Origin of the sequence: Pseudomonas sp. 7-41 (assembly GCF_021233075.1) — a bacterium.
GTDB classification, from domain to species: Bacteria; Pseudomonadota; Gammaproteobacteria; order Pseudomonadales; family Pseudomonadaceae; genus Aquipseudomonas; species Aquipseudomonas veronii.
The window spans coordinates 56274-286959 of record NZ_CP089551.1 but is presented as its reverse complement, the minus strand read 5'-3'; the positions used below and the strand labels follow the sequence as shown (position 1 = coordinate 286959).

Sequence of the window (230686 nt, the reverse complement as noted above, 5' to 3'; positions counted from 1 at the left end):
GTACATCGTGCCGATGTCTTTGTGGTTGGTGGTCAGCACCCAGCGCATCAAACCCTTGGCGGGGCCGTGGGCATGGTCACTGGCGTGGCCATGGTCATCGATCACAGCGCTCATGGCCGTTCTCCTGCAAACGAGTGGGCGGGGCGGTTCAGCGCATTCGCAATGAAGTGAGTCATTTGCTTTCCGCCTGTTTCAGAGCCAGCACGTCTTTGGGCGTGACCATGTCGCCTTTGTTGTTGCCCCAGGCGTTGCGCTCGTAGGTCACCACCGCGGCGATATCCACTTCCGAGAGTTGCTTGCCGAAGGCGGCCATGGCGGTGCCGGGCTTGCCGAAGTAGACGCGGTGCAGGTGGTCTTCCTTGCTTCCGGTGGCGATCGGCGAGCCTTTGAGTGCCGGGAACATCGGCGGCAGGCCCTGGCCTTCGGCCTGGTGACAGGCCACACAGGTGGTGTGGTAGACCTTGTCGCCACGGGCGACCAGTTCGTCCAGCGTCCACTCCTTGGAGGTCAGCTCCTTGAGCTGAGCGGCCTCGGCCTTGCGCTCGCCGAGCCAGGTGTCGTAGTCGGCCTTGGACTTGACCTCGACCACGATGGGCATGAAGCCGTGGTCCTTGCCGCACAGTTCGGCGCACTGGCCCCGGTAGATGCCGGGCTTCTCGATACGGGTCCAGGCCTCGTTGATGAAACCGGGGATGGCATCGCGCTTGACCGCAAAGGCCGGCACCCACCAGGAGTGGATCACGTCCGCGGCGGTCACCAGAAAACGCACCTTGGCGCCCACCGGCAGCACCAGCGGCTGGTCGACTTCCAGCAGGTAATGTTCGCCTTTGGTGGCCTTGTTGTGGATCTGCTCGGCGGGAGTAGCCAGGTTGCTGAAGAACTCCACATCCTGGCCGAGGTATTTGTAATGCCACTTCCACTGATAGCCGGTGATCTGGATATCGATGTCCGATTCCGTGCTGTCGTAGATGTTGATCAGAGTCTTGGTCGCCGGAATGGCCATCGCCACCAGGATCAGCAAGGGCACTACGGTCCAGAGGATTTCCACGGTGGTGCTTTCGTGGAACTTGGCGGCCACCTGGCCCGTAGACCGGCGGTGAAGGATCATCGACCAGAACATCGCGCCAAATACGACAATGCCGATCACTACACAGATCCAGAAAATGGTCATGTGCAGGTCGAACACGGCGTGACTGACTTCTGTCGCCCCTGGCGCCATATTCGTTGTCCAGGCGGCATGCGCCTGACCGAATACTGACCACAACAGGAGGCCCATCCAAACATGTGGATGTCGCGTCATTGCGGGTTCCCCTTATCGTTCTTGTTATCCCGCCGGTGTGCACCTGCGTCGAAGGGAGCGGCTTCCATACTGCTTACAACCGCTTAGCCTCACCTGCTTATGCAGTCTGGCGTCATCAGCTAATCGCGTACAAAACCGAGTATAGACAGCACCTGCCACCCCGCAATGTGCAGGGGCAAATGAGCTGAAACAGACGGACGGGGCCCATAAGACCGGGGGGCGGAATCGTTTATCCGACGAACGATGGCAATTCGATATAACAGCGGCGCATAACCATGAAATAATTATGACAAATGCGTCTTAGACGCTTGTATAAACGAACTACCTTGTCCTTTCCCTTTTCCTACGCCTGCTTCACTGGAGCTTTCATGAACACCGCCGCATTGCGCGAGCAGATTTCCCTTGCCCATCAACACGAAGCCAGCACCGGCCAACTGGCCCAGCAACTCGAGAAACAATTACCGCACCTGCATTCGGCCATTACCCTGGCGGAGGGTGATCGTAACCTCGTCATGACACGCTTTGTCACTGCCTACGTCGACCTCGTCCCAGACCTGCTGGACGCCGCCAACGACGTAGCCCGCGAGGCCGGTATCGAAAGCCAGGTCAAGCCGGTGCTGAAGATTGCCGAGCAGTTTTTTCTGCAACCGCCCGCGATTCTGGCGGGCCATATCGGTCTCGACGGCCTGCTGGACGAGGCCTATCTGGCCCATCGCCTGGTCGAAGAGGTCAATGACCTGTACATCACGCATTTCGGCCAACCGTTGATTCCAGCGGACACCACCGTGGCCAATCTGATTGCCCATCAACTGATCGGTGAAACCTTTGCCAACCAGTTGGACGAAGCCGTACACCATGCGGTAGATAAAATGCTCAGCGAAGACAGCTTTGCGCTGGAATCGGTCGAGGCCTACCGCGAGCAGCTCAAAAGCCTGGCAACGGAAGCAGCGTGGAAGCGCTGGCCGTGCCTGTCGCGCAAGTTGGGCATTGAGTTGGAACTGGATCAGCAGGCCTGAATCTTCGACCTGACGCTAAACACATGCGGGAGAGGGCAAGCCCCCTCCCGCATTTTTGATCCGGTTCCGTCAGTTGGTAAACGGCGCCGAACCGATCCTCGTCGTGGTCCGCACCCGACCTTCCAAGCGACGCTTCAACCCCCGCGCCTCGATCACCAGCTTTGCGCCCTTGGCCGCATTGGCCCGACCCCACTCCTCCAGCAACTCCAGGCAAGAATGGTCGATGTAACTGAGGTTGTTCAGCGGTACATGCAGGGTGTTTCCCGCCGGCACCGTCGACAGCACCCGGGTTAATGCCGGCACTTTCAGAAAAGTCGCCGCGCCGCTCAAACGCAATTCCATTTCACCGTGGCCGGGCAAATCGATCAGGCTGATTTTCAGGCGCGAAGCCTTGAACGCCAGTTTCAGCAACGTCAGCCCGAAACCCACCAGCACGCCGGTCAGCAGGTCGGTAAAGACGATCGCCAGCGCCGTGGCCGCGTAGGTAAACATCGGCATCCGCCCGTAGCGGCCCAACGCGCGGAACGCCTTGACGTCCACCAGCTTGATCCCGGTGTACACCAGCACACCCGCCAGGCTCGCCACCGGAATGCTTTGCAGCACGCTCGACAGCAACAGCACGAACCCCAGCAGCCACACGCCATGGAACATCGCCGACAAGCGCGTGGTGGCGCCGGCCTGCACGTTGGCCGAGCTGCGCACGATCACACCCGTCATCGGCAAGGCGCCGACCAGGCCGCAGAGCATGTTGCCCACGCCTTGCGCGGACAATTCCTTATCGAAGTCAGAACGCTGGCCACTGTGCATGCGGTCGACTGCGGCGGCCGAAAGCAGGGTTTCGGCACTGGCGATAAACGCCACGGCGAACGCGGCGATCAACAATTGGGGATCGGCCAGGTTCAGCAAGTCGCTGGGACGCAGCCAATCGATGGCGTCGGCGAGGTTTTCCGGCACCTCCACGCGCTTGACCTGCAACGCCAGTACCAAGCTGGCCAGCGTTGCCAGGCCCACACCCAACAAGGCGCCCGGCACAAACCGCAGCGGTTGCGGGCGGAACTTATCCCACAGGTACATCACCAACATGGTCGACAGCCCCAGCAAACCGGCCTGCCAGCCAAGGCCGCCGCCCAGGGTAGGCACCGCCGCTGCCAACGCGGCCGGGAAGCCCGCCAGGTTGTCCAGCCCTGATGGCTGGGGCGCACCGTCGAGCATCACATGGACCTGCGACAGCACAATCAGCACGCCGATCCCCGCCAACATGCCGTAGACCACCGCCGGCGCCGTGACACGAAACCAGCAGCCCAGGCGCAAACGCCCGGCCAGCAGTTGCAGCAAGCCGGCCAGCAGCAGGATCGGCCCGAGCATCGGCATGCCGTGCTGGCGCACCAGTTCGAACACCAACACCGCCAACCCCGCCGCCGGCCCGCTGACTTGCAACGGCGACCCCGCCATCCAGCCCACCACCAGGCCCCCGATGATCCCGGTGATCAGGCCCTTGGCCGGCGGCATGCCGGAAGCGATCGCGATCCCCATGCACAAGGGCAGGGCGACCAGAAACACTACCACGGAGGCCAGCAGCTCCCGAGGCAACACAGCTTTTAATTGAGCAGCACGCATGATGACTCTCCCGAGGCATTCGCCGGGCGCGGCAAAGCCTGGCTGCATCCATGGCAGCCACCGCTTTACCCGGCAGGGAAGTGTGTTAGAAGCGCGCTTTAGGCGTCGCGGAGGGGATTGGCTCGGTGCCGTTCAGCGGTCGAAACGCCGCCTTTTCCGCATCGTAGGCGCGGATTTCACTGGTCTCGATGTTGTAGATCCAGCCATGGATAAACAAATGACCATTGGCCATGCGCGAGGCCACGGACGGGTGGGTGCGCAAATGCTGCAACTGGGCGATGACGTTTTCTTCGGTCAGCATCTTCATGCTCTCGCCTTCATTGGCGCAGTCGCAGTTGTCGTGAACCATGGTCTTGGCGACTTCGGCGTGCCGCAGCCAGGCCTTGACCGTCGGCATCTTCTCCAGGCTCGCGGGGTTGAGCACCGCGCGCATCGCGCCGCAGTCGGAGTGCCCGCACACGATGATGTGCTGCACGCCCAGGGCAAGGACCGCGTATTCGATGGCCGTGGAAACGCCGCCGTTCATCTGCCCGTAAGGTGGCACCACGTTGCCGACGTTACGGGTCACGAACAGGTCGCCGGGCGAGCTCTGGGTAATCAGCTCGGGCACGATGCGCGAGTCGGCGCAGGTGATGAACATCGCCCGAGGGTTCTGGGCCGTGGCGAGTTTCTTGAAGAGTTCTTCTTGCTGAGGGAAGACGTCGTGATGGAAATGCAAAAAGCCGTCAACGATGTGCTTTAGCGCTGCATCGGCGGACTCCGCCACTTGAGCGGCTGAAGCCGACGCAGCCAACGGCTGTTTATCCTTGTCACTCATGATTCATCCTCTTGATTAATGCAGGGGAGGGTTCAGGTCAATTCGACGCCGGGCCGATGGAATAGTTTTAGAACGCCGCAAAGCCGGGTGCCAACTCGTCAGTCACTCGCTGAACAAAGTAGCCGTCGAAACTTAACTCAAACTGAATCAACCGCTCTAGATCGCGGGTTTCAGTGATGTCAAAACGCGACCACCTCTACGATCACGGTGCGTGTTTGCCCAATAGTCTACAACAACGCCATCTGCCTGCCCGGTGGGCAGAACGCCGTGCAATCCAGATTGAAGCCTTCCCGACGGTCGAGCCCAAGGCGCTTGATTGCCTTGCTGAAGCGCTGCGCCAGCAGGTCGGCAAACGGCCCCTCTCCGCGCATACGCACGCCGAAGCGACTGTCATACACGCCCCCGCCCCGCACCTGGCGTACCAGGCTCATCACATGGGCCGCGCGCTGCGGGTAATGCGCCGCCAGCCACTCCTCGAACAGCGGCGCCACCTCCAGCGGCAGGCGCAGCATCATATACGCGGCACTTTGTGCACCGGCTGCATGGGCTTCGGTGAGCAGGCTCTCCAGCTCGCTGTCGTTGATCATCGGGATCATCGGCGAACACAGCACCCCCACCGGGATACCGGCCTCGCGCATCACCCGGATCGCCCGCAACCGGGCCTTGGGCGCCGCCGTGCGCGGTTCCAGGATGCGCTTGAGTTCGTCGTCGAGGCTGGTGAGGCTGATCATCACCGCCACCAGCCGCTGGCGCGCCAGTTCGGTGAGCAGGTCGAGATCGCGCAGGATCAGCGAGCCCTTGGTGATGATGGTCACCGGGTGCCGATAGCGCAGCAGCACTTCGAGGGTTTGCCGGGTGATCTTGTACTCGCGCTCGATCGGCTGGTACGGATCGGTGTTGGAACCCAGGTTGATCGGCGCACACACGTAGCCGGGCTTGGACAGCTGCTGTTCGAGCACGTCGGCGGCGTTGGTCTTGGCGATCAGCTTGGTTTCGAAATCCAGCCCCGGCGACAGGTCCCAATAGGCATGGCTGGGCCGCGCATAGCAGTAGATGCAGCCATGCTCACACCCGCGATAGGGATTGATCGAGCGATCGAACGGCAAGTCCGGCGAGTTGTTGCGCGTGATGATGGTCTTGGCCGTTTCGATACGCACTTCGGTGCCCTGGGTCGGCGGCACCTCCTGGTACCAGCCGTCGTCCTCGACCACGCTGACGGTGGGCGCGAAACGATTGTGCAGGTTGGTCGCCGTGCCCCGGCCACGGGGCGGCAGAGGTGCAGACATGAAAACGCCCCTATACTGTTTTTATATACAGTATATGGGCGCAAGCTGGATGACCAGTGCCGTTTGGCGGTCAGTGCGGTTGCGTGACTTGCCCCAGGTCGTCGCCTGACGTCGTGTGCATGTCGTTCTTGCGCAGGTCGGCCACGTCACTGGCCTTCACCGCAGCACCTTTATTACCCCAACTACCGCGCACGAAGCTGACGACATCCGCCACTTCCTGGTCCGACAGACGCCAGGCAAACGCCGGCATGGTGAAGGTGGACGGCGCAGTGTGGGTGGCCGGCAAAGTGCCGCCGTTCAACACGATGTTGATCAGCGACGTGGCATCCGCCGTCTGCACCACCGGGTTGCCCGCCAGCGCCGGGAACACCCGCGTGTAGCCATGACCGTCGGTGCGATGGCAGGCGGCGCAGTTGTCGATATACACCGACGCGCCCGGCCGGCTGTCATCGCCTTTCCACAGCGCTTCGGCCACCTGCTTGTCGTACTGGTGCGGCGGGTTTTGAGGGTCCACCGCCGGCAGGCTCTTGAGGTAGCGGGCGATCGCGGTCAGGTCGTCCTGGGACATGTACTGCATGCTGTGGACGACCACATCGCTCATGCCGCCGAACACCGCGCTGCGATCACTGCGGCCGGTCTTGAGGAATTGCACCAGTTGCTCTTCGCTCCAACTGCCGAGGCCGTCTTTGTGGTCGCCACGCAGGCTTTTCGCGATCCAACCTTCCAGCGGCGCACTGCCGGACAAAAAAGCGCTGCCGTCGGCCGCACTCAAGGCTTTTTCCTGCATGGTCAGCGCCCGCGGCGTATGGCACGCGCCACAGTGGCCGAGGCCCTCGACCAAGTAAGCGCCACGGCTGATCACCGGATCGGCGCCCGCCACTTCCGGGGTATCCGCCACGGGCGGGGCAAACATCCAGCGCCACGCCGCCAACGGCCAACGCATGCTCAAAGGCCAGGGAATGTCACTGGCCCGGTTTTCCTGGGCGACCGGTTCCACGCCCTTCATGAAGTACGCATACAGCGCCTGCATGTCGCTTTCACTGACGCGAGCGTAAGACGGATAGGGCATCGCTGGGTAAAGCGTACTGCCGCTCTTGGCAACGCCATGGCGCACGGCCTTGTCGAAGTCCGCGAAGCTGTAGGCGCCCAGGCCGGTCTTGTCCGGGGTGATGTTGGTGGAATAGATCACGCCGATGGGGGTCTCCATCGGCAGGCCGCCGGCGAACGGCTTGCCGCCCTTGGCAGTGTGGCAGGCGACGCAGTCGCCGGCGCGGGCCAGGTATTCGCCTTGCTTGATCAGGTCGGCGTCGGCGGCGCTCACCGAGCAGTTGCCGAGCAACGCCAGGGACGCCGCGAAGGAGGCGATAACACGTGCTTTCATGGTCATCGTTCCTTATGCCTGAACCAGTGGGCCGGGATTTTTCAGGTACTGCTCACGAATCGCTCGCGCCGACCAGTAGGTCAACGCCGCCACCAGGCCGGTAGGGTTGTAACCTAGACCTTGTGGGAAAGCGGACGCACCGGGGACAAACACGTTGTGTACATCCCAGCACTGCAGGTAGCGGTTCAACGCACTGGTTTTCGGGTCGGTACCCATGATCGCACCGCCGTTGAGGTGGGTGGTCTGATAGGACGCGGTATTGAAATGCTCACCGACCTTCTTGCCCAGCACGGCAATGGCCTTGGGGTTCATCGCTTCGGCAATCTTGCCCATTTTCTCGACCATGAAGCGGTTCATCTTGATGTCGTTTTCCTGCCAGTCGAAGGTCATGCGCAGCAGCGGCAGGCCGTAGGCATCGTGGTACACCGGGTCCAGATCGAGGTAGTTGCCGCGGTAGGATTGATGCGCGCCGTGGGCATCCATCGACACCTGATGGGTGTAGTAATCAGCGGTGGCACGCTTCCAGGCGCTGCCCCACGCCGGAGTACCGGGTGGGTTGGAGGTGCCGGCGATCGGCCGACTGCCGGCCTGGTTGACCCACATCGGCGAGCCCCCGACGAAGCCATGGGGCCCGTGGTCGAAGTTGTCGGCGTTGAAGTCATCGATGGCCACGCCATTGCCGCCAGCACCGATAAAGTTATTGGTGTGGGTGTCCTTGTCGAAGAAGGCCTTGATGGTCGCCATGTTCTGGTAGGCGAAGTTCTTGCCTACCACGCCTTCGCCGCTGATCGGGTCGTAGGGCTTGCCGATCCCCGACAGCAGCATCAAGCGCACGTTATGGAACTGGAACGCGCCGAGAATCACCAAATCGGCCGGCTGCTCGCATTCCCGCCCCTGGGCGTCGATATAGGTCACGCCGGTCGCCTTGCTCTTGGTGCTGTCGAGGTTGACCTTGAGTACGTGGGAATTCGGCCGCAGCTCGAAGTTCGGCACCTGGCGCAACGCTGGCAGGATGTTCACGTTCGGCGACGCCTTGGAGTACATGTAGCACACGTAGCCACTGCAAAAACCGCAGAAGTTGCACGGGCCCATCTGCGCGCCGTAGGGGTTGGTGTATGGCCCCGAGGTATTGGCTGATGGCAGGTTGTAGGGTTTGTAACCGACTGCCGTGGCTGCTTTCTGAAACAGCTGCGCCGACACCGTGTTCTTCTGCGCCTCCAACGGGAACGGGTTGGAACGATCCGGCGCATACGGGTTGCCGCCACGGCCTTCGCCGACCAACTGACCGTTGACGGTCCAGGCCTGGCCGGAGGTGCCGAAGACTTTTTCGGCGTAGTCGAAAAACGGCTCCAGCTCTTCATAGCTGACGCCGAAGTCCTGGATAGTCATGTCCTTGGGAATGAAATGTTTGCCGTAGCGCTCTTCGTAGTGGCTGCGCATGCGCAACTCGATAGGGTCGACGCGAAAATGCACACCCGACCAGTGCAGCCCCGCACCGCCGACGCCGTTGCCCGGCAAAAAGGCGCCGAGCTGACGGTTGGGCAGGGCGACGTCATTCACGCTATGGCGAATTGTCACCGTCTCCTTGGAGATGTCCTGGAAGAGTTTTTTACGCACGCTGTAGGTCAATTCGTCGATGACCTGGGGATAGTTGCCGTCCGGGTAAGTGTCCTGCATCGGGCCGCGCTCTAGCGCTACCACGTTGAGGCCCGCTTCCGTCAGTTCCTTGGCCATGATCGCGCCAGTCCAGCCGAAGCCGACGATCACCGCATCCACTTTTTTCATGATGGTCGCCACGTTTATGCCCTCTCGCCGCGAATGGAAACCGCCGGGAAGGGGTATTGCTCGTTGCGCTCCACCCAATCCATGAAGTCGGCGCGGGCGCCGGGGAAGCCGATCATGGTCCAGCCGACCAGGCCTTTATTGCCGCCGTGGATCGGATCGCAGAAGAAGCCTTCCTTGGTGTTTTGCAGCAGCAAATTGAAGAACATCTTCGGCGGCACCGCGTCGAAATGGGCACTCACCTCACTACCGCCAGCCTCCAGGCGGCGCAGCATGTCATCCTGGGTAGCGCTGTCTTGCGCAGCAAAAGCCTTGCCGTTGAACGCTTTCGACCAGGCATCCGTCGCGGCAATGCCCAGGCGATAGATGACCTTGGGTACCAACTTGCTCTGCCAGCCCATTTCCGGCGCGGCGTCGGCGTTGAACGGACCTTGCATGAACCACAGCGCGCCACTGGCGTAGGGCGTGTTCATCTGGCGGTCGATGTATTCCGCCGCACCGGCTTCCAGGGCGCCAGGGCCTTGGGCATCGGCCGGGATCAGGCGCGCCACGGCGGCGTTGATGAATGCCCATTCTTCGGCGCTGAAATAGCTCGGCTCATACGCCTTGTCGCTGACCGGCGGCGGAGCGGGGCTGGCTTGGGCCGGTGCGGGCGCGGCCATCAGCATCGAACCGCCAAGGCCGGTGCTGGCAACCGTGACCACCGGGATCAAGGTCAAGGATTTGCGCAAAAAGTCACGCCGGGGGTTGTCTTGATCTTGATCAGACATGGGTGTACCTCATCATGTGGTCACGGGTTTATCAGCCGCTTCTAGGAGCAGCTTGTGGTTTGGCAGCAGCAAGGTGGACCCCACCGATCCAAGCAGATAGAACGTAGCGGCAATCAATAGTTACAAATGATAGCAGGCTAAGTATAAAGAGAATCGATTCAGCGTCAAAACTGCACCATCGACGGTGATTCACAATTCTTTGACGCGCCCCTCACACCCCATTGACCGCGCCTGGCCGACTCTTGGCATCACCCGCCAACCCCCTATCGGTTACGTCGCCCATGTTCAATCATCAATGGCTACCGGCCCTCGGCCTTGCGTTCCTGGCACTGTTCACCAGCGCTCACACCTGGGCGGACGACAGCACATCCCTGCGTTCCCCCGAATGGGCGCAGCCGGTCGGCAATCAATACAACCTGCACCAGATGACGCCCACCCTCTACCGCAGCGCGCTGCCGGACAGCAATGCCGTGCCTCTGCTGGAAAAACTCAAGGTCGGCACGGTGATCAACTTTCTGCCGGAGTCCGACGACAGCTGGCTAAAAAATTCTGATATCCGACAGATTCAGCTGATTTATCGCACAAATCATGTCGATGACGCTGACGTGCTGGCCGCACTGAGGGCGATCCGCGACTCCGAAGCCAACGGTGCAGTGCTGATGCACTGCAAGCATGGCTCAGACCGCACCGGCCTGATGGCGGCGATGTATCGCGTGGTGGTTCAGGGCTGGAGCAAGGAAGAGGCGTTGAACGAAATGACCTTGGGCGGCTTCGGCAGCAGCAAGGGCTTCAAGGACGGCGTTCGCTACATGATGAAGGCCGATATCGACAAGTTGCGCACAGCCTTGGCCAATGGCGATTGCAGCACCAGCGCGTTTGCCCTGTGCTCGGTGAAAAGCTGGTTCAACACAGCCGGCAACAGCCATGTCGAACCTCAGAAAAGCACGCTGACGCTGACAACCCCCTGACAGGGTCTCAGTCTTTCTTCAGCTTGGGATTAGGAAAAAACTGCACCGACTGCACCGTCGGGTCCGGCGCTTTGAGCGCCGAGGTGTTGACCCGCGTGCCCAATTCCTTGGGCACTGACAAACCTTGATCATTCAAGGTGTCGGTATAGCCGCAGGCCACGCATTCGCGATGCGGCACGCTGTCCTCGGTCCACATCTTCAACTTGTCCGGCTCGCTGCACGCCGGGCAGACAGCCCCGGCGATGAATTGCTTTTTGGTAATCACTGGTACGTCACTCATGCTGCTGCGTCCTCACTCAGGCCGCTGTGGCGCAAGAGTGCGTCAATCGACGGCGCACGCCCGCGGAAATCGACAAACAACACCATCGGCGCCTGGGAACCGCCACGGGCCAGGATCGCCTCGCGGAAAGCACGTCCGGTTTCGGCATTGAGCACGCCGTCTTCTTCGAACTTGGAGAACGCATCGGCCGACAGCACTTCAGCCCACTTGTAGCTGTAGTAACCCGCGGCGTAACCACCGGCGAAGATATGCGCGAAGCTGTTGGGGAAGCGGTTATAGGCCGGCGGACGCATCACCGACACCTCGTCGCGCACGCTTTCGAGTACCTGCGCCACACTGCGGCCATCGCCATGGGTGGCATGCAATTCAAAGTCGAACAGCGAGAACTCCAACTGGCGCACCATCATCAGGCCGGACTGGAAGTTCTTCGCCGCGAGCATTTTTTCCAGCAGGTCCTGGGGCAGCGGCTCGCCGGTTTCATAATGGCCGGAGATCAGCGCCAGGCCTTCCGGCTCCCAGCACCAGTTCTCCATGAACTGGCTCGGCAATTCCACCGCATCCCAGGCCACGCCGTTGATGCCGGACACGCCGGCATGCTCGACACGGGTCAGCAGGTGATGCAGGCCGTGGCCGAATTCGTGGAACAGCGTCGTCACTTCGTCGTGGGTCAGCAGGGCAGGCTTGCCGCTGTCGGCCGGGGTGAAGTTGCACACCAGGTTGGCCACCGGGCTTTGCAGCACGCCGTCGATGGTGCGGCGACGGTCGCGGGCGCCGTCCATCCAGGCGCCGCCACGCTTGTTGGCGCGGGCGTACAGGTCGAAGAAGAAGCGGCCGACGTGCTGGCCGTTTTCCTTGATTTCGAACAGCCGCACGTCTGGGTGCCAGGTGTCGAAGCCCTTCTGCTCGGCGATCTCGATGCCATACAGACGCTGCACGATGGCGAACAGGCCGCCAAGCACCTTGTCGATCGGAAAGTAGGCGCGCAGGGCTTCCTGGGACACGCTGTAGCGCTGCTCACGCAGTTTTTCACCGTAGAAACCGCTGTCCCAGCTTTGCAGGTCGGCGCAGCCTTGTTCGGCGGCGTAGGCTTTGAGCTGCTGCAGGTCCTGGGCGGCAAACGGCTTGCTGCGCTTGGCCAGGTCGCGCAGGAAGCTCAGCACCTGGTCGCTGGAGTCGGCCATTTTCGTGGCCAGGCTCAATTCCGAGAAGGACGCGTAGCCCAGCAGTTGGGCGAGTTCCTGACGCAGGTCGAGGATCTGTTCCATGACCGGGCCGTTATCGTTCTGACCGGCATTCGGGCCTTGGTCCGACGCTCGGGTGCAATAGGCTGCGTAGATTTCTTCGCGCAGGGCGCGGTCCTGGGCGTAGGTCATCACCGCGTAGTAGCTGGGGAATTCCAGGGTGATCAGCCAACCGTCGAGGCCTTTGGCCTGGGCCGCGGCGGCCATTTGCGCCTTGGCCGAGTCGGTCAGGCCGGCGAGGGTGGCTTCATCGGTGACGTGTTTGGTCCAGGCCTGGGTCGCGTCCAGCAACTGGTTGGAGAACTTGCTGCCCAGTTCGGAAAGCTTGCTTTGCACTTCGGCGTAGCGTTTTTGCTGTTCGGGCGGCAGGTCGATACCCGACAGGCGGAAATCGCGCAGCGAGTGTTCCAGGATGGTTTTTTGCGCCACATCGAAACCGCCGGCTTCCGGGCTGCTGGCCAGGGCTTCGAAGGCCTGGAACAGTTCGCGGTTCTGGCCCATCTCGGTGGAATAGGCGCTCAACGCCGGCAGACATGCCTCGTAGGCTTCGCGCAGTTCGGCACTGTTGCACACGGCATTGAGGTGGCTGACCGGGCTCCAGGCGGCACCCAGGCGATCATTCAGCTCATCCATGGCGAGCACCAGGCCGGCCCACGTCGGATTTTTCCCCTGGCTTTGCAGGATGCCTTCGATGGCAAGCCGGTTGTCGGCGAGGATCTGTTCGATGGCCGGCTGAACGTGCTCGGCACGGATCGCCGAGAACGGCGGCAGGTCGTAGGGCTGCAGAAGAGGGTTGTTCGCGCTCACGGTTGGCACCTTGGCTGAAGAAACATGTAAGAACAAAGATGGGGCCATCTTAATTACAATCAACGTCCACCGCAGCTATCAGCAGAAGAGAGAGAGGCTATCGTGACCCTTCGCACCTATCAGAACCACACGCCAACCCTGGGCGCCGGGGCTTTTGTCGATATTTCGGCGGTGGTGATCGGCGATGTCGAAATCGGCGACGACAGCTCGGTTTGGCCGCTGACGGTGATCCGCGGCGACATGCACCGCATCCGCATCGGCGCGCGCACCAGCGTGCAGGACGGCTGCGTGCTGCACATTACCCACGCCGGGCCGTTCAATCCCGATGGTTTTGCGCTGCTGATCGGCGACGACGTGACCATCGCCCACAAAGTCATGCTGCACGGCTGCACCGTCGGTAATCGCATCCTGATCGGCATGGGCAGCATCGTGATGGACGGCGCCGTGGTCGAAGACGACGTGATCATTGGTGCCGGCAGCCTGGTGCCGCCGGGCAAGAGACTTGAAAGCGGCTTCTTGTACGTCGGCAGCCCGGTTAAACAGATCCGCGAACTGACTGACAAGGAACGCGCGTTTTTCACCTACAGCGCCGCGAACTACGTGAAGCTCAAAGACCTGCACCTGGCCGAGGGATTCGATCAATGACTCTGCACCATCAAACCGTACTGTTCGACCTGGACGGCACCCTGACCGACCCGCGCGAGGGCATTACCCGTTCGATCCAGTACGCGCTGGGCAAACTCGGTATCGACGAGCCGGACATCACCCAACTGGAACATTTCATCGGCCCCCCGTTGCTGCAAGCCTTCATGCAGTTCTACGACTTCGACGAAGCCAAGGCCTGGGAAGCGGTGAATTTCTACCGTGAACGCTTCAAAGTCACCGGTTTGTATGAAAACCGCGTGTTCGACGGGGTGATGCCGCTGCTCGAAGCCCTCAACAGCCAGGGGCGTCAGCTGTACGTGGCCACCTCCAAGCCGTGGGAATTTGCCCGCGAGATCGCCCGTCATTTCGATTTTGCCAAGCACTTCAAGGTGATCTACGGCAGCGAACTGGACGGCACGCGCACCAACAAGGTCGAGCTGATCGCCCACTTGATGCGCGAAGAACGCCTGGACCCGGCCACCACCTTGATGATCGGCGACCGCAAGCATGACTTGATCGGGGCGCGCAGCAATGGGCTGGATTCGGCGGCGGTCGGGTATGGGTTCGGCAGTTTCGAAGAGCTGAGTGCCGAAGCGCCGACCTGGCATTTCGAGACGCTGGCGCAGATGCATCAGGCGTTTTTGCAGCGGCCTTGAGGGCGCTATCGGGAGCAAGCTCCCTCCCACATTTTGATCCGTGTACGCAGGCCAAATGTGGGAGGGGGCTTGCTCCCGATGAGGCCCTACCGGCCAACACCTTCCAACTGCCTCAACGCCGCCTTACGCTGCGCCACCGGCAGTTGGCCCATCCGCTCCACTGCCGCATAGAACTTCAGCCAATCCCCGCCTTCCTGCCGGAACAACGCCGCAAACGCCGGCACCCACTGGTCATACAGCCCGAACGGTAAAAGCCGCGCATTGTTCATCGGCAGGTTCATCCAGGCGTCATAACGCTTGTCGCCGCCCCACTGACTGTCCCGCACCCGCCGGTAGTCGCTGCGCAAACGCTCGAATTCAGCCGCCTTGGCCCGCCGCATCGCATCGGCCGCCAAGGGCTGGGCGTAGAGTGTTTCCAGACGTTTGCGAGTATCGAGGACCAACTGGGTAAATTGGTCACGCTGCTGCAGCGCCGCGCTGCCGATCGGCGCCAGGCCCCGGGCGGCGCGCCATTGGCGCGTGCCTTCCTGCTCGACGAACGTGGCAAAGGACTCGTTGAACTCGGTGTCGTCCTTCACGTAAAAGCGCTGGTGCGCCAGTTCGTGAAAGATCAACGTGGCCAGGCGCTCATCGCCCCAGCCCAGCATCGAACTCATGATCGGGTCATTGAACCAACCCAAGGTGGAATAGGCCTCGACGCCGCCAATCGACACGTCCATGCCTTGTTGCTTGAGCAACGCCGCCTCACCCCGCGCCGCGCCCTGGCTGTAATAACCGCGATAGGCGACACAGCCAGCGATGGGAAAGCAGTGATTTTGCGCCGACAAGGAAAATTCCTGCGTGGCAAAAACATTCCAGACCACATAAGGCCGGCCAATATCGGCGTACAACCGGTAACTCTGATTGTCAGGCAGGTGCAACTGCTCGCTGGCGAACGTGCGCGCCTTTTGCGATTGCACCAAGTGCTCACGTAACTGTTGCGGCCGCGCCGGGTCGGCAATCACCTTGGCCACCGGCTCCCGAGCCTGCAGCAACTGCCACTGGCCGCTGGCCAATTGGCCGTAGTAATCGACGCTGGAACAACCGCTGAGCAGCACCCACCACAACCCTGGAAGAAAACGCCTGATCATGCCGCGACTGCTCCTGGGTAATTGGCTCGCCAGCCTATCGTGACTGCCCGGCGTTTTTCCATGGCGTAGCGCGTTTATACTCAAGGCTCTCCTTGTGTTGAGTGCCCGCCATGCGCCAGCTAGTGCTTCCCATCGCCGCCCTGTTGCTCAGCGCCTGTGCTTTACCACCCATCCCGCCGATGGACGCGCAACAGGCCTGGGTCGATTTCGCCACCCCGACACCGGGGGCCAAGCTGGTGATGGCCCAACGTCTGGATGGGAAAAACCTCAACGACGGGCGCTTCTTCCAGGTCCCGCCGGGCAGTCACGAGTTGATGGTGCGGTTTGATTTCGAAGTGCCGACCGGCGGCAGCTTTGGCGGGTTGTCGCAGACCCAGGACCGGACCTGTTTCATGACCTTGCAGTACGACCACTTCGAGGCAGGCCAGCGTTATCGCCTGGAGGGGCGCTCGTTGTCCTACACACCGAATATCCGGCTGTACAACGCCGCGCGTCAGTTATTGGCGCAGGAGCGCAGCGTGAACTGCATCTGATCAGTCATTGTTCTTCTGGTAGATGATTGCCTTGGTACCGTTCTCACACGTGCCTACGACCATGGCGACATCGTGCTTGTCGGCTTCTTCCTTGCTGACGATTTCCAGGGTGTAGGACGGAATCGCCTTGGCCTGGATCTTCACTTCGATCTCTTTCCTGAGTTCTTCGCAGTCTTTGGGCGCGGCCACAGCCGATGTGGCCAATACACCGCAGATGATCGCCAAGACAAAACGTTTCATGTGTGAAGCTCCCTGAATGCACGCGCACGAATGTGCGCCTATGGCTGCATAGGCTATAGGACCACATCGGGGAAACACGAGTTCTGATTTAACGCACAACTGAATGTGGGAGGGAGCAAGCCCCCTCTCACCTAAGGCTGTGTCAGTCGACGAGGGTGGCGTCCAGGCTGATTTTCGCGTTCAGCACCTTGGACACCGGGCACCCTTCCTTGGCCTTTTTGCTCAGCTCATCGAACTGCGCCTGGCTCGCGCCGGGAATCTTGGCGTTGAGGATCAGGTGTACAGCGGTGATCGCAAAACCACCGTCGACCTGGTCCAGGGTCACTTCGGCCTGGGTGTCGATGCTGTCAGCCTTGAGCCCGGCGTCGCCGAGAATCATGGAAAACGCCATGGAGAAACAGCCAGCGTGGGCCGCACCGATCAACTCTTCAGGGTTGGTGCCCTTGCCGCCCTCGAAACGGGCCTTGAAGCCGTAGGGCGCTTCGCGCAGCACGCCGGTTTCCGTGGAGATGGAACCCAGGCCTGTCTTCAGATCACCTTCCCAATGCGCGGATGCTTTTTTAACGATACTCATAGCAGTCTCCTCAAACGATGGTTTTGCGTCAGTAAGGGTTCTGAGGATAGATGCTTTGGCAAAGTTCACTTGTAAGAGAAACCTAGCAACAAAGTAGGAAATTTCGCACGACCTATTGAATCTCGGGTATATGCCCTCATTGCATAGAACATGCACATGAAGCGGCAGGTTTTGGTTCGTCTAAGAAACCTGCGCCCTTATTGGAGAAGCAGGCTTATGAAATCGCTGTCCGACGTGAAGTTCTCGACCCTCGACCTGGTGCCCGTGCGGGCCAACGGCAGCGCCGCGCAGTCGTTGCGCAATTCCCTGGACCTGGCCCAGCATGTGGAAAAGTTTGGCTACAACCGCTTCTGGGTGGCGGAACACCACAACATGGACGGCATCGCCAGCTCGGCCACCTCGGTATTGCTCGGTTACCTGGCCGGCGGCACTTCGACCATCCGCGTCGGCTCCGGCGGCGTGATGCTGCCCAACCATGCACCGCTGGTGATCGCCGAACAATTCGGCACCCTGGAAAGCCTGTACCCCGGCCGGATCGACCTGGGCCTGGGCCGTGCGCCCGGTTCCGACCAGATGACCGCCCGCGCCCTGCGCCGTGAGCGCTCCGGCAGCGCCGACGACTTCCCCGAAGACGTGGCCGAATTGATGGCCTACCTCGGCCCGCGCACGCCCGACCAGCGGGTGATCGCGGTTCCCGGCACCGGCACCAACGTCCCGGTGTGGCTGCTCGGGTCCAGCCTGTTCAGCGCACAGTTGGCGGGGGAGCGCGGCTTGCCCTACGCCTTTGCCTCGCATTTCGCACCGCGCTTGATGCATGAGGCGATTCGTGTGTACCGCAATCACTTCAAGCCTTCGGCCGTTCTGGACAAGCCTTACGTAATGCTCGGCCTTCCGTTGGTCGCGGCGGATACCGACGAACAGGCCGATTACCTGGCCACTTCCGTCTACCAACGCATCCTGGCGCTGATGCGCGGGCAGAGCCTGGTGCAGCGTCCGCCGGTGGAAAGCATGGACGGCCTGTGGCTGCCCCATGAAAAAGACGCGGTGGGCAGCTTCCTCGGCCTGGCGATGGTCGGCAGCCCGGCGAAGATCCGCGCCAAACTGGAAGTACTGGTCGAACAGACCGGCGCCGACGAGCTGATCTTTACCTGCGACCTGTACGAACACGCCGACCGGATTCATTCCTACGAACTGCTCGCGCAGTTGATGAAGGGCTAAATCTGGCAGGCGAAAAAAAACCGACGCGCGCGCGTCGGTTTTTTATGTCTGCAACGCGCGATTAACCGCGCTTGTAGACGATTTCCTTGGTGCCGCCTTCACAGGTGCCAACCACCTTGCCGTCAGCCGCAGCGCCTTTAGCCACCACGTCCAGCGAATAACCCGAAGCACCCTTGGCGTCGATTTTCGCGGCAATTTCGCTTTTCAGCTCTTCACACGGCTTGCCCGCCGCCAGCACGGTGCCCGCCATGCTCAACAAACCTACTGCTAACAAGAACTTCTTCATCCGTCACTTCCCTTGCGCTGATCGAAACGAGCGTGCCGACGCTGGTCGCATCGGCCCCCATTGGTTGTAGCGCAGGTTATGGCAATCGGCCAGCCGGCAAGTTCAACGGTTTCGATCAACTACTGGCAATTCGGAACCCCACCTTCAACGTAACCTGGAAGTGCGCAGCCTTGCCGTCCTTGATATGGCCACGGGTTTCGGTCACCTCGAACCACTCCAAATGCTTGATGCTCTTGCTGGCTTCAGCCAGGGCGTTGTTGATCGCCTCTTCGATGCTGGTGGTGGACGAACCCACCAATTCGACTTTCTTGTAAGTGTGATGATCAGACATGGCGTTTCTCCTGAGGGTCGTCAATAAAGCCTAGCAGTCAAAGCTCATACTGCTTCTGGCGACCGTTCCTACTCGAAAGTTCAGATTTACTGCACTTTCTGAAATGGCCGTAGTCGGTATCTACACACGCCACCTAATCACTTCAGGAGAGTCCACATGGCCAACACCTCTTTACGCAAAGCGTCGCTGGAAAGCATGGAAGCCGAGATTTCGAGCCTGCTCAAGTCCCTAGAGAGCCTCAAGGACGACGCATCCGATGAGTCGCTCAAGACTCTGAAGGCCCTGAAAAGCAATGCCGAGAACGCGCTCAAGCATTCTCGTCACCTGATCAGCGACGCCTACGAAGAAAGCAAAGTCAAAATCCGCGAAACCGGCGTGGCGACCCGGGACTACGCACAAGAACACCCATGGACTACCGCCGGCGTTGCCGTTGGCGCGCTGGGCCTGCTGGCGGCTTACCTTTTGTGCAAACGCGGTAACTGATCTGCCGGCTATACCGGCTGGCGCGACAGCTCAGCCTTGAGCCATTGCGCCAATTGCCGAGCGCGCCCGTCCGCGGCGCGCTTGGGTAGCCACAACGCCAGGTGCGCCGGGGTTTGCGTGAAACCCCACGGCGCCACCAGGCGACCGGCGCGCACGTCCTCCGCCACCAGCGGCTCCGGCGCGATCGCCACACCCAGCCCCGCAACCGCCGCTTCCAGCAAGTAATACAAATGCTCAAACCCCTGGCCGAGTTTTAACGCACCGGGTTCGATCCCGTGTTGCTGCGCCCAGCTGGGCCAGGCCTGCGGGCGAGACGTGGTGTGCAACAGCGCTTCGCCGCACAGCGCCGTGGCCGGGGCGTCGCGCAGGCGTTCGTAACCGGCGAAACGCGGGCTCATGACCGGGCCGATGCGTTCGCTGGCCAGCTCGTACACCTGCATATCCGCCGGCCACGGCGGTTCGGCGAACAACAGCAGGGCATCCAGGCCGGGACGGCGCGGGTCCAGATCACCTTCACCCGCCGACAGGTGCAAGCGCAGATCGGGCAGGTCGGCATTCAAGCGGCCCAGGCGCGGAATGAACCAGCGCGCCAGCAAACTGCCCGAACAGCCGAGGACGAACGGTGCATCGGCGCTGCTTTGGGTAATTTGCGCGCACACCTCCCTTAACCGCTCGAACGCCTCGGCACTCGCATCGCGCAGACGCACGCCGGCATCTGTGAGTTTGAGGCCGCGCCCTTCCTTGACGAACAGGCTGACCCCCAAATGTTCTTCCAGCACTTTAAGTTGGCGGCTCACGGCGCCATGGGTGACGTGCAACTGCTCAGCCGCCTGGCTCACGCTGTTGAGGCGGGCCGTAGCTTCGAAGGCGCGCAGGGCGTTAAGGGGCGGGAGGTCTCGGCTCATCTGTGAGTTTTCCTGACAGGTTGCAGCGATCTTATCGGTTTTCAGCCCTGAGCGTCAGGGGTAGAGTGAGCGTCATTGCTTCCCACCCGAATTCTTTTCCTGGAGCGTCCCATGACTCAGTCCCAGACCGATCTACGCAACGGCCCTGACGCCAACGGCCTGTTCGGCGCATTCGGCGGCCGCTACGTCGCCGAAACCCTGATGCCGTTGATCCTCGACCTGGCCCGCGAGTACGAAGCGGCCAAGATTGATCCTGCGTTCAACGAGGAATTAGCCTACTTCCAGCGCGACTACGTCGGTCGACCAAGCCCGCTGTATTTCGCTGAACGCCTGACGGAGTTCTGCGGCGGCGCCAAGATTTACCTCAAGCGCGAAGAGCTGAACCACACCGGCGCGCACAAGATCAACAACTGCATCGGCCAGATCCTGCTGGCGCGGCGCATGGGCAAGAAACGCATCATCGCCGAGACCGGCGCCGGCATGCACGGTGTGGCCACCGCCACCGTGGCCGCGCGTTTCGGCCTGCAATGCGTGATCTACATGGGCACCACTGACATCGAGCGCCAACAGGCCAACGTATTTCGCATGAAGCTGCTGGGCGCTGAAGTGATCCCGGTGGTCGCCGGCACCGGCACCCTCAAAGACGCGATGAACGAAGCTCTGCGCGACTGGGTGACCAACGTCGACGACACGTTCTACCTGATCGGCACCGTTGCCGGCCCGCACCCTTATCCTGCGATGGTGCGCGACTTCCAGTCCGTGATCGGCAAGGAAACCCGCACCCAGCTGCAAGCCCAGGAAGGCCGTCTGCCGGACAGCCTGGTGGCGTGCATCGGCGGAGGGTCCAACGCCATGGGCCTGTTCCACCCGTTCCTGGATGACAGCAGCGTCGAGATCATCGGCGTCGAAGCCGCAGGCTTTGGCATCGAAACCGGCAAGCACGCCGCCAGCCTCAACGGCGGCGTACCGGGCGTACTGCACGGCAACCGCACCTTCCTGCTGCAGGACGACGATGGCCAGATCATCGACGCCCACTCGATTTCCGCCGGCCTCGACTACCCCGGCATCGGCCCTGAGCACGCCTGGTTGCACGATATCGGCCGCGTCCAGTACACCTCGGTGACCGACCACGAAGCGCTCGACGCCTTTCACAAATGCTGCCGCCTGGAAGGGATTATTCCTGCACTGGAAAGCGCCCACGCCCTGGCCGAAGTGTTCAAACGCGCGCCGACCCTGCCGAAGGAACACCTGATGGTGGTCAACCTGTCCGGCCGTGGCGACAAAGACATGCAGACCGTGATGCACCACATGGAACAGTCCCAGCAGGAGAAACACTAAATGAGCCGCCTGCAAACCCGCTTTGCGCAACTCAAGCAACAAAACCGCGCCGCCCTGGTGACCTTCGTCACCGCCGGCGACCCCGGTTACGACACCTCGCTGGCGATCCTCAAGGGCTTGCCCGCTGCCGGTGCCGACGTGATCGAGCTGGGCATGCCCTTCACCGACCCGATGGCCGACGGCCCGGCCATTCAACTGGCCAACATCCGCGCGCTGAGCGCCAAGCAAAACCTGGCGAAAACCCTGCAGATGGTGCGCGAGTTCCGCAAGGACAACAGCGACACCCCGCTGGTGCTGATGGGTTACTTCAACCCGATCCACAAATACGGCGTGCCGGCCTTTATTGCCGACGCCAAGCAAGCCGGGGTCGACGGCCTGATCGTGGTCGACCTGCCGCCCGAACATAACGGCGAGCTGTGCGACCCGGCCCAGGCGGCAGGCATCGACTTTATCCGCCTGACCACGCCGACCACCGACGACGTGCGCCTGCCGACCGTGCTCAACGGCAGCTCGGGCTTTGTGTACTACGTGTCGGTGGCCGGTGTGACCGGTGCCGGTGCCGCCACCCTGGAACATGTCGAAGAAGCCGTGGCCCGCCTGCGTCGCCATACCGACCTGCCGATCAGCATCGGTTTCGGTATCCGCACGCCGGAACAAGCGGCCGCCATCGCGCGCTTGGCAGATGGTGTGGTGGTGGGTTCGGCGCTGATCGATCACATCGCCAACGCCAGCAACGACCAGCAAGCCATCGACGGCGTGCTGAGCCTGTGCGCGGCGCTGTCGGAAGGTGTCCGTAACGCACGTAAGTAAGCGCCTCGTATGCGGTAGGTAAAGTTCCTGATACACAGGAATCAACTGGCAACACCGTGGCCTAAACAACAAGACCAAGGGATTTCGAACCGTGTTCGCAATCCCTTTTTTTGTATGTGTGCCCCGAGGAATTCCCGATGAAAATGCGCAAATCCGTGATTGCTGGTTGTGGCGTCCTGGTGCTTGCCGCCAGCGCCCTGGTGCAAGCCGCGCCGCCTGACCAGCGCGGTGACGACCGTGGCGGCCCACAAGACCAGCACGAGCAACGTGGCGACGACCATCGCGGCCCGCAGGACAACCATCGCGGCGGCCCGCCCCAGGACTTCGGCCCGGTGCGCCAGATCATCCACGACAACCACGGCCAATTCGGCCGTGGCGCGCCACCGCCGCCGAATGTGCGCCTGGTCCGTGGCCGGCCGCTGCCCCACGGCTACTATGGCGAACGCCTCGACAACCGCGCCCTGGCGCGCCTGCCGTACTACGAGGGTTACGAATGGCGCCGTTCGGGCCCGGACGTGGTGCTGATCGCAGTGGGCACCGGCATCGTCTATGAGATTCTGGAAGGCGTGTTGAACTGACGCCACGGTTCCGCGATTTCTTCCGCTAGGCTTAAGGGGCGAACCGTTCGTTCCCCCTTAACGCACTTCATGCCTATTGCCGTCTAACCACCTCAGCAAGCCCCGGTATTTCTTGCGCTCCCGGTCGTTAAGTTAGCCGCATCAGAAGTCATTCTTGGCTCTATGGAGTACATCATGGCATTTGATCTCATCACCGAATCGGACCGCCGTCACGCCACCTTGCAAAAAGGCTTCAACCTGCGCTGGCCGTTGGGCAACGTGCAGGGCCAATCCTCGCCCAACGGCGCCAACCTGATTTACCTCTGTTACAGCCCCCAGGACATCATCGACGCCGCGGCGCAGGCCCTGGCCGTTGCCAATGGCCGGATTACCGTGCGCAGCGGCGGCCACTGTTACGAAGGTTTCGTCGCCAACAAGATGCCCGACAACCCCAATGAGGTATTGGCGATTCTGGATATCGGGCAAATGAAGCAACTGGACTACGATGCCGACGGCCAACTGCACTCCCAGTTGATACCGACCTTGCCCTATCGCTACCGCTTTCGCCTGGAGGCCGGCGGGCAGAACTGGGACGCCTACGTCGCACTGTACACGTTGGCCAACAAGACCCTGCCCGGGGGTTCGTGTTATTCGGTGGGCCTGGGCGGGCACATCTGCGGTGGCGGCTACGGCTTGCTCTCGCGCAAACACGGCCTGGTGTGCGACTGGCTGTCCGGTGTCGATATTCTGGTGCCCAACGCCCAGGGCAACGGCCTGACAGCGCTGCATGTCTGCCGGGAGAGCACCGACCCGGACGAACTGGACCTGTTTGCCGCGTGCTGCGGTGCCGGCGGCGGGCAGTTCGGGATCATCACCAGTTATTACTTCAAGGACCTGCCGGACGCCCCCAAGGAGGTGCTTTGGCTGGTACTGGAATGGGACTGGGCGATGCTGACCAAACCGGCGCTCGAGCGATTGCTGGTGGCCTATCAAGCCTGGTTCGCCCAACATCAGGCCAACCCGGACACCTGGGGCCTGGCGACCAAGCTGGAAATGCGCCACCAGCACACCGGCAACGTCACGCTGGGCATTCACTACGTGGACAAAGACGGCGAGTTGAACGATCAGGCGCCCTTCAACGATTTTGTCACGACGATGCTGGACGCCATCGGCATTGCCGCCAGCGAATCGGTGACACCGTTTCACGTGATCCACCTGCCGCGAAGCAACCCCACCGGGCGTGTCATCAACTCCTTGAGCACGGCGCAGGCCGTCGTGCGCCGTCTCGACTGGCTGCCGTGCCAGCAAACCCTCAACGGCTCCGGCGACAACCAGCGCGGGCGCTATAAGTCGGCCTATCAGAAAGGCATTTTCACGCCGCAGGTGTTATCCGCGATCTGGACCACACTGACCTGGCCCGACCCGGCGAACGTGTTGACCCAAAGCCTCATACAGATCCAGTCGTTCGGCGGGCGCATCAACCAGCCAGATCCGGCGGTGCGGCGCGAATCATCCGCGGCCCAGCGCGGCTCTTTCCTCAAGTGGCAACCGCAGTGTTATTGGCGCGATGCCAGTGCCACCACCGACCAGGCACATGCCGATTGGATTCAGGGGCTGTTTTTCAACGCCTTCGCCAACGATCAAGGCGTGCCGCTCAACGCAGAGTTCGAGGGCTGCTACATCAATTACCCCGACCTCGACATGACGCACCTCGGCGGCAACCCGGCGAACGCCAAGAACCCCCAGTGGTACACGGTTTTCTTCCCCGACCTGATCATCGAAAGCCGGCTGCGGCTTACCAAGCAGCGCTGGGACCCGCTGAATATATTCCGCAACGAAATGTCGGTGCCGTAAGCCGCAAAAAAAACGGGCGACCCCAAGGTCGCCCGTTTTTTTTTACAACTCGATCCGTTCGACCTTGCCCACCAACAAGATGTAGGAAAGCGCCCCGAGCAACGCCAGCACTGCGATATAGGTGATTGCCGGTGCGAACGAATCGCCGCTGGCCAGGAAGCCAATCACGATCGGCGTGGCAATCGCCGCCAGGTTGCCGATGAAGTTGAACACGCCACCGGTCAAGCCGAGCAAGCGAGCGGGTGCCAAGGTCGACACCAGCGACCAGGTGATCGACGCCAGGCCATTGCCGAAGAACGCCACTGCCAGGAACGCAATCACCCAGGCCGTCGAATCCACGTAGTTGGCGCCAATGATCGCGGTGGAAATCAACAGCCCGCCGATGATCGGCAACTTGCGCGCAAAGCCCACTGATGCGCCGCGGCGAATCAACCAGTCGGAAAAAATCCCGGAGCACAGCACGCCGACAAACGCCGCGAGGAAGGGCAGGGAAGCGAGCAGGCCGGATTTGATGAAGTCCATCCCGCGATATTTCACCAGATAGGTCGGGAACCATGTCAGGAAGAACCACAGCGTGGAGTTCAGGCAGAACTGCCCCAGGTAGATGCCCCAGAGTTTGCGCTTGCTCAGCACGATGCCCAGGTCGACCCAACTGAACGGTGCCTTGGTGGTTTGCGCCTGCATGTCCACCAGCCCGCCGCCGGCACGGATCAGTTCGATTTCAGCGGCGTTGGCGCCTTTGAAGTCCTTCGGCTCGCGGTACACCGCGTACCAGATCAGCGCCCAGAGGATGCCGACGCCGCCGGTGGTGACAAACACCATGTGCCAGCCGTAGTGGTGCTGTAACCAGGCCAGCACCGGGGTGAGAAACGCCAGCCCGACGAACTGGCCGGAGGTGTAGAAGCCAATCGCCGTGGCGCGCTCACGCTCGGGGAACCACGTGGTGACCACGCGGCTGTTGATCGGATAGGCCGGCGCTTCCAGGGCGCCCACCGCCATGCGCAGGACAAACAGCGCGATGAAGCTGGCCGCAAAACCGAGCATCACAGTGGCGATGGACCACAGCAGCAGGGCCACGGTGTAGAGGATGCGCGGCGGCACCCGGTCGACCAGCCAGCCGCCGGGGATTTGCATGGCGGCGTAGGTCCAGCCGAACGCCGAGAAAATCAGCCCGACATGCACCGGGTCGATGCCCAGGTCACTGGTCAGGGCCGGGGCCGCGATCGACAGGTTGCTGCGGTCGAGGTAGTTGATCACCACGGTGATAAACAGCAGCACCATGATGAAGTAGCGCTTTCTGCTAGGCGTGACTAAAGAAGCCTGCCCGGTGAGGGATTCAGGGTGCATGGGGTTGTCTCTTCTTATGTTTATTGAGGACGGACTTACTGACCAAACCAGCTCAAATGTGGGAGGGGGCTTGCCCCCGATAGCGGTGAACCAGCCGCCGAAGATGTCGACTGACACTCAGCTATCGGGGGCAAACCCCCTCCCACATTTTTTGCCACATTTTTTCAGGCAGACATCACCACTCGGCAAAACTGCCGTCGGCATGGCGCCAGATCGGGTTGCGCCAGCGATGGCCGATGGCCGCGCGTTCGATCACGTATTCCTCGTTGATCTCGATGCCCAGGCCCGGCCCGTTGGGGATCTTCACGAAGCCCTGGTCATAGTCGAACACGCCCGGGTCGCGCACGTAGTCGAGCAGGTCGTTGCTCTCGTTGTAGTGAATGCCCAGGCTTTGCTCCTGGATAAACGCGTTGTAGCAGACCGCGTCCAGCTGCAGGCAGGCGGCCAGCGCGATCGGGCCCAGCGGGCAGTGCAGCGCCAGGGCCACGTCGTAGGCTTCGGCCATGTTGGCGATCTTGCGGGTTTCGGTGATACCGCCAGCGTGGGAAGCGTCCGGCTGGATGATGTCGACGTAGCCTTCGCTGAGCACGCGTTTGAAGTCCCAGCGCGAGAACAGGCGCTCGCCCAGGGCAATCGGGGTGCTGGTCAGCGGTGCGAGTTCTTTCAGCGCTTCGTAGTTTTCGCTGAGTACCGGCTCTTCGATGAACATCAGTTTGTACGGGTCCAGCTCTTTCATCAGCACCTTGGCCATGGGCTTGTGTACGCGGCCATGGAAGTCGACGCCGATGCCCACGTTGGGGCCGACGGCATCGCGCACGGCGGCGACGTTGGCCAGCGCCAGGTCGACTTTTTCGAAGCTGTCGACGAACTGCAATTCTTCCGTGCCGTTCATTTTTACCGCAGTGAAGCCACGGGCCACGGCCTCTTTGGCGGCGCGGGCGGTGTCGGCGGGGCGATCGCCGCCGATCCACGAATACACGCGAATCTTGTCACGTACCTGGCCGCCCAGCAGGTCGCTGACCGACACGCCCAGGGCCTTGCCCTTGATGTCCCACAGCGCCTGGTCGATGCCGGCCAGCGCGCTCATATGCACGGCGCCGCCGCGATAGAAACCGCCGCGATAGAGCACGGTCCAGATGTCTTCGATATTGCGTGGGTCTTTGCCGATCAGGTAGTCGGACAGTTCCTCGACCGCAGCCGCCACCGTGTGGGCGCGGCCTTCGACCACGGGTTCGCCCCAGCCGGTGACGCCCTGGTCGGTCTCCACTTTGAGGAAGCACCAGCGCGGTGGGACGATGAAGGTAGTCAGTTTGGTGATTTTCATCTTCTTATCTCTCTTGTCGATGCAGCGCCCAAGGCGCCAAGCTTGCGATCAGTTCAAGGCGTTCCAGGCCGCGACATACGCCTGGGCACTGCTCGCCACCTCGGCCACGGACATGCCCGGCTTGAACAATCCGGACCCCAGGCCGAAGCCTCTGGCGCCGGCGTCGAAATACACCTGCATGTTGGCCGGGCTCACGCCGCCGACCGGCAGCAACAGCGTGCCCGCCGGCAACACCGCCAGCCACGCCTTGATCACCGCCGGGCCCATTTGCTCGGCGGGGAACAGTTTCAATACGTCGGCGCCTTCGGCCAGCGCGGCGAACGCCTCGGTCGGGGTGGCCACACCTGGCGACAGGTACAGGCCGGCGGCTTTCGCGGCACGCAAGACCTTGGCATCGCTGTGGGGCATCACGATCACCTGGCCACCGGCGGCCTTGACCTGCTCGACCTGCGCCGGCGTCAACACCGTGCCGGCGCCGATCAGGCAATCGGCGGGCAGGCTGTCACGCAGGGTGCGGATGCTGGTGTAAGGGTCCGGCGAATTGAGCGGGACTTCGATCACGCGAAAACCGGCGCGGTACAGCACCTGGCCAATTGCCTCGGCTTCGTCCGGGCGCACGCCGCGCAGGATCGCGATCAAACCGTTTTGCGTGAGTGCTTGCTTGAGCATGTCAGGCCTCCATTGCTGGTTGAATGAGCCCGGCGGCCTGGGCCAACTGCCAGAGGCCGCGTTCGCTGGCCTCTTGCGCCAGGCTGACGTGGGCGAAGCCGCAGAGGCCGAGGGCACGCTGGTAACGTGTACAGAGCGGTGCGGCGCCGACCAGGATGATCGGCTTATGTTTGGCGGCACCGGGCAAGCCGGCGAGTTCATGGCCGATCAACAGGCCGGAGAGGTAGTCGGGCTGCTGGTCCGGGGCAAGTTCGCCGGTCAAGCCCAGGGTGCGTGCGCTGAACAGCGTCGACAGCACGCCGCGCTGGCCGTCTGCCGACAGCGCCACGCGCACGCCGCGGTCGAAAGCCGCCGCCTGGAAGCGTTCGGCGGGTTGTTGGGTGCGCCCGAGCAGGCTGTGCTTGCTCAGCACCGCGAACAGCTCGCCGGTCATGAAGGTGTCGAAATGGGTGATACAGCCATCGACCACCTCGACCCATTTGGAATGGCTGCCGGGCAGGCCGATCAAGACCTCGGCGCCAAGGCCTTGCAGCACGCCGAGTACCTGGGTTTCTTCGCCGCGCATCACGTTGGGCAAGCCGACCTGCTCGATCACGCCGGGCACGATATGCACATCGACGCCGCGCACACTGCGCACGCGGTGCAACGCTTGGCCGAGGCTGGCGACGTCGACCGGGGTGTTGCGGTAGGCCGCTTCGCTCCAGCCCTGGGCGCTGCCGACCATGCCGCAGGCGATCACCGGCAAGCCCGGTTGCGCGTCGAGCCAATCGCCACAGGCCGCGTCGAACGCCAACTCGAAGCCATCGCTGCAGCAAACGCCGGCAATCTCCCGGGGCTGGCTGGGCAGGTGCATGATCCCCGACGCCAACGCACGTTGTTCCAGCACCACGCCTGCGGGGCCGAGTTTATAAGCACGAAGGGAACTGGTTCCCCAATCGAGCGCGATCAATTGCGCCGGCATCGCTTCACCTGAAATGAGTGGGTGCTGAAAAAAGCAGATGGGCGAATATAAACCTATGCTCGGCGATATCTCAATATATAAATATCAATCCCACATATTGGAATTAATCGAGATAAATCCTACAACCACTCCGCCTTTTACTGCGGGAACGGCCAGGCTTTATCTGATAAGAGAGGTTAAAAAACCGACAGATTCAGTTCGCGTATCGCACCCATCCAGATCGCGTACTCGGTGTGGTCCTTCAGGTCGTCGCCCCCTAGACGGCAATCGACGGCAGGGCCAGCCCGGTCAGCGACTGTGCACTGCGCGCCTGCTCCGCCACCAGCCAGTCGACGAACCGCTCGACCAACTGCCCCCGCCGTTTGCGCTGCGGCTGCACCACGTAGTAGCCGAAGCGTGAGATCACCGTGTCGCTGATCGGCCGGCACAGCCATTTCTGTTCCAGCAGGTTGTCCACCAAGTGGCGCCAGCCGATGGCCACGCCCTGGCCGGCAATCGCCGCCTGGATCAACAGGGTGTAGTTATCGAAGCGCAGTTGGCCGGGGGTCGGCGTGCTGGTAATGCCCAGTTCGCGGAACACGCCGCTCCAGTCGAACCACTGGCTGGTGTGTTCCTGGCGCAGGTGCAGCAAGGGGCAGTCGGGCAAGGTCTGCACGGTCAGCGGCGTGGCCTGGTCCTTGAGCCATTGCGGACTGCACACCGGGAACACTTCCTCATTGAACAGCCACAGGCTGTCGCCCTGCTTGAAACGGCCGTCGCCAAACAGCACCGCCACGTCGATATCGCTGCGCAACGTGGCGTGATTGCGCTCGCTGGTCACCAGGCTGACGTCGACCTGGGGGTTGGCCGCATGGAAGCGATGCAGGCGCGGCATCAGCCAGTAGGCGGCGAAGGCGAAGTCGGTGGCCACTTGCAGCACTTCGTGCTGGTCCTGCTGGGTGATCGCGCTCAGGCCCTGGTTGATGGTCTGCAAACCGCCCTGGACATGTTCGAACAGCAGCGCGCCGGCGTCGGTCAGCTCGATGCCACGGTAGATGCGATCAAACAGGCGGATCGCCAATTGCTCTTCGAGGCGCTTGATCTGCTGGCTGATGGCCGGTTGGGTGGTGCCCAGCTCCATCGCCGCAGCGGTAAAACTGCGGTGGCGCGCCGCCGCTTCGAACGCCCGGAGCAAATCGAGGGATACGTCGCCGAAGGCTTTATACATAAGCTGTACTTATCCTAGACATTGCATTTCATGGGCTTTACCCCATTTTCCATGGGCTGCATGCTCATTCGCATAAACACCGCCTATGGAATGCCGAAGACCCATGAAGCGCAAGAACATTCTTTTCATCATGGCCGATCAAATGGCCGCGCCGATGCTGCCGTTCTACGGACCTTCCCCGATCAAGTTGCCGAACCTCAGTCGCCTCGCCGCACAAGGCGTGGTGTTCGACGCCGCCTACTGCAACAGCCCGCTGTGCGCGCCGTCGCGCTTTACCCTGGTCAGCGGCCAGTTGCCGAGCAAGATCGGCGCTTACGACAACGCGGCAGATTTCCCCGCCGATGTGCCGACGTATGCCCACTACCTGCGTCGTCTTGGCTACCGCACCGCGCTGTCGGGCAAGATGCATTTCTGCGGGCCAGACCAGTTGCACGGTTACGAAGAGCGCCTGACCAGCGACATCTACCCCGCCGACTATGGCTGGGCGGTGAACTGGGATGAGCCGGACGTGCGCCCCACCTGGTACCACAACATGTCCTCGGTGCTGCAAGCCGGGCCGTGCGTGCGGACCAACCAACTGGATTTCGACGAAGAGGTGGTGTTCAAGGCCCAGCAGTACCTGTTCGACCACATTCGCGAGGGCGGCGACCAGCCGTTCTGCCTCACCGTGTCGATGACCCATCCCCACGACCCGTACACCATTCCTAAACCATTCTGGGATCTGTACGACGACAGCGACATCCCGTTGCCCACAACCCCGGCCCAGGGCGATCTCGACCCGCACTCCCAGCGCCTGCTCAAGGTCTACGACCTGTGGGACAAGCCGCTGCCAGTGGACAAGATCCGCGATGCGCGCCGCGCCTACTTCGGTGCCTGCAGTTACATCGACAGCAATGTCGGCAAGCTGCTGCAGACCCTGGAAGACACCGGCCTGGCCGACGACACCCTGATCATTTTCTCCGGCGACCATGGCGACATGCTCGGCGAGCGCGGCCTCTGGTACAAAATGCACTGGTTCGAAATGGCCGCCCGCGTGCCGCTGCTGATCAGCGCGCCGGGGCAGTTCGCGGCGGGCCGTGTGACCCAGGCGGTCTCCACCGCCGACCTGTTGCCGACCTTGGTGGAACTGGCCGGCGGCGAACTCGAACCGTTCTTGCCCATGGACGGCCGCTCGCTGGTCCCGCACCTGCAAGGGCAGGGCGGGCACGACGAAGTATTCGGCGAATACATGGCCGAAGGCACCCTCAGCCCGCTGATGATGATTCGCCGTGGCGCCTACAAATTCATCTACAGCGAAGACGACCCCTGCCTACTGTTCGACATACACAACGACCCGCGCGAGCAGGAAGAACTCAGCCAATCGCCGCAGCATCGGGCGCTGTTTGCCGCCTTTCTGCTTGAGGCGCGGGCCAAATGGGACATCCCGGCGATCCACCAGCAGGTGCTCGCCAGTCAACGCCGTCGCCGCCTGGTCTACCAGGCGCTGACCCAGGGCAAGCTGAAGAGCTGGGATCACCAGCCGCTGGTGGACGCCAGTCAGCAATACATGCGCAACCATATCGACCTCGACGACCTGGAGCGCAAGGCACGTTATCCACAACCCTGCCAAAACTAATAAAACAGAGGGAAGGCCATGCAAAAATTGACTGTGGTGCTGGGCGTAATGGGCATGGCGGCGTTGAGCAGCGCCACCGTGTATGCAGACGCCGGTTGTGAGACGGTGAGGATGGCCGATCCCGGCTGGAGTGATATTGCCGCCACCAATGCCGTCGCCGGTTTTCTGCTGACGGGCATGGGTTACAAGCCCAAGGTCGACACCCTGGCGGTGCCGATCACCTTCGGCGGGCTCAAGGACGGCCAGGTGGATGTGTTCCTGGGTAACTGGATGCCGGCGCAGCAAGGTTTCTACGACAAATTCGTGGCCAACGGCGATGTGGTGCAGTTGGCGAAAAACCTCAACGGCACCGAATTCACCCTGGCTGTGCCGGACTATGTGTGGGACGCCGGGGTGCATGACTTTGCCGACCTCAACTCATTCGCCGACAAGTTCGACAAGAAGATCTACGGCATCGGCTCCGGCGCGCCGGCAAACCTCTCGCTGCAGGAGATCATCAAGAAGAACGACTTCGACCTGGGCCAATGGAAGCTGATCGAGTCCAGCGAACAGGCGATGCTCGCCGAAGTCTCACGGGCGGTGAAGAAACAGCGCTTCATCACCTTCCTCGGCTGGACCCCGCACCCGATGAATGTGCAGTTGAAAATGCATTACCTCAAGGGCGGCGAGAAGTACTTCGGCGACACCGGCAGCGTGTATACCCTGACGCGCAAGGGTTATGCACAAGCCTGCCCGAACGTAGGAAAACTGCTGACCAACCTGAGTTTCACCCAAGCGATGGAGAACAGCATCATGGCCGCGGTGGTCAACAACAAGGTCAGCAACGCGGATGCGGCGAAGGCGTGGATCAAGGCCAACCCGGCGGTACTGGAGCAGTGGCTCGACGGCGTGAAAACCGTGGACGGCCAGGATGCATTGGCGGCCGTAAAAGCCAAGCTCTAAAGCCCACCACTATCCAAATGTGGGAGGGGGCTTGCTCCCGATAGGTGAGTGTCAGTCGACATCTTCGGCGGCTGGTTCGCCGCTATCGGGGGCAAGCCCCCTCCCACAAAAAGCTGGTGTGTACTGATACCCTGAGCCAAACCTTTCAGCCCGAGTTTGCGATGCCCCGGCCCAACCGCCACACACTCTTCCCCTTCCTCAGTTGGCTGCCGCGCCAAACCCGCGCCAGCGTCGGCCGGGACGTGATCGTCGGCCTCAGCGGCGCGGTGCTGGCCTTGCCGCAGTCGATTGCCTACGCGCTCATCGCCGGTCTCCCACCGGAATACGGCCTGTACGCCGCGATCATCCCGGTGCTGATCGCGTGCCTCTGGGGTTCGTCCTGGCACCTGATCTGCGGCCCCACGGCGGCGATTTCCATCGTGCTCTACGCCAGCGTCAGCCCCCTGGCCGTGCCGGGTTCACAGGACTACATCACCTTGATCCTGCTGCTGACCTTCCTCGCCGGGGTGTTCCAGTGGTTGCTCGGCCTGCTGCGCTTCGGCGCGCTGGTGAATTTCATCTCCCATTCGGTGGTGCTGGGGTTCACCCTCGGCGCCGCCGTGGTGATTGCCCTCGGCCAACTGCCCAACCTGTTGGGCCTGGATTTGCCGAGCCAGGCCACGGCGATCAACAGTCTGATGACACTGATCGAGCACGGCGGCGAGTGGGACCGCGCCTCACTCGCCCTGGGGCTCGGCACCTTGCTGGCGGGCGCGCTGCTCAAGTACCTGCTGCCGCGCTGGCCGACGCTGTTGATCACGCTGGCGCTGGGCAGCCTGGCCGCCTGGCTGTGGCCGGCGATATTCGGGCAGGTGGCGCTGGTCAGTGCGTTTATCGGCAAGCTGCCGCCATTCAGCCCGTTGCCGCTGGACCTGGACATGCTCTTGCGCCTGCTGCCCAGCGCCGTGGCGGTGGGTATGCTCGGGCTGGTGACCAGCCTGTCGATCGCGCGCTCGCTGGCGGCGCGCTCACAGCAATTGCTCGACGCCAACCAGGAAGTTCGAGCGCAGGGTTTGTCCAATATCGTCGGCGGATTTTTCTCCGGCTACCTGTCGGCCGGTTCCTTTACGCGCTCCGGCCTCAGCTACGAAGCAGGCGCCTGCTCGCCGCTGGCGGGGGTGTTTTCCGCCCTGTGGGTGGCATTGTTCGCACTGTTTGGTGCAGCGCTGATCGCACATATACCGATCCCGAGCATGGCCGCGAGCATCCTGCTGATCAGTTGGGGCCTGGTGGATCATCGGGGCATTCGCGCGTTGTTCCGGGTCAGTCGCGCCGAGTTTGTGGTGATGAGCCTGACCTGCATCGCCACGTTGCTGCTGGAGCTGCAAACCGCGATTTACGCCGGAGTGCTGGCCTCACTGTTTTTCTACCTCAAGCGCACCTCGCAGCCGCGGGTTCAGCAATGGCGCGACGGCGAGGAAGAGGTGTTGCGGGTCGGTGGCTCGATCTTTTTCGGCGCCAGCCATTACCTGCAGGTTCGCCTGCAAAGCCTGCAGAGTGAGCGGGTGGTAATCGAAGCGCAGCAGATCAACTTTATCGACTATTCCGGGGTGGAGATGCTGCACCAGGAAGCGCGGCGATTAAGGGCGATGGGCCGTAGCCTGACCTTGCGCCGGGCCAGGCCGCAGGTCGTCGAGGAGTTGAAAAAGCTGGAAGGCGCCGACAATTGCCCCATCCATTTCGAAGACTGAATGCGGTCAAACAGGTGGGAGGGGGCTTGCTCCTCCCACCTTTCGAGTTGCCTCAAGCCAATTGGCGGCGCAGTTCGGCCAACACCGGCGCCGAATCCGGACGCACGCCGCGCCACAGGAAGAACGCTTCCGCCGCCTGCTCCACCAGCATGCCCAGGCCATCCATCGCCACCGCCGCGCCGTGTTCCGTGGCCCAGCGGCAGAATGCGGTCGGTTCCTTGGCATACATCATGTCGTAGCAAAACGTTTTGCCCGGCGCGATCAAGCTGCCTGCAATCGGCGGTACATCGCCTGACAGGCTGGCGGAGGTGGCATTGATGATCACGTCCACCGGCTCACACAGCCAGTCGAAACCACTGGCAGACACCGGGCCCAAATCGTCGAACAACTCGGCGAGCATTTCGGCTTTTTCCACGGTGCGGTTGGCGATGATCAGCGACGCCGGCCGCTCGGCCAGCAACGGCTCTAACGCCCCGCGCACTGCGCCGCCAGCGCCGAGCAAGAGGATGCGTTGCCCTTGCAGGTGCAGCCCGGCATTCACCGTCAGGTCGCGCACCAGGCCGGCGCCGTCGGTGTTATCGCCCAGCAGGCTGCCATCGGCCAGCTTGCTCAGGGTGTTCACCGCCCCGGCGCGCTCGGCGCGTGCGGTGAGGGTGTCGGCCAGGCGGTAGGCGTCTTCCTTGAACGGCACCGTGACGTTGGCGCCACGGCCTTGTTGAAAAAACTCACGGGCAAACCCGATGAAATCCTCGAGCGGCGCAAGCAGAGCGCTGTAGTCCAGTTGCTCGCCGGTCTGCTCGGCGAACATGCGGTGGATCAACGGCGACTTGCTGTGGCCGATGGGGTTGCCGAACACCACATAACGGTCCATCAGACCGCCGCCTTGGGCGCAGCCACGCCGAGCCAGTCGCGGTCTTGCAGGAAGTAGTCGGTGAGGCGCGCTTCTTCGCTGCCGGCCTCGGCTTTCCAGTCGTAGCTCCAGCGCACCTGGGGCGGCAGCGACATCAGGATCGACTCGGTACGCCCGCCCGACTGCAGGCCGAACAAGGTGCCACGGTCGTAGACCAGGTTGAATTCAACGTAGCGACCACGGCGGAATTCCTGGAATTCGCGCTGCTGTTCGGTATAGGCCTGGGCCTTGCGGCGCTGCACGATCGGCAGGTAGGCGTCGATGTACGCATCGCCGATGGCACGGATGAAGGCGAAGCAGGTGTCGAAGTCCCACTCGTTCAAGTCATCGAAGAACAGGCCGCCGATGCCGCGCGGTTCGTTGCGATGCTTGATGTAGAAGTAGGTGTCGCACCAGGCCTTGTAGCGCGCATAAACGTCGGCGCCGAACGGCGCACAGGCCTGTTCGGCCACGCGGTGCCAGTGGATGCAGTCTTCTTCGTTGGCGTAATAGGGCGTGAGGTCGAAGCCGCCGCCGAACCACCACACCGGCTCTTCACCTTCTTTTTCAGCGATGAAAAAGCGCACGTTGGCGTGGGAAGTCGGTACATGCGGGTTGTGCGGGTGAATCACCAGCGACACCCCCAGCGCTTCAAACCCACGCCCGGCCAGCTCGGGGCGATGCGCGCTGGCGGACGGCGGCAGGCCGCTGCCAAACACGTGGGAAAAGTTGACGCCGCCTTTTTCGATCACCGTACCGTTTTCAATCACACGGGTGCGACCGCCGCCGCCGGCTGGCCGGGTCCAGGCGTCTTCGATAAAGCGAGTGTCCGTCTCGAAGGTTTCCAGGGCGCTGCAAATACGGTCTTGCAGATCAAGCAGATAGGCTTTAACAGCCTCGGTGCGGGTAGTCATGGCATCACCTTGAATCGGGCAAAGCTACGCGAGGCCATTGGGCGTCGGCGGCAAATGGGCGCACAGGATACCACCGCACTCAACTCCGTCGCAGTTGACGAAGATCAAGCTTAGGAGTCCGATAGGGGGCTACCCGAATTCGAACCCAGGAGAAGTGCAGATGGCCAAACGTATCCAGTTCAGCGCCCATGGCGGCCCCGAGGTGCTTGAGTATGTGGACTACACGCCAGCAGAACCTGGCCCACAGCAGGTTCGGGTGCGCAACGCGGCCATCGGCCTGAACTTCATCGACACCTACTATCGCAGCGGCTTGTACGCGCCGCCGGCCTTGCCGTCGGGCCTGGGCGCCGAAGGTGCCGGTGTGGTCGACGCCGTGGGCAGCGAGGTCAGCCAATTCAAGGTCGGCGACCGCGTGGCCTACGGCAGTGGGCCATTGGGTGCCTACAGCGAACTGCACGTGTTGCCCGCAGCCAACCTGGTTCACCTGCCGGACGACATCAGCTTCGAACAAGCCGCCGGCGCGATGCTCAAGGGCCTGACCGTGCAATACCTGCTGCGCCAGACCTATGAGTTGAAGGGCGGCGAAACCATCCTGTTCCACGCCGCAGCCGGTGGCGTGGGCTCCCTGGCCTGCCAGTGGGCCAAGGCCCTGGGCGTGAAGCTGATCGGCACGGTCAGTTCGCCGGAAAAAGCCGCCGTGGCCAAATCCCACGGCGCCTGGGCAACCATCGACTACAGCAAGGAAAACGTCGCACAGCGCGTGCTGGAATTGACCGACGGCAAGAAATGCCCGGTGGTGTACGACGGCGTCGGCAAGGACACCTGGCTGACCTCGCTGGACTGCGCAGCGCCCCGGGGGTTGGTGGTGAGTTTCGGTAACGCCTCGGGCGCGGTGGACGGGGTGAACCTGGGGATTCTGGCGGCCAAGGGCTCGCTGTACGTCACCCGGCCGACCCTGGCGACCTACGCCAGCAACCCCAAGGACTTGCAGGCCATGGCCGATGATCTGTTCTCGATGATCCAGAGCGGCAAGGTACGCATCGATATCAACCAGCGCTTCTCGCTGGCGGAAGCGGCCAAGGCACAGACCGAGCTGTCGGCGCGGCGCACGACCGGGTCGACCATTCTGTTGCCGTAAGGCTTGGGATTTCGGCGTGGCTAAGGGCGCCATCGCGGGCAAGCCCGGCTCCTACATTTGACCGTGTTGTCATGACGGACAGCGATCGAATGTAGGAGCCGGGCTTGCCCGCGATAGCCACGCCGCGGTCTCAGGACGGCCGCACAACCTCACCCGTCACCAGATCGCGAATCAGGCTCGGGTTCTTGCGCCCACCGAGGGCGCCACCCAACACCAGATCGACCTGGCCACGGAAGTACTGCTCGACGCGAATCCGCGTGCGGGCGGCCGGGCGGCCCTGGGGGTTGGCCGAGGTGGAAATCAATGGCCCGACCAATGAGCACAAGTCGCGCACCAGCGGATGGTCGCTGACCCGCAGCGCCACGGTGTCATGCTCCCCCGTGACCCATTCCGGCAACAGGTCCTGATGAGGCACCAGCCAGGTGTTCGGCCCCGGCCAGGTGCTGGCCATGCGGTCGATCCAATCCTGCGGGAAGTCTTCGAAGAGAAAATCGAACTGGCGGATAGTATCCGCGACCAGGATCAGGCCCTTATCCACCGAGCGGTTCTTGATCGCCAGCAGCCGGTCCACCGCCGCTTCGTTCCACGGGTCACAGCCCAGGCCCCAGACCGCCTCGGTCGGATAGGCAATCACCGCGCCTGCGCGAATTTCTCGTGCGGCTTCCAGCACACGCCACCTGTTGACCATTACTCACTCTCCGGACTAAAGCTCTGCGCAGTTTACCGATCTTCCCTGCAAAACCTAGCAGCGCGCGAGCCAACGCCCGCTTTCGCAGATCACCTGGCCTTCCAGCTCCAATTCAGTGAGGCTCGCCAGCACCTGGGACAACGGCCGCCCGCTGGCAATCGCCAGGGCTTCGCTGGTGTGGGGCGCCGCATGCAGCAGTGCGACCAGTGGATGAGTCGCCGGCAGCGGCACCGGACACGGCAGCGCTTGCCAGCCGCGCAAGCCTTCAAGAATGTGCTCGATGGTTTCCACCAACACCGCGCCGTCGCGGATCAGCTGATGACAACCCTTGGCTGCGGGATGATGGATCGAGCCGGGAATCGCGTATACCTCGCGCCCTTGCTCGGCGGCGAGCCGCGCGGTGATCAGCGAACCGCTGGCGATGCCGGCTTCCACCACCAGCACGCCCAGCGACAGACCACTGATGATGCGGTTGCGCCGGGGGAAATTGCCGGCCTGGGGCGCGGCGTCCAGCGGAAACTCGGAAACCACCGCGCTGCCCTGGGCAATCATCGCGGCCGCGAGGCGTCGGTGGCGCTGTGGATAAAACTTTTCCAGGCCGGTGCCGAGTACGCCGATGGTCTGCCCGCCGACCTCCAGGGCCGCTTGATGCGCCGCGCCGTCAATGCCCAGGGCCAGGCCGCTGGTGATGACAAACCCAGCACTCGCCAGGCTGCGGGAAAAGGCGGCGGCGGTGTCCATGCCGGGGCGCGATGCGCGACGGCTGCCGACCATGGCCAACTGGGGTTTTTCCAGGATCGCAGGGTCGCCGGCAACGAATAACAACGGCGGTGCGTCATCGATCTGGGCCAGCAGTGCGGGGTACTCAGGCTGGTCCCACATCAGCAAATGCTGGGCCGGACGCGCCAGCCAGGCCAATGCGACACTCGCGCCCTCGCGGACTTCATGGCTGCGCCGGGCCTCGGCGCTGACGGCGGGCAAGCCGAGCGAACGCCAAGCGCTGGCCGGCGCGCTGAGCGCTTTCGAGGCGCAGCCGAACGCGTCGATCAACCGGCGAAAACGCTTCGGGCCCAGTTCCGGCAGCCTGTGCAAGCGTAGCCGGGCTTCCAGTTCTGCCGGGGAAATTTCACTGCTGTTTATCGGATACATCTGATCATCCTTGACCGGAACAAGCTGTGGATAACTCTGTTGGTAACTTATTTAGCAGCCTATTTATTGCGTTTGACGGGCCGTCTCGAAACGGTCCATCACCGCCAGTGGCCGCGAGGCATTGAGGACCAGGCCGTAACTGAGTTTTTCGTAGGTGCGAAACACCAGCAGCATGCCGCCGTACTCATCGGCCAGCTTCACCGGAGCGCCGCTGAGAGCGTCGCGTACCGTGGCGCCGTTCTTGATCACATTCAGCCGTTGGCCGTCGACCAGGCCGTCGCGGCGGCCTTTATTCAGGGTCACGGCATCCAGCACGCCGATCTGCGTCACGCCCTTGGGCACGTCGATGATGCGCCCTTCGATAAACGGCGCGGCCTGCGGGCCTTCCAGGCTGGCCAGCGCAACCGGCGGTTCGGCACGCAGCAAGCGGTCGCCGGGGCGCACTTCCTGGGTAACCCGTTGTACGGCAAGGGTGGTCAGGTCGCCGGCCATCACCCAGTGCGCGGTGCCGATGTCGTCGGCGTGGATACCCAGTAACTCCTGGGTTTTGGGGTCGGTGTAGACCTTGCCTCGGCGGAAAATCCCATAGCTTGGCTGGGCCGGGTCCAGGACGCCGCGGGCATGCACGCGCTCGCCATTGGCCCCCAGCACGCGCCCGGCCTCTGCCGCGACAACGTAGGGCGCGTTATCGAGATCGAGGGGCGAATCGAGGATGCGATTGTGTAACAAAAATCGCTGGATGGCCTGTTGCGTCGGTTGATCCAGGCGCGGGCCGGGCGATGGAAGCAGGGCCTGGGCGAACGGCGCCCAGAGCAGCAAGACGAGTAGCGATTTCCTCATGGGGTGAATCTCCTTTATTATGTACGTTCGCGTGAAACGCCATAGCCTTCGCGGCTTCCGAGCGTTCCACACCGGCCGTGCGGGTCCATCCCTACGCCGATTTGCCTTTACCTCACATGTGCAGCAATTACGCTTATGGCTATTTTGAACATCCTCGAATTCCCCGACTCGCGCCTGCGCACGATCGCCAAACCGGTGGCCGTAGTGGACGATAAGGTTCGTCAGTTGGTCGATGACATGTTTGAAACAATGTATGAAGCCCCGGGCATCGGCCTCGCCGCGACCCAGGTCAACGTGCATCAGCGTGTCGTGGTGATGGACCTGTCCGAAGATCGCAGCGAACCACGGGTGTTCATCAACCCCGAGTTCGAAGCGCTGACCGACGAAATGGGCGAATACCAGGAAGGCTGCCTGTCGGTGCCGGAGTTCTACGAGAACGTCGAGCGCCCGGTGCGCGTGAAGATCAGGGCCCTGGACCGCGACGGCAAGCCCTTCGAGCAGGTTGCCGAAGGCCTGCTGGCGGTGTGTATCCAGCACGAATGCGACCACCTCAACGGCAAGCTGTTTGTCGATTACCTGTCCACGCTCAAACGTGACCGGATCAAGAAGAAGCTGGAAAAAAAGCACCGCCAGCAAGCTTGATGCCCTTCTTCCAAAGGCTTGCTGCGGCAAGCCTTTTTCTTTTGTGACTGCTTTTAACCGAGAACGCCCATGACCGAGCCACTGCGCATTGTTTTTGCCGGCACACCCGAATTTGCCGCCGAACACCTCAAGGCCCTGCTCGCCAGCCCTTATGACATCGTCGCGGTGTACACCCAGCCGGATCGCCCGGCCGGTCGCGGGCAAAAACTGATGCCGAGCCCGGTCAAGCAACTGGCGCTGGAGCACCACATTCCCGTGCTGCAACCGCCGACCCTGCGCAACGCCGAGGCCCAGGCCGAGTTGGCCGCGCTGAAACCGGACCTGCTGGTGGTGGTGGCCTACGGCTTGATCCTGCCCCAAGTGGTCCTGGACATCCCGCGCCTGGGTTGCATCAACAGCCATGCCTCGCTGCTGCCACGCTGGCGCGGTGCGGCACCGATCCAACGCGCCGTGGAAGCGGGCGACAGCGAAAGCGGCGTGACCGTGATGCGTATGGAAGCGGGCCTGGATACCGGCCCGATGCTGTTGAAAGTCAGCACCCCGATCACCGCCGAAGACACCGGCGGCAGCCTGCACGATCGCTTGGCCGAGATGGGCCCGCCGGCCGTGATCCAGGCGATTGCCGGGCTCGCTGCCGGCACCCTCGAAGGCGAGGTGCAGGACGACAGCCTGGCGACCTACGCGCACAAACTGAACAAGGACGAAGCGCGCCTCGACTGGAGCCGCCCGGCCGTGGAACTGGAGCGCCTGGTGCGCGCGTTCAACCCGTGGCCGATCTGCCACAGCACCCTCAACGGCGAAGCCTTGAAGGTGTTGGCTGCCACCCTGGCCGACGGCAAGGGTGCCCCCGGTGAAATCATCGGTGCCAGCAAGGACGGCCTGCTGGTCGCCTGCGGTGAACAGGCGCTGTGTCTGACGCGTCTGCAATTGCCCGGTGGCAAGGCGCTGAATTTCAGCGATTTGTTCAACAGCCGTCGTGAGAAATTTGCCGTAGGCACGCTTCTCGGGGTGGCCGCCCAATGAACCCGCGTCTGGCCGCCGCCAAGGCCCTGGCCGCCGTGCTCAACGGCAAGGCTTCGCTGAACAGTTCGCTGCCGACCCAGTTGGATAAGGTCGAAGACCGTGATCGCGGTTTCACCCAGGACCTCGCCTTCGGCACCGCGCGCTGGCAGCCACGGCTGTCGGCGCTGGCAGCCAAGCTGCTGCAAAAGCCGTTCAAGGCGGCCGATGCCGATGTAGAAGCGCTGCTGCTGGTAGGCCTCTATCAATTGCTCTACACCCGCGTGCCGGCCCACGCCGCCATCGGTGAAACCGTCGGCTGCGCCGAAAAGCTGAAAAAACCCTGGGCCAAAGCCCTGCTCAACGCCGTGCTGCGCCGCGCCCAGCGCGAAAGCGAAGCGCTGCTGGCCGAGCTGGAACATGACCCGGTGGTGCGTACCGCTCACCCGCGCTGGCTGCAAAAATCCCTGAAAGCCTTCTGGCCCGAGCAATGGGAAGCCATCTGCGCGGCCAACAATGCACACCCGCCGATGATTCTGCGGGTCAACCGTCGCCATCACCGCCGCGATGCTTATCTGCAATTGCTGACCGATGCGGGCATCGCGGCCGCGCCGTGCGTGTACAGCACCGATGGCATCGTGCTCGAAGCCGCCACCGACGTGCGCAGCCTGCCGGGCTTCGCCGAGGGCTGGATCAGCGTGCAGGACGAAGCCGCGCAACTGGCGGCCGACCTGCTCGACCTGGCCCCAGGCCAGCGGGTGCTGGACGCCTGCTGCGCCCCCGGCGGTAAGACGTGTCACATCCTGGAGGTCGAAAAAGACCTGGCCGGCGTCGTCGCCGTCGACCTGGAAGCCAAGCGCCTGGTGCGCGTGCGGGAAAACCTCGCACGCCTGGGCCTGAGCGCCGAGCTGATCGCCGCCGATGGCCGCGACACCGCCACCTGGTGGGACGGCAAGCCGTTCCAGCGCATCCTGCTCGACGCGCCGTGCTCCGCCACCGGCGTGATCCGTCGCCATCCGGACATCAAGCTGACCCGCCAACCCGACGACATCGCCGCCCTGGCCGTGCTGCAAGGCGAACTGCTCGACGCGTTGTGGCCGACCCTGGAAGTCGGCGGCATCCTGCTCTACGCCACCTGTTCTACCTTGCCCACCGAGAACACCGAGGTCATCGAAGCCTTCCTCGCCCGTACCAGCGGCGCGCGCGAGCTGGACCTCGCCACCGCAGCCGGCATCAAGCAGCCCCACGGGCGCCAATTGCTGGCACAGGAAGGCGGACACGATGGCTTCTACTACGCCAAACTGATCAAGATCGCCGCCGCACGCGGCTGAACGGTTCAAAGGGAGTGACCGGATGAAAATCATCATCCTCGGGGCAGGGCAGGTCGGTGGCACGCTGGCCGAGCATTTGGCCAGCGAAGCCAACGACATCACCGTGGTCGACACCGATGCCGAGCGCCTGCGCAACCTGGGCGACCGCCTGGACATTCGTACCGTGCAGGGCCGTGCGTCGTTTCCTACGGTGCTGCGTCAGGCGGGTGCCGACGATGCCGACATGCTGGTGGCCGTAACCAACAGCGACGAGACCAATATGGTCGCGTGCCAGGTCGCCCACACGCTGTTCCACACCCCGACCAAGATCGCCCGGGTGCGTGAAGCCGCCTACCTGACCCGCGCCGGCCTGTTCGACAACGACGCGATCCCGGTGGACGTGCTGATCAGCCCGGAGCAGGTGGTCACCCACTACATCAAGCGCCTGATCGAGATTCCCGGCGCGTTGCAGGTGATCGACTTCGCCGACGGCAAAGCGCAACTGGTCGCCGTGAAGGCCTATTACGGCGGGCCGTTGGTCGGCCAGCAACTGCGCCAACTGCGCGAACACATGCCGAATGTGGAAACCCGCGTCGCGGCGATTTTCCGGCGTGACCGGCCGATCCTGCCCCAGGGCGACACGGTGATCGAGGCCGACGACGAAGTCTTCTTCATCGCCGCCAAAGCGAATATTCGTGCCGTGATGAGCGAAATGCGCCGTCTCGATGAGACGTATAAACGCATCGTCATCGCCGGTGGCGGGCAGATCGGCGAACGCTTGGCTGAGGCCATCGAAAGCCGCTACCAAGTGAAGATCATCGAGATGAGCCCGGCGCGCTGCCGGCATTTGTCCGACACCCTCGACAGCACTGTAGTCCTGCAAGGCAGCGCCTCGGACCGCGACCTGTTGATGGAAGAAAACATCGCCGACGCCGATATCTTCCTGGCCCTGACCAACGATGACGAAGCCAACATCATGTCATCGCTGCTGGCCAAGCGGCTGGGGGCGAAGAAGGTGATGACCATCATCAATAACCCGGCGTATGTCGACCTGATCCAGGGCGGCGATATCGACATCGCCATCAGCCCGCAGTTGGCGACTATCGGCACCTTGCTCACCCACGTGCGCCGTGGTGATATCGTCAGCGTCCACTCCCTGCGCCGCGGCGCGGCGGAAGCCATCGAGGCGATCGCCCATGGCGACTCGAAGTCGAGCAAGGTGATCGGCAAGGCCATCCGCGACATCGGCTTGCCGCCGGGTACCACCATCGGTGCGATCATTCGCGATGAAGAAGTGATCATTGCCCACGACGACACGGTAATTGCCACCGGTGACCATGTGATCCTGTTCCTGGTGGATAAAAAACATATCCGCGATGTGGAGAAGCTGTTCCACGTGGGGTTGAGCTTTTTCTGATCAAACGGAGTACACCGACATGCTCGAATCCCTGGAGAAAATGCTGGCCAAGGGTGTGGATAACGCCCTGCTGCGCTTTGGGCTGGGCAAGGGTTATCTGGACCTGAAGGACAACGCCAAGGCCGCCGAGCATCTGCACAAGTGTGTCGAGTTTGATCCGAAGTATTCGGCGGCGTGGAAGCTGCTGGGTAAGGCCCACGTCGGGCTGGGCGATCAGGCTGCCGCGCGACTGGCCTGGGGGAAGGGCATTGAAGCGGCCCAGGCCCATGGCGACAAGCAGGCCGAGAAAGAAATGACGGTGTTCCTGAAAAAACTCGACCGCCAGGCCTAAGCGGAACTCAAATGTGGGAGGGGGCTTGCCCCCGATAGCGGTGGTTCAGTCCAATATGCATCGACTGATACACCGCTATCGGGGGCAAGCCCCCTCCCACATTGGTTTGGGTTGCCTTTGAGTCAGTACCACCGCGCCTCACCCGGCGGGCGTTTCTTGAAGCGCTTCATGCTCCACATGTACTGGCTCGGGTAGGCGCCGACATAACGCTCCACCACCTTGCTCATCGCCGCGCAGGAGGTGGCGGTGTCGGTGCTGTACATGTCTTCCGGCGCCGCTTCCAGGATCACTTTGTAGCCTGAACCGTCCGGCAGGCGCAGGGCATGCAGGAATACGCCGACCGCCTTGTGGCCCGCGAGCATGTTCGGCACGAACTTGCTGGTCAGCGCCTGGGTGGCGAAGAACGGCACGAAGATCCCCGCCGATTCAGCCGGCTCCGGGTCGGCCGGAATGCCCACCTGGCCGCCCTTGCGCACTTCCTTGATGACACTGAGGATGCCTTCCTTGGTGGACGCCGCCACGCGGTTACCCAGTTGCACGCGTTGCTTGCGCAGCAGGTCATCCACCGCCTTGAGCTTCGGCGGGCGGTAGAAAATGATCGGTTTGCACTGGCTGCAATAGAAGTGGTTCAACACTTCCCAGTTGCCCAGGTGGCTGGTGATACCGACCACGCCTTTGCCCGAGGCCAGGGCTTCGTGGAGGACTTCCAGGCCTTCGACTTCGCGCACCAGGTCGATGGAGCGCTGGGCCGGCCAGATCCAGGCGCAGGCGCTTTCGGTCAGGGACTTGCCGATGTCCATCAGGCTGCGGCCCACCAGGCGCTCGCGCTCGGCCGGGTCCATGTCAGGGAAGCACTTTGAGAGGTTGATCCGCACCGTGTCGCGGGAGCGGTTGGGGGTTTTCCACATGATCCAGCCAATCGCCGAACCTACGGCTTGCACGGCGCGCCAGGGCAGCAGGGCAAACAACCGGAGAGCGCCTACCAGCAAGGCGCCTTTAAACTTTTCCACAGGTCACTCCTGATCGTGTGTGGTGCGCAAAGCACGCATTCTAACCGGCGTTGGCCAAGTCCGCGTAACGGTCGCAGTCCTGAGTGTGGTCCATGACCATGCCCGAGGCCTGCATGAACGCGTAGCAAATGGTCGGCCCGACGAAGGTGAAACCGGCTTTTTTCAGCGCGCGGCTCATGGCCTCGGCTTCGGCGGTAATCGCCGGGACTTCGCTGCGGTCCTTGAAGTGATTGACCTTGGGCACGCCGCCGACAAACGACCACAGCAGCCCCACCGGGTCCTCCAGCGCCAACCAGGCCGCGGCGTTGCGGCGGGTGGCGTTGAGCTTCAGACGATTGCGCACGATGCCCGGGTCGAGCATCAACGCTTCGATCTCGGCATCGCTCAGCCGCGCCAGGCGCTGTGCATCAAAACCGAACAAGACCTTTCGATAATGCTCGCGTTTGCGTAAAACGGTGATCCAGGACAGGCCCGCCTGGAACCCTTCGAGCAAAAGTAACTCGAACAAACCCTGCGCATCGCGCAGCGGCGTTCCCCACTCCTGATCGTGATAAGCCATGTACAGCGGATCTTCAGAACACCAAAAGCAGCGTGGCATAAGGCTCCAGGGGATGGTGGCGCGGCCGAATCGGGTATACTCCCGCTCTTTAAATCGCAGCCCAAGTAACAGGTGAATTTCGTGAGCCAGCCTACGCCAGCCGTGCGTACCTTCCAAGACTTGATCCTCGCCCTCCAGCAGTACTGGGCCGAGCAAGGTTGTGTGGTACTTCAGCCCTACGATATGGAAGTAGGCGCCGGCACTTTCCACACCGCTACATTCCTGCGGGCCATCGGCCCGGAAACCTGGAACGCCGCTTATGTGCAGCCCAGTCGGCGCCCGACTGACGGCCGCTACGGCGAAAACCCGAACCGTCTGCAGCATTACTACCAGTTCCAGGTGGTATTGAAGCCGAACCCGGACAACTTCCAGGAGCTGTACCTCGGCTCGCTGAAACATGTCGGCCTCGACCCGTTGGTCCACGACATCCGTTTCGTCGAAGACAACTGGGAATCGCCGACCCTGGGCGCCTGGGGCCTGGGCTGGGAAGTCTGGCTGAACGGCATGGAAGTCACGCAGTTCACCTACTTCCAGCAAGCGGGCGGCATCGAGTGCTACCCGGTGACCGGCGAGATCACCTACGGTCTCGAGCGCCTGGCCATGTACCTGCAAGGCGTGGATTCGGTCTACGACCTGGTGTGGGCAGACGGCCCGTTCGGCAAAGTGACCTACGGCGATGTGTTCCACCAGAACGAAGTGGAGCAGTCGACCTATAACTTCGAACACGCCAACGTCGAGAAGCTGTTCGAACTGTTCGACTTCTATGAAAGCGAAGCCAAGCGCCTGATCGAACTGGACCAGCCGCTGCCGTTGCCGAGCTATGAAATGGTGTTGAAGGCGTCCCATACCTTCAACCTGCTGGACGCCCGCCGCGCCATCTCGGTGACTGCGCGCCAGCAATATATTCTGCGTGTTCGCACCCTGGCGCGTTCCGTCGCCCAAGCCTACCTGCTGGCTCGCGCCAAGCTGGGCTTCCCGATGGCAACCCCGGACCTGCGTGATGAAGTGTTGGCTAAGCTGGAGGCTGCACAATGAGTGCTCAAGATTTTCTGGTTGAACTGGGCACCGAAGAGCTGCCACCCAAGGCACTGAACACCCTGGCCGATGCGTTCCTGGCCGGTATCGAAAAAGGCCTGCAAAGCGCCGGCCTGAAGTTCGAGGCGAAAAAAGTCTACGCCGCGCCGCGTCGCCTGGCGGTGTTGCTGACCGCGCTGGAAACCCAGCAGCCGGATCGCAGCATCAACCTCGACGGCCCGCCACGCCAGGCCGCCTTCGACGCCGAAGGCAACCCGACCCAAGCAGCGCTGGGCTTTGCCAAGAAGTGTGGCGTCGAGCTGAGCGAGATCGACCAGAGCGGCCCGAAACTGCGTTTCAGCCAGGTCATCAAAGGCAAGCCGACCGCCAGCCTGTTGCCGACCATCGTCGAAGACTCCCTGAACGACCTGCCGATCCCCAAGCGCATGCGCTGGGGTGCGCGCAAGGAAGAGTTCGTGCGTCCGACCCAGTGGCTGGTGATGCTGCTCGGTGACCAGGTCATCGATTGCACCATCCTTGCCCAGAAAGCCGGCCGCGATTCCCGTGGTCACCGCTTCCACCACCCGCAAAGCGTGCGTATCACCGCGCCGGCCAACTACCTCAACGACCTGCGCGCCGCCTATGTGCTGGCCGACGCCAACGAGCGTCGCGAGCTGATCAGCAAGCGCACCGAAGAGTTGGCCCGCCTGCAGGAAGGCACCGCCATCGTGCCGCCAAGCCTGTTGGACGAAGTGACCGCCCTGGTTGAATGGCCGGTGCCGCTGGTGTGCTCGTTCGAAGAACGCTTCCTCGATGTGCCGCAAGAAGCGCTGATCACCACGATGCAGGACAACCAGAAGTACTTCTGCCTGCTGGACGTGGACGGCAAATTGCTGCCGCGCTTCATCACCGTGGCCAACATCGAAAGCAAGGACCCGCAGCAGATCATCGCCGGTAACGAAAAAGTCGTGCGCCCGCGCCTGACCGACGCCGAGTTCTTCTTCAAGCAAGACAAGAAGCAGAAGCTCGAAGACTTCAACCTGCGCCTGCAAAACGTGGTGTTCCAGGAAAAACTCGGCAGCGTCTACGACAAGGCTGTGCGCGTGTCCAAACTGGCCGCCTACATTGCCCCGCGCATTGGCGGTGACGCTGCCTGGGCTGCGCGCGCAGGCCTGCTGTCCAAGTGCGACCTGGCCACCGAGATGGTCGGCGAGTTCCCGGAAATGCAAGGCGTTGCCGGTTACTACTACGCCCTCAACGACGGCGAGCCGGACGATGTCGCCCTGGCCCTGAACGAGCAGTACATGCCGCGCGGTGCTGGCGCCGAATTGCCGACCACCCTGACCGGTGCGGCCGTGGCCATTGCCGACAAGCTGGATACCCTCGTCGGGATCTTCGGCATCGGCATGCTGCCTACCGGCAGTAAAGACCCGTATGCCCTGCGCCGTGCGGCCCTGGGCGTACTGCGGATCCTGATCGACAAGAAGCTCGACCTCGACCTGACCCAGGCCGTGGTGTTCGCAGTCGGCCAGTTCGGCGGCAAGGTCAAGCAAACCGGCCTGGCCGAGCAAGTGCTGGAGTTCGTGTTCGACCGCCTGCGTGCGCGTTACGAAGACGAAGGCGTGGACGTTTCGGTGTACCTGTCGGTACGTGCCCTGCAACCGGGTTCGGCGCTGGACTTCGACCAACGCGTGCAAGCCGTGCAGGCCTTCCGCAAACTGCCGGAAGCCGACGCCCTGGCCGCCGTGAACAAGCGCGTGTCGAACCTGTTGAGCAAGGCCGACAACCTCGGCAATGCCGATGTCGACCCAGGCCTGTTCGCCGATGCCAAGGAGTTCTCGCTGAACTCGGCCATCGCCAAGGCGGAAAATGCGGTGAAACCGTTGATCGCCGAACGCAACTACGCCGAAGCACTGGCGCGCCTGGCTACCTTGCGCGAGCCGGTGGATGCGTTCTTCGAAGCGGTGATGATCAATGCCGAAGATGCCGGCGTGCGGAAAAACCGCTACGCCATGCTGGCGCGTCTGCGCGGTCTGTTCATCAACATCGCTGACATTTCCGTATTGGGCTGATCATGTTGAAACTGCTGATTCTCGATCGGGACGGGGTGATCAATTACGACTCCGACGCTTACATCAAGTCGGTGGAGGAATGGATCCCACTGCCCGGCGCGATCGAGGCCATCGCGCAGTTGAGCAAGGCCGGCTGGACGGTGGCCGTCGCCACCAACCAGTCCGGCATCGCCCGCGGCTACTACGACATCGCTACCCTGGACGCCATGCACGCGCGCTTGCGCACGTTGGTGGCGGAGCAGGGCGGTGAGGTGGGGCTGGTGGTGTACTGCCCCCACGGGCCGGATGAGGGCTGCGATTGCCGCAAACCCAAGCCTGGCATGTTGAAAACTATTTCAGAACATTACAACGTGCCCCTGGCTGGGCTATGGTTCGTCGGGGACAGCCTCGGTGACCTGGAGGCGGCCAAAGCCGTCGACTCTCAGCCAGTTTTGGTAAAGACCGGGAAAGGCGAAAAGACCCAGGCGAAAAACCTGCCGGTAGGCACCTTGATTTTTGACGATCTGGCGGCGGTTGCCGCAGAACTTATCAACAACTAGCCGCCCTCGACTGCCTGACCAAGGACTGTTCGGGAGTGCGCCTTCAACAGGCGGGCTGTGTCCCGCAACGGTAAATGCCGCCATGTCGATTTTGCAGGCCATCAGAACCTTCTTCTTTTACCTGCTGTTGGGCACCAGTTCGTTTCTCTGGTGCACCCTGAGCTTTTTTATCGCGCCTTTTCTGCCGTTCAAGGCGCGCTATCGCTTCATCAACGTCTATTGGTGCCGCTGCGCGCTGTGGCTGAGCAAGGTGTTCCTGAACATCCGCTTCGAGGTCAAGGGCGCGGAAAACGTCCCGGATCAGCCCTGCGTGATTCTGTCGAACCACCAGAGCACGTGGGAGACGTTCTTCCTCTCGGCGTACTTCTCGCCCCTGAGCCAAGTGCTCAAGCGCGAGCTGCTGTATGTGCCGTTCTTCGGCTGGGCGATGGCGATGCTGCGCCCGATCGCCATCGACCGCGACAACCCCAAGGCGGCGCTCAAGCACGTGGCCAAAAAGGGCGACGAGCTGCTCAAGGACGGCGTCTGGGTGCTGATCTTTCCGGAAGGTACACGTGTGCCCTACGGCACCGTCGGCAAGTTCTCACGTGGCGGCACGGCATTGGCCGTCAACGCCCACCTGCCCGTGTTGCCGATTGCACATAATGCCGGCAAGTACTGGCCAAAAACCGGTTGGGCAAAACGTGCAGGCACCATCACCGTGGTGATCGGGGAACCGATGTACGCCGAAGGTGAAGGACCGCGTGCAATTGCCGCACTGAATGACCGCGCCGCCGCCTGGAATGAAGCCCAGCAACGCGCCATGGGTTCGCTGCCGCCGGAGCCGGTGGCGGTGGACACGCCGGTGGCCTGATCATCTGTGGATAACCTGTGTACGGTTTGTTGGCAAAATGGCATTTTCTCTTCATAACAAGATGATTTTATTAGATATTTCCTGAACTCATAAAAATACTAAAAACGTGCATAAGTTTTTTTTGGATAAAAAAACCGGTCCTTGAGACCGGTTTTTTATACACAGCGCAAAAGCACGTGTTGTCAGTCTTCCAACTGGGGCAGCTGCAGGGTGAATGTGGTGCCCTTGCCCACCACGCTTTCGCAACAGATACGGCCACCGTGCCGCTCCACAACGGCCTTGACCATGGTCAGGCCCAACCCAAGGCCTTCGCTACCCTGGGCAGAATCGAAGCGGCGGTACTGGCTGAACAGTTCCGGCAAGTCCTTTGCCGCAATGCCCGGGCCCTGGTCGCTGATGCGACACTCCAGCCAACCTTGCGCGCTGCCGTGGCTCAACCTCACGGTGGTGCCGGCCGGCGAGTATTTGATCGCGTTCTCCAGCACGTTGAACAACGCGCGGGTGAGCAGGGATTGATCGGCCGACACCATGCCTTCATCCGCTTCATCCAGGTCGTGGATCAACTGGATGCCCTTGAGCTGCGCAATCACCGCCACCTGATCGAACGCATCCATCACCAGCATGGCAAACAGGCTTGGCTGGAAGTGGTAGCCGTCAGCCTCGGCTTTCGCCAGTTGTACGAACGATTCGGTGAGGCTCAAGGCGCGTCGAACCTGCTGCTCGATCTGGGCAAACACCGGCGACTCCGCGTTATGCACATCCAGTAACGCGAGGATCGCCGAGTGCGGCGCGCGCAGGTCGTGGGACAGGAAGCGCAGCATGGTTTCGCGGTGTTGCTGGGCTTCGCGCTCCTTGCTCAAGTCGGTCAGGCTGAGCAGCCAGCCGAGGGCGACATCGCCTTCGGCGGGCAGCAAGGGTGCGATTTCCATGCGCAGGCTGCGTTGGTGGATGTCCCGGAACTCGACGATTTCCAGGGCGGACAGGGCGGGGCGCACGCCGTTATGCAGGGGTGGATAACCCAGGTCGGCGAGCTGCTCGAGCAGGTTTTGGTTGACCAGATCATTGCCGAATACGTCGCGGGCAATGCGGTTGGCCAACAGGATGTTGCCCCGCGGGTCGGTGATCAGGGTCGCCACCGGGAGGCATTCGAGGCCATCGGCCATGAAGCGTCGGGTGTCACGGGTGCGGCTGACGGCCTGCTCCAGGGCAAAGATGCGCCCTTGCAACACATCGCCTTTGTTCGCGGGCGCTCGGCGGCGTTCGGGCAGCACCTTGGGTTCGTTGTCCAGGCGCGCCAGTTCCCAGCCAAAGTAGGCAAGGATCACGCTCAGGCGGCGCCAGTTCCAGATCAGGTAACTGAGCAACATACCGATCAGGCAGGCCGCGGGCGACCACCAATGGCCAAGGCGTAACAGCGCCCACGCGCCGAGCAACGCGCCGGCCATGCAACCCAAGGTCATCCACAGTGCGTAGCGTGGGCGGTACAGCAAAAGGCCGAGCAACAACGCCACCCAGGCCGTGGCGATCAGTGCCGCGAGCCAGCCGGGGAGGTCGACAATGCTGCGCTCCTGCAGCAAGCCGTTGAGCACATTGGCCTGGATTTCCACACCGGCGGTGGTATCCGGAGTGGAGGAGAGCGGCGTCACAAAACGGTCCCCCAGCCCATAGGCGCTGGCGCCCACCAGGATCAGGCGGTCGCGCAGCAATTCGGCCGGCACTTCGCCGTGCAATACGCTGGCGTAGGACACACTGGGAAACCCATGCGGCTCAGACGTGGACGGGACGCGAACTCTATATTCCCGATGCCAGCGCTGACTGTTGGGTTGTTCGCTGCGTCCCGGCATTTGCGCGGTTTGCCCGCTCAACGTATACGCCAGCCATGCCAACTGCGGCAGGGTGTTCCCAGGCGGGCCTTCACGCAGATACAGGCTGCGGACGGCACCGTCGCTGTCTGCTTCGACGTTGATATGGCCCAGCCCCTTGGCGCAATTGAGCAGCGGCAACAGTTGTTCGCCCGGCTGGCTCGCGCCGCCATCGCGTTCCAGGGGAAGCAAAACATTCCCAGCGTTGCACACGGCATTGGCCAGGCGCTGGTCATCGGTGGCGTTGCGCGGCTCACTGAAGATCACATCGAACAAGATACCCGCGGGTTGGGCAGCGCTCAGACGGTTGATGACGTCGGCATGCAGGCTGCGCGGCCATGGCCATTGGCCGAGCTTTTTCAGGCTCTGGTCATCGATGGTCACCAGCAAAATGCGCGGATCGACCGGCAGAGGGGTCAGGCGGCGCAGGCCGTCATACAGCGGGTTATTGAAGGCCAGGCCCGCACTTGAGGACAAATATGCAGTAAAGGGCAGCAACACCAGGCCAATCCACAGCCACTCCCGAAACAGGCCATGGAACAACAACTGCGCCTGGGTGGGCTGGCGTTTTTCGGCCTTGCGCCACAGCATCACAGGGCGACCGCCAGGAACCCGCACCGCTGCTGAAAATGGACAGTTGAAGATGTCATAGACCCGGTTTCTCCCTCCAGGTGGTGCGCGGTGTGGTGCTGAACCCAGTGAAGCTCATTTTGATCGCCCCGGTTTTTTTCCTGAAAGCGTTCGTTGAAACATACCGTACATCGGGGCGTAGTATCAGCTACCCGCACGGCTATGCAATGCCAGCGGCACTGATCCTTTTCCTTACGCACGGGAGTCGGTATCTTTCCCCCTGAGCCGCATGGTTTTTCAAAGCGTTAACGGCCCTTTGATATCAGCGTACCGAGAGATCCAAAGGGTCGTTGAATCTGAGCACAATTCTTCAGATTCAATGACTGGCATCTGCGCAGCAAGGACGCCCGCTCTTCGACCGGCCGACAGCTGAAATATTTCCAAGTAGAAAGGACCCACCCATGCGTGTCGCAATACTGGATGACGAACCCGCTGAATTGCAGCGGGTGGAACAGACACTGCGACAGATCCCCAGCAACCTGGAACAGCCTTGGTCTGTGCATAGCTTCGAACGCGGTGAGGACCTGCTGCGCCAACTGCGCCGGGAAACCTTCGACCTGCTGATCCTCGACTGGCAGCTGCCCGACATCAGCGGCATCGCCTTGCTGCGCTGGACCCGTGAACACATGGAATCGCCCCCGGCCGTGATCATGCTCACCAGCCGCGATGCCGAGAGCGATATCGTCACCGCCCTGAACAGCGGCGCCGACGATTACGTCAGTAAACCCTTTCGCCCGAATGAACTCAAAGCCCGGGTCAACGCCGTCCTGCGCCGCCACGGTCTGCAAAAGTCGGCGACGTCTGAAGTGCAAAGTTTCAACGACCTGACCTTTGACGACGCCGAACTGACCGTCACCCGTGCGGGCAAACCGATCAACCTGACCGAACGCGAATACCGCCTGGCCAGTTGCCTGTTCGCCAACCTGGCGCGGCCGTTGTCTCGCGAGTATCTGTATGAGCGGTTCTGGAGCCATGAAGAAATGGTCTCGTCGCGGCCGCTGGACACACATATCTATCGGCTGCGGAACAAGCTGGGGTTAACCGCGGATCGGGGTTGGCAGTTGTTGACGATCTATGGATACGGCTACCGGTTGGAGAGTGTGGCGGCCGCTTCAGCGGGTTAAAAATGCCGATGTTCCACGTGGAGCATTTGGCTTTATTGATGCAGAGAGACGTGGCGGCTATCCAAATACGGCCGCATCAATGCCTCGAACCACTCGTGGAACACATCCAGTCGCTGCGAACGCTGCCGGCGGTGCGGGTAGAGCAGGGATACCGGCATCGAAGCGGCACAGTAACTCGACATGACCTCCACCAGTTGTCGTGAGTCCAGCAGGTGTTGGACGTCGAAGCGCGGGATCTGGATCAACCCCAACCCTGCAAGGCAGCAAGCGATATAGCTTTCAGCATTGTTCACGATCACCCGGCTCGGCACGTCGAACCGCTGCACGCTGCCGTCGCCGGACAGGTATTCCCAAGGCAGTTCCTTGCCCGACTTCGGCGACGCATAGCCGATGGTCCAATGTCCATCGAGTAGCTGCGCAGGCTGCTGAGGCTCTCCATGCTCAAGCAGATAGGCCGGGCTCGCACAATTGATCAAGGCAATCTGACCCAGCGACCGCACCACAAGACTGCTGTCATGCAGCGCGCCAACGCGCACCGCGCAGTCCACACCTTCCTGCACCAGATCGATGGCCCGGTCGGTAGAACCCAAAATCAATTGAAGCAGGGGATGACAACGCAACAGGCCGGGCAGCGCTGGCGCAATGACGCGGCGGGCAATGCGGCTGGGCACATCGATGATCAGCCGGCCGGAAACTTGCCGCTGGCTGGCCTGGAATAACTGGTCGATGTCTTCGACGTTGCACAACACCGGGCGCACACGGCTGAGCAATTGCTCCCCATCGGGTGTCAGCCGTACCTGCCGCGTCGTGCGATGCAGCAGGCGCACGCCCAGTTGAGCCTCTAACTGCTGGATGGCCGCAGACACCGACGCTCGTGGCATCTCCAGCGCGTTGGCAGCTTTGATGAAGCTGCCCATATCGGCCACTTTGGCGAATACGCGGTACTGGTCGAATCTGTCCATGTATCTGCCCTGCCGATGGTCCCGACGTCAGCCTGCCCAGGGGCGCCTGCTCTGCGTCGATTGTACGGCGCCCCAGCAGCGGATGGCGACGAAGATCACACTGCGGATAATGGATTTACTTGGTGGTGTACCCGCCATTGATGAGAATGGTCTGGCCGGTGATCCACCAGCCGTCACTGACCAGATGGCGAATAAAAGGCACCACATCCTCGATGTCGGTCAGGCCTGTTTTGCTGAACGGCGAGAGCGCGGCGGCGGTCTTGTGATAGGCCACCGCGTCGGCGCCTTCGGCCGGGTAGAAGAACGGCGTATCCATCGGCCCCGGACCGACCGCTGTCACCGAAATACCGCGCGCGCCCAATTCCTTGGAGGCCGCTCGGGTGTAGTGTTCGACCGGCGCCTTGGTGCCGGCATAGGCAGCATAGAACGGCGTGAAGGCGCCCAGCAGCGACGTCACTATCGTGCAGATCTTGCCATGGTCGTTGAGGTGCTTGCCCGCTTCCTTGAGGAAGAAGAAAGCGGTCTTGGAGTTGACCGCGCTCATCTCGTCGTATTCGGCTTCACTCACCTCGGCCATCGGCTTCTTGAGCACCTTGCCAACGGTGTTGATGGCGATGTCGGGTTTGCCGACCGCGGCGATGGTATCGGCGAACAACCTCTCGATGGCGCCGGCCGTCGTCAGATCCCCCTGCAGCGCGACGGCCTGTGCGCCGCTGGCCTGAACGGCGGCAACCGTGGCATCGGCATCAACCTTGGACGCGGCGCTGTTGTAATGGATCGCGACAGCCTTGGCACCCTGTGCGGCCATATCACGGGCGATGAGACCGCCAAGGTTCTTCGCACCGCCAGCGATGAGAACGACTTTGCCTTTAATGGAATGGTCTGCCATGGAGAATCTCCTTCACGAATCGATGGAGAATCGAGATTAGGCCGCTTCAACGCGGCGATAAACCGTGGATGACTGGATGAATAATCCAGAAAAACACCCCAATCAGGCAGATTGGAGTGGGGAAGGTCACGTAATAAAAACCCGGATCGAATGCAAAAAAAGCCCGCGATTTGACGGGCTCTTTTCGTGATGTTCAGCTAATCGGTGAGGATTAGCCGAACCATCTATGTGTGCAACTCCACGGAGGGCCTGGAATGCTTGGGAAGACGCAGACGGGAGCCTCTTACTCCTCAGATGCCACCAGTCGCACACCTTTACGGGTGACCTGTTGCCCGACTTCAAAACGCCCATTGGGTGAGCGCACCGTACTAATCTCGCCTTGCGCGTTTTTCACTTCATAAGCGGTTTCAGACTTGCCAATGCCTCCTTGCACCGCGCTGCCGGCGAAAAATCCGCCAGCTGCGCCGACTAATGCTCCAATCGGGCCACCTACCGCGCCAACCATCATTCCGGTCAAAACGCCGACCCCCTTGCCGGCGGTTGTGTCGGGGACTACACGGATTATCTGGTCTGCCTGGCATAGCGGAGACAGCAGTGTACACAGGGTGAAACTGAGCGCGATGGTACGAGTCATGAGATTGTCCCTTTGGGGTTTGCGTTAAGTTCATTACCTAATACACAAACCGGGCCAACAATTTTATTGTTTAATATCAACTAGTTAAATAACAACACTGTCATTATGACCTAACTCTAAAAAGGTCATAATGACAAAGGAATAGTCAATATGACTTCCTATCGCCAGTTGAGGCAATTTGTTGAAGGGAGGGGTTGAACAGTGCTCAACGCTCTACAGAGCCGCTTTGCGTCATGAGCGAAGATCGAGTTGTTGCACTTGAGATAGCGTTGAAACGGTGATGGCGATCAACAGAAATAATGGAATTGATATTGATCAACTATGCAGACAATCAATTGGCGCGATAATCGCAGCGGCGCAATGACCTGGGCTCTAACGTTCAAACCCCACATTGAGGGCCCAGGTTATCTGGAATCAAAAAGGCAGCGGCAGGGGGAGGGCAACGGCATTCAGATGGCCCAGGAAGAGAAAGCCCGAAACCAATACCGCGTTGATCGACCAGGCCACCGTGAGGAAACGAGCGATCTGACCGTAGAGGGGGTCACTGACATTATCCGCATTGCGCCATACCGCATTGAGCATGCACGCGGTGTAGGCCACAAAACCCAGCAGCATTAGACCAAACAGGGAGGGTGCAACTTTGTTGAAGGCGACCAGAATCAGGCCAAACAGTACATTGCTGAGCACTACCCCGTAGAGCCAGAACACCACCCACAGCGCAGTGCTGCCCTGCGAGTTTACCCACTGCTGAAGCTTACTCATCACAACCCCCTGGCTAGCTAATAGCCGATTTTCCCTATAAGCCCGTACAGACTTCACCCAAGTGATGCCGACGTAGGGACGTCGTGCATGGTTTCAGTCTAGCGGGTATTTCCTACATGTCCCGACCGAGTACAAGTAGGCCGACAAACCTTGCTTCCTTGTTTCCGGGTTCTCAGCGGGACGGGTTTATGGAGTAAACGATGGACAAGAAATCGCTACCGGATTGGGATCCCAGGTCTGAAGCCGTATTAAAGGATCAGACGACAGCCTATGACGACATGCGCCACCGTTGCCCGGTCGCACACAGTCAATATGGCTATACGTCGTTATTCAGGCATGCGGATGTGCTGCGCGTACTTAACGATCATGAAACCTTCAGTAATGCCGTCTCGCGTTTCCCCGCGGTCCCCAACGGAATGGATCCGCCCGAACATACGGCGTACCGGAACCTCATCGAGCGTTATTTCAGCCCGGAGCATATGGATGCCTTTGCGCCGACGTGCCGTGACATAGCGGTTCGTCTGGTGCAGGCATTACCGGATGAAGGCCGTGCAGAACTGATCGGCGAATTTGCCCAGATCTTTGCGTTGCAGATCCAGTGTGCCTGGCTGGGTTGGCCGGCGGATTTTCATGAACCGCTGCGCCTGTGGACGCTGAAGAATCACTCGGCCACGCTGTCCAGAGACGAGGCGGCCCTGAGTGCCGTGGCCCTTGAGTTTGACGGTTACATCAAGGATCTGCTGGACGTGCGCCGTACCGCTGGCGCCGCTGCGTCGCATGACATCACGACCCTCTTGCTACGCGATCAGTCCTTGGGAAGGCCCCTGACGGACGACGAGATCGTCAGCATTCTACGTAACTGGACAGTCGGCGAACTCGGAACCATTTCCGCCTCGGTCGGCATTCTTGCGCACTATCTGGCGACCAACTTCGGGTGGCAGCAGCGATTGCGCGAACAACCCGCGCTGTTACCTGTCGCCATTGATGAAATACTGCGTATTCATGCGCCACTGATCATGAACCGTCGGGTGACTACGAAAGAGGTCACGCTGGGCGGGCGCACGCTGGCGAAGGGTTCGCGTATTGCCCTCAACTGGGCGTCTGCCAATCGGGACGAAGCGGTCTTTGGAGATCCCGATGAATTGCGCCTCGATCGCGATCCCGAGCTGAACCTGCTCTATGGCGCCGGCATTCATGTCTGCCCCGGTGCGCCGCTTGCCAGACTGGAGCTACGGATCGTGATGGAGGAACTGCTTGGACGCACCAGCCGGATTACGCTGGCGCCGGATAAAGAACCAGTGAACGCGTTTTTCCCTGCCGGCGGGTTTTCTTCTCTACACCTGCAGATTCAGAAACCGCCGTCTCAACCGCTGGGCGCCGGCCTTCCCCCCGAGATCCGATAGCGTTTTATGCTGGACAGCTTGGCGGCGAGGGCGACATGTGGGTCAGCATGACTGACCTGCATTGAGCCCTGATCGGCCGCGAGTGTTATTTCAAACCGAGCCGCTTCGCCAGTCGGTGCAGGTTGGCCACATCCATATCGAGCATTCGCGCACAGGCAGACCAGTTATCTGCGCAATTTTTCAGCGTGCTTTCAATCAGCTGACGCTGGAAGCTATCCGTCGCGTCCCGTAGGCATTGGCCAACGCTGCTGGAAGGAACATCCACAGCAACAGGCAGTATCGCCAGCTGTTCGGGTACTTGATTGAAATGCTGTGCTTCCAGCAGCAGCTCTTCACTTTGCTGGGTCGCACGAGCAAGGATTGTCGCTCGATAAACAGCATGCTCCAGTTCGCGAACGTTTCCTGGCCACGAATACTGCTTGAGCAACGACAGGCAACCGGCAGCCAACGCCACCCGTCGCAATCCCATGCGTACCCGGCTCTGTTCGCAGAAAAAACCCGCTAGCAATGTGATGTCCTGCCCACGCTCACGCAGTGGCGGCACATGCACAGGGAACACGCTTAAACGGTGGAACAGGTCGACCCGGAAGCGATTGTTCAGCACCTCCTGCTTCAGGTCACGATTGGTCGCGGCAAGCACCCTTACGTTGACCCGCAAGACGGTATCGTCACCGACCCGTTGCAGGTCGCCGTATTGCAATACCCGCAGCAGTTTTGCTTGCAGGCTCAGCGACAGTTCACCGATTTCGTCGAGGAACAGTGTGCCGTTATCGGCCATTTCGAACTTCCCGGTGCGATGATGGATCGCCCCGGTGAAGGCACCTTTGACATGGCCGAACAACTCACTTTCAGCCACTGACTCCGGCAGCGCAGCGCAGTTTAGATAGACCACAGGGTGACTGGCGCGTGATGAACCTTCATGTATCGCCTTGGCGACCAGTTCCTTGCCGACCCCGGTTTCTCCAGTGATCAAAACGTTCAGGTCGGAACCTGCCACCATTTCGATCTCTCTTTTCAACTGTTGCATGACCTCGCTGAGCCCGACCATTTCGGTGCCGGGTTTGCCCGCCGGGACATGACTGATGGAGAGAGGCGTAATGGTCTGACTCTCGAGTTGCTCGACCAGCAACGCATTGGTCAAGGCAGCAGAAGCGAGGGCGCCCACCAGTCGCAGTTCTTCGTCGCTGAAGTGATCAAACTGTGCCGGGTCCATGCCATCGATCGTCAGCGCGCCAATCAGTGTCTGGTCCGCGAACAACGGTAACCCGATGCAGGCATGTACTTTGAGGTCCTGCCGGCTGGGGATCAGGCCGTCATAGGGATCAGGCAAATGACTCTCTGCCGGAAAGCGCACCACGTCACCGGCGCGGGCGATGGCTTCCAGACGTGGATGTGCATCAAGGCTGAAGCGGCGCCCCAGAACATCCGGTGCCAGGCCATCGATCGCCAGCGGACGGAACAGTCGCTGTTCATAACGTAACAAGGCAGAGGCGTCGCAACCCAGCAATTGGCGCAGGGTATTGATCAGACGTTGAAAACGGTCCTGATGGGAAATGCCGCTTTGCAGCTCAATAGCGATGCGTGCCAGGGATTCAACGGAGAGACTCATGGTTTGTCACTTTGACAATGAATTAGTCATAAAGACAATAGTCGGGCAATGTCATATTGACAATCATTGTTTTATTTTTCCTTTTAAATCAACTAGTTATTATGTGGCACGAAGGTTGCCATCTTTGGTGTAGAACATCATTTCTATACCGAGGTAGGTCATGTCAATTCACGTCAAAAACAACATTCATTGGGTCGGTCAGCGCGATTGGGAAGTGCGGGACTTTCATGGCACAGAATACAAATGCCACAAAGGTAGCAGCTATAACAGCTACCTGATCCGTGAAGAAAAGACCGTACTGATTGATACGGTTGATCACAGGTTCAGTCGGGAGTTCATACAGAACCTGGCGATGGAAATCGACCTGAACACGCTGGACTGTATCGTCATCAACCACGCGGAAGAGGACCATGCAGGGGCGCTGACAGAGTTGATGTCGCTGATCCCGAATACGCCGATCTATTGCACCGCCAATGGCGTGGACTCGATCAACGGTCATCACCATCATCCCGAGTGGAATTTCCACGTCGTCCATACCGGCGACACCCTGGATGTCGGCAATGGCAAACAGCTGGTTTTCGTGGAAACCCCGATGCTGCATTGGCCGGACAGCATGATGACGTACATGACCGGCGATGCCGTTCTGTTCAGTAACGACGCCTTTGGCCAGCATTACTGCGACGAACACCTGTTTAATGATGAAGTGGATCAAAACGAACTGTTCGAACAGTGCCAACGCTACTACGCCAATATCCTCACCCCCTTCAGTCGCCTGGTCATTGCCAAGATTACCGAGATCCTCGGTTTCAACCTGCCGGTCGATATGATTGCCACCGCTCATGGCGTGGTGTGGCGTGATAATCCGACGCAGATCGTGCACCGCTATCTGGAATGGGCAGCGGACTATCAGGAGGATCGCATCACCCTGTTCTACGACACCATGTCGAACAACACCCGCATGATGGCCGATGCCATCGCGCAGGGTATTCACGAAGTCGATCCAGGTGTGGCGGTGAAGATTTTCAACGTCGCACGCCACGACAAGAATGAAATTCTGACCAACGTGTTCCGCTCAAAAGGCGTTTTGGTGGGCTCGTCCACCATGAACAACGTGATGATGCCTAAAGTCGCCGCACTGCTGGAGGAAATAACCGGGCTGCGTTTTCGTGACAAAAAGGCTTCGGCGTTTGGCAGTTACGGCTGGAATGGCGGGGCGGTAGACCGTATCCAGACGCGCTTGATGGACGCTGGTTTTGAAACCACATTGGCGCTCAAAGCCAAGTGGCGGCCGGACGGCGAGGCGCTTGAGGTTTGCCGGGCTCATGGCCGCGAAATCGCTCGGCAATGGGCGCTGCATCCATCGACGGCTGCACATGTCGCACCCGCTGCAGCCACCGCAACTGCCCAGGCAGACCCCATCGCGGACAACGGCCTGCGCATGCGCTGCAGTGTCTGCCAATGGATTTACGACCCCGCGATCGGCGAGCCTATGCAGGATGTGCAGGCCGGTACGGCCTGGTGTGATGTGCCTGATTACTTCCTGTGCCCTGAATGTTCAATGGGTAAATCGGTATTCGATGAGCTGCCTTCGGAGGCGACATGAACCGGGAAATCGTCATTGTGGGCTCCGGCTTCGCGGCTCGTCAGGTGGTCAAGAACTTGCGCCGGCTCGATGCGGCGGTGCCCATTCGATTGATCGCTGCAGACAGTTGCGATGAGTACAACAAGCCCGACCTGAGTCACGTCGTCAGTCTCAATCAGACCGCAGACGACATGACTCGCCAGCCTGCAGCAGAGTTTGCCGAGATGTATCGGTTGACCCTGAACTCGTGCTGCCAGCTCACTGCGATTGATCGCGAAAACCAGCGTGTTAGCACCGGTAATGAGGCATTCAGCTACGACCAACTGATTCTCGCCACGGGGGCGCAAGCCATGGTTCCGCCGATTCCCGGGCGGGAGTGGATGGTGACGCTGAACAGCCAGCAGGAATACCGTCATGCACAACATGCACTGCGGGCTGCACAGCGCGTACTGATCCTCGGGGCCGGCTTGATTGGCAGTGAACTGGCAATGGACATCAATCGTGCTGGAAAGCAGGTGGTGCTGATGGACAAGTCCTGCAGCCTGCTCGCATCGTTGCTTCCTGTTGAGGTGAGCAGCCGCCTGCAGCACCGGTTATGCCAGATGGGTGTGGAAATGCTGTTTAACCAGGCGTTGGTATCCATTGAAAAGAGAAACGATGGCCTGTTGGCGACGTTGTCCAACGGCCGACACATCAGCGCCGATGTGATCGTTGCCTCAATTGGGTTGAAACCCGATACGACGTTAGCCACACAGGCTGGCTTACGAGTGGACCGTGGCATTGAAGTTGATGAACGCATGTGTACCTCTGACCCACGCATATTCGCCGTTGGCGATTGCGCGCAAATCCAGGGCAAGCTACTGCCGTTTCTGCAACCTATCCAGGTAAGCGCCATGACCCTGGCGCGTAATGTGCTGGGTGGGAATGAGGAAGTTAAGTTCCCGGCGATGCTGGTGAAGGTCAAGACTCCGGAAATGCCGCTGCACCTGGCCGGAGAAACCAGCCGCAAGGATTTGCAATGGCAGATCAGCCTTGAGGCACAGGGGCTGATAGCCAGAGGCATGGATATGGCAGGGCAGTTACGTGCGTTCGTCGTCAGTGAAGACCAAATGAAGCAGGCCTTTACGTTACTACGGCAACTCTCGTTGTGAATCCAATTGGCAGAGCTCTCGCGCGTTCCTGGACATACGGGCAAAAAAAGGCCAACCCGCAGGGGTTGGCCTTTTTTGTAGCGCGGCGAAAGCAGCATAGTGTGAACGTCAGCTGCTTTTGTGAGTGCCTACACCCGATCAGAAATCCAGGTTAGACACCGCCAAAGCATTGCTCTCGATGAAGTCACGGCGAGGCTCGACCGCATCACCCATCAGGGTGTTGAAGATCTGGTCTGCGCCAATGGCGTCTTCGATGGTCACGCGCAGCATACGGCGCTGAGCGGGGTCCATGGTGGTTTCCCACAGTTGATCCGGGTTCATCTCGCCCAGACCTTTGTAGCGCTGGATGGTGTGACGCTTGGTGCTTTCGGCCATCAGCCAGTCAAGGGCTTCCTTGAATTCCCTGACCTGCTTCTTGCGTTCGCCACGTTGGATATAAGCGCCGTCGTCCAGCAGGGTGCTCAGTTGTGCGCCCAGGGTGACCACGGTTTTGTAGTCGTTGCTGCCGAAGAAGTCGCGGTTGAAGGTGACGTAGTTGGACAGGCCGTGGGAGATCAATTCGACCTCGGGCAGCCACACGTTACGTTCACGGTCTTCGCGCAGGCTGGCTTTGTACACCAGGCCGGATTTCTCGACGGTGCGCAGACGCACTTCGTACTGGGCCAGCCAATCCTGCATCGCTGCGTGATCGCCCAACTGCTCCAGGCTCACGGCCGGCAGGTAGATGAAGTGCTCGGTCAGTTCCTGAGGGTACAGGCGCGACAGACGCTTGAGCGTCTTCATGACCATGCGGAAGTCGTTGACCAGACGCTCCAGCGCCTCACCGGAAATGCCCGGCGCTTCTTCGTTCAAGTGCAGGCTGGCGTCTTCCAGGGCCGACTGCGTCATGTACTCTTCCATGGCGTCGTCGTCTTTGATGTATTGCTCTTGCTTGCCCTTTTTGACTTTGTACAACGGCGGCTGGGCGATGTAGATGTAGCCGCGCTCGATCAGCTCCGGCAACTGACGGAAGAAGAAGGTCAGCAGCAGGGTACGGATGTGCGAACCGTCGACGTCAGCATCGGTCATGATGATGATGTTGTGATAGCGCAGCTTGTCGATGTTGTATTCGTCGCGGCCGATACCGCAGCCCAACGCCGTGATCAAGGTGCCGACTTCCTGGGAGGAAATCATCTTGTCGAAGCGTGCTTTCTCGACGTTGAGGATCTTACCCTTCAGCGGCAGGATGGCCTGGGTTCGACGGTTACGGCCCTGCTTGGCGGAACCGCCAGCAGAGTCACCTTCCACCAGGTACAGCTCGGAGAGGGCAGGGTCCTTCTCCTGGCAGTCAGCCAGTTTGCCCGGCAGGCCGGCGATGTCCAGCGCGCCTTTGCGGCGGGTCATCTCACGGGCTTTACGCGCGGCTTCACGGGCACGCGCTGCGTCGATCATCTTGCCGACAACCAGCTTGGCTTCGTTCGGGTTTTCCAGCAGGAAGTCGGAGAAGTACTTGCCCATCTCCTGTTCCACGGCGGTCTTCACTTCGGAAGACACCAGCTTGTCTTTGGTCTGGGAGCTGAACTTAGGGTCCGGTACTTTCACCGAAATAATCGCAGTCAGACCTTCACGCGCATCGTCACCGGTGGTGGCAACTTTGTGCTTCTTGGCCAGGCCTTCGGCTTCGATGTAGGTGTTCAGGTTACGCGTCAGCGCGGAACGGAAACCCACCAGGTGAGTACCGCCGTCGCGCTGCGGAATGTTGTTGGTGAAGCACAACAGGTTCTCGTTGAAGCTATCGTTCCACTGCAGGGCGATTTCCACGCCGATGCCGTCTTCACGCTGGACGTTGAAGTGGAACACCTGGTTGACCGGAGTCTTGTTGGTGTTCAGGTATTCAACGAACGCACGCAGGCCGCCTTCGTACTTGAACAGCTCTTCCTTGCCGCTGCGCTCATCCTTGAGGACGATGCCGACACCGGAGTTGAGGAAGGACAGTTCACGAATCCGCTTGGCCAGAATGTCCCAGCTGAAGTGGATGTTCTTGAAGGTTTCGTCAGAAGGACGGAAGTGAATCTGGGTACCGGTAGTTTCGCTTTCGCCAACAACCTTCATCGGTTCCTGCGGAACACCGTGAACGTAGGTCTGCTCCCAAATCTTGCCGCTGCGACGCACGGTCAGCACCAGCAATTCGGAGAGGGCGTTTACTACGGAAACACCTACGCCGTGCAAACCACCGGATACTTTGTACGAGTTGTCGTCGAACTTACCGCCAGCGTGGAGCACGGTCATGATGACCTCTGCCGCCGAAACGCCTTCTTCTTTATGCACGTCTACCGGAATGCCACGACCGTTGTCGCGCACGGTGATGGACTCATCCGGGTGAATGATAATGCTGATGTCGTCGCAGTGACCGGCGAGAGCTTCGTCGATGGAGTTGTCGACCACCTCGAACACCATGTGGTGCAGACCGCTACCATCATCGGTGTCGCCAATGTACATACCGGGACGTTTGCGTACGGCATCCAAACCTTTCAGCACTTTAATGCTGGTCGAGTCGTACGTGTTTTCTTCGCTCATGCCTTCACTCCCGATGGTCGTGGGTCTGGGTGATACGGCCTTGTTCCACGTGGAACAAAGCGACTGGCGTTTCCGTCTGCCAGCCTTCCCTCAATAATTCGTGGTCTACACAGGTGATAAACACCTGGCAGCGTAAGTCTTCCAACAAGCGGCATAACGCTCGGCGGTGTTGCTCGTCGAGTTCTGACGGCAAATCATCCACCAGATAAATACATTGACCGCGCCGGGCCTGGCTAACCAAATGCCCTTGGGCGATACGCAATGCACATACCACCAGCTTCTGCTGGCCGCGGGACAAGATATCCGCGGCATTATGTGCGCCTAACCTAAGACGCAAATCAGCGCGCTGGGGGCCGGCCTGGGTGTGGCCGATTTGCTGATCCCGCTGCAAGGACGTGGCGAGCACTGCACTCAGTTCACGCTCTTTGTCCCAACCGCGGTAGTAGCTCAGCGTCAGCCCTTCGAGGTCCAACAACTCACTCAAGGTCTGCTCAAAGACTGGTTTCAAGGCTTTGATATAGGCGCGGCGGTATTCATCTATTTCGTCGCTGGCCAGGCACAGTTCCCGGTCCCAGGCTGCTTGCGACGCGGCGTCAAGTGTACCATGCCGCAGCCATGAGTTCCGCTGCCGCAAGGCCTTCTGCAGGCGCTGCCAAGTGGCCATGAAGCGCGGTTCCACGTGGAACACTCCCCAATCGAGGAACTGCCGACGGATTTTCGGCGCGCCTTCGAGCAAACGGAAACTGTCGGGGTTGATCAGTTGCAGCGGCAGGATTTCCGCCAACTGCGCCGCGCTGCGAGCATTTTGCCCGTCGATACGGATCTGAAACTCGCCCCCGCGATCACGGGATATCCCCAGGCTGCTATGGCCACCTTCAGCCAACTCGACCTGGCCAAACACCGTACACGCCAGTTGTTCGTACTGAATCACCGGCAACAGGCGGGCACTGCGGAAAGACCGGGCAAGCCCCAACAAATGGATGGCTTCCAGCACGCTGGTTTTGCCACTGCCGTTGGCGCCGTGGAGGATATTGATGCGGGGGGAGGGGGAGAAGGTCACCGGGTGCAGATTGCGCACCGCGGTGACCGAGACGCGACTGAGGGACATCTAGCTTCTGCTGAGCATGATTACAGACGCATCGGCATAACAACGTAAGCCGAGTCATCGTTATCGGATTCTTGCACCAGCGCACTGCTGTTGGAGTCGGACAGAATCAGGCGAACCTGTTCGGTGGTCATCACACCCAGCACGTCGAGCAAGTAGCTCACGTTGAAGCCGATTTCCAGCGAACCGCCGTTGTAGTCGACGCCCACTTCTTCTTCCGCTTCTTCCTGTTCCGGGTTGTTGGCCTGGATCTTCAGTTGGCCGTTGGCCAATTGCAGGCGAATACCCCGGTACTTTTCGTTGGACAGAATCGCAGTACGGCTGAACGCCTCACGCAGGGCCTGACGATCACCGACCACCAGCTTGTCGCCACCCTTGGGCAGTACACGCTCGTAATCCGGGAACTTGCCGTCAACCAGCTTGGAGGTGAAGGTGAACTCGCCAGTGGTGGCGCGGATATGATGCTGGCCCAGGACGATGCTGACAATACCGTCCGGCTCGGTGAGCAGACGCGCCAGTTCAAGGATACCTTTGCGCGGCACGATCACCTGATGACGGTCCGGCTGACCGATATCGGCCTTCATCGAACACATGGCCAGGCGGTGACCGTCGGTGGCCACGGCGCGAATAATGCCTTCCGACACTTCCAGCAACATACCGTTGAGGTAATAGCGCACGTCCTGCTGGGCCATGGCGAAGCTAGTGCGCTCGATCAAACGACGCAGTTTGCTTTGCTCCAGGCTGCAGGTCAGCGAACCCGGGCCTTCTTCCACAGTCGGGAAGTCATTGGCCGGCAAGGTCGACAAGGTGAAGCGGCTGCGGCCGGCCTTGACCACCAGCTTCTGCTCATCGACCTTGATGTCGATCAGTGCGTCGTTGGGCAAGCTTTTGCAGATATCCATCAGCTTGCGCGCGGGCACGGTGATCTCGCCAGGTTCAGCGGGCTCTTCCAGCTGAACGCGACCCACCAGTTCGACTTCCAGGTCGGTGCCGGTCAAGGACAATTGCTGGCCCTCGACAACCAGCAATACGTTGGAAAGCACCGGCAAGGTCTGTCGGCGCTCGACGACGCCTGCGACCAGTTGCAGGGGTTTCAACAGGGCTTCGCGTTGAATGGTGAAGTGCATGGTCTAGTCCCTTGCCTTAATAAGCTGCGCTGGTGTCATCAAGTAGTCAGTGTACGCAGCAGGTTCTTGTAGTCCTCGCGAATATCCGCGTCGGATTCCTTAAGCTCGTTGATCTTGCGGCATGCGTGCAAGACCGTGGTGTGGTCGCGGCCACCGAAGACATCGCCGATTTCCGGCAGGCTGTGGTTGGTCAACTCCTTGGAGAGTGCCATGGCCACCTGACGCGGACGTGCCACCGAGCGCGAACGGCGCTTGGACAGCAGATCGGAAATCTTGATCTTGTAGTACTCGGCCACGGTGCGTTGGATGTTATCCACACTTACCAGTTTGTCCTGCAGAGCCAGCAGGTCTTTCAGGGATTCGCGAATCAGCTCGATGGTGATGTCGCGGCCCATGAAGTGCGAGTGCGCGATGACCCGCTTGAGCGCGCCTTCCAGCTCACGCACGTTGGAGCGAATGCGTTGGGCGATGAAGAACGCGGCATCGTGGGGCAGATCGACTTTGGCCTGATCGGCCTTTTTCATCAGGATCGCCACGCGGGTTTCCAGCTCCGGTGGCTCGACCGCCACGGTCAGGCCCCAGCCGAAGCGCGACTTCAAGCGTTCTTCCAGGCCTTCGATTTCCTTCGGGTAGCGGTCGCTGGTCAAGATGACCTGCTGGCCGCCTTCGAGCAGGGCGTTGAAGGTGTGGAAAAACTCTTCCTGGGAACGTTCCTTGCGCGCGAAGAATTGAATGTCATCGATCAGCAAGGCATCCACGGAACGGTAGAACCGCTTGAACTCGTTGATAGCGTTGAGCTGCAAGGCCTTGACCATGTCAGCCACGAAGCGTTCCGAGTGCAGGTACACGACCTTGGCATTCGGGTTCTTCTTTAATAGATGGTTACCCACCGCGTGCATCAAGTGCGTCTTACCCAGGCCAACGCCACCATAAAGGAACAGCGGGTTGTAACCGTGCTTGGGGTTGTCGGCGACTTGCCAGGCGGCCGCGCGGGCCAGCTGGTTGGATTTACCCTCGACAAAGTTCTCAAAGGTAAAGGTGCGGTTCAGGTAGCTGGTGTGCTTGAGCGCGCCTTCGACCTGCACGGTGCGCTGCTCGGCGCGAACCGGTGCTTGCTGGGAACTGGCACCCGCCATCGGATCGAAGCTGTCGCGGGACGGCTCTTCATTGGCCGGCGCGTTTTTCTGGGCCGACGATTTCGAAGGCGTCGGCGCGGGAGCCGGCGCGTGGTTGACCGGAGCCGTCACCGCCTGGGCTTGCGACGCGGCAGCCGCCAATGGCGCATTCGGCGCAGCGCGAGGCGCGGAGCTACGTTTGCTGCCTATTAATAAGGAGAGCACGGGCGCGAGGCCGTTGCCATGTTCATCGAGCAATTCGAGAACGCGGCTCAGGTACTTCTCGTTGACCCAGTCGAGAACAAAACGGTTGGGTGCGTAGACGCGCAACTCGTCGCCTTCGGCTTCGACCTGTAGCGGACGGATCCAGGTGTTGAATTGCTGGGCAGGCAGCTCATCGCGCAAAAGCTCTACGCACTGCTGCCAAAGTTCCACTGACACGGATATCCCCTAAGTTGAAAGCCGGTGAGGCAAAAACAGCCGCCATTGTAGCGGTCGGCCGCCCACTTATCCACATGTAGGTTGCGCACAGGCCAGCCAAAATCAACGCCTTAACGTGAATAAAGGCGACCAATGGTCTGTGCATAAGCTCTGTGGATAAGCGCCCCTGAGCTCGTTGCACAAGTGGGGTCGAAAGTCTGTGGGTAACTGGCCTGTGGATAACAACCCATTCCACCCACAGCTTATCCGACAGCGCAGCACAGGCAGAGCACCGTTTCTCCCCCGTGTTGTCATTCTCTGTACATCACGTGGAATAAGGCCTAAAGGCAGTTATCCACAGAGGAATGCCTGCCTAGCTTTTATAAGCTTTACAGAAAAGCTTTAAATAACTTCCTTCTTTATTTTTATATCTATGGCATTGCCCTTGGAAGCTCGCTGGACAAAAAAGGGCGGATTGCCTGTAAAGATCTAATTGAAGGAAAAGCTGGTTGGAAATTGACCTAGAGGCTTGCTTTCTCTAGAATCGCCGGTCTCTTAAAACGGGGGCCATTCCGGCCCGTTGTGGACGAACCAGGTAACAACGCCATGAAACGTACTTTCCAACCAAGCACCATCAAACGCGCCCGTACCCACGGCTTCCGTGCTCGCATGGCTACCAAGAACGGCCGTGCTGTCCTGTCGCGTCGCCGCGCCAAAGGTCGTGCGCGTCTGGCAGTTTGATAATCCGGTACTGGTGGTGAGTCAGGACTTCAGTCGGGAAAAGCGTCTGCTTACCCCCCGGCACTTCAAGGCAGTCTTTGACTCCCCCACCGGCAAGGTTCCGGGGAAAAATCTCCTGCTCCTTGCGCGTAACAACGATCTGGATCACCCCCGTCTCGGGTTGGTGATCGGCAAGAAGAGCGTAAAGCTCTCCGTTGAGCGCAATCGCCTCAAGCGTCTGATGCGCGAATCGTTTCGCCTCCACCAGGACACTCTGGTTGGTTGGGATATTGTTATCGTCGCGCGCAAAGGCTTGGGGGACGTAGAAAACCCCGAATTGATTCAGCATTTCGGCAAGCTCTGGAAACGTCTGGCGCGTACCAACAAACCAGCACCAGCAGTCAGCACCGAAACTGTAGGGGTAGACAGCCTTGATGCGTAAACTGGCACTCGTTCCGATCCAGTTTTACCGCTATGCCATTAGTCCTCTGATGGCCAACCACTGTCGTTTCTACCCCAGTTGTTCCTGCTACGCGTTAGAGGCCATAGAAAATCATGGTCTTCTGCGCGGTGGCTGGCTGACCTTTCGTCGTTTAGGTCGCTGTCATCCGTGGAATCCCGGTGGTTATGACCCGGTTCCACCTATCCCTACCTCCCGTTCTTCTTCGATGGCCGAGTAATCATGGATATTAAACGCACGATCCTGATCGTCGCCCTGGCAATCGTGTCCTACGTCATGGTTCTTAAGTGGAACCAGGACTACGGCCAAGCTGCCCTGCCGACTCAGAATGTTGCTGGCAATCAGGCTGCGCCGGCTATTCCGGACACCCCGCTGGGTAACAATGCGTCCGCGAGTGCCGATGTTCCCAGCGCGAATGGCGAGACAAGCGCCCCTGTAGAAACGCCAGTTGTCACCAATAAAGACCTCATCCATGTGAAAACGGATGTGCTCGACCTGGCTATCGATCCACAAGGTGGTGATATCGCGCAGCTGAAACTGCCGCTGTATCCACGTCGCCAAGACCATCCGGATGTTCCGTTCCAGCTGTTCGATAACGGCGGCGAACGCGTTTATCTGGCACAAAGCGGCCTGACCGGCACCAACGGTCCGGATGCGCGTGCTACCGGTCGTCCGGTTTATTCGACCGAACAGAAGACTTATCAACTGGCTGACGGCCAGAACCAGTTGAACGTCGACCTGAAATTCAGCCTCGACGGCGTCAATTACATCAAACGCTTCAGCTTCACCCGCGGTTTGTACGACTTGAAGGTCACTTACCTGATCGACAACGAAAGCGACAAAGCGTGGAGCGGCAACCTGTTTGCCCAGCTCAAGCGTGATGGCAGCGCCGATCCTTCTTCGAGCACCGCCACCGGCACCGCGACTTACCTGGGCGCCGCCCTGTGGACAAGTAACGAGCCGTACAAAAAAGTGTCGATGAAAGATATCGACAAGGGCGCGCTGAAAGAAACCGTCCAAGGTGGTTGGGTTGCCTGGTTGCAACACTACTTCGTGACCGCGTGGATCCCGAACAAGGGTGAAGCCAACCTGGTGCAAACCCGCAAGGACAGCCAGGGCAACTACATCATCGGCTTTACTGGCCCGACGTTGACCGTTGCTCCAGGCGCCAAGGCTGAAACCACCGCGACCCTGTACGCCGGCCCGAAAAGCCAGGCAGTGCTCAAAGAGTTATCCCCAGGTCTGGAACTGACTGTGGATTACGGCATCCTGTGGTTCATTGCCCAGCCGATCTTCTGGCTGCTGCAACATATCCACAGCATCGTCGGCAACTGGGGCTTCTCGATCATCTTCCTGACGATGCTGATCAAGGGGATCTTCTTCCCACTGTCGGCCGCCAGCTACAAGTCGATGGCGCGCATGCGTGCCGTGGCCCCGAAACTGGCCGCGCTGAAAGAACAACATGGCGACGACCGGCAGAAAATGTCGCAGGCCATGATGGAGCTGTACAAGAAAGAGAAGATCAACCCGCTGGGTGGATGCTTGCCGATTCTGGTGCAGATGCCGGTATTCCTGTCGCTGTACTGGGTACTCCTGGAAAGCGTGGAAATGCGCCAGGCACCGTTCATGCTGTGGATAACTGACCTGTCGATCAAAGACCCGTTCTTTATCCTGCCGATCATCATGGGCGCGACCATGTTCATCCAGCAGCGCCTGAACCCGACTCCGCCGGATCCGATGCAGGCCAAGGTAATGAAAATGATGCCAATCATCTTCACCTTCTTCTTCCTGTGGTTCCCGGCTGGTCTGGTGCTGTACTGGGTGGTCAACAACGTGTTGTCGATCTCTCAACAGTGGTACATCACACGTAAGATCGAAGCGGCTACCAAAAAAGCCGCGGCGTAACTTACTCTGTGGATAACCACTCAAGACGCCCCCTAGTGGGGCGTTTTGCTTTCCGTCACTTTTGTTCTGGAACCTGCTGATGAGCGCTCCTCGTGAAACCATCGCTGCTGTCGCTACCGCCCAAGGTCGCGGCGGTGTCGGTATCGTTCGAATTTCCGGGCCGCTCGCCGGCATGGCCGCCAAGGCCATCAGCGGTCGTGAGTTGAAACCGCGCTACGCCCATTACGGCGCATTTCTGGATGCGGATAACCAGGTGCTGGACGAAGGCCTGGCCCTCTATTTCCCGGGGCCGAATTCCTTTACCGGTGAAGACGTCCTTGAATTGCAGGGTCACGGCGGCCCCGTCGTGCTGGATATGCTGCTGCAGCGCTGCCTGCAACTGGGCTGTCGCCTGGCCCGGCCGGGAGAATTCAGCGAGCGTGCATTCCTCAACGACAAACTCGACCTGGCCCAGGCCGAAGCCATTGCCGATTTGATCGAGGCCAGTTCTGCACAGGCGGCGCGCAACGCCTTGCGCTCACTGCAGGGCGCGTTTTCCCTGCGCGTGCATAACTTGACCGAGCAACTGATCAGCCTGCGCATCTATGTGGAGGCGGCGATTGATTTTCCGGAAGAAGAAATCGACTTCCTCGCCGATGGCCATGTGTTGGCGATGCTGGATAAAGTCCGCGACGAGTTATCCACAGTACTGCGCGAAGCCGGGCAGGGCGCGTTGTTGCGCGACGGCATGACCGTGGTGATTGCCGGGCGCCCCAATGCGGGCAAATCCAGCCTGCTCAATGCCCTGGCCGGCCGTGAAGCGGCGATCGTCACCGAGATTGCCGGCACCACCCGGGATATCCTGCGCGAACATATCCACATCGACGGCATGCCGCTGCACGTCGTCGATACGGCCGGGCTGCGTGACACCGACGACCAGGTGGAAAAGATCGGCGTGGAACGCGCCCTCAAGGCCATCGGCGAAGCCGACCGTGTGCTGCTGGTGGTAGACGCCACTGCGCCCGAGGCGGTGGACCCTTTTGCCCTGTGGCCGGAATTCCTCGAGCAACGGCCCGACCCGGCCAAAGTCACCTTGATCCGCAACAAGGCCGACCTGACTGGCGAAGCCATTGCCATGGAAACCAGTGAGGATGGCCACGTCACGATCAGCCTGAGTGCCAAGTCGGCCGGGGATGGCCTGGAGTTGCTGCGCGAACACCTCAAAGCCTGCATGGGCTATGAGCAGACGTCGGAAAGCAGCTTCAGCGCCCGTCGCAGGCACCTGGAGGCGCTGCGCCATGCTAGCGCGGCCCTGGAGCATGGTCGGGCGCAGCTGACCTTGGCTGGCGCCGGTGAGCTGTTGGCTGAGGATTTACGCCAGGCGCAGCAGCTATTGGGCGAGATCACCGGGGCATTCAGCTCGGATGACCTGCTGGGGCGGATCTTTTCCAGCTTCTGTATCGGTAAATAGACCTTCGTTGTCCACAGACAGGCCATTCGTGCCTGTCTGTTTCTCTTGTTTCAGCCGATTTCCTCTCTTTCTGCACTCCTGAGCCAGCCATTGGTGGCCTCACCGTGGGCGCGATTTGCGTTGGCGCAGCAATTTCTGTGGATTAAGCCCTGTGAATAACCGCGCCTGTGCCCGGTTGATAACAGGGCTTGAAACCTGAGCGAAAACCCCTCTGTGGATAACTGCCTGTTTAATCCACAGGCTTAAAGCACTTATCCACGCCGCTCATGGACACATGACCACAGACTTTTGAATCTCTGTACATTACGTAAATAAAGGGCTGTAGCAATCTATCCACAGAAAGTAGGCTCAGTATAAATAAACATAAAAACAAAGATTTAATATCTTTCTCTCTTTTAATTTCTATTGTCTGTGATTCATCCACAGCTGGTTAAATTTTGTGCAAAGGGTTCTTTAGGAAGGGCTAAGTCCCTATACTGGCCGCCAAAGCTCTAAAACCAGCTCAATCAATCAATTCCTAATTACCTACATAAGCAGGCACGAGGTGCGTGGTGGATTTCCCTTCCCGTTTTGAAGTGATCGTCATCGGCGGCGGTCATGCCGGTACCGAGGCAGCACTGGCCTCAGCACGCATGGGTGCAAAAACCCTGTTGCTGACGCACAACGTGGAAACCCTTGGTGCCATGAGTTGCAACCCTGCCATTGGCGGCATCGGCAAAAGCCATCTGGTCAAGGAAATCGACGCCCTTGGCGGCGCGATGGCCATGGCCACCGACAAAGGGGGTATTCAATTTCGTGTGCTGAACAGCCGCAAAGGCCCAGCCGTGCGTGCGACCCGGGCACAAGCTGACCGCATCCTGTACAAGGCGGCGGTACGCGAAACCCTGGAAAACCAGGCGAACCTGTGGATATTTCAACAGGCAGCCGATGACCTGATCGTCGAACAAGACCAGGTCCGCGGTGTTGTCACCCAGATGGGCCTGCGTTTCTTCGCTGAATCCGTGGTGTTGACCACCGGCACGTTCCTCGGTGGACTTATCCACATCGGCATGCAGAACTATTCCGGTGGCCGCGCCGGCGATCCGCCGTCGATTGCCCTGGCACAACGCCTGCGCGAACTGCCGCTGCGGGTCGGTCGCCTGAAAACCGGTACGCCGCCGCGGATCGATGGGCGTTCGGTGGATTTCTCGGTGATGACCGAGCAGGCCGGCGATACGCCGATTCCGGTGATGTCGTTCATGGGTTCGAAAGAGCAGCACCCGAAACAGGTGAGCTGCTGGATTACCCACACCAATGCGCGCACCCACGAAATCATTGCCGCGAACCTCGACCGTTCGCCGATGTATTCCGGGGTGATCGAAGGCATCGGCCCGCGTTACTGCCCGTCGATCGAAGACAAGATCCACCGCTTTGCCGACAAGGAAAGCCACCAGGTCTTCATCGAGCCCGAAGGCTTGACCACTCACGAGCTGTACCCGAACGGGATTTCCACTTCCCTGCCGTTCGACGTGCAAATCCAGATCGTGCAATCGATTCGCGGCATGGAAAACGCGCACATCGTGCGTCCCGGCTACGCCATCGAGTACGACTATTTCGACCCGCGTGACCTGAAATACAGCCTGGAAACCAAAGTGATCGGCGGTCTGTTCTTCGCCGGGCAAATCAATGGCACCACCGGTTACGAAGAAGCCGGCGCCCAAGGTTTGCTGGCCGGGGCCAACGCCGCGTTGCGCGCGCAGGGCAAAGACAGCTGGTGCCCGCGTCGCGATGAAGCGTATATCGGCGTGTTGGTCGACGACCTGATCACCCTGGGTACCCAGGAACCGTACCGGATGTTCACTTCGCGAGCGGAATACCGTCTGATCCTGCGCGAAGACAACGCCGACCTGCGCCTGACCGAAAAAGGCCGCGAGTTGGGCCTGGTGGATGACGCGCGTTGGGCGGCTTTCTGCAAGAAACGCGAAAGTATCGACCTGGAAGAGCAGCGCCTGAAAAGCACCTGGGTTCGCCCGGGTACCGAGCAGGGCGACGCGATCGCCGAAAAATTCGGCACGCCGCTGACCCACGAGTACAACCTGCTGAACCTGCTGTCCCGTCCGGAAATCGACTACGCTGGTCTGATTGAAGTGACCGGCGGCGGCGCAGACGATCCGCAGGTCGCCGAACAGGTCGAGATCAAAACCAAGTACGCCGGTTATATCGATCGCCAGCAGGACGAGATCGCTCGCCTGCGCGCCAGTGAAGACACCAAGCTGCCTGTGGATATCGATTACACCGGGATTTCCGGGCTGTCGAAAGAAATCCAAAGCAAGCTGGGGATAACTCGCCCGGAAACCCTGGGCCAGGCTTCACGGATCCCCGGTGTCACCCCGGCAGCCATTTCGCTATTGATGATTCATTTGAAAAAACGCGGCGCGGGCCGTCAGTTGGAGCAAAGCGCTTGAGTTCGTTGGTCACCTCGCAACACGCCGAAGAGTTATCCACAGGAGCACGCCAGTTGGGTGTCGACCTGAGCCCCGCCCAGCACGAGTTGCTGCTCGGCTACCTGGCCCTGTTGATCAAATGGAACAAGGCTTACAACCTGACGGCGGTGCGCGACCCCGACGAAATGGTCTCGCGCCACTTGCTCGACAGCCTGAGCGTGATGCCGTTCATCGAAAACGGCCGCTGGCTCGACGTCGGCAGCGGCGGCGGGATGCCTGGCATTCCGCTCGCTATCCTGTTTCCCGAGTCGCAAGTGACCTGCCTGGACAGTAACGGCAAGAAGACCCGCTTCCTGACCCAGGTCAAACTCGAATTGAAGCTGGACAACCTGCAAGTTATCCACAGTCGCGTCGAAGCCTTCACGCCGCCGCAGCCTTTCAACGGAATTGTTTCCCGGGCTTTCAGCAGCATGGAGAATTTCAGCAACTGGACCCGCCACTTAGGCGACCGCGACACACGTTGGCTGGCAATGAAGGGCGTTCATCCAAGCGACGAGCTGTTAGCATTGCCGGCAGACTTCCACCTCGATAGCGAACACGCCTTGGCCGTACCCGGTTGCCAAGGCCAACGCCATCTGCTGATACTGCGCCGCACGGCATGATTGGGAACACAAGCAAGAATGGCTAAGGTATTCGCGATAGCGAACCAGAAAGGTGGCGTGGGTAAAACCACCACCTGTATCAACCTCGCAGCATCCCTGGTCGCGACCAAGCGCCGGGTGCTGTTGATCGATCTCGATCCACAGGGCAACGCCACCATGGGTAGCGGTGTGGATAAACACGGCCTGGAAAACTCGGTCTACGACTTGCTGATCGGCGAGTGCGACCTGGCCCAGGCCATGCACTATTCCGAACACGGCGGTTATCAACTGCTGCCGGCCAACCGCGACCTGACGGCGGCGGAAGTGGTGCTGCTGGAAATGCAGATGAAAGAAAGCCGTCTGCGCAGCGCCTTGGCGCCGATCCGCGAGAATTACGATTACATCTTGATCGACTGCCCGCCGTCGCTGTCGATGCTGACGCTCAATGCGCTGGTGGCCGCCGATGGCGTGATTATCCCCATGCAGTGCGAGTACTACGCACTGGAAGGCTTGAGCGACCTTGTGGATAACATCAAGCGCATCGCCGAACTGCTCAACCCGAACCTGCAGATCGAAGGCCTGCTGCGGACCATGTTCGATCCGCGCCTGAGCCTGATGAACGATGTGTCGGCGCAGCTCAAGGAACACTTCGGCGATCAGTTGTACGACACCGTGATCCCACGCAACATCCGCCTGGCCGAAGCGCCAAGCTATGGCATGCCCGCGCTGGCGTATGACAAGTCCTCGCGTGGCGCCATTGCCTACCTGGCATTGGCCGGCGAGATGGTTCGTCGTCAACGCCGCAACTCCCGTACCGCTGCAGCCCAGCCAACTTAAGGAAACCCCATGGCCGTCAAGAAACGAGGTCTCGGACGTGGACTGGATGCACTGCTGAGTGGTCCGACTGTCACGACCCTTGAAGAACAAGCGGTACAGGCCGACGAGCGCGAGCTGCAGCACCTGCCGCTGGACCTGATCCAGCGCGGCAAATACCAGCCGCGCCGGGACATGGACCCGCAGGCGCTGGAAGAACTGGCCAACTCGATCAAGGCCCAGGGCGTGATGCAGCCGATCGTGGTCCGCCCGATTGGCGCCGGCCGCTTTGAAATCATCGCTGGCGAACGCCGCTGGCGCGCGAGCCAACAGGCCGGCAAGGAAACCATCCCGGCGATGGTGCGCGATGTGCCGGATGAAACCGCCATCGCCATGGCGTTGATCGAGAACATCCAGCGCGAAGACCTCAATCCGATCGAAGAAGCGATCGCTTTGCAGCGTTTGCAGCAGGAATTCCAGCTGACCCAGCAACAAGTGGCCGATGCCGTGGGTAAATCCCGCGTGACCGTGTCCAACCTGCTGCGCCTGATCGCACTGCCGGAAGTCATCAAGACGATGCTTTCCCATGGCGACCTCGAAATGGGGCATGCGCGTGCTTTGCTCGGTTTACCGGAAAATCAACAGGTTGAAGGGGCGCGACACGTTGTCGCACGGGGCCTCACCGTTCGTCAGACCGAGGCCCTGGTTCGACAGTGGCTCAGTGGTAAACCTGCACCGGTCGAAGCGGTCAAAACTGATCCGGATATCGCGCGTCTCGAACAGCGCCTGGCCGAGCGCCTGGGCTCTGCGGTGCAAATTCGGCATGGCAAGAAGGGTAAAGGCCAACTGGTCATCGGCTATAACTCTCTAGATGAGCTTCAGGGTGTTCTTGCCCACATCCGCTGAAACAATTGCTTATGTAGCGTGTGATCGGAAATCACTACCTGACAGTTGAATAGGGGCAGAACCGCCCCTATACTCTGCGCGCATTTTGTCGGCACAAATTATGCCAAGTTATTGATTTCCGGCAGCCGACCATTGAGGAGCAAGAGTGGTGGAAACCCGCACGCCAAACACGTCGTCGTTCCATCGCTTGGCCGTTTTCCCGGTTCTATTGGCGCAATTTGTCATTTTGCTGATCGCCGCACTGGCGCTTTGGTACTGGCATGGAGTCGTAGCGGGATACTCGGGACTCTGCGGAGGCCTGATAGCCTTGCTGCCCAATATGTATTTTGCTCACAGGGCCTTTCGGTTTTCCGGCGCCCGAGCAGCCCAGGCCATCGTCCGGTCTTTTTATGCCGGCGAGGCGGGGAAATTGATTTTGACGGCAGTGCTGTTTGCACTGACCTTTGCAGGTGTGAAGCCATTGGCGCCGCTGGCTGTATTCAGCGTCTTCGTGTTGACCCAACTGGTCAGCTGGTTCGCTCCCCTGCTAATGAAAACAAGACTTTCGAAACCTTAGGGCGTTTGAGGCAACCATGGCAGAAACAACCGCTTCGGGCTATATCCAGCACCACTTGCAGAACCTGACCTTCGGTCAGCTTCCCAACGGCGGCTGGGGCTTCGCCCACACCGCAGCAGAAGCCAAAGAAATGGGCTTCTGGGCTTTCCACCTGGATACTCTGGGCTGGTCGGTCGCATTGGGTCTGATTTTCGTCCTGATTTTCCGCATGGCGGCAAAGAAGGCGACTTCCGGTCAACCGGGTGCCCTGCAGAACTTCGTTGAAGTATTGGTCGAATTCGTCGATGGCAGCGTGAAAGACAGCTTCCATGGCCGTAGCCCGGTGATTGCACCGCTGGCACTGACCATCTTCGTCTGGGTGTTCCTGATGAACGCCGTCGACCTGATTCCGGTCGACTGGATTCCTCAGCTGGCCATCCTGATCACTGGCGATCACCACATTCCATTCCGTGCGGTGTCCACCACTGACCCTAACGCCACCCTGGGCATGGCCCTGTCGGTGTTCGCGTTGATCATTTTCTACAGCATCAAGGTCAAGGGCATCGGCGGCTTCATCGGCGAACTGACCCTGCACCCGTTCGGCAGCAAGAACATCTTCGTTCAAGCCCTGCTGATCCCGGTGAACTTCCTGCTGGAATTCGTGACCCTGGTCGCCAAGCCGATCTCCCTGGCCTTGCGACTGTTCGGCAACATGTATGCCGGCGAGCTGGTGTTCATTCTGATCGCTGTGATGTTCGGCAGCGGTCTGCTCTGGCTTAGCGGCCTGGGCGTTGTTCTGCAGTGGGCGTGGGCTGTGTTCCACATCCTGATCATCACCCTGCAGGCGTTTATCTTCATGATGCTGACCATCGTCTACCTGTCGATGGCGCACGAAGAGAACCATTAAGGCCAGTCTCGACTAGTCTGATGTCCTTCCCGGTAAAACGGGAAGGTGGCCTGAAAGGGCTATGAAACGATTTGTTTTACCGCTTTAAAATCTAAAAAACCTAAACCATACGACGTAAAAGTCGGGAGGAAAGATGGAAACTGTAGTTGGTCTAACCGCTATCGCTGTTGCACTGTTGATCGGCCTGGGCGCCCTGGGTACTGCCATTGGTTTCGGCCTGCTTGGCGGCAAATTCCTGGAAGGCGCAGCGCGTCAGCCAGAAATGGTTCCAATGCTGCAAGTTAAAATGTTCATCGTCGCCGGCCTGCTCGACGCCGTGACCATGATCGGCGTTGGTATCGCTCTGTTCTTCACCTTCGCGAACCCCTTCGTTGGTCAACTCGCTGGCTAATCACTCGAATTTTCGAGTTGATTGGGGTGATGGACAACGAATGAGCGAGGTGTTGGCGTGAACATTAATGCAACCCTGATTGGCCAATCCGTTGCGTTCTTCATTTTTGTAGTGTTTTGCATGAAGTTCGTGTGGCCTCCGGTCATCGCGGCTTTGCACGAACGTCAGAAGAAGATCGCGGATGGTTTGGACGCTGCCAGCCGTGCAGCTCGCGACCTGGAGTTGGCCCAAGAGAAAGTGGGTCATCAACTGCGCGATGCTAAAGCACAGGCAGCTGAAATCATTGAGCAAGCCAAGAAGCGCGGCAACCAGATCGTCGAAGAGGCTGTTGAAAAAGCCCGCGTCGAAGCTGATCGTGTGAAGGCTTCGGCTCATGCCGAGATCGAACAGGAACTGAACGGCGTCAAAGACGCGCTGCGTGCCCAACTGGGTGCGCTGGCGGTCGGCGGTGCCGAGAAGATCCTCGGTGCCACAATCGATCAAAACGCGCACGCGGAGCTGGTTAATAAACTGGCTGCTGAAATTTAAGCGAGGGCGATCATGGCAGAACTGACCACGTTGGCCCGACCTTACGCTAAGGCAGCCTTCGAGCACGCCCAGGCCCACCAGCAGCTGGCCTCTTGGTCAGCCATGCTCGGCCTGGCTGCAGCAGTGTCGCAAGACGACACCATGCAGCGCGTGCTCAAGGCCCCGCGCCTGACGAGCGCAGACAAGGCCGCCACGTTTATTGACGTGTGCGGCGACAAGTTCGATGTGAAAGTGCAGAACTTCATTCACGTCGTTGCCGAAAACGACCGTCTCCCGCTTCTGCCGGAGATTGCCGCTCTGTTCGACCTGTTCAAGGCCGAGCAAGAGAAGTCGGTAGACGTTGAAGTGACCAGTGCTTTTGCATTGAACCAAGAACAGCAAGACAAACTCGCCAAGGTTCTCAGTGCACGACTCGACCGGGAAGTGCGCCTGCAAGTTGCGGAAGACAAATCCCTCATTGGGGGTATTGTCATTCGCGCCGGCGACCTGGTTATCGATGGCTCGGTTCGCGGCAAACTCGCGAGCCTTGCCGAAGCATTGAAATCTTGAGTTTGAAGGGGCAGCAGAGCAATGCAGCAACTCAATCCTTCCGAAATAAGTGAAATTATCAAGGGCCGCATCGACAAACTCGATGTGACCTCCCAAGCCCGTAACGAAGGCACTGTCGTCAGCGTATCTGACGGCATCGTGCGGATTCACGGTCTGGCCGACGTCATGTACGGCGAGATGATCGAGTTTCCGGGCGGCGTCTACGGTATGGCCCTCAACCTGGAGCAAGACTCCGTAGGTGCCGTTGTATTGGGCGCGTACACCAGTCTGGCTGAAGGCATGAGCGCCAAGTGCACCGGCCGCATCCTGGAGGTTCCGGTTGGTAAGGAACTGCTGGGTCGCGTAGTCGACGCACTGGGTAACCCAGTTGACGGCAAAGGTCCGCTGAACAACACCGAGACCGATGCGGTCGAGAAAGTTGCTCCAGGCGTGATCTGGCGTAAGTCGGTAGACCAGCCTGTACAGACTGGCTACAAGGCTGTCGATGCCATGATCCCAGTCGGCCGTGGCCAGCGTGAGCTGATCATCGGTGACCGTCAGATCGGTAAAACCGCTCTGGCGATCGACGCGATCATCAACCAGAAGAACAGCGGCATTTTCTGCGTCTACGTAGCCATCGGTCAGAAACAATCGACCATCGCCAACGTGGTTCGCAAGCTGGAAGAAAACGGCGCCCTGGCCAACACGATCATCGTGGCTGCCAGTGCTTCGGAATCTCCTGCGCTGCAATTCCTGGCACCGTACTCCGGTTGCACCATGGGTGAATTCTTCCGCGACCGCGGTGAAGACGCGCTGATCGTTTATGACGATCTGTCCAAGCAAGCAGTGGCTTACCGCCAGATTTCCCTGCTGCTGCGCCGTCCACCAGGCCGTGAAGCCTACCCAGGCGACGTGTTCTATCTCCACTCCCGTCTGCTGGAGCGCGCATCCCGCGTTTCGGAAGAATACGTAGAGAAGTTCACCAACGGCGCAGTGACCGGCAAAACCGGTTCCCTGACCGCACTGCCGATCATCGAAACCCAGGCTGGCGACGTTTCCGCGTTCGTTCCGACCAACGTGATTTCCATCACCGACGGTCAGATCTTCCTGGAATCGGCCATGTTCAACTCGGGCATCCGCCCTGCAGTGAACGCCGGTGTTTCGGTATCCCGTGTGGGTGGTGCCGCTCAGACCAAGATCATCAAGAAGCTCTCCGGTGGTATCCGTACCGCTCTGGCTCAGTACCGTGAACTGGCGGCATTCGCCCAGTTCGCTTCTGACCTGGACGAAGCGACCCGTAAGCAACTTGAGCATGGTCAGCGCGTTACCGAGCTGATGAAGCAGAAGCAATACGCCCCGATGTCGATCGCTGACATGGCGTTGTCGCTGTATGCCGCTGAGCGTGGGTTCCTGACCGACGTTGAAATCGCCAAGGTCGGCAGCTTTGAACAAGCGCTGATTGCTTACTTCAACCGCGATCACGCCGAATTGATGGCGAAGATCAACGTGAAGGGTGACTTCAATGACGATATCGACGCTGGCATGAAAGCCGGTATCGAGAAGTTCAAGGCCACCCAAACCTGGTAAGCCGCAGCGGGAGCCGCAAGGCTCCCGCTTGCTAACCTGATAGGTGTTACATGGCAGGCGCAAAAGAGATTCGCAGTAAGATTGCGAGCATCAAAAGCACGCAAAAAATTACCAGCGCCATGGAAAAAGTGGCGGTCAGCAAAATGCGCAAGGCACAAATGCGTATGTCGGCTAGCCGTCCTTATGCGGAGCGTATCCGCCAGGTAATTGGGCATTTGGCCAACGCCAACCCGGAATACCGCCACCCGTTCATGATCGACCGCGAAGTTAAGCGTGTGGGTTATGTGGTAGTGAGCAGTGACCGTGGTTTGTGCGGTGGTTTGAATACCAACCTGTTCAAGGCCCTGGTCAAGGACATGGCGGTAAACCGCGAAAACGGCGTCGAGATCGATCTGTGTGTAGTTGGTAGCAAGGGTGCGGCCTTTTTCCGCAACTTCGGCGGTAACGTCGTTGCAGCTATCAGCCACCTGGGTGAAGAGCCGTCGATCAATGATTTGATCGGCAGTGTGAAGGTGATGCTGGATGCGTACCTGGAAGGCCGGATTGACCGCCTGTCCGTGGTATCCAACAAGTTCATCAACACCATGACCCAGCAGCCTACCGTGGAGCAATTGATTCCACTGGTGGCGACTCCGGATCAGGAACTCAAGCACCACTGGGACTACCTCTACGAACCAGACGCCAAAGAGCTGCTTGACGGCTTGATGGTGCGCTACGTGGAGTCGCAGGTGTACCAGGCGGTGGTCGAGAACAACGCAGCTGAACAAGCGGCGCGGATGATCGCGATGAAAAACGCTACCGATAACGCCGGTGATCTGATCAGCGATTTGCAGCTGATCTACAACAAGGCGCGTCAGGCTGCGATCACCCAAGAGATCTCGGAAATCGTCGGCGGCGCTGCCGCGGTTTAACGGTTCAAATATTCAGAGGATCCAGCTATGAGTAGCGGACGTATCGTTCAAATCATCGGCGCCGTTATCGACGTGGAATTTCCACGCGACAGCGTACCGAGCATCTACAACGCTTTGAAAGTACAAAGCGATGCAGGCACCACTCTGGAAGTTCAGCAGCAGCTGGGCGACGGCGTGGTTCGTACCATTGCAATGGGTTCCACCGAGGGCTTGAAGCGCGGTCTGGGTGTTCTGGACACTGGCGCTGCCATCTCCGTACCGGTCGGTAAAGCGACCCTGGGCCGGATCATGGACGTTCTGGGTAACCCGATTGACGAAGCTGGCCCGATCGACACCGAAGAGCGCTGGGGCATTCACCGTCCAGCACCTTCGTTCGCGGAACAAGCTGGCGGCAACGACCTGCTGGAAACCGGCATCAAGGTTATCGACCTGGTTTGCCCGTTCGCCAAGGGCGGTAAAGTCGGTCTGTTCGGTGGTGCCGGTGTAGGCAAGACCGTAAACATGATGGAACTGATCCGTAACATCGCCATCGAGCACAGCGGTTATTCCGTGTTCGCCGGTGTGGGTGAGCGTACTCGTGAGGGTAACGACTTCTACCACGAGATGAAGGACTCCAACGTTCTGGACAAAGTGGCACTGGTTTACGGTCAGATGAACGAGCCGCCGGGAAACCGTCTGCGCGTAGCACTGACCGGCCTGACCATGGCCGAGAAGTTCCGTGACGAAGGTAACGACGTTCTGCTGTTCGTCGACAACATCTATCGTTACACCCTGGCCGGTACTGAAGTATCCGCACTGCTGGGCCGTATGCCTTCGGCAGTAGGTTACCAGCCGACCCTGGCTGAAGAGATGGGCGTTCTGCAAGAACGTATCACTTCGACCAAGGAAGGTTCGATCACTTCGATCCAAGCGGTATACGTACCTGCGGATGACTTGACCGACCCGTCGCCAGCGACCACCTTCGCCCACTTGGACGCCACCGTCGTTCTGTCCCGTGACATCGCTTCCCTGGGTATCTACCCAGCGGTCGATCCACTCGACTCGACTTCGCGCCAGCTGGACCCGAACGTGATCGGCCAGGAGCACTACGACACCGCTCGCGGCGTTCAGTACGTGCTGCAGCGTTACAAAGAACTGAAGGACATCATTGCGATCCTGGGTATGGACGAGCTGTCGGAAACCGACAAGCAGTTGGTATCCCGCGCTCGTAAGATCCAGCGTTTCTTGTCGCAGCCGTTCTTCGTGGCTGAAGTCTTCACCGGTGCCTCGGGTAAATACGTTTCCCTGAAAGACACCATTGCTGGCTTCAAAGGCATCCTCAACGGTGACTACGACCACCTGCCAGAACAAGCGTTCTACATGGTCGGCGGCATCGAAGAAGCGATCGAGAAAGCCAAGAAACTGTAATCCCGGCGCCCGGCAACGGGCGCTCATCAGGTTGAGGCAATCAGATGGCTATGACAGTCCATTGCGATATCGTCAGCGCGGAAGGGCAAATCTTCTCCGGTCTGGTAGAAATGGTGATTGCACACGGCGAACTCGGTGACCTGGGTATTGCCATGGGCCACGCGCCATTGATCACCGGTTTGAAGCCAGGTCCGATCACTCTGACCAAGCAAGGCGGGGAACGGGAGGTGTTTTACATCTCCGGTGGTTTCCTCGAGGTTCAGCCGAACATGGTCACGGTACTTGCCGACACCGTGCAACGTGCTGCTGACCTGGATGAAGCCTCCGCTCAGGCTGCCGTCAAGGCTGCTGAGAAGGCCCTGAACGAAAGAGGCGCAGATTTCGACTACGGTTCTGCTGCCGCTCGTCTGGCCGAGGCCGCAGCTCAGCTGCGTACCGTCCAGCAGATCCGCAAGAAGTTTGGCGGCTAAGCCGTTACGCCTCATGCGTGATTGATTAAAAAGGGTAGCCTCGGCTACCCTTTTTCTTTTTTTGCAAAACACTTCTCTGGTCTGAAGCCGGACCGCCCAGGATTGGTAGCCATTCATGTCTCTAGAAATCGTCATTCTCGCCGCTGGCCAGGGCACCCGCATGCGTTCGGCCTTGCCCAAAGTGCTGCACCCGGTGGCCGGTAACTCCATGCTTGGCCATGTTATCCACAGCGCCCGGCAACTGGCCCCGCAACGCATCCACGTCGTCATCGGCCACGGTGCCGATGTGGTGCGTGAACGCCTGGCCGCGGATGACCTGAATTTCGTATTGCAAGACAAGCAACTGGGCACCGGCCACGCTACCGCCCAAGCCGTGCCGTTCATCAAAGCCGACACGGTGCTGATCCTCTACGGCGACGTGCCCCTGATCGAAGTGGAAACTCTGCAGCGCCTGCTCAAGCACGTCGTGCCCGGCCAGATGGGCCTGCTCACCGTCGAACTGGATGACCCTACCGGCTACGGCCGCATCGTGCGCAACGCCGACGGCAAGGTCGCCGCTATCGTCGAGCACAAGGACGCCAGCGACGCCCAACGCGCCATCACCGAAGGCAACACCGGGATTCTCGCAGTGCCGGCCAATCGCCTGGCGGACTGGATGAGCCGTTTGTCCAACAACAACGCCCAGGGCGAGTACTACCTGACCGACGTGATCGAAATGGCCGTCAACGATGGCTTGCTGGTCGCCACCGAACAGCCCCACGACCCGATGGAAGTGCAGGGCGCCAACGACCGCAAGCAACTCGCCGAACTGGAGCGTCACTACCAACTGCGCGAAGGCCGCCGCCTGATGGCCCAGGGCGTGACCCTGCGCGACCCGGCGCGCTTCGATGTGCGCGGTGAAGTCACCGTGGGCCGGGATGTGCTGATCGACATCAATGTGATCCTCGAGGGCCGCGTGATCATCGAAGACGACGTGGTGATCGGGCCGAACTGCGTGATCAAGGACAGCACCCTGCGCAAGGGCGTGGTGATCAAGGCCAACAGCCATCTCGACGGTGCGGTGATGGGCGAGGGCAGCGATGCGGGGCCGTTTGCGCGCCTGCGTCCCGGCAGCGTGTTGGAAGCCAAGGCCCATGTGGGTAACTTTGTCGAATTGAAAAACGCCCATCTGGGCGAAGGCGCCAAGGCCGGCCACCTGACGTACCTGGGCGATGCGGTGATCGGCGCGCGGACCAACGTCGGCGCCGGCACCATCACCTGCAATTACGATGGTGCCAACAAGTATCAGACGACGATTGGTGAAGACGTATTCATCGGCTCCAATAACTCGCTGGTTGCACCTGTAACCATCGGTGATGGCTCAAACACCGCAGCGGGTTCAACCATCAATCAGGATGTGGATAAGTCCCAGCTTGCCGTGGCCCGCGCCCGTCAGCGCAACATCGACGGTTGGAAACGCCCGGTCAAAATCAAAAAGAGCTGAGTTATCCACAGTCTTATCAGCAACAAATAGCCAATGTGGGAGGGGGCTTGCCCCCGATGGCGACGGTCCAGTCAAAGCACTTAATGACTGACACACTGCTATCGGGGGCAAGCCCCCTCCCACATTAGCCCTTCGCCAGTTTCAAAAATTTGCGGCATGCTGCTTGACGATCTTTCGCCAATAGGTTTTTATTGCCTTCGTTATCTTTCGAAACGAAACATAAAGTCACCATGTCGAAACGAAATACACCCCAACGACGCCACAACATCCTGACCTTGCTCAATCAACTGGGCGAAGTCAGCGTGGATGAATTGGCCAAGCGTTTCGAAACCTCGGAAGTCACCATCCGCAAGGACCTGGCCGCCCTCGAAAGCAACGGCCTGCTGCTACGCCGTTACGGTGGCGCGATCACCATGCCCCAGGAGCTCGTCGGCGACCCTGCCCAGCCGATCTCGGTCTACAAGCGCGCCATCGCACGTGCCGCCGTGATGCGCCTGCGCGAACACGCACGCATCATCATCGACAGCGGCAGCACCACCGCCGCCATGATCCCCGAACTGGGCCACCAGCCCGGCCTGGTGGTGATGACCAACTCCCTGCACGTGGCCCGCGCCTTGAGCGAGCTGGAACACGAGCCGGTGCTGTTGATGACCGGCGGCACCTGGGACCCGCATTCGGACTCGTTCCAGGGCCAGGTCGCCGAGCAGGTGCTGCGTTCCTACGACTTTGATCAACTGTTCATCGGCGCCGACGGCATCGATCTGCAGCGCGGCACCACCACGTTCAACGAGCTGCTGGGCCTGAGCCGCGTGATGGCCGAGGTTGCCCGTGAAGTGGTGGTGATGGTCGAGTCCGACAAGATCGGCCGCAAGATTCCCAACCTGGAACTGCCCTGGAGCAGCGTCCATACCCTGATCACCGATGATCGCCTGCCGCATGAGGCCCGCGACCAGATCCAAGCCCGCGGCATTACGCTGATATGCGCGGCAATCATCTAGGAGAAACACCATGTGTGGCATTGTTGGCGCAGTCGCTGAACGTAACATCACCCCCATCCTGATCGAAGGCCTCAAACGCCTGGAATACCGCGGCTATGACAGCGCCGGTGTGGCGGTCTTCACCAACGCCGGCAAGCTGGAGCGCCTGCGTCGTCCGGGCAAGGTCAGCGAGTTGGACCAGGCCCTGGCCGGCGAACCGCTGGTCGGTCGCCTGGGCATCGCCCACACCCGTTGGGCCACCCACGGTGCGCCGTGCGAACGTAACGCCCACCCGCACTTCTCTGGCGACGTGGCCGTGGTACACAACGGCATCATCGAAAACCACGAAGCGCTGCGTGAACAGTTGAAGAGCCTGGGTTACGTGTTCACCTCGGACACCGACACCGAAGTCATCGCCCACCTGCTCAACCACAAGCTCAAGGACCACAACGACCTGACCGCCGCCCTCAAGGCCACGGTCAAGGAACTGCACGGCGCCTACGGCCTGGCCGTGATCTGCGCGAGCCAACCCGACCGCGTGGTTGCCGCACGCAGTGGCAGCCCACTGGTGATCGGCCTGGGCCTGGGGGAAAACTTCCTCGCCTCCGACCAACTGGCCCTGCGCCAGGTCACCGACCGCTTCATGTACCTGGAAGAAGGCGATATTGCCGATATCCGCCGTGACAGCGTGGCGATCTGGGACGTAAACGGCAATTCCGTCGAGCGCGAAGCCGTGCAATACCGCGACGGCGCCGAAGCGGCCGACAAGGGCGCGTTCCGCCACTTCATGCTCAAGGAAATCCACGAGCAACCGGCCGTGGTGCAACGCACCCTGGAAGGTCGCCTTGGCGACAAGCAAGTGCTGGTCAACGCCTTCGGCCCGCAAGCCGCCGAGCTGTTCGCCAAGGTGCGCAATGTCCAGATCGTGGCCTGCGGCACCAGCTACCACGCCGGGATGGTTGCGCGTTACTGGCTGGAAGAACTGGCCGGCATCCCGTGCCAGGTCGAAGTCGCCAGCGAATTCCGCTACCGCAAGGTGGTGGTGCAGCCCGACAGCCTGTTCGTGACCATCTCGCAGTCCGGCGAAACCGCCGACACCCTGGCTGCCCTGCGTAACGCCAAAGAGCTGGGCTTCCTCGCCAGCCTGGCGATCTGCAACGTCAGCATCAGCTCCCTGGTCCGTGAGTCCGACCTGACCCTGCTGACCCAGGCCGGTCGCGAAATCGGCGTGGCCTCCACCAAAGCCTTCACCACCCAACTGGTCGGCTTGCTGCTGCTGACCCTGTCCCTGGGCCAAGTGCGCGGCACCCTGGCCCCCGGCGTCGAAGCCACCCTGGTGGAAGAACTGCGCCGCCTGCCGACCCGCCTCGGCGAAGCGCTGGCGATGGACAGCACCGTAGAAAAAGTCGCCGAGCTGTTCGCCGACAAGAACCACACCCTGTTCCTCGGCCGTGGCGCGCAATACCCGGTGGCGATGGAAGGCTCCCTGAAGCTCAAGGAAATTTCGTACATCCACGCCGAAGCCTACCCGGCCGGCGAACTGAAACACGGCCCATTGGCCCTGGTGGATGACGACATGCCGGTGGTCACCGTCGCGCCGAACAACGAACTGCTGGAGAAGCTCAAGTCCAACCTGCAGGAAGTGCGCGCCCGCGGCGGCCAACTGATCGTCTTCGCCGACGAGAAAGCCGGCATGGTCAATGGCGAAGGCACCCACGTCATCAACATGCCGCACATCCACGACACCCTGTCGCCGATCCTCTACACCATCCCGCTGCAATTGCTGTCGTACTACGTCGCCGTGCTCAAGGGCACCGACGTTGACCAGCCGCGCAACCTGGCGAAGTCGGTGACGGTGGAGTAATACGGCTGGCGCCGGAAGGCCCGTCTGGTTTCAGACAATCACTGCCAAAAGCCCCTGATCTCAGGGGCTTTTCTTTTTTATGTGTATCCACCACATACCCTATTTTGGATTGTGATCTGGCTAAATATTCGTCTATAGAGATGCCTCAGCAGCATTTGCGGGGCAGAGCCTCGTCAGCACTGAAGTCTTTGAGACCGCACCGTTGTTCGGTGGCGTTAGCGAAGCGACGTAGCATTTTGATTGCACCCTCACGGGCTTCTTTCGATAAGTCAGATGCGAGATTGCGAGCCTCTGCGACTAAATCCGATCGAATACTTTCATAAAGCGTCACGCCTTCGGGCGTCACGGTGATCGCCAGCGCGCGGCCGTCAGTGGCATCTGGTACGCGGCAAACCAGCCCCTGTTTTGCAAGCGAATCGACTAACCGGCTCGCGTTGCTCTTGTCGAGAAAAAGCTCACTGGCCAACGATTGAACGCGAACCGGCCCAGCCTTTATCACATGCTCAAGCGCATAGCATTGAGTGACGGACAGGCCTTCGCAGCAGCTGCGATCTCTGTCACGAAACTGGTAGACCCTAACCAAGTGACTCAGGGCTTCGTAAAGCTGTTCGGCATCCTGGTCGATCTGATCAATGTTTGGCATAGCACTCGGCTCGCAATTCCGGGAAAACGCTAATACCACCTTAGCAGGCGCAGCGACACATTTTTCTGGGCATAAGCGCCTGCGAAATTGTTCAATTATATTAGTTGCGGGCCGCAACGTATTTTGCGATTGTGAAGTGCGGGCACAACTTGCAGGCCTTTCAGAGGCGGTTCCGGTAACGCGGGGAGGTACATGGATGTTGGTCGAAGCGCTTAGGACGAAAACACGCTCCCGGTTACGGAACCTAGGGAGCCGTGTCTCCATTCCTCTCCCTGTCGCGATGTTGCTGGGTGCGATTCTGATCCCTCTTCTTGCCGGCACCAACAGCAGTGACGTGTTCCAATCGCTGAGCAAAGGATTCGCAAACAACCTTGGCTATTTCGCCATCGTCATCCTGAGCGCGTTTTTCATTGCCGGCTGGATCTCGACGCAAGAAAGTGCGTCCTTCGGAAAATTCGGCATCTCTCTGTCACCCTTGCTGGGTGCTGGCATGGTTTGTCCCGATACAGCCTATGCGTCTCTTGCTCCCATTGCCGGGCAACACCGCAAGTACATTGCAATCGGATGCTACTCGGGATTCAAGCTGTTAATGCCCGCGGGCCCGCTGATCATTGGGATTGGGTTAGGGGCCAACACGCATGACCCAAAGTTTCTGTATCTAGGGTTGCTGCTGACAGTCGTCACCTGGGTTGTCGGGACGGTCTGGACGTACTGGACGACCCGCACAGATTGTTCATCACCCAACGATTCGACTGATCCCACCGTGCCTCACGACTCGGTTATCAAGGTGATCCTGCCTCTGGCTGTATTTTTCCTGCTCCTGATCACCGGCTACGCCATTCCAAAGAACCAGCACTCCATCATCGAGTTCTTCACTACTCCCGCCGGTGCATTGATCGCCACATCGTTGTTGATTGCGCTTAGCTGCAAACCTGATGAGGTTCAAGATCTGCTGTCCAAAGCGATGCGTAGAACCAGCCCGTTATTGTTCACCATCGGTTGTGCGTCTGCTTTGGGCCAAGCCCTCGGTTTGGTGCTTCCCAAGGAACTGATTCAGCATGCGTTCAGCGCGTCGGGCAGCACCACGCATATTTTGGTGGGGGTGTTCCTGCTGGCTGCGGTATTCAAAACACTGAATGGCTCTTCCCTTGCGACCTTTGCCGCCATCCCTCCTGTTCTCTCTCCAATCCTTGCGTCTGGCGCGGTGGACTTGATGAGCGTCACATTCGCCGTCTGTCTGGGATCGTTCGTCGCCATTCTCCCTAACGACAGCTATTACTGGCTGGTCAAATCGGACGCCTTTCCCGAATACAGCACCGGCAGGTATATGCGTTTGATGACCGCCGGTTCAGTTCTACAAGCATTGATCGGTCTGGCGGTTCTTCTGCTGATATCGCCTTAACTTCGAACGCCTACAAAACCAACGGCGATCTCGAGCCACCGAATCGTCGTGCCTGAACTCAAAGAGAAAGAGAATGGAGTACTTGGTCGCCATGAATTACAACGTGAGGGTCGCTACACCCGCTGATGCCTCTGCCATTCAGGCTATCTATGCGCCGATGGTTTTGAACACAGCCATCTCGTTTGAGCTGACGCCACCAACTGTCGATGAAATGGCAGAGCGGATCGCCGCAACACTGCCGATGTATCCCTATCTGGTAGCCGAGATGAATGGCGATGTCGTTGGATACGCTTATGCAAGCCAGCATCGCGCTAGAGAAGCCTATCGCTGGTCGGTAGATGTCACCGTTTATGTCGACCCTGCCGTACACCGAAAAGGGGTTGGTCGTGCGCTTTATCAGCGGCTTCTACCGCTCCTCGAGAAACAGGGGTTTCATACGGCCTACGCCGGCATTGCCTTACCCAACGCGGGGAGCATTGGTATCCATGAAGCGCTCGGTTTTACCCATATCGGCACGTACCCTGAGGTTGGGTACAAGCACGGTCAATGGCATAGCGTTGGTTATTGGCGCAAACCACTTTGTGCAGTGACACCGCCAATAGAAATCATCCCGTTCAGTGACGTAAAGGGAGAGTAGAGCAGCAAGAGGGCTGCCAGATGCTACTGCGTCAGCTTCGACCTTGGTGTCTGCAGCCTCCAGGAACTGATCGAGAATGCTGAAGCCTTCATGGTCGCGGATCAGGTGATTCACCAGGTCATCCGCATCTGACAAGCTGAAGACGGGCGTATTGGTTCCCAGCAAACAACCAAGTAGATTGCGAGCGTTTTAATTCTCTAGATCCACCGCCGGGTCTCCAGGCTCGACCCGGAACGGAAGCCCCCTACAAAAGGACGCGACATTCATGGACACTCCCTTCTGCCCAATCCACGCACGTTTGAACAATCGTCGCTTTACGGTCGCGAACAATGCCCACGGGCTATCCGGTGCCGGCACGGTGTTTCATTACCTTGTCGAAGGGGAGGCCATCTCCGGCTCTTACCAAGGCGGTCGAATCCGCGTGGGCACGCAGGTCGGGCGTGTGACAGGCGCTGATACCATCGAGTTGCTGTATCAATGCCTGACGCTTGAGGGCGAGCTGCTGGCCGGCTGGTCGCGTGGCACGGTGGGTGTGGATCAGGCCGGGCGTACCACCTTGAGCTTCGTTTGGGGATGGTTGTCGGGCGCGACGGGCGGTGGGGAGTCGAGTTACGTGGAGATCAGCGCCTAGCGGTCAGGCGCGTTCGCCCGCTCACGGCACAAACTCCACCCGCAGCGCCCGGCTCGCACTGCGGCCCTGATCGTCACTGACCCGCAACCGATACTCCCCCGACTTGCCCGGTCGCCAATTCAGCGTGGATTGCGGCGGGCCTTGACCGATCAGGGTCTGGTCGGCAAACCAGTACAACGTCGTCGCGTCGCTGGCCGCGTTGGCATTCAGCGCAATGCTTTCCTGCGGTTGGGACAGGCGCAATTGATAGCTCACCTGGGTCAGCGGCGAACGGATCTGCGGGGCTTCGCTCTGGTCGCCGATGCGGTTGGGCTGGCAGTTTTTCATCACCGTGGGCGGCGTGCGTCGCGCCAGGCCGGCGGCGCGGTACAGGCGTTGTACGTCGCTGGGCCAGAACTCGAAGACTTCTTCGCGGGTGTACTGCGGGTCGAACGGCGGGCAGGCGGCTTTGCCGGTGCGGGTGTCGATCAGCACCGGGCGGTGCAGGTTGGACACGCGAATCGGCGAGACGCCGGGGATGTACCAGGTTTTGCGGGTCTGCGGGCACCAGCGGTTGGGCAATTCGCCGGAGGCCGCGCAGACGTCGATACGGATCAGCCCGGGCGGCGGCTTGTCGGGTTTGATCTGCACGTTGGGCAAGGCCAGGGGCAGGGCGTCGGCGATGCGGAAGAACAGCGGCGCGGCGGTCTTGGCGCCGATGAACGCCGGGTTCGGTCGCCCATCGAAGTTACCGACCCACACCACCAGCACGTAGGGGCCGACCAGCCCGGCACTCCATGCATCGTGGAAGCCCCAGGAGGTGCCGGTTTTCCAGGCGGTGCGCCAGTGCCGGCCGGGCAGGCCATCCGGGCGCGGGTTGCGGCGCAGCATGTCGCGCACCATGAAGGCGGCTTGAGGCGTCAGCAGCGCTGGGCCGCTGGCCTGGGGCTGTTCCTGTAAATAGCGCAACGGCCGCAGGTGCCCGTCGCCGGCCAGCATCAGGTACAGCCGCGCCAGCTCTTCGGGCGTCATCTCGCCGCCGCCGAGGGCCAGGGCCAGGCCGTAATGGCTTTCACCGCGCAGGCCCTTGATGCCGGCGCGTTGCAACAAGCCGTATAACGAAGGCGATTTCACCTGGCTGGCGAGCCACACGGCGGGGATATTGCGGCTACGGATCAACGCATCGCGCGCCGTCAGTGGCCCGACAAAACTGCCGTCGAAATTCTCCGGTTGGAAGTAGCCGAAGTTACTGGGTAAATCCTTGAGGATGCTCATGGGGTGGATCACCCCCTGGTCCAGCGCCAATCCGTAGAGGAACGGTTTGAGCGTCGACCCCGGCGAACGCCGCGCCAGCACGCCATTGACCTGGCCATGGATGCCTGTGGATAAGTAATCCGCCGAGCCCACCAGTGCCTTGACGCTCTGGTCGCGGCTGTCGATCAGGATCGCCGTGGCGTTTTCCACCCCCGTGCCGCGCCGCTCGGCGATAAAGCCGCTGATCAAGCGTTCGAGCAATTGTTGCAAGGGCAGGTTGAGGGTGCTGTTCAGCTCGTTGCCGGGCTGGGACGCGAGCAACTGTTCGCTCAAGTGCGGCGCCAGAAACGCGATCTGCTGGCGGTTGCGCGCTTCCAGGGGCACGTCCAGCAGGCTGTCGTTGCGCGGGTCCTGTGGATAAGTTGCGCGCCAGTCGTTCATCAAGCGCTGCCGCGCGTTTTGCAACGAGGGCCCGAAGCGCGCGCGTCGCCCCGGCTGCTGGGGGATCACCGCCAGTGCCAGCGCTTCAGACAACGACAACTGCGCCGCCGCCTTGCCGAAGTAAATGCGACTCGCCGCCTCGGCGCCTTCGATATTGCCGCCCATGGGTGCCAGGTTCAGGTAGGCCTCAAGGATGTCGTGCTTGCTGTAACGCGCTTCCAGCCACAAGGCCAAGGCCATCTGTTGCAGCTTGCCCGGCACCTGGCGGGTGTTCAGATCCCACAAGCGCCGCGCCAGTTGCATGCTCAACGTCGAGCCGCCCTGGCGCTGGCCGCCGCTGTAAGTGGCCATGGCCGCACGCAGCAACGCCGGGGGATTGATCCCCGGGTGCCAGTAGAAATTACGGTCTTCCTTGAGCAGCAAGGCCTCGATCAATGACGGAGAAAACCTCTCCAGCGGTAGCCATAAGCGGTATTGCCCGTCATCCGCCAAGGTCATGCGCAACAGCGAGCCGTCATCGGCCAGCACCACCCTTGAGGATGTCACCGCCTGTTCCAGCGGAGCATGTGGCCACAGCCGCAGCCCCGCCAGCAGTACCGCCGCTGCCAGCAGCGGCGTCAGGCGTTTAAGGCTTGGTAATTTCAAGCTGGCCTACTTTGCCGCGCCCTTGCAGGGTGGTTTCGTACATGCCTTCGGCGTAGGCCGGTGGCGTATTGAAGGTACCGGCGTTGGTGGCGCGCACGCGGTACACGAAAGTGCCTACGTCACGCAGTGCGGTGCCGTACAACACCACCCGATCATCGCGCACGTCCACGTAGTCTGGCTGCCAGTTGCTCAGCTCGGTTTCGCCGATAGGCGCTTGCCAGGCGTCAGGCGTTTCGCTGTCTTCTACGTATTCCGCTTCCTCGCCTTCACTGTCATCGGTGCTGGCGGCTTCCGGCTCCGGCGGCAAGTTATACACAGGCTCGACGCCACCGGGCAGCAGGTCGACCACCGCCACTTGCTGCACTTGATCGCGGTCGGTCGCCCTCAGGCGCAGGCGCACCAGGAACTCATCGCCCACCGCGACCTTGCTCACCGGCTCACCGTTGAGGTCGAGGTACTCGTGGATAATCTCCAGGCCGTTGGTGATCGGCTTGAGCTTGGCGCCTTTATCAAAACCGGCTTCGCTGAGCATGTAGAACGCTGCCGGGCCGTCGGATTTTTCCATCAGCAATTTTTGCGTGGCGCTCGGCACTGCGGCGCGCGGCGGTTGGCCGGCCATCTCCAGCAATTGTTGCTGTTTGTCGCCCAACCACGCGCTGGCCTTGAGGGTCATGTCGCTTTGTGCGCGCTGGCCGTAGTTATCCAGGGCGCGCAGTAACAGCGCCGCCGACAGCGAGTTGTAACGTTGCTCGTTAAGGCGCTTGCCGAGTTTATCCAGCAGCGCCGCCGGCACCTCGTCCAGTAGCTCGGGGAAATGCCGTGCCAGCAAGTGCAGGTGTTCGGCGTCATGCACCAACGGGTCGTAATACAGACCGTCGCTGTTCCACTTATCCACAAGCGAACGCCATGGAATCTTACGGAACAGCGTATCCGCCTGGCGATCCTGCTTGAGCAGCTTGTAGCTGGCGGCCAGGTAGGCGGCGCCCAGGTCGTTCTGCCAGGTGTCCTTGAAGTAGCGCTCGTAGCGCTCACGGATATCGCTCAAGGCGCCGCTCACCAGAATCCCCTGACGGCTCAGCAGGTAACTGGCGTAGGCACGGTTGCGCAATTCCGACAGGCCTTCGCTGGGGCCGTTGGCCAGGTCTGTCAGATAGGTATTGGCCCGTACCAGCAGGTCTTCCGGCACCGGCAGCCCGCGTTCCTTGGCTTCGATCAGGAAGTCGGTGGCGTACAGGCTGGCATATGGCGCTACGTCCGGGTTGGCCGCCCACAAACCGAAACCGCCGGCCTGGTTCTGGCGCTGGCGCAACATCCGCACCGCGCTGGCGAAGGCCTGTTCGGCCTCGGGCGCATTACCACCCCAGATCAACGCTGGCATGGCTTTGGACACCAACTGTTCGGTGCAGGCGTAGCCGTAGTCATCCAGGTAATGCTTGAGACCGTTTGCCCACACCAGTGGCGACGCCGCCACACCCAGTTGCACGTCGCGCAGTTGGCTGAACAGTTCGCGGGTGGGCTTGAGCTCTTTGCTGGCGCTGTCGAAACGGCCCAGGCTCAGGGCCACGCGGTGTTCGCTCAGAGGGCGGATCGAGGTGGTTTCCGCCACCTGAATGCGCTTGCCATTCGGCAACACGGCGATAAAGCGCAGATCTGCCGAGCCGAGGGTGTCGCCGACTTTGATCTTGAACTCGGCGGTGCCTTCCTTGCGCGGTTGCAGCGACAAGGTGCTGCCTTTGTCGCCCTGCACGTTGAGGCCGTTGCTGGTCTGCACTTCAAACTTCACATCCGCCGCCGCGTCGAGGTTGCTGAACACCCCGGCGCTCACGTTGAACACATCCCCCGGCGCGACGAAAGCCGGTACGTTTGGCGTGATCACGAGCGGCCCGCGCACCTCGGTAGTGGCCTCGCTGACGCCCACGCTGTCGGCATCCACCGCCACCGCGAACAGGTGCAGCTTGCCGTTGAAACTGTCCGGCACCTGGTAATGCAGCACGCTTTCACCGGCTGGCAAGTCCACCAGCCCGGACCACCAGGCCACAGGCGGCTGGTGTTTACGCTTGAACGGGTTGAGGTGATTAGCCAACGCGCCTTCGGTATCGCCACCGGGCGCGGCCCCACTGAGCAGGCGGCTGAATTCCGGCAGGATCAGGTCAAGAATCTGACTGGTGCCGACTTCCAGCGCACGTTTCTGGAAGAAGAAGCCCAGCGGGTCTGGCGTCTGGTAGCGCGCCACCTGCAGGATGCCTTCGTCCACCGCATACACCACCGCACGGCCCGGGCGGTCGGCGTTGACCTTGATATCCAGAGTCTGCCCCGGTTCGATCTGCGCCGGGCCGTCAACCTTCAATGGCATGCGCCGCGCATCCAGGTTGATGCTGAACGGCACCACGCCGTAGGACAGCGGGCTCATGTAGACCTCGGACGAACCGATGTCGCGCACAAACTGCACGTTGACGTAGGCATTGCCCTCAAGCCCTGCGGGCACGCGGATATGCTGCACACTGTTGGTGCTGTCGGCCTTGAACCACTGCTGGGTGTAGACCTTGTCACGCTCGATGGTGATCAGGCCCGCCCCGGTGTACGGCGCGCGGACACTGATGGCAATCTCATCCCCCGTTGCGTAACTGCGTTTATCCAGGCGCAGTTGCAGCTCGGCGTTGCGCTCCAGGGAGCGCGAGGTGTTGCCGCGCCCGGCCACGCTGTAGTCGATCTGGTTCAGCAGCTTGCCGTTGGCGTCCTTGAGTTGCAGGGTGAAATCGCCAGGGGTGGCGGTGTTCAGGGTTTGCTTGGCGCCGTCCTTGGTCATCACCAGCGGCGAGGCGGGCTGGCTGATGTTCTTGATCCGCGATTCGTATTTGTAGGTGCCGTTGGACTGCTTCACCAGCACCGAGACGTAGCGGTGCTCGACCACTTCGCTGGTCAGCCCGTCCACCGCCAGCGGCGTGAGATCCGGCGCGACGGCCAACCATTGCACCTGGCGCGGGGCGTCCTTGGCGACATACGACAGCGAGTCCTGACTTTTCACACCCACCAGGTAGGGCGCAGACGACACCAGCAACGCACTTTGCGCCGCCACATTGCGCCCGCCTTCGGCCTCGAACACCTGGGTCATTACCTGCAGGCGGTAAGTGCTGTTGGCGAAGCGTTGCAGGTTGAGGTCGAGCACGGCCTGGCCGTTGTCATCGACGGTGGTCTCGGCCAGGTCTTCGGTGCTGGCCTCTTCCAGCGCATCGTTGAGGCGGAAGCGGTAATCGGGGTAACGCTCGAACGCCGCGAGCGTCGGGCTCAGGGACATCTTCGCGGTCACGCGACGGCCGGCCGCCGGGGCGCCGAACAGGTGCATTGCGCTGACTTTGGCCACCACCTGCTCCGGTGGAATCCAGCCCGGCACTGGCGTGTCGTGCAGGCTCAGGCTGACTTTCATACGGTCCGGCTCGAAGTCGCGGACCTTGAAGCTGACACTGCCCAGGTCGGTGCGGGTCTGTTTCGCGCCGATCAGTTGCAAGGTCGCGGTGTAATCCCCGGCCGGGGCCACTTCGCTGCTGGGGAAATCAAAGGTTTCAAAACCGCTGGCGGACAGCTTCAGCGGCTGGCGAATCACTTCCAGGCCGCGAGGGTCGGTGATTTGCAGCTCCACCGGCAAGCCTTGCAGGGCGCCTTTCCAGTTGCCGCTGCGCACGATCATGCCCAGGTGCGCGGTTTCGCCGGGCCGGTACAGGCCACGGTCGGTGAACAGGTAGGCGCTGAGGCGATCGATCGCACCGTCTTCTTGCAAACCGCCTACGTCGAAGCGCGACAGATCCAGCTGTTGGGACTGACGGGCAATCGGCAGGAAGGATTGGTCATTACCGCGACTGACCACATACATCAGTGGCGTTTTCTCACGGCGCAGTTCATCGAGTTTGGCGAAATGCGCGTGGCCTTCGGCGTCGGTGTGGCCGCTGGCGACCGGCAGACCGTTACGGCCGATGATGTCGACTTGCGCGTCGGCCACCGGCGAACCGTTGCCGATGGACTGCACATACACGTCATGGCTGCCGTCGCTGGAGCGCTTGGCGATGATCCCGAGGTCTGTCACCACGATAAAGCGCAGGTCGCTGGTGCTGCTGCGGGAGTAGTCGAATGTGCGTTCGGCCGGGTCATCCTGTGGGCTGAGCTTGAGTACGAAAATACCGCGTCGGCCGCCGTTGGCGGTCAGGTAATGGCTGAGGTCGACGTTGTCGTAGACGGTTTTCGCCGGGTCGTTGGACGACAGCGGAATATCCAGCGACTGACGCTCGACCATGCGATCGAAGTACTCATTACCGAAGTTCGGCCGTGCAAAGCTGCCGCTGCTCTGGTCCACCAAATGCTGCAACTGGTTGGGCAGCAGGCGAGCGATTTCCACATGGGCACCGGGCACGCCACGGGCCATGAAACCCAGGCGTTTTTCGCCGGTGAGGCTGAGCAAGGCGCCGTCGGAGAGGAACTGCAACGTGCGCGGGTAGGCCGGCATGCTGATCAGCGACGCTGTGGGGTTTTTCGCCAGGTAGCCGCCGATGGCTTCCAGGTTGGCGGGCACGCGCACATACAGCGCACGACCGGCCGGGGCCTTGAACTTGAATGCGTGCAGGGTGTTGAGCGGTTCGACGCTGGGCACGTGGGTCAGGTTGACCTTGGTGCTGCGGGCCAGTAGGGCATCGTCGATGTCGTTGCTGTTATAGGGGCGCGTGTCGTCCTCGGCTTTTTCCGGTAGCAACCAGGCCTGGACCTTACCGGCGATGGTGTCATCGGCTACGGCGCTGGAACTGCTGAACATCAACACCGGCTCGGGTTCGCCGCGTTCGTTGTCGACAAAGCTCACTTCGGCAGCGGTAAACGTCAGGCGATAGCGACCGGGCACGGTGACTTCGGCCACCAATGGCGCGTTGCTGGCGTTGCCGCCGTCCCGGGCCTTGATGCCTTCGTCGAGCTTGGCGCTGACGGGCGTGCTTTCCAGCGGGGTGGCCAGGGCGGCGGAGCGTACATAGGCGTTGAGCTTGGTCTCGTCGAAGCTGATTTCCGGGCGATTGGGTAACTGGGCGTCGCGGTAGGCGAGGCCTTTGCCGAGAATGATCGAAACCCGCTTGCGTAGGCTTTCCTCGTCGACCGGGTGGGAAAAACGGAAAGTCGCCACCAGTTGTTTCAGCGTCGGGTTGGACGGGTCCTGATACAACTCGTTCTGCGAAAGGCTGGCGCGGAACGGTTGAGTGGAGAACTGGCCGCTGTACTGGCTGAGCAACACGCCGTCGGCGAGCAGGTTTTTCTTCGCCAGATCGAAGGTGTAATGGGTGTCGATGGGCCAGTCTTTTTCCGGCGTGAACAGCAATGTGCGGTCATCGGACCAGCGCCAGGCCCCGGCTACAGCGGGTTTAAGGGTAATGCCGGCGGTGACCGGCTTGCCGATCGCCGCCAGGGGCGCGACGGACTCGGCAAAACGCACCTGCAAGTTATCCACAACCGCGGGTTGCTGGGTGTAGTCGGTCAGGTTGGGTTTGTGCAGCGAATAACCCACGGTGTGCGGCTGCGGCAGGTTGGAGTACCACTGCCAGCCGTAGAACCCGGCGCCGGCCAGCAGCACCAGGCCCAACACTCCGCCCCCGGCCCGGCGCGGGTAAGCGCGGGCCTTGCTGCCCAGGTTCAGCACGCCCCGGCCGATGGCGCGTAGCCAGAACGGCGGCTGCCATTGGCCGAACAGGGCACCCACCACAGTTATTAACGCACCGAACAAACGGCGAAAGATCGTTTTTAACGTGTCAAACATGGTGAGCATCCCTGGCTAAGTGCGGCGTATCTTACACGCGTCTTTGCGACAAAAGATGAGGGCGATACGTCACATCAATGCCGAGCGTGCGGGAGCATGCCCGCCCTCATATGTTGATCTTCGTCGGGCTTGAGGGCGGTGTCGGTCAGGTCCACCAGTAGCGCACAAGGTGGAAGAAAATCGGCGCCGCAAAGCACACCGAATCCAGCCGATCGAGCATTCCGCCGTGCCCCTCGATCATATGCCCCCAGTCCTTCACGCCACGGTCGCGTTTGATCGCCGACATCACAATGCCGCCAGCAAACCCCAGCAAGTTGATCAGCAGCGCAATCAGGAACGACTGCCACGGGTTGAACGGCGTGGTCCACCACAGCGCCGCGCCGATCAGCGAGGAGAGCAGGATGCCGCCGACAAATCCTTCGACGGTTTTCGATGGCGACAGGTTGGGCGCAATCTTGTGTTTGCCGAACAGCTTGCCGCACACGTACTGCAACACGTCCGACAGTTGCACCACGATCACCAGGTAGGCGATCAGCAGCAGGTTGCGGCCTTCATAGCCGGGGATGTCGAGGGTGAGCAGGGCGGGCACGAAGGACACGCAGAACACTGCGATCATCAAGCCCCATTGCACTTTCGAGGCGCGCTCCAGGAAGTGTGTGCTGTCGCCGCCGAGGGAGGCGAGGATCGGCAGCAGCAGGAACACGTACACCGGGATGAAGATCGAGAACAGCCCGTACCAGTCGGCGTAGATCAGCAGGTATTGCAGCGGCAGCGCCAGGTAGAACGCGGCCACCAGCGCCGGGTAGTCGCTGCGCCGGGTCGGGGTGAGGGTGAGAAATTCACGCAGGGCATAGAACGACACGGCATAGAACAGCACGATCACCGCGCCGGTGCCGAGCCAGAAGGCGATGCCGATCATCACCACCATCACCCACCAGGCGTTGATGCGGGCGTTGAGGTTGTCGATCACCACATTCGGCGTGCCACGGGTGCGCAGCTTGAGGATCAGGCCGATCAGCGAGGCGAGTACCAGGATCGCGCCGATTCCGCCGAACAGCATCAGGGTTTGGCTATCCATCTCAGGAATGCTCCGGGGCGAGGGCGAGCAGGGCGTCGCGGGTGCGGGCTAGGAAGGCGGCTTTGTCTTCGCCTTCTTCCAATTGCAGTGGCGCGCCGAAGCTGGTGGTACACAGCAGAGGCAGCGGCAGGACGCGCCCCTTGGGCATGACGCGGTTGAGGTTGGCAATCCACACGGGGATCAATTCGGCCTGTGGGTAACTTTTTGCCAGGTGATACAGGCCGCTTTTAAACGGCAGCAAGCCGTCTTCCAGATTGCGCGTGCCTTCGGGAAAGATGATCAGCGAGTCGCCGCCTTCCAGTGCGGCGAGCATGGGCTGCAAGGGGTTATCCACAGGGTCTTTGCGCTCGCGGTCGATCAACACGCCGTTGAACACGCGGTGGATGATGTAGCGGCGCAGCGCACTGTTGTTCCAGTAGTCGCTGCCGGCCACCGGGCGCGTGAATTTGCGCAGGTTCTGCGGCAGCGATGCCCACAGCAACACGAAGTCGCCGTGGCTGCTGTGGTTGGCGAAGTAGATGCGTTGCACCGGCACCGGCGCGCAGCCCAGCCACAGGCTGCGGGCGCCGGTGACGGTGCGGGCCATCGAGGTAATCAGGGTGGCGACCACGGGTTCGAACATGGGAATTCCTTATCCGGCGAAAGGTAGCCAAGGGCTGGCGAGAATCACGCCCAGGGTCAACAGCACTTGCGCGCCCAGCAGCCAGGCTTGCTTGCGCAGCAGTTTGAGGGCGCCGCGACGGCGTTCGGTCCAGGGTCGGCCGGCGCGTTTGGGCGACTGCAGGCCGAGGGTTTGCAGGGCCTGGTCGAGGTCCGGGGTGCGTTCGGTGTTACGGGCGAGCAGGGCGAACAGGTCGGCATCGAAGGCCACGCGCAGCGCCCAATACTTCTGCAGCAGGCCGAGGATAATCATCCACAGGCTGAGCAGCAGGCAGATCGGCGCGATGCTGGCCATCAGCAGTTGCGCCAGGCCGAACAATACGCCCAGCAGCGTCAGGCCTGTGGATAACTGATCCAGTGAGCGGCCGCGGCGCAGCAGGCTGGCGACGACCTGGAGTTCCATATCAGCAGGCATGGGGCAAGGCCTCCAAAGCATGGCGATGAGCGGGATGCAGGACCACCTCGGTCCGCGCTGTACGAATAATAGCCAGTGCCTGATCCACCGTGGCGGCGCGCCCGCTGTGCAGCAGCCAGGCCGCCACAGCGGTGGCGCTGCGCGAATAGCCAAGGGCGCAGCACACCAGCACCGGGCCGCTGGCGCGCAGGCGTTCGATGGCTTGCGCGGCTTGCAGGCATTCGGCGGGGGTCGGCGCGATCAGGTCGAGGACGGGGACGCTTTGATAGGCACGGCCCTGTGGATTAATCGGCAATTCCGCGCACAGATCGACGATGGCCTTGAATGAACCTTGCTCGCGCACGGTAGGAAGCCGACCGAGCGAGACGTTATCCACAATCAGGTCGGGCTGTGGATGCGTGCGCGTCCACAGCCGTGAATTGAGCCACGCCGCTGCCAGATACGGCGCATACAGCCAGCGCGCCGCGGGGGTCAGTCGACCGTCGGCACGCTTCTGGAAACCTGGCGCGCCGAGGACGACGTAATTCGCCATGATCAGCCCCAGGGACAGCGCCGGCCACAGCAGCCATAGCCACCACCCGCCGTAAGTCAGCGCGAGGATGAACAGCACCAGCGCGCCCAGGCCGTAGCGCAACCCCAGGCGCCAGCGCGTGGAATCACGGGTCAGCCGCGCATTCAGCAGCGGGCTCGGATGTTCCAGCGGCCACAGCCACACGCACAGCCAACCCGCCAGGGCACCTGTGGGTAAGTCGATAAAGTGGTGTTGATAAGTGGTCAGCACTGAAACCCCGATCAACCCGAACCAGCCATGCACCAGCCAGCGCCAGGCGCCCTGGGTGTGGCGTTGGTACATGATCCACAGGATCACCAGCAGCGCGATATGCAGCGACGGCGCCTGGTTGAACGGTTTATCGAAACCGGCCAGCACGGCAAACAGCCAGCCGAACACGCCATCCAGCTCCGGCCGTTCGAAGGTGAAGCGCAGCGGCCAGATCAGGAAGCAACTCACGGCGATGAGCTGCGCACTCAGCAGGCGCAGCGCATGTTGCTTCAGTTCATGGCGGCTGTTGGGCAGCAGCAGGGAGAAACCGTAGAGCAGGTCGATGGTCCAGTAGGGCACGATGGTCCAGGCCCAGAACGGCATGTGGGTTTCCCAATCGAACACCAGTGTGCCGACGTCGCTGCGCTGGCTGGTGACCCATGTGGCAAAGCCGTAGGTGCTGAAAAACAGCGGCGCCAACAGCAACAGCCACAGGAACGCGGGCTTTAACAGGCCGGGTTCGCGCATGTTCAGATCTTCTGTGCCAGGGATACGGTAAAGATGCCCCACTCATCCACCCGCTGGGTGATCTTGCGGAAACCGGCGGCTTGCACCAGTTGATCCATTTCCGCCTGACTGCGCCGGCGCATCACCCAGGCCTGGCCCTGGCGATGGCTGGTCAATGCGCGGGCGATCAGTTCCAACTGCGGGTGCCATGGCTGGCCGGTGTAGACCAGATAACCGCCGGGCTCCACGGCTTCGGCCAGGCCCGCCAGCGAACCGCCGACCATGGCGTTGTCGGCAAACAGTTCATATAACCCGGAGACCACCGCCAGCGTCGGCTTGGGCGCCAGCGCTGCCAGGTCCGCACGGTCGAACGCATCGGCTTTGATGAACTGCGCAATCTCGCCCAGGCCTTTCTCGCGGATCAACGCGCCACCGTCGCGCACGTTGATGTCGCTGTAGTCGCGCAGCAGGATCGATTCCGGCAGCGGCGAAACGCCCTGCAAGGCTTCGAGAATGTAACGACCGTGGCCGGCGGCGATATCGACGATACGCACTTCGCGATCATCGGTGCGCAGCGTGGCCATGGCCAGGCGCAGCAGCTCTTCGACGTTCAGCTTGCGCTGGCGAATGCCGCGCCAGCCGATGGAGTTGAGGTAATTGGTGTCGATCATCCGCCCCAGCGCGCCTTTGCCGGTGGGCGTGTTGCGGTACACGTAGTCCAGGGTGCTACCGGAGTCGAAACCGGTGTCGAAGCCCAGCTTGACGCCGTCCGACAGGTTCTTGCCCAGGCCCATGCTGGCGCGGGTCAGGCGCCAGTACAGGTCGCGCAGGGAATTGCGCGGCAGCGGCGCGGCGAGGGCTTCGGATTCGGCACAGGTGGCGCCCAGTTTGTCGGCATCGAGCAGCGAGGCGCGGTCCAGCGGGTGCGCGAAATTCTGCAGGATAAAACGCCGGGCGCTGCTCACGGCCACCGCACGGTCGCGCTCGCCGAGGGTGTCGTGGAAGAAGCCGGGGAGGATATGCAGCTCTTTTTTCAGGCTGCCGAGGCGGTCGAAGAACTGTTGTTGGGGTTTGCGGTGGACCACGAAGTCGGAGCCGGAGATCAGCAGTTGGGTCGGCACCTGGATCGCCTGGGCATCGGCGACAACCCGGTCGGCCGCTTCGTACAGCCCGAGCAGCACATTCACCGAAATCGCCTTGGTGATCAGCGGGTCGCTGTCGTAGGACGCGACGCGCTCCGGGTCGTGGCTGAGGAACTTGGCCTTGACGTAACTGTTGACGAAAAAGTTGCCGCGAAACCTGCGCATCAGCGCCAGGCCCGGCCGGGCGAAGGGCACGTACAGTTTGACTTTGAACGCCGGGGAGGCGAGCACCAGGGCGCGGATTTTCGGTGCGTAGTCGTGAACCCAGGTGGCTGCGATCACCGCGCCGACGCTTTGGGCGATGACTGCAAGATTTTCCGCCTCGACGCCGTAAGTGGCGCCGATATGCTCGCAGAACGTCTGCACGTCGCGGGCGCTGGTGGCGAAGCTGGGGCTGTCGCCGCGCTCGCCGGGGGATTGGCCGTGGCCACGGGCGTCCCAGGCGAAGAAGTCGAAATGGGGCAGGTTCAGTTCATCGACCAGATGGGCAATGCGCCCCGAATGCTCATGGCCGCGATGGAACAGCAGGATCGCCTTGCGCGGCTCGCCGCCTGCCGGGGCGGTGGCGGGCCAGTGCCGGTAGAAAAGCTCGACGCCATCATGGGTACTGAAGGTGTGTTCTCGCTGTTCGCGCATCGCAAAATCCTTATGCAGAAGGGGAAATGTGTTGTTCTTCTTTGAGGCCCTGGCGCACTCGGTTGACCACGGTGTAGGCGAGCAGGGCGGCGACCAGCCACATCACCGTGTCGACCCAGCCGGCACCGAGCCAGCCCAGCGCCACGCCGCTGGCCAGCACGCCGAGGACGAAGGCCCGATCACTCTTGCCCATCGGCCCGTCGTAGCGCCGCGACGCGCCCACCATTGGCCCGAGCACCCCGGCGTATTCGCTGAACACTGCCAGCAAGGTCACCAGCAGCACCGGCGCCAGGCTGACGCCGGGGATCAACGCAAAGGGCAGGATCAGCGCGCTGTCGGCGATCACGTCGCACAGTTCATTGAGGTAGGCGCCCAGGCGCGACTGCTGGCCGAATTCGCGGGCGAGCATGCCGTCGATGGCATTGAGGGCCATGCGCAGGATCATCCACAGCGGGATCAGCGCGAACAGCCAGAGGTGTTGGGCGAAGCCGGCGATCAGCAGGCCGACCAGCAGGGAGATGACCCCGGCCAGCACGGTGATCTGGTTGGCGGTGGTGCCGTTGTCGTAGAGGCGCTGCACGAGGGGGCGCAGCAGGTTTTGAAAACGCGGTTTGAGCTGATAGATCGAAATCATGGGAGTGACGTTTCCTTGTCCGTAAGCCCGCGAAAAACTGGCCTGAAGTGTGCCGATTAATCGTGGCCTGCACCAGTGATGGCACGTGTTTATGGGGGGTTAGTCACGTTCCGGAGCGCGATGCAGAACAAATGTGGGAGGGGGCTTGCCCGCGATGGCGGCGGCCCCGCCAACCCATGTATCACCCGACCCACCGCCATCGCGAGCAAGCCCGCTCCCACAGTGGGTCTGTGTTGCAGGTGAATACGGTGTTTAACGAACAAAAATTTCACGCCATGTGTTATATCGTAACGAATTATGTGTGAACGGGCATGAGTGGATGCAAGTGGATCTAGAAGCTGACGGCGCTTCGGTTGAAGGACTGCCGCGTTTTCAGCAAGGGCTGTTCCATGCCCGTCGATTGAGGCAAGCCGGTATCAGCCTGACTGCGGTGGCTATCAGCGGCTGGGTGCTGGCGTTGTTCGTCGCGCTGTTTGCCCCGTTGTCGATCTGGCCGGTGGTGTTGATCAATTGTGCGTCTGCGTTGCTGGTGCTGGTGGCGGGGTTGCAGTCGGCGTGGTGGGTGGCCGATTGGCGTGCCCAGGCGCTGGAAGCGTCGGCACCTGAGTTACTCGAAGCAGAGGGTGAACCCACTGGCTGGCAGGCGCGCCTGGTAGGGCGTTTCGGCAGAGGGTTGCTGGCGCAGATCGGCGCACCGGTGTTGTGGCTCGGCGGTTGGTCGTTGTTCGCGCTGGTCAGCATTGTCGAGTTCTGGAACCTGGGCTTGCCCGCGGCAGCGGTCGGCCAAGGCGCAAGTATCGGCGCTGCGCTGGCCTTGGCATTGGCCTTTGGCCTGCTGGTGTTCGAGCGGCGCCTGGCCCAGGAAACCGCCGCGCAATGGCCGGAAGCCGCGCAGTTGGCGCAACTGAGCCGGGTGGCGATTGCGTGCCTGGTGATCAGCGCGATTTGCCTGCTGTTTGCCAGTGCCGGGTCGGTGTGGCCGCTGCGCCTGGCGACGCTGGTCGGGCTGTTGCCGGCGCTGGTCGCGCTGGAGTTTCTGTTACGGGCCGCGCTGTCACTGTTCAGCCCGCGCCAACCGCGCCTCGAACCACGCCTGATGGCGCAGAGTTTTGTCGCCGGGCTGCTGCGCTGGCCGCCGCAACCGCTGCAGGCCTTGCAGCACGAATTGCACAACCGCTTCGGCATCGACCTGCGCCAGATCTGGGCGTTTACCTACATGCGTCGGGCATTCCTGCCGGTGCTGCTGGTGGTGCTGGCCGTCGGCTGGGCGCTGACGGGGGTGCATGAAGTGCCCCTGCAAGGCCGTGGGATTTATGAGCGCTTTGGTAAACCGGTGCAAGTCTTCGGCCCTGGCCTGCATGCCGGGTTGCCGTGGCCGCTGGGCCGCGTGCTGAACGTGGAAAACGGCGTGGTGCATGAGCTGGCGACCAGCGTCAGCGAAGCCGCCAGCCCGGAACTCGCGGCGGCCGAAGGCCCGGCGCCGCTGATCGCCAACCGGTTGTGGGACGCCAGCCATGTGAACGACAAGTCCCAGGTGATCGCCAGCAGCCGTGGCGACAAGCAGAGCTTCCAGATCGTCAATATGGATGTGCGCTTCGTCTACCGTATCGGCCTGACCGACCAGGCCGCACTGGCCGCCACCTATAACAGCGCGGATGTGCCGACCCTGATCCGCAGCACTGCCAGCCGCATCCTCGTGCATGACTTTGCCTCGCGTACCCTCGACGAATTGCTCGGCGAACAACGCACCGGCCTGGCCGACGAGATCGGCCGCGCGGTGCAAGCGGACCTGCATACACTCGACAGCGGCGTGGAGATTCTCGCCACGGTGGTTGAAGCCATCCACCCGCCGTCCGGTGCCGCCAACGCCTACCACGGCGTGCAAGCGGCGCAGATCGGCGCCCAGGCGCTGATCTCCCGCGAACGCGGCGCCGCCAGCGAACAAACCAACCAGGCCCTGCTGCAAGCCAGCACCGTCCGCGACCAGGCCCAGGCCACCGCGCACGAGGTCAATGCCGGGGCCCGGGCGGCGGACCTGCGTTTTGCCGCCGAACAAAAAGCCTACGCCAGCGCGGGCAAAGCCTTCGTGCTGGAGCAGTACCTCGGCCAGCTGACCCAGGGCCTGGCTCACGCCAAGCTGTTGATTCTGGATCATCGCCTGGGCGCCGACAGTGCGCCGACGATCGATCTGCGTTCTTTTACCTTGCCGGCCGATCCTTCGGTGCCGCGTAAAGCCGTTCAATAAGGAGTCTGTCTGTTGAGCGCTCATTCTCACGATCATGGTCACCACCACCACGGCCACCATCATCACCACCATGGTGACGAACAGCCCGCCGGTCCATTCCCTTGGCGGCGCATGGCCTGGGCTGTGTTGCTGGTGTTGTTTGCAGTAGCGGCCGCCAGCCTGGTGCAGGTGCGCTCCGGCGAAGCCACGGTGATTACCCGTTTCGGCAACCCGTCGCGGGTGCTGCTGGAACCGGGCCTGGGCTGGCGCTGGCCGGCGCCGTTCGAAGCGGCGATCCCGGTGGACCTGCGCCTGCGCACCACCTCCAGCGGTTTGCAGGATGTCGGTACCCGCGATGGCCTGCGCATCATCGTGCAGGCTTATGTGGCGTGGCAGGTGCAGGGCGATGCCGACAATGTGCAGCGCTTCATGCGCGCGGTGCAGAACCAGCCGGATGAAGCGGCGCGGCAGATTCGGACGTTTGTCGGTTCGGCGCTGGAAACCACGGCGGCCAGCTTCGACCTGTCCAGCCTGATCAATACCGACGCCAGCCAGGTACGCATCAGCGATTTCGAAGCGCAGTTGCGCCAGCAGATCGATCAACAATTGCTCACCACCTATGGCGTGCGCGTGGCGCAGGTGGGCATCGAGCGGCTGACCTTGCCGTCGGTGACGCTCACCGCCACCGTCGACCGCATGCGCGCCGAGCGCGAAACCATCGCCACCGAACGCACCGCCGTGGGCAAGCGTGAGGCGGCGCAGATCCGTTCCGCCGCCGAGCGCGATGCGCGCATCGTGCAGGCCGATGCCACGGTGAAAGCCGCCGACATCGAAGCGCAATCGCGGGTCGAAGCGGCGCAGATCTATGGTCGCGCCTACGCCGGCAATCCCCAGCTGTACAACCTGCTGCGTTCCCTCGATACCCTGGGCACCGTGGTCACCCCGGGCACCAAGATCATCCTGCGCACCGATGCCGCGCCGTTCCGCGCGCTGGTGGACGGGCCGAAGGACGTCCAGCCATGACCGAGCGTGACAGCCCGGACAGCCCGTGGATTCAGGCCGGGCGCCTGACGTTCATGGCGCTGTACGCGGTGACGGTGTTGGCCGCCCTGGCCTGGGCGTTTTCCAATGTGCGGCAGATCGACCCGCAGAATCGCGCCGTGGTGCTGCACTTCGGCGCACTCGATCGGGTTCAGAATGCCGGACTGTTGCTGGCGTGGCCGCAGCCGTTCGAGCAAGTCGTGCTGTTGCCGGCGGCAGACCGGGTGATCGAGCGGCGGGTCGGCAACCTGCTGCGTTCCGATGCCGCGGTGCAGGCCGATCGCGTGGCCAGCTTCGCCACGCCGTTGAGCGATGCCCTGGCCGGGTCCGGCTACCTGCTGACCGGCGATGCCGGCGTGGTGCAGCTGGATGTGCGGGTGTTCTACAAAGTCACCGAACCTTATGCGTTTGTGCTGCAGGGTGAGCACGTGCTGCCGGCGCTGGATCGCCTGGTGACGCGCAGCGCCGTGGCCCTGACGGCGGCGCGGGATCTGGACACCATCCTGGTGGCGCGCCCCGAATTGATCGGCAGCGACAACGGCGCCGCCGAGCGCCGTGAACGGCTGCGCGGCGACCTGGTGCAAGGCATCAACAAGCGCCTGGCGGAGTTGACCGCCAGCGGCTTGGGGGTGGGCATCGAAGTCACCCGTGTCGATGTGCAATCGAGCCTGCCGAGCCCGGCGGTGAATGCCTTCAATGCGGTGCTCACCGCCAGCCAGCAAGCCGACAAAGCGGTGGCGAATGCGCGCACCGACGCGGAAAAGCTCACCCAGACCGCCAACCAGCAGGCTGACCGCCTGGTGCAAGTCGCCCACGCCCAGGCCAGCGAACGCCTGGCCAACGCGCAGGCGCAAACCGCCACCGTCGCCAGCCTGGCCCAGGTCAAAGACCCCGGCTTGCTGTTGCGCCTGTACCGCGAGCGCTTGCCGAAGATTCTCGGCCAGGCCGGTTCCGTGACCACGGTCGATCCCAAAGACGACTCCCGCTTGATCATTCAGGGAGCCGAACAATGAGCGCACCCATGCTGACATCCGCCGAGCAGCGCAGCGCCGCCCGGCAATTGACCCTGGCCATGCTCGCTCTGGGCTTGCTGGTGCTGGGCCTGGTGTGGCGCTGGCTGGCGCCGGACCAGAGCGGCGTCAGCCAGTTGCTGCTCGGCGTGGCCTCGCTGCTGGTGGCTGTGCCGGTGATGCGCTCGGCCTGGTACAGCCTGCGTTTTCCCAGCCTGCATGGCATCACCGACCAGCTCATCGCCCTGGCGATGCTCGGCGCGTGGGCCACGGGTGATCTGCTGACCGCCGCGTTGCTGCCGATCATCATGATCTTCGGCCATGTGCTCGAAGAGCGCAGCGTGATCGGCTCCCAGGAAGCGATCCACGCCCTCGGCAAACTGACCCGCAGCCACGCACGCCTGGTGCAGGCGGACGGCAGCATCAGCGAAGTCGACAACGGCACGCTGAACAGCGGCGACATCGTCGAAGTGCGCGCCGGCGACCGCGTGCCTGCCGATGGTGTGGTGCTGTCCGGCCAGGCCAGCCTCGACACGGCGCCGATCACCGGCGAGTCGGTGCCGCTGGAAGCCAGTGTCGGCGTGCAAGTGTTCGGCGGTGCGATCAACCTCGACGGGTTGTTGCGCCTGGAAGTGACGCGTACCGGCAACGAGTCGACCCTGGGCAAAGTCATCGCCCTGATGCAGAACGCCGAACGTTCCAAGCCGCCGATCACGCGGCTGCTGGAGCGTTACGCTGGCAGCTATATGGTGTTGGTGCTGTTGCTGGCGGCGGTGACCTGGTTTGTGACCAATGACGCCCAGGCGATGCTCGCGGTGCTGGTCGCAGCGTGCCCATGCGCCCTGGTGCTGTCGGCCCCGGCCACGGCGATTGCCGGGATTGCCGTGGCGGCGCGGCATGGGATTCTGATCCGCAGCTCGGCGTTCCTCGAAGAGTTGGCGGACCTGACCTCGCTGGTGGTCGACAAGACCGGCACCCTGACCTTCGGCACTCTGCGCCTGCAGTCCATCCAAACCACCGCGCCGGACCGCCAAGGGTTGTTGAACCTGGCGGCCAGCCTCGGTTCGGCCAGCAGCCACCCGGTCAGCCGCGCGTTGGCCGGGTTGGCGAGCCAGGAACAGCTGTTGGTGCTCACCGACATCCGCGAACGCCAAGGCCTCGGCGTGGTGGCCCAGACCGCGCAGGGCGAAGCGGCCTTGGGCCGGCCGGAGTTGTTCGAGCAGTTGGGCATCGTTACCACCCGCGTCCCCGACCATGATGGCCCGATTGCCGGGCTGGCGTTGAACGGTGCGTTCCTCGCCTGGCTGTTGCTGGCCGACAGCGTCAAACCGGAAGCCCGCCAGGCCCTGCAAGAGCTGCGCGACCTTGGCCTGGGGCGGCAACTGCTGCTGACCGGCGACCGCCAAAGCGTGGCCGACAGCCTGGCCCTCGACGTGGGCATCAGCGATGTCGAAGCCCAGGCGTTGCCGGAAGACAAGCTCAACCGCGTGTTGGGCGAAATCAGCAGCGGTTTCCGGCCGATGGTGGTGGGCGACGGCATCAACGACTCCCTGGCGCTCAAGGCCGGCGTGGTCGGCGTGGCCATGGGCGCGGGCGGTGCGGACATTGCGTTGGCCTCGGCGGATGTGGTGTTGATTGGCAGCGATTTGCGCCGCCTGGGCACCTGTGTGCGCTTGAGCCGACGGTGCCGGCAGACGTTGCAGGTCAACGTGATCATCGGCCTGGGCTGGACGCTGGCGATCGTGGTGTTCGCTGCGTTTGGCTGGTTGGGCGCCGCCGGCGCAATGATCGCGGCGGTGTTGCACAACCTCAGCACCTTGCTGGTGCTGGGCAATGCCGGGCGGTTGCTGCGGTTTCAGGAGCCGCTGTCGAAGCTGGAGGAATAAATTCCAGGTTTTTTTCGATGGCGCTGTAACGGCAAGGGGGCACCTCACTCTAGTGCTATGTCGCGACTGAGCATTCCGCTCAGCCGACCTAACCACGATTTATGAGGATGACCCCATGACCATCAAAAACGTCGTTTCCGGTGCTGCCCTGGCTTTCGCTGCCGCCGCCTTGTTTGCCGGTGTCACCACCCAGGTCCAGGCCGCCGACGCTCCGGTTCATTGCTACGGCGTAACCTCCTGCAAAGGCATGAATGACTGCAAGACCGCTGAAAACGCCTGCAAGGGCCAGGCGGTCTGCAAGGGTCATGGCTTCAAGGCCATGACCAAGGCCGCGTGCGACGCGGCCGGTGGCAAAGTCGGCGCGTAATCGGCCCCGCGTACCCCGCAGCGGTCGCCGTCACCGCTGCGGACACTTTTGCCCAGGAGTGCCTGATGTCTACATCCCTTCCGAGCCTGGGTTACGGCCTGGGCCTACGCAGTGAGTACTACCAGCAGATCCTTGAACAATCGCCGGCCGTGGATTGGTTCGAAGTGATCTCCGAGAATTACCTGGTGCAGGGCGGTAAAGCCTTGTACTACCTGGACGCGATCGCCGAGCGCTACCCGCTGGTGATGCACGGCGTGTCCCTGTCCATCGGCGGGCCCCATCCGCTCGATACCGATTACCTCAAGCAGCTCCAGCAACTCGCCGCGCGCATCCAGCCGGCGTGGATCTCCGATCACCTGTGCTGGAGCCGCGGCAGCGCGCACCAATTGCATGACTTGCTGCCCCTGCCGTACACCGAAGAAAGTTTGTATCACGTGGCCAGTCGCGTGCTTCAGGTACAGGATGTGTTGCAGCGCCCGCTGGTGCTGGAAAACGTCTCCAGCTATGTGCGCGCCAAGGCGGATGAATTCACCGAGTGGGAATTCCTCAACGCGCTGACCCACTTGACCGGGTGCCAGTTGCTGCTGGACGTCAACAATGTGTACGTCAGCTCGCGCAATCATGGCTTCGATGCCTGGACGTTCATTCACAACCTGCCGCCGCAGAGCATCCGCCAGCTGCATCTGGCGGGGCATATGGACTACGGCGATTACGTGGTCGATACCCATGACCACCCGGTGTGTGATCCGGTGTGGGCGCTGTATCAACAGACCCTGGAGCACCTGGGCCCGGTCTCGACGTTGCTCGAGCGTGACGACCATTTCCCGCCGTTCGAAGACTTGCTCAGCGAGTTGGACAAGGCCCGGTCGCTGGGGGCTAGCGCCTTGCTCAGGAGAACGCTATGCGCCTGACGGATTGGCAACGGGCTTTCGAAGAGCATTTATTAGCCGAAACGCCCGTGGCCGGCATTGGCTTTGCCGCCACCTTGCTGGGTGGTCCTACGCTGGATGTGGAAACCGGCCTGGCGATTTATCACAACGCCTACCTGTCGCGCTTGCAGGACGTATTACGGCAGGACTTCGGCGCCCTCTGGTATTGGCTGGGCGATGACGAATTCGCCTCGCTGACCGAGGCCTACGTGCGTCGCTATCCGTCCGCCCATTACAGCCTGCGCTGGCTGGGCGAGCGGTTTGCGGGGTTTATCCAGGAGCACCTGGTGGCTGAACAAAGCGCGCCGTTGGCCGAGCTGGCACGGCTGGAGTGGGCGTTTACCCTGGCGTTCGATGCGCCGCCGGGCACGCCGCTGACCCTGGACGACATGGCGCGACTGCCGCCGCCCGACTGGCCGGGCTTGCAGGTCACCCTGGCGCCGACCGTTCAGCAGATATTCTGCCGCTTCAATACCGTCGAAACCTGGCGTGCCGCCAAGGCTAAATCGGCCTTGCACGCCGGCCAGCCTCTGGACGCGCCGCAGGTCTGCCTGGTGTGGCGCGATCAGCAGATATGCCGCTACCGCAGCCTCGAACCCGCACAAACCTGCGCCCTGGCGGGCATGGTGAGCACCGGCTGGTGTTTTTCAGAACTGTGCGAACGCTTGGCGGTCAGTCATGGAGAGGGTGCGCCCCTGCAAGCAGTCTCATGGCTGAAACAGTGGGTTCAGGACGGTTTGCTCGAACGCCGGATTCCATAAGCGCAGGTTATCAGATCGATAGCTTCCTACCCGGTCGTCGGATGGTCTACCCTCTTTCCAGACGTCTGAAACAAGGGGGGACTACTCATGCTCGCGCAACTTCCACCGGCCTTACAGAATCTTCAGCTACCGCTGCGTCTTCGACTCTGGGACGGCCATGAATTCAACTTGGGCCCTGAGCCCAGTGTGACCATCGTGGTGAAGGACCCCACGATTGTGTCCAAGCTTTCCCATCCCACGCTCGATTCATTGGGCGAAGCCTTCGTCGAGGGCAAACTGGAGCTGGAAGGCTCCATCTCCGAGGTGATCCGGGTGTGTGACGAGTTGAGTCACGCCCTGGTCGATGACGATGGGGGCAATCGTCCGGTGCGCTCGTTCCACGACAAGGCCACTGACGCAGCGGCGATTTCCTACCATTACGACCTGTCCAACGAGTTCTACCAGCTGTGGCTCGACCAGGACATGGCGTATTCCTGCGGTTATTTCGAAACCGGCAGCGAATCCATCGATCAGGCCCAACAAGACAAATTCCGCCACCTGTGCCGCAAGTTGCGCTTGCAGCCGGGGGAGTATTTGCTCGATGTCGGCTGCGGTTGGGGCGGGCTGGCGCGGTATGCGGCGCGGGAGTTCGGGGTAAAGGTGTTCGGCATCACCCTGAGCAAGGAGCAACTGGCCCTGGCCAAGGCACGCGTGAAAGCCGAGGGCCTGGACGATCAGGTGGACCTGCAACTGCTCGATTACCGTGACCTGCCCCAGGACGGTCGTTTCGACAAAGTGGTGAGCGTGGGCATGTTCGAACACGTCGGCCACGCCAACCTGGCGCAATACTGCAAAACCCTGTTTGGCGCGGTGCGCGAAGGCGGGCTGGTGATGAACCATGGCATCACCGCCAAGCACACCGACGGACGCCCCGTGGGCCGCGGCGCCGGGGATTTCATCGAGCGCTACGTTTTCCCCAACGGCGAACTGCCGCACCTGGCGATGATGACCGCCGAACTCAGCGAAGCCGGGCTCGAAGTGGTCGACGTGGAAAGCCTGCGCCTGCACTACGCACGCACCCTGGACCACTGGAGCGAACGCCTGGAAGACAACCTGGAAGCGGCGGCGAAGATGGTGCCGGCGCAGGCGTTGCGCATCTGGCGGTTGTACCTGGCCGGTTGCGCCTACGCGTTTGCGCGGGGCTGGATTAACCTGCACCAGATCCTGGCGGTAAAACCCCACGCCGATGGCAGCCATGAACTGCCGTGGACGCGGGAAGATATCTACCGCTGAAGCATTTTCACACAGCCCTGCAGATCCAAATGTGGGAGGGGGCAAGCCCCCTCCCACATTTTTACCGCAGCGTCTGTTGGTGAAGCGGTGAAACACGCCGTGGGATCCGCATACTGGCGGTAAAACCCTTCGCCGATGGCAGCCATGAACTGCCGTGGACGCGGGAAGATATCTACCGCTGAAGCATTTTCCCACAGCCCCGCAGATCCAAATGTGGGAGGGGGCTTGCCCCCGATTGCGGTGTGTCAGCTAGCGGATTGGGCACTGATTCACCGCTATCGGGGGCAAGCCCCCTCCCACATTTTTACCGCAGCGTCTGTTGGTGAAGCGGTGAAACACGCCGTGCGATCCGCATACTGGCGGTAAAACCCCACGCCGATGGCAGCCACGAACTGCCGTGGACACGGGAAGATATCTACCGCTGAAGCATTTTCCCACAGCCCCGCAGATCCAAATGTGGGAGGGGGCTTGCCCCCGATAGCGGTGTGTCAGCTGGCGGATTGGGCACTGATTCACCGCTATCGGGGGCAAGCCCCCTCCCACATTTTTACCGCAGCGTCTGTTGGTGCAGCGGTGAAACACGCCGTGCGATCCGCATACTGGCGGTAAAACCCCACGCCGATGGCAGCCACGAACTGTCGTGGACACGGGAAGATATCTACCGCTGAAGCATTTTCCCACAGCCCTGCAGATCCAAATGTGGGAGGGGCAAGCCCCCTCCCACATTTTTACCGCAGCGTCTGTTGGTGAAGCGGTGAAACACGCCGTGGGATCCGCATACTGGCGGCAAAACCCTTCGCCGATGGCAGCCATGAACTGCCGTGGACGCGGGAAGATATCTACCGCTGAAGCATTTTCCCACAGCCCCGCAGATCCAAGTGTGGGAGGGGGCTTGCCCCCGATTGCGGTGTGTCAGCTAGCGGATTGGGCACTGATTCACCGCTATCGGGGGCAAGCCCCCTCCCACTTTTTACCGCAGTATCTGTTAGAGAATCGGTGAGATAAGCCGCGCGACCCGCATGCCCAGTTGTTGTAGGCGGCGGGTTTCGCGGCTTTCTTCCTGGCTGACTTCATGGGCCAGGGCGAAGTCATCGAGCAGCATGTGTTCCACTTGCTGGGCGAAGGCTTCATCGACGGTCAGCAACATCACCTCGAAATTCAGGCGGAACGAACGGTTGTCCATGTTCGCACTGCCGATGGCGCTGATTTCGCTGTCGACCAACACCACTTTCTGGTGCAGAAACCCCGGCGTATAGCGGAACACCCGCACCCCGGCGCGCACCGCTTCGATCGCGTAAAGGCTGGAGGCGGCATACACGATGCGGTGGTCGGGCCGCGACGGCAGTAGCAGGCGCACGTCGACCCCGCGCAGCACCGCCAGGCGCAGGGCGGCAAACACCGCTTCATCCGGGATGAAATACGGGCTGGTGATCCACACCCGTTCGGTCGCGGCGTGGATCGCTTCGACAAAAAACAGCGAGCAGGTTTCATAAGGGTCGGCCGGGCCGCTGGCGAGCAATTGGCAGAGCACGCCGTTTTCGGGGTAGGTGTCCGGCAGGATCAGCGGCGGCAGTTCCCGCGCCGCCCAGAACCAGTCTTCGGCAAACGATTCCTGCAGGCACGCCACCACCGGGCCGGTGACCTGCACATGGGTATCGCGCCACGGTGCCAGCGGCGGCTTTTTGCCCAAGTATTCATCGCCGACGTTATGCCCGCCGACAAACCCGGTGATGCCATCCACCACCACGATCTTGCGGTGGTTGCGGAAGTTGACCTGGAAGCGATTGAGCCAGCCGCTGCGGGTGGCGAACGCCTTGACCTGCACCCCGGCGTCGCGCAGCGTTTGTGCATAGTGAGAGGGCAGGGCGTGGCTGCCGATGCGGTCGTAGAGCACGTAGACGGCGACGCCTTGGGCGGCTTTTTCCTTCAGCAAGGCATGCAACTGCCGACCGAGCTCGTCGTCATGAATGATGAAGAACTGGAACAGCACGGCGGTTTTGGCGCGGCGAATTGCCTCGAAGATCGCACTGAAGGTGGCGTCACCATTGATCAGCAAACGCACTTCATTATTCGCCAGGCACGGCATGCGGCCCAGCTTCGGCATCGCCCGCAAGGAGGCGTAGGCGCTGGAGTTGCGCGCGGCCAGGGCTTCCTCGACCCACGGGCGCCAGTTCAGCTCGTTGATCGCAGTGTGCATTTCCTGGTTGGCCTGGCGCCGCGCCTGGATGTACGCATCGAAGGTGCTGCGGCCGAAGATCAGGTACGGGATCAGTGTGAGGTAGGGTATGAACATCAGCGACAACGCCCAGGCAATCGAGCCTTGGGCGGTCCTGACGGTCAGCACTGCATGGATCGCGGCGAGCGTCCCGAGAAAATGCAGCGTGGCGATGAAGTAGGCGAGCAGGTGCGGGCCAAAAAAATCCATGGACGATGGTACTCCAGGCAATCCAGTGCCTAACAGACCATGTTCGGTCAGGAATGTCGCTATTTTATTTGCCGTGCAACACTGGCGCTTTTGTGGCGTCTAATGCCCACAATTATCCAGGAGTTACCCGATGAATGCTCGTCTGCTAGGTTTGGCCATGGTTATTGGTTTGTCGCTGCCCGTGGCGGCCCAGGCGCAGATGCTGGCGCCTGGTTTGTGGGAATTGACCACGAGCAACATGAAAGTGGATAACCAGGACCTGCCGGATTTGTCATTGATCCTCGGTCAGCTCAAGCAACAAATGACCCCCGAACAGCGCGCCATGCTGGAGAAACAAGGCATCACCATGGCCGGTAAAGGCGTGCAGGTGTGCCTCACCCCCGCCCAGGTCGCCTCCGACGCGATCCCGCTGACCGATCCGCAGTCGGGCTGCAAACAGCAAGTGACCGACAAGAGCGGCAACCAGTGGAAATTCCGTTTCAGCTGCCCGAAAGCCCAGGGCACCGGCGTGGCCACCTTCCAGAGCCAGAAGGAATTCACCACCACGGTCAACGGCACCTTCAATGCCACCGGCATTCAGCAGAAGGGCAGCCTGGACAGTCACGCCCAGTGGCTGGGGGAAAACTGCGGCAGCGTCAAACCACGCGCTTAACGCTGAAAGTGCAGGGGCAGGCCCTGGCAGCTGTCGACCACCTGGCCGGTGTGCCAGGCCAATTGGCCCGACACCAGAGTGGTGCTGACGCTGTGGCGAAAGCGGCGCTCGGCGAACGGTGTCCAGCCGCAGCGCGCCAGGATCGGCTGGCTGCTGACCGGCTTGCCTTCGGGTTCGGGTTTGATCAGCACCAGGTCGGCCCAATAGCCTTCACGCAGGTAGCCACGGTCCGGGATCGCGAACAGGTCGGCGACGCGATGACTGGTTTTCGCCACCAGGGTGGTCAGCGGCAGCAGCCCATCGGCCACCAACTCCAGTAACGCCGGCAACGCATGTTGCACCAGGGGCAAACCCGACGGCGCCTCACCATACGCCAACTGCTTTTGCGCCCAGGTATGCGGTGCATGGTCGGTGCCGATCACATCCAGCCGCTCGCCGAGCAGGGCCAGGCGCAAGGCGTCGCGGTCGGCGCGGGTCTTGATCGCCGGGTTGCATTTGATCTGGTGGCCCAGGCGGTGATAGTCGCGGTCGTCGAACAACAGGTGATGGACGCAGACCTCGGCGGTGATGCGTTTCTGCGCCAGCGGCTGGTCTTCGAACAACGCCAACTCGCGGGCGCTGCTCAGGTGCAACACATGCAGGCGCGTGCCGTGGCGCTTGGCCAGTTCCACCGCCAGTGAAGACGAGCGATAACAGGCTTCGGCATCGCGGATCAGCGGGTGGGCGGCGGCAGGGAGGTTGTCGCCGAAACGCTCGCGCAAGCGCTGTTCGTTGGCCTGGATACTCGGCGTGTGTTCGCAGTGGGCCAGCAGGATCGTCGGCACATCGGCGAACAGGCGCTCCAGAATCCGTGGATCGTCCACCAGCATGTTGCCGGTGGACGCGCCCATGAACACTTTGACCCCGGCCACTTGCCGCGGGTCGAGCGCGGCGACGGTGTCGAGGTTGTCGTTGCTGACGCCGAAGTGAAAACCGTAGTTGGCCACCGAGTGCTGGACGGCGCGGCGTTTTTTGTCGGCCAGCGCTTCCAGGGTGAGGGTGGCCGGCCGGGTGTTGGGCATGTCCATGAAACTGGTGATGCCGCCGGCCACCGCTGCACGGGATTCGCTGTAGAAACCGCCTTTGTCCGGCGCGCCGGGTTCGCGAAAGTGAACCTGGTCATCGATCATCCCCGGCAGCAGCCATTGACCGTGGGCGTCGATTTCCACAGGCGCCGTGTGCCCCGTGATGCTGCTGGCGATCTTCTCGATACGGCCATGGGCGACCAGCACGTCGGCGTCGAATACCTGGCCTTCATTCACCAGTCGGGCGTTGCGGATCAACAGGCGGCTCATGCTTCAGAACTCGTTTTGCAGGGCTTTGTAACCCTGCACCAGATCGACGTTGGTACGCGCTACGTCCTCGGAAAACTCCGACGCGCTGACGCTCACCGGCGGGAATTGCGACAGGTCGGTGTTGGGCCCGATGCGGGTGGTCGAAGGCACGTAGAACGCGGCGGGCAAGTCGCGGCCGTCGACCACCGAGTTGTGGCGCACCACGCAGCCGTCGCCGACGGCGCAGTTGAACAACACGCTGTTGAAGCCGATGAACACGCGGTCGCCGACGCTGCAGGGGCCGTGGACGATGGAGCGGTGGGCGATGGAAGTGAACTCGCCGATAGTCACCGCCGCGCCGGATTTGGAGTGGATCACCACGCCGTCCTGGATATTGGAGTTGGCGCCGATGGTGATCGGGTCCATGTCGCCGCTGGCGTCGACTTCGTCCGCGCGGATCACGGCGTAGGGGCCGACGAATACGTTCTCACCGATGATGACCTTGCCGCAGATGATCGCGGTTTTATCGACGTAGGCCGATTCGGCAATCACCGGCAGATCACCGGATGGGTTCTTGCGGATCATGGTTTGCCCAACGCGGCGCACAGGGTGTTGAGGTTGTATTCGAACAGCCCGATAAAGGTGCTGGCCGGGCCTTCTGCGGCGAGGGCGTCGGAATACAGCGTGCCGCCGATCTGCGCGCCGCTTTCGCTGGCGATCTGTTTGAGCAGGCGCGAGTCCTTGATGTTTTCAATGAACACGGCTTTGACCTTGTCCTTGCGGATCTGAGTGATCAGCGCGGCGACTTCGGCGGCGGAAGGCTCACGCTCGGTGGACAAACCCTGAGGCGCGAGGAACTGGATGCCATAGGCCTGGCCCAGGTAGCCGAACGCGTCATGGGAGGTGACGATGCGGCGGTTGCCTGCTGGCAGTGCGCCGAACTTGGCCTTGGCCTCGGCGAGCAAACGGTAGATGTCTTTCAGGTACGCCTGGCTGTTGCGCAGGTAGTCGGCCTGGTTGGCTGGGTCGGCGGCCACCAGCGCCTTGGTGATGTTGTTCACATAGATTTCGGCGTTGGCCAGGTTATGCCAGGCGTGCGGGTCCGGGATGGTTTCGCCGTCTTCTTCCATGGTGTGGGAAATCACGCCTTTACTGGCGGTAACCACGGTGGCGCGGGTTTCGGTGCTGGTCACCAGGCGGTCCAGCCACGGCTCGAAGCCGAGGCCATTTTTAATGATCAGCTTGGCCTTGAGCAGCGCCTTGGCGTCGTCCGGGGTCGGCTCGTAGGTATGAGCGTCGGCGTCGGGGCCGACCATGTTGCTGATCTGGATGTGTTCGCCACCGATCTGGTGGGTAATGTCGTCGAGAATACTGAAGCTGGTCACCACCTGGAGTTTGTCGGCGGCCTGGGCCATGGACAACGGCAGTAGCAGACTGAACAACACGAGTAGAGCACGCATCGGGAGACACCTCATTGGGATGACAGCAAGGGCGGGCGGCGCAGCAAGCCATGCACCGGACCGAAGATCACGGACAGCAGGTACCCACCGCCAGCCACCAGCACAATCGCCGGGCCGCTGGGCAGTGAGTAGTAGAACGAGAGCAACAAGCCAAGCCACACCGACAGGCATCCCAGCACTGCCGATACCGCGATCAGCACCGGCAAGCGCCGGCTCCAGAAGCGGGACGCGATGGCCGGCAACATCATCAAACCCACCACCATCAGCGCGCCGATGGCCTGGAAACCGATCACCAGGTTCAGCACCACCAGGGTCAAAAACAGCCCGTGGGCCAATGGGCCGAGGCGGCTGACGGTTTGCAGGAACAGCGGGTCGAGGGTGTCCAGCAGCAGCGGTTTGTAGATCAGCACCATGGCGACCAGGCTGAAACCGGAGACCCAGAGCATGCCGGTCAAGGTGGTTTCGTCGACGGCCAGGGCCGAGCCGAACAGCAGGTGCAGCAGGTCCAGGCGCTTGCCGGCAAGGCCGAGGATCAGCACACCGGCGGCGAGGGAGATGGGGTAGATGGCGGCCAGGCTGGCGTCTTCGCGCAGGCCGGTGCGACGGGTGATCCACGCGGCCAACCCCGCCATGCTCAGGCCGGCGCCGAGGCCGCCGATGGTCAGCGCGGGCAGGCTCAGGCCGGCGAACCAGAAACCCAGGGCGGCACCGGGCAGGATGCCGTGGGCGACGGCGTCACCGATCAGGCTCATGCGCCGCAGGATCAGGAACACCCCCAGCGGCGCGGTGCTGCAAGCGAGCACTAGGCCGCCGATCAAGGCGCGGCGCATGAACACGAAGTCGAGAAACGGCATCCACAGGTGGGCGGTGAAGTGCATCAGGCCACCTGCATGTGCGGTTGCGGGCGGATCAGTTCTTTGCTCGGCCCGAACAGGCAGCCCGTGCTTTTGATCTGCACCACTTGCTGGGTGTGTTGACGCACGGAGGCCAAGTCATGACAGACCACGACCACCGTGCGGCCCTCGTCATGCCAGGCGTGGATATGTTTCCAGCACAGGGCCTGGCCGTCTTCGTCGAGGGCGGCGTGGGGTTCGTCGAGCAGCAACACCGGCGCTTCGGCCAAGCTCATGCGGGCGAGCAGGGCGCGTTGCAGTTCGCCGCCGGACAAGGCCATCAACGGGCGCTGTTCCAGGCCGCTGAGGCACCAGTCTTCCAACACGGCGTGCAGGCGTTCGCTGCGTTGTTGCGGGGTGAGTCGGGTGCCCCAGAAACCGGCGGCGACCAGCTCTTGCAAGCTGATGGGGAACTGCCGATCGAGGTGTTGTTGCTGGGGCAGGAAGGACACGCCGCCGCGACGCGGCACATCCACGCGGATTTTGCCCGCCAGCGGTTTTTGCAGGCCGGCGATGACTTTGAGCAGGCTGCTTTTACCGCAGCCGTTGGGGCCGATCACACCAGTAAGGCTGCCGGTTTCCAGGGTGAAGTCCACGGCGGGTGTCAGGGGTTGGCCGGGGGCACCCCAGCGCAAAGCGGTGCAGGTGATCATGCTGAGTGTCTCGTCCAACGGCTTTCAGCCACGGCATCGTGCGCGTGCAGGCTTTCGGCGTGGATCACTTTGAGGTGGAAGGCTTGGACGGCATCCGAGCGTTTCAAGGCGAGGTTCAGGCGGCGGGCGGCGTCTTCGCAGAACATCAGGTTCTGCCCGTTGGCCAGGGCGAAGGCTTGTTCGTCCGCACGTTTCACCGCGGTTTGCACGGCGGTGCCGAGGGCGGCTTCGGCGGTATTGATCAACTCGGTCAGCGCCAGCTGCTCGCCGCGTAACTGGACGCGCAGTTGCGCGCTGCTGCGCTGGCTGTGGGGCGTGGCGACGATGCCGTTGGCGCTGCCGAGCCAGGTCAGCACATCGGCATGCTGCAACGGCGTGTTGCCGAAATCTTCGAGAAATTGCTGCTGAATCAACTGCCTGGCGAGGGCCGCCGAGCACGGGCAGGTTGAGGAATAAGTCACCTCAATGTTTAGTTCCACGTGGAACATCTGGTTTTCCACGCGCGCTTCGATACTCACCGGGTAGCCCTTCCAGCCAGCCAGTGGGCTGACCAATGCCGGGCGCTTGAGCAGCAGATCGGTGTGGATACGCAGGTAGGCGTTATTAGATAAACCTTCATGACTGTCGAGAAAACGCTGCAGTACCTTACGCAGAAGTGCCGGAGTCAGTGGCTGCTGGTCGAGCATCTCCAGCGCCAGGTACAGGCGCGACATATGAATGCCACGGGCGGCACCGTCGTCCAGGCTGACGCCGGCATCGGCCGTGGCGGCGAGGCGTTGGTCGTCGATCAAAATAGGCAAGGCGATGCCGCACATGCCCACCCAGTCGAGCGGCAAGGCTTGGCGTGAAGCCTGCGCGGCGATATCCGGCAGAGTCAGCGCATTCATGAGCAGGTCCATCGTTGGCGATAAAAAAGACATGTTATATTATAACTATTGAGTCGACGATGAATTTTCTGCTCCGGCCTTTTTTCAGTCATGTCGAGTAAGGACGCTCCTTTATTTGCGGTATTTGTCATGCACAGACGTCAGCTCCTCAACCTGCTCCTGGTCAGCCCGCTGTTCACCTTGCCCTTCACCGCGTCGGCCACGCAGATTCGCAACGCCCGCCTGTGGCGCTCGGACGACAAGCTGCGGCTGGTGTTCGACCTCAGTGGCCCGGTGAACTACAAGACTTTTTCCCTGACCGCGCCGGAACGCCTGATCATCGACCTGAGCGGCGCCGGGCTCAGTGGCGACTTCTCTCAGTTGGTCTTGAAAAACAGCGGGATCACCTCGATTCGCTCTGGGCACTTCGGCAAGGCGGATACGCGCATCGTGCTGGACCTCGCCACACCGATGCAGCTCACCAGCTTTTTGTTGCCGCCCCAGGATGGGCAAGGGCACCGCCTGGTGCTTGATCTCACCAGCGCCACCCAGGTGCCTCACGCGATAGCGGCCGCACCCCGGCCGCTGGTCGACAGGGCGCACCCCAAGCGCGACATCATCGTGGTGGTCGACCCCGGCCACGGCGGCAAGGACCCCGGCGCTATTGGTTCCAAGGGCCAGCGCGAAAAAGACGTGGTGCTGTCCATTGCGCAATTGCTGGCCAAACGCTTGAAGCGCGAGAAAGGTTTCGATGTGAAGCTGGTGCGCAACGATGACTTCTTCGTGCCGCTGCGCAAGCGCGTGGAGATCGCCCACAAACACAACGCCGACATGTTTATCTCGGTGCATGCGGATGCGGCACCACGGATCACCGCGTCGGGGGCTTCGGTGTATGCCTTGTCCGAAGGCGGTGCCACCTCGGCCACGGCGCGGTTCATGGCGCAACGGGAAAACGGCGCCGACCTGCTGGGCGCCACCAGTCTGCTGAACCTCAAGGACAAGGACCCGATGCTGGCCGGGGTGATTCTCGACATGTCGATGAACGCCACCATCGCTTCCAGCCTGCAACTGGGCAGCTCGATCCTGGGTAGCCTGGAAGGCATCACCTCGTTGCATCAGAAGCGTGTGGAACAGGCCGGGTTCGCGGTGCTCAAGTCACCGGATGTACCGTCGATCCTGGTGGAGACCGGGTTTATCTCCAATGCGCGGGACAGTGCGCGGCTGGTCACGGCGCGGCATCAACAGGCGGTGGCGGAGGGTTTGTTCGCCGGCCTGCAGCGCTATTTCCAGAAGAACCCGCCGGTGAACAGCTACATGGCTTGGGTCCAGGAACAGAAACACAACCAGGCCTAACAGCCGGTCACACGGCTGCAGGTGAACGTGGCGCTGGCGCCACCGGAGCTGGAAAACCGGTTGATCGTGGTCCAGCCCACACGCCGCGTGTAGCCGACCCACGCTTCACCGTCCGAGGCCAAGCCGGTGAAGAACGTCAGTTGCCCGTAGCGGCTGTTGGTTTGCGCCCAATAGCGCCTGCCGATCGCCTCGAAACCGCGCAGATACGTGGTGCTGCCAACCGTTGCCACGCTGTAGGCATTGCCCAGCGGATCGACGCAGGCCAGCAGGTTGGCGCTGCGCGTGCAATTGGCCGACAGGCTCGGCACCTGGGCACAGGCCTGGGTCGTGATGAGCAACAGCAGGCTACAGAGTAGATATTTCATAGGTTTCTCGATGTAGACAGGCGCCAGCATTGCTCCGTTGGTCATGATGAGCAAGCGGGGGATTGGCTTATTTGTGTTGTTATAATATAACATTAAGTACAGCCCGGCTTGAACGGGCGGCCTGATGAGAATGACCTGATGCCCAATCGTCTCCCCGTTACCGTGTTGTCCGGCTTTCTCGGCGCCGGTAAAAGTACGCTGCTCAACTATGTCCTGCGCAACCGCGACAACCTGCGGGTGGCGGTGATCGTCAACGACATGAGCGAAATCAACATCGACGGCGGCGAGGTGCAGCGCGACGTCACCCTCAACCGAGCCGAAGAAAAACTGGTGGAGATGAGCAACGGCTGCATCTGCTGCACCTTGCGTGAAGACCTGCTCGAAGAGGTCGGAAAACTCGCCAGGGACGGTCGCTTCGATTACCTGTTGATCGAATCCACCGGCATCTCCGAGCCGTTGCCCGTGGCCGAAACCTTCACCTTTCGCGATGAAAACGAGCAGAGCCTGGCCGATATCGCGCGCCTGGACACCATGGTCACCGTGGTCGACGGCATGAACTTCCTGCTCGACTATCAGGCCGCCGAAAGCCTCGCGTCGCGGGGCGAAACCCTTGGCGAAGAAGACGAACGCTCGATCACCGACCTGTTGATCGAGCAGATCGAATTTGCCGACGTCATCCTGATCAGCAAAATCGACCTGATCGGCCGCCACGAACGTGAGGAACTGATGGCCATCCTCGAACGCCTGAACGCCCAGGCCGAGATCATTCCGATGGTCATGGGCGAAGTGCCGCTGAACAAAATCCTCAACACCGGCCGCTTCGACTTCGAACGTGCCGCCCAGGCCCCCGGCTGGCTGCAGGAACTGCGCGGCGAGCATGTGCCGGAAACCGAAGAGTACGGCATCGCCTCCACGGCTTACCGCGCGCGCCGTCCGTTCCATCCGCAGCGCTTTTTCGAGTTTATCGACCGCCCTTGGGTGAACGGCAAACTCCTGCGTTCCAAGGGCTTTTTCTGGCTGGCCAGCAAGCCGCAGGACGCCGGCAGTTGGTCCCAGGCCGGCGGCCTGATGCGCCATGGCTTTGCCGGACGCTGGTGGCGTTTTGTGCCGAAAAGCCAGTGGCCGCAGGACGAAGAAAGCGTCGCCGCGATCATGGGCCACTGGCAAGCAAGCACCGGCGATTGCCGTCAGGAACTGGTGTTCATCGGGCAGAACATCGACTTCGCGCAGATGCGTACCGAACTGGACGCCTGCCTGCTGACCGATGAAGAAATGGCCCTGGGCGTCGACGCATGGCGCTTGCTGGCCGATCCTTTTGGCCCTTGGTATGAAGAGGCGGCCGCCTGATGCTGGCACCGCTCATCCCCCTGCGCCCGGTGATCCGCCAGACCTGCGGCGACACCCCGCTGGCGCTGTCCGAGATTCTCGAAGACGGCGTCAACCTGGCGCTGTGGCAGCGTCAATTGCCGTTGCACATCGCCGAGTTCGGCGCCTTGCTGGTGGCGCTCGACGAGCCGTTGGCCGAGTCGCTGGTCATCGAGTTGGCCAGCGACGACGCGGTGCCGAACGTGCAGGGATTAGCCGCCTGCTGCCGCGATCTTGAGGGTTACGAAGGGTTTATCGCCGATGTGTCGTGGCTGATCGGCGCGTTTGCCTGCCTGCTTGGCGCCCGTCGGATCGGCGTGCGTTTGCGCCTGTTGGACAAAGCCATGTGCCCGCGCTTTCACGTCGACCATGTGCCCGTGCGCCTGATCACCACCTATGCCGGCATCGGCAGCCAATGGTTGCGCGAAGGCGTGATGGACCGCCGCCAGTTGGGCCAGGCGGATGCCGAGCCCAGCGAGCGTATCGAGCAGATTCACTGCGGCGAAGTGGCGTTGCTCAAAGGGACGAAGTGGCATGGCAACGAAGCTCACGGCCTGATTCACCGCTCGCCGCAGCTTAAAGCCGATGAGCGACGGTTAATTCTGACGCTGGATTGGCTGGCATAACCGCGTAGGATCAAACGCTCTACACGGCTTGAATGATGCCCTCTATGCTGCAGAACATTCCTACTCATGTGATTGCCGGGCCCCTGGGCGCCGGCAAGACCAGCCTGATCAAACACCTGCTCGCCCAACGCCCGGCCAACGAGCGCTGGGCGGTGTTGATCAACGAATTCGGGCAGATCGGTCTGGATGCGGCCTTGCTGACCCAGGCCGACGACGGCATTGCCCTGGGCGAAGTGGCGGGTGGCTGCTTGTGCTGTGTGAATGGTGCGCCGTTCCAGGTCGGACTGGGCCGCTTGCTGCGTAAGGCCAAGCCGGACCGCCTGTTTATCGAACCTTCGGGGCTCGGGCACCCGGTGCAGGTGCTCAAGCAATTGCGCGAGGCGCCATGGCAGGATGTGCTCGCGGTTCAGCCCTGCGTGCTGGTGCTGGATGCGCAAGCCCTGGCGGCGGGCAAACCATTGCCGGAGGCGCAGCGCGAAGCACTCGCCAGCGCCGGCCTGTTGGTCCTGAACAAGGATGAGACGTTGGACGCCGCACAGCGCGAGGCGATCGAACGACAGTTAGTCGAGGTTCCGTTTTACTGGACGCGTCAGGCGCAATTGCCACTGCAGCTTTTGCCAGGCCTGAACGCACAGGCTGCAGCGGCTGTGGATAACTTCGTGGCGCCCAAGGGCGTGGCGCAAATGCCGGCGGTGTGGAGCGATCCTGCGTTGCCGATCTGCTTGAGCCAGGCCCAGGAGGGCGGCTGGAGCATCGGTTGGCGCTGGCATCCGAGCCAGTCATTCGATCACCAGCGCCTGGCGCAATGGCTGACACACCTGGATTGGCGCCGCGCCAAACTGGTTATCCACAGCACCGACGGCTGGATCTCCGGCAACGCTGTGGATAACAGCCCACTCGTCTGGCAACCCAGCGAATGGCGGCGTGATTCGCGTATCGAACTGATTTTCAGCGCGCCACAGGACGTGGCCGCGCTACAGCAGGCGCTGGCCGCCTGCCGTCATTGACGGTGCTTGGCGTGGTCCTGGCGCCACTGGCTGAGTTCGATCACGTCGGCGCTGGGTAGCGGCGTCTTGATTTCGAACGGGTAGGGCGCCAGTTCGATCTGCGCGCTGTGGGCGCCGAACTGGGTGATGGTCCCGGGGTGGCGGGTTTCGCCGGTCACGGTGAATTCGAAATTGTAGATGCGCGCCAGGCGTCGCCGTCCTTTGGCATCCTTCACAAAACCGATGCGTTTCAAGGCCACGGCACCGTCGAGCAACTCGATATCGAGCTTGGCGCAATGCTGCTTGACCCGCTCCAACGCGCGCTCGCGCAGGCCGTGGTTGTGCCATACCCAGGCGGCGCCGGTCGCCAGCAGCATCAACACGAAGATGTTTCCCAGGGTCAGCATGCGAAAAAAACTCCAACGAAGTGAGAGCAGCTTAACTGTGTCGTTAGCCTGTCGTACAGGCTGTGTTTGGTCGCATACTGCGCGACCAGAATTTCAATGGTTTTACGGAAATCCCCTGCATGAAACGCACACCTCATCTGCTTGCGATCCAGTCTCATGTGGTCTTTGGCCACGCCGGAAACAGCGCCGCCGTGTTCCCCATGCAGCGGGTCGGGGTGAACGTGTGGCCGCTCAACACGGTGCAATTCTCCAACCACACCCAGTATGGCCAGTGGACGGGCGAAGTGTTAGCGCCGCAGCAGATTCCAGCGCTGGTGGAGGGTATTGCGGCCATCGGTGAATTGGGCAACTGCGACGCCATACTCTCCGGCTACCTCGGCAGCGCGGCTCAGGGCCGGGCGATCCTCACCGGCGTGGCGCGGATCAAGGCGATCAACCCCAAGGCCCTGTACCTGTGCGACCCGGTGATGGGCCACCCGGAAAAGGGCTGCATCGTGCCGCAGGAAGTCAGTGATTTTCTGTTGGACGAAGCCGCTGCCATGGCCGACTTCCTGTGCCCCAACCAGCTGGAACTGGACAGCTTTTCCGGGCGCAAGCCGCAATCGCTGTTCGACTGCCTGGGCATGGCCAAAGCCCTGCTGGCACGCGGCCCCAAGGCCGTGCTGGTCAAGCACCTGGATTACCCGGGCAAATTGCCGGAAGGCTTTGAGATGCTGCTGGTGACAGCCGAAGGCAGCTGGCACCTGCGTCGGCCGCTGCTGGCGTTTCCCCGCCAGCCGGTGGGCGTGGGCGACCTGACCTCAGGGTTGTTCCTGGCGCGGGTATTGTTGGGCGACAGCCTGGTGGCCGCTTTCGAGTTCACCGCGGCGGCGGTGCATGAAGTGCTGCTGGAAACCCAGGCCTGCGCCAGTTATGAACTGGAGCTGGTACGTGCCCAGGATCGCATCGCCCATCCCCGCGTGCGTTTCGAGGCCACGCCGATCGGCCTGTAACTACACAAAACCCAACGTGGGAGGGAGCAAGCCCCCTCCCACATTTTGCTTGGGTATACAGCCTGGTGCTTACAGCGCGTCGGCTTTGATTTCCTGGTAGCGCTTTTCCAACTCCTGGCGGATCTGCCGGCGTTGCTGCGCCTGCGCAAACCGGCGGCGGTCTTCGCTGTTGTGCGGTTGCAGTTGCGGCACGGCGGCGGGTTTGCGCTGGTCGTCCACGGCGACCATGGTGAAGAAGCAACTGTTGGTATGGCGCACAGAGCGCTCGCGGATGTTTTCGGTCACCACCTTGATGCCCACCTCCATCGAGGTGTGGCCGGTGTAGTTGACCGATGCGAGGAAGGTCACCAACTCGCCGACGTGGATCGGTTCGCGAAAAATCACTTGGTCCACCGACAAGGTCACGACATAACGCCCGGCATAACGGCTCGCGCAGGCGTAGGCCACTTCGTCGAGGTACTTGAGCAGGGTGCCGCCATGGACATTGCCTGAGAAGTTGGCCATATCAGGGGTCATCAGTACCGTCATCGACAGCTGGGCGTTTCCGGGTTCCATAGCACACTCACGGGTTAGGCATTGGTGGGGAGGCACCTCTGTGGATGCTCGAGTCATTGCAGCGCCATCTCTTACGGGACGCCGGTAGGCGGCTTGCCGTCACGCCTGCAGCGATCTGTTTCCATATATTGCACCGGCTTTTCGGCGGAAGTCGCGGTGTTAACCTTCAAAAGCCTTTCTAAGGGCATTTCTTACGATCAAGGCAGACTTTTCCTTCCGCTCTTTACGAAGTTTCAAAGGCGCGGTGGACGTGGGAAAAGCGCCAGTACCCTCAAGGAGCCCCTCGCCATGCACGCCATCAGCTTTATCCAGGATCTGGCCGTGATCATGTTGGTGGCTGGGGTCGTGACTATCCTGTTTCATCGCCTCAAGCAGCCGGTGGTGCTCGGTTACATCGTCGCCGGGTTCATCATTGGCCCCCACACGCCGCCGTTCGGCCTGATCCACGATGAAGACACCATCAAGACCCTCGCCGAACTGGGGGTGATCTTCCTGATGTTCTGCCTGGGCCTGGAGTTCAGCCTGCGCAAGCTGTTCAAGGTGGGAGCCACGGCGTTTATCGCGGCCTTCCTGGAAATCGTGCTGATGATCTGGATCGGCTACGAGATCGGCCGCTGGTTCGACTGGAACACCATGGACTCGCTGTTCCTCGGCGCGATCCTGGCGATTTCCTCGACCACCATCATCGTCAAGGCGCTCAACGACCTGAAGATGAAAGACCAGCGCTTCGCCCAACTGATTTTCGGCGTGCTGATCGTCGAGGACATCCTCGGCATCGGCATCATCGCCTTGCTGTCGAGCATCGCCGTCAGTGGCACGGTCAGCTCCGGTGAGGTGTTTTCCACGGTCGGTAAGCTCTCGCTGTTCATGATCGTCGCGCTGGTCATCGGGATTTTGCTGGTGCCGCGCTTGCTGGCCTACGTGGCCAGGTTCGACAGCAATGAAATGCTGCTGATCACCGTGCTGGGCCTGTGTTTCGGTTTTTGCCTGCTGGTGGTCAAGCTGGAATACAGCATGGTGCTGGGGGCGTTCCTGATCGGCGCGATCATGGCCGAATCCCGCCAGTTGATTAAGATCGAGCGCCTGATCGAGCCGGTTCGCGACATGTTCAGCGCAATCTTCTTTGTCGCCATTGGCTTGATGATCGACCCGCAGATCCTGCTGCAATATGCCTGGCCGATTGCCGTGATCAGCGTGGCCGTGGTGCTGGGCAAGATGTTGTCCTGCGGCATGGGCGCGTTTATCGCCGGCAATGACGGCCGCACCTCGTTGCGCGTTGGGATGGGGCTGTCACAAATTGGTGAGTTTTCCTTCATCATCGCGGCGCTCGGCATGACCTTGCAGGTGACCAGCGACTTCCTCTACCCGGTGGCGGTCGCGGTGTCGGCGATCACCACATTGCTCACCCCATACCTGATTCGCGGCGCCGACCCATTGTCGCTGAAGATTGCCGCCGTGATGCCCAAGCGCATGAGCCGGGTATTTGGCCTCTATGGCGAATGGCTGCGCAGCATTCAGCCCCACGGCGAGGGGGCGCTGCTGGCGTCGATGATCCGCAAAATCGTGCTGCAAGTGGGGGTGAACCTGGCGCTGGTGGTGGCGATCTTCTTTACCGGCAGTTACTTCGCGCTGCGAATCGGCGGGTATCTGGAGGGCTGGATCAGTGATCCAAGCTGGCAGAAGGCGTTGATCTGGGGCGCGGCGTTGCTGTTGTCGCTGCCGTTCCTGATTGCGGCGTACCGCAAGCTCAAGGCGCTGTCGATGCTGCTGGCGGAGATGAGCGTCAAGCCGGAAATGGCCGGGCGGCATACCCAGCGCGTGCGTCGGGTGATCGCCGAGGTGATCCCGATTTTGTCGTTGCTGGTGATCTTCCTGCTATTGGCGGCGTTGTCGGCGAGTATTCTGCCGACCAACAAGTTGCTGGTGCTGATCGCCGTGGTCGCGGCGGCGGTGGCGGCCGTGCTCTGGCGGTGGTTCATCCGCGTGCATACGCGGATGCAGGTCGCTTTGCTGGAGACTCTGGATAACCACAAGGATACGCCGGAACACTGAGGAGGCTGGGCCGCCCCGCGCGCGAGCCGCAGGTGTCAGCTTTCCAGCCAGACGTCCCGTGCCCAGTGCCACACCGACTCCCAGGTTTCTTCGGTGACGAGTTCTTCTTCGGCGCACCACAGCACTACGGTGCCGTCTTCTTCGACGCAGTAGTAGTCGTCGCCGTCCTGGCAGATCGGGATCATGCTGCGGTCAACACCGGCATCCCAGGCGTTGGCCGCCACATCCGGCAGGTAGGTGTGGGACTGCGGGTCGGTGACGGTCACCGGCTCCAGGCTGCCGTACACCACGTCGCTGACGGTTAGCAGGAATTCGCGGAAGACAAACGGGATGTCGATGAACAGCTGTTCCTCGATTTCCACCAGTTGGTCTTCATCAGGCAGTTCCAGAGGAACCGGAACCGGTTCGTTGGCTTCACGCAATTGTTCGATGACTTCTTCCACGGCCGGGATCCTCTTGCTAGATGGCGCGGTTTACAGGGGCGTTTTATACAGTAGCTCGCTATAAGTGCAACCGTGAAATAGAAAACCCCGGAACATGTCCGGGGTTTTGCTTACGGCTTGTTCAAGCGTGTGGCTATCAGCCGTTCTGGCGGATACCGGCGACCAGCCAAGGCTGGTTGTCGCCTTGGGCGCGTTCCATGTTCCAGCTTTCGCTGAACACTTCGCCCTGGTCGAAACGCGAGGTCTTCGACACACCGCTGAACGTCAGGGTGGCGATGGTCTTGTCGGCGCGATCGTCCACACCTTCGAGCTGCACGCGCAGGTCGTCGATGTAGGTCGACTGGAAGCCGTCGCCCAGGTCGGCGCGTTCGCGCTTGAGGAACTCGAGCAGTTGCGGGGTCACGAACTCGGAGATTTTATCCATTTCGTTGGCGTCCCAGTGCTGCTGCAGGGACTGGAAGTGGCTGCGGGCCGCTTCGACGAAACGTTCTTCGTTGAACCAGGCCGGCGCATTGATCACCGGGCGGGCAGCAGCAGGTGCGGCCGAACCACCGAAGATCGAACCCATGGCTGGCTTCTGCTCGAACACTTCACGCTGCATCGGCGCGCCGGCTGGAGCCATGTGCTCCTGCTGCTTGCGACGACGGGCGGCGATGAAGCGGAAGATCAGGAAGGCGATGACCGCCATGATCAGGATGTCGAAGATCTGCATGCCCTGGAAGCCGCCGCCCATGAACATGGATGCGAGCAGGCCACCGGCGGCGATACCGGCCAGAGGGCCCAACCAGCGCGAAGCACCGCCGGCCTTGGCGGCTGCGCCAGCGGCACCGGCCGCGCCGGCAGTGGCGGCAGCACCGCCGACGCCGGCGGACGGAGCCATTTGGCTGGTCTGGTGAGTTGGTGCCGAGCCTATGCTTTTGCCGCCACCGAAGCGTTTGGCGTTGGCATCGAGGCTCATCGTCAGGCCAATGCACAGCGCCATGGCGATGCTAAGAAAACGTTTCATAAAGGGAATTCCCATTTGTGGATTGCACGCGCGCCATGTTGCACAGGTGTCGTGACAGTGGCTAGCGACATAATGTTTCGGGCTTTTGCGTAAGACAGAATCCGAAGGGTCTGTAGGACTAGTTACAGATATTGGCCCGCGCGCATCAAAAACAAGGGTGGACGCGAAACCTTCATGCTGAACCGTCCTTCTGTCTGTAGGAGCGAGCTTGCTCGCGAAGATCGCCAACGATAACGCGGGCATCCTGGATGAGACGCGTTGTCTGAGGGTTTTTCGCGAGCAAGCTCGCTCCTACAGGGGGAAGGGGTCAGCGTGTCAGACCGCTTCGAGCTTCGCGTAACCCATCATCAGCCACTTGCTGCCCTCGGCGAAGTTCACCTGCACCCGTGCCTGGGCGCCGGCGCCTTCGAAGTTGAGGATCACCCCTTCGCCGAAGATCGCATGCTTGACCTGCTGGCCAAGGCTGAACGGGGTTTCCGGGATCTCGGAACCGGCAAACAGGCTGCTGGAGTTCTGCTGCTGTCCGCCGCCGAACGGGCGACTGACGCTGTTGGACAGGCGCACTTCCTGGATCAGCCCCTTCGGCACTTCCCGCACGAAGCGCGACACCTTGTTGTAGGTCTCGCTGCCATACAAGCGACGGGTCTCGGCGTAGGTCATCACCAGGTTCTGCATCGCCCGGGTAATGCCCACATAGGCCAGGCGGCGTTCTTCCTCAAGGCGGCCGGGCTCTTCCAGGCTCATCTTGTGGGGGAACAGGCCTTCTTCCATGCCCACCAGGAATACATACGGGAACTCCAGGCCCTTGGCGCTGTGCAAGGTCATCAGCTGGATGCTGTCTTCATGCTCATCGGCCTGGGTATCACCGGCTTCCAGCGACGCATGGCCGAGGAACGCGGCGAGCGGGGTCAGTTCTTCATCGGCCTCGGTGTTTTCAAACGCGCGGGCGGCGCTGACCAGTTCCTCAAGGTTTTCCACCCGGGCCTGGCCTTTCTCGCCTTTTTCCGCTTCGTGATAGGCAATCAGCCCGGACTGCTCGATCACGGTCTGGGTCATCAAATGCAGGGGCATGTCCGCGCACTTGGCCGTCAGGTTCTCGATCAGCTCGACAAACACACCCAACGCCCCGGCAGCACGGCCGGTCAGGCCTTTATTGGCGATCAGCAAGCGCATGGCTTCCCACATCGACACATCGGCGTGGCGCGCATGGTCGCGAATCGCTTCAACGGTTTTTTCGCCGATGCCGCGGGCCGGGATATTGATCACCCGCTCCAGCGCCGCATCGTTGCCGCGACCTTCCAGCAAACGCAGGTAGGCCATGGCGTTCTTGATTTCGGCGCGCTCGAAGAAGCGCTGGCCGCCGTAAATACGGTACGGGATGCGCTCGCGCAGCAAGGCTTCTTCCAGCACCCGCGATTGGGCGTTGGAACGGTACAGAATCGCGATGTCGCTGCGCGCCAGGCCGGTTTTCAATGCGCTTTCGATGGTTTCCACCACGTAGCGCGCTTCGTCGTGCTCGTTGAACGCCGCGTACAGGTTGATCGCTTCGCCTTCGCCGCCGTCGGTCCACAGCTCTTTGCCCAGGCGCCCGGTGTTATTGGCGATCAAGGCGTTGGCGGCCTTGAGGATCCCGGCGGTGGAGCGGTAGTTCTGCTCCAGGCGGATGGTGACCGCGTCCGGGAAGTCTTCGGAATACTGGTAGATGTTCTCGATTTTCGCGCCGCGCCAGCCGTAGATCGACTGGTCGTCGTCGCCCACCACCATCAGGCTGTCGCCGCCCTTGGCCAGCAGGCGCAACCAGGCGTACTGCACGGCGTTGGTGTCCTGGAACTCGTCGACCAGGATGTGCCGGAAGCGTTTCTGGTAATGGGCCAGCAGGCCGGGGTTATCGCGCCACAGGTCGAGGGCGCGCAGCAGCAGCTCGGAGAAGTCGATCACGCCGGCGCGCACGCAGGCCGCTTCGTAGGCTTCATAAATGCTGCGCATGGTGGCCAGGAACAAATCGCCGCTGGCCTGGATATGTTGCGGGCGTAGGCCTTCGTCTTTCTGGCCATTGATGAACCATTGGGCCTGGCGCGCCGGCCAACGCTGTTCGTCGAGGCCCAGCTCGCGGATCACGCGCTTGACCAGGCGTTGCTGGTCATCGCTGTCGAGGATCTGGAAGGTCTGGGCCAGGCCCGCCTCCTGCCAATGCGCCCGCAGCAGGCGGTGCGCCAGGCCGTGGAAGGTGCCCACCCACATGCCGGCCGGGCTGATGCCCATCAACTGCTCGATGCGGTGGCGCATCTCGGCAGCGGCCTTGTTGGTGAAGGTCACCGACAGGATCGAATGCGGGGACGCGTTCTCGACCTGGATCAACCAGGCGATACGGTGTACCAGCACTCGGGTTTTACCGGAGCCAGCACCGGCCAGGACCAACTGACGGCCAACGGGGGCCGCTACGGCCTGGCGTTGGGCATCGTTGAGGGAATTCAGCAAAAGGGAGAGATCATCGCGCATCGGCGCATTCTATGGCCCGCGGGGGAGTGGGGCAAATCCCATTGGCGGATGGCCGACGGAAAACCTGCGGCGCGTTCCGGGGCGAGCACGCGTTCCGGCGGGGCTGATGACTGGTTGGTCATGGGCCACAGGCCGCGCCGCGTCTCGCTCAAGCCGTCTGGCCCCGAGGTTTGCGCGGTACGCCTCGCTGGTTTTTATGACGCGCAGCAGTTTGGCCCGAGCGCTTGCTTGTGTATGCTCCGTCGACGTTTCGGGCTCACCATTATAAGAACACTGCCTATGACCCTCAGCACCGACCTGTTTAGCCCCATGGCGGCGCCCGCGCAGGTTATCCGAAAACACTACGCTACCGAGATGGCGGTCGAACGCACGCGTCTGCTCTACCAGGGTTCGCTGCTGCCGACCTTATTGATGCTGGTCAACGGCCTGGTCTGCGCCTGGTTGATCTGGAACCCCAAACATTACCTGCTCGACAGCATCTGGCTGGTCTGGCTGCTGGCGCTGGTCGCGCTGCGCGTGATCCAGGTGGCCGCCTTCGACTCGGCGATGCCCAGCCGCCAGGCCCAACCGATCTGGCGGCGCATGTTCATGCTCGGCTCGGCGGTCAGCGGCCTGACCCTGGCCATCGCCGCCATCGCCCTGGTGCCGGCGGACAGCTTTACGCAGCAAGCCTGGGTGTTCGGCCTGATCGGTGCGGCGACGTTGTCCGCCAGCGTCGCCTATGCGGTGAGCCTGCCGGCGTTCCTGTCATTCGCGCTGCCGTGCCTGGTGCCGGCCATTGTCTATCTCTTCTGGAACGGCGCCGCGCAGCAACAGGGTTGGGGTGTGCTCGGCCTGATCCTGCTGGCGTCCTTGAGTGTGGTGGCGTGGCAGGTCAACCGCCTGATCCAGCACGGGCTGTTGCGGCGCTTTCAGAACCAGGCGCTGATCGAGCATCTGCAACAGGCACAGCAGCGCAGTGAACAGTTGAATCAGGAGCTGGTGCGCGAAGTCGAGCAACGCCGCCAGGTCGAGCAGGAACTGCGCGAAGCGCAAATCGGCCTGCAGGACCGCGTGGCGCAACGCAGCCAGGAACTGGACGCCGCCAGCCTGGCCCTGAATAAAAGCGAAGCGCGCCTGGCGATGGCTCTGCAAGCCAGCGAACTGGGCCTGTGGGACTGGAATCTGCAAACCGACGAGGTCCACCACACCCAGCTCAAGGAACTGTTCGGCCTGGAGCCCGAGTTCGTCACGGCGATGCTCAGCCACCTCAAGCCGCGCCTGCACCCCGACGACTTGCCGCTGCTCAAGCGTGCCCTGGTGGAGCATCTCAAGGGCCGCAGCGAGGACTATCTGGTGGAATACCGGGTGCGCCATGGCGATGGCCACTGGGTGTGGATCGAAGACCGCGGCCGCGCCGTGGAGCGTGCGCCCAGCGGTCGCGTGACGCGCATGCTCGGCACGCGCCGCGACATCAGCGCAAGCAAGGCGCTGGAGGAACAGCAACGCCTGGCCTCGACCGTATTCGAAGCGGCCAGCGAAGGTATTGTGATCCTGGACCCGGACTACGCGCTGCTCGCCGTCAACCAGGCCTTCAGTCGCGTCACCGGCTTTGATATCGACGACATGCTCGGGCGCAATGTGGTGGAGTTGCCGTGCAGCCGCGACGCTCGGCGGCACTTTCCGCTGATCCGCCAGGCGCTGCTCAGTCACGGTACCTGGCAGGGCGAGCTGGTGGAAACGCGCAAGAACGGCGAACTGTACCCGCAGTGGCTGCAACTGAACGTGGTGCGCGATATTCGAGGAAACGTCAGTCATATCGTAGGCTTCTTCGCCGATCTCTCGGCGCGGCGTGAATCCGAGGAGCGCATGCGCTACCTCACGCACTATGACGAATTGACCGGCCTGGCCAACCGCTCGCTGTTTCGCGAGCGGCTGCGCGAAGCGCATCAGCGGGTGCGCCAGGGCGGGCGCAGCCTGGCGTTGCTGCATATCAACCTGGACCGTTTCAAGTTGCTCAACGACAGCCTGGGCCATGATGTCGCCGACCAATTGCTGCAAAAAATGGCGCGACGTTTGATCAATGCCCTGCCCGAGGCCGACACCATCGCGCGTTTGTCCGGGGATGAGTTCGCCGTGCTTTTCGATGCCTACGGCAACCTCTCAAGCCTGGCGCGGGTGGCCACGCGCCTGCTGGCCAAGTTGCGCGTGCCGGTGACGGTGGAAGGGCATGAATTGGTGGTCAGCGCCTCGATGGGCGTCAGCCTGCTTCCGGATAATGCGCGGGAAATTTCGGCGTTGGTTAGCCAGGCGAACATGGCCATGCAACACGCCAAACACCTGGGTGGGAATAATTTCCAGTTCTACACCGACAGTCTGCAAGCCAGCACCCTGGAGCGTTTGCAGCTGGAAAACCAGCTGCGCAAGGCCATCGACGAGCGCCAGCTGTCGGTGTTCTACCAACCGAAATTGTGCCTGGCTAGCGGCAAACTGAACGCCGCCGAGGCGTTGATTCGTTGGGAGCATCCGCAGTGGGGCACGGTGCCGCCAAGCGACTTCATCGGCCTGGCCGAAGAAACCGGCCTGATCGTGCCGTTGGGTGAATTCGTCCTGCGCCAGGCCTGCTGGCAGGCTTGTGAGTGGCAGCGTCAGGGGCTGGCGCCGATACGCGTGTCGGTGAACCTGTCGGTGCATCAACTGCGTCAAGGCAAGCTGGTCAGCCTGGTGCGCCAGGTGCTGGAAGAAACCGGCCTGGACCCGCAATACCTGGAGCTGGAGCTGACCGAAAGCCAACTGCTCGACAGTGTCGAGCACATCATCGCCACCTTCCAGCAACTGCGCGATCTGGGGGTGAAGTTGGCCATCGACGATTTTGGCACCGGCTATTCGTCTCTCAGTTACCTCAAGCGCATTCCCGTGGACTACGTGAAGATCGACCAGACCTTCATCCGCGGCCTCGGCCAGGGGCGGGAAGACGCGGCCATTACCCGTGCGATCATCGCCATGGCCCACGGTTTGGCGCTCAAGGTGGTGGCCGAAGGCGTGGAAGATCAGCAACAGTTGGATTTCCTGCGCCGGGAGCGTTGCGATGAGGTGCAGGGCTACTTGATCAGCCGGCCGATGAAGGCCGAAGGGCTGGCAGATTTGTTACGGAAGAATGCGGATTTTTCCTAGAGACGTGCCTTCAGCCTTTGTGGCTACAACTTGGCTGCCCTTAGATTCAAAGGGCAGCAGGGCGATTTAGTGATGCATCGGACGGGCAAAACGGCAATTCTTGTAGTATAACTACAAGCTTGCTACATCCCTGGCGTCTGCCAATAACAAGAGTCCTGTCCTTTGAACCTGTTGCAACATATCGCCCAGTCGCGCCACCTGTTACGCAAATCGGAACTCAAGGTTGCCGACCACGTGCTGCTTGACCCTGCGGCCGTAATGCACAGTTCCATGGCCGACCTGGCCCACAGCGTGGGCATCAGTGAGCCGACCATCGTGCGCTTCTGTCGTGCCATCGGTTGTTCCGGCTTCCAGGACCTGAAACTCAAGCTGGCCCAAAGCCTGGCCGCCGGCGCGAGCTTCGGGCAGTTTGCGATTCACGAAGACGATTCCGTCGCCGACTACAGCCTCAAGATCTTCGACACCACGCTGCACACCCTGATGGAAGTGCGCGAGAAGCTCGACCCGGTGGCGCTGCAAAAGGCCGTGACGGCGATGTCCCAGGCCCAGCGTGTCGAGTTCTACGGGTTTGGCGCGTCGGGTGCGGTGGCGGCCGATGCCCAGCACAAATTCTTCCGACTGCTGCTTACGGCGGCGGCCTACAGCGACCCGCACATGCAGGCGATGTCGGCCGTGACGTTGAAACCGACCGACGTGGCCATCTGTATTTCCCAGTCCGGCCGCTCCAAGGACTTGCTGATCACCGCCAACCTGGTACGTGAAAGCGGCGCCACGCTGATCACCCTGTGCCCGAGCCAGACGCCGTTGGCGGAACTGTCCACGGTCAACCTGGCGATCGATGTCCACGAAGACACCGAAATCTACACCCCGTTGACCTCGCGCATCGCCCACCTGGTGGTGATCGACGTGCTGGCGATGGGCGTGGCCATGGCGCGCGGGCCGAGCCTGGTCAACCACCTCAAGAGCGTCAAGCGCAGCCTGCGCAGCCTTCGTCTGTCGCCCAAGTCCGTCAAAGCCCTCGACGACTGAGCGCGATACAGCGATCCAAATGTGGGAGGGGGCTTGCTCCCGATAGCGGTGGTTCAGTCGCAGATGCATCGACTGACACTCAGCCATCGGGAGCAAGCCTCCTCCCACATGTGCATGTCTCATCTGTCCAGAAGATTCATCGTCCTGTCATCCCCGCGCCGCCAAACCGTCATCCCTCGCGCCCATCCTGAACTCCCCGCACTCGCATTGGGAGACTCCAAATGGCCCGGCCCTACGAAGATAGCAACAGCTCCGTCAAGACCCGTCGTCAGCAGGAAGACCAGCGCCGCATGGCGTTCCGTCGCGCAATCGAAGACCGCTGTGATCAACGCCAATTGCTGCAAAGCATCACGGACTACCCGGAACTGCACTGGCAGGCACCCGCGGCTGCCCAGCGAAGCGCTCAGCCAGCGCGCTGATTTGCACCCGCTCGCTGCGGATAAAGCCCAGGAACGCATGGGCCACCGGTGACAGGCGCTTGGCCTTGGCCTGCACCAGGCACCAACTGCGGTACAGCGGTAGCTCTTCCACCGGCAGCTCCTTGAGCCCGCCGGTGGCCAGTTCCAGGTTCAGGGCGTGGCGTGTCAACAAGGCCACGCCCAGCCCGGCCAACACGCATTCACGCTGCGCCTCGGCCGAGGCGACTTCCACTGTCTGGCTGAAGTGAACGCGTTTTTCTTTGAAGTACTCCTCGCAAGCCAGCCGCGTGCCGGAACCCGGTTCGCGCAGTAACAGCGTGTAAGGCTCCAGGTCGCGCAGGCGCAGCGCTCCTTGCTGGCTCAAGGGGTGGTCGGGCAGCGCCACGGCGACAATCGGGTTGTTGAGGAACGGCAGGAATTCGAGGCCCATGTCTTGGGGCACCATGGACATGATCACCAAGTCGTCACGGTTGTCCGACAGCCGGCGGATCACCTGGGCGCGGTTGACCACCGTCAGATGCAATTGCACCTCCGGATGCTGGCGCTTGAACGCGGCAAACAGGTGCGGCACGAAGTACTTGGCGCTGGACTCCACCGCCAGTTTCAGTTGGCCTTGCAGCGAGCCCTGCATGTCCGACAGCTGCATATCGAGGTTTTCCAGGCGTCCGAAAATATCGCGGCTGGCCCGTTGCAGCGCTTCGGCCGCCTCGGTCATGTAAAGTTTCTTACCTACGTAGTCGAACAACGGCTGGCCGATCAGCTCTTCCAGCTGACGAATTTGCAGGCTGACGGCCGGCTGGGTGAGGGACATTTCCTCGGCCGCCCGGCTGTAGGAGCGCAAATCACACACCTCATTGAAGATCTGCAGTTGACGTAATGTCAGCCTCATCAATGACTTACGCATTTTTTAAAGCCTCTTGGCGGCGTCCGGTCCGACAACTATAAGTCTTTACTTATGCATGACCCAATAATTATTGATTTTTGTTAATCCCTCAGCAGGCTTAGTGTGTGCCTCGCGACTGGCTTGAAACATTTAGTCACGCGCCGACCCGAGTCTAGCGGGTCGAAGAACGCAGCAATCGGCTCAAGGGAATTTCCAAGTGATAAAAAAGATCCTGATCGCCAACCGTGGTGAAATTGCCGTGCGAATCGTGCGTGCCTGCGCCGAGATGGGCATTCGCTCGGTCGCGGTCTATTCCGACGCCGACCGCCACGCGTTGCACGTCAAACGTGCCGACGAGGCCCACAGCATCGGCGCCGAACCCCTGGCCGGTTACCTGAACCCGCGCAAGCTGGTGAACCTGGCCGTGGAAACCGGTTGCGATGCGTTGCATCCCGGTTACGGTTTCCTCTCGGAAAACGCGGAACTGGCGGACATTTGCGCCGAACGTGGGATTAAATTCATCGGCCCATCCGCGGAAGTGATTCGCCGCATGGGCGACAAGACCGAAGCGCGCCGCAGCATGATCAAGGCCGGCGTACCGGTCACCCCCGGCACCGAAGGCAACGTCGCCGACATCGCCGAAGCCCTCACCGAAGGCGACCGCATCGGTTACCCGGTGATGCTCAAGGCCACCTCCGGTGGCGGCGGTCGCGGCATTCGTCGTTGCAACAGCCGTGAAGAACTCGAACAAGCCTTCCCCCGCGTGATCTCCGAAGCCACCAAGGCCTTCGGTTCGGCGGAAGTGTTCCTGGAAAAATGCATCGTCAACCCCAAGCACATCGAAGCGCAGATCCTCGGTGACAGCTTCGGCAACGTGGTGCATCTGTTCGAGCGCGATTGCTCGATCCAGCGCCGTAACCAGAAGCTCATCGAAATCGCCCCGAGCCCGCAACTGACCCCTGAACAGCGCGCCTACATCGGCGACCTGTCGGTGCGCGCAGCCAAGGCCGTGGGTTACGAAAACGCCGGCACCGTGGAGTTCCTGCTCGCCGAGGGCGAGGTGTACTTCATGGAGATGAACACCCGGGTGCAGGTGGAACACACGATCACCGAAGAAATCACCGGGATCGACATCGTTCGCGAGCAGATCCGCATCGCCTCGGGCCTGCCGCTCTCGGTGAAGCAGGAAGACATCCAGCACCGTGGTTTTGCGTTGCAGTTCCGGATCAACGCCGAAGACCCGAAGAACAACTTCCTGCCCAGCTTCGGCAAGATCACCCGCTATTACGCGCCCGGCGGCCCCGGCGTGCGTACCGACACGGCGATCTACACCGGCTACACCATCCCGCCGTTCTACGATTCCATGTGCCTGAAACTGGTGGTGTGGGCGTTGACCTGGGAAGAAGCCATGGACCGCGGCCTGCGTGCCCTGGATGACATGCGCCTGCAAGGCGTGAAGACCACCGCCGCCTACTACCAGGAAATCCTGCGCAACCCGGAATTCCGCAGCGGCCAGTTCAACACCAGTTTCGTGGAAAGCCACCCTGAGCTGACCAACTACTCGATCAAGCGCAAACCCGAAGAGCTGGCCCTGGCCATCGCCGCCGCCATCGCCGCCCACGCAGGCCTGTGAGGAATATAACAATGAGCAAGAAGATCTTTGTCACCGACACCATCCTGCGCGACGCTCACCAATCGTTGCTGGCCACCCGCATGCGTACCGACGACATGCTGCCGATCTGCGACAAGCTCGACAAAGTCGGCTACTGGTCCCTGGAAGTCTGGGGCGGCGCGACCTTCGACGCCTGCGTGCGCTTTTTGAAAGAAGACCCGTGGGAGCGTCTGCGCAAATTGCGCGCTGCGTTGCCTAACACCCGCCTGCAAATGCTGCTGCGCGGCCAGAACCTGTTGGGCTATCGCCACTACAGCGACGACGTGGTCAAAGCCTTCGTCGCCAAGGCCGCCGTCAACGGTATTGACGTGTTCCGCATCTTCGACGCGATGAACGACGTGCGTAACCTGCGCGTGGCCATCGAAGCGGTCAAGGCCGCCGGCAAACACGCCCAGGGCACCATCGCCTACACCACCAGCCCGGTACACACCATCGACGCGTTTGTGGCCCAGGCCAAGCAAATGGAGTCCATGGGCTGCGACTCGGTGGCGATCAAGGACATGGCCGGCCTGCTCACGCCATACGCCACCGGCGAGCTGGTCAAGGCACTGAAAGCCGAGCAGAGCCTGCCGGTGTTCATCCACTCGCATGACACGGCGGGTTTGGCTGCGATGTGCCAACTCAAGGCCATCGAAAACGGTGCCGAGCACATCGATACCGCGATCTCCAGCTTCGCTTGGGGCACCAGCCACCCGGGCACCGAGTCGATGGTCGCCGCCCTTAAAGGCAGCGAATTCGACACCGGCCTCGACCTGGAACTGCTGCAGGAAATCGGCCTGTACTTCTACGCCGTGCGTAAGAAGTATCACCAGTTCGAAAGCGAATTCACCGCGGTCGACACGCGCGTGCAAGTCAACCAAGTGCCGGGCGGGATGATTTCCAACCTGGCCAACCAGCTCAAAGAGCAGGGCGCACTCAACCGCATGGGCGAAGTGCTGGCTGAAATTCCGCGGGTGCGTGAAGACTTGGGCTTCCCGCCGCTGGTCACCCCGACCTCGCAGATCGTCGGCACCCAGGCGTTCTTCAACGTGCTGGCCGGCGAGCGCTACAAGACCATCACCAACGAAGTGAAGCTCTACCTGCAAGGCGGCTACGGCAAAGCGCCGGGCACGGTGAACGGGCAACTGCGTCGCCAGGCCATCGGCAGCGAAGACGTGATCGACGTGCGCCCGGCCGACCTGCTCAAGCCGGAAATGAACAAGCTGCGCGGCGAAATCGGTGCGTTGGCCAAATCTGAAGAAGACGTGCTGACCTACGCCATGTTCCCGGACATTGGCCGCAAGTTCCTCGAAGAACGCGACGCCGGCACCCTGACTCCGGAAGTGTTGCTGCCGATCCCGGAAGCCGGCGGCGTGGCCCGTGCGGGTGGCGAAGGCGTACCGACCGAGTTCGTCATCGACGTCCACGGCGAAAGCTACCGCGTCGACATCACCGGTGTTGGCGTGAAAGCTGAAGGCAAGCGTCACTTCTACCTGTCCATCGACGGCATGCCCGAAGAAGTGGTGTTCGAACCGCTCAACGAGTTCGTCGGCGGTGGCGGCAGCAAGCGCAAGCAAGCCACCGAGCCAGGCCATGTGAGCACCACGATGCCGGGCAATATCGTCGACGTGCTGGTCAAGCCAGGCGACGTCGTCAAGGCCGGCCAGGCGGTGCTGATCACCGAAGCGATGAAGATGGAAACCGAAGTGCAGGCCGCGATTGCCGGCAAGGTGACCGCCGTTCATGTAGCCAAGGGCGACCGGGTGAACCCTGGCGAAATCCTGATTGAAATCGAAGGCTGATCCAGCCTTCGACACTACCGTTTAATCCTCGGGGGAGCAGGTGCTCCCCTTTTTTTTCGCCCGTAATTTGGCCGGCGCGCGCAGCGTGGGCTCAGAACCGCATTTGCCATTGGCCCATCAGGCCCTGGTTGCGGCTATGGTTGCCTGTTTCGCTGGCGTAGGTCAGGCCCACGGTGTGTTGCGGCGAGAGTGCGAGGTCCAGGCCGGCTCGGACGTTCAGGCTGTCGCGGTCCAGCGACGTGCCCTGGACAGTGAAGCTATCAATCAGCCCCGGCGCAGCGCGAAAGGATTGACTGACCCGGCTGTCGACGTCGCCGTACAGGTGTTTCCAACTGGCGCTGAGGTGGGGGGCCAGGCTCATCTGGTTATCGAACCGATACAGCGACGCCAGGCGAAGACCGAAGGTGCTGCTCAGGTTCTGTTGGTTTTGCGAGCCGACGTTCAGCGCGGTCAGGCCACCCCGCTCCTTGAAGCCGTCGCGGTGATAGCGCTGGTAACCGAGGCCGGCGAAGGGTTCCACGCTCAAATCCGCAGTGCCCAATTGGTAGCCCATTTCGGAGAAGACGGTTTGGCTGTTGGCGTTGTAATTGGCCCTGAGCTGCTCGGTGTAATCGAGCAACTTGACGCTGCGCTTGTTCTGCCCGTCATGGCTGCTGTAGATCGCTCCCAGGCGCAGGGCCAACGGGCCGTCCTGCCGCACGGCATAGCTGCCCAGGTGCCAGCTGTCGAGGTCGGCGGAAAAACGCGCGGCGTCGAGGTGGCTGCTGGATTTGGCGCCCATCACGCCGACACGCCAGGCGTGGTCCAGCGCCCAGTCGGCCCCCAGCAACAGGCCTTGGGTGCCATGTTTCAGACCGGCGCTGCCGCCTTTTTTGTCGAGCGTGCCGTCGTTGCCCAGGCTTTGCACCCAGAAGTGGCCAGCGTCGTCGGCGGGCAGGGTGCGCAGGATCGACAACAGTTGGCTGCTCAGTTGCTGCGTGGTGTTCTGGGTCGCGGCGGCGAGGTTGGCGTTCTGGCTGGCGGCCAATTGCTCAAGGGCCGCGCCGATGCCGCCGGGCTGCTTGTCCAGCGCGTCGGCGAATTTTTCCAGGGCTTTGATCTGTTCGGAGGTCAGTTCGCCGGACTCCAGCAACTGAACCAGCGCAGGTTCCAGGGCCTTGGCGAGCTGCAGGCCATTGTGCGTGGTGGCGCGCTGAGTGAGGTAACCGTCGATGGGTTCGGCTTTTTCAGACGCTGCGTCGGCCCACTCATTATCAAGCGCCTCATAGGGTTGGAAATGGTACGGCCGGTATTCGATATCGCCCCGCGCCTGGGCATGTTGAAGGCTGGCGGCGCTGATCGCAAGCGCCATGACAAGTGCAAATCGTGGGGGTGTAAAGGGCATGTGATCCCAACCTCTGATGAATGAGGCCGGAAATTTAGCGAGATGGCGGGGCGATAACTGTCAGGCTATCGACCCCTGGTTTGCGGGAGTTGTCTGTAGTGCGGTGCGATTAAAAACGCATCGGGCTTTGTCCGCGACAGGATAAATGGCCATCTCATTTGCATTAAAATGCATTTTTAGATTAATTCTGGCGATACAAATGCATTTTAATGCGTAAATCTGGTCATCTGCTGAGCAGGAAATGCACTATATTGCAGTACGCGTCCCGAACATTGCTTGCCAGGTGCACTTAAATGCAGATGGAAACGACCTACTCTTTGATACTGCAGATTTTCACCGCTGGTCATTGGCGTGACGCTATGCGGTTGGAGTTCTCGGAGCCTGAAAAGGGTTTTGATGGACCTTGCAGGTTTCATTATCGACAGGATTATCTAGTCGATAACCTGGACGCTGTCCGATTGCCTTTTTCCAAATCTGTCAGTGCGCGGTTTCCACTGGAGTGGGATGTTGCGGTTCTCAAGAAAGCGCCTGCTTTTTTGCACGATATTGCACCGGCAGGGGCCGCCAAACGTTCTTTGATGAAACGTATCGGCCATGAGAAGCCGGAGGGCGTCAGTGCCGATTTGTTTCTACTGGGTCGCAGTACGCCGGCCCCCATTGGCCATATGCGGGTCAAGGAATCCGTGCAGGTACTGGACGGTACCGCACCGATTGGTTTCCCTCGTCGGGAAGTGATCAACCGCGATAACAGCTTTCTGGAATATGCCTATGAACAAGGCGCGGCAATCGGCGGGGCAACGGGCGCGGGCGGTGAGGCTCCGAAACTGTTGATGACGCAGAATGCTGATGGTTTGCTGTACCCGGACGCTACCCTGAACGATGCCGAGGTTACCCAACATTGGTTTATCAAGTTCGCACGTAACCAGGCGACCCAGAATGATCAAGACATCCTGAGAAGTGAGTATCACTACTACAGAGCTCTTCAGGCCCTGGGAATAGAGGCGGTGGGTGCCGAAGGGCTAGCATTGGAAGAGGCCACCAAGCCGAGCCTTTGGATGCACCGCTTTGATCGCAAGGTCAGTAACGCCGGTGTCGAACGATTGGCCGTTGAGTCGATTTATTCCTTGGCGGGAGTGACGACGCCTGGCAGTTACATGGATCATCTTGAGGTGATCAGACTGCTGGTGAATCAATGGCGCGCGGTTGGGCAAGAAGAGCAGGTTGCCGATCTGGTTGCGGAGTACCTACGCCGAGACCTGTTGAACAAGGTGTTGGGTAACTCGGATAACCACGGGCGAAATATGTCGATCATCCGAGGTACCGACTCTCTGCGTCTGGCGCCGATTTATGACTTGGCCCCCATGGTGATGGATGCCGAGGGCGTTACCCGAACGACCAAGTGGCCCAAAGCGCTGGAAGTGGCAGGTGATATCAATTGGCGAGGGGTCTGCGATGCACTGGCCGAGATTATTGACCCTGAGCAAAGTTTTGAGCGGCTGCGACAAGACGCCGAACACTTGCGAGCTCTGCCGGACATCTTGGCTGCAGGCGGTTTGCCAGCGGTCACCTTGAACCACCCCAGCGTCCCGTTGGGGAAACTGGACATGCGTCTGAAGCAATGGGGGCTGAAATGACCATTACCCTGGATGCCCGCGCCCTGTTAATCGAACGTGTCGAACAGGGGCTGGCTGACGGTTCCCTTGCAATTGGCGAAGCCGTGCGCCGCCTGCGCACCGAAGTCACTGGCCTGCACCAAAGCCAGTTCGCCAAGATGTGCAAGATTTCCGTGCGTACCCTGGTGCATATCGAACACGGCGAGGGCAATCAAACCCTGAAATCGCTGAACGCCGTGTTCCGCCCCTTTGGCTTACAGATGGGCGTGGTCAAGGTGCGTCGCGAGTGGGATGACTGAGTCCTCACCCCCGTCGCACATACCCCTTGCCGTAATGCCGCTCCATGCGCGCCTGGATCAGTTCCAGGCCGAGGGACATCACCCAGTAGATGATCGCCGCCGTGGTGAGCATTTCGATGTAGCGATAGCTGGAGCGGCCGTAGGATTGCGCGAGGAACATCACTTCCCACACGCCCATCACCGAGATCAGGGAGGAGTCCTTGAGCATCGAGATGAACTGGTTGGTGGCGGGCGGGACGATGGTACGCATGGCCTGGGGCAGGGTGACGTGCCAGAAGATCGCACTGTCGCGCATGCCCAGGGCCAGGGCGGCTTCCCGTTGGCCGTGGGGCACGCCGAGGATGCCGGCGCGGAAGATTTCGCTCAGGTAGGCGCCGTAGTTCAGCGACAGCGCGATGATCCCGGCGACGATGGCCCCCGGCACCAGGCCCAGTTGCGGCAGGCCCAGGTAGATCAGCAGGATCTGGATCAGCAGCGGTGTGCCACGGAAGAATGAGGCATAGAAACTCGCGACGCCAAAGGCCACCGCGCTTTTCGACAGGCGCCCCAGGGCGGTGATAAAGCCCAGTATCGATGACGCCACGATCGAGCACAGGCACAGGAACACCGTCAGCGCCGCGCCTTGCAGAAACCCGTTGGGCGCCAGATGCACGCCGACCAGATTGGGCAGCTTGTCGAGGATGATCGAGAACTTCAGGTCAAAGCTCAGGAAGAAGCTGGCGAACAGGCAGAACAGCGCGGCCCAGGTTAGGTACAGGCGCGTGCGAAAACCGAAGAATCGTTGTAGCCGCGACGCGCTGACCGGTGGTTTGGGTGGGGTGGGGAACGCGGTCATTGGCTGATGTCGGCGCCGATCCATTTTTGCGACAGCTTGCTCAAGGTGCCGTCCTGCTTCAACTGCGCGAAGACTTCACGCACTTTGCTGTCCCACTGCGGGTCGCCTTTTTCGATGGCCACCGAGTTGGGCTCGGCGTACAGCGCTTCGCCGGCCAGCTTGAAGCGCTTGTCCTGGCTCAGGCGCGGTTGGGCGGTGACCAGGTTGGTGAGGATCGCATCCAGGCGCACGCCGGCGCCCAGGCCCAGGTCCTGGAAGGCCACGTTGTCGGTGTCGTAGGGGGCAATCTGCACGTTCTCGAACGGGTACTGCAGTTGGGTGTCTTCGGCGCCTTCGATCACCAGGTTTTTGTTCAGGTAGCTCTCGTAGCTGGAGGCGCTGGTGAGGCCGACTTTCTTGCCGCTCAGGTCCTTGGCGCCGTGGATGCGCTCATCCTTGGCATTGACCACGATCACCGCGGGCGAAGCGTAGTACTCCACGGGGAAGTCGAACACTTCGGCGCGGGCCTTGCTTGGGGTCATCGAGCAGATGCAGATGTCGTAGCGCCCGCTCCAGCGGCCGGCGGCGATCACGTCCCAGGACGGAGTTTCCAGGCGCAGTTTGACCCCGAGTTTTTGCGCGACGGCCTTGGCCACGTCGACGTCGAAACCGTCGAGCTGGTTCTGCTCGTTGAGGAACGAGAAAGGCGGATAGCTTTCCATCAGCACGCCGACCAATTCGTGGTTTTGCTCAACCCGGTCCAGGGTTGCACCGCCGAAGGCTTGGGTGGAGGCAGCCAGCATGGTCAGGCCCAGGGCCAGTAGCGGTTTGAGTTTCAAGAGAGGCACCCGAATAAAAAAAGAAGTTGTTATGAAGCGAATTTACCGTATTAAATAGTTATAAGAGCGACTCTCATAGTGAGTTATTTTCATAAGCTTATGAGTAAAAAGCATATGGCCGCAGTACGCACAGTAATTCTCGATGGTGGCATGGGCCGCGAACTGCAACGCCGCGGCGCGCCGTTCCGACAGCCGGAGTGGTCGGCGCTGGCGTTGAGCGAAGCGCCGCAGGCGGTGGAAGCGGTACACGCGGCTTACATCCAGGCCGGTGCCGACGTGATCACCAGCAACAGCTATGCCGTCGTACCGTTTCATATCGGCGAAGCGCGGTTTGCCGCCGAGGGCCAGGCCCTGGCGGCGTTGGCCGGTGAATTGGCGCGGCGCGCGGTGGTGGCGTCCGGCCAAGCAGTGCGCGTGGCCGGTTCCCTGCCGCCGCTGTTCGGCTCGTATCGGCCCGACCTGTTCGAGGCCGACCGGGTCAGCGAACTGCTGACGCCCCTGGTGAGCGGCCTGGCGCCTTATGTCGACCTGTGGCTGGCGGAAACCCAGAGTTCGATCGTCGAGGCGCGGGCCATTCATGCCGGTCTGCCGGCGGACGGCAAACCGTTCTGGCTGTCGTTTACCTTGAAGGACGAAGACACCGACGAGGTGCCGCGCCTGCGTTCCGGCGAGCCGGTGGCCGAGGCGGCCGAAGCAGCTGCGCAACTGGGCGTGCAGGTGTTGTTGTTCAATTGCAGCCAGCCGGAGGTGATCGGCGCGGCGATTGATGCGGCCCGCCAGACCTTCGAGCGCCTGGGGGTGGCGATCCAGATCGGCGCCTATGCCAACGCCTTCCCGCCACAGCCCAAGGAGGCCACGGCCAACGACGGCCTCGACCCGTTGCGCGACGACCTCGACCCGCCGGGCTACCTGCAATGGGCTGCCGATTGGCAGAAGCGCGGCGCCAGCCATTTGGGCGGTTGCTGCGGGATCGGACCGGAGCATATTGCGGTGTTGGCCGAGCAGCTTGCCGACTGACACCCAGTGCGGATTGCACTGACGATCGAGTGTGGGAGGGAGCTTGCTCCCGTGGCGGCCTGTGGGCCGACCCTTCGCTCGGGTTGGAATGAGTACATATCCATTATTCAGGTGGCGGCCGCTATGGGTTCCGCCCTTACGGCGGCTCACTTTTGAAAAGCGCAAAAGTAAGCAAAACGCTCTTGCCCCACCACTCGGTGCCTCGCTTAGGTTCGGCCAGCGTGGTTAACGGGGCGCCTAAGATCAAAATCAAAAACAGAGCAAAAGCAGAGCAACAGCAAAGCAACAGCTCGCGATACGACCGGGGTTTTCAGCGTCATCGGATGTGTAGATACCTACGCCGCGATAGCGGTAGACCAGTCGAAAATCAATCTCGACTGACCCACCGCCTCGCGGGCAAGCCCGCTCTCATATTCTGGTGCTGCGCTGTCTGTGGGATTTAGGCGCGGCACTCCGCCAGGCTTTTCAATTGGCCTGAACCTGCCTGATTGGCTTCCGACAGCCAGTGCTCAAACCCTGCCCCGATCGGCGGCCATTCCGAGTCCAGAATCGAATACCACGCCGTGTCCCGGTTCTGCCCCTTGACCACCATGTGCTGGCGGAACACCCCTTCAAAACTGAACCCCAGGCGCTCGGCGGCGTATTTGGAGCGGGCATTGCCGTTATTGCATTTCCACTCCAGGCGGCGGTAGCCCAGTTCGAAAGCATGCTTGGCCAACAGATACACGGCCTCGGTGCTTTTCGGCGAGCGCTGCATCGGCGCGCCGAAGGTGACGTGGCCGATTTCGATGCGCCCGTGGGCCGGGACGATGGACATCAGGCTGAGGATGCCCTGCACATCGCCGCTGGCGCGGTCGATCACGCTGAAGAAATACGGCTCGTTGTGCTGGGCATGGTTGTTCAGCCAGGCATCGAACGCGGTGCGGTCGCTGAACGGGCCATACGGCAAATAGTCCCACAGCTTGGGGTCGGCGCCGGGGCCTTCGAGGGCTTGCCACAGACCGTCGGCGTGGCGCGCCGGGTCGAGTTTTTCCAGGCGGATGAAACGCCCTTCGAGCAGTTGGACCGTGGGCGCCGGGGCACCTTGCCAGTCGGCGAGAGAGGTGGACATGCTGCGCTCCTTAAAGACCTTTGCAAAATTGGATGAAACCAGGGCGTTCGGCGATGCGTTCGTACAGTTGGATCGCGGTGGCATTGGTCTCGTGGGTCAGCCAATGGACCTCGCAGCAGCCGTCGGCTTTGGCCGTGGCATAGACGTGTTCGATCAATTTGCGGCCCACGCCGCCGCCGCGCTGGGCCGGCGCCACCAGCAGGTCTTGCAGGTAGCAGGAGTTTTCAATGCTCCAGTTGGAGCGATGGTAGATGAAGTTGACCATGCCTACCGCTTTGCCGTCCTGCCAGGCGAGCGCGGAGTGGGTCGGCTCATGGGCGTCGATCAGGCGTTGCCAGGTGCTCTGGCTGACGGCGTCTGGCAGTTCGGTGTTGTAGAACTGCAAGTACGCGTGCCACAGCGCCAGCCAGGCGGCGTGGTCTGCGGCGGTGACGGGGCGGATGTCGATCGGGCTCATTCTGGGGCTCCTTGGGGAATGAAACGGGCGAGGGTCTGGTCGCGCACGTCGAGGCTGGTGGCCAGCCCCTCGCGCACGCCCTGGATGTCGGCGGCACTGCGGTTCTGGCTGAGTTTGCGTTTGCCGATCAGACGTTCGATGGGCAAGGCGAAACCGACGATGGCCTTGAGCATGCCTTCAATGTAGTCGGCCGGGGCGTCGCTGACCTTCCAGGGCTGGGCGCGGCGGCCTTCGTGGCGGTCGGTGAGGGCGCTGACCACGCCGCGCAGGCGCTCGGCGTCGGTAAACACGTCGGCCGTGCCGTAGGCATGCACGGCCAGGTAGTTCCAGGTGGGCACCACTTTGCCGTGCTCGGCCTTGCTCGGGTAAAACGCCGGGCTGACATAGGCGTCGGCCCCGGCAAAGATCACCAGCGCTTCGCCGCCGTTCTGCAGGTCGTGCCACTGCGGGTTGGCCTTGGCCATGTGGCCGTAGAGCGTACCGTTCGGGCCTTCGTTGGGGTTGAGCAGCAGTGGCAGGTGGCTGGCTAGCAGGCCGTGTTCACCCACGGTCACCACCTGCGCCAGACGCGTGTGCTGGATCAGTTGCTGCAGTTCGGGCAAATCGTCGAGGGCAAAGGCGCGTGGTGTGTACATAAAAGTATTCCTTGGCGAATGCCTGCATCCTAGGCAGGCTAATGGTTCGTTGTAAGAGCCATCTATGACCCATTTCATGGGTCCAATTCCGGAGCCTGCCCAATGTCGTCCCTTGCGCCGCCGTTGTCGTTCAACCCTGCGGGAATCGAGCTGGATCGTCGTCAGGGGCTGACCCGCCAGCTGTACGAAGCCTTGCGCCAACGCGTGCTGGACGGGCGACTGGCCGGCGGCACGCGTTTGCCCGCCACGCGCGACCTGGCGGCGGCGTTGTCGATTTCGCGCAACAGCGTGGTGCGTGCCTACGATCAGCTGTATGCCGAGGGCTTTACGCAAAGCCGGGTCGGCGACGGGACGTATGTCGCCCAACTGCCCAGTTCAAAAAAACTATCCACAAAACTGTCCACAGGGTTTTCAACAGGCTTATCCCCAGCCTTATCCACAATCGAGCTGAAAAACGCCGATATTTCGAGCGAAAAAGTTATCCACAGCGCGGCGCTGGAGCGCCTCGAAAACAACCATTTGCCCTTGCCGCCCACGGGGCCTCCACGGGCATTTCGGGTGGGGGTTCCGGCCTTCGACCTGTTCCCTTTTGACGTCTGGGCCAAGCTGAATGCGGCTTTTTGGCGCAAGCCGGACCTCAAGCTACTGTGCTATGGCAACCCGGCCGGGGACGAGCGCTTGCGCGGCCTGATCGCCGCCTACCTGCGCAGCTCGCGGGGCATGCAGTGTACGGCTGAGCAAATTGTGATCACCAGTGGCGCGCAGCAGGCAATCAGCCTTTGTGCACAGTTGCTGGTGAGCCCAGGTGATGGCGTGGCGATTGAAAATCCCGGCTACCGCGCCGCCGGTCATGCCTTCGCCCTGGCCGGTGCGCAGCTGCAAGGTGTGGCGGTGGACAGCGAGGGGATCGACTGCAGCGTGTTGAACGGCCTCGACAACTGCCGCCTGGCCTATGTCACGCCGTCCCATCAGTACCCATTGGGCGTGGTCATGAGCCTGGCCCGGCGCCTGGAGTTGCTGGCCTGGGCCGAACGCAGCGGTGGCTGGGTCGTCGAGGATGACTACGACGGCGAGTACCGTTACAGCGGCGCGCCGCTGGCCCCGCTGGCGGCCCTGGATCGCAGCGGGCGGGTGTTGTATGTGGGGACGTTCGGCAAAGTCGCGTTCCCGGCGCTGCGCCTGGGTTACCTGGTGCTGCCGCCGACGCTGGTCGACGCATTCGCCCAGCGCCGCGCCGTGGACGTGCGGCACTCGGAGGTCAGCACCCAGGCGGTGATGGCGGAGTTCATGGCGGCGGGGCACTTTCAGCGGCATATCCGGCGCATGCGTCGCGCTGCGCTCAGTCGACGCAACGTCCTGTTGAACGGCTGGCCGGACGAGCTGCCGGGGGTCGGCAGCCTGCCGAACAGTGCCGCGGGCCTGCACCTCACCGTGCGGGTGGACAGCCTTGCCCGCGAACAACAACTGGTGGCGCAGGCCCGCGCGGTGGGCGTGGAGGTCAATGGCCTGAGCAGCTATTGGCTGGCGCAGGCCGGGCCACCGGACGATCAACGCGCCGGCCTGGTGCTGGGCTTCGCCGCAGTGCCCGAGGCGGCGATCCGCCAGGCGCTCGCGCGGTTGCGCCAGGCCTGGACCGGTCAGGCTGAGGGCTGAGGCTTGGCTTTCAGGAACAGCGAGCGGGCCAGATGCAGACCGATTTCACTGCGGTACACGGCGATGTCGCTCAAGGGTTCGAACCGGCCGCCCATCAGGCGCTGTTGGCGGTTTTTCAGGTGGGCGGCGGTGTAGGCTTCCTCCGGCCCGGTGAGGGTGGGGTAGTGAAAGTGTGCGTACCACAACGGACGGTTCGTGTTGACGTCCACCACCGCATACTCCTGCAGGAAACCCTTGTCGCGCCCCCTGAGTCGGGTGCGGGCGCCGACAGGCGGGTCTACCGTGACGGCGCCCTCGCGCAACAGCAATTCGACGTGCGCCGCCTCCGGTGGTCGGCGCTTGAGCACCTCGAGCTTGATCCGTTTGCCTTCCCGGTAAAGCTGGGTGATCGCCTCATCAAGGCGGCGGTTAGTCAACGCAGCTGACGGCGAGGCGCTTTCGGTCTGGTTGCTGGAGGTCAACGCCTCTTCGATATCCTGGTTGGCCCGTTGCAGTTTTTTGGCGTGCTGGTGGAAGCGCTCTTCGATTTCCACCGGCAGTTGCCGGGTTTCCTTCGCCCAGGCTTCCTTGTTGGCGATAAAGGCTTCGACCCCATCGACCAGCGCCTGACCGTCGCTGATGCTGTTTGCCAGGTTACGCGCCTGGCTGCGGGAAGCGGGCTTGGGCGTCAGCTCGCGTTCGACCCAAACCCCCGGCTCCTTCTCATGGAAGGTTGCAATCACTTTGCCGGTCAGGGGTTCCTTTACGTCGACCAGCGTCTTGCCGTCTTCGTCGGGGCTTTCACGCTCTTCGCCGACCACCATCCCCTTGAAGCGCGTCTTGATGTATTTTTTCTTCGCCCTGGGGACGGTGCGCGACGGGCCCGCGGTGGGCTCCATGGCTCTGCGTTCGCGAAGCAGGGTTGTCAGTTGTTTCTCTGCGAGCCGAGCGAACTCGTCCACTTGCTTGCGCAGGTTTTCCAGGTCGGGCTTGTTGAGGTCATTGGGAAACTCGGCCGGCAGATCCACCAGGTTCTGGTCAACCCTGGAAAACTGATCCATCAGGCTGTCCAGGGTTTCGATCAACTGCTCCGGCGGCACCATGTTGCGCGGTTGTGCGGCCTCTCTGAAACTTTGGACCGCCAGCTCCGCCACATCGACGATACGGCGCAAGGCTTCCCTGGCGTCGGCGCGTGTGGCCGATGCGCCTTCGGCCACGCACAGGAAGTGGCCCAGGGTAATCTTGAACGCCTTGAGATCATCAAGGGCATAAGCGGGCAGGTGCGGCTCATGCTGCTGGATCAGCCTGACCCCGCGCGCACCCAGGGCACGAGCCTCCTTGAAGCGTGCCTGAAGGTAGCCCAGGCGCTCCGCCATGGCGTGTGTCGCGGTATACATGTTGCGGTAGTGAACGGTGGGCAAGGCTTCTTCTTCAATGCCCTCGATGTCGAGGTGGCCCTGTATGGCTTCCAGTCGTTCGCGAAACGGGATCTGTTGTTCGCTGATGGCGGAGCGCGCCAGAAACAGCTGATGTTCCAGGTAGCCGACCATGGCGTCCTGATAGTTGGGCACCGTGTCGAGAATATTCAGGGATTTGAGCTGGGAAATCGGTACGTCGAATTCTTTGAGACGCGTATCCACCTGTTCGAGAAAGGTGGTTCTGGCCGCGGCTTTGGCGTCACCCGCCGTGCGGTCGATGGCGCCTTGCAAGGCTTCAAGACCGTGCTGGCGCTGGGCCTGCTCGCTGTCGAAGGTTGCCAGTTGCCGGCGTAAATCGGTGATTTTCGGCGGCCTGAGGGCTTCGCCTTTTTTGCGCCGGCTGCGCAGGCCGCCTGCGCGTAGGCGCAAGCGCGTGTCGACGAACCATTGCCCCAGGCGATTGGCGATCAGCGGCGGGCCGCGCCGGCCTGGTTGGCGCGGATCGATGATCAACACGGTGTCGTTTTCGTCGACCATCACTTCAAACCATCGTGTACCCACCGGGGCGTACCAGTGTGAGGCTTTGGTATAGAGATGCTGATGAGGGCCTTCCACGGTCTGTTGCGTACCCAATTGATCGGGCTTGGCCTGCGCAAAACTGTCGAGGAACGTGCCCAGGTTCTGCGCGCTGCGGTTCAGGGCACCACTGATGTGCAGGGTGTGTTCGTGGTCGACGGGCAGCTCTGCCGTCGCGATATCCGGCTTTTGGACGACTTCTACCTTGACCTCCGGCGGCGGCAATGCGCGCGGCTTGGCGGGCTTCCCGATGGACGACTCGGGCCGATGCGCCGTGGCGACATGCGTCGTTAACACCATGCCGAGCGTCAGCAAGATATCCACCAGCGCCGAGAGCCCGGCGGAACGGTCACCGACCTCATTGGTGTCGACCATCTGTTGCAGGTCATCCATCAATTGCCAGATCCAGGTCGCGGCGCCCGCGGCGCGGCCCATGAACGGCAGCACGGTATTGAACATCAGCCACCCGGCGTGCTTGAAACTCTCCCAGCGCGCCTCGGCATTGGATACCGATTGGCGGTCGGCCAGGGTGACCAGCGCGTCGGCGTTGGCTCGGAACAGTGTGGCGAAGTCGTCGTTTGGCAGCACTTCCCGCCCCAGTTCGACGGGGCCGGTCATCACCAGTGCATTCAGCGGGTCGTTCAGCACACTGGTAAATACCCACGGCGAGGGCAGGCTGCCGGGAAACACAAACTGCGCGTAAGCCGTTCGCACCTTATCGGGCAGCCAAGCCAGGACCGATTGGCGCAATGGCGTGTCTTGTTTGATCGCGTACAGCAGGTTGGTCGGTGACGGGAACTGCATCAACGGTTGGTTGGACAGCGGGCGATAGAGCAGGCAAGGACCTTTTTTCGGGTCTTGAGGGCCAATGACGAACATGTTGCCGACGACGTCGACGGCCGAGCCCAGACGGCGTTTGGGGAGCAGGGACAAGCGGCGGATGACCACCGCCGCGCCGTCGACCACACGGGCTGCGCTGTCTGGATGCATCGCCGCGCAGACATAGCGATAGCCCTGTTCGCTCAGGTCGTGGACACCTCGTACTTTGTACTGCAACGCCAGTAGCGGCAGTTGCAGGCGTAATTGAGCGGTGTAGAGACGTTGCCTTCGCAGGGACTCGGCAGCGTCGTCAAGCAGCGTGCGTTTGACCAGGGCCGGGTAGTGCATGCCGACGTTCGCCTGGGTAATCAAGTGCTCCAGGTAGGCCGCCGTCATCCAGGCGGGCACCGCGCTGCCGTTTTCATAACCGACGGTTTTGTTGCCCAAGGGCAGGGCTATCAGGTTTTCCAGGGCCAACTCGGCGAGGGTAAAGGTTTGGGTCTGGGTGTTTCCCGGCACGATCAGGGTGCCCCAGGCTTGCACGCTGGTGACGCTGATCCGCACGCTATCGAGCGTCGTGCGGGCCACGCCGGGGTGGTCCTTGACCATCAGGGTGTGGATCGCATCCAGGGCAAAATCGCCGATGTGCTTGATCCCGTCATCAAAGGCTTTACCCGCGTGCCGCAGGTGCAGGGCCGCGAGGTCCATCATGTAGCGCCCGTAGGTGGCCTGATCCGACGAGGACGCGGTGAGTATCCAGTCGGGCAAGGCGCGATGTACCCAGCCGATTCGGTCTTGATTCAGCGGGGCGCGGGGGGCGATTTCGCTGCCTGGCTTGTCGTGCGCCATGGTCGGGATCAGCTCACCGCTGTTGAACGCGATTGCGCCGATTGCCTGAATCTGCAGGGAAATAAACGCACAGGCCTGCTGCTCGAAAAAGTCCCCTGAGGGTTGGAAGAGTCGCCAGTGGAGCTTGGTCGCCTGTGGAGTGGCCACTTGAATGCTCAGGGCGTCGCCAAGCGCTTGCAGGCTCTTGAAGGCGGCGTAACCGTCGGCGATCGAATAGCTGAGGATGATGTCGCGCTCGCCGAGGCGCCCGACCAGTACCGCCAATGCCGACAGGTTGAGGTGTTTGACCTGTGTGGCGTATTCCAGGTCGACGTCGATCAGATAAGCCTTGGTCGCGTATTTGTCCTGGGGCAAGCGCTGGGCGTAATCCGGCGTGTGAAAAACTGCCCTGGCGACGTTGCATTCATCCTCGTCCCAACCCTCCACGCTGTCGACATTCCAGATCGTGCGCAAGGCGTTGGCAAAGGTGCGCCAGCGTGGGCCGTTCGGGTGGTTGCTGGCATTCCAGAACGCGAGTTGCTGCTCTTGGTACGCGACGCACAGCAACGGTGCCAGCTCATTGATCAGGCGGCCGACGGAGTCCACCTTGACCGGCAGATGCACGTTCGGCCCGGTGGCGGATTGATAGATCAGGTAGTGCTCGCTGTCGAGCCAGGTGACAGGTGCGCCGGATGTTGCGCTGCGGCACAACGCGCCGGTCAGTGTTTGAAATCGCGGGGCTCCGGGCAGGATCGCCTCGGCGGTGATCTGCCAGTGCGGCGTCACCAGAAGGGTCAGATCGGGGTCGATGTCGAGATCCGGGTACAGCTCGCGCAAGCTCGAGCGCAGGGTGGCGGCCGCGACTTCGCGCAAGGAGGGGCCGGTGGTCAGTTGAGTCAACAGGTCGTTGGCACTGGGAGGCGATGAGGGCAAGGGCGGGCTCCTGACGGGCGAGGTGAGGCGGGTTGCCGACGGCAACCCAGGACCTCGACCACGTTAGGGCGCGTGCCCGTCCGGAGGTGGTAGTTAGATAGCGGGCGGCCTCTATGTCCCCGACTTGATCTTGGTCCACGCCCGCGTCCGGGCGCGCTCGGCGTCGCGGCCCAGGGGTTTGAGGGTATACAGCGTGGCCATCGCCGCCTCGGTGGGGTACAGGTTGGGGTTGTGGCGGATCGCTGGGTCAACCAGTTCCGTCGCGTCTTTGTTCGGGTTGGGGTAACCGACGAAGTCGCTGATCGGCGCGATCACCTGCGGTTGCAGCAGGTAGTTGATGAAGGTGTAGGCGTCCTGCGGGTTTTTCGCGCCTTTGGGCAGGGCGAGCATGTCGAACCAGATCGGCGCGCCTTCCTTGGGCAGGCGCATGTCCACGATCACGCCGTTCTTGGCTTCCTTGGCGCGGTTGGCGGCCTGGGAGAAGCTGCCGGAATAACCGACGGCCACGCAGATGTCACCGTTGGCGATATCGGCCATGTACTTGGAGGAGTGGAAGTAGGTGATGTACGGGCGGACTTTCATCAGCAGCGCTTCGGCTTTTTCATAGTCCTTGGGGTTGCTGCTGTTGGGGTCCAGGCCCAGGTGCTGCAGGGCCAGCGGCAGGATCTCGGACGGCGAATCGAGCAGCGCGACGCCACACTGCTTGAGCTTGCTGATGTTTTCTTCCTTGAAGATCAGGTCCCAGCTGTCCACCGGCGCATCGGCACCCAGCGCGGCCTTGACCTTGTCGGGGTTGAAACCGATCAGGATGGTGCCGTACATGTAGGGCACGGCGAACTTATTGCCGGGGTCGTTGGCCTCGAGCAGCTTCATCAGCTTGGGATCGAGGTGGTTCCAGTTCGGCAGTCGGCTGCGGTCCAGGGGTTGGAATACTCCGGCTTCGATCTGCTTGGCGAGGAACACGTTGGACGGCACCACCACGTCATACCCGGAGTTGCCGGTGAGCAGCTTGGCTTCCAGGGCTTCGTTGGTGTCGAAGATGTCGTACACCAGTTTGACGTCGGGGTTCTGCGCCTTGAAGTCTTCCAGCGCCTTGGGCGTGATGTAGTCGAACCAGTTGTAGACCCGCAGGGTTTTCTCTTCGGCATGGGCCGCGCCACCGAGAACGGCGGCGCAGAGGACGAGCGACTTGAGCATGTTCATTGGATGGACCCCTCAAAACCTTCTAGAACGTTGACGGCGTTGATGCCGATTTCTGCCACGGCGTAGCCGCCTTCCATCACAAACAGCGTGGGTTTGCCCAGGCGCGCGATGCGTGCGCCCATGGCCAGGTAGTCCGGGCTGTCGAGCTTGAACTGCGAGATCGGGTCGTCCTTGAACGTGTCCACACCCAGCGACACGACGATGATGTCGGCGTCATAGCGCTCGATTTCCCTGCACGCCTCGTCAAGCGCCGCGCTCCAGCGCGCCCACCCGGAACCGGCCGGCAACGGGTAGTTGAAGTTGAAGCCTTCCCCGGCGCCTTCTCCCTGCTCATCGGCGTAGCCCAGGAAAAACGGGAACTCCGCCTCCGGATGCCCATGGATCGAGGTAAAGAGCACGTCGTTGCGTGCGTAGAAGATCGATTGAGTGCCATTGCCGTGGTGGTAGTCCACGTCGAGGATCGCCACCTTGCGATGGCCCTGGTCGAGAAACGCCTGGGCGGCGATGGCGGCGTTGTTGAGGTAGCAATAACCGCCCATCAAGTCGCTGGCGGCGTGGTGCCCCGGCGGGCGACACAGCGCGAACGCACAGTGGGCGCCGCGCTGGATCGCTTGCTGTGCGGTCAACGCGACCTGGGCGGCGCTGTAGGCCGCTTGCCAGGTGCCGGCGGTAATCGGTGCGCCGCCGTCGAAGCTGTAGTAACCGAGCTGGCCGTGCAGGCTGGTGGGCAGCACGCGGCGCAAGGTGCGGGCGGGCCAGGTGTAGGGCAACAGGTCGCCGTCCTCGCCGAATGCGGTCCAGCGTTGCCAGGCACCTTTGAAGAAGTCCAGGTAGTCGCGGCTGTGGACACGTTGCAGCGGCGCCAGGCCAAAGTCCTGCGGGGCAAGGACCGGGCCCAGCTCACGGGCTTTGACCCGTTGCAGTACGTGGTCGGCGCGCGAGGGCATTTCGAAGCAGGGCATCAGTTGCCCGTCCATCAGTTCACAACGGCCGTGGTGCAGGTGGTGATCGTCCGAGTAGATCGTCAGCATTTTGTTGTTCTCCGCAGGCGGTATCGGTGCCTGCAGTCTTGCGGGCGGGGCGCTTTATGAGAACGGCAGGAGCGGCCAAAAGGGGATAAATCGGGCCAAATTATGTGTCCGCAATTCGCCCATCAATGGGGCGTCATGCACGAAATTGGCTCGGCGCCACGCCGCTCCAGCGCACAAAGGCATGCCGGAAGCTGGCGGTTTCGCTGAAACCCAGTTGCTCGGCGATGCGGTAGATCGGCAGTTCATCCGCCGCCAGCCATTGCTTGGCGCGCTCGAAGCGCAGTTCGTCGAGCAGTTCCTGATAACTGCACCCCAGGTCGTGCAAGTGGCGGCGCAGGGTGCGCGGCGAGCAGTTCATCTGTGCGGCCAGGCCTTCGATCCCCGGCGCGGCGCCGAGTTGGCTGGTGAGCAACTGGCGGATTCTGCCCAGCCACGCCTGGCGGCCGGTGAACTCCAGGTTCTGTTTGCGGCACCGCTCGGCCATGGCCTGGTGGGTCACGGCGTCGGCCAGGGGCAGGGGCTGGTCCAGCCAGCGCTTGTCGAAGGCGAAGGCGTTGGTGCCGGCGTCGAACTGCAGCGGGCAGGCGAAACACTCGCTGTAGCGCGCGCGATAATCCGGCGCGCTGTATTCAAAACGTGCGCCAAGCAGCGCCAGCGGCTGGCCGAGCAGGTCGTCGCAGATCACCTTCAGCGAGGCCAGGCACAGTTCGACGTTGAACATCTGCATGGCCGGGGTTTCGCGATAGTCCGCGGCGGTAAACCAGATGCGCTCGCCGTCCGCCTCCAGGCTCAGCTTGAAAAGTGTTCCCAGCAGCGCCGGATAGCGCAGCGCCAGGCGCAAAGCGTCACCGAAGGTGGCACTCGTCAGCAGCGCGTAACCGAGCATGCCGTAGGCCGATACATGCATCTGGCGGCCCAGCGCCAGGCCGACATCCCGGCGCAAGGCCACGGCATTGGCGCATACGCGCATTTCCTGATTGGTGGTAATGCGCGTGTCGGCGCGGCTCAAGTCCGCCGCGCAGATGCCGCTGCCCGCGAGCAAGGCCTCGCTGGGCAGCCCTTGGGCCTTGAAGGTGTCGAGCACCAGCGACACCGCGTTGAGGGTGGTGAGATGAGCGTGCAGCATCGACGGCTCCAACGTGTCAGGTACGGTGAAAGAGCAAGTTGTGTGCCGTCGGCCGTGTGTCAGGCGAGGTTGAAAAACAGCGTACTGGCCTGACTCTCGTTGATCTCGCTGCGGTGGAATGCCACGCGTTGTGCGCTGCTCAGGCCTTTGGTGGTGTCGGCTGCCGCGCCCAGGCTGTGTTCCTGCGGTGTCTTGAGGCGCGCGCTGATAAACGCCCTGGGCGTGGTCCAGTCGGTCGAGTAGTGGAAGTGTGCATACCACAGCACCTTATGGGTGCTGCGGTCGGTGATGGTGTATTCGTCCAGGTAATCCGGCCGGGCGGATTTGATGCGTCGGCGGCTGATGGTTTTTTTGATGCTTATCGCGTTGCGGGCCTTCAACCATTGCACGCCGGAGGGTGTCGGCGGGTGCTGTTGGGTCATCCTCAACACATTGTCTACGGATTGTTGATAGAGGGCTGTGGTGGCGTCGCTGAGGGTCTTTTTGACGGTGCTGGCCAGGGCCACGTCGCCTTGCGCGAGGTTCTTCTGGCTCAGGGCTTGCTCGATACTGCGCGTGGCTTGCTCCAGGCGCTGGGCGTGTTGATGGTACAAGTATTCGATGCCGATGGGCGTGCGTTGGGCTTGGCTGGCCAGGCCGGTGATCCGTTGTTTGAAGTCCGGTAGGCCGTCGAGCAGGTTCTGGCCGGCGTCCACGCTGGTTTGCAGGTCGATGGGCGTGTTCACCGTTTGTTCGCTCCTGGCCCGTTGCACCCAAAAGCCGTCCGGTTTCTCGTGAAACGTGGCCACCACGGTGTTGGACAGGGGCGAGCGAACATCCACCAGCCCGGTGTCCAGGCCTGTGGCGGACAATTGCGGCTCACCGACGACCATGCCGTGGTAACGGGTGCGGATGAATTTTTTCTGCGGGTGTGGCGGGGCGGGCGGCGGGCTGGGGGTGGCTCTCAGTGAGGTGCGTCGGTCGGCCATTTGCGCAAGATGGGTGCTGGCGCGTTTGGTGTACTCGCCGAGTTGCTCGCGCAGGCGGGTCAACGGTTCCGTCAGGGAGACGCTGGGGAATTCCGTGGGAAAGTCCTGCAGGCGCTCGCCCAGCACCGTGAACTGTTCGATCAGGCTGCCCAGGGTCTCGATCTGTTCGTCGATGCGCTTGTCACTGCGCTCGCGCAGGGTGTCGCGCAGGGCCTGGATGGCGATGTCGCAGGCGTCGACAATATGGTCGATGGCGGCCCATGCCAGTGGTGCGCTGAGGGTGGTGGTTTCGCGCAGGCACAGGTTGCGGGCCAAGGTGACTTGCAACGCCTTGAGGTCGCCGCTGCTGTAGGCAGGCAGCAGGCTTTTGGTGTTCTTGATCAGGCGCAGGCCTTCGCCGGGCAGGTCACGCAGTTCGTTGAACCGCGTTTCGAAGTAGTCCAGGCGCTCGATCATGCCGTGCAGTATTGCGTTCATTTGCAGTGCGTCGGGGATGTTGCGCACGCGTGCGTCGGCGGCCTGCTTCGCGATGTGGTCGAGGATTGTGCGGAGTTTGGGCGTAAAGGCTTTGAGCACTTCGTTGAGCCCGGCCCAGCTCAGGCTCAACTGAGCCTTGAGATACCCCACGGCGCTGTGCAGGTAGTCCGGCGTGGGGGCAAGTACATTCAATTCTTTCAGGTTTTTCAGGGCGGTCTCGTAGTCTGTGCGTTGGGCCTCCAGTTGATCGAGGTAAGCCCTTTGCGCGGCCTGGGCCGAGGTGGGCGGTGCGTCGACCAGTGCCTGATAAGTCTTTTCCAGGGTGTCCTGGGCGGTCTTTTTCTGTTGCTCGAAGGCGGTGATCTGCCTGCGCAGTTGGCTGGTCTGACGTTCGGCTTGCGCCCGGGCTTTGCGCTCCCGGCTTCTTGAACCGCCGCCACGCAGGCGCAGCCGGGTGTCGATGAACCACTCGCCCTTGAGATTGCCGATCAGAAAGGGACCGTTGCGCGCGGGTTGTTGGGGATCGGTGATCTGCACTTCGTCATTCTCATCCACCGTCACTTCGAACCAGCGTTCGCCGACCTGTGCGTACCATTTATCGAGCAGCGGGTAGAGGTGGCGATGGGGGCCGATGCGCGATGAGGCCTTGTTGCGCACCTTCGGCTTTTCGACCTTGAAACTGTCCAGCAGGCTGCCCAGGTCGCTGGGGCTGCGGTTGATCGCGGCCAGGGTGTGCAGTGCATGCGGGTGATTGCCTGGCAGCTCAACTGCCGAAAGGTTGGCCAATTGTTTGACTGTCACGGGCTTGGCGATCACCTCGGGCCTGGCGGCAGGTTTCGGTGCCGGCTCGTCCTTGCTCAAGGCGGGGGCTGGCGGCGCTTCGCGGCTGGCGATGTGCAGGGTCAACACCATGCCCAGGTTGAGCAACAGCCCGGCCAGGGCGGACCATTCGGCCGGTTTGTCCTTTTGCTGTTGCGCGTCGACGACCGCTTGCACCTGATCCAGGATCTGCCAGATCCAGGCGGCGGTGTTCACGGTGCGGCCCAGGAACGGCAGGGCTGCGTTGAATATCAGCCAGCCCGCCTGCTTGAACGAAGCCCAGCGACTTTCGGCATTCGACGCCGACTGACGGTCGGCCAGCGTGATCAGCGCGTTGGCGTTGGCCTTGAACAGCTCGCCGGGCAGATCACCGCTGAGCACTTGCGTGCCCAGGTCCATGGGCCCGCTCATCATCACGAGTTTGACCGGGTCCGCCAGCAACGTCACGACTGCCCAGGGCGAGGGCAGTTCGCCAGGGAATGCGTAGCGTGCGTAGTCGTCGCGCACGTTGTCCGGCAGCCAGGCCAGGACCGAGTCGCGCAGGTGGCGTGATTGGCGGATCGCATACAGCAGGTCGGCCGGTGACGGATATTGCAGCAGTTGTAATTCCGCCATCGGGCGATACAACAGGCAGGGCCCGGCGTTCGTGTCCTGGGGGCCAATCACAAACATGTTGCTCACCACGTCTTGCGTGTCGGCGCTGCGGTTTTTCGGCAGGAAGGCCAGGGGACGAAGAACGATGGCTTGCCCGTCGACCTGACGGTCCGCTGCCTCTGGCGCCAGCACGGCAGCGACGTAGCGATACCCCAGTTCGTCGATCCCGGCGTGTCGGCTCATCTTGTATTGCAAGGCTTGCAGCGGCAGTTGGATGCGCAAATGGCTGCTGTACAGGGCGCGTCGGCGGCTGGATTCGAGCGGGTTGTCGAGCAACTTGCTTTTGGCCAGGGCCGGGTAGTGTTGGCCGACGTCCACCTTGCGGATCAGCGTTTCGATGTATGCCATGGTCAGCCACGCCGGCACGGTGCTGCTGTTGCGCAAGCGCACGCTTTTGTCGCCGAGGGGCAGGCCGATCAGGTTTTGCAGGGCCAGGTCGGCCAGGCTGAAGGTGGTGGTGTCGACCTTGCCCGGCAGGGTGAAACTGCCCCACACAATCGGGCTGCGTACCTGAATCTCGATGTTCTCCAGGCGCAGGTTCGCCGCGTCGGTGTGGTCCTTGAGCATTTCGGCGCGCAGTCTGTCGAGCGCGTAGGTCTGGATGTGCGGGATGTCATCGTCGTAGGACTTGCCCGCGTTGAGGCTGTGCAGCGCGGCGAGGTCTTTCAGGTAGCGTGCGTAGAGACTCAGGTCGGTGGTGGAGGCGGACGTCAGCCAGGACGGGAGTGCGTCGAGGTAGGGTTTGAGGTCGGGTTGCTTTTCGCCGACCAGCTCTTGGGTGGCCGGTGGCAGGTTGAGTGAGGATTCGCTGGGGGCGGTGCGCCGCAGTTGCTGAGTGTCGAGCTGCCCGATGAACGCAAGCTGTTGGGCAATCAGCGTGCAAGCCTGGTGATCGAAAAAATGCCCGGTGGGTTCGAACAGTCGCCATTGGATGTCAGTGGGTGCATGGCGACCTACGTAGCCGGGCAAGCTCTGGCCCAGCTGCTCCAGCGTGGCGAATTTCTCGTAGCCGTTGAACAGGGAGTACGTGAGGATAAGCGTCTCGCCGTCGTGGTTGCCGATCAGCACGGCAATCGACAGCAGGCCCAGGTGGGTGACGGTTGCGCCATCGACCTGATCGACGTCCACCAGGTAGGCGCGGCAGGCGAATGCATCGTCGCTCTGGCGGCGTGTCAGTTCCGGCGCGGCGTACAGCGTGCGGGCCATGGCGCAGTCCTGCTCGTCCCAGCCGTCGACGCGGGTCACGTTCCACACCGAGCGCAGCGTGCTGGACAAGGCTTGCCAATGGGGGCCGGAGGTGCCGTTGCTGGAGTTCCAGAACGCCACTTGTTGTTCCTGGTAGGCGGTGAGCATCACTGGCGCCAGCAGGTTGATCAGGGTGGCGATCTGCGTGATGGGTACCGGCAAGTGCGCGGTGGGTTGCTGGTTTTTCGGCTGGATAAGGTAGTGCGCGCCTTCGATGTAGAGCGCGGGTTCACCTGAGATGGCCTGATTGGTGAGGATGTCGGTGAGGGTTTGGTGCGCGGTGGGGCCGGCGACGATTTCATCGTCGACAATGCCCCATGTCGGCGTGCCGACCATGGCGATGTCCGGGTCGATGCCCAGGTCCGGGTAGAGTTCTTGCAACGAGCGGCGTAACAGCGTGCTGGCGGCTTCCCGGAAGGCGGGGCCGACGCAGAGTTGGGTGACCAGCGTATCGGAGGGGTTGTAACGAAGGGTGGAGGTTTGTTGGCTCATGGGTTCCTGCCTTGCCATTTCATGGACGCTGCCGGAAGAACAGCTTCGGCATGCTAGAAAGCGGCAAGGCAGGGAGGAGGCTAACTATATAGTTGGCCGAGGGTTTTTACGCGGGTTCGGCTGTACGATTCAGGCCAGTTCACCGCACAGATCGAGTTCCACCAGGCGCCGGAGGGTCTGGGTGTCGAGCCCGGCGCCGAGCAGCGCGTTGAGTTTGCCGAACGCCGCTTCACGGGTCATGCCGCCACCGGACAGCACGCCCACTGCACGCAAACGGCTGCCGGCTTCGTACACGTCCAGTTCCACGCCGCCCTCATGGCATTGGGTGATCGCGACCACGACCACGCCTTGCGCCTGCGCGCGCTGGAGGCTGGCGAGGAACTCGGGGTTATCGCTGGGCCCGGTGCCGCTGCCGAAGCATTCCAGGATCAGCGCCTGCAGGCCGCTGCCGATCAAACCGTCCAGTTGGGGCGCGCCGATACCCGGCACCAACGGCAGCACGCCGACATTGGCCAGGGCCTTGGGCTGACGGTAGTCCAGCGCTGCAGGAATCGACGCGGCGCGGGCCACGCCGCCCTGGCGTTGCAACGCGGCGAACGGGTGGCGCCCGAAGCTGCGGACTTTCGCGCAGCGTGTCGGCGCCATCAGCGTGCCGTGGAAGTACAACTGCACACCCGGCGCCAGGCCTTGGCCCAGGGCCAGCAGCGCACCGCTGACGTTTTCCCAGGCATCGCTGTCGGGTACGCCGGCCGGGAGCATGGAGCCGGTGAACAGCACCGGCGCCGGCAGGCCCAACAGTTGGAAGCTCATGGCGGCTGCGCTGTAGGCCAAGGTGTCGGTGCCGTGCAGGATCAGCACCGCGTCGCAACCGTCGTCCACGGCTTCGACCACGGCAGTGCGCAGGCGCTGCCAGTAGGCCGGGGTCATGTTGGCGCTGTCGATCAGCGGCGACATTTCCCGGAAGCGCCATGTAGGCACCGGCTGGCTGGCGAGTTGTTCGCGCATGCGGGCTTCGAAACCGGATGCGGGGGTCAGGCCGTTGGCACTGGCTTGCATGCCGATGGTGCCGCCGGTGTAGAGCACCATGACGTTGTTAGCTGCTTGCATCGAAAATCTCCTGAACGAAAAACGCCGCCAAGCCCAGAGCATGCCCAAGGCCAGGCGGCGTGTCATCTGCGCTTAGCGTTGCGACAGTGCGATCGATTCAGCAGGCGCTTTAGCGGCAGGCTCCGGTTTCACCGGGTTGGCCGGCCAGGCCTTGTGGTCCAGGTCCAGGTCGGGGAACTGGCTGGAGTCGAACACCGGGGTCTTGATCCCCGCCGCGCGCTGGTTGTCGTAGTCATTCAGGATACGCATGGCGATCTTGAACAGGAACGCCAGGGCGAACAGGTTGACGAACGCGAGCATCGTCATGGTGATGTCGGCGAAGGCGAACACGGTGCTCAGGTTCTCGATCGAACCCCAGAAAATCAGCACCAGCACCAACGCGCGGTAGCCCATCAGCACCTTGCGGTTGTTGCCGACCAGGAAGCGCAGGTTGCTCTCGCCGAGGTAGTAGTTGTACATGATCGAGGTGAACACGAACAACGCCAGGGCCACCGAGATGAACATCCGGCCCCAGTCGCCGACCACGGCTGCCAGGGAGTTCTGGGTCAGGGCAATGCCGTCGCCTTCAAAGCCCGGGGTGTAGAAACCGGAGAGCAGGATCAGCAAGGCGGTGCAGGTGCAGATCACGAAAGTGTCGAGGAACACGCTGAACGCTTGCACCACGCCTTGGGCGATCGGATGTTCCACCGACGCGACCGCCGCCACGTTAGGCGCACTGCCCAAACCGGCTTCGTTGGCGAATACGCCGCGCTTCACACCCATGATGATCGCACTGCCCACCAGGCCGCCGAAGGCCTGGTCGAGGCCGAACGCGCTCTTGACGATGGTCGCGAGCATGGCCGGCACATGGTCGAATTGCAGCACGATCACGTAGAGGGTCACTGCGATGTAGACCAGGGTCTTGACCGGCACCAGCAGGTCGGCGATCGAGGCGATCCGCTTGATCCCGCCGATGAACACCAGGCCCAGTAATGCCGCCAGGGCCAGGCCGGTGTAGGTGGTGTCGAGGCCGAAGGCGTTGTTCAGCGAATGCGTCACGGCATGGGCTTGCAGGCCGTTGAAGGCAAAACCGAAAGTCACCAGCAGCAGGAACGCCATCACCATGCCCAGCCAGCGCTTGTGCAGGCCGTGCTGGATGTAATAAGCCGGGCCGCCGCGGAAGGTGCCTTCGGCGTCGGTGCGCTTGTACAACTGGCCCAGGGAGCACTCGATAAAGCTCGAGGACATGCCCACCAACGCGGTGACCCACATCCAGAACACGGCACCGGGGCCGCCCAGGGTCACGGCAATGCCGACGCCGGCGATGTTACCGGCACCGACGCGGCCGGCCAGGCTGAGCATCAGCGCCTGGAACGAACTGAGCTGGTCGGAGCTGTTTTTCAGGCTGTCGCGAAACACCGAAAACATGTGGAAAAAGTGACGCAACTGAACGAAACGCGAGCGGATCGTGAAATAACCGCCGAGCCCGACAATGAGCACGATCAGTACTTTCCCTGAGAGGAAGTCGTTGATGACTTCGAGCATGGAGTGTTCCTCGCTGATTTTTCTAATGGCAAACGCAGGACGGTTCGACGCTGTCACTTGGCACCAGGCAGTGCGCGACGGTTCGACCCGATCCTTTTGCGGGTGTTGTTATTCATGCGTTTTCGCGTGTGTCCGGGCCTCGTTACCGATGGCCGCTGGCGCGAAGAGGGGCGGCACTATACCTAGGCGAACGTGATCCGTCTGCCTGGGCTGATTAAAGGTTTCAGCCAGGGCGTGGCGGGCAGGGGCGATATTGGAATTTTTATGGGCGTCATTTCACAACCTTGAGGCAAAAAAAAGGGCCTGAAGAACGAGCCTTCAGGCCCTCAAAAGGTGAGAGGTGTCTAGTCCCTCAACCTGGTGAGCGGTGCAACAAACGCTTAGGCCTTCAGCGGGACCAAACGTGGAGCAATCATGTTTTCGGGGCGCAGGATGTCGTCGAGCATGGCGTCGTCGAGCAAGCCTTCTTCGCGCACCAGTTCCAGCACGCCGCGGCCGCTTTCGAGGGCGATACGCGCGATGCGGGTGGCGTTTTCATAGCCGATGTACGGGTTCAGCGCGGTGACCAGGCCGATGGAGTGCTCCACCAACTCGCGGCAGCGGGCTTCGTTGGCGGTGATGCCGACGATGCAGTGCTCGCGCAGCATGTCCATGGCCCGTTGCAGCAGGCGGATCGAGTCGAAGATCTTGAAGGCGATCAACGGTTCCATCACGTTCAACTGCAGTTGGCCGCCTTCGGCTGCCATGGTCAGGGCCAGGTCGTTGCCGATCACTTGGAAGGCCACTTGGTTGACGGCTTCCGGGATCACCGGGTTGACCTTGCCAGGCATGATCGAGCTGCCAGGCTGGCGGGCCGGCAGGTTGATCTCGTTGATGCCGGTACGTGGGCCGCTGGACAGCAGGCGCAGGTCGTTGCAGATCTTCGACAGCTTCACCGCGGTACGCTTGAGCATGCCGGAGAACAATACGAAGGCGCCCATGTCGGAGGTGGCTTCGATCAAGTCCGCCGCCGGCACCAGCGGCTGGCCGCTGATGGTGGCCAGGCGTTGTACGGCCAGGGCCTGGTAGCGCGGGTCGGCGTTGATGCCGGTGCCGATGGCGGTGCCGCCCAGGTTCACTTCGGTCAACAGCTCCGGCGCCAGGGTTTTCAGGCGGGCCAGGTCTTCGTTGAGGGTGGTGGCAAAGGCGCGGAATTCCTGGCCGAGGGTCATCGGCACGGCGTCTTGCAACTGGGTGCGGCCCATTTTCAGTACATGGTTGAACTCGACACCCTTGGCGGCGAACGCTTGGATCAGGCTGTCGAGGCTGGCCAGCAGCGCGTCATGGCCCAACAGCAGACCCAGGCGGATCGCGGTCGGGTAGGCGTCGTTGGTCGACTGCGCCATGTTCACGTCGTTGTTCGGGTGCAGGTACTGGTACTCGCCCTTGTTGTGGCCCATGGCCTCCAACGCGATGTTGGCGATGACTTCGTTGGCATTCATGTTGGTTGAAGTGCCAGCGCCGCCTTGAATCATGTCCACCACGAATTCTTCGTGGAAGTCGCCGCGGATCAGGCGGGCACAGGCTTCGCTGATCGCAGCGTGCTTGGCTTCGCTGAGCTGGCCCAACTCGCGGTTCGCGTCAGCGGCGGCTTGCTTGACCATTGCCAGGCCGACCACCAATTTCGGGTAATGCGAAATCGGAACGCCCGAGAGGCGGAAGTTATTCACCGCTCGCAGGGTCTGGATGCCGTAATACGCTTGAGCAGGTACTTCGAGTACGCCAAGCAGGTCTTTTTCTGTGCGGAATGATGCAGCGGAGGACATGACGGAAATCATCTCGATATGGACCCGGAACTGGCCGGAACGCTGTGAATGCTAGGCTTGTGGAAGTTTTTGGGCCAATGCTGTTAAACACTGGCCTATGCACAAACGGCATAATAGGCGTGTGACCCGGCTATCATGGCGGGCGTGTGTGCCAAAATGGTGCATACCCGTGGGAGGAACTGATGAACCTTGAGAGCAAATGGCTGGAAGACTTCAGCGCCCTGGCGGCGACGCGCAGCTTTTCCCAGGCTGCTGAGCGGCGCTTTGTCACCCAGCCGGCGTTCAGTCGACGTATCCGCAGCCTCGAAGCCGCGCTGGGCCTGACCCTGGTCAACCGCTCGCGCACGCCGGTGGAATTGACGGCGGCGGGGCAGTTGTTTCTGGTGACCGCGCGCACGGTGGTCGAGCAGCTCGGTGAAGTACTGCGCCATTTGCACCATCTGGAAGGCGGGCAGGGCGAAGTCATGCAAGTGGCGGCGGCCCACTCCCTGGCGCTGGGCTTCTTCCCGCGCTGGATCGCGCAGTTGCGCAACGAAGGCCTGAACATTGCCACCCGGCTGGTCGCCACCAACGTCGGTGATGCCGTGCATGCCCTGCGCGAAGGCGGCTGCGATTTGATGCTGGCGTTCTACGACCCCGACGCGGCAATGCAGATGGACCCGGAGATCTTCCCGTCACTGCACCTGGGCAATACCGAAATGCTCCCGGTGTGCGCCGCCGATGCCGAGGGCAAGCCACTGTTCGACCTGGAAGGTGAAGGCAGTGTGCCGCTGCTGGCCTACAGCGCCGGGGCATTTCTGGGGCGTTCGGTGAACCTGCTGTTGCGCCAACGTGCCCTGCGCTTCACCACGGTTTACGAAACCGCGATGGCCGACAGCCTCAAAAGCATGGCCCTGGAAGGCCTGGGCATCGCCTGGGTGCCGCAACTGAGCGTGCGTGCCGAGTTGGCCCGGGGTGAGCTGGTGGTCTGCGGCGGTCCGCAGTGGCATGTGCCGTTGGAGATTCGTTTGTACCGCTGTGCCTTGGTGCGTAAGGCAAACGTGCGGTTGTTGTGGCGCAAGCTGGAAGGTGGAGCCGCGCAGAATACGTGAGTCCAGCACCGCTTAACTGTGGGAGGGGTTTTGTGGGGTTTTCGCTGACTCATAAGTCAATAAAACCGCCGGTTTGCGCCGCTAGACAGATGGTCATTCCAGGGGCTGTTTATCTGCGTTATTACGGTATACTGCGCGGCCTTCGGCCGGTCCAACCGGCCAAATTTCGTACACCAAGCCACGCCGGATTTCCCGCGTGGCTTGTTGTTTTTTGACGCGCCTGCGGGCGCCCAGAGAGAAGAGGCACGACGATGAGTGCATTGGTTGGCGTGATCATGGGCTCCAAGTCCGATTGGTCCACCCTTAGCCACACCGCCGATATGCTGGAAAAACTCGGCATTCCGTATGAAGTGAAAGTGGTCTCTGCCCACCGCACCCCGGATTTGCTGTTCCAGTATGCCGATGAAGCAGAATCCCGTGGCATCGAGGTGATCATCGCCGGTGCCGGCGGTGCAGCGCACCTGCCAGGCATGTGTGCGGCCAAGACCCACCTGCCGGTACTCGGCGTGCCGGTGCAGTCGTCGATGCTCTCGGGCGTGGATTCGCTGTTGTCCATCGTGCAGATGCCGGCCGGTATCCCGGTGGCGACCCTGGCGATCGGCAAGGCCGGCGCAATCAACGCCGCCTTGCTGTCCGCCAGCATCCTGGGCGCCAAGCACCCGCAGTTCCACGCGATGCTGAAAAAATTCCGTGCTGAGCAGACAGACAGCGTGCTGGACAATCCAGACCCACGTATCGCCTGAGGTTGTTGACGATGAAAATCGGTGTAATCGGTGGCGGCCAACTGGGTCGCATGCTGGCCCTGGCGGGAACGCCGCTGGGGATGAACTTCGCTTTCCTGGACCCGGCGCCGGATGCCTGTGCGGCCGCGTTGGGTGAACACCTGCGCGCTGACTACAGCGACCCGGACCATCTGCGCCAACTGGCCGAAGAAGTCGACCTGGTGACCTTCGAGTTCGAAAGCGTCCCGGCCGAAACCGTGGCCTTCCTCTCGCAGTTCGTGCCGGTCTACCCGAGCGCCGAAGCCTTGCGCATCGCCCGTGACCGCTGGTTCGAGAAGAGCATGTTCAAGGACCTGGGCATTCCGACCCCGGCCTTCGCCGATATCCAGTCCCAGGCGGACCTGGACGCCGCCGTCGCCAGCATCGGCCTGCCGGCCGTGCTGAAAACCCGTACCCTGGGTTACGACGGCAAGGGCCAGAAAGTCCTGCGCACCGCCGCCGATGTGGTCGGCACCTTCGCCGAACTGGGCAGCGTGGCCTGCCTGTTGGAAGGCTTCGTGCCGTTCACCGGCGAAGTTTCGCTGATCGCCGTGCGTGCCCGCGATGGCGAGACCCGCTTCTACCCGTTGGTCCACAACACCCACGACAACGGCATTCTCAAACTGTCCGTGGCCAGCACCGACCATCCGTTACAGGCCCTGGCCGAAGACTATTCCAGCCGTGTGCTCAAGCAGCTGGAATATGTCGGCGTGATGGCGTTCGAGTTCTTTGAAGTCGACGGTGGCCTGAAGGCCAACGAAATCGCCCCGCGTGTGCACAACTCCGGGCACTGGACCACCGAAGGCGCCGAGTGCAGCCAGTTCGAGAACCACCTGCGCGCGGTGGCAGGCTTGCCGCTGGGCTCCACAGCCAAGGTGGGCGAGAGCGCCATGCTCAACTTCATCGGCGTGGTCCCGCCGGTTGAAAAAGTCATCGCCATCGACGACTGCCACCTGCATCACTACGGCAAGGCTTTCAAGACCGGGCGCAAGGTCGGCCACGCCAACCTGCGTTGCCAGGACCGCGCGACGCTGCAAGCGCAGATCCTCAAGGTCGAAGCGTTGATCGCCGAGCAATAATCCCGGGGGCGGCGGGAACCATTGGTGGCCGCCGTCTCTCTGATTGCAGGATGATAAAGCCTGGCTAGGCTTTTTCATGACTCACATTCAATCAGAGGGAAATGCCATGGGTATCATCGGAACCATCTTTATCGGCCTGATCGTCGGCCTGCTGGCGCGTTTCCTCAAGCCCGGCGACGACAGCATGGGCTGGATCATGACCATCCTGCTGGGTATCGCCGGCTCCCTTGCCGCCACCTACGGCGGTCAGGCACTGGGTATCTACCAGGCAGGCCAGGGCGCGGGTTTCATCGGCGCATTGGTGGGTGCCATTGTGCTGCTGGTGATCTACGGCCTGATCAAAAAGAACTAATCGAGCGACAAAGTCCTCTGCGCTGCGCAGGCGCAGAGGGCTAGAATGCCGGCACTGTTTACCTTGTCGAGCTCCTCCATGCGCCGTCTCCTCTTGATGTTTCTCCTGCTGGGCCCAGGCCTGGCTCATGCTGGCGAACTGCCGGAAACCGACTGGCTCGACCTGATGCCGCTGTCGGACCAGAAAGCCCTCGAACAAATGCCGGAAATCGACCACAACTCTCCCGAAGCCCAGGGCACCTTTACCGACAAAGGTGGCTTGAAGCAGAGCAAAGGGTTGCCGGCGGTGATGTATTCCACCAAGACCGTGGCCGCCATGAACGGCAAGAACATCCGCATCGGCGGTTACCCGGTGCCCTTGGAAACCGACGCCAAGGGCCGCAGCACCCTGTTTTTCCTGGTGCCGTACCCAGGCGCGTGCATCCACGTGCCGCCACCGCCGCCGAACCAATTGGTGCTGGTGCGTTACCCCAAGGGGTTGAAGCTGGATGATATCTACACGCCGCTGTGGGTCACGGGCACGTTGAAGGTGGAGACGGTCAATAACGACCTGGCCGATGCGGCGTATGCGCTGGATGCGGGCAAGGTGCGGGCGGTGAAGGAGTCGGATCTCTAAACCACAACACCGACCAATGTGGGAGGGAGCTTGCTCCCACATTTTGATTGGGTTTACAAAGCGCTACTGGTGATGCTCACGCCCAAGGTGTGGCTTTCGCCCGGCGCCAGCGTCACCACGTCATCCAGCACATTCGCCGTCTCGATGCACAGCATGCCCTGCCAGCCGTCGTCGGCCATGTCGTCGAAGGCCTTGGCACGTTCGGTCCAGGGGTTCCAGATCACGGTCGAGTGGGAGCCTTCGCTGCTGAGCCGGACGCGCCGCTGCCAGTCGTTATCGACGATGTGCAACTGCGCGGGGGTGTCGAGGTAGATGCGGTCGGTCTCGGCGCCGAAGTGCAGCGGCCCAGCCTGTTGCCGGGTGGCCCAGCCGTCGGCGGTATCGATATACGCAAGCCCGTCCAGGCCCTCGACCTGCACGTTGCGCACATCGCTCACGGCGAAGTAGGTGTGCAACGCCTGGCTGAGGGTCACGGTGTCGGTGCCACGGTTATGACTGGTCAGGCCGATGTGCAGGTGATCGTCCAGGCGCAGGCTCAGCTTCAGGTCGACCTGATGCGGCCAGCCGGGGAAGCCGCCCGCGGGTACGGGGAGCACCAGGTCGACGCGCAGGGTGTCACCTTCGAGTTCGGTGGCGGCCAATTCCCAGAGTGCAGTACGCACGAAACCGTGGGCGCCCGCGGGCTGGTCGCTCTGGCGCATGGCCTGCACGCTGTGTGGGTTGCGATCGAACACGCCGAACCACGGCCAGCACACCGGTACGCCGGTGCGGATGCCTTTGCCAGCCTTGAAGACGGCTGCCTTGTTCGGCCAGATCAGCGGCTGTTCGCCTGCGCGTTGGTAACTGAAGAGGTGCGCGCCCTGTTGGGCCACCATCAGCTCGGCGCCGTTGTGGCGGATGCGCCAGCAGTCCAGCTCGTCGATTTTCACGGATTCAACGTGGGGCGTCGGCATAACAAAGCACTCTTAATAGCAGGCATGGGGCAATTGACCGTCAAAACCCGGCGAGGTTTAACGCGCTCGCGACGGTACCGAACGGGTGCGGCCGCTGCCATCGATGGCGACGAACACGAACACCGCCTCGGTGACCTTGCGCCATTCGCTGGACAGCGGGTCGTCGCTCCACACTTCGACCATCATCTGGATCGAGCTGCGGCCGATTTCCAGGGCCTGGGTATAGAAGGACAATTGCGCGCCCACGGCCACCGGCACCAGGAACGCCATGCGATCAATGGCCACGGTGGCGACACGCCCGCCTGCGACCTTGCTGGCCATGGCCGTACCGGCCAGGTCCATCTGCGAGACCAGCCAGCCGCCGAAGATATCGCCGAAACCGTTGGTTTCACGCGGAAGCGCGGTGATTTGCAGGGCGAGATCGCCTTGTGGGATGGGATCTTCTTGTTCGAGTTCGATCATGCCGAGGGTGCCTCTGAGCCGTGACGCTTCATGGGTGTTTCAAATGGATAGCCGTCTTGTAGAAAAACATTTCAGCACCAACGCACGACGCGAGCTGTGTTTCTCGTAAGGCGTACTAAAGGGAAACTCTGCCAAACCGGCTGGATGGCACCCAACGGCGTTTTGGCACAGCAGCCCCTCAAGACTGCGGGTCTGGCGCTTGCAAGGGCCGAGTATATCGAGACGCTGGCGTCGCGACGACCTCTCGGCGCTCATTTGGTCGGTAAATAGACGCTGTAACGGAGCTTTTTCCGGCAACTGTTCTCCTGCCCTGGTTGACCGACTCCCTGCGCCGTGAATAGTTCACCGCGCTGCGCTATCAACCGTTCGACGCTGTGCTTTTTCCGGCGATTTGCTATCTTGCCAGACCGCCGCAAGTCCAGGGCGTGCCGTCTTTATTACGCTGATTACTATAAGAGAAGCCTTGCCATGTCCTCCGTGCCCGCAAGCAGTGCGCAACCGTCGCGCCCGCTGACCCGCAACGACTACAAAACCCTGTCGCTGTCTGCCTTGGGCGGGGCGCTGGAGTTCTACGACTTCATCATCTTCGTGTTTTTCGCCACCGTGGTCGGAAAACTGTTCTTCCCCGCCGACATGCCCGAGTGGCTGCGCATGATGCAGACCTTCGGCATCTTCGCCGCCGGTTACCTGGCGCGGCCCCTGGGCGGCATCATCATGGCGCACTTCGGTGACCTGCTGGGGCGCAAGAAAATGTTCACCCTGAGCATCTTCATGATGGCCGTGCCGACCCTGATCATGGGCCTGCTGCCGACCTACGCGCAGATCGGCCTGTGGGCGCCGATCCTGTTGCTGTTGATGCGCGTGATCCAGGGCGCGGCGATCGGCGGCGAAGTCCCGGGCGCCTGGGTGTTCGTCTCCGAACACGTGCCGCCACGCCACATCGGCTACGCCTGCGGCACCCTGACCAGCGGCCTCACCGCCGGCATCCTGTTGGGTTCGCTGGTGGCCACCGCCATCAACACGCTCTACAGCCCGGAGCAGGTCTCCGATTACGCCTGGCGTATCCCGTTCCTGCTCGGCGGTGTGTTCGGCCTGCTGTCGGTGTACTTGCGCCGCTGGCTGCATGAAACGCCGATCTTCGCCGAGATGCAGCAACGCAAGGCTCTGGCCGCCGAACTGCCGCTGCGCGCGGTGCTGCGCGACCACCGTGGCGCCATCGTGCTGTCGATGCTGCTGACCTGGCTGCTGTCGGCCGGCGTGGTAGTCGTCATCCTGATGACCCCGACCGTGCTGCAGACCCTCTACCACTTCAGCCCGACCGTTGCGCTGCAAGCCAACAGCCTGGCCATCGTGACCCTGAGCCTGGGCTGCATTGCCTCCGGCGCCCTGGCCGACCGCTTCGGTGCCGGCCGCATACTGGTGGTCGGTTGCGCACTGTTGCTGGCGACCTCCTGGACGCTGTATCACAGCCTGCTGGACCACCCTGACTGGCTGTTCCCGCTGTACGCCCTGACCGGCCTGTTTGTCGGCACCATCGGCGTGGTGCCCTACGTGATGGTGAAAGCCTTCCCACCGGTGGTGCGCTTCAGCGGGTTGTCGTTCTCCTACAACGTGGCCTATGCCGTGTTCGGCGGGCTGACGCCGTTGGCGGTGTCGCTGCTGATGAAAGAAAGCCCGATGGGCCCGGCCTACTACGTTGCCGTCCTGTGCGTGATGGGGATGGGGGTGGGTGGGTATCTGTGGAAGCGCGGGCGGTAGATAGCTTTAGTCATGATGGGGTGTCGTTTCATTGGTTATCCAATGTCCATGCTGACTTTCTATATCACGCGCCAAGTCGAGAGTCTGGTTTGGCATTCTGATACGGGTAAGCGCGCGCCGCCGGTCAGCATATTTTCTAGTGCCGTTGCTGCAACGGCATTATTGATGACCTGATATTCGACCATTAGGTCGAGTAACCAAAGCGCACCATGCACTTGCAGTCCGTCCCGAATGGCCTGGCGACGGAGCTTTCCATCTCCAGTGAGTAGCGGTCTTCCGGTTGCTTGTGCGAGCAAGTAGCAGGAAACGTCAGCCAAGGAACTGTTGTTGTGTTCGACTTTAAGCGTTAAGAGCTTCTGCACACCGCCTTCGTCAAATGCCTCGACAACCAGCCCCCGAGCGAGCAGTTCATCGTGGGGGAAGTCCTCAAGTTCGTGCATCACGAAATCGGTACAGCACAGAGTGAATGGCAGCCTGAACATATGCTCCAGCAATCCCGCATTTCTGAAGTCAATCCAGATATTGGTGTCGCTGATATAGATCAGGCTCATGCACTCTCCAGTGAGCCCAAAAAATTGGGGTCTAGAGCCTTTATTGGGCGCCGCAGTAACTCTGCCGCTCTTGATTTGGTGATAAGGCCCTCCGCCAATCCCCAGAACACCAGTGATTCGAAACGCTGGGGCGGCTTGCAAGGTAGCGGTTCGGGTTCCGCCTTGCGCCAACCGTTGCTACTGAATTGGATGGTTAGGGATTTGTAACCACCTTCCCCCAGTAGATTGAGGTCCTTCAATCGACGGAGTGCTGCATGCATTGAGAGCCCATATTGGCGTTTGGCTATCAAGAGTTCACGGGGGTGGACGCGTGAACGTTGATGGCTCCCAAAATCGCCGGTGACGCTTTTAGCTGGATATAGAAAAGCCCCCGCAAAGCGGTGACAGCAGTTTTCTTTATCTCGCTCCGGCATATCGTCGGGCAGTTTCATTACCCAGTGCCCCAATTCATGGGCTGCGGTGAAGCGGATACGCTCACCTGGCCGCTGGGCATTCAATGCGATCAGTACATGTTCGCCCTCATTAGTGGCTGCGCAGGCACCGTCGAAATCATCGGGCCCTGCCAGCATTACTACCTTGATGCCATGCTCTTCCAATTGCTCAGTCAGATGGGCGATAGGATCTTCACCGATGCCCCAATATTTGCGGAGCTGATCTGCGGCTCGTTCAGCGTCGTCAATTGAGGACACCGACAGCATTTGTGCGGGAGTTTTGGCAGTCTGGATATCCAACGGATCGAAGCACTCTTCAAGGGCGATGTACCGCTCTAGATGCTCGCGGATCTGTTCCTCAACCTGTACTTGGCGGTATTTGGGCATTTTCGCCAGTTTGCGGAACTCCAGCGGCGCGAGTGGTAGTGCTTGGGGGCGGAAAAAATACTCAGGGCTCACCTCCAGCGCCTTTGCCAATTGTAGAAGGCGCCGCGAGTTCGGGGTACTCAACCCTTTTTCATATTTGCTCAGGCCTTGCTTGGTTATATCGCCGAGACTGAGCGCCAGTGCTTCCAGCGACATGCCACGCAATAGCCTTGCGCGGCGAATCCGGTCATTGATCATGTGCGATCTCCTTAGGTTGACAAGACTATGCTTTGGTTTTGTTTTGTCAACCTTGGACTCGCCGTTCGCTGGTCAGGCTGCAGGCAGCGTTGATGAAGCAACGATTACAAAGTGTTTCTAAATTCAAGCAACATGAGCGTTGCCGCCCCGCAAACTCCAGTTGTTCCGCATATTTCTCGCGCCTAGCCTGATTCCTTTCCAATACTGGCCTTTCATCTAATTGTCATATTCCAGACATAGAGTGTTCACACGGCCTATCAATACTTGGCCCCGATCCAACTATCCCTATCTGCTAGGAGTAAGGCATGAAACTGAAGCGTTTGATGGCGGCAATGACTTTTGTCGCTGCTGGCGTTGCGACTGCCCACGCGGTGGCCGCTGGTGTTGACCCGGCTATTCCGGCTTACGTGAAGACCACTGGTGTGTCGGGCAACTTGTCCAGCGTCGGTTCCGATACCCTGGCTAACCTGATGACCCTGTGGGCCGAGGGTTACAAAAAGGAATACCCGAACGTCAACATCCAGATTCAAGCTGCTGGTTCTGCCACTGCGCCACCTGCGCTGACTGAAGGCACCTCCAACCTGGGCCCGATGAGCCGCAAGATGAAGGACACCGAACTGGCGGCCTTCGAGCAGAAGTACGGCTACAAGCCAACCGCTATCCCGGTTGCCGTGGATGCCCTGGCCGTGTTCGTGCACAAGGACAACCCGATCAAGCACCTGACCATGGAACAAGTCGACGCGATCTTCTCCTCGACTCGCCTGTGCGGTGCCAAAGCCGACGTCAAAACCTGGGGCGACCTGGGTGTGACCGGCGACCTGGCCAACAAGCCAGTGCAACTGTTCGGTCGTAACTCGGTATCCGGCACCTACGGCTACTTCAAAGAAGAAGCCCTGTGCAAAGGCGACTACAAGCCTAACGTGAACGAACAACCAGGCTCGGCTTCGGTCGTGCAGTCGATCAGCTCCTCGCTGAACGGCATCGGTTACTCGGGCATCGGCTACAAGACCGCCAGCGTGAAGACCGTGGCCCTGGCCAAGAAAGGCAGCACTGACTTCATCGAAGACAGCGAAGAAAACGCCCTGAACGGCAAATACCCGCTGTCGCGTTTCCTCTACGTTTACGTCAACAAAGCCCCGAACAAGCCGCTGGCGCCGCTGGAAGCCGAGTTCGTGAAGCTGGTTCTGTCCAAGCAGGGCCAGGAAGTTGTGGTCAAAGACGGCTACATCCCACTGCCAGCCAAAGTTGCCGCCAAGGCACTGGCTGACCTGGGTCTGAAAGAAGGCAACTAAGTTGCTGGGCCGGGTAAAACCGGCCGTTCTGTAGGAGCGGGCTTGCTCGCGAAAGATGATAGAGCACTGCGTTTATTCAGAAGCAGCGCGTTATCGTTAACGCTCTTCGCGAGCAAGCTCGCTCCTACAGAAACTCCTAATTTTTAGTCCGCTGCCGGCTCTGCCATGCGGCGGATTTCTTGCGTCACTGCATTGTCATCTTTCTGTCATACAGGACCGCTAGGGTGTGCGCATGAATGATCTGGCCAATTCCACTATGACGACGACTTCTCCCCCCAAGCGTATTGACTTCAATACGCCTGAGTTGCAACGCAAGCGCCGCATTCGCGCGCTCAAGGATCGCCTGACCCGTTGGTACGTGCTGATCGGCGGCCTCGCCGTCCTCGGCGCTATCACTCTGATCTTCTTCTTCCTGGCCTACGTGGTCGCGCCCTTGTTCCAGGGCGCCTCGTTGACCAAGGAAGCCGCGCTGACACCGGCGTGGATGCAAGACGCGGGCAAGCCGTTGATGATCTCGCTGGAAGAACAGAACCAAGTCGCCATGCGGGTTTCCGACAAAGGCCAGGCGCTGTTCTTCGACGTGAGCACCGGCGCCGAACTCAAGCGCATCGACCTGCCGCTGGCGGCCGGCGTCAGCGTCGTGTCGATTGGTAAAGACCAGCCGGGCAGCCCGCTGGTGATCCTCGGTTTGTCCAATGGCCAGTCCCTGGTGTTCCGCCACACCTACAAGGTGTCCTACCCGGACGGCAAGAAGACCATCAGCCCGGCCATCGAATACCCTTACGGCGAAACGCCGATCGTGCTGGATGACGCCGGTCGCCCGCTGGAACACGTCGCGCTGAACGTCACCGACACCTCGCTGGTGGTGGCCGGTTCGGCCGGTTCGCACTTGAACGTGCTGTCCCTGAGCCGTGAAGAAAACATGATGACCGGCGAAGTCACCAGCGAGCAGAAGCGTATCGAGCTGCCGCAGATGACCGAGCCGGTGAAGGCGATCTTCATCGACCCACGCCAGCAATGGCTGTACGTGATCAACGGCCGTGCCCTGGCGGATGTGTTCAGCCTGCGCGACAAGAGCCTCAACGGTCGCTATAAACTGCTGGAAGACGGCGACGCCGAAATCACCGCCAGCACCCAACTGGTGGGTGGTATCTCGCTGATCGTCGGTAACTCCAAGGGCGGCCTGGCCCAGTGGTTCATGGCCCGTGACCCGGATGGCGAACAGCGCCTGAAGCAGATCCGCACCTTCGAGATGGGCACTGCGCCCATCGTTGAAATCACCGCCGAAGAACGCCGCAAAGGCTTCACCGCCCTCGACGCTTCCGGCAAGTTCGGCGTGTTCCACAGCACCGCCCACCGCACCCTGCTGGTGGACCCGGTGGTCGATGGCCAGGGCGTGTTCGGCCTGTCGCCACGGGCCAACCGTGTGATCGTCGAAGCCGGCGGCAAGCTGCAACCGTTGCTGCTGGACAACCCGCACCCGGAAGTGTCGTGGAGCGCGCTGTGGAGCAAGGTCTGGTACGAAAACTACGACGAGCCTAAATACGTCTGGCAATCGACCGCCGCCAACACCGATTTCGAACCCAAGATGAGCCTCGCGCCGCTGACCTTCGGTACGCTGAAGGCCGCGTTCTACGCCATGTTGCTGGCCGCGCCGCTGGCTGTTGCCGCAGCGATCTACACTGCGTACTTCATGGCGCCGGGCCTGCGCCGCAAGGTCAAGCCGGTGATCGAGCTGATGGAAGCGATGCCGACGGTGATCCTCGGCTTCTTCGCCGGCCTGTTCCTCGCGCCGTATGTCGAAGGGCATCTACCGGGGATTTTCAGCCTGCTGATGCTGGTGCCGATTGGCATCCTGGTGGCCGGTTTTATCTTCAGCCGCCTGCCTGAGTCCATTCGCCTGCGGGTTCCCGATGGCTGGGAAAGCGCGATCCTGATCCCGGTGATCCTGTTTGTGGGCTGGCTCTCGCTGTACATGAGCCCGTACCTGGAAACCTGGTTCTTCGGCGGCGACATGCGGATGTGGATCTCCCATGACCTGGGCATCACCTATGACCAGCGCAACGCCCTGGTCGTCGGCCTGGCGATGGGGTTCGCGGTGATCCCGAACATCTACTCCATCGCCGAAGACGCCGTGTTCAGCGTGCCGCGCGGCCTGACCCTGGGCTCTTTGGCCCTGGGCGCCACGCCGTGGCAGACCATGACCCGCGTGGTCATCCTGACCGCCAGCCCGGGGATTTTCTCGGCGCTGATGATCGGCATGGGGCGCGCCGTGGGCGAGACCATGATCGTGCTGATGGCCACCGGTAACACTCCGGTGATGGAGATGAACCTGTTCGAAGGCCTGCGCACCCTGGCGGCCAACGTCGCGGTGGAAATGCCCGAGTCGGAAGTGGGCGGCAGTCACTACCGCGTGCTGTTCCTCTCGGCGCTGGTGCTGCTGTTGTTCACCTTCATCATGAACACCCTCGCCGAGCTGATTCGTCAGCGTCTGCGCAAGAAATACTCGTCGCTTTAAGAAAGGTAGAAGTCTGTGAAACAGAACTCCCTGAATGGATGGTTCAAGAGCGGCGCCCCCGGCGTCTGGATCAGCGGTGGCGCGGTGTCCATCGCGGTCATCATGACCCTTGGTTTGCTGGCTGTGATTGCGGTGCGTGGTTTGGGCCACTTCTGGCCGGCTGACCTGATCCAGGCCAACTACGATGTCCCGGGCCAAGAAAACCATATCGTCATCGGCGAAGTGGTACAGAAAGAAGAAGTGCCGCGCGAGCGCCTGAAAAGCGCTGGCCTGCCCGTGCCCGACGTGGGCCCGGAATTCATGACCCGCGAGTTGATCAAAGTCGGTAACCGCGATCTGAACGGCAACGACTTCACATGGATCGTCGGCGAATGGCTGAAGAACCAGACCAAACCGCTGGAATTGATGACCATCGAGCGCCGTGAGTGGGGCAACTTCTACGGCACCCTGGTCAACGTCAAGCAGGATGGCAAGGTCATCGCCGAAGGCCAGGCTGCGTGGCCGGAGCTGCAGGCTCGGGTCGACCGCGTGAACAAGCTGGCGGCCCAGCTCAAGACCCTTGAGAAGTCCGATATCGGCGCGATCAACGCCGGTCTTGAACGTATCCGTCTGCACGGTCGCAAGCTGGAACTGGAAGGCAAGCTCGACGCCGCCGCCCAGGCCGACATGGACTCGGGCCGCGCCGAACTGAATGCCCGTTACCAGGACATCGAAGCGCGCCTGGCCGACCTGCACGCCCAATTCAACCGCGACGCCTTGACTGCCCGCGATGCGAACGGCAAGGAAGTCGAAATCGGCATCGGCAAAGTGGTCCACGCCTATCAGCCGAACGCCATGGGCACGATGACCAAGGTCGGCTTCTACTTCAGCAAGGTCTGGGAGTTCCTCAGCGACGACCCACGGGAAGCCAACACCGAAGGCGGGATCTTCCCGGCCATCTTCGGCACCGTGATGATGACCCTGATCATGGCGATGATCGTGACCCCGTTCGGCGTGCTGGCGGCGGTGTACCTGCGTGAATACGCCAAGCAGAACACCCTGACGCGGATCATCCGCATTGCCGTGAACAACCTGGCGGGCGTACCGGCCATCGTTTACGGCGTGTTCGGCCTGGGCTTCTTCGTGTATGTATTGGGTGGCTCGGTTGACCGCCTGTTTTTCGCCGAAGCCCTGCCGGCCCCGACCTTCGGCACGCCGGGCCTGTTGTGGGCGTCGCTGACCCTGGCGCTGCTGGCGGTGCCGGTGGTGATCGTGGCTACCGAGGAAGGCCTGGCGCGGATTCCTCGCACTGTGCGCGAAGGCTCGCTGGCACTCGGCGCGACCAAGGCGGAAACGCTGTGGAAGATCGTGCTGCCGATGGCCAGCCCGGCGATGATGACCGGCATGATCCTCGCCGTGGCCCGTGCCGCCGGTGAAGTAGCGCCGCTGATGCTGGTGGGCGTGGTCAAGCTGGCCCCGTCGCTGCCGCTGGACGGCAACTACCCTTACTTGCACCTTGACCAGAAGATCATGCACCTGGGCTTCCATATTTATGACGTCGGTTTCCAGAGCCCCAACGTCGAGGCCGCAAGGCCGCTGGTATATGCCACCGCGCTGTTGCTGGTGCTGGTGATCGCCACGCTCAACTTGTCGGCGGTGTGGATCCGTAACCACCTGCGCGAGAAGTACAAGGCGCTGGACAGTTAATTGAAGTAAACGCGGACTAAATGTGGGAGGGGGCTTGCCCCCGATAGCGGCGTATCAGAAACACATATGCTGGCTGACACACTGCTATCGGGGGCAAGCCCCCTCCCACACTAGACCACGATATACGCAGAATTTGAGTAAACCGCCCCCGGCGGTTCAACAACACGAATTGGTAGCACAGGGAGCATCCCATGCAACAAGAAACCCATTCCCATGGCATCAACATGTCTGCCCTGGGTCGTGACAAGCAGAGCCTGAGCCTGGCCCAGGAAACCGTGGCCATCGAAGTGCCGGGTCTGAGCCTGTACTACGGCGAAAAACAGGCGCTGTTCGACGTCAGCATGAACATCCCCAAGCAGCGCGTGACCGCCTTCATCGGCCCGTCGGGCTGCGGCAAGTCCACGCTGCTGCGCACCTTCAACCGCATGAACGACCTGGTCGACGGTTGCCGCGTGGACGGTGCGATCAACCTCTACGGCAGCAACATCTACCGCAAGGGTGAAGACGTGGCCGAGCTGCGTCGCCGGGTGGGCATGGTGTTCCAGAAGCCCAACCCGTTCCCCAAGACCATCTACGAAAACGTGGTCTACGGCTTGCGCATCCAGGGCATCAACAAGAAGCGCATCCTCGACGAAGCGGTCGAATGGGCGCTTAAAGGCGCCGCGCTGTGGGACGAGGTCAAGGACCGCCTGCACGACTCCGCACTCGGCCTGTCCGGCGGCCAGCAACAACGCCTGGTGATCGCGCGTACCATCGCCGTGGAACCGGAAGTGCTGCTGCTCGACGAACCTTGCTCGGCACTCGACCCGATCTCGACGTTGAAAGTCGAAGAACTGATCTACGAGCTCAAGTCCAAGTTCACCATCGTTATCGTGACTCACAACATGCAACAGGCGGCGCGGGTTTCCGACTACACCGCGTTCATGTACATGGGCAAGCTGGTGGAGTTCGGCGATACCGATACCCTGTTCACCAATCCGGCGAAGAAACAGACCGAAGACTACATCACCGGTCGCTACGGCTAGGAAGCTGTGGTTCAGATTGCATTGACGCTGCGGTTCTCCGCACCTTTCCGGACGCTCCAAGGACGCCAACATGATTAGCAAAGAAGGCCTTACCCACCACATCTCCGCGCAGTTCAACGCCGAGCTTGAGGAAGTGCGCAGCCACCTCCTGGCGATGGGCGGGCTGGTGGAGAAGCAAGTCAACGATGCGGTCACCGCGCTGATCGAGGCCGACTCGGGCCTGGCCCAGCAAGTGCGCGAGATCGATGACCAGATCAACCAGATGGAACGCAATATCGACGAAGAATGCCTGCGCATTCTCGCCCGTCGCCAGCCGGCGGCTTCCGACCTGCGCTTGATCATCAGTATTTCCAAGTCGGTGATCGACCTTGAGCGTATCGGCGATGAATCCACCAAGATCGCCCGCCGCGCCATCCAACTGTGCGAAGAAGGCGAAGCGCCGCGCGGTTATGTGGAAGTGCGGCATATCGGTGACCAGGTGCGCAACATGGTGCGCGATGCCCTGGACGCGTTTGCCCGTTTCGACGCCGAACTGGCGTTGTCGGTGGCCCAGTACGACAAGATCATCGACCGTGAGTACAAGACCGCCCTGCGCGAGCTGGCCACCTACATGATGGAAGACCCGCGCTCTATCACACGGGTCTTGAGCATTATCTGGGTGCTGCGTTCGCTGGAGCGGATCGGCGACCACGCGCGCAATATCTCGGAGTTGGTGATCTATCTGGTGCGTGGCACCGACGTGCGGCACATGGGCCTCAAGCGCATGAAAGCCGAAGTTGAAGGATCTACCGATCAAATCCCTAATGTTCCGGGCGAATCTGACGATAAGTAAGGTTGCCCGAGATATTAACGCCCGGCCTTTGGTCGGGCGTTTTCGTTTGTGGGCGCTGATTTTTTTGTGCGTGGGGTGAAAGAAAGTCCCAACACAACTACAGAGTTTTGGCAAAATGCCATCAGTCAGGCGTTCTGCGTGCCGCGTTTTTATAGGATAAAGGGTCGATGAGTAAAGTCAGTGTATTGGTGGTGGATGACGCCTCGTTTATTCGCGACCTGGTGAAGAAGTGCCTGCGCAATTACTTCCCCGGGATCAAGATTGAAGATGCGGTGAACGGCAAAAAGGCCCAGGCCATCCTGATGCGCGAAACCTTCGATCTGGTGTTGTGCGACTGGGAAATGCCCGAGATGTCCGGCCTGGAGCTGTTGACCTGGTGCCGTGAGCAACCGCAGCTCAAAGCCATGCCGTTCGTGATGGTGACCAGCCGCGGCGACAAAGAGAACGTGGTGCAGGCGATCCAGGCCGGGGTTTCCGGCTACGTCAGCAAACCGTTCACCAACGAACAGCTGTTGACCAAGGTCAAGCACGCTCTGCACAAGGTCGGGCGCCTCGACGCCCTGGTCGCCAGCGCACCGACCAAGATGAACTCAGCGTTCGGCAACGACTCCCTGAGCGCCCTGACCGGTGGCAAGCCCGAAGCGGTCAAGGTCGCTCCTGTCGCGGCGGCTGCACCGAGCAAAGGCCTGCTCAACAGCCCGCCCGTGAAGGTGGCTGCCGCCGCTGCGCCCGCCAGTGGTCGCGGGCAGGGTCAGTTGCGGCTGTCCAGCGGCACCCAGCAATGCGTGATCAAGGGCCTGAGCATCAAGGAAGCGCTGCTGGTGGTCCGTCGCGGTGAGGTCCTGCCTCAGGTACTGGAAAGCGCGGTGCTCGACCTTGAGCAAGGCGACAACGCCGAAGTCGCGCGCCTCAACGGCTACCTGCACGCCGTCGTCGCCTTCGAGCCCAAGCCCGACAGCGACTGGCTGCAACTGACTTTCCGCTTTATCGACCAGGATGCGCAGAAACTGGACTACATCTCGCGGCTGATCGCGCGGGGTACGGCGCAGAAGCATTTTGTGCCGGGTGCCTGATTCACAGAACGCCACCTGTCCTCTGTGGAAGGGGGCGTGCTCCCGATGGTCTTTCATTCAACATCTTCGTTGGCTGAACTACCGCAATCGCGAGCAAGCCCGCTCTTACATGTGAAGTTCGTTGTTTTCAGTATCGGGTAAATCTCACACGGTCTTGTCATCAAGCCTTGCTAGCCTGCCATTCAGTCCCCCCGGCAGGTTCGCGTCATGCTCATTCGCCTACTGCTGCTCTGCGTATTGGCCACGGTCGCCACGTCGACCCCGGCCATGACCCTCTACAAATCCACCGACGCCAATGGCGAGGTGTTTTTCAGCGACCGGCAAACCCCCGGCGCCCAGGCGTTTGTGATCCGGGAGCGGGGGGCCGTGCGCGTGCAACGGCCGGTGCTCGACCGGCCAAGGCCCGGTTATCCCCAGCAGGCCTACCGCTACCCCTTGCCCTGGCGCGGCGGGCCGTTTCGCCTGAGCCAAGGCCCCAACGGCAGCTTCAGCCATACCGACGCCAAAAGCCGCTACGCCATGGACATTGCCATGCCCGAAGGCACGCCGATCATTGCGGCGCGCAGCGGCAGGGTGGTGAAGATCGAGAATGACCAGGCCGGGCGCGGCAACGATGCGTCAGGGAATTTCGTGCGGGTGCTGCACGATGACGGCACCCAGGGCGTGTACCTGCACCTCAAGCAAGGGTCGGTCAGCGTCAGGCCGGGGCAGCGGGTGGCGGTGGGCAGTGCGCTGGGGTTGTCGGGCAACACCGGCAACAGCAGCGGGCCGCACCTGCACTTTGTGGTGCAGCAGCGGACCGAGGCGGGGCTGGTATCGATCCCGTATGAGTTCAACCAGCCCGTGGGGGTATTGCCCAATTTTGCCTTGGGCAATTGACGGTCAGTCCAGCAGCAGGACCTTGGCCAACACGATTTTCGGCCCTTTCATCTTCTTGATGATGATCCGCAGGCCTTCAACCTCGAGGACTTCTTCCTCTTCCGGCACCCGCTTGAGGGTGTCGTAGACCAGCCCGGCCAGGGTTTCCGCTTCGATGTGGTCGAGGTCGACGCCAAGCAGGCGTTCCACCTTGAACAGCGGCGTATCGCCGCGTACCAGCAGTTTGCCCGGCTGGTAGGCGAGGATGCCGCGCTCGGCCTTGCGGTGTTCGTCCTGGATATCGCCCACCAGCACTTCGAGCACGTCTTCCATGGTCAGGTAGCCGATGACCTTGCCGTCGGCTTCTTCCACCAGGGCGAAGTGCGCGCCGCCTTTGCGGAACTGCTCCAGCAACTGCGACAGCGGCATGTGCCGCGACACGCGCTCCAGCGGGCGGGTCAGTTCGGCCAGGTTGAACGACTCGGGGAGATGGTCCAGGTTCGCCAGTTCCAGCAGCAGGTCCTTGATGTGCAGCAGGCCGACAAACTCGTTGCGCTGCGCGTCATACACCGGGTAACGGCTGAATTTGTGGCGACGGAACAGCGCGAGGATTTCCTTGAGCGGGGCGTTGAAGTCCAGGGTCACCAGGTCTTCCCGCGAGTTGGCCCAGTCGACCACTTCCAGTTCGCCCATTTCCACGGCCGAGGCCAAGACGCGCATGCCTTGGTCGCTGGGGTCCTGGCCACGGCTGGAGTGCAGGATCAGCTTGAGTTCTTCGCGGCTGTACTGGTGCTCATGGTGCGGGCCGGGTTCGCCTTGCCCAGCGATCCGCAGGATGGCATTGGCGCTGGCGTTGAGCAGGTAGATTGCCGGGTACATGGCCCAGTAGAACAGGTACAGCGGCACCGCCGTCCACAGCGACAGCAGTTCCGGCTTGCGAATGGCCCAGGACTTGGGCGCCAGTTCACCGACCACGATGTGCAGGTAGGAAATCAGGAAGAAGGCGGAAAAGAACGACACGCCTTTGATCACTTCCGGCGACTCGACGCCAGCGGCGCCCAGCAGCGGCTCGAGGATATGCGCAAACGCCGGCTCGCCGACCCAGCCCAGGCCCAGGGAGGCGAGGGTGATACCCAGCTGGCAGGCCGACAGGTAGGCGTCGAGCTGGCGGTGGACGGTGCGCAGGATCTGCCCGCGCCAACCGTTGGTGTGGGCGATGGCCTCGACCCGCGTGGAGCGCAGTTTGACCATGGCAAACTCCGCCGCAACGAAGAACGCGTTGAGCAGTACCAGGATCAGTGCAAAAAGAATCATGCCGAAATCGGCGAAGAGTGTGGCGAGGGTGATACCTGGGGAAGGGTCCATGATGGGGTTTTGCGGGTTCCGTATGTTCAATAGGGGTGACAGGAGCGCCTGAAAGGCGGACACAAGTCGGCCAATGTAGCGGCTGGCGCAGCGCTTGCCTAGTGGTTGCTGCCTGGTGGAGCCAGGAATACCTGCTTTGGAACAATGCAATTCCAAATGTGGGAGGGGGCTTGCTCCCACATTTAGCGTTGTATTGTGTCCGGGCTATTCATCATTCACGACCATCCGCGAACGGGTTACCTGGGGCGGCGGAAAATGGCAGGTAAAGGTGCTGCCGTGGCCGAGCACACTGCTGATTTCCAGGCGTGCGCGGTGGCGCAGCAGCACGTGCTTGACGATCGCCAGGCCCAGCCCAGTGCCGCCGGTGTTGGAGTTGCGGCTGGAGTCGACGCGGTAGAAGCGCTCGGTCAGGCGCGGCAGGTGCTTGGCGTCGATGCCGATGCCGGAGTCTTGCACACTCAGGTGCGCGCCCTGGGCGTCGGCCCACCAGCGGATGCGGATATTGCCCTTGTCCGGTGTGTACTTCACGGCGTTGAACACCAGGTTGGAAAACGCGCTGCGCAATTCGCCTTCGCTGCCTTTGAGCAGTACCGACGGGTCGGCTTCCAGGGTGATCTGTTGCCCGCGTTGGCCGGAGAGGGCCTGGGCGTCGTTCTTGATGGTCTGCAACAGGCTTTGCACTGCCACCGGGTGGTTATCCGACGGGTAATCGGTCGCCTCCAGCTTGGCCAGCAACAGCAGGTCATTGAGCAGGGTTTGCATGCGCGAGCCTTGCTGCTGCATCTGCTGCAGGGCGCGGCTCCAGCGCGGGTTGATCTCGTCGACGTTGTCCAGCAGCGTCTCCAGGTAGCCGCAGATCACCGTCAACGGGGTGCGCAGCTCGTGGGAGACGTTGGCAACGAAGTCCTTGCGCATCTGTTCCAACTGGTGGATGCGGGTTACGTCGCGCACCAGCATCAAGTGTTCGTTGTTGCCGTAGCGCGTCAGGTACAGCTGGATGCGTACGCGGTCGTTGGTGGGCGAGGGAATTTCCAGGGCTTCTTCGTAGTTTTCCTGCTCGAAGTATTCCTTGAAGCGCGGGTGGCGGACCAGGTTGGTCACCGGTTGGCCGCTGTCCTGGGGCGTCTTGAGGCCCAGCAGGGTCTCGGCGGCGCGGTTCCACCATTCGAGGTTGCCGTCGCTGTCGAGCATGATCACTGCGTCTTTCAGCGCGGCGGTGGACTCCTGCACCCGGTCGATCACCGCTTGCAGGCGCCCGCGTACCCGTTGGTCGCGGCGTTGCAGGTGGTAGATGCTGTCGAACACCTCGCCCCACAGGCCGTAGCCGTCGGGTGGCGCTTCATCGGGTTTGTGTTGGCGCAGCCATTCATGCAGGCGCAGCAATTGCTTGAGGGTCCAGCCCAGGTACAGACCAATGCCGACGGCCAGGCTCCAGCCGTATTGGCCGCTGATCAGGCCTACCAGCAAGCAGCCGGTGATCAACAGCAGCAGGTGGCGGATCAGCGTGCCATGCCAGTTTTGGTTCACTTGAACATGCGTCCTTGTCAGCTGTTAAGTCAGGCTCTTGCGTTCAGAAACCGGCTGGCTCAGCCCTTGGTGGAAAACCGATAGCCGGTGCCGCGCACGGTTTGTACCAGATTCTCGTAGGCATCGCCCAGGGCTTTGCGCAGGCGACGGATATGCACGTCCACGGTGCGCTCTTCCACATACACATTGCCGCCCCACACTTGGTCCAGCAACTGGCCGCGGGTGTAGGCGCGTTCCTGGTGGGTCATGAAGAACTGCAGCAGACGGTATTCGGTCGGGCCCATCTCGGCGGGCTTGCCGTCGATGGTCACGCGGTGGCTGATCGGGTCCAGCAACAGGCCGCCGACTTCGATCGGTGCTTCGCCATCGGTCGGGCCGGCGCGGCGCAGTACGGCTTTCAGGCGTGCGACCAGTTCCCGTGGGGAAAACGGCTTGGTGATGTAGTCATCGGCGCCGACTTCCAGGCCCTGGATCTTGTTGTCTTCTTCGCCCTTGGCCGTGAGCATGATGATCGGGATGTCGCCGGTCAGCTCGTCACGCTTGAGACGCCGCGCCAGTTCGATGCCGGAGGTGCCGGGCAGCATCCAGTCGAGCAGAATCAGGTCCGGTTTGCGGTCGACGATAATGGCATGGGCCTGCTGCGAGTTCTCCGCTTCCAGGCAGTCATAGCCGGCCATTTCCAACGCGACGGCGATCATCTCGCGAATGGGCGCTTCGTCGTCGACGATCAGAATGCTCCTGCCAACCATGCCTAAAATCCTCTTGTCATTTAACTGTCTTGCGCCGCATTAGATAACGGAATTATTGCAGTCGTGTGACAGTAATTTAGCTGCTCGCGCAATTCCCGCCTGCGTGGACTACGCTTTGGGTCCGAATCCTGACAACCACAAAAGGAAGGTTCCGATGACTTACAGTACTTTTTCCTGGAAGGCCCTGCTGGTCACGGCGGCGTTGACGCTGCCGACCCTGGCATTCGCGGCGGACCCCGCGACGACCAAAGACGGGATATTGGTCGATCACAACGGCATGACGCTCTATACCTTCGCCAAGGACGCCAATGGCAAATCCATGTGCAACGATAAGTGCGCCGCCAACTGGCCGCCATTGACGGCGGCGTCCACCGACAAGCCCATGGGCAAATGGACCGTGATCACCCGTGACGACCAGAAGAGTCAGTGGGCCTACAGCGGCAAGCCGCTCTACACCTTCGTCATGGACAAGAAGGCCGGCGACATGACCGGTGAAGGCAAGATGGACGGGGCCTGGAAAGTCGCCAAGCCTTAGTTGGGCCCTCGCGATGAGGGGCCTGGCCCCTCATCGAAACCCGTAATCCGCGACAATCCCGACAAAGATCGCCAACCCGGCCCAGTGGTTGTGCAAAAACGCCTTGAAGCACTTCATCCGGTCCCTGTCCCGGGTGTACCAGAATTCCCAGGCAAAACAGCCCGCCGCCGCCAGCAACCCCAGGTGGAACCAGCCGCCCAGCTCGAACCGCGCGCCGGCCAGCAACAGGCACGCCAGCGCCAGGCCTTGCAGGGTCAGAATGATCGCCCGGTCGGCGTCGCCAAACAGGATGGCGGTGGATTTCACGCCGATCTTCAAATCGTCGTCGCGGTCGGTCATGGCGTAATAGGTGTCGTAGCCCACCGTCCACAGCACATTGGCGATGTACAGCAGCCACGCGGCGGCAGGCAGGTTGCCGGTTTCGGCGGTGAACGCCATCGGCATGCCCCAGGAAAACGCCGCGCCCAGCACCACTTGCGGGTAATAGGTGTAGCGCTTCATGAACGGATAGCTCGCCGCCAGCGCCAGGCCGCCGAGGGACAGCAGGATGGTCGTCGCGTTGGTCAGCAGCACCAGCAGGAAGCTGATGCCCATCAGCAGCGCGAAAAACACCAGCGCCTCTTTCGAGCTGATCTTGCCGCTGACCAGTGGGCGTTGCTCGGTGCGCTTCACGTGGCCGTCGACCTTGCGGTCGGCCCAGTCGTTGATCACGCAACCGCCGGCGCGAGTGAGCACCACGCCGAGCACGAAAATCAGGATATTGATCAAGGACGGCGAGCCCTTGCCGGCGATCCACAGCGCCCACAGCGTCGGCCACAGCAGCAGGTAGATGCCGATGGGTTTGTCCATGCGCGTCAACTGAATGAAATCCCAGGCCCTGGGGTTCAGACGGTTCAAGGATTTGAGCAGGCGTTGATACATCAGCGGTTCTCCGGGTGGTCATGCACCGCGTGCCACAGGCTCGGCAGGAAGATTTCGGCGACCAGCACGCTCAGCGCCCCGCGATCGAACCGCGAGCGGCGCGCCCACAGCCCGTCGAGCTGATCCGCGGGGGGCAGCCATGGGCGCGGGTAATGGCAGACCTCGATCGCCCGGCGCGTGAAGGCGCGGTCGCAGAACAGCAGCTCGCCCAGGGAGCGGCTCCCCAGCTCGTCCATATGCAACCCGTCGCCTTGCAACGCACTGCGCGACGCCACGCTGCGGGCAAACACCCACGGCTGGCCATGCCCGCGCAAATACACCTCGCGCACCCAACCGATGCTGGCCTGGGGCAGGTCAAGCGCCGCGCACTCATCGTCGCGCAACGGCTGCCAGCCTTCGCACAGCGGCGTCACGCTGAAACTGTCGCTGGACAGCCCCGTCAGGCGCCGCGTCAGCGAGCCCTCGTCGAACAGCCAGTCAAGGGTCAACGGCGCGGGCAGGGGGCTCAGAAGGCTCTGGGTCAGCCATTGGCAAGCATCGGGAAGGGCGATTGAGTGCGGCACGGTGCGTCAATATTGGCAGCAAAAGAGGCGGCGAGCTTACCATGGCGTCCGGCTCTTTTGCCGGGCTGAACCGGTGCCTTGTGTCGATCGTACTTGCATCTGCAGGCCCCGATCAGTACAAAACGCGCTGAGCCGCACGGCAACGCGGGATCTATCGACCGTCGGCCAACCTGCCTGGACCCTGAGGAAGCAAGTAAATGAAGAAGTGGCAATGCATAGTCTGCGGCCTGATCTATGACGAGAAAGACGGCTGGCCGGACGACGGAATCGCTCCGGGTACCCTGTGGCAGGACGTTCCGGAAGACTGGCTGTGCCCGGACTGCGGCGTGGGCAAAGTGGATTTCGAAATGATTGAAATCGCGTAATCGCGAATTTAAGAAACGTACTACAAGGAGAAAGGAATGAACGCACCTGTCGTGATCATCGGCACAGGGCTCGCCGGTTACAACGTGGCCCGCGAGTTTCGCAAGCTCGACAGCGATACCCCGTTGTTGCTGATCACCGCGGATGATGGGCGCTCCTACTCCAAGCCCATGCTCTCCACCGGCTTTGCCAAGAACAAGGAAGCCGATGGCCTGAGCATGGCTGAACCCGGTGCCATGGCCGAGCAACTCAAGGCCGAGGTACGCACTCATACCCGTATCACCGGTATTGACCCGGGCCACAAGCGCTTGTGGATCGGCGAAGAAGCGGTGACTTACCGCGACCTGGTCCTGGCCTGGGGCGCGGAAACCGTGCGCGTGCCGGTCGAAGGCGACGCCGCGGAGCTGATTTTCCCGATCAACGATCTTGAAGACTACGCCCGCTTTCGCGCGGCAGCCGTCGGTAAACGCCGCGTGCTGCTGCTTGGCGCCGGCCTGATCGGCTGCGAATTCGCCAACGACCTGATCCTCGGCGGCTACGAAATCGACCTGGTGGCACCGTGCGAGCAAGTCATGCCGACCCTGCTGCACCCAGCGGCGGCCGCAGCGGTACAAGCCGGGCTGGAAGGCCTTGGGGCGCGCTTCCACCTGGGCCCGGTGCTCAACCGCCTGCAACGCAGCGCCGAAGGTCTGGAAGCGCACCTGTCGGACGGTGAAGTGATCCAGTGCGACCTGGTGGTCTCGGCCATCGGCCTGCGCCCGCGTGTCGACCTGGCCGCGGCTGCCGGCTTGCAGGTCAACCGTGGGATCGTGGTCGACCGCCACCTCAAGACCTCCCACGCCAACATCTATGCCCTGGGCGACTGCGCCGAGGTCGATGGCCTGAACCTGCTGTACGTCATGCCGCTGATGAGCTGCGCCCGCGCCTTGGCCCAGACGCTGGCGGGCAACGCCACGGCCGTCAGCTACGGGCCGATGCCGGTCACCGTGAAAACCCCGGTCTGCCCGCTGGTGGTTTCGCCACCGCCACGGGGCGCCGAAGGCGTATGGAGCGTCGAAGGGCAGGGCGCTGACATCAAGGCCCTGTGCCGCGATGCCAGCGGCCGCCTGCTGGGCTACGCGCTGACCGGCAGCGCCGTGATGGAAAAACTGGCGTTGAACAAAGAACTTCCGCCGCTGCTGGCGTAAATACTGGTCGTTCTGTCGGAATAACCCTATTTTTCACCCTAGAAAGGTCGCCACGAGACTGGCGCGGCGTCCGAGGGCATGCCATCCTCACTCCCGTCTGCCGCAGAGTAGAGCCTGCGGCGCCTTGGGCGCTGCTCCATTAGAGAGCAGCACGGACATAACAACAAAAAACCGTCAAAGAGGCTTCACTTATGCGTAAACCAGAACTCGCAGCCGCCATCGCTGAAAAAGCGGACCTCACCAAAGAACAGGCGAATCGCGTCCTCAACGCCGTTCTCGAAGAAATCACCGGCGCCCTGCACCGCAAGGACAGCGTCACCCTGGTTGGCTTCGGCACCTTCCTGCAACGCCACCGCGGCGCCCGCACCGGCAAAAACCCGCAAACCGGTGAGCCTGTGAAAATCAAGGCCAGCAATACCGTTGCGTTCAAGCCGGGCAAGTCGCTCAAAGACAGCGTCAACCCGTAATAGCGGTATCGTCTCGAAGGGGGCGGGGAGGTAGAAAAAGTGGGCACGCCGACTGGGTCGGGTGCCCATTTTTTGTGCGTGTGGAAAAGCAATCGAGGCGCAAGGAGGGGGCTCACGGCTTATACAGTTATTAATATTAGCGGGGCAGAGTTTTTTATTGTTTGTAAAGGACGATTACTTACGCACTGGAACTTAATGGGTATGAGGCGCCACCTATTAGTCGAGATTGCAGGGACGCGCTCAAGACTATTTTAAAGAGGTGTCTCAATGAAACTCACTGATCTAACTTATATTCCTCCAATTACTCCATCACCTCAGCCAACTGTGCCAGGAAACTCAGTTCCGTTGACGTCGGGTAATGGGCAGCAAACGGCTGACTCCTCGAAGATTGTATATGGTTCGAATGCGGGTAACGGAGGGGGTATTGAATATCCCACGGCGAGTAATGAGAAAATAGGTGCTTCTGAGTTAAGTGGCGCTACTAAGGCTGGCGGAGGACGCAGGGGGGGAGGGTCAAGTGGACATGGAGGTTCCGGAAGTGGATCGAATCCAGGTTCGAATCCAGGATCGAATCCAGGATCGAATCCAGGTTCGAATCCAGGTTCGAATCCAGGTTCGAATCCAGGTTCGAATCCTCTGCCAAATGGGCAAGGAGGTCCGAATCCTCAGGCAAATGGATCAGGGGGCTCCAATCCTCGGTCAAATAAACAAGGAGGCTCCCATCCTCTGCCAAACCCCAAAGCCGCGTCACCTGGTATTAAGGATTCTTTAAAGACCACGCAAAATATTAACGATCTACACGATAAAAATGGGTTCCCGCCGCTCTCTTCTGAACTGGCGTCCAGCGCGCGCAACTCACTTATCAGTGGGGGGGTAAATTTACTGGTGAATATCCCCTTGAATGTGGGGGAACATTTGGCTTCCAAAGCCATCATCGATAGAATCGAAGCGCAAGCTGCAATGCCAGGCGCGGCAAAAAAGAACGCGGACGGCACGACCACGACCGTAGACCCGGCAGCAACAGAAAAGCAAAAAATAGACGCGCGCCTCGAAGACAGTGAAATAAAAACAGAGTTGATGGTCAACCAGATCCTTTCCATTAACGAAGGATCTGAGGCTAATGCGGTTAGTAAAAAATCGGATGCACCAAAAGACACAGCCGGGCGCTTGACCAATCAAGAAAAAACCATGGATGGCATAGAAGCCCAGCTGCAAGACCTGGGTACACGATACGACCTTGTTTATAAGCCGTATGAAGCGCCGAAGTCGTCGGACGCACCGACTGACAAGTCTCGTATGGATGCGATTGAACTGCGCCACAAGCACATGAACAGAATGATTAAAAGATTGATAACGCTTGTAGAATCGGATGTAACGTAGTTTTGATAGACTCTTGATTCAAGAGTGGAGAGTGGCGGATTTGTTTAGGCAAGTCCGCCCTTTAATTTTGAAGTGTTTTTCATACTGTGCAACTGAACCGCCATGTGGGTACGTAGCCTCATAGGCAGACTTTCTGACAAGCTGCATTGTTGTATTGCCGGATTTTGCGTCGAAGTCATCAACCTGGTGCCAGGTATAGTGTTTCTTGGCGCTTCTAGGAATACCTGGTTCTTTGTAGGCTTGAGTAAAGTCGCGCGATCTAGAGCCTTGCATCTTGATCGTCACGATATTTCTGTGTGAGCCTTTTATCGGATACAGGTCACTGCTGCCAGTAAAGTCCACCCCTGCATACGCCCAGCCCCATGGATCGGCCCATCCAATTGGGTTCGGCGCGAATTGGTAAAGATGGAGGCCACCTTCCAACCCAATCGGATCCGGCGTCGTAAACCGCCCCACATCCGGATCATAAAACCTAAACGTATTGAAATGCAGCCCCGTCTCCCGGTCCATATGCTCCTGCAACAACCGCAGGCCATCCCACATGAACCGGGTTTCGCCCAGCGGATAGCCGTCGCGGCCATGCTCGGTTTTTTCAATACGCCGGCCCAGCGGGTCATAGGTCATCCTGAGCACGCTGCCGTTTTCATTGCGTACTTCAATCAGCCGGCTTTCGGCGTCGTAGGCAAAGCGCTGCACGCCGCGTTTGGCGCTGCGTTTTTCGATCATGCGGCCAAAGGCGTCGTAGCGGTAACGCTTGTCCTGGTAGGTCAGCAGTTTGTTATGCACCACCAGCCCGGCACCGGGTTGCGGGCCGTCGAGCAGGTTGGCGGCGGCATGCTCGAACTGCTTTTGTGCCGGTGTAGGCAACGGTGGCGTGAGCGCAGGTACACGTGCGGTTAGTCGTAACAATATTGCTCTGTCAGGTCGCAGAGTGTATGAGGAGCAGCCAGTAATCGGGATGCAAGAGGAATATACCCCGGAATCATTTTTTGCTGTTCATCACCGGATCCGCGAGGTTTGTGTCGCCGTCATTCATGCGCTGCAAAAGTTTGACTGCTCGAGAGAAACCTTGAGCAGCGGAGCGCTCCAACCACTGCCGGGCTTGTTCAAAATTCTGTTCGACTATCCATCCATCAACGTACATTTTACCCAGATCAAACTCTCCATGGGCATCACCGGACTCAGCTCTGGGGAAGTGGAATTTCACCTCTTTAGAGATCGTATTAATTTCCCAATAGTCGCGCTTGTTTGCTTGGAAAAGGCGAATGGTTTGATCGTCCACCCATTCAACAGCGCCTAGCAGTGATTCGAAAAGTCCCAGCGATATGCCAATTCGTGTGGCAGTAAAAAACTCGGTTGGTGTGTTTTTGGGGCCTTGCACCAAGACGCCGATATTAATGTATCGATCCGTGCGCCAGGCGGCTGACGCCGTGAGCGTTTTAGCTGGGTTTTTCAGTGAGCGGCCTGAAGTACCGGAAAACTGATAGCCACGTTTGACAATCGCTGCATGAAGTTTATGTATTGGGTCGGTATCCCAACCTTTGAGAGTTGCTAATGATAGGAGCGCCTCATTGATATCGTCGATTAAGCACTGGCGAATGACGGCGTCTGTAGCTTCCGTCGGCAGGTCCTGTAAGCGCTTGAAAGGATGAGAGTAGGTGCAAACATTTGTAAGTGTCAGCTCTGCTTCCTCTGGCGCTTGCTGAAGAACCACTTTGGCAACTCCACCAGTAGAAAGCTTGCAAGTGGTCGTTAGAAGATAAATATAGAGTACGGCGGCCTCTCGAACGCTGTGAGCCTGCAGGCGGTCTGTAGTTGGAATAATTTCGAGTGTTGATAAATATTTGCTCATCAGAGTTTCTATCTCGTCGCATTTGGCAGTGAGTTGCCCACAGGATTAATCCCGACTTTTGGAAATGAAGGTGTTTGACCTGCTCGCTGAGCGGCTACTGAGTAACCATTGACTCTACCTTGTTCAACTTTAAGAGCCTTGGTGCGTGTTACATTTTTTCTGATTATGGCGGACTCGTATTTATCAGAACTCCCCCTGTTAAGTCTGCGTACCTGCGACTGCGCTCGGTAAGATTTCCCATTTTTGGAAATTTTCCCACCGCTGATACCATATTTGTACACCTGCCCAGTCGTTTTGTTACGAATGACGTATACATGATTTACCTTGTTATTTTGTCTGGAATTTCCGTTTGCAGCGCCGCAAGTTTTCCATCCCCATGGATCGATCCATGCAATCGGATTTGATGCGTATTGGTAGAGATTAAGCTCTCCGTCCAACCCAATCGGATCCGGCGTAGTAAACCGCCCCACATCCGGATCATAAAACCTAAACGTATTGAAATGCAGCCCCGTCTCCCGGTCCAGATACTGCCCCTGAAACCGCAAATTCTGCTCTTCAATGTAATAAGGCTCGCGCGCCTCTATCTAGCGTGTTACCCCATATCTGATACGTTACCTGCCAGGCCCTGTGTCTGGGGTCAACTTCCAAGCACCGCGCTTCACTTCAAATATATGTGGTTTGCCGTGGCTGTCTTTGGCAACAAACGGAAAATTTCCGCTGCTGCGCCTCCAATTCAAAAGTCTCATCGTAGATCTGGCGACGTGCGATTTTAATTGAGCCAATAGGATGGGTTCCTGCCATATATCAATATAGAAACTTGCTGTTAGTCCTGGGTTTATTAAGCGGGGTATTTATTTGATCTGTGATTTTAAATAAGTTTGCCTCATGTGATATGGTTGAAGTTCGTCGATGTTTATTCCGGATTCTTAAGTTTGTCCGGAGGCAATTTTCGCACTTCCTTACGTATAGCGTTATAAATGCTATCGATTGGCTCCGACATCTGGATCTTTAATGCATCAAAGACCTCTTTTACACCTTTTTCGTGGTACTCAAGGTATTTTTCATAGCCTGTAGGGTCTTTGTTGATAGGTTGGCTGGGCATTCTCAAGGAGTAGCTCACTGCTTTATTTCTCTTAGATACCTCAGGGCCTGTAACATTTAGGTCCAGTAGCCCAGACACGCTTGAGTCCCTCAGGCTCAGCCAATAATTGTCACCATATTTTTTATCGAACACTTCGGTGTTTATTATCTGGCGTTCGAGTTGTTCTCGAATAATTCGGCTAACATGGTGCGATACATAAAAAACAGCAGCGGGATCTGGGAAAAGTCCGCTTATGGCGATAGGGTATGGGTTGCGCATTATTTATCCTCTCTTATTTGCCACATAGCGATTTAGGGCCTTTATAGCTCTTTTTGTTTCCTTCAGGAATCAGTCCGCCAGTTTTTTTGTAATGTGCATCCAATTTGGCAGTTTCGATGGTCTTGGCCGCCTGGGTCGTGCTTATGCCGCTTTCTAGAACGGTACCCTTAATCGTTTTACCAGGATTCAGCCGTTCTAATTTTTCTACTTGTTGGTGAAGTCTGGTCGGGTTGCCGCTGGATTTTGTTACACGGTTCATATCGGCCTTGCCGTACTTGTACAGCTCACCGTCTATTCGAATTTCGTACACACCGAAATTACCTGCAGCGCCGTTGGTGTTGAGATTAAGAAGTCCCCATGGGTCAATCCAAGAGATGGGATTTTGTGCGTATTTGTAGAGGTTGATTCCCCCCGTCAACCCAATCGGATCCGGCGTAGTAAACCGCCCCACATCCGGATCATAAAACCTAAACGTATTGAAATGCAGCCCCGTCTCCCGGTCCAGATACTGCCCCTGAAACCGCAAATTCTGCTCTTCAATGTAATAAGGCTCGCGCACCTCCTCCAGTGTGTTGCCCCACACCCGATACGTCGCGCGCCACACCGTTTCTCCATCTGCTTCGGTCAGTTGCTCCGGCAACCCGTTCAGATCGTTGTGGTAGTAGCGGATTTTCTGCAGCGGGCCGATGCCGTCGACTCGGGCCAAGGGTTCGTAGCCTTCGTTTTCATAGACATACAGGCTCGTCTGACTGTGTTTATGCTCCTGCAACAACCGCAGGCCATCCCACATGAACCGGGTTTCGCCCAGCGGATAGCCGTCGCGGCCATGCTCGGTTTTTTCAATACGCCGGCCCAGCGGGTCATAGGTCATCCTGAGCACGCTGCCGTTTTCATTGCGTACTTCAATCAGCCGGCTTTCGGCGTCGTAGGCAAAGCGCTGCACGCCGCGTTTGGCGCTGCGTTTTTCGATCATTCGGCCAAAGCCGTCGTAGCGGTAACGCTTGTCCTGATAGGTCAGCAATCGGTTATGGCGCACCAAGCCGCCAGAGGTTTGCGGGCCGTCGAGCAGGTTGGCGGCCGCGTCGTAGGCGAAGGTTTCGCGCTGGCCGCGCAGGTTGTCCTGGCTGGCGATGATGCGGCCGGTGGCGTCGTAGTGCAGCAGTTGGCGATGTTGCGCGGCGGGTTGCTGGTCGAGTTTGCCGATCAGGTTGTCGGCGGGGTCGTACTCGAAGTGTTTTTGTGTGGCCGCCGGCATCAACGAGGGCTGGCTGGCGTGGCGGCGCTGGCGTGCGCGCAGGCGGCCGCTGCGGTCGTATTCGCTGCGGGTGCTGAGTTGGCCTTGGGTGCGCAGCACTTCGCGGTGCAGGCGGTCGCGTTCGAAGTCGCTGATGACCTGGCCGTCGAGGTTGATCTGGTGCAGGTAGCCGCTGCCGTAGTACAGACGATTGAGCCAGCGGCCGTCGGGCAGTTGGGTTTGGATCAGGTTGCCGAGTTCGTCGTAGTGATGGTGCAGATTGCCCGCTGAACTCTGTTCGGCAAGCAACTGGCCAAGGGCGTCGTAAGCGAAACCAAGAGCCTGGGTATTGCCCTGCAAGTCGGTGAAGGTGACGGCGGTTAGCTGGTCCACCGCATCGTAGCTGTAGTCGGTGCGGCCATCGTCGGTGGTCTTGGCAATCAACCGGCCAACCACATCGCGCTCCAGCCGATGAACGATGGGGGCCGGTGGCTCCTCGGGAACTATCGCCAAGCCATTGCCATAAGGCGCCGCAGCGGCGGTCACTGCCGTGATGTTATCCAGCCGGTCGTAGGTGTAGCGCTTGGCGCTGCCGTCGAGGTCTTGTTGTTGGGTCAGCCGATCCCCGGCATCCCACGCGAACCGATAGCTTTCGCCGTTCTCGTTGACCAGCGCTTGCAGCCGCCCATAGCTGTCATAGCCGAATTGCACCTGCCGGCCATGGGCGTCGGTGCGCTGGCGTACCTGGCCGCGACGGTTGTGCTGGTAGAGCGTGGTGTGCCCGGCGGGGTCGGTATAGCCCACCAACTGACCGCTGACATCGCGCTGATAGCGCTCAATGCGTCCGTCCGGCAGTTGGCTGCTGAGCAAACGCCCGTTGGCGTCATAGCTGAATTGAGTGCGTTCGCCGAGGGCGTCGGTGATGACCTGCAAATAGCCTCGCTCGTCATAGCTGAAGCGCGTGGGGTAACCCGAGCAGTCAATGTGCTCGACCAGTTGCCCGAACGAATTCCACCGCAGCTTCTTGCGTTTACCCGTGGCGTCGACGATTTCCACGACCTGTCCATGGGCGTCGTAGCGATAGCGAGTGATATGACCCAGCGGATCGGTTTCGGCGATGCAGTTGCCGCGCGGGTCGTAGCGATACTGCCAGCTGTGGCCGGCGGCGTCGGTTTCCACCAGCGGTAAGGCCCAATGTTCCAGCCACAGCGTCGAATCGCTGCGGCCCAGCGGGTCGGAATCGCCGATCAGGTTGCCGGCCTCGTCGTAACTGTATGCGTAGCGCCCACCCTGTGGATCGGTGGCACTGAGCAATTGGCGTTCGTCGTTCCACTCGAACAACCAGGTCTGGCCGAGGTTGTCGCTGTATTGAATGATCTGATGCTGGGTATTCCAGTGGCGGCTGCTGACGCGTTGCAAGCCGTCGGTAATGCGGGTGAGGCCGGCTTTCAAGTCATAGTCGAACTGGTAGGCGTCACCCTCGTCGGTCCAGTGCCGGACCACGCGCCATTCCAGGTCTTCGACCAGCGCCCATTCATAGAAGCAACGCAACCCGGTGGGCAACTGATGCTCCACCATCCGGCGCCCGGCGTCGTAGGCGAAGCGCCGCTGCACCTGGCCGGTGGTATCGCGTACCTCAGCCAGATTTCCCGCCGTGTCGTAGGTATAGCTGACGAGCACTTCGCGGCGTTGATCGGGATAGATGCGTTCGATATGGGTGACGCGTTCACGCTCGCGCACCAGTTCGACTTGCACCAGATCGAAAGTATCGCGCAGGCGCACCAGGCGCCCGGCGGCGTCATAGTCGACGTGGATACGGTTGTCGTTGCGGTCACCGAGCTGAGTCAGGCGAAGCAAGCCAGCATTGGTCGGGGTCGGTTCGAACAGCCGGTACAGGCCGTCATCACTTTCGATCAGCAATTGCCCGTTGAGGTGGCGCCGCACGGAGAGTCCTTCACCGGCGCTGAACACCGCGCCGCCCAGGGCAATCGAGCCCATGTCGATCGGTCGGCCCTGCTCATCGGTGTAGACCAGCGTATCGCCGCCGTCGGGATGAGGGCGGATCTCGACGCACACCTCATAGGCGACACTCCAGCCCGCGCCGAACAGACTGCCGGGGCGTTCGTCGCGGCTGTTGTAGATGCGTTGCCAGTCGATTGGCAGGATGCCGGGCAGCACGAAATCCAGCTCCTCGACATCGCCCAGCACTTTCGCGCCGGTCGCCGCATGCACCGGGTTGGACGAGCCCATGGCCGCGTTGGCCATCGCGCCCATTGCACTGCTGACCGCCATCGAAGTCGCGCCGCCGATCAGCATGCACGGCAGCTTGCTGAAGAACTTGCCCTTGCCGCCCTTGAGCATCAACAACGCCGTGACTGCGAGCCCGACGCCGGGTGTCTTGCCGCTGCGGATTTCCCGCACCACCACTGAGCCGCCGCCAATCGTCACGTTGGGTGAAATCAGCCCGGAAGACACCACGCTGGCGTCGCACGTACTGCGGTCGCCGCTGCGCACCGCTGGTTGGCCATTGATCGTGACCTTGGACGAACCTTCGGCGAGAAACTGCGGCGGCATCGGTGGATGCTTCATGCACGCGACCAGGTCCAGCGGCTTTGGCACGGCGCCTGGCGCCGGAGTGGCAACCGTGGGGCGCCACATCTGCGAGAAGAAACTCTCGGCCATGTCCAGATAACTGGCCTCGGGTTCCGGCTCGGGTGCTTCCAGTTCGGTGCCTGCCGGCGCCACATGAGAGCTGATCGCCCCGGCGGCCCGGGCGGCAGGGATGTTGTTGGTCAGGGTATCGGTTGAGCCGGTGAGAATATTCGCCTGTACCGTGGGCGGGAAAAGGGCATTGCTGAAGCTATCGCATAAGTTTGTCAGGCCTTTGTCTGCACCGGTCTTGCTCATGGCAAGGCCAACAATCGTGCCCACTACCGCGCCCAACAGGAAGCACCCCAACCCGCCGGTCACGACGGTAATCCCTGTGGCAGCGACAACGGCAGCAGTCGCCACGGCAGTGATCGCGATATTGGCAGCCACCTCCAGCACACCGCCGAGGATGTCGGCCATCATCGAGGTGTGGGCCAGTGCATCGCCCATGCGAGCGGCCCAGAGTGCGTCAGACATACGCGGTGCCCAGGGCCGTGGCGATTTTCTTGAGACCTTCCATAGTCAATCAGTTGCTCCCTCGTCTGGTTACGGCATGCTCATCAAGGCTGTTCGCAGGCGTTTGATCAGCCGCGGATCTTCAAGGCAGTCGACAGGCCGCACATTGTCGAGAGCGGGAACTTTGCGTTCGATCCACCACAGCCCTTCCTTGAGCCCTCGCTTGCCTCGCAGCACAACGGCCACGTCGAGGTCGCCGGCCAATGCTTGCGCCAGGGTGCGCGCGTCTTCGTCCAGATAGTCTTCTTTGTACAGCGCTACCATGCTTTGCCAGTCGGCATCGCCGGGGTATTCATCTTCAAGTGGCATGATCAGAATCCTGCAAATGATATTAAGTTGCTGCCGGTCGGGTTTCGCGCGGATGGGGCAAGAATCCCATCATAGCCATTGGCTTTTGCCCAGCTGCCGATCTGGTGAGTTTCGGTGTATTTGTTACCCGTAATGCTTTTGAGTGATACGCCTAACTGTTTGCGCACGTCGGCGCGCGTTAAGTCCAGCACGTTGTTTAGCTGCACCTTTTTGCTGACCAGTACCCGTGTGGACAGGTCGACATCCCAGTGGGTGACTTCGCCCAATGCGGTCTTTCGCGAGTTGGCGCCATACACGCCACCCAGTCCCCTGGCCGTGTACCGGTGTCGGGACTCCACATTCCACTTGTGTGCCTGCCAGGTCGTACCGATGCGTCCGGGCTCCTCGAATCGATACACCGTGCGATTGACCTTACGCCCCTTGGGTGGGCTTGAGCACTTCATCAGGCCCAGCGGGTCGATCCAGCTCAGGGGGTTGGGTGCGTACTGGTAGAGGTTAAGGCCGCCGGCCAGGCCGATAGGGTCGGGCGTCGTGAAGCGTCCGATCTGCGGATCGTAAAAGCGCAGCGTGTTGTAGTGCAGCCCGGTTTCTCGATCCAGGTACTGGCCCTGAAAGCGCAGGTTCTGTTCTTCGATGTAATAGGGCTCGCGGGTTTCCTCGACGGTATTGCCCCAGACTTCATAACGCGCCTTCCATACCGTATGGCCGTCGCTTTCCGTGAGCTGCTCGGGCAGGCCATTGGGGTCGTTGTGATAGTAGCGAACCTTTTGCAGAGCCCCGAGGCCATCGACGCGTGCGACGGGTTCGTAGCCCTCGTCGGCATAGATATAGAGGCTGGTCCGCTGGTTGCAGCGCTCCTGCAACAACTGCATCGCGTCCCAGGTGAATAGCGTCTGGCTCTGCTGGACACCGTTACGGTCAAACAATGTTTTGGCGATCCGTCGGCCCAGCGGGTCGTAGGTCATTTTGACCGTGGAGCCGTCGTTGTTGTTCACCTGCACCAGCCGCTGCTCGGCGTCATAGCTGAAGCGTTGGGTGCCGCGCTGGGTGCTGTATTTTTCGACCATGCGGCCGAAACCGTCGTAGCGGTAACGCTTGTCCTGATAGGTCAATAACCGGTTGTGGGCCACATGCCCGAGGCCATCTTGCAAATTGGCGGCCGGGTCGTAGGCGAAGGCTTCACGTTGACCCAGAAGGTTGTCCTGGCTGGCGAGAATGCGACCGGTGGCATCGTAGTGCAGCAGTTGGCGGTGTGTCGTGCCCGGGTGGCTGACAAAGCGCTCGACCAACTGGTCGCTGTCGTCATAGCCAAAGCGTGTTTGCGTTGCTGGTACCAGCAGCGACTGGTCCTGTTGCCGACGCTGACGGGCGCGGAGTCGTCCGCTGCGGTCGTACTCGCTGCGGGTGCTGATACGGCCCTGGGTGCGCAGGACTTCCCGGTGAAACCGATCACGCTCGAAATCACTGATGACCCTGCCATCAAGATTGATCTGGTGCAGATGCCCGCTGCCGTAGCGCAGGCGGTTGAGCCAACGGCCGTCAGGAAGCTGGGTCTGAACCAGATTGCCCAGCTCGTCGTAACGGTGTTCCAAACTGCCGGCGGCGCTGTGTTCGAGAACCAGTTGGCCGAGGACGTCATAACCGAATCCCAGACTCTGTTGGCCGTCACGCCCGGTGAACGTGATGGATGTGACTTGATCCAGCTCGTCATAGCAATATTCGGTGCGCCCATCCAGGGTGTTCTTGGCGACCAGCCGACCTGCGGCATCCCGTTCCAGGTCGTGAATGATGGCTGTCTCGGTGCCGTGTACTGCGATCGTCTCTACCTGCGTGACGTTGTCCAGTGGGTCGTAGGCGTAGCGCTTGAGACTGCCGTCCAGGCGGTGTTCCTGGGTCAACCGGTCGCCGGCGTCCCAGTCGAACCGGTAGCGTTCACCGTTCTCGTTGGTCAGGCTTTGCAGGCGGCCGTAAGCATCATGGTTCAACGTCACGCGGCGGCCATGGGCGTCAATGCGCTGATGTAACTGGCCACTCAGGGCATGCTGGAAGTAGGTAGTGTTGCCAGCGGGGTCGCGATAGCCGATGACCTGACCACAGGCGTCGTGCTCATAGTGTTCGCTGCGGCCGTCGGGCAATTGCTTGCGGGTGAGTCGGCCTTGATCGTCATAGCTGAACACCGTGCGCTCGCCCAGTGCATCGGTGCTGGTCAGCAGCAGGCCGCGCTCGCAGTAGCTCAAGCGAGTGGTCATTCCCGAACAGTCGGTGTGCTCGCTTAACTGGCCGAGCGGCGTCCAGCGCAGGGTTTTGCTCTTGCCACTGGCATCGGTGATTTGCACGACTTGCCCGTGGGCATCATGACGATAGGCCGTGACGTTCCCAGCAGCGTCGGTTTCGCTGACGCAATTGCCGCGCGAGTCGTAACGGTATTGCCAGGTATTGCCTGCGGCGTCGGTTTCTGCCAGCGGTAGTGCCCAATGTTCCAGCCACAAGGTCGATTCGCTGCGTCCCAAGGGGTCGAGCGTCTCGCTCAGGTTACCGGCTTCGTCGTAGCTGAATTGGTAGTGCCCGCCGTTGGGATCGGTGGCGCCCAGCAGTTGGCTTTCATCATTCCATTGGAAGGCCCAGGTACGTCCGAGCACATCGATAGACTCGATGATCTGATGCTGTTGATCCCATCGGCGGATGCTGATTCGCTCCAGCCCGTCGGTGATGCGGGTGATGCCAGCGTCCAGTTCGTAGTGGTAATCGTAGGTGTCCCCGGCGTCTGTCCAGTGCCGGACCACACGCCACTCACGGTCTTCCACCAGGGCCCACTGGTAGAAACAGCGCAAGCCGGTGGGCAATTGATGCTCGACCATACGCTGCCCGGCATCGTAGACAAATCGACGTTTAACCTGGCCGTCGGATTGACGTACACAAGCCAGATCGCCACGGCTGTCGTAGCTGTAATGCATCAGCACTTCGCGGCGCTGGTCGGGGTAAAGCCGCTCGATCTGGCTGACGCGGCGCTGCCAGGTTGCGTCGTATGCCAGTTCAACCTTGACCAGGTCAAAGGTGTCCCGAAGCCGCAGCAGGCGACCGTCGTTGTCATAATCCAGGTAGATACGGTTGTCGTTGCGATCACCTAATTGACTAAGGCGCAGCAAGGTAGCGTTCTGTGGCGCCGGGTCGAACAACCGATACAGACCGTCGGCACTTTCGATCAGCAACTGACCGCCCAGGTGGCGCCTGACGCTGAGCCCCTCGCCAGCACTGAACACGGCGCCGCCCAAGGGGATCGATCCCATGTCGATGCGTCGGCCTTGCTCGTCGACGTACACCAGGTGTTCGCCGCCTTCCGGGTGGCGCAGCAAGTGGACGCTGACCTCATAGGACAGGCTCCAGCCGGCACCGAACAAGCCATCCTGGCGCTCGTCCCGGCTGTTGTAGAAACGTTGCCAGTCGATGGGCATGATGCCAGGCAGGGCAAAATCCAATTCCTCGGAACCGCCGAGTACCTTGGCTCCGGTACTGGCGTGAACAGGGTTAGGCGAGCCCATGGTCGCATTGGCCAGGGCGCCCATGGCCTGGCTGACCACAAACGAATTGACGCCTGCGAGCAGCATACAAGGCAGGTTGCTGAGGAACTTGCCTTTGCCCCCTTTGAGCATCATCAAGGCGGTAACGGCGAGGCCTACACCCGGTGTTTTGCCGCTGCGTATCTCGCGCACCACCACTGAGCCACCGCCGATGGTCACGTTCGGCGAGATCAGCCCCGACGACACCACCGTCGCGTCGCAAGTGCTACGGTCGCCGCTGCGCACGGCGGGCTGACCGTTGATCGTGACTTTTTCCGAGCCCTCGGCGAGAAACTGCGGCGGCATCGGAGGATGCTTCATGCACGTCACCAGGTCCAACGGTTTGGGGACTGCGCCGGGGGCCGGGGTGGCGACGGTAGGGCGCCACATTTGTGAAAAGAACCCCTTGGCCATATCCAGGTAGCTGGGCTCTTCGCTGTGTTCCGGCTTCGACGGTGGTTCTTCGGCTTCGGTGCCGGAGGGGGCGACATGGGATGGCACCGTGCCGGCTGCCCGTGCAGCGGGGGTTGAGTTGATCAGGGTGTCAGTGGAGCCGCTGACAATCGTCGCCATGACGGCGGGAGGGAACAGCGCGTTGCCGATGCCTTCGCACATCGTGCTCAAGCCTTTGTCGGCACCGGTTTTGCTCATGGCGATGCCGACAACCACGCCGACGACGGCACCCAACACGCACGCGCCCAGCCCCCCCGTCGCAACGGTGATACCGGTCGCCGCCACCACCGCAGCCGTGGCCAACGCCGTTATCGCCACGTTAGCCGCGACCTCGAGCACACCGCCAAGGATGTCGGCCATCACTGAGGTATGGGACAAGCCATCCCCCAACCGTGCGGCCCAGAGCAGTGCGTCAGACATTGAGGCGCGTCGTCACTGTGGCATGTCGAAGGACAGCGAGTTTTTGATCAAAGCCCAATGCGCCGCCTCGGCATCCCCCAGCGTGTCTGCCTTGACGTAACTCAAGGCGAGCATCTTGCGCGTCCCTGGCAACACCAACGCCAGTTGATACTGGAACACCTTGTCATTGCCCTTGTTGAACTGGCTGCGCAGCTCGATACCTTCCACCTCTTGGGCGGCGCCCAAGCGCACGGTGACGCTCGGTTGGCAGCGCAAGTCCTGCACCTGTTTTTCCAGGCGCTTGAGTTGGTCGTCGAAATTGCTGTGCAGGGTTTCGCCTTCGGCGAGCAGGCTGCGGCTGACGATCAGGGAAGTGCCCAGTTCGGGGAACTTGAGGATATTGATCGACGCGTCCTGCAGCTCGCCGGCCGGCAGTTGGAACTGGAATTCGTTGATTCGGTACGTCATGGAAGACAGGTCTCGTCAGGAGCTTTTAGGCGCGGGGAACGCGGCTTTGATGTTGGCGTCGATGCTGGCTTTTATGCCTTGGCCATCGGGCGTCGCGCCGGGGCCGCCGCCATTGTTCAGGTGCAGCACGCCGCCGGTGTTGAACTCGGCATCGCCGCTGGCGTAGAAGCTGATTTGCACGCCGGTGAGGTTGATCTGCCCGCTGGCGTTCAACTCCAGGATGCTTTCGCCGCAGACCAGGCGTAGGTTTTCGCCCACTTCGATGACGTAGCTCTGGCTGATGCTGTCGGTCTTCCTCTGGCCCACCGAGAGGATGTCTTCCTGCTTGACGATGCGCAGGCGGTTGTTGCCAATCGTCACCGTCTCGTTGTGCCCAATACTCTTGTTGCGGTCATGCCCCACCGAATGGCTCTCATCCACCTCGACGACGATGTCCTGATTGCGCTCGGCATGGATATACAACTGCTCCAACCCCTTCTTGTCCTCCATGCGGATTTCATTGAAGTTGGCTGGCGTGCCGCCCTTGCTCGAACGACTTTTTATGCCGCTCTGGGTCGCGTTCTCCGGCAAATCGTAGGGCACCGTCTGCTCCGCGTTGTACACCCGCCCAGTAATAATCGGCCGGTCCGGGTCGCCTTCCAGAAAGCTCACAATCACCTCCTGGCCGATCCGTGGGATCTGCATCGAGCCCCAGTTCTTGCCGGCCCAGGATTGCGATACGCGTATCCAGCACGAGCTGTTTTCGTTGGACTGGTCGTGGCGGTCCCAGTAGAAATGCACCTTCACGCGGCCGTACTGGTCGGTCCAGATTTCCTCGCCTTTGGGGCCGACCACCAGCGCGGTCTGCGGGCCTTTGACGATGGGGCGATAGGTGTTGGCCAGCGGGCGGAAGCTTTGTTGGGCATCGATGCAGGTCAGGCTGCTGTCGAACTGCGCCGAGTTGGAGCCGCCGCCGCTTTCCAGGCTTTCCTGAACGATGTAATAGCGGCAGCCGACGATCAGGTATTCGCGGTTCTGGTCCTGGCGGCTGAAGCCGGTGAGGCTGAACAGATGGCCGGAACCGAGGCCGCGGGCGTTGCCGTTGAATTCGATTTGTTCATGCAGGGTTTGCAGGGCTTCGATGCGGGTGCGCGCGTAGTGTTCGCCGTCCGCGCTTTGCACGTAGGTGCCGGGGTAGTCGTACAGCGGGTAGTCGCCGGCGGCGTGCGGGCGCGGCATCGCCGAGCGCACGTCGATGCTCGCGCTGGGGCGCTGGAAGTCGTAGTCGTTGAGCTCCAGCGAGCCCGGCTGCACTTGCTGGGCCAGGTGCCAGTTGTACAGGTGGTCGCGTTCGCGTTGCTGCTCGTCCTTGGGGTAGTACGGAATCGACACGTAGCCCGGCACCGTGGCGTGGGCGCCGTAGGCATCGGCCAGTACCAGCACGTGGCGGTCCTGTTCATGGCGGAAGAAGTAGTAGATGCCTTCCTGTTCCATCAAGCGGCTGACGAAATCGAAGCTGGTCTCGCGGTACTGCACGCAGTATTCCCACTCGCGATACGGCCGGCTCAGGGCGTCTTCGAAGTCGGAAAAGCCGAGGTCGCGGAACACCTGCTTGATGATCTGCGGGATGCTCAGGTTCTGGAAAATCCGGCAGTCCGACGTGCGGCTCAGCAGCCACAGCCACGGGCGCAGTGTCACCTGATAGCTGGCGAACTGGCCCTGGTCGATGCTCTGGCTGCACTGCGCGACGATGCCGTGGAAATGCCGCTCGCCACCGTCCGCCAGTTGCACGCCAACGCTCATCGGCTTGCCGAGCAACTGGTTGAGGTCGATGTTGGCGTCCAGGGAGGTCAGTTGCAGCTCATAGGCGAACAGCCGACCCAACTCTTCGCCGCCGCCCATTTGATTGAGCAACAGCACGTCCGGCCCGAGGGGGCTGGTGATTTTGGCCAGGCGTGAGGTTTGGTTGAATAGCATCGAAGTACCCTAATAGCTGAAGGAACCCAATCAAAATGTGGGAGGGGGCTTGCCCCCGATAGCAGTGTGTCAGTTGATGTATCAGGTGACTGATTCACCGCCATCGGGGGCAAGCCCCCTCCCACATTTTTGATTATGTTTCTTCAGGTCAATCGTTGAACTGATAGTGCAATTCATTATCCCGGCTACTGATCCGCACACCCGCCAGCGCCTTGCCTTCGAGCATGCGCGTGAGGAATTCACGGCTCATGTCCGGCAGCAGGCTGTTGGTGAGGATCGTGTCGATCATGCGCCCGCCGCTTTCGGTCTCGGTGCAGCGCGAGACGATCAAATCGACCACCGCGTCGTCGTAATCGAAGGCGACTTTGTGGGTGTTCTGCACACGCTTCTTGATGCGCTCGAGTTGCAGGCGGGTGATCGCCTTGAGCATCTCGTCGCTCAGCGGGTAATACGGGATGGTCACCAGTCGGCCGAGCAGTGCGGGCGGGAAAATTTCCAGCAGCGGCTGGCGCAGGGCTTTGGCAATGTCTTCCGGCGCGGGGATGTTCGCCGGGTCTTTGCAGACCTGGGAAATCAACTCGGTGCCGGCGTTGGTGGTCAGCAGGATCAGCGTGTTCTTGAAGTCGATGACCCGGCCTTCGCCGTCTTCCATCACGCCCTTGTCGAACACCTGGAAGAAGATCTCGTGTACGTCCGGGTGGGCTTTTTCCACCTCGTCCAGCAGCACCACGCTGTAGGGTTTGCGCCGTACCGCTTCGGTCAGCACGCCGCCTTCGCCGTAGCCGATGTAGCCCGGTGGCGCGCCCTTGAGGGTCGACACGGTGTGGGCTTCCTGGAACTCGCTCATGTTGATGGTGATGACGTTCTGCTCGCCGCCGTACATGGCTTCGGCCAGGGCCAGGGCGGTTTCGGTCTTGCCCACGCCGGAGGTGCCGGCCAGCATGAACACGCCGATCGGCTTGCTCGGGTTGTCGAGGCCGGCGCGGGAGGTCTGGATGCGCTTGGCGATCATCTGCAAGGCGTGGTCCTGGCCGATGATGCGTTTCTTCAGGTGCTGGTCGAGGTTGAGCACGGTTTCCAGTTCGTTGCGCGCCATGCGGCCGACCGGGATGCCGGTCCAGTCGGCGACCACCGAGGCCACCGCCTGGTAATCCACGGTCGGCAGGATCAGCGGGGTTTCGCCTTGCAGCGCGGTGAGGCGCTGCTGCAGGTCGACCAATTGCGCACGCAACTCATCGTTGCCGCTGTCGACCACGCCGACTTTTTCACGCAACGTCGCGCGGGTGGCGAGCAACTCATCGACCAGGGTTTTCTCTTCGGCCCAGCGGCTTTCCAGGCTGGCCAGGCGCTCGCGCTCGGCACTCAGCAGGGCTTCGCTGTTGCTCTGGCGTGCCCCGATGGCGATGCCGATCGCATGCTCGCGGGCGATGATCTGCAGCTCGGTTTCCAGGGCTTCGATGCGGCGACGGCTGTCGTCGACTTCGGCCGGCACCGCATGCAGGCTGATGGCGACGCGGGCGCAGGCGGTGTCCAGCAGGCTGACGGATTTATCCGGCAACTGGCGCGCCGGGATGTAGCGGTGGGACAGCTTCACCGAGGCTTCCAGTGCTTCGTCGAGGATCTGCACCTGATGGTGTTTCTCCATGGTCGAGGCCACGCCGCGCATCATCAGCAGCGCCTTGTCTTCCGACGGTTCGGCCACCTGCACTACCTGGAAACGGCGGGTCAGGGCCGGGTCTTTTTCGATGTGTTTCTTGTACTCGGCCCAGGTGGTCGCGGCCACGGTACGCAAGGTGCCGCGGGCCAGAGCCGGTTTGAGCAGGTTGGCTGCGTCACCGGTGCCGGCGGCACCACCGGCACCCACCAGGGTGTGGGCTTCGTCGATGAACAGGATGATCGGCTTCGGCGAGGCCTGGACGTCTTCGATGACCTGGCGCAGGCGCTGTTCGAACTCGCCTTTCATGCTGGCGCCGGCTTGCAGCAGGCCGACGTCAAGGCTGCGCAGTTCAACGTCTTTCAGCGCGGGCGGCACGTCGCCGGCGACGATGCGCAGGGCGAAGCCTTCGACCACGGCAGTCTTGCCCACGCCGGCTTCACCGGTGAGGATCGGGTTGTTCTGGCGTCGACGCATGAGGATATCCACCAACTGGCGGATCTCTTCGTCGCGGCCGACGATCGGGTCGAGCTTGCCGCTGCGTGCCTGTTCGGTCAGGTCGACCGTGAAACGCTTGAGCGCTTCCTGCTTGCCCATCGCACTCGGCGCCATCGCACCGCTGGCTTCGCCCGGAACGGCGCCGGCGTTGAAACCGTCGCTGGCCGTCAACGCATTCTCCGGCGAGTCGCCGACGTACTCGTCAAAGCGTTCGCTCAGGGCTTCGGCCTTGACCTTGTCGAACTCCGCCGACAAACCCAACAGCGCATGGCGCAGGCTCGGCGTCTTCAGAATGCCCAGCAGCAGATAACCGGTACGCACCTGGCTTTCGCCGAACATCAGGCTGCCGTAGACCCAGCCGCGCTCTACGGCTTCTTCCACATGGGAGGACAGGTCGGTGATCGAAGTCGAGCCCCGCGGCAGGCGGTCGAGGGCTTCAGTCAGGTCGCGGGCCAGGCGCGCCGGTTCCACGTTGAACTGACGGATGATGCGGTGCAGGTCCGAGTCCTGCAGTTGCAGCAACTGGTGAAACCAGTGGGCCAGTTCCACATACGGATTGCCCCGCAGCTTGCAGAACACCGTGGCGGCTTCGATGGCTTTGTAGGCCACGCTGTTGAGTTTGCCGAACAGTGCGGCGCGACTGATTTCACCCATGCTCTGGATTCCTTGAGGTGGTGGCGTGATCGGCGTAATGCCGGGCCAGGATTAGGTCGTTGGCATCAACCGCAGGGCGGCCGAGCCAGGTGTTGAAGCCCAGGCGGAACCGGCCGTTGAGTTGCAGCGCCGGGACTTCGGGTTGTTGCAGAACCAGGTTCAAGTCCCAGTCCAATTCATGGCCCAGGTACTCGGCCACCCAGGCCACCAGCTCGTTGAACGGCTGGCTGCCGGGCAGCATGCCCATGTAGTCGTCCAGCGCGAGCGGGCCCAGGCGGATGCGGAATTTGTGCTGGCGGTCCCACACATGGCTGCCCAGGCAGAAGTCCACGCCGAGCCGGTTGGCGCTGACCCCGACGCGACTGCGCTCGGGCAGTTCGAGCCATTGGCCGATGTATTCTTCGATCTCTACCGGCAGGCCGAAGTACTCGCCAAGGATCGCCTTCAAGCCATCCGGGTAGCGGGTCTGCGCCGACAGGTGGCCGCTGTAATGCAGCTTTGCCGTGTCGGGGATCAGCCCCTGGTTGAGCAGGCTCGGCATGCCCCGACCGCTCAAGGCCGCGAGGCGCGCCGACCAGTAATCATCGTCCGGGCGGTCGTGGCTGACGGTCGGCCGCGCCTCGGCCCAGGCCCGGTAGAACAGGCTCAACAGGCGATGGTGGAAGATATCCAGGAACTGTTTGCTGGTGCTGTCGGCATTGTTGCGCTGGCGTTCGCGCACGTACTCGGTGATGTGCAGCGGCAGCGGGCCGTTGGGGCCGCCGAGGCCGAAAAAGTACTGCTGCAGCCGCGCTGGCTTGCCCTCGCCAGCGGGGTCGACCGAGGCCAGGGTGGCCGGGGCGAAGGTGCAGTCGGCCTGTTGCCCGAGGCGCAGCGGGTCGTCCGCCAGGCGCAGGGACTGGCCCAGGCGCGGCAGGTCCGGCGATTCGCACTCGATACGCCGCAGCGCCTGGAAGAAATCGTATTCCCAGGGCTCCTGGTGCATCGCATCCAGGGTACTCACAGGGTCGGACGACGTCCGGGCTTGGCTTTCCATCGCATGATCTCGCCGCGTTCGGTGGTACGGATCACCGTCTCGGTAAAACTGTTGATCGACACGTAGCGTGCCAGGAAGCGTTCCAGTACCGCACCGAGCAGGAACACGCCGGTGCCGCGAAACGCGTTTTCATCGAATTCCAAGGTGATTTCCAGGCCGCGCCCAAACACGATCGGGCCGGGCATCGGCAGGCGCCGGGTCACCGCTTTGCTGCTGACTTCGCGCAGGCCTTCGATCTGCAATTGCAGGGCGGCGTCGTTGCTGTCGCCATACAGGCGCAACAGTTCGCGCAAGGCGCCTGCGCCCTGGCCCTGTTCGCTCAGGGACAAGTAGTTGAGCGACAGCTGGCTGATCAGGCGCCAGGCCTTGGCGTCATGGGCGTGGCTGGCACGCGGGCGGCTCGGCCCGGCGACGCAGCGCACGGCCAGCACCGGGGCGCTGTCGGCGAGGGTGAAGTCGGTCTTGCCATTGCCCACGCTCATGAACAGCGGCAAATCGCGGTTGGTACACAGCGCGCTTACGCCGAGTTGGCGCAGGTCGTGGCGATAGGGCGCTTGCTGGCTGTCCACCAGGCTGACGAAGGTTTCGCTGCCCACGTAGGTGGAGCGCGGGCCGTTGCGCCGCTGGTCGCTGGACAGCACCCGCGGCTCACGGCGCACGGTGTAGTACGCCTGGTCGCGGCCATAACGCGAGGGGTCGCGCACCGCATAGAACGGCAGGAACGGCTGCTCCGGCCCGGTGCCATGGCCGGTGATGCCGTCGAGGGAGTGAATCTCGAAATCCATCGGCCGCGTGCGGTCGGCGATCACATGGTGTTCGTTGACCCGGTCGGACAAGTGGATACGGTCCACGCGTTTCGGGAACAGGTTGATCGCCGGGGTGCAGAACGGCAAGAACTGCGCGGCACCGACGCTGCCTTCCAGGCTCGGTTCGTGGCGGTCGAACAGCACGATCAGTTCCAGTTCCTGGCCGTCGCAACGCTTGACCGCACGGCCCAGTTCGGCGAACTCGACGAACAGGAAGCGGTGGGGCAGGGCGAAGTATTCCTGCAGCAACCGATAGCCCTGGAACGCCCGCGCCACCACGGGCATGGCCGCGTCGGCGTCGTCGAAACCGCGCGAGCGCAGCGCGTCTGGTGGCAGGCGCTCGACCCAATCGCCCCCCGGCTTGCGCGCAAACACCGCGCAGGCATTGCCCAGCAATTGTTCGTAGAGGCGGAACGGTTGCTCATCGGCGCCGCTGAGGTACAGCGGCAGGTTGTCCAACGCGAGGCTGTTGAACGGCAACTCGGCGCCGGTGCGCAGGGTCAGGCGCAAACCGGCCTTGGCTTTCGGTTCGCTGGCCGCCAGGCGCCCGAGCACGGCGGCGGGGTTGCCGAAGTACTCGGCGTGGCTGACCTGCAACGGCCACAGCGTCACCGGGTGAGCGGTGCGGTACTCGCAGCAGGTCTGGGTTTCGCGGCCCAACGCGGCGCGCAAGACGCTGTCGCGCGGCAACGGGAAACCGCTGGCCAGGGAGCCTTCATCCGGGTCGGTCTGCAGTTGCACCACGGTCATCGACGGGGTCGGCGCCAGGTAGTGCGGGTAGGCGATCTCCAGCAGGTTGTGGGTGAAGGTCGGGTACTCGGCGTCGAGCTTGAGCTGCACGCGGGCCGTGAGGTAGGCAAAGCCTTCGAGCAGACGTTCGACGTAGGGGTCGGCGCAGTCCATGCCGGACAGGCTCAGCCGACTGGCGATCTTCGGGTATTCCTTGGCGAACTCGGCGGCGCTTTCGCGCACGTGGTGCAGTTCCTGGTTGTACAGCTCCAGCAGGCGCGGGTTCATGGGCGTCTCCGCTGGTCGGCGTTGACCACGCGTACATGGCCCGACTCCAGGTCCAGGTCGGTTTGTAGCAGCAGGCGCAACGGCACCGGCTGCGCCCACAGGTCGCCTTCGATCTCGAAGCTCAGGGCGTTGTGGTTCATCTCGCCATGGCCGACACGGGCTTTGACGCGCAGGGTGTGGCGCAGAATACGTGGCTCAAAGGTGGCGATCGCCTGGTAGATCAGGGCTTCCAGGGCCTTGATGTCGACGCTGGAAACACTGTTGCCCGCCAGCGCCGGCAGGCCGTAATTGACCACCGAGGTGCCGGCCGGGGTGTGCAGGGTGGCATCGGCATCGAGCAACGACGTGGTGTTGAGCAGCCACGCCAGGTCACGCAGCACCGAGGCCTTCAATTGGGTGAGGGACAGCACGCGCTTGTCGGCGCTTTCCTTCGGGTTGGTTGGGTCGTCGTCGGTCAACCGGTCCAACAGGGACGGTTGCAGACGGTCGCGGGAAGCGATTTCAGTTACCACCAAAGCAGCTCCACGGACGGGTTGCGAGAGGGACAAAGTGCCTGGGGCCGTGGCGCTGGGCCACGGCCGCCAGGGCTATCAGCGCTTGGTGTTGGAACGGATGTTCCAGCCAAACTTGATCGCGCCGCCGTCTTTGGTGCCGTCGGCTTTCTGCGGTTGGTAGTCGACCATCACCTGGGCGAAGTTCAGGGTGACGTTTTCGGTCAGGCGATCATCGGAGCCCGAACCGCCAGTGCTCAGGGACGTGACCAGCACTTCTTCCAGGTTGATCACCATGTACTCGACCTGGCTTTCACCACCGGCCTTGCGCACGGTCAGCTTGACCTTGTCGATGTGCTTGCCGCTGGCGCAGTGCATCATCAGGTTCGGCGAGGCCTTGTCGACGTACTTGGTCAGCGACAGGTCCTGGATGTTCACCTTGCCCGCGCCGCCGCCACCGCCTACGTGCATGTTGCCGGACTGGGACATGCCCCAGCTCCAGTTCAGTACGTCGATTTCGTCCTTGTGGGCTTTGTCCATGGACTCGCCCTTGATGTCGCCGATCTTGATGAAAATATCAACAGCCATGTTTTCTCCCTGTGTGGACTCAGCCACTGTATTTGTTAACGCCGCCGACCCCTGTAGGAGCGAGCTTGCTCGCGAAGGTCGTCAACGGTGACGCGGGCATCCTGGATGAACGCAGCGCCTTCAAGTTTTTCGCGAGCAAGCTCGCTCCTACAGGGAGCGAGCCAGTCCCGATTTTTTACGCGCTTTTCGCCGACGGCAGTTTCGATACCAGGCGCAGCGACACGGTCAGCCCTTCGAGCTGGTAGTGCGGGCGCAGGTAGAACTTGGAGTTGTAGTAACCCGGGTTGCCCTCGACGTCTTCCACGATCACTTCGGCTGCCGCCAGTGGGTGCTGGGCCTTGGTGGTTTCGGTGGAGTGCGCCGGGTCGCCGTCGACGTAGTTGAGGATCCAGTCCTGCAACCAGCGCTGCATTTCATCCTTCTCTTTGAAGGAACCGATCTTGTCGCGCACGATGCACTTCAAGTAGTGCGCGAAACGGCAGGTGGCGAACAGGTACGGCAGGCGCGCGGCCAGGTTGGCGTTGGCGGTGGCGTCCGGATCGTCGTACTCGGCCGGCTTCTGCAGCGACTGCGCGCCGATGAACGCGGCGAAGTCGGTGTTCTTCTTGTGCAGCAGCGGCATGAAACCGTTCTTCGCCAGCTCCGCTTCACGACGGTCGCTGATGGCGATTTCGGTCGGGCACTTCATGTCCACGCCACCGTCATCGGTAGGGAACGTGTGGGCCGGCAGGTTTTCCACTTCACCGCCGGACTCCACGCCACGGATGCGCGAGCACCAGCCGTAGTGTTTGAACGAACGGTTGATGTTCACCGCCATCGCGTAGGCGGCGTTGGCCCAGGTGTACTTGGAGCTGTCGGCGCCGTCGGTGTTTTCTTCGAAGGCGAAGGCTTCCACCGGGTCGGTCTTGGCGCCATACGGCAGGCGCGCGAGGAAGCGCGGCATGGTCAGGCCGATGTAGCGCGAGTCTTCCGATTCACGCAGCGAGCGCCAGCCGGCGTATTCCGGGGTGGTGAAGATCTTGGTCAGGTCGCGCGGGTTCGACAGTTCCTGCCACGAGCCCATGCCCATCACGGTCGGCGAAGCGGCCGCGATGAACGGGGCGTGCATGGCGGCGCAGACTTTGGACAATTCGCCCAACAGCTCGACATCCGGTGGCGACTGGTCGAAGTAGTAGTCGCCGACCAGGCAACCGTAAGGTTCGCCGCCGAACTGGCCGTATTCTTCTTCGTACATCTTCTTGAAGATCGGGCTCTGGTCCCAGGCGGTGCCCTTGAATTTCTTCAGGGTCTTGTGCAGGTCCGGCTTGGAGATGTTGAGCACGCGGATCTTCAGCTGCTCATCGCTCTCGGTGTTGTTGACCAGGTAGTGCAGGCCACGCCAGGCGCTTTCCAGCTGCTGGAAATCCGGGTGGTGGATGATCTGGTTGACCTGGGCGGTGAGCTTGGCGTCGATGGCGGCGATGATCGATTCGATCGACTTGATCGCGTCGTTGGACACCAGGTCAGTCTGTGCCAGCGCCTGCTCGGCGAGTGTCCGCACGGCGGTTTCCACGGCTTCGCGGGCACGCTCGGTCTTCGGTTTGAACTCTTGCAGCAACAGCGAGGCGAACTCGCTGGTTTCTTCGGTGGCGCCCAGGTTCTGAGCGCTTTCGCGCACGGTATTCTCGGTCATGATTACTGCTCCCCTGCCGGCTTCGGCGCGCTCGCAAGGGCCTGCAGCAATGCCGGGTCCTTGATCGCTTTCATGATGATTTCTTCAGCGCCGGTCTTGCCGTCCATGTAGGTCAGCAGGTTGGCCAACTGGGTACGGGCTTCGAGCAGCTTGTTCAGCGCATCGACCTTGCGGGCCACGGCGGCCGGGCTGAAGTCGTCCATGCTTTCGAAAGTGATGTCCAGGCTCAGGTTGCCTTCGCCGGTCAGCTCGTTGGGTACGTGGAACGCTACGCGCGGTTGCATGGCCTTGAGGCGCGAGTCGAAGTTGTCGACGTCCACTTCAAGGAACTTGCGGTCGGCCACGGGCGCGAGGGGCTCGGCGGGTTTGCCGGCGAGGTCGGCCATCACACCCATCACGAAGGGCAGCTGGACCTTTTTCTCGGCGCCGTAGAGCTCGACGTCGTACTCGATCTGCACTCGAGGCGCGCGGTTGCGCGCGATGAATTTCTGAGAACTTTGCTTCGCCACGTTGCTGCTCCTGGTCGCTTGAGCGACGGTGTTGTTACTGCGCAGTCGGGCGGCTTACTCGCCGTCCGGGCCACGCAGGTTTTCAAATTGGGACATGCCGTCGGGAATCAGATTGCGCACGATGGCCGCGAAGTCGGCGTGCACCAGATGCTTTGCGCGGTTCAACAACACCGGCAGCGGGCTCGAAGGCTCGTGACGGGTGTAGTACGCAAGGATCTTGTCGAGGCTGCGCAGCACGTCATCGCGGTTGGCGATGTCGCCGCTGGGGCGCGGTGCGGTGGGGGCGGCGGCGAAGTCGGCCGAGGGGGCATTGTCGTCACTGACGGCCTCGGGTTCGCGGCTGCTGGTCTCACCGTTCGGTACAAATTGGCTGAGGATCTGCAGCGCCTGCTTGAGCGGTTGCTTCAACAGGCTGAGGTCGACGCCCTGGGCCGAGCCGACCTGGTCGCTGACCTGTTGTTCGATGGCTTCGCAGGCGGCACGCGCGGTGCTCAAGGCGTCGCGGGTGGCTTGCAGTTGCTCGGGGTCGCTGTCGAGGAACGCGGCGTTGAGCTGCTGGGCGCCGAGTTGTTCATCGGGAAAACTCATCAGGCCGCTGGCGTTCAGCGCGGCGCGCAGGCTCACGGCGCCGAAGGTGCGCGAGCGCGTGAGGATGCTTTCGCGCAGCAGGCGGATCGTCGCGTCGCCGGTCAAGCCGGACAGGGCGTTGATACGCACGGTGGGGTCGTTATCGTCGTCGGCATCCAGGCGCGGGTGCAGGTCGGCCCAGTATTCGCGCAGCAGCGCGTTGATCAGCGTGAGCGCGTCGGCCAACCCGACCACACCCTGGAGGGCGAGGGCGCTTTGCAGCAGGAAATGGGTGATGCGCAGGTCTTTGCTGCGTTGCAACAGGTCGAGGCTTTGCTGCTGGATGCTGCGCCAGTCCGGCGGTTCGGCAGGCAGGATGGCGTCGCCCATGCTGCGCTCGGGCTGCCCCTTGGCATCACGCTCCAGTTGTAGAAATTGCGCGTCATATTCCATGTCTTCGCCACATGGCGAAGTCGCGGAAACGGCGGCGAGCAGCAACGGCACATCCACTGAAATCGATCTCCCTATCGGCCCGTTAGATGACGGGCAATTCATGCATTAGTTGCGTGATGAACTTTGCATGTTTTCTTGGTCATATACGTGTGGCGCCACTAATGTGCCATCACTGGTATTCAAGAAGTTGTGCATTTTTGGTGTAGTAGTTATGGCTTGTCAAGGTAAGCTATTCGCCCTCTGTGACAGATGTGCGGTACTTAACAACCTGCGCGACTGGTGAGTCGAGTGGTGTTCCACGATAGGGTTTTTGTCATTGAGGCCAGTTAAGATCTGCGATCATGCTGGCAAAAAGCAGATTATGACCGTGGTTTGCGTCGCCTGGCGCGATCTCTCGGGAAAGGCGCTCGCCGGGAATCGATTGCGCGCGAAGTATCAGCAAGGAGGCAAGATGTCGCTGTGTTTGACTATCACTAGTTATCACAAGATTACCCCTGGGCAGTGTGCCGAAAAGTCCTTGAACCAGGGCTCGATGGCTATCGGCCGCAGCTCGGATAATGACTGGGTATTGCCTGATCCTGAGCGTCTGGTGTCCTCGAAACATTGCGTAATTCAATACAAAGATGGTCGTTATTATTTAACCGATAACAGTACAAACGGTGTGGAGTTGGTTAACGCCGGCATCCGTCTGCGTCGGGGTAATAGCGAGCCGTTGCAGGATGGCGAGCTGATCCGCATCGGTGATTACGAAATCCAGGCGCGCATCGATTTCAACGTACAGGCCGTGGATAGCCAGGCGTTTGCCGGGGATTCCCCGAACAGTTTTGAAGCGCTGATGGGCGCCGTCGCCAGCAAGCCGGTAGCCACGCCAGTGATCGCGCCGCAGTTCCAGGGCGCGTCGTCGATGGACACCTTGCCGGACCTCTTCGATTTTCTCAGCCCGACCGCCGTGCCGCCGCCGACCGTGGCCGATCATGTGCCGTCCGAGCAACACGACTTCCGCCCGCCGACCCCGGTGGCCGTGCCGGTGGTCGAGCCGCCGGCCGCGTCGGGCTCGGTCATCCCCGAGGATTGGGACCTGTTTGGCGACACGCCGGCGCCGGTGGTCAGCGCACCGCCACCGCCACCGCCTGCGCCGGTGATCGCGCCGCCACCTGTGGTCGAGCCTGTGCTCCCGGCCGCCGCCGCCCAGCAACCCGATCTTTTGCACGCCTTCCTGCGCGGCGCCGGCCTGGACCCATTGCGCCTGGACAGGGCCCAGGCCGAAGCCCAGATGGAAAGCATCGGCCGCAGCTACCGGCTGATGGTCGAAGGCCTGATCGACGTGTTGCGTGCCCGCGCCAGCCTCAAGGGCGAATTCCGCATGCAGCAGACGATGATCCAGCCCGCGGAAAACAATCCGTTGAAATTCGCCCCGAATGCCGACGAAGCGCTACAGCTGCTGCTGCGTCATGGCAACCAAGCGTTTATGGCACCGGACATCGCGGTGCGCGACAGTTTCGACGACCTGCGCGCTCACCAATTGGCGGTGATGGCCGGTGTGGAAGCGGCGATCAAACACCTGCTCAGCCGCTTCGAACCGGCGCAGCTGGAAGAACGCATGGGCAAGCCCGGCGGGCTGTCGAGCCTGTTCAGCGGCTCGCGCCAGGCCCAGTACTGGCAGCAGTTCACCGAGCTCTACAGCAATATTTCCCGCGAGGCCCAGGAAGATTTCCAGGACCTGTTCGGCCGCGAATTCAGCCGAGCCTACGAAGAGCACAGCGCACGCCAGCGTCGCTGAGCCGCAACGCATGGATAAAACGGAAAGCTAAGTACGTCATTGAGGACGAAGGATGATTCCCAGGTTTTTACTCGCAGTGGCCAGCCTGCTGATGCTGGCGGCGTGTACCAAGGATGTCGCCGAACCCCAGGCCAGCGCCGCCGAGGTTGAAGCGAACAGCGCTGCCGTCGAGTTGCACTTTCACGCGATTGCCGGGCTCAACCCCGGCGCCAACGGCCAGGCCGCCCCGGTGCGGGTGCGGATTTTCGAACTGAAAAACGCCGCCATCTTCGGCCGTTCGGATTACTTCGCCCTGGCTGACCGTGCGCAATCCACCCTCGGTCTCGACCTGCTGGACCAGGACGAAGTGATGGTGCAGCCCGGCCAGCAGTTGAGCATCCAGCGCGACCTCGACCCGTCCACCCGCCAGATCGGCCTGTTGGTGGGCTACCGCGAGCTGGACCGCGCGCAATGGCGCACGGTGCTCAACGTGCCGCCGCGCCAATACACCGAATACCAGATCAGCCTCGATGTGCGCGCCGTGCGTGCGGACGTCGTGGTTTCCCCATCCAGCCCAGCCCAATAACAAGCAATCGGAGCCCCCATGTCCTGGAACAATCGCGTGGTCTGGTCGGAAGGCATGTTCATCGGAACGCAGCACTTCCAGCAGCATGACCGTTACCTGGAAAACCTGATCGACGCCCGCAGTCGCCCGTTGTCGGCCGGGGCCTGGGGGTTTTCCGAGCTGCTGATCGATCAGGGCCTGCTGGCCCAGGGCAAGCTGGCGATTGTGTCGGCACGCGGCCTGCTGCCCGACGGCACGCCGTTCAATATCCCCCAGGATGACTTGGCGCCCAGCCCGCTGAATATCGACGACAGCCTGCGTGACGGCCTCGTCTACCTGGCCTTGCCGCTCAAGCGCGCAGGGGCCCGCGACACCGTCGACGACGGCGAAGCGCTTGGCGCCGCCCGCTACGTGAGCCAGGTGCGCGAAGTGCGTGACGACAACGCACCGTTCGAGAATCGCGCCCCGGTGGCCGTCGGCTCCCGTGCGCTGCGCCTGTTGACCGCGCAGGACGGCATCAGCGATTACGCCGCGATCGGCCTGGTACGCATCAAGGAAAAACGCGCCGACCGTGCGCTGGTCCTCGACGACAGCTACATCCCGCCAGTCCTCGATGTGGCCGCGAGCAAACCGCTGACCGCGTTTCGCAGCGAACTGCTCGGCCTGCTGCACCAGCGCGGCGAAGCCCTGGCCGGGCGTGTGGTCGCCTCGGGCGCGGGCGGCGCGTCGGAGATTGCCGACTTCATGCTGTTGCAACTGGTCAACCGTGCCCAGCCGCTGATCCAGCACCTCAGCCAACTGAGCCCGCTGCACCCGGAGCGGTTGTTCAGCGAACTGGTCAGCCTGGCCGGTGAGTTCGCTACCTTCTCCACCACCGGCCGGCGCCCCCAGGAATACCCGCAGTACCAGCACGACGACCTGGCCTTGAGTTTTGCCCCGGTGATGCAGGCCCTGCGTGAAGCGCTGTCGATGTTGATCGACAGCAAGGCCACGCCGATCCCGATCGTCGAGAAAGCCTACGGCATCCACGTGGCCATGCTCGCCGACAAAACCCTGATCGACAGCGCCAGTTTCATCCTCGTGGTACGCGCCGATGTGCCCGGCGAGACCCTGCGCGCGCGCTTCGGCCAGCAGAGCAAAGTCGGCTCGGTGGAGCACATTCGCGACCTGGTCAACCTGCAACTGCCCGGCATTGGCCTGCTGCCGTTGCCGGTGGCGCCGCGCCAACTGCCGTACCACGCAGGCTCGACCTATTACGAGCTGGACCGGGGCAGCGAGCACTGGCAGCAGTTGAGCAATTCCGGCGGCTTCGCCTTCCATATCGCCGGGCAGTTCCCGGGCTTGAACCTGGCCTTCTGGGCGATCCGAGGATAATCCGCGATGCACCCCAATGATGATGACCGCACCCAGTTCATGCCGCGCCCGGGTGGCCGTGCGCCCGAACCCGCGCGTGCCGAACCGGCGCCGCTGTCGATGCCGGCCGCGCCGATCCTGACCGGCAAAAGCCACGGCCTGAACCCGCTGGAAAGCGCCGCCGGCCCGCTGCTGGCCTTGCTGACACGCCTGCGCAACACCATCGCCCACCCGGCGCCGGCCAGTTTGCGTGCGCAGTTGCTGGCCTATCTGCGCCAGTTCGAAGAGCGCGCCGAAGCTGCTGGCGTGGCGCGCAACGAAGTGCTGCTGGCGCGTTACGCCCTGTGTACCGCACTGGATGAGGCGGTGTTGAGCACGCCGTGGGGCAGCACCAGCGATTGGGGCAAGCAGAGCCTGCTGATCACCGTTCACAACGAAGCCTGGGGCGGCGAAAAGGTCTTCCAGCTACTCGACCATTGCCTGCAAAGCCCACGCGAGCGCTTGTACCTGCTGGAACTGTTGTACCTGTGCATGTGCCTGGGTTTCGAAGGCCGCTACCGCGTGATGAACGATGGTCGCAGCCAGTTGGAAGCCCTGCGTGAACGTACCGCCGCGGCGATTCGCAGCGCCCGGGGCGACCACGAACGCGAGCTGTCGCCGCACTGGCGCGGCGTGACCGTGGCGCGCGATCGCCTGGCGCAGTTCATGCCGCCGTGGATCGCCGTGGCCATCGGCCTGGCGCTGCTGCTGGCGTTGCTGTTCGGCCTGCGCCTGAAGCTGGCCGCAGACGCCGAGCCGGTGTTCAAGAATATCCATGCCCTGGGCGAGATCCCGGTGCAGGCCATCGACCGCCCCGTGGCGCAGCCGAAAGTGATCGAGCGCCCGCGCCTGGCCGGTTTTCTGGTGGAAGACATCAAGGCCGGTCGCGTCGCGGTGGAAGACAAGGTCGACCGTTCCGTCGTGACGATCCGCGGTGATGAGCTCTTTGCGTCGGCCAGCTCCAGCATCGTCGACGACTACCAG

At 61.4% G+C, this 230686-nt stretch carries 197 protein-coding genes and 3 pseudogenes (2 of these 200 only partly in view); 98 read left to right on the top strand and 102 right to left on the bottom strand.

The genetic code is table 11. The features are described 5' to 3' along the window. Positions 1–114, bottom strand: the 5' end (the start) of a protein-coding gene (gene ctaD, locus LQ249_RS01270) for a cytochrome c oxidase subunit I (RefSeq protein ID WP_017849006.1). 1476 nt of this gene lie to the left of the window's left edge; only the first 114 of its 1590 coding nucleotides appear in the window; it begins with the start codon at positions 112–114; its stop codon lies beyond the left edge, outside the window. A 58-nt stretch (positions 115–172) separates the two neighbouring features. Further along, positions 173–1300 (bottom strand): cytochrome c oxidase subunit II, encoded by a 1128-nt coding sequence (gene coxB / locus LQ249_RS01265; protein ID WP_057004943.1) that lies wholly within the window; start codon positions 1298–1300, stop codon positions 173–175. Between the two features lie 368 nt (positions 1301–1668). Between coxB and LQ249_RS01260 the strand changes: the two genes are divergently transcribed. Next, positions 1669–2316: a hypothetical protein gene (locus LQ249_RS01260; protein ID WP_046381543.1), complete on the top strand. Its 648-nt coding sequence runs from the start codon at positions 1669–1671 to the stop codon at positions 2314–2316. Between the two features lie 69 nt (positions 2317–2385). Here LQ249_RS01260 and LQ249_RS01255 read toward each other — a convergent pair whose 3' ends face one another. From LQ249_RS01255 to LQ249_RS01230, 6 genes are all read right to left on the bottom strand, one after another. Beyond that, positions 2386–3933 carry a SulP family inorganic anion transporter gene (locus LQ249_RS01255; RefSeq protein WP_079442554.1) on the bottom strand — a complete coding sequence of 516 codons (1548 nt, stop codon included), beginning with the start codon at positions 3931–3933 and terminating at the stop codon, positions 2386–2388. A gap of 85 nt (positions 3934–4018) precedes the next feature. After that, positions 4019–4750, bottom strand: coding sequence for a carbonic anhydrase (locus tag LQ249_RS01250; RefSeq protein WP_017849002.1), 732 nt, complete (start codon positions 4748–4750; stop codon positions 4019–4021). A 227-nt stretch (positions 4751–4977) separates the two neighbouring features. Then, the gene (locus LQ249_RS01245; protein ID WP_017849001.1) at positions 4978–6036 is read right to left on the bottom strand and encodes a PA0069 family radical SAM protein; all 1059 of its coding nucleotides are present in this window, start codon (positions 6034–6036) and stop codon (positions 4978–4980) included. A 70-nt stretch (positions 6037–6106) separates the two neighbouring features. Then, a complete protein-coding gene (locus LQ249_RS01240) occupies positions 6107–7417 on the bottom strand; it encodes a c-type cytochrome (protein WP_232566128.1) in 1311 nt (436 codons plus the stop codon). Between the two features lie 12 nt (positions 7418–7429). Further along, complete coding sequence (locus tag LQ249_RS01235) at positions 7430–9214, bottom strand: GMC family oxidoreductase (RefSeq protein ID WP_026140283.1); 1785 nt, start codon at positions 9212–9214, stop codon at positions 7430–7432. A 2-nt stretch (positions 9215–9216) separates the two neighbouring features. Then, positions 9217–9969, bottom strand: coding sequence for a gluconate 2-dehydrogenase subunit 3 family protein (locus LQ249_RS01230; RefSeq protein WP_046381546.1), 753 nt, complete (start codon positions 9967–9969; stop codon positions 9217–9219). Positions 9970–10250: 281 nt separating this feature from the next. Here LQ249_RS01230 and LQ249_RS01225 point away from each other — a divergent pair, with 281 nt between their 5' ends. Next, entirely contained in the window at positions 10251–10937 is a 687-nt protein-coding gene (locus tag LQ249_RS01225; RefSeq protein ID WP_046381547.1) for a tyrosine-protein phosphatase, read from the top strand. A 7-nt stretch (positions 10938–10944) separates the two neighbouring features. Here LQ249_RS01225 and LQ249_RS01220 read toward each other — a convergent pair whose 3' ends face one another. Both LQ249_RS01220 and prlC read right to left on the bottom strand, forming a co-directional pair. Further along, on the bottom strand, positions 10945–11217 hold the full coding sequence (locus LQ249_RS01220; RefSeq protein ID WP_046381548.1) for a YheV family putative zinc ribbon protein: 273 nt from the start codon (positions 11215–11217) through the stop codon (positions 10945–10947). Then, the gene (prlC, locus tag LQ249_RS01215; RefSeq protein WP_169881584.1) at positions 11214–13313 is read right to left on the bottom strand and encodes an oligopeptidase A; all 2100 of its coding nucleotides are present in this window, start codon (positions 13311–13313) and stop codon (positions 11214–11216) included. The genes LQ249_RS01220 and prlC overlap by 4 nt, the downstream gene beginning before the upstream one ends. Positions 13314–13367: 54 nt before the next feature. Here prlC and LQ249_RS01210 point away from each other — a divergent pair, with 54 nt between their 5' ends. Together LQ249_RS01210 and LQ249_RS01205 are read left to right on the top strand one after the other, a co-directional pair. Further along, positions 13368–13910: a gamma carbonic anhydrase family protein gene (locus LQ249_RS01210; RefSeq protein ID WP_017848994.1), complete on the top strand. Its 543-nt coding sequence runs from the start codon at positions 13368–13370 to the stop codon at positions 13908–13910. Then, positions 13907–14566 (top strand): HAD family hydrolase, encoded by a 660-nt coding sequence (locus LQ249_RS01205; RefSeq protein WP_079442550.1) that lies wholly within the window; start codon positions 13907–13909, stop codon positions 14564–14566. The genes LQ249_RS01210 and LQ249_RS01205 overlap by 4 nt, the downstream gene beginning before the upstream one ends. Before the next feature lie 86 nt (positions 14567–14652). Here the strand turns inward: LQ249_RS01205 and LQ249_RS01200 are convergent, their stop codons facing one another. Next, entirely contained in the window at positions 14653–15696 is a 1044-nt protein-coding gene (locus tag LQ249_RS01200) for an aminopeptidase (protein WP_026140282.1), read from the bottom strand. 110 nt (positions 15697–15806) lie between these two features. Here LQ249_RS01200 and LQ249_RS01195 point away from each other — a divergent pair, with 110 nt between their 5' ends. Continuing rightward, positions 15807–16229, top strand: a complete 423-nt coding sequence (locus LQ249_RS01195) for a PA0061/PA0062 family lipoprotein (RefSeq protein WP_017848991.1) — start codon at positions 15807–15809, stop codon at positions 16227–16229. On the opposite strand, the gene LQ249_RS01190 is transcribed toward LQ249_RS01195, so the two are convergent. Together LQ249_RS01190 and LQ249_RS01185 are read right to left on the bottom strand one after the other, a co-directional pair. Then, the gene (locus tag LQ249_RS01190) at positions 16230–16469 is read right to left on the bottom strand and encodes a DUF1161 domain-containing protein (protein WP_017848990.1); all 240 of its coding nucleotides are present in this window, start codon (positions 16467–16469) and stop codon (positions 16230–16232) included. It lies immediately after the preceding gene. A 142-nt stretch (positions 16470–16611) separates the two neighbouring features. Continuing rightward, positions 16612–17043, bottom strand: a complete 432-nt coding sequence (locus tag LQ249_RS01185; RefSeq protein WP_017848989.1) for an OsmC family protein — start codon at positions 17041–17043, stop codon at positions 16612–16614. A 216-nt stretch (positions 17044–17259) separates the two neighbouring features. Between LQ249_RS01185 and LQ249_RS01180 the strand changes: the two genes are divergently transcribed. Continuing rightward, positions 17260–18261, top strand: a complete 1002-nt coding sequence (locus tag LQ249_RS01180; RefSeq protein ID WP_017848988.1) for an LLM class flavin-dependent oxidoreductase — start codon at positions 17260–17262, stop codon at positions 18259–18261. Between the two features lie 61 nt (positions 18262–18322). Here LQ249_RS01180 and LQ249_RS01175 read toward each other — a convergent pair whose 3' ends face one another. Next, a complete protein-coding gene (locus LQ249_RS01175; protein ID WP_169881585.1) occupies positions 18323–18547 on the bottom strand; it encodes a DUF1161 domain-containing protein in 225 nt (74 codons plus the stop codon). Positions 18548–18662: 115 nt separating this feature from the next. Continuing rightward, a complete protein-coding gene (locus LQ249_RS01170) occupies positions 18663–18878 on the bottom strand; it encodes a dodecin (protein ID WP_017848986.1) in 216 nt (71 codons plus the stop codon). Positions 18879–19034: 156 nt separating this feature from the next. Between LQ249_RS01170 and LQ249_RS01165 the strand changes: the two genes are divergently transcribed. Beyond that, positions 19035–19361: a DUF883 family protein gene (locus tag LQ249_RS01165; protein ID WP_010565821.1), complete on the top strand. Its 327-nt coding sequence runs from the start codon at positions 19035–19037 to the stop codon at positions 19359–19361. Between the two features lie 8 nt (positions 19362–19369). Here LQ249_RS01165 and LQ249_RS01160 read toward each other — a convergent pair whose 3' ends face one another. Then, the gene (locus LQ249_RS01160; RefSeq protein ID WP_017848985.1) at positions 19370–20266 is read right to left on the bottom strand and encodes a LysR family transcriptional regulator; all 897 of its coding nucleotides are present in this window, start codon (positions 20264–20266) and stop codon (positions 19370–19372) included. A gap of 111 nt (positions 20267–20377) precedes the next feature. On the opposite strand from LQ249_RS01160, the gene trpB reads away from it, so the two are divergent. From trpB to LQ249_RS01140, 4 genes are all read left to right on the top strand, one after another. Beyond that, complete coding sequence (gene trpB, locus LQ249_RS01155) at positions 20378–21604, top strand: tryptophan synthase subunit beta (RefSeq protein WP_017848984.1); 1227 nt, start codon at positions 20378–20380, stop codon at positions 21602–21604. Next, positions 21605–22414 carry a tryptophan synthase subunit alpha gene (gene trpA, locus LQ249_RS01150; protein WP_046381551.1) on the top strand — a complete coding sequence of 270 codons (810 nt, stop codon included), beginning with the start codon at positions 21605–21607 and terminating at the stop codon, positions 22412–22414. Between the two features lie 137 nt (positions 22415–22551). Further along, positions 22552–22992 carry an anti-virulence regulator CigR family protein gene (locus LQ249_RS01145; protein ID WP_057004935.1) on the top strand — a complete coding sequence of 147 codons (441 nt, stop codon included), beginning with the start codon at positions 22552–22554 and terminating at the stop codon, positions 22990–22992. A gap of 174 nt (positions 22993–23166) precedes the next feature. Beyond that, a complete protein-coding gene (locus LQ249_RS01140; protein WP_232566127.1) occupies positions 23167–24825 on the top strand; it encodes a BBE domain-containing protein in 1659 nt (552 codons plus the stop codon). A 42-nt stretch (positions 24826–24867) separates the two neighbouring features. On the opposite strand, the gene LQ249_RS01135 is transcribed toward LQ249_RS01140, so the two are convergent. From LQ249_RS01135 to LQ249_RS01110, 6 genes and pseudogenes are all read right to left on the bottom strand, one after another. Beyond that, positions 24868–26172, bottom strand: coding sequence for an MFS transporter (locus LQ249_RS01135; RefSeq protein ID WP_046381554.1), 1305 nt, complete (start codon positions 26170–26172; stop codon positions 24868–24870). A gap of 175 nt (positions 26173–26347) precedes the next feature. Continuing rightward, positions 26348–27496 carry a galactonate dehydratase gene (dgoD, locus tag LQ249_RS01130; protein ID WP_003170741.1) on the bottom strand — a complete coding sequence of 383 codons (1149 nt, stop codon included), beginning with the start codon at positions 27494–27496 and terminating at the stop codon, positions 26348–26350. Between the two features lie 48 nt (positions 27497–27544). Next, complete coding sequence (locus LQ249_RS01125) at positions 27545–28165, bottom strand: 2-dehydro-3-deoxy-6-phosphogalactonate aldolase (RefSeq protein ID WP_017848979.1); 621 nt, start codon at positions 28163–28165, stop codon at positions 27545–27547. Position 28166: 1 nt separating this feature from the next. Further along, positions 28167–29126: a 2-dehydro-3-deoxygalactonokinase gene (locus tag LQ249_RS01120; protein ID WP_232566126.1), complete on the bottom strand. Its 960-nt coding sequence runs from the start codon at positions 29124–29126 to the stop codon at positions 28167–28169. Positions 29127–29302: 176 nt separating this feature from the next. Beyond that, positions 29303–29380: pseudogene (locus LQ249_RS01115) on the bottom strand (DOPA 4,5-dioxygenase family protein); the annotation flags it as partial. A 2-nt stretch (positions 29381–29382) separates the two neighbouring features. Beyond that, complete coding sequence (locus LQ249_RS01110; protein ID WP_017848977.1) at positions 29383–30333, bottom strand: choline sulfate utilization transcriptional regulator; 951 nt, start codon at positions 30331–30333, stop codon at positions 29383–29385. Between the two features lie 103 nt (positions 30334–30436). On the opposite strand from LQ249_RS01110, the gene betC reads away from it, so the two are divergent. The 3 genes from betC (at position 30437) to LQ249_RS01095 (ending at position 34620) form a co-directional block, all read left to right on the top strand. After that, positions 30437–31948 carry a choline-sulfatase gene (gene betC, locus LQ249_RS01105; RefSeq protein ID WP_232566125.1) on the top strand — a complete coding sequence of 504 codons (1512 nt, stop codon included), beginning with the start codon at positions 30437–30439 and terminating at the stop codon, positions 31946–31948. Positions 31949–31966: 18 nt separating this feature from the next. Beyond that, a complete protein-coding gene (choX, locus tag LQ249_RS01100) occupies positions 31967–32890 on the top strand; it encodes a choline ABC transporter substrate-binding protein (RefSeq protein ID WP_232566124.1) in 924 nt (307 codons plus the stop codon). Positions 32891–33051: 161 nt separating this feature from the next. After that, positions 33052–34620, top strand: a complete 1569-nt coding sequence (locus tag LQ249_RS01095; RefSeq protein WP_046381558.1) for a SulP family inorganic anion transporter — start codon at positions 33052–33054, stop codon at positions 34618–34620. Between the two features lie 52 nt (positions 34621–34672). On the opposite strand, the gene aroE is transcribed toward LQ249_RS01095, so the two are convergent. Both aroE and hemF read right to left on the bottom strand, forming a co-directional pair. After that, positions 34673–35491, bottom strand: a complete 819-nt coding sequence (gene aroE / locus LQ249_RS01090) for a shikimate dehydrogenase (RefSeq protein WP_017848973.1) — start codon at positions 35489–35491, stop codon at positions 34673–34675. Next, complete coding sequence (gene hemF / locus LQ249_RS01085; protein ID WP_017848972.1) at positions 35491–36423, bottom strand: oxygen-dependent coproporphyrinogen oxidase; 933 nt, start codon at positions 36421–36423, stop codon at positions 35491–35493. The genes aroE and hemF overlap by 1 nt, the downstream gene beginning before the upstream one ends. A gap of 160 nt (positions 36424–36583) precedes the next feature. Between hemF and LQ249_RS01080 the strand changes: the two genes are divergently transcribed. Beyond that, the gene (locus LQ249_RS01080; RefSeq protein ID WP_057004928.1) at positions 36584–37561 is read left to right on the top strand and encodes an NADPH:quinone reductase; all 978 of its coding nucleotides are present in this window, start codon (positions 36584–36586) and stop codon (positions 37559–37561) included. A gap of 130 nt (positions 37562–37691) precedes the next feature. On the opposite strand, the gene LQ249_RS01075 is transcribed toward LQ249_RS01080, so the two are convergent. From LQ249_RS01075 to LQ249_RS01065, 3 genes are all read right to left on the bottom strand, one after another. Further along, positions 37692–38249 carry an L-threonylcarbamoyladenylate synthase gene (locus LQ249_RS01075; RefSeq protein ID WP_017848970.1) on the bottom strand — a complete coding sequence of 186 codons (558 nt, stop codon included), beginning with the start codon at positions 38247–38249 and terminating at the stop codon, positions 37692–37694. Between the two features lie 54 nt (positions 38250–38303). Further along, positions 38304–39398: a DNA-processing protein DprA gene (gene dprA, locus LQ249_RS01070; protein ID WP_057004927.1), complete on the bottom strand. Its 1095-nt coding sequence runs from the start codon at positions 39396–39398 to the stop codon at positions 38304–38306. Positions 39399–39461: 63 nt separating this feature from the next. Next, positions 39462–40238 (bottom strand): peptidoglycan-binding protein, encoded by a 777-nt coding sequence (locus LQ249_RS01065; RefSeq protein ID WP_232566123.1) that lies wholly within the window; start codon positions 40236–40238, stop codon positions 39462–39464. Between the two features lie 135 nt (positions 40239–40373). On the opposite strand from LQ249_RS01065, the gene def reads away from it, so the two are divergent. The 5 genes from def to LQ249_RS01040 all read left to right on the top strand — a co-directional run bounded on the left by def (position 40374) and on the right by LQ249_RS01040 (position 44937). Continuing rightward, positions 40374–40880, top strand: a complete 507-nt coding sequence (gene def / locus LQ249_RS01060; RefSeq protein WP_017848967.1) for a peptide deformylase — start codon at positions 40374–40376, stop codon at positions 40878–40880. A gap of 69 nt (positions 40881–40949) precedes the next feature. Continuing rightward, complete coding sequence (gene fmt / locus LQ249_RS01055; protein WP_046381561.1) at positions 40950–41903, top strand: methionyl-tRNA formyltransferase; 954 nt, start codon at positions 40950–40952, stop codon at positions 41901–41903. Further along, complete coding sequence (gene rsmB, locus LQ249_RS01050; RefSeq protein ID WP_017848965.1) at positions 41900–43210, top strand: 16S rRNA (cytosine(967)-C(5))-methyltransferase RsmB; 1311 nt, start codon at positions 41900–41902, stop codon at positions 43208–43210. The genes fmt and rsmB overlap by 4 nt, the downstream gene beginning before the upstream one ends. A gap of 22 nt (positions 43211–43232) precedes the next feature. Continuing rightward, positions 43233–44606, top strand: a complete 1374-nt coding sequence (gene trkA / locus LQ249_RS01045) for a Trk system potassium transporter TrkA (protein WP_017848964.1) — start codon at positions 43233–43235, stop codon at positions 44604–44606. 19 nt (positions 44607–44625) lie between these two features. Then, positions 44626–44937: a hypothetical protein gene (locus tag LQ249_RS01040; protein WP_017848963.1), complete on the top strand. Its 312-nt coding sequence runs from the start codon at positions 44626–44628 to the stop codon at positions 44935–44937. Between the two features lie 122 nt (positions 44938–45059). Here LQ249_RS01040 and LQ249_RS01035 read toward each other — a convergent pair whose 3' ends face one another. Both LQ249_RS01035 and LQ249_RS01030 read right to left on the bottom strand, forming a co-directional pair. Then, entirely contained in the window at positions 45060–45947 is an 888-nt protein-coding gene (locus LQ249_RS01035; RefSeq protein ID WP_017848962.1) for a lysophospholipid acyltransferase, read from the bottom strand. A gap of 40 nt (positions 45948–45987) precedes the next feature. Then, on the bottom strand, positions 45988–46545 hold the full coding sequence (locus LQ249_RS01030; RefSeq protein WP_017848961.1) for a DNA-3-methyladenine glycosylase I: 558 nt from the start codon (positions 46543–46545) through the stop codon (positions 45988–45990). Between the two features lie 81 nt (positions 46546–46626). Between LQ249_RS01030 and glyQ the strand changes: the two genes are divergently transcribed. The 4 genes from glyQ (at position 46627) to LQ249_RS01010 (ending at position 51023) form a co-directional block, all read left to right on the top strand. Then, positions 46627–47580 (top strand): glycine--tRNA ligase subunit alpha, encoded by a 954-nt coding sequence (glyQ, locus tag LQ249_RS01025; protein WP_003213601.1) that lies wholly within the window; start codon positions 46627–46629, stop codon positions 47578–47580. Further along, a complete protein-coding gene (gene glyS, locus LQ249_RS01020) occupies positions 47577–49631 on the top strand; it encodes a glycine--tRNA ligase subunit beta (protein WP_017848960.1) in 2055 nt (684 codons plus the stop codon). Before glyQ ends, glyS begins: the two co-directional genes overlap by 4 nt. Then, positions 49631–50170 (top strand): D-glycero-beta-D-manno-heptose 1,7-bisphosphate 7-phosphatase, encoded by a 540-nt coding sequence (gmhB, locus tag LQ249_RS01015; protein ID WP_169850580.1) that lies wholly within the window; start codon positions 49631–49633, stop codon positions 50168–50170. The genes glyS and gmhB overlap by 1 nt, the downstream gene beginning before the upstream one ends. An 82-nt stretch (positions 50171–50252) precedes the next feature. Next, on the top strand, positions 50253–51023 hold the full coding sequence (locus LQ249_RS01010) for a lysophospholipid acyltransferase family protein (RefSeq protein WP_046381565.1): 771 nt from the start codon (positions 50253–50255) through the stop codon (positions 51021–51023). Between the two features lie 182 nt (positions 51024–51205). Here the strand turns inward: LQ249_RS01010 and LQ249_RS01005 are convergent, their stop codons facing one another. Then, positions 51206–53479, bottom strand: a complete 2274-nt coding sequence (locus tag LQ249_RS01005; protein WP_108525768.1) for a CHASE2 domain-containing protein — start codon at positions 53477–53479, stop codon at positions 51206–51208. A 437-nt stretch (positions 53480–53916) separates the two neighbouring features. Between LQ249_RS01005 and LQ249_RS01000 the strand changes: the two genes are divergently transcribed. Then, on the top strand, positions 53917–54639 hold the full coding sequence (locus LQ249_RS01000; protein WP_232566122.1) for a response regulator transcription factor: 723 nt from the start codon (positions 53917–53919) through the stop codon (positions 54637–54639). Positions 54640–54671: 32 nt separating this feature from the next. On the opposite strand, the gene LQ249_RS00995 is transcribed toward LQ249_RS01000, so the two are convergent. From LQ249_RS00995 to LQ249_RS00980, 4 genes are all read right to left on the bottom strand, one after another. Further along, a complete protein-coding gene (locus tag LQ249_RS00995) occupies positions 54672–55601 on the bottom strand; it encodes a LysR family transcriptional regulator (RefSeq protein ID WP_232566121.1) in 930 nt (309 codons plus the stop codon). Positions 55602–55716: 115 nt separating this feature from the next. Then, a complete protein-coding gene (locus tag LQ249_RS00990) occupies positions 55717–56490 on the bottom strand; it encodes an SDR family oxidoreductase (RefSeq protein WP_057004922.1) in 774 nt (257 codons plus the stop codon). Between the two features lie 283 nt (positions 56491–56773). After that, positions 56774–57124, bottom strand: a complete 351-nt coding sequence (locus LQ249_RS00985; protein WP_046381569.1) for a hypothetical protein — start codon at positions 57122–57124, stop codon at positions 56774–56776. 414 nt (positions 57125–57538) lie between these two features. After that, positions 57539–57886 (bottom strand): hypothetical protein, encoded by a 348-nt coding sequence (locus tag LQ249_RS00980; RefSeq protein WP_017848951.1) that lies wholly within the window; start codon positions 57884–57886, stop codon positions 57539–57541. A 200-nt stretch (positions 57887–58086) separates the two neighbouring features. On the opposite strand from LQ249_RS00980, the gene LQ249_RS00975 reads away from it, so the two are divergent. Continuing rightward, on the top strand, positions 58087–59289 hold the full coding sequence (locus LQ249_RS00975) for a cytochrome P450 (protein WP_057004921.1): 1203 nt from the start codon (positions 58087–58089) through the stop codon (positions 59287–59289). Positions 59290–59374: 85 nt separating this feature from the next. On the opposite strand, the gene norR is transcribed toward LQ249_RS00975, so the two are convergent. Next, positions 59375–60898, bottom strand: coding sequence for a nitric oxide reductase transcriptional regulator NorR (norR, locus tag LQ249_RS00970; protein ID WP_232566120.1), 1524 nt, complete (start codon positions 60896–60898; stop codon positions 59375–59377). A gap of 160 nt (positions 60899–61058) precedes the next feature. Here norR and norV point away from each other — a divergent pair, with 160 nt between their 5' ends. Both norV and norW read left to right on the top strand, forming a co-directional pair. Next, positions 61059–62501, top strand: coding sequence for an anaerobic nitric oxide reductase flavorubredoxin (gene norV, locus LQ249_RS00965; protein ID WP_017848948.1), 1443 nt, complete (start codon positions 61059–61061; stop codon positions 62499–62501). Then, the gene (gene norW / locus LQ249_RS00960; protein WP_057004920.1) at positions 62498–63631 is read left to right on the top strand and encodes an NADH:flavorubredoxin reductase NorW; all 1134 of its coding nucleotides are present in this window, start codon (positions 62498–62500) and stop codon (positions 63629–63631) included. The genes norV and norW overlap by 4 nt, the downstream gene beginning before the upstream one ends. Before the next feature lie 138 nt (positions 63632–63769). On the opposite strand, the gene gyrB is transcribed toward norW, so the two are convergent. From gyrB to dnaA, 4 genes are read right to left on the bottom strand one after another with little or no spacing between them, the layout of a single operon-like run. Continuing rightward, positions 63770–66187 carry a DNA topoisomerase (ATP-hydrolyzing) subunit B gene (gyrB, locus tag LQ249_RS00955; protein WP_017848946.1) on the bottom strand — a complete coding sequence of 806 codons (2418 nt, stop codon included), beginning with the start codon at positions 66185–66187 and terminating at the stop codon, positions 63770–63772. Between the two features lie 4 nt (positions 66188–66191). Next, positions 66192–67295 (bottom strand): DNA replication/repair protein RecF, encoded by a 1104-nt coding sequence (gene recF, locus LQ249_RS00950; RefSeq protein WP_010565854.1) that lies wholly within the window; start codon positions 67293–67295, stop codon positions 66192–66194. A gap of 20 nt (positions 67296–67315) precedes the next feature. Then, positions 67316–68419, bottom strand: coding sequence for a DNA polymerase III subunit beta (gene dnaN / locus LQ249_RS00945; RefSeq protein ID WP_017848945.1), 1104 nt, complete (start codon positions 68417–68419; stop codon positions 67316–67318). 38 nt (positions 68420–68457) lie between these two features. Beyond that, positions 68458–69975, bottom strand: coding sequence for a chromosomal replication initiator protein DnaA (dnaA, locus tag LQ249_RS00940; protein ID WP_026140277.1), 1518 nt, complete (start codon positions 69973–69975; stop codon positions 68458–68460). A 585-nt stretch (positions 69976–70560) separates the two neighbouring features. Between dnaA and rpmH the strand changes: the two genes are divergently transcribed. The 21 genes from rpmH (at position 70561) to glmS (ending at position 90860) form a co-directional block, all read left to right on the top strand. Further along, on the top strand, positions 70561–70695 hold the full coding sequence (gene rpmH, locus LQ249_RS00935) for a 50S ribosomal protein L34 (protein WP_003213577.1): 135 nt from the start codon (positions 70561–70563) through the stop codon (positions 70693–70695). Between the two features lie 16 nt (positions 70696–70711). Further along, positions 70712–71116 carry a ribonuclease P protein component gene (rnpA, locus tag LQ249_RS00930; protein WP_010565857.1) on the top strand — a complete coding sequence of 135 codons (405 nt, stop codon included), beginning with the start codon at positions 70712–70714 and terminating at the stop codon, positions 71114–71116. Beyond that, complete coding sequence (yidD, locus tag LQ249_RS00925) at positions 71109–71354, top strand: membrane protein insertion efficiency factor YidD (protein WP_003213574.1); 246 nt, start codon at positions 71109–71111, stop codon at positions 71352–71354. Before rnpA ends, yidD begins: the two co-directional genes overlap by 8 nt. Positions 71355–71356: 2 nt before the next feature. Beyond that, entirely contained in the window at positions 71357–73039 is a 1683-nt protein-coding gene (yidC, locus tag LQ249_RS00920; protein WP_232566119.1) for a membrane protein insertase YidC, read from the top strand. A 79-nt stretch (positions 73040–73118) separates the two neighbouring features. Then, positions 73119–74489, top strand: coding sequence for a tRNA uridine-5-carboxymethylaminomethyl(34) synthesis GTPase MnmE (mnmE, locus tag LQ249_RS00915; RefSeq protein WP_017848941.1), 1371 nt, complete (start codon positions 73119–73121; stop codon positions 74487–74489). 551 nt (positions 74490–75040) lie between these two features. Continuing rightward, a complete protein-coding gene (gene mnmG, locus LQ249_RS00910) occupies positions 75041–76933 on the top strand; it encodes a tRNA uridine-5-carboxymethylaminomethyl(34) synthesis enzyme MnmG (RefSeq protein WP_057004955.1) in 1893 nt (630 codons plus the stop codon). Then, complete coding sequence (gene rsmG / locus LQ249_RS00905) at positions 76930–77574, top strand: 16S rRNA (guanine(527)-N(7))-methyltransferase RsmG (protein ID WP_026140276.1); 645 nt, start codon at positions 76930–76932, stop codon at positions 77572–77574. Before mnmG ends, rsmG begins: the two co-directional genes overlap by 4 nt. Before the next feature lie 18 nt (positions 77575–77592). Further along, complete coding sequence (locus LQ249_RS00900) at positions 77593–78390, top strand: ParA family protein (protein WP_016978715.1); 798 nt, start codon at positions 77593–77595, stop codon at positions 78388–78390. Between the two features lie 9 nt (positions 78391–78399). Further along, entirely contained in the window at positions 78400–79272 is an 873-nt protein-coding gene (locus LQ249_RS00895) for a ParB/RepB/Spo0J family partition protein (protein ID WP_017848938.1), read from the top strand. 148 nt (positions 79273–79420) lie between these two features. After that, positions 79421–79828, top strand: a complete 408-nt coding sequence (locus tag LQ249_RS00890) for a F0F1 ATP synthase subunit I (protein WP_026140275.1) — start codon at positions 79421–79423, stop codon at positions 79826–79828. Between the two features lie 16 nt (positions 79829–79844). Continuing rightward, a complete protein-coding gene (gene atpB, locus LQ249_RS00885; RefSeq protein WP_017848936.1) occupies positions 79845–80714 on the top strand; it encodes a F0F1 ATP synthase subunit A in 870 nt (289 codons plus the stop codon). Between the two features lie 133 nt (positions 80715–80847). Beyond that, complete coding sequence (gene atpE, locus LQ249_RS00880; RefSeq protein ID WP_002555987.1) at positions 80848–81105, top strand: F0F1 ATP synthase subunit C; 258 nt, start codon at positions 80848–80850, stop codon at positions 81103–81105. A gap of 57 nt (positions 81106–81162) precedes the next feature. After that, the gene (locus LQ249_RS00875; RefSeq protein ID WP_015886647.1) at positions 81163–81633 is read left to right on the top strand and encodes a F0F1 ATP synthase subunit B; all 471 of its coding nucleotides are present in this window, start codon (positions 81163–81165) and stop codon (positions 81631–81633) included. A gap of 12 nt (positions 81634–81645) precedes the next feature. Beyond that, positions 81646–82182: a F0F1 ATP synthase subunit delta gene (locus LQ249_RS00870; RefSeq protein WP_017848934.1), complete on the top strand. Its 537-nt coding sequence runs from the start codon at positions 81646–81648 to the stop codon at positions 82180–82182. A 21-nt stretch (positions 82183–82203) separates the two neighbouring features. Continuing rightward, positions 82204–83748: a F0F1 ATP synthase subunit alpha gene (atpA, locus tag LQ249_RS00865; RefSeq protein WP_017848933.1), complete on the top strand. Its 1545-nt coding sequence runs from the start codon at positions 82204–82206 to the stop codon at positions 83746–83748. 50 nt (positions 83749–83798) lie between these two features. After that, complete coding sequence (gene atpG / locus LQ249_RS00860; protein ID WP_017848932.1) at positions 83799–84659, top strand: F0F1 ATP synthase subunit gamma; 861 nt, start codon at positions 83799–83801, stop codon at positions 84657–84659. Positions 84660–84686: 27 nt separating this feature from the next. Beyond that, positions 84687–86066 carry a F0F1 ATP synthase subunit beta gene (gene atpD / locus LQ249_RS00855; protein ID WP_010565871.1) on the top strand — a complete coding sequence of 460 codons (1380 nt, stop codon included), beginning with the start codon at positions 84687–84689 and terminating at the stop codon, positions 86064–86066. Between the two features lie 44 nt (positions 86067–86110). Continuing rightward, entirely contained in the window at positions 86111–86536 is a 426-nt protein-coding gene (locus LQ249_RS00850) for a F0F1 ATP synthase subunit epsilon (RefSeq protein WP_046381581.1), read from the top strand. Between the two features lie 115 nt (positions 86537–86651). Next, positions 86652–88019, top strand: coding sequence for a bifunctional UDP-N-acetylglucosamine diphosphorylase/glucosamine-1-phosphate N-acetyltransferase GlmU (gene glmU / locus LQ249_RS00845; RefSeq protein ID WP_046484441.1), 1368 nt, complete (start codon positions 86652–86654; stop codon positions 88017–88019). Positions 88020–88249: 230 nt separating this feature from the next. Next, positions 88250–89017, top strand: coding sequence for a DeoR/GlpR family DNA-binding transcription regulator (locus LQ249_RS00840; RefSeq protein WP_026140274.1), 768 nt, complete (start codon positions 88250–88252; stop codon positions 89015–89017). 10 nt (positions 89018–89027) lie between these two features. Next, on the top strand, positions 89028–90860 hold the full coding sequence (glmS, locus tag LQ249_RS00835) for a glutamine--fructose-6-phosphate transaminase (isomerizing) (RefSeq protein WP_057004918.1): 1833 nt from the start codon (positions 89028–89030) through the stop codon (positions 90858–90860). A gap of 145 nt (positions 90861–91005) precedes the next feature. Here glmS and LQ249_RS00830 read toward each other — a convergent pair whose 3' ends face one another. Continuing rightward, positions 91006–91503, bottom strand: coding sequence for a MarR family winged helix-turn-helix transcriptional regulator (locus tag LQ249_RS00830; RefSeq protein ID WP_232566118.1), 498 nt, complete (start codon positions 91501–91503; stop codon positions 91006–91008). Positions 91504–91699: 196 nt separating this feature from the next. On the opposite strand from LQ249_RS00830, the gene arsQ reads away from it, so the two are divergent. The 3 genes from arsQ (at position 91700) to LQ249_RS00815 (ending at position 94173) form a co-directional block, all read left to right on the top strand. After that, entirely contained in the window at positions 91700–92905 is a 1206-nt protein-coding gene (arsQ, locus tag LQ249_RS00825) for an arsinothricin export permease ArsQ (RefSeq protein ID WP_232566117.1), read from the top strand. Positions 92906–92996: 91 nt separating this feature from the next. Next, positions 92997–93542 (top strand): arsinothricin resistance N-acetyltransferase ArsN1 family B, encoded by a 546-nt coding sequence (locus tag LQ249_RS00820; RefSeq protein ID WP_046385144.1) that lies wholly within the window; start codon positions 92997–92999, stop codon positions 93540–93542. A gap of 265 nt (positions 93543–93807) precedes the next feature. After that, positions 93808–94173, top strand: a complete 366-nt coding sequence (locus LQ249_RS00815; RefSeq protein ID WP_046381587.1) for a hypothetical protein — start codon at positions 93808–93810, stop codon at positions 94171–94173. A 21-nt stretch (positions 94174–94194) separates the two neighbouring features. Here the strand turns inward: LQ249_RS00815 and pbpC are convergent, their stop codons facing one another. From pbpC to LQ249_RS00775, 8 genes are all read right to left on the bottom strand, one after another. Next, the gene (gene pbpC, locus LQ249_RS00810; protein ID WP_046381588.1) at positions 94195–96492 is read right to left on the bottom strand and encodes a penicillin-binding protein 1C; all 2298 of its coding nucleotides are present in this window, start codon (positions 96490–96492) and stop codon (positions 94195–94197) included. Continuing rightward, entirely contained in the window at positions 96473–102274 is a 5802-nt protein-coding gene (locus tag LQ249_RS00805) for an MG2 domain-containing protein (RefSeq protein WP_232566116.1), read from the bottom strand. The genes pbpC and LQ249_RS00805 overlap by 20 nt, the downstream gene beginning before the upstream one ends. A 145-nt stretch (positions 102275–102419) precedes the next feature. Further along, positions 102420–103352, bottom strand: a complete 933-nt coding sequence (locus tag LQ249_RS00800; protein WP_232566115.1) for a phosphatidate cytidylyltransferase — start codon at positions 103350–103352, stop codon at positions 102420–102422. Between the two features lies 1 nt (position 103353). Beyond that, complete coding sequence (locus tag LQ249_RS00795) at positions 103354–103974, bottom strand: lysophospholipid acyltransferase family protein (RefSeq protein WP_017850066.1); 621 nt, start codon at positions 103972–103974, stop codon at positions 103354–103356. A gap of 9 nt (positions 103975–103983) precedes the next feature. Continuing rightward, positions 103984–104427 (bottom strand): hypothetical protein, encoded by a 444-nt coding sequence (locus tag LQ249_RS00790; RefSeq protein ID WP_017850065.1) that lies wholly within the window; start codon positions 104425–104427, stop codon positions 103984–103986. Further along, positions 104417–105715, bottom strand: a complete 1299-nt coding sequence (locus LQ249_RS00785; protein WP_232566114.1) for a phosphatase PAP2/dual specificity phosphatase family protein — start codon at positions 105713–105715, stop codon at positions 104417–104419. Before LQ249_RS00785 ends, LQ249_RS00790 begins: the two co-directional genes overlap by 11 nt. 2 nt (positions 105716–105717) lie before the next feature. Next, the gene (locus LQ249_RS00780; protein ID WP_046381591.1) at positions 105718–107472 is read right to left on the bottom strand and encodes a bifunctional alpha/beta hydrolase/class I SAM-dependent methyltransferase; all 1755 of its coding nucleotides are present in this window, start codon (positions 107470–107472) and stop codon (positions 105718–105720) included. A 10-nt stretch (positions 107473–107482) separates the two neighbouring features. Continuing rightward, entirely contained in the window at positions 107483–108106 is a 624-nt protein-coding gene (locus LQ249_RS00775; RefSeq protein WP_046381592.1) for a CDP-alcohol phosphatidyltransferase family protein, read from the bottom strand. 319 nt (positions 108107–108425) lie between these two features. On the opposite strand from LQ249_RS00775, the gene hflK (LQ249_RS00770) reads away from it, so the two are divergent. The 8 genes from hflK (LQ249_RS00770) to cfaB all read left to right on the top strand — a co-directional run bounded on the left by hflK (LQ249_RS00770) (position 108426) and on the right by cfaB (position 117596). Next, positions 108426–110351 (top strand): protease modulator HflK, encoded by a 1926-nt coding sequence (gene hflK, locus LQ249_RS00770; protein WP_232566113.1) that lies wholly within the window; start codon positions 108426–108428, stop codon positions 110349–110351. A 12-nt stretch (positions 110352–110363) separates the two neighbouring features. After that, on the top strand, positions 110364–111353 hold the full coding sequence (gene hflC, locus LQ249_RS00765; protein ID WP_017850060.1) for a protease modulator HflC: 990 nt from the start codon (positions 110364–110366) through the stop codon (positions 111351–111353). Beyond that, on the top strand, positions 111350–112384 hold the full coding sequence (gene hflK, locus LQ249_RS00760) for a protease modulator HflK (RefSeq protein ID WP_169863634.1): 1035 nt from the start codon (positions 111350–111352) through the stop codon (positions 112382–112384). The genes hflC and hflK (LQ249_RS00760) overlap by 4 nt, the downstream gene beginning before the upstream one ends. Then, positions 112381–114267 carry a cation-translocating P-type ATPase gene (locus LQ249_RS00755; protein WP_046381595.1) on the top strand — a complete coding sequence of 629 codons (1887 nt, stop codon included), beginning with the start codon at positions 112381–112383 and terminating at the stop codon, positions 114265–114267. The genes hflK (LQ249_RS00760) and LQ249_RS00755 overlap by 4 nt, the downstream gene beginning before the upstream one ends. Positions 114268–114382: 115 nt before the next feature. Further along, the gene (bufA2, locus tag LQ249_RS00750) at positions 114383–114634 is read left to right on the top strand and encodes a BufA2 family periplasmic bufferin-type metallophore (protein ID WP_046381596.1); all 252 of its coding nucleotides are present in this window, start codon (positions 114383–114385) and stop codon (positions 114632–114634) included. A 65-nt stretch (positions 114635–114699) separates the two neighbouring features. Then, positions 114700–115545 (top strand): MNIO family bufferin maturase, encoded by an 846-nt coding sequence (gene bufB / locus LQ249_RS00745; RefSeq protein ID WP_017850056.1) that lies wholly within the window; start codon positions 114700–114702, stop codon positions 115543–115545. After that, entirely contained in the window at positions 115536–116324 is a 789-nt protein-coding gene (locus tag LQ249_RS00740; RefSeq protein WP_017850055.1) for an HvfC/BufC N-terminal domain-containing protein, read from the top strand. Before bufB ends, LQ249_RS00740 begins: the two co-directional genes overlap by 10 nt. An 87-nt stretch (positions 116325–116411) precedes the next feature. After that, positions 116412–117596, top strand: coding sequence for a C17 cyclopropane fatty acid synthase CfaB (gene cfaB, locus LQ249_RS00735; RefSeq protein WP_026140407.1), 1185 nt, complete (start codon positions 116412–116414; stop codon positions 117594–117596). A 985-nt stretch (positions 117597–118581) separates the two neighbouring features. On the opposite strand, the gene cls is transcribed toward cfaB, so the two are convergent. Then, positions 118582–120021 (bottom strand): cardiolipin synthase, encoded by a 1440-nt coding sequence (gene cls, locus LQ249_RS00730; RefSeq protein WP_046484309.1) that lies wholly within the window; start codon positions 120019–120021, stop codon positions 118582–118584. A 130-nt stretch (positions 120022–120151) separates the two neighbouring features. Between cls and LQ249_RS00725 the strand changes: the two genes are divergently transcribed. Further along, positions 120152–120673, top strand: a complete 522-nt coding sequence (locus LQ249_RS00725) for a DUF3617 domain-containing protein (RefSeq protein WP_017850052.1) — start codon at positions 120152–120154, stop codon at positions 120671–120673. On the opposite strand, the gene LQ249_RS00720 is transcribed toward LQ249_RS00725, so the two are convergent. Genes LQ249_RS00720 through folE2 form a run of 6 tightly spaced genes read right to left on the bottom strand, consistent with a single transcriptional unit; the run spans position 120670 to position 125879 of the window. Next, the gene (locus LQ249_RS00720; protein WP_232566112.1) at positions 120670–122007 is read right to left on the bottom strand and encodes a dihydroorotase; all 1338 of its coding nucleotides are present in this window, start codon (positions 122005–122007) and stop codon (positions 120670–120672) included. The two genes, LQ249_RS00725 and LQ249_RS00720, sit on opposite strands and share 4 nt — an antisense overlap. A gap of 3 nt (positions 122008–122010) precedes the next feature. Then, entirely contained in the window at positions 122011–122571 is a 561-nt protein-coding gene (locus LQ249_RS00715; RefSeq protein ID WP_017850050.1) for a gamma carbonic anhydrase family protein, read from the bottom strand. Further along, positions 122568–123446, bottom strand: a complete 879-nt coding sequence (locus LQ249_RS00710) for a metal ABC transporter substrate-binding protein (RefSeq protein ID WP_017850049.1) — start codon at positions 123444–123446, stop codon at positions 122568–122570. Before LQ249_RS00710 ends, LQ249_RS00715 begins: the two co-directional genes overlap by 4 nt. 11 nt (positions 123447–123457) lie before the next feature. Further along, entirely contained in the window at positions 123458–124324 is an 867-nt protein-coding gene (locus LQ249_RS00705) for a metal ABC transporter permease (RefSeq protein WP_017850048.1), read from the bottom strand. Continuing rightward, the gene (locus tag LQ249_RS00700) at positions 124324–124992 is read right to left on the bottom strand and encodes a metal ABC transporter ATP-binding protein (protein WP_201021664.1); all 669 of its coding nucleotides are present in this window, start codon (positions 124990–124992) and stop codon (positions 124324–124326) included. The genes LQ249_RS00705 and LQ249_RS00700 overlap by 1 nt, the downstream gene beginning before the upstream one ends. Continuing rightward, positions 124989–125879 (bottom strand): GTP cyclohydrolase FolE2, encoded by an 891-nt coding sequence (folE2, locus tag LQ249_RS00695; protein ID WP_017850046.1) that lies wholly within the window; start codon positions 125877–125879, stop codon positions 124989–124991. The genes LQ249_RS00700 and folE2 overlap by 4 nt, the downstream gene beginning before the upstream one ends. A gap of 129 nt (positions 125880–126008) precedes the next feature. Here folE2 and LQ249_RS00690 point away from each other — a divergent pair, with 129 nt between their 5' ends. Then, on the top strand, positions 126009–127211 hold the full coding sequence (locus LQ249_RS00690; protein WP_232566111.1) for an N-acetylmuramoyl-L-alanine amidase: 1203 nt from the start codon (positions 126009–126011) through the stop codon (positions 127209–127211). Here the strand turns inward: LQ249_RS00690 and LQ249_RS00685 are convergent. After that, entirely contained in the window at positions 127208–127576 is a 369-nt protein-coding gene (locus LQ249_RS00685) for a glutamine synthetase (protein ID WP_108525801.1), read from the bottom strand. The two genes, LQ249_RS00690 and LQ249_RS00685, sit on opposite strands and share 4 nt — an antisense overlap. A gap of 138 nt (positions 127577–127714) precedes the next feature. Here LQ249_RS00685 and zigA point away from each other — a divergent pair, with 138 nt between their 5' ends. The 3 genes from zigA to LQ249_RS00670 are packed head-to-tail and all read left to right on the top strand — an operon-like array spanning position 127715 to position 130574. Then, positions 127715–128923: a zinc metallochaperone GTPase ZigA gene (gene zigA, locus LQ249_RS00680; protein WP_046484300.1), complete on the top strand. Its 1209-nt coding sequence runs from the start codon at positions 127715–127717 to the stop codon at positions 128921–128923. Beyond that, positions 128923–129567: a DUF1826 domain-containing protein gene (locus LQ249_RS00675; RefSeq protein ID WP_057005203.1), complete on the top strand. Its 645-nt coding sequence runs from the start codon at positions 128923–128925 to the stop codon at positions 129565–129567. The genes zigA and LQ249_RS00675 overlap by 1 nt, the downstream gene beginning before the upstream one ends. A gap of 44 nt (positions 129568–129611) precedes the next feature. Beyond that, a complete protein-coding gene (locus tag LQ249_RS00670; RefSeq protein WP_108525805.1) occupies positions 129612–130574 on the top strand; it encodes a CobW-like GTP-binding protein in 963 nt (320 codons plus the stop codon). Here the strand turns inward: LQ249_RS00670 and LQ249_RS00665 are convergent. Beyond that, a complete protein-coding gene (locus LQ249_RS00665; protein WP_017850040.1) occupies positions 130568–130960 on the bottom strand; it encodes a DUF3301 domain-containing protein in 393 nt (130 codons plus the stop codon). The genes LQ249_RS00670 and LQ249_RS00665 overlap by 7 nt on opposite strands. Positions 130961–131079: 119 nt before the next feature. Between LQ249_RS00665 and pdxY the strand changes: the two genes are divergently transcribed. Beyond that, complete coding sequence (gene pdxY / locus LQ249_RS00660) at positions 131080–131952, top strand: pyridoxal kinase PdxY (protein WP_017850039.1); 873 nt, start codon at positions 131080–131082, stop codon at positions 131950–131952. Positions 131953–132021: 69 nt separating this feature from the next. Here pdxY and LQ249_RS00655 read toward each other — a convergent pair whose 3' ends face one another. Further along, positions 132022–132507, bottom strand: a complete 486-nt coding sequence (locus LQ249_RS00655) for an acyl-CoA thioesterase (RefSeq protein ID WP_017850038.1) — start codon at positions 132505–132507, stop codon at positions 132022–132024. 288 nt (positions 132508–132795) lie between these two features. Between LQ249_RS00655 and LQ249_RS00650 the strand changes: the two genes are divergently transcribed. Continuing rightward, on the top strand, positions 132796–134559 hold the full coding sequence (locus LQ249_RS00650; RefSeq protein ID WP_017850037.1) for a cation:proton antiporter: 1764 nt from the start codon (positions 132796–132798) through the stop codon (positions 134557–134559). A gap of 35 nt (positions 134560–134594) precedes the next feature. Here the strand turns inward: LQ249_RS00650 and LQ249_RS00645 are convergent, their stop codons facing one another. The 3 genes from LQ249_RS00645 to uvrD all read right to left on the bottom strand — a co-directional run bounded on the left by LQ249_RS00645 (position 134595) and on the right by uvrD (position 138507). Continuing rightward, positions 134595–135002 (bottom strand): SMI1/KNR4 family protein, encoded by a 408-nt coding sequence (locus LQ249_RS00645; protein WP_046381602.1) that lies wholly within the window; start codon positions 135000–135002, stop codon positions 134595–134597. Positions 135003–135138: 136 nt separating this feature from the next. Next, positions 135139–136008: a Tim44 domain-containing protein gene (locus LQ249_RS00640; RefSeq protein ID WP_017850035.1), complete on the bottom strand. Its 870-nt coding sequence runs from the start codon at positions 136006–136008 to the stop codon at positions 135139–135141. Between the two features lie 315 nt (positions 136009–136323). After that, positions 136324–138507, bottom strand: a complete 2184-nt coding sequence (gene uvrD / locus LQ249_RS00635) for a DNA helicase II (RefSeq protein ID WP_057005204.1) — start codon at positions 138505–138507, stop codon at positions 136324–136326. Positions 138508–138786: 279 nt separating this feature from the next. Between uvrD and LQ249_RS00630 the strand changes: the two genes are divergently transcribed. The 3 genes from LQ249_RS00630 to LQ249_RS00620 all read left to right on the top strand — a co-directional run bounded on the left by LQ249_RS00630 (position 138787) and on the right by LQ249_RS00620 (position 143108). Next, positions 138787–141660, top strand: a complete 2874-nt coding sequence (locus LQ249_RS00630; RefSeq protein WP_017850033.1) for an EAL domain-containing protein — start codon at positions 138787–138789, stop codon at positions 141658–141660. Between the two features lie 162 nt (positions 141661–141822). Next, a complete protein-coding gene (gene hexR, locus LQ249_RS00625) occupies positions 141823–142689 on the top strand; it encodes a transcriptional regulator HexR (RefSeq protein ID WP_017850032.1) in 867 nt (288 codons plus the stop codon). A 221-nt stretch (positions 142690–142910) separates the two neighbouring features. Beyond that, a complete protein-coding gene (locus LQ249_RS00620; RefSeq protein ID WP_079444958.1) occupies positions 142911–143108 on the top strand; it encodes a PA3496 family putative envelope integrity protein in 198 nt (65 codons plus the stop codon). Here the strand turns inward: LQ249_RS00620 and LQ249_RS00615 are convergent. Continuing rightward, positions 143038–144012, bottom strand: a complete 975-nt coding sequence (locus LQ249_RS00615) for a LysR family transcriptional regulator (protein ID WP_017850031.1) — start codon at positions 144010–144012, stop codon at positions 143038–143040. The genes LQ249_RS00620 and LQ249_RS00615 overlap by 71 nt on opposite strands. A 196-nt stretch (positions 144013–144208) precedes the next feature. Here LQ249_RS00615 and LQ249_RS00610 point away from each other — a divergent pair, with 196 nt between their 5' ends. Together LQ249_RS00610 and oadA are read left to right on the top strand one after the other, a co-directional pair. After that, entirely contained in the window at positions 144209–145624 is a 1416-nt protein-coding gene (locus tag LQ249_RS00610; RefSeq protein ID WP_003213442.1) for an acetyl-CoA carboxylase biotin carboxylase subunit, read from the top strand. 11 nt (positions 145625–145635) lie between these two features. After that, on the top strand, positions 145636–147444 hold the full coding sequence (oadA, locus tag LQ249_RS00605) for a sodium-extruding oxaloacetate decarboxylase subunit alpha (RefSeq protein WP_046381604.1): 1809 nt from the start codon (positions 145636–145638) through the stop codon (positions 147442–147444). Between the two features lie 91 nt (positions 147445–147535). Here the strand turns inward: oadA and LQ249_RS00600 are convergent, their stop codons facing one another. After that, positions 147536–148828, bottom strand: coding sequence for an autotransporter outer membrane beta-barrel domain-containing protein (locus tag LQ249_RS00600; RefSeq protein ID WP_026140406.1), 1293 nt, complete (start codon positions 148826–148828; stop codon positions 147536–147538). A gap of 293 nt (positions 148829–149121) precedes the next feature. Here LQ249_RS00600 and LQ249_RS00595 point away from each other — a divergent pair, with 293 nt between their 5' ends. Both LQ249_RS00595 and LQ249_RS00590 read left to right on the top strand, forming a co-directional pair. Then, positions 149122–150462, top strand: coding sequence for a type II toxin-antitoxin system HipA family toxin (locus LQ249_RS00595; protein ID WP_128192118.1), 1341 nt, complete (start codon positions 149122–149124; stop codon positions 150460–150462). Beyond that, on the top strand, positions 150459–150740 hold the full coding sequence (locus tag LQ249_RS00590) for a helix-turn-helix domain-containing protein (RefSeq protein WP_017850027.1): 282 nt from the start codon (positions 150459–150461) through the stop codon (positions 150738–150740). Before LQ249_RS00595 ends, LQ249_RS00590 begins: the two co-directional genes overlap by 4 nt. Positions 150741–150744: 4 nt before the next feature. On the opposite strand, the gene LQ249_RS00585 is transcribed toward LQ249_RS00590, so the two are convergent. Both LQ249_RS00585 and LQ249_RS00580 read right to left on the bottom strand, forming a co-directional pair. Next, on the bottom strand, positions 150745–151575 hold the full coding sequence (locus LQ249_RS00585) for an amino acid ABC transporter permease (protein WP_017850026.1): 831 nt from the start codon (positions 151573–151575) through the stop codon (positions 150745–150747). Continuing rightward, positions 151572–152393, bottom strand: coding sequence for an ABC transporter substrate-binding protein (locus LQ249_RS00580; RefSeq protein ID WP_017850025.1), 822 nt, complete (start codon positions 152391–152393; stop codon positions 151572–151574). Before LQ249_RS00580 ends, LQ249_RS00585 begins: the two co-directional genes overlap by 4 nt. A gap of 114 nt (positions 152394–152507) precedes the next feature. On the opposite strand from LQ249_RS00580, the gene LQ249_RS00575 reads away from it, so the two are divergent. After that, entirely contained in the window at positions 152508–153410 is a 903-nt protein-coding gene (locus tag LQ249_RS00575) for a homocysteine S-methyltransferase family protein (protein WP_232566110.1), read from the top strand. 439 nt (positions 153411–153849) lie between these two features. On the opposite strand, the gene LQ249_RS00570 is transcribed toward LQ249_RS00575, so the two are convergent. The 3 genes from LQ249_RS00570 to LQ249_RS00560 are packed head-to-tail and all read right to left on the bottom strand — an operon-like array spanning position 153850 to position 155613. Further along, the gene (locus LQ249_RS00570; protein ID WP_017850023.1) at positions 153850–154521 is read right to left on the bottom strand and encodes a GNAT family N-acetyltransferase; all 672 of its coding nucleotides are present in this window, start codon (positions 154519–154521) and stop codon (positions 153850–153852) included. Between the two features lie 10 nt (positions 154522–154531). Continuing rightward, positions 154532–154978, bottom strand: coding sequence for a GNAT family N-acetyltransferase (locus tag LQ249_RS00565; protein WP_108525809.1), 447 nt, complete (start codon positions 154976–154978; stop codon positions 154532–154534). Further along, positions 154975–155613: an FMN-binding negative transcriptional regulator gene (locus tag LQ249_RS00560; protein ID WP_108525811.1), complete on the bottom strand. Its 639-nt coding sequence runs from the start codon at positions 155611–155613 to the stop codon at positions 154975–154977. The genes LQ249_RS00565 and LQ249_RS00560 overlap by 4 nt, the downstream gene beginning before the upstream one ends. 102 nt (positions 155614–155715) lie before the next feature. Here LQ249_RS00560 and pdxR point away from each other — a divergent pair, with 102 nt between their 5' ends. Further along, the gene (gene pdxR, locus LQ249_RS00555) at positions 155716–157266 is read left to right on the top strand and encodes a MocR-like pyridoxine biosynthesis transcription factor PdxR (protein ID WP_169881606.1); all 1551 of its coding nucleotides are present in this window, start codon (positions 155716–155718) and stop codon (positions 157264–157266) included. Here pdxR and LQ249_RS00550 read toward each other — a convergent pair. The 8 genes from LQ249_RS00550 to aspA form a co-directional block, all read right to left on the bottom strand. After that, complete coding sequence (locus LQ249_RS00550) at positions 157251–161819, bottom strand: dermonecrotic toxin domain-containing protein (RefSeq protein ID WP_232566109.1); 4569 nt, start codon at positions 161817–161819, stop codon at positions 157251–157253. The two genes, pdxR and LQ249_RS00550, sit on opposite strands and share 16 nt — an antisense overlap. A 111-nt stretch (positions 161820–161930) precedes the next feature. Beyond that, positions 161931–163022 carry a polyamine ABC transporter substrate-binding protein gene (locus tag LQ249_RS00545; RefSeq protein WP_017850018.1) on the bottom strand — a complete coding sequence of 364 codons (1092 nt, stop codon included), beginning with the start codon at positions 163020–163022 and terminating at the stop codon, positions 161931–161933. Then, a complete protein-coding gene (locus tag LQ249_RS00540) occupies positions 163019–164053 on the bottom strand; it encodes a histone deacetylase family protein (RefSeq protein WP_128192115.1) in 1035 nt (344 codons plus the stop codon). Before LQ249_RS00540 ends, LQ249_RS00545 begins: the two co-directional genes overlap by 4 nt. Before the next feature lie 133 nt (positions 164054–164186). Further along, entirely contained in the window at positions 164187–165179 is a 993-nt protein-coding gene (locus LQ249_RS00535) for an AraC family transcriptional regulator (RefSeq protein ID WP_017850016.1), read from the bottom strand. A gap of 59 nt (positions 165180–165238) precedes the next feature. Further along, on the bottom strand, positions 165239–169834 hold the full coding sequence (locus LQ249_RS00530) for a hypothetical protein (protein WP_232566108.1): 4596 nt from the start codon (positions 169832–169834) through the stop codon (positions 165239–165241). A 129-nt stretch (positions 169835–169963) separates the two neighbouring features. Next, complete coding sequence (locus LQ249_RS00525; RefSeq protein WP_232566107.1) at positions 169964–170941, bottom strand: asparaginase; 978 nt, start codon at positions 170939–170941, stop codon at positions 169964–169966. Positions 170942–171013: 72 nt separating this feature from the next. Further along, complete coding sequence (locus tag LQ249_RS00520) at positions 171014–172465, bottom strand: alanine/glycine:cation symporter family protein (protein WP_046381614.1); 1452 nt, start codon at positions 172463–172465, stop codon at positions 171014–171016. Between the two features lie 380 nt (positions 172466–172845). Then, complete coding sequence (gene aspA / locus LQ249_RS00515) at positions 172846–174270, bottom strand: aspartate ammonia-lyase (protein ID WP_017850012.1); 1425 nt, start codon at positions 174268–174270, stop codon at positions 172846–172848. A gap of 182 nt (positions 174271–174452) precedes the next feature. On the opposite strand from aspA, the gene LQ249_RS00510 reads away from it, so the two are divergent. The 5 genes from LQ249_RS00510 (at position 174453) to LQ249_RS00490 (ending at position 178168) form a co-directional block, all read left to right on the top strand. Next, complete coding sequence (locus tag LQ249_RS00510; protein ID WP_017850011.1) at positions 174453–175361, top strand: LysR substrate-binding domain-containing protein; 909 nt, start codon at positions 174453–174455, stop codon at positions 175359–175361. A gap of 251 nt (positions 175362–175612) precedes the next feature. Then, entirely contained in the window at positions 175613–176104 is a 492-nt protein-coding gene (purE, locus tag LQ249_RS00505; RefSeq protein WP_017850010.1) for a 5-(carboxyamino)imidazole ribonucleotide mutase, read from the top strand. Between the two features lie 11 nt (positions 176105–176115). Further along, entirely contained in the window at positions 176116–177201 is a 1086-nt protein-coding gene (locus LQ249_RS00500) for a 5-(carboxyamino)imidazole ribonucleotide synthase (protein WP_046381615.1), read from the top strand. 106 nt (positions 177202–177307) lie between these two features. Further along, the gene (locus LQ249_RS00495) at positions 177308–177553 is read left to right on the top strand and encodes a GlsB/YeaQ/YmgE family stress response membrane protein (protein ID WP_046381616.1); all 246 of its coding nucleotides are present in this window, start codon (positions 177308–177310) and stop codon (positions 177551–177553) included. A 78-nt stretch (positions 177554–177631) separates the two neighbouring features. Then, positions 177632–178168 carry a DUF3299 domain-containing protein gene (locus LQ249_RS00490; protein ID WP_046381617.1) on the top strand — a complete coding sequence of 179 codons (537 nt, stop codon included), beginning with the start codon at positions 177632–177634 and terminating at the stop codon, positions 178166–178168. Between the two features lie 53 nt (positions 178169–178221). Here the strand turns inward: LQ249_RS00490 and LQ249_RS00485 are convergent, their stop codons facing one another. After that, positions 178222–179121 (bottom strand): D-hexose-6-phosphate mutarotase, encoded by a 900-nt coding sequence (locus LQ249_RS00485; protein WP_046381618.1) that lies wholly within the window; start codon positions 179119–179121, stop codon positions 178222–178224. Between the two features lie 57 nt (positions 179122–179178). Then, complete coding sequence (locus LQ249_RS00480; RefSeq protein ID WP_010566936.1) at positions 179179–179583, bottom strand: acyl-CoA thioesterase; 405 nt, start codon at positions 179581–179583, stop codon at positions 179179–179181. A gap of 468 nt (positions 179584–180051) precedes the next feature. On the opposite strand from LQ249_RS00480, the gene LQ249_RS00475 reads away from it, so the two are divergent. Then, on the top strand, positions 180052–181341 hold the full coding sequence (locus LQ249_RS00475; protein ID WP_017850005.1) for an MFS transporter: 1290 nt from the start codon (positions 180052–180054) through the stop codon (positions 181339–181341). Positions 181342–181400: 59 nt separating this feature from the next. Here the strand turns inward: LQ249_RS00475 and LQ249_RS00470 are convergent, their stop codons facing one another. After that, positions 181401–181892 (bottom strand): hypothetical protein, encoded by a 492-nt coding sequence (locus LQ249_RS00470; RefSeq protein ID WP_057005213.1) that lies wholly within the window; start codon positions 181890–181892, stop codon positions 181401–181403. Next, positions 181889–182947 carry a helix-turn-helix domain-containing protein gene (locus LQ249_RS00465; protein ID WP_046485942.1) on the bottom strand — a complete coding sequence of 353 codons (1059 nt, stop codon included), beginning with the start codon at positions 182945–182947 and terminating at the stop codon, positions 181889–181891. Before LQ249_RS00465 ends, LQ249_RS00470 begins: the two co-directional genes overlap by 4 nt. 305 nt (positions 182948–183252) lie before the next feature. On the opposite strand from LQ249_RS00465, the gene LQ249_RS00460 reads away from it, so the two are divergent. The 7 genes from LQ249_RS00460 to LQ249_RS00430 all read left to right on the top strand — a co-directional run bounded on the left by LQ249_RS00460 (position 183253) and on the right by LQ249_RS00430 (position 192252). Further along, entirely contained in the window at positions 183253–184239 is a 987-nt protein-coding gene (locus LQ249_RS00460) for a phosphate ABC transporter substrate-binding protein PstS (protein ID WP_108525827.1), read from the top strand. 484 nt (positions 184240–184723) lie between these two features. After that, complete coding sequence (locus LQ249_RS00455; RefSeq protein WP_169850591.1) at positions 184724–186757, top strand: ABC transporter permease subunit; 2034 nt, start codon at positions 184724–184726, stop codon at positions 186755–186757. Between the two features lie 15 nt (positions 186758–186772). Beyond that, positions 186773–188443, top strand: a complete 1671-nt coding sequence (pstA, locus tag LQ249_RS00450; RefSeq protein WP_169881609.1) for a phosphate ABC transporter permease PstA — start codon at positions 186773–186775, stop codon at positions 188441–188443. Between the two features lie 191 nt (positions 188444–188634). Continuing rightward, a complete protein-coding gene (gene pstB, locus LQ249_RS00445) occupies positions 188635–189468 on the top strand; it encodes a phosphate ABC transporter ATP-binding protein PstB (RefSeq protein WP_057005216.1) in 834 nt (277 codons plus the stop codon). Between the two features lie 70 nt (positions 189469–189538). After that, positions 189539–190300, top strand: coding sequence for a phosphate signaling complex protein PhoU (phoU, locus tag LQ249_RS00440; protein WP_017850000.1), 762 nt, complete (start codon positions 189539–189541; stop codon positions 190298–190300). Between the two features lie 167 nt (positions 190301–190467). Continuing rightward, on the top strand, positions 190468–191373 hold the full coding sequence (locus tag LQ249_RS00435; protein ID WP_232566106.1) for a response regulator: 906 nt from the start codon (positions 190468–190470) through the stop codon (positions 191371–191373). 207 nt (positions 191374–191580) lie between these two features. Further along, positions 191581–192252, top strand: coding sequence for a M23 family metallopeptidase (locus LQ249_RS00430; protein WP_017849998.1), 672 nt, complete (start codon positions 191581–191583; stop codon positions 192250–192252). Positions 192253–192255: 3 nt separating this feature from the next. Here the strand turns inward: LQ249_RS00430 and LQ249_RS00425 are convergent, their stop codons facing one another. The 3 genes from LQ249_RS00425 to phoB form a co-directional block, all read right to left on the bottom strand. Further along, positions 192256–193596: a hemolysin family protein gene (locus tag LQ249_RS00425; RefSeq protein WP_046381622.1), complete on the bottom strand. Its 1341-nt coding sequence runs from the start codon at positions 193594–193596 to the stop codon at positions 192256–192258. 204 nt (positions 193597–193800) lie between these two features. Beyond that, complete coding sequence (phoR, locus tag LQ249_RS00420) at positions 193801–195123, bottom strand: phosphate regulon sensor histidine kinase PhoR (protein WP_017849996.1); 1323 nt, start codon at positions 195121–195123, stop codon at positions 193801–193803. Between the two features lie 59 nt (positions 195124–195182). Then, a complete protein-coding gene (gene phoB / locus LQ249_RS00415; protein ID WP_003176964.1) occupies positions 195183–195872 on the bottom strand; it encodes a phosphate regulon transcriptional regulator PhoB in 690 nt (229 codons plus the stop codon). Between the two features lie 154 nt (positions 195873–196026). On the opposite strand from phoB, the gene LQ249_RS00410 reads away from it, so the two are divergent. Next, positions 196027–196407 (top strand): COG4315 family predicted lipoprotein, encoded by a 381-nt coding sequence (locus LQ249_RS00410; RefSeq protein WP_046381623.1) that lies wholly within the window; start codon positions 196027–196029, stop codon positions 196405–196407. Positions 196408–196437: 30 nt separating this feature from the next. On the opposite strand, the gene ubiA is transcribed toward LQ249_RS00410, so the two are convergent. Both ubiA and LQ249_RS00400 read right to left on the bottom strand, forming a co-directional pair. Then, a complete protein-coding gene (ubiA, locus tag LQ249_RS00405; RefSeq protein WP_046485965.1) occupies positions 196438–197328 on the bottom strand; it encodes a 4-hydroxybenzoate octaprenyltransferase in 891 nt (296 codons plus the stop codon). Further along, on the bottom strand, positions 197328–197891 hold the full coding sequence (locus LQ249_RS00400; protein WP_017849993.1) for a chorismate lyase: 564 nt from the start codon (positions 197889–197891) through the stop codon (positions 197328–197330). Before LQ249_RS00400 ends, ubiA begins: the two co-directional genes overlap by 1 nt. A gap of 197 nt (positions 197892–198088) precedes the next feature. Here LQ249_RS00400 and LQ249_RS00395 point away from each other — a divergent pair, with 197 nt between their 5' ends. From LQ249_RS00395 to LQ249_RS00380, 4 genes are all read left to right on the top strand, one after another. Further along, positions 198089–198256 (top strand): rubredoxin, encoded by a 168-nt coding sequence (locus LQ249_RS00395; protein WP_079444948.1) that lies wholly within the window; start codon positions 198089–198091, stop codon positions 198254–198256. 36 nt (positions 198257–198292) lie between these two features. Next, positions 198293–199441, top strand: a complete 1149-nt coding sequence (locus LQ249_RS00390) for an NAD(P)/FAD-dependent oxidoreductase (protein ID WP_057005217.1) — start codon at positions 198293–198295, stop codon at positions 199439–199441. 191 nt (positions 199442–199632) lie between these two features. After that, entirely contained in the window at positions 199633–199908 is a 276-nt protein-coding gene (locus LQ249_RS00385) for an HU family DNA-binding protein (RefSeq protein ID WP_003213368.1), read from the top strand. Positions 199909–200175: 267 nt separating this feature from the next. Next, entirely contained in the window at positions 200176–201288 is a 1113-nt protein-coding gene (locus tag LQ249_RS00380) for a hypothetical protein (protein WP_232566105.1), read from the top strand. 18 nt (positions 201289–201306) lie between these two features. Here LQ249_RS00380 and LQ249_RS00375 read toward each other — a convergent pair. From LQ249_RS00375 to tssA, 17 genes and pseudogenes are all read right to left on the bottom strand, one after another. Next, a pseudogene (locus tag LQ249_RS00375) lies at positions 201307–202122 on the bottom strand (RHS repeat-associated core domain-containing protein); the annotation flags it as partial. 148 nt (positions 202123–202270) lie between these two features. Next, the gene (locus LQ249_RS00370; RefSeq protein WP_232566104.1) at positions 202271–203140 is read right to left on the bottom strand and encodes a tetratricopeptide repeat protein; all 870 of its coding nucleotides are present in this window, start codon (positions 203138–203140) and stop codon (positions 202271–202273) included. 8 nt (positions 203141–203148) lie between these two features. Continuing rightward, positions 203149–203770 (bottom strand): annotated as a pseudogene (locus LQ249_RS00365) (RHS repeat-associated core domain-containing protein); the annotation flags it as partial. A gap of 283 nt (positions 203771–204053) precedes the next feature. Next, the gene (locus tag LQ249_RS00360) at positions 204054–204500 is read right to left on the bottom strand and encodes a hypothetical protein (protein ID WP_057005220.1); all 447 of its coding nucleotides are present in this window, start codon (positions 204498–204500) and stop codon (positions 204054–204056) included. Positions 204501–204513: 13 nt separating this feature from the next. Next, positions 204514–208860, bottom strand: a complete 4347-nt coding sequence (locus LQ249_RS00355; RefSeq protein WP_232566103.1) for an RHS repeat-associated core domain-containing protein — start codon at positions 208858–208860, stop codon at positions 204514–204516. Positions 208861–208929: 69 nt separating this feature from the next. Further along, entirely contained in the window at positions 208930–209208 is a 279-nt protein-coding gene (locus tag LQ249_RS00350) for a hypothetical protein (RefSeq protein ID WP_057005221.1), read from the bottom strand. A gap of 2 nt (positions 209209–209210) precedes the next feature. Continuing rightward, a complete protein-coding gene (locus LQ249_RS00345; RefSeq protein WP_169863642.1) occupies positions 209211–213638 on the bottom strand; it encodes an RHS repeat-associated core domain-containing protein in 4428 nt (1475 codons plus the stop codon). A gap of 12 nt (positions 213639–213650) precedes the next feature. Continuing rightward, positions 213651–214085 carry a DcrB-related protein gene (locus tag LQ249_RS00340; protein ID WP_057005223.1) on the bottom strand — a complete coding sequence of 145 codons (435 nt, stop codon included), beginning with the start codon at positions 214083–214085 and terminating at the stop codon, positions 213651–213653. 15 nt (positions 214086–214100) lie between these two features. Next, entirely contained in the window at positions 214101–216041 is a 1941-nt protein-coding gene (locus LQ249_RS00335; protein ID WP_232566102.1) for a type VI secretion system Vgr family protein, read from the bottom strand. Between the two features lie 148 nt (positions 216042–216189). After that, positions 216190–218847: a type VI secretion system ATPase TssH gene (tssH, locus tag LQ249_RS00330; protein ID WP_057004026.1), complete on the bottom strand. Its 2658-nt coding sequence runs from the start codon at positions 218845–218847 to the stop codon at positions 216190–216192. After that, entirely contained in the window at positions 218840–219883 is a 1044-nt protein-coding gene (gene tssG / locus LQ249_RS00325) for a type VI secretion system baseplate subunit TssG (RefSeq protein WP_057004025.1), read from the bottom strand. Before tssG ends, tssH begins: the two co-directional genes overlap by 8 nt. After that, positions 219847–221706 carry a type VI secretion system baseplate subunit TssF gene (gene tssF, locus LQ249_RS00320; RefSeq protein ID WP_046381630.1) on the bottom strand — a complete coding sequence of 620 codons (1860 nt, stop codon included), beginning with the start codon at positions 221704–221706 and terminating at the stop codon, positions 219847–219849. The genes tssG and tssF overlap by 37 nt, the downstream gene beginning before the upstream one ends. Beyond that, positions 221703–222218, bottom strand: a complete 516-nt coding sequence (tssE, locus tag LQ249_RS00315) for a type VI secretion system baseplate subunit TssE (RefSeq protein ID WP_005792513.1) — start codon at positions 222216–222218, stop codon at positions 221703–221705. The genes tssF and tssE overlap by 4 nt, the downstream gene beginning before the upstream one ends. A 78-nt stretch (positions 222219–222296) precedes the next feature. Continuing rightward, the gene (locus LQ249_RS00310) at positions 222297–222785 is read right to left on the bottom strand and encodes an Hcp family type VI secretion system effector (protein WP_003195562.1); all 489 of its coding nucleotides are present in this window, start codon (positions 222783–222785) and stop codon (positions 222297–222299) included. Between the two features lie 175 nt (positions 222786–222960). Beyond that, entirely contained in the window at positions 222961–224457 is a 1497-nt protein-coding gene (gene tssC, locus LQ249_RS00300) for a type VI secretion system contractile sheath large subunit (RefSeq protein WP_017849979.1), read from the bottom strand. A gap of 2 nt (positions 224458–224459) precedes the next feature. After that, complete coding sequence (gene tssB / locus LQ249_RS00295; RefSeq protein ID WP_017849978.1) at positions 224460–224966, bottom strand: type VI secretion system contractile sheath small subunit; 507 nt, start codon at positions 224964–224966, stop codon at positions 224460–224462. Positions 224967–225020: 54 nt separating this feature from the next. Next, on the bottom strand, positions 225021–226043 hold the full coding sequence (tssA, locus tag LQ249_RS00290) for a type VI secretion system protein TssA (protein WP_046381631.1): 1023 nt from the start codon (positions 226041–226043) through the stop codon (positions 225021–225023). A gap of 394 nt (positions 226044–226437) precedes the next feature. Between tssA and tagH the strand changes: the two genes are divergently transcribed. The 4 genes in view from tagH to LQ249_RS00270 are tightly spaced (at most 52 nt apart) and all read left to right on the top strand, a layout consistent with a single transcriptional unit that may run on beyond the window. After that, on the top strand, positions 226438–227766 hold the full coding sequence (gene tagH / locus LQ249_RS00285; RefSeq protein ID WP_232566101.1) for a type VI secretion system-associated FHA domain protein TagH: 1329 nt from the start codon (positions 226438–226440) through the stop codon (positions 227764–227766). Between the two features lie 52 nt (positions 227767–227818). Next, positions 227819–228331 carry a type VI secretion system lipoprotein TssJ gene (gene tssJ, locus LQ249_RS00280; RefSeq protein ID WP_232566100.1) on the top strand — a complete coding sequence of 171 codons (513 nt, stop codon included), beginning with the start codon at positions 227819–227821 and terminating at the stop codon, positions 228329–228331. Positions 228332–228349: 18 nt separating this feature from the next. Continuing rightward, on the top strand, positions 228350–229684 hold the full coding sequence (gene tssK / locus LQ249_RS00275) for a type VI secretion system baseplate subunit TssK (protein WP_046381634.1): 1335 nt from the start codon (positions 228350–228352) through the stop codon (positions 229682–229684). Positions 229685–229690: 6 nt separating this feature from the next. Then, on the top strand, positions 229691–230686 hold the 5' portion of the coding sequence (locus LQ249_RS00270) for a DotU family type VI secretion system protein (protein WP_017849973.1). 294 nt of this gene lie beyond the right edge of the window; 996 of the gene's 1290 nt are visible here — the first part of the coding sequence; it begins with the start codon at positions 229691–229693; the stop codon falls past the right edge of the window.

Excerpts from the sequence above, each read along its gene's own strand:
- coxB (WP_057004943.1), bottom strand. The coding sequence starts at position 1,300 with ATGACGCGACATCCACATGTTTGGATGGGCCTCCTGTTGTGGTCAGTA.
- LQ249_RS01260 (WP_046381543.1), top strand. The coding sequence starts at position 1,669 with ATGAACACCGCCGCATTGCGCGAGCAGATTTCCCTTGCCCATCAACAC.
- LQ249_RS01255 (WP_079442554.1), bottom strand. The coding sequence starts at position 3,933 with ATGCGTGCTGCTCAATTAAAAGCTGTGTTGCCTCGGGAGCTGCTGGCC.
- LQ249_RS01250 (WP_017849002.1), bottom strand. The coding sequence starts at position 4,750 with ATGAGTGACAAGGATAAACAGCCGTTGGCTGCGTCGGCTTCAGCCGCT.
- LQ249_RS01245 (WP_017849001.1), bottom strand. The coding sequence starts at position 6,036 with ATGTCTGCACCTCTGCCGCCCCGTGGCCGGGGCACGGCGACCAACCTG.
- LQ249_RS01240 (WP_232566128.1), bottom strand. The coding sequence starts at position 7,417 with ATGAAAGCACGTGTTATCGCCTCCTTCGCGGCGTCCCTGGCGTTGCTC.
- LQ249_RS01230 (WP_046381546.1), bottom strand. The coding sequence starts at position 9,969 with ATGTCTGATCAAGATCAAGACAACCCCCGGCGTGACTTTTTGCGCAAA.
- LQ249_RS01225 (WP_046381547.1), top strand. The coding sequence starts at position 10,251 with ATGTTCAATCATCAATGGCTACCGGCCCTCGGCCTTGCGTTCCTGGCA.
- LQ249_RS01220 (WP_046381548.1), bottom strand. The coding sequence starts at position 11,217 with ATGAGTGACGTACCAGTGATTACCAAAAAGCAATTCATCGCCGGGGCT.
- prlC (WP_169881584.1), bottom strand. The coding sequence starts at position 13,313 with ATGGCCCCATCTTTGTTCTTACATGTTTCTTCAGCCAAGGTGCCAACC.
- LQ249_RS01205 (WP_079442550.1), top strand. The coding sequence starts at position 13,907 with ATGACTCTGCACCATCAAACCGTACTGTTCGACCTGGACGGCACCCTG.
- LQ249_RS01200 (WP_026140282.1), bottom strand. The coding sequence starts at position 15,696 with ATGATCAGGCGTTTTCTTCCAGGGTTGTGGTGGGTGCTGCTCAGCGGT.
- LQ249_RS01195 (WP_017848991.1), top strand. The coding sequence starts at position 15,807 with ATGCGCCAGCTAGTGCTTCCCATCGCCGCCCTGTTGCTCAGCGCCTGT.
- LQ249_RS01190 (WP_017848990.1), bottom strand. The coding sequence starts at position 16,469 with ATGAAACGTTTTGTCTTGGCGATCATCTGCGGTGTATTGGCCACATCG.
- LQ249_RS01185 (WP_017848989.1), bottom strand. The coding sequence starts at position 17,043 with ATGAGTATCGTTAAAAAAGCATCCGCGCATTGGGAAGGTGATCTGAAG.
- LQ249_RS01180 (WP_017848988.1), top strand. The coding sequence starts at position 17,260 with ATGAAATCGCTGTCCGACGTGAAGTTCTCGACCCTCGACCTGGTGCCC.
- LQ249_RS01175 (WP_169881585.1), bottom strand. The coding sequence starts at position 18,547 with ATGAAGAAGTTCTTGTTAGCAGTAGGTTTGTTGAGCATGGCGGGCACC.
- LQ249_RS01170 (WP_017848986.1), bottom strand. The coding sequence starts at position 18,878 with ATGTCTGATCATCACACTTACAAGAAAGTCGAATTGGTGGGTTCGTCC.
- LQ249_RS01165 (WP_010565821.1), top strand. The coding sequence starts at position 19,035 with ATGGCCAACACCTCTTTACGCAAAGCGTCGCTGGAAAGCATGGAAGCC.
- LQ249_RS01160 (WP_017848985.1), bottom strand. The coding sequence starts at position 20,266 with ATGAGCCGAGACCTCCCGCCCCTTAACGCCCTGCGCGCCTTCGAAGCT.
- trpB (WP_017848984.1), top strand. The coding sequence starts at position 20,378 with ATGACTCAGTCCCAGACCGATCTACGCAACGGCCCTGACGCCAACGGC.
- trpA (WP_046381551.1), top strand. The coding sequence starts at position 21,605 with ATGAGCCGCCTGCAAACCCGCTTTGCGCAACTCAAGCAACAAAACCGC.
- LQ249_RS01145 (WP_057004935.1), top strand. The coding sequence starts at position 22,552 with ATGAAAATGCGCAAATCCGTGATTGCTGGTTGTGGCGTCCTGGTGCTT.
- LQ249_RS01140 (WP_232566127.1), top strand. The coding sequence starts at position 23,167 with ATGGCATTTGATCTCATCACCGAATCGGACCGCCGTCACGCCACCTTG.
- LQ249_RS01135 (WP_046381554.1), bottom strand. The coding sequence starts at position 26,172 with ATGCACCCTGAATCCCTCACCGGGCAGGCTTCTTTAGTCACGCCTAGC.
- dgoD (WP_003170741.1), bottom strand. The coding sequence starts at position 27,496 with ATGAAAATCACCAAACTGACTACCTTCATCGTCCCACCGCGCTGGTGC.
- LQ249_RS01125 (WP_017848979.1), bottom strand. The coding sequence starts at position 28,165 with ATGCTCAAGCAAGCACTCACGCAAAACGGTTTGATCGCGATCCTGCGC.
- LQ249_RS01120 (WP_232566126.1), bottom strand. The coding sequence starts at position 29,126 with ATGCCGGCGCAATTGATCGCGCTCGATTGGGGAACCAGTTCCCTTCGT.
- LQ249_RS01110 (WP_017848977.1), bottom strand. The coding sequence starts at position 30,333 with ATGTATAAAGCCTTCGGCGACGTATCCCTCGATTTGCTCCGGGCGTTC.
- betC (WP_232566125.1), top strand. The coding sequence starts at position 30,437 with ATGAAGCGCAAGAACATTCTTTTCATCATGGCCGATCAAATGGCCGCG.
- choX (WP_232566124.1), top strand. The coding sequence starts at position 31,967 with ATGCAAAAATTGACTGTGGTGCTGGGCGTAATGGGCATGGCGGCGTTG.
- LQ249_RS01095 (WP_046381558.1), top strand. The coding sequence starts at position 33,052 with ATGCCCCGGCCCAACCGCCACACACTCTTCCCCTTCCTCAGTTGGCTG.
- aroE (WP_017848973.1), bottom strand. The coding sequence starts at position 35,491 with ATGGACCGTTATGTGGTGTTCGGCAACCCCATCGGCCACAGCAAGTCG.
- hemF (WP_017848972.1), bottom strand. The coding sequence starts at position 36,423 with ATGACTACCCGCACCGAGGCTGTTAAAGCCTATCTGCTTGATCTGCAA.
- LQ249_RS01080 (WP_057004928.1), top strand. The coding sequence starts at position 36,584 with ATGGCCAAACGTATCCAGTTCAGCGCCCATGGCGGCCCCGAGGTGCTT.
- LQ249_RS01075 (WP_017848970.1), bottom strand. The coding sequence starts at position 38,249 with ATGGTCAACAGGTGGCGTGTGCTGGAAGCCGCACGAGAAATTCGCGCA.
- dprA (WP_057004927.1), bottom strand. The coding sequence starts at position 39,398 with ATGTATCCGATAAACAGCAGTGAAATTTCCCCGGCAGAACTGGAAGCC.
- LQ249_RS01065 (WP_232566123.1), bottom strand. The coding sequence starts at position 40,238 with ATGAGGAAATCGCTACTCGTCTTGCTGCTCTGGGCGCCGTTCGCCCAG.
- def (WP_017848967.1), top strand. The coding sequence starts at position 40,374 with ATGGCTATTTTGAACATCCTCGAATTCCCCGACTCGCGCCTGCGCACG.
- fmt (WP_046381561.1), top strand. The coding sequence starts at position 40,950 with ATGACCGAGCCACTGCGCATTGTTTTTGCCGGCACACCCGAATTTGCC.
- rsmB (WP_017848965.1), top strand. The coding sequence starts at position 41,900 with ATGAACCCGCGTCTGGCCGCCGCCAAGGCCCTGGCCGCCGTGCTCAAC.
- trkA (WP_017848964.1), top strand. The coding sequence starts at position 43,233 with ATGAAAATCATCATCCTCGGGGCAGGGCAGGTCGGTGGCACGCTGGCC.
- LQ249_RS01040 (WP_017848963.1), top strand. The coding sequence starts at position 44,626 with ATGCTCGAATCCCTGGAGAAAATGCTGGCCAAGGGTGTGGATAACGCC.
- LQ249_RS01030 (WP_017848961.1), bottom strand. The coding sequence starts at position 46,545 with ATGCCACGCTGCTTTTGGTGTTCTGAAGATCCGCTGTACATGGCTTAT.
- glyS (WP_017848960.1), top strand. The coding sequence starts at position 47,577 with ATGAGTGCTCAAGATTTTCTGGTTGAACTGGGCACCGAAGAGCTGCCA.
- LQ249_RS01010 (WP_046381565.1), top strand. The coding sequence starts at position 50,253 with ATGTCGATTTTGCAGGCCATCAGAACCTTCTTCTTTTACCTGCTGTTG.
- LQ249_RS01000 (WP_232566122.1), top strand. The coding sequence starts at position 53,917 with ATGCGTGTCGCAATACTGGATGACGAACCCGCTGAATTGCAGCGGGTG.
- LQ249_RS00995 (WP_232566121.1), bottom strand. The coding sequence starts at position 55,601 with ATGGACAGATTCGACCAGTACCGCGTATTCGCCAAAGTGGCCGATATG.
- LQ249_RS00990 (WP_057004922.1), bottom strand. The coding sequence starts at position 56,490 with ATGGCAGACCATTCCATTAAAGGCAAAGTCGTTCTCATCGCTGGCGGT.
- LQ249_RS00985 (WP_046381569.1), bottom strand. The coding sequence starts at position 57,124 with ATGACTCGTACCATCGCGCTCAGTTTCACCCTGTGTACACTGCTGTCT.
- LQ249_RS00980 (WP_017848951.1), bottom strand. The coding sequence starts at position 57,886 with ATGAGTAAGCTTCAGCAGTGGGTAAACTCGCAGGGCAGCACTGCGCTG.
- LQ249_RS00975 (WP_057004921.1), top strand. The coding sequence starts at position 58,087 with ATGGACAAGAAATCGCTACCGGATTGGGATCCCAGGTCTGAAGCCGTA.
- norR (WP_232566120.1), bottom strand. The coding sequence starts at position 60,898 with ATGAGTCTCTCCGTTGAATCCCTGGCACGCATCGCTATTGAGCTGCAA.
- norV (WP_017848948.1), top strand. The coding sequence starts at position 61,059 with ATGTCAATTCACGTCAAAAACAACATTCATTGGGTCGGTCAGCGCGAT.
- norW (WP_057004920.1), top strand. The coding sequence starts at position 62,498 with ATGAACCGGGAAATCGTCATTGTGGGCTCCGGCTTCGCGGCTCGTCAG.
- gyrB (WP_017848946.1), bottom strand. The coding sequence starts at position 66,187 with ATGAGCGAAGAAAACACGTACGACTCGACCAGCATTAAAGTGCTGAAA.
- recF (WP_010565854.1), bottom strand. The coding sequence starts at position 67,295 with ATGTCCCTCAGTCGCGTCTCGGTCACCGCGGTGCGCAATCTGCACCCG.
- dnaN (WP_017848945.1), bottom strand. The coding sequence starts at position 68,419 with ATGCACTTCACCATTCAACGCGAAGCCCTGTTGAAACCCCTGCAACTG.
- rpmH (WP_003213577.1), top strand. The coding sequence starts at position 70,561 with ATGAAACGTACTTTCCAACCAAGCACCATCAAACGCGCCCGTACCCAC.
- yidD (WP_003213574.1), top strand. The coding sequence starts at position 71,109 with ATGCGTAAACTGGCACTCGTTCCGATCCAGTTTTACCGCTATGCCATT.
- yidC (WP_232566119.1), top strand. The coding sequence starts at position 71,357 with ATGGATATTAAACGCACGATCCTGATCGTCGCCCTGGCAATCGTGTCC.
- mnmE (WP_017848941.1), top strand. The coding sequence starts at position 73,119 with ATGAGCGCTCCTCGTGAAACCATCGCTGCTGTCGCTACCGCCCAAGGT.
- LQ249_RS00900 (WP_016978715.1), top strand. The coding sequence starts at position 77,593 with ATGGCTAAGGTATTCGCGATAGCGAACCAGAAAGGTGGCGTGGGTAAA.
- LQ249_RS00895 (WP_017848938.1), top strand. The coding sequence starts at position 78,400 with ATGGCCGTCAAGAAACGAGGTCTCGGACGTGGACTGGATGCACTGCTG.
- atpB (WP_017848936.1), top strand. The coding sequence starts at position 79,845 with ATGGCAGAAACAACCGCTTCGGGCTATATCCAGCACCACTTGCAGAAC.
- atpE (WP_002555987.1), top strand. The coding sequence starts at position 80,848 with ATGGAAACTGTAGTTGGTCTAACCGCTATCGCTGTTGCACTGTTGATC.
- LQ249_RS00870 (WP_017848934.1), top strand. The coding sequence starts at position 81,646 with ATGGCAGAACTGACCACGTTGGCCCGACCTTACGCTAAGGCAGCCTTC.
- atpA (WP_017848933.1), top strand. The coding sequence starts at position 82,204 with ATGCAGCAACTCAATCCTTCCGAAATAAGTGAAATTATCAAGGGCCGC.
- atpG (WP_017848932.1), top strand. The coding sequence starts at position 83,799 with ATGGCAGGCGCAAAAGAGATTCGCAGTAAGATTGCGAGCATCAAAAGC.
- atpD (WP_010565871.1), top strand. The coding sequence starts at position 84,687 with ATGAGTAGCGGACGTATCGTTCAAATCATCGGCGCCGTTATCGACGTG.
- LQ249_RS00850 (WP_046381581.1), top strand. The coding sequence starts at position 86,111 with ATGGCTATGACAGTCCATTGCGATATCGTCAGCGCGGAAGGGCAAATC.
- glmU (WP_046484441.1), top strand. The coding sequence starts at position 86,652 with ATGTCTCTAGAAATCGTCATTCTCGCCGCTGGCCAGGGCACCCGCATG.
- LQ249_RS00840 (WP_026140274.1), top strand. The coding sequence starts at position 88,250 with ATGTCGAAACGAAATACACCCCAACGACGCCACAACATCCTGACCTTG.
- glmS (WP_057004918.1), top strand. The coding sequence starts at position 89,028 with ATGTGTGGCATTGTTGGCGCAGTCGCTGAACGTAACATCACCCCCATC.
- LQ249_RS00830 (WP_232566118.1), bottom strand. The coding sequence starts at position 91,503 with ATGCCAAACATTGATCAGATCGACCAGGATGCCGAACAGCTTTACGAA.
- arsQ (WP_232566117.1), top strand. The coding sequence starts at position 91,700 with ATGTTGGTCGAAGCGCTTAGGACGAAAACACGCTCCCGGTTACGGAAC.
- LQ249_RS00820 (WP_046385144.1), top strand. The coding sequence starts at position 92,997 with ATGAATTACAACGTGAGGGTCGCTACACCCGCTGATGCCTCTGCCATT.
- LQ249_RS00815 (WP_046381587.1), top strand. The coding sequence starts at position 93,808 with ATGGACACTCCCTTCTGCCCAATCCACGCACGTTTGAACAATCGTCGC.
- LQ249_RS00805 (WP_232566116.1), bottom strand. The coding sequence starts at position 102,274 with ATGTTTGACACGTTAAAAACGATCTTTCGCCGTTTGTTCGGTGCGTTA.
- LQ249_RS00800 (WP_232566115.1), bottom strand. The coding sequence starts at position 103,352 with ATGGATAGCCAAACCCTGATGCTGTTCGGCGGAATCGGCGCGATCCTG.
- LQ249_RS00795 (WP_017850066.1), bottom strand. The coding sequence starts at position 103,974 with ATGTTCGAACCCGTGGTCGCCACCCTGATTACCTCGATGGCCCGCACC.
- LQ249_RS00790 (WP_017850065.1), bottom strand. The coding sequence starts at position 104,427 with ATGCCTGCTGATATGGAACTCCAGGTCGTCGCCAGCCTGCTGCGCCGC.
- LQ249_RS00785 (WP_232566114.1), bottom strand. The coding sequence starts at position 105,715 with ATGCGCGAACCCGGCCTGTTAAAGCCCGCGTTCCTGTGGCTGTTGCTG.
- LQ249_RS00780 (WP_046381591.1), bottom strand. The coding sequence starts at position 107,472 with ATGCGCGAACAGCGAGAACACACCTTCAGTACCCATGATGGCGTCGAG.
- LQ249_RS00775 (WP_046381592.1), bottom strand. The coding sequence starts at position 108,106 with ATGATTTCGATCTATCAGCTCAAACCGCGTTTTCAAAACCTGCTGCGC.
- hflK (WP_232566113.1), top strand. The coding sequence starts at position 108,426 with ATGCAAGTGGATCTAGAAGCTGACGGCGCTTCGGTTGAAGGACTGCCG.
- hflK (WP_169863634.1), top strand. The coding sequence starts at position 111,350 with ATGACCGAGCGTGACAGCCCGGACAGCCCGTGGATTCAGGCCGGGCGC.
- LQ249_RS00755 (WP_046381595.1), top strand. The coding sequence starts at position 112,381 with ATGAGCGCACCCATGCTGACATCCGCCGAGCAGCGCAGCGCCGCCCGG.
- bufA2 (WP_046381596.1), top strand. The coding sequence starts at position 114,383 with ATGACCATCAAAAACGTCGTTTCCGGTGCTGCCCTGGCTTTCGCTGCC.
- bufB (WP_017850056.1), top strand. The coding sequence starts at position 114,700 with ATGTCTACATCCCTTCCGAGCCTGGGTTACGGCCTGGGCCTACGCAGT.
- LQ249_RS00740 (WP_017850055.1), top strand. The coding sequence starts at position 115,536 with ATGCGCCTGACGGATTGGCAACGGGCTTTCGAAGAGCATTTATTAGCC.
- cfaB (WP_026140407.1), top strand. The coding sequence starts at position 116,412 with ATGCTCGCGCAACTTCCACCGGCCTTACAGAATCTTCAGCTACCGCTG.
- cls (WP_046484309.1), bottom strand. The coding sequence starts at position 120,021 with ATGGATTTTTTTGGCCCGCACCTGCTCGCCTACTTCATCGCCACGCTG.
- LQ249_RS00725 (WP_017850052.1), top strand. The coding sequence starts at position 120,152 with ATGAATGCTCGTCTGCTAGGTTTGGCCATGGTTATTGGTTTGTCGCTG.
- LQ249_RS00720 (WP_232566112.1), bottom strand. The coding sequence starts at position 122,007 with ATGAGCCGCCTGTTGATCCGCAACGCCCGACTGGTGAATGAAGGCCAG.
- LQ249_RS00715 (WP_017850050.1), bottom strand. The coding sequence starts at position 122,571 with ATGATCCGCAAGAACCCATCCGGTGATCTGCCGGTGATTGCCGAATCG.
- LQ249_RS00710 (WP_017850049.1), bottom strand. The coding sequence starts at position 123,446 with ATGCGTGCTCTACTCGTGTTGTTCAGTCTGCTACTGCCGTTGTCCATG.
- LQ249_RS00705 (WP_017850048.1), bottom strand. The coding sequence starts at position 124,324 with ATGCACTTCACCGCCCACCTGTGGATGCCGTTTCTCGACTTCGTGTTC.
- LQ249_RS00700 (WP_201021664.1), bottom strand. The coding sequence starts at position 124,992 with ATGATCACCTGCACCGCTTTGCGCTGGGGTGCCCCCGGCCAACCCCTG.
- folE2 (WP_017850046.1), bottom strand. The coding sequence starts at position 125,879 with ATGAATGCGCTGACTCTGCCGGATATCGCCGCGCAGGCTTCACGCCAA.
- LQ249_RS00690 (WP_232566111.1), top strand. The coding sequence starts at position 126,009 with ATGCACAGACGTCAGCTCCTCAACCTGCTCCTGGTCAGCCCGCTGTTC.
- LQ249_RS00685 (WP_108525801.1), bottom strand. The coding sequence starts at position 127,576 with ATGAAATATCTACTCTGTAGCCTGCTGTTGCTCATCACGACCCAGGCC.
- zigA (WP_046484300.1), top strand. The coding sequence starts at position 127,715 with ATGCCCAATCGTCTCCCCGTTACCGTGTTGTCCGGCTTTCTCGGCGCC.
- LQ249_RS00675 (WP_057005203.1), top strand. The coding sequence starts at position 128,923 with ATGCTGGCACCGCTCATCCCCCTGCGCCCGGTGATCCGCCAGACCTGC.
- LQ249_RS00670 (WP_108525805.1), top strand. The coding sequence starts at position 129,612 with ATGCTGCAGAACATTCCTACTCATGTGATTGCCGGGCCCCTGGGCGCC.
- LQ249_RS00665 (WP_017850040.1), bottom strand. The coding sequence starts at position 130,960 with ATGCTGACCCTGGGAAACATCTTCGTGTTGATGCTGCTGGCGACCGGC.
- pdxY (WP_017850039.1), top strand. The coding sequence starts at position 131,080 with ATGAAACGCACACCTCATCTGCTTGCGATCCAGTCTCATGTGGTCTTT.
- LQ249_RS00655 (WP_017850038.1), bottom strand. The coding sequence starts at position 132,507 with ATGGAACCCGGAAACGCCCAGCTGTCGATGACGGTACTGATGACCCCT.
- LQ249_RS00650 (WP_017850037.1), top strand. The coding sequence starts at position 132,796 with ATGCACGCCATCAGCTTTATCCAGGATCTGGCCGTGATCATGTTGGTG.
- LQ249_RS00640 (WP_017850035.1), bottom strand. The coding sequence starts at position 136,008 with ATGAAACGTTTTCTTAGCATCGCCATGGCGCTGTGCATTGGCCTGACG.
- uvrD (WP_057005204.1), bottom strand. The coding sequence starts at position 138,507 with ATGCGCGATGATCTCTCCCTTTTGCTGAATTCCCTCAACGATGCCCAA.
- LQ249_RS00630 (WP_017850033.1), top strand. The coding sequence starts at position 138,787 with ATGACCCTCAGCACCGACCTGTTTAGCCCCATGGCGGCGCCCGCGCAG.
- LQ249_RS00620 (WP_079444958.1), top strand. The coding sequence starts at position 142,911 with ATGGCCCGGCCCTACGAAGATAGCAACAGCTCCGTCAAGACCCGTCGT.
- LQ249_RS00615 (WP_017850031.1), bottom strand. The coding sequence starts at position 144,012 with ATGCGTAAGTCATTGATGAGGCTGACATTACGTCAACTGCAGATCTTC.
- oadA (WP_046381604.1), top strand. The coding sequence starts at position 145,636 with ATGAGCAAGAAGATCTTTGTCACCGACACCATCCTGCGCGACGCTCAC.
- LQ249_RS00600 (WP_026140406.1), bottom strand. The coding sequence starts at position 148,828 with ATGCCCTTTACACCCCCACGATTTGCACTTGTCATGGCGCTTGCGATC.
- LQ249_RS00595 (WP_128192118.1), top strand. The coding sequence starts at position 149,122 with ATGCAGATGGAAACGACCTACTCTTTGATACTGCAGATTTTCACCGCT.
- LQ249_RS00590 (WP_017850027.1), top strand. The coding sequence starts at position 150,459 with ATGACCATTACCCTGGATGCCCGCGCCCTGTTAATCGAACGTGTCGAA.
- LQ249_RS00585 (WP_017850026.1), bottom strand. The coding sequence starts at position 151,575 with ATGACCGCGTTCCCCACCCCACCCAAACCACCGGTCAGCGCGTCGCGG.
- LQ249_RS00575 (WP_232566110.1), top strand. The coding sequence starts at position 152,508 with ATGGCCGCAGTACGCACAGTAATTCTCGATGGTGGCATGGGCCGCGAA.
- LQ249_RS00570 (WP_017850023.1), bottom strand. The coding sequence starts at position 154,521 with ATGTCCACCTCTCTCGCCGACTGGCAAGGTGCCCCGGCGCCCACGGTC.
- LQ249_RS00565 (WP_108525809.1), bottom strand. The coding sequence starts at position 154,978 with ATGAGCCCGATCGACATCCGCCCCGTCACCGCCGCAGACCACGCCGCC.
- LQ249_RS00560 (WP_108525811.1), bottom strand. The coding sequence starts at position 155,613 with ATGTACACACCACGCGCCTTTGCCCTCGACGATTTGCCCGAACTGCAG.
- pdxR (WP_169881606.1), top strand. The coding sequence starts at position 155,716 with ATGTCGTCCCTTGCGCCGCCGTTGTCGTTCAACCCTGCGGGAATCGAG.
- LQ249_RS00545 (WP_017850018.1), bottom strand. The coding sequence starts at position 163,022 with ATGAACATGCTCAAGTCGCTCGTCCTCTGCGCCGCCGTTCTCGGTGGC.
- LQ249_RS00540 (WP_128192115.1), bottom strand. The coding sequence starts at position 164,053 with ATGCTGACGATCTACTCGGACGATCACCACCTGCACCACGGCCGTTGT.
- LQ249_RS00535 (WP_017850016.1), bottom strand. The coding sequence starts at position 165,179 with ATGCTGCACGCTCATCTCACCACCCTCAACGCGGTGTCGCTGGTGCTC.
- LQ249_RS00530 (WP_232566108.1), bottom strand. The coding sequence starts at position 169,834 with ATGAGCCAACAAACCTCCACCCTTCGTTACAACCCCTCCGATACGCTG.
- LQ249_RS00525 (WP_232566107.1), bottom strand. The coding sequence starts at position 170,941 with ATGCAAGCAGCTAACAACGTCATGGTGCTCTACACCGGCGGCACCATC.
- LQ249_RS00520 (WP_046381614.1), bottom strand. The coding sequence starts at position 172,465 with ATGCTCGAAGTCATCAACGACTTCCTCTCAGGGAAAGTACTGATCGTG.
- aspA (WP_017850012.1), bottom strand. The coding sequence starts at position 174,270 with ATGTCCTCCGCTGCATCATTCCGCACAGAAAAAGACCTGCTTGGCGTA.
- LQ249_RS00510 (WP_017850011.1), top strand. The coding sequence starts at position 174,453 with ATGAACCTTGAGAGCAAATGGCTGGAAGACTTCAGCGCCCTGGCGGCG.
- purE (WP_017850010.1), top strand. The coding sequence starts at position 175,613 with ATGAGTGCATTGGTTGGCGTGATCATGGGCTCCAAGTCCGATTGGTCC.
- LQ249_RS00500 (WP_046381615.1), top strand. The coding sequence starts at position 176,116 with ATGAAAATCGGTGTAATCGGTGGCGGCCAACTGGGTCGCATGCTGGCC.
- LQ249_RS00495 (WP_046381616.1), top strand. The coding sequence starts at position 177,308 with ATGGGTATCATCGGAACCATCTTTATCGGCCTGATCGTCGGCCTGCTG.
- LQ249_RS00490 (WP_046381617.1), top strand. The coding sequence starts at position 177,632 with ATGCGCCGTCTCCTCTTGATGTTTCTCCTGCTGGGCCCAGGCCTGGCT.
- LQ249_RS00485 (WP_046381618.1), bottom strand. The coding sequence starts at position 179,121 with ATGCCGACGCCCCACGTTGAATCCGTGAAAATCGACGAGCTGGACTGC.
- LQ249_RS00480 (WP_010566936.1), bottom strand. The coding sequence starts at position 179,583 with ATGATCGAACTCGAACAAGAAGATCCCATCCCACAAGGCGATCTCGCC.
- LQ249_RS00475 (WP_017850005.1), top strand. The coding sequence starts at position 180,052 with ATGTCCTCCGTGCCCGCAAGCAGTGCGCAACCGTCGCGCCCGCTGACC.
- LQ249_RS00470 (WP_057005213.1), bottom strand. The coding sequence starts at position 181,892 with ATGAGCCTGATCTATATCAGCGACACCAATATCTGGATTGACTTCAGA.
- LQ249_RS00465 (WP_046485942.1), bottom strand. The coding sequence starts at position 182,947 with ATGATCAATGACCGGATTCGCCGCGCAAGGCTATTGCGTGGCATGTCG.
- LQ249_RS00460 (WP_108525827.1), top strand. The coding sequence starts at position 183,253 with ATGAAACTGAAGCGTTTGATGGCGGCAATGACTTTTGTCGCTGCTGGC.
- LQ249_RS00455 (WP_169850591.1), top strand. The coding sequence starts at position 184,724 with ATGCAAGACGCGGGCAAGCCGTTGATGATCTCGCTGGAAGAACAGAAC.
- pstB (WP_057005216.1), top strand. The coding sequence starts at position 188,635 with ATGCAACAAGAAACCCATTCCCATGGCATCAACATGTCTGCCCTGGGT.
- phoU (WP_017850000.1), top strand. The coding sequence starts at position 189,539 with ATGATTAGCAAAGAAGGCCTTACCCACCACATCTCCGCGCAGTTCAAC.
- LQ249_RS00435 (WP_232566106.1), top strand. The coding sequence starts at position 190,468 with ATGAGTAAAGTCAGTGTATTGGTGGTGGATGACGCCTCGTTTATTCGC.
- LQ249_RS00430 (WP_017849998.1), top strand. The coding sequence starts at position 191,581 with ATGCTCATTCGCCTACTGCTGCTCTGCGTATTGGCCACGGTCGCCACG.
- LQ249_RS00425 (WP_046381622.1), bottom strand. The coding sequence starts at position 193,596 with ATGGACCCTTCCCCAGGTATCACCCTCGCCACACTCTTCGCCGATTTC.
- phoB (WP_003176964.1), bottom strand. The coding sequence starts at position 195,872 with ATGGTTGGCAGGAGCATTCTGATCGTCGACGACGAAGCGCCCATTCGC.
- LQ249_RS00410 (WP_046381623.1), top strand. The coding sequence starts at position 196,027 with ATGACTTACAGTACTTTTTCCTGGAAGGCCCTGCTGGTCACGGCGGCG.
- ubiA (WP_046485965.1), bottom strand. The coding sequence starts at position 197,328 with ATGTATCAACGCCTGCTCAAATCCTTGAACCGTCTGAACCCCAGGGCC.
- LQ249_RS00395 (WP_079444948.1), top strand. The coding sequence starts at position 198,089 with ATGAAGAAGTGGCAATGCATAGTCTGCGGCCTGATCTATGACGAGAAA.
- LQ249_RS00390 (WP_057005217.1), top strand. The coding sequence starts at position 198,293 with ATGAACGCACCTGTCGTGATCATCGGCACAGGGCTCGCCGGTTACAAC.
- LQ249_RS00385 (WP_003213368.1), top strand. The coding sequence starts at position 199,633 with ATGCGTAAACCAGAACTCGCAGCCGCCATCGCTGAAAAAGCGGACCTC.
- LQ249_RS00380 (WP_232566105.1), top strand. The coding sequence starts at position 200,176 with ATGAAACTCACTGATCTAACTTATATTCCTCCAATTACTCCATCACCT.
- LQ249_RS00370 (WP_232566104.1), bottom strand. The coding sequence starts at position 203,140 with ATGAGCAAATATTTATCAACACTCGAAATTATTCCAACTACAGACCGC.
- LQ249_RS00360 (WP_057005220.1), bottom strand. The coding sequence starts at position 204,500 with ATGCGCAACCCATACCCTATCGCCATAAGCGGACTTTTCCCAGATCCC.
- LQ249_RS00355 (WP_232566103.1), bottom strand. The coding sequence starts at position 208,860 with ATGTCTGACGCACTCTGGGCCGCTCGCATGGGCGATGCACTGGCCCAC.
- LQ249_RS00350 (WP_057005221.1), bottom strand. The coding sequence starts at position 209,208 with ATGCCACTTGAAGATGAATACCCCGGCGATGCCGACTGGCAAAGCATG.
- LQ249_RS00345 (WP_169863642.1), bottom strand. The coding sequence starts at position 213,638 with ATGTCTGACGCACTGCTCTGGGCCGCACGGTTGGGGGATGGCTTGTCC.
- LQ249_RS00340 (WP_057005223.1), bottom strand. The coding sequence starts at position 214,085 with ATGACGTACCGAATCAACGAATTCCAGTTCCAACTGCCGGCCGGCGAG.
- LQ249_RS00335 (WP_232566102.1), bottom strand. The coding sequence starts at position 216,041 with ATGCTATTCAACCAAACCTCACGCCTGGCCAAAATCACCAGCCCCCTC.
- tssH (WP_057004026.1), bottom strand. The coding sequence starts at position 218,847 with ATGGGTGAAATCAGTCGCGCCGCACTGTTCGGCAAACTCAACAGCGTG.
- tssG (WP_057004025.1), bottom strand. The coding sequence starts at position 219,883 with ATGGAAAGCCAAGCCCGGACGTCGTCCGACCCTGTGAGTACCCTGGAT.
- tssF (WP_046381630.1), bottom strand. The coding sequence starts at position 221,706 with ATGAACCCGCGCCTGCTGGAGCTGTACAACCAGGAACTGCACCACGTG.
- LQ249_RS00310 (WP_003195562.1), bottom strand. The coding sequence starts at position 222,785 with ATGGCTGTTGATATTTTCATCAAGATCGGCGACATCAAGGGCGAGTCC.
- tssC (WP_017849979.1), bottom strand. The coding sequence starts at position 224,457 with ATGACCGAGAATACCGTGCGCGAAAGCGCTCAGAACCTGGGCGCCACC.
- tagH (WP_232566101.1), top strand. The coding sequence starts at position 226,438 with ATGTCGCTGTGTTTGACTATCACTAGTTATCACAAGATTACCCCTGGG.
- tssJ (WP_232566100.1), top strand. The coding sequence starts at position 227,819 with ATGATTCCCAGGTTTTTACTCGCAGTGGCCAGCCTGCTGATGCTGGCG.
- tssK (WP_046381634.1), top strand. The coding sequence starts at position 228,350 with ATGTCCTGGAACAATCGCGTGGTCTGGTCGGAAGGCATGTTCATCGGA.